At 43.2% G+C, this 230,686-nt stretch carries 203 protein-coding genes, 6 tRNA genes, 1 rRNA gene, 9 pseudogenes and 3 riboswitches (1 of these 222 cut by a window edge); of the genes and pseudogenes, 192 read left to right on the forward strand and 27 right to left on the reverse strand.

Going from position 1 to position 230,686, the window contains the following annotated elements; translation table 11 throughout:
* Nucleotides 1-110 (forward strand): 23S ribosomal RNA (locus ACTNEW_RS00005); the annotation flags it as partial.
* 386 nt (nucleotides 111-496) lie between these two features.
* Nucleotides 497-2,161 carry a glycoside hydrolase family 13 protein gene (locus tag ACTNEW_RS00010; protein ID WP_441056552.1) on the forward strand — a complete coding sequence of 555 codons (1,665 nt, stop codon included), beginning with the start codon at nucleotides 497-499 and terminating at the stop codon, nucleotides 2,159-2,161.
* A gap of 141 nt (nucleotides 2,162-2,302) precedes the next feature.
* Here the strand turns inward: ACTNEW_RS00010 and ACTNEW_RS00015 are convergent.
* A tRNA-Trp gene (locus ACTNEW_RS00015) sits at nucleotides 2,303-2,373 on the reverse strand.
* A gap of 127 nt (nucleotides 2,374-2,500) precedes the next feature.
* Nucleotides 2,501-2,588 (reverse strand) — tRNA-Ser (locus ACTNEW_RS00020).
* A gap of 144 nt (nucleotides 2,589-2,732) precedes the next feature.
* Between ACTNEW_RS00020 and epsC the strand changes: the two genes are divergently transcribed.
* The 3 genes from epsC (at nucleotide 2,733) to ACTNEW_RS00035 (ending at nucleotide 3,937) form a co-directional block, all read left to right on the forward strand.
* The gene (gene epsC, locus ACTNEW_RS00025; protein WP_441056554.1) at nucleotides 2,733-3,665 is read left to right on the forward strand and encodes a serine O-acetyltransferase EpsC; all 933 of its coding nucleotides are present in this window, start codon (nucleotides 2,733-2,735) and stop codon (nucleotides 3,663-3,665) included.
* A gap of 123 nt (nucleotides 3,666-3,788) precedes the next feature.
* Nucleotides 3,789-3,859, forward strand: a tRNA-Gly gene (locus ACTNEW_RS00030).
* Between the two features lie 5 nt (nucleotides 3,860-3,864).
* A tRNA-Gly gene (locus ACTNEW_RS00035) sits at nucleotides 3,865-3,937 on the forward strand.
* 153 nt (nucleotides 3,938-4,090) lie between these two features.
* On the opposite strand, the gene ACTNEW_RS00040 is transcribed toward ACTNEW_RS00035, so the two are convergent.
* From ACTNEW_RS00040 to ACTNEW_RS00050, 3 genes are all read right to left on the reverse strand, one after another.
* Nucleotides 4,091-4,252, reverse strand: coding sequence for a hypothetical protein (locus tag ACTNEW_RS00040; RefSeq protein ID WP_441056556.1), 162 nt, complete (start codon nucleotides 4,250-4,252; stop codon nucleotides 4,091-4,093).
* Nucleotide 4,253: 1 nt separating this feature from the next.
* Nucleotides 4,254-4,469, reverse strand: a complete 216-nt coding sequence (locus ACTNEW_RS00045) for a DUF378 domain-containing protein (RefSeq protein WP_441056558.1) — start codon at nucleotides 4,467-4,469, stop codon at nucleotides 4,254-4,256.
* Nucleotides 4,470-4,595: 126 nt separating this feature from the next.
* Nucleotides 4,596-5,696, reverse strand: a complete 1,101-nt coding sequence (locus ACTNEW_RS00050) for a DUF5067 domain-containing protein (protein WP_441056560.1) — start codon at nucleotides 5,694-5,696, stop codon at nucleotides 4,596-4,598.
* Nucleotides 5,697-5,870: 174 nt separating this feature from the next.
* On the opposite strand from ACTNEW_RS00050, the gene ACTNEW_RS00055 reads away from it, so the two are divergent.
* From ACTNEW_RS00055 to ACTNEW_RS00085, 7 genes are all read left to right on the forward strand, one after another.
* Entirely contained in the window at nucleotides 5,871-9,992 is a 4,122-nt protein-coding gene (locus ACTNEW_RS00055; protein WP_441056562.1) for an efflux RND transporter permease subunit, read from the forward strand.
* Nucleotides 9,982-10,584 (forward strand): TetR/AcrR family transcriptional regulator, encoded by a 603-nt coding sequence (locus ACTNEW_RS00060; protein WP_441056563.1) that lies wholly within the window; start codon nucleotides 9,982-9,984, stop codon nucleotides 10,582-10,584. The genes ACTNEW_RS00055 and ACTNEW_RS00060 overlap by 11 nt, the downstream gene beginning before the upstream one ends.
* 101 nt (nucleotides 10,585-10,685) lie before the next feature.
* Nucleotides 10,686-11,615, forward strand: coding sequence for an alpha/beta fold hydrolase (locus tag ACTNEW_RS00065; RefSeq protein ID WP_441056564.1), 930 nt, complete (start codon nucleotides 10,686-10,688; stop codon nucleotides 11,613-11,615).
* A gap of 161 nt (nucleotides 11,616-11,776) precedes the next feature.
* Nucleotides 11,777-11,944: a hypothetical protein gene (locus ACTNEW_RS00070; RefSeq protein WP_441056566.1), complete on the forward strand. Its 168-nt coding sequence runs from the start codon at nucleotides 11,777-11,779 to the stop codon at nucleotides 11,942-11,944.
* Nucleotides 11,901-13,607, forward strand: coding sequence for a 4-alpha-glucanotransferase (gene malQ, locus ACTNEW_RS00075; RefSeq protein WP_441058070.1), 1,707 nt, complete (start codon nucleotides 11,901-11,903; stop codon nucleotides 13,605-13,607). The genes ACTNEW_RS00070 and malQ overlap by 44 nt, the downstream gene beginning before the upstream one ends.
* Nucleotides 13,608-13,730: 123 nt before the next feature.
* Nucleotides 13,731-14,069: a DUF308 domain-containing protein gene (locus tag ACTNEW_RS00080; RefSeq protein WP_441056568.1), complete on the forward strand. Its 339-nt coding sequence runs from the start codon at nucleotides 13,731-13,733 to the stop codon at nucleotides 14,067-14,069.
* A 99-nt stretch (nucleotides 14,070-14,168) separates the two neighbouring features.
* Nucleotides 14,169-15,194 carry a branched-chain amino acid aminotransferase gene (locus tag ACTNEW_RS00085; RefSeq protein WP_441056570.1) on the forward strand — a complete coding sequence of 342 codons (1,026 nt, stop codon included), beginning with the start codon at nucleotides 14,169-14,171 and terminating at the stop codon, nucleotides 15,192-15,194.
* Nucleotides 15,195-15,367: 173 nt separating this feature from the next.
* On the opposite strand, the pseudogene ACTNEW_RS00090 reads toward ACTNEW_RS00085, so the two are convergent.
* Nucleotides 15,368-15,577: pseudogene (locus ACTNEW_RS00090) on the reverse strand (DUF6783 domain-containing protein); the annotation flags it as partial.
* On the opposite strand from ACTNEW_RS00090, the pseudogene ACTNEW_RS00095 reads away from it, so the two are divergent.
* The 10 genes and pseudogenes from ACTNEW_RS00095 (at nucleotide 15,494) to ACTNEW_RS00140 (ending at nucleotide 29,325) form a co-directional block, all read left to right on the forward strand.
* A pseudogene (locus ACTNEW_RS00095) lies at nucleotides 15,494-15,709 on the forward strand (DUF6783 domain-containing protein). The pseudogenes ACTNEW_RS00090 and ACTNEW_RS00095 sit on opposite strands and share 84 nt — an antisense overlap.
* On the forward strand, nucleotides 15,706-16,554 hold the full coding sequence (gene thyA, locus ACTNEW_RS00100) for a thymidylate synthase (protein WP_441056572.1): 849 nt from the start codon (nucleotides 15,706-15,708) through the stop codon (nucleotides 16,552-16,554). The pseudogene ACTNEW_RS00095 and the gene thyA overlap by 4 nt, the downstream one beginning before the upstream one ends.
* 89 nt (nucleotides 16,555-16,643) lie before the next feature.
* Complete coding sequence (locus tag ACTNEW_RS00105; RefSeq protein ID WP_441056574.1) at nucleotides 16,644-17,132, forward strand: dihydrofolate reductase; 489 nt, start codon at nucleotides 16,644-16,646, stop codon at nucleotides 17,130-17,132.
* The gene (locus ACTNEW_RS00110) at nucleotides 17,133-17,627 is read left to right on the forward strand and encodes a VanZ family protein (protein WP_441056576.1); all 495 of its coding nucleotides are present in this window, start codon (nucleotides 17,133-17,135) and stop codon (nucleotides 17,625-17,627) included.
* A 37-nt stretch (nucleotides 17,628-17,664) separates the two neighbouring features.
* Entirely contained in the window at nucleotides 17,665-18,927 is a 1,263-nt protein-coding gene (locus tag ACTNEW_RS00115) for a 5-bromo-4-chloroindolyl phosphate hydrolysis family protein (RefSeq protein WP_441056578.1), read from the forward strand.
* Nucleotides 18,924-20,087 (forward strand): toxic anion resistance protein, encoded by a 1,164-nt coding sequence (locus ACTNEW_RS00120; RefSeq protein WP_441056580.1) that lies wholly within the window; start codon nucleotides 18,924-18,926, stop codon nucleotides 20,085-20,087. The genes ACTNEW_RS00115 and ACTNEW_RS00120 overlap by 4 nt, the downstream gene beginning before the upstream one ends.
* 70 nt (nucleotides 20,088-20,157) lie before the next feature.
* The gene (gene ispG / locus ACTNEW_RS00125) at nucleotides 20,158-21,213 is read left to right on the forward strand and encodes a flavodoxin-dependent (E)-4-hydroxy-3-methylbut-2-enyl-diphosphate synthase (protein ID WP_441056581.1); all 1,056 of its coding nucleotides are present in this window, start codon (nucleotides 20,158-20,160) and stop codon (nucleotides 21,211-21,213) included.
* A gap of 30 nt (nucleotides 21,214-21,243) precedes the next feature.
* Nucleotides 21,244-25,746 (forward strand): PolC-type DNA polymerase III, encoded by a 4,503-nt coding sequence (locus ACTNEW_RS00130; protein ID WP_441056583.1) that lies wholly within the window; start codon nucleotides 21,244-21,246, stop codon nucleotides 25,744-25,746.
* Nucleotides 25,747-25,786: 40 nt separating this feature from the next.
* A complete protein-coding gene (locus tag ACTNEW_RS00135) occupies nucleotides 25,787-27,742 on the forward strand; it encodes a fructose-1,6-bisphosphatase (RefSeq protein WP_441056585.1) in 1,956 nt (651 codons plus the stop codon).
* Between the two features lie 167 nt (nucleotides 27,743-27,909).
* Nucleotides 27,910-29,325, forward strand: coding sequence for an amidophosphoribosyltransferase (locus tag ACTNEW_RS00140; protein ID WP_441056587.1), 1,416 nt, complete (start codon nucleotides 27,910-27,912; stop codon nucleotides 29,323-29,325).
* A gap of 81 nt (nucleotides 29,326-29,406) precedes the next feature.
* On the opposite strand, the gene ACTNEW_RS00145 is transcribed toward ACTNEW_RS00140, so the two are convergent.
* Nucleotides 29,407-29,622 carry a helix-turn-helix domain-containing protein gene (locus ACTNEW_RS00145; protein WP_441056589.1) on the reverse strand — a complete coding sequence of 72 codons (216 nt, stop codon included), beginning with the start codon at nucleotides 29,620-29,622 and terminating at the stop codon, nucleotides 29,407-29,409.
* Nucleotides 29,623-29,845: 223 nt separating this feature from the next.
* On the opposite strand from ACTNEW_RS00145, the gene ACTNEW_RS00150 reads away from it, so the two are divergent.
* The 11 genes from ACTNEW_RS00150 (at nucleotide 29,846) to ACTNEW_RS00200 (ending at nucleotide 43,369) form a co-directional block, all read left to right on the forward strand.
* Nucleotides 29,846-31,366, forward strand: a complete 1,521-nt coding sequence (locus ACTNEW_RS00150) for a YifB family Mg chelatase-like AAA ATPase (RefSeq protein WP_441058072.1) — start codon at nucleotides 29,846-29,848, stop codon at nucleotides 31,364-31,366.
* 46 nt (nucleotides 31,367-31,412) lie between these two features.
* Complete coding sequence (gene dprA / locus ACTNEW_RS00155; RefSeq protein ID WP_441056591.1) at nucleotides 31,413-32,315, forward strand: DNA-processing protein DprA; 903 nt, start codon at nucleotides 31,413-31,415, stop codon at nucleotides 32,313-32,315.
* A 44-nt stretch (nucleotides 32,316-32,359) separates the two neighbouring features.
* Complete coding sequence (gene topA / locus ACTNEW_RS00160; protein ID WP_441056593.1) at nucleotides 32,360-34,429, forward strand: type I DNA topoisomerase; 2,070 nt, start codon at nucleotides 32,360-32,362, stop codon at nucleotides 34,427-34,429.
* Between the two features lie 301 nt (nucleotides 34,430-34,730).
* Nucleotides 34,731-35,516 carry a GTP-sensing pleiotropic transcriptional regulator CodY gene (gene codY / locus ACTNEW_RS00165; RefSeq protein WP_441056595.1) on the forward strand — a complete coding sequence of 262 codons (786 nt, stop codon included), beginning with the start codon at nucleotides 34,731-34,733 and terminating at the stop codon, nucleotides 35,514-35,516.
* A 245-nt stretch (nucleotides 35,517-35,761) separates the two neighbouring features.
* Complete coding sequence (gene groES, locus ACTNEW_RS00170; protein ID WP_441056597.1) at nucleotides 35,762-36,046, forward strand: co-chaperone GroES; 285 nt, start codon at nucleotides 35,762-35,764, stop codon at nucleotides 36,044-36,046.
* Between the two features lie 79 nt (nucleotides 36,047-36,125).
* The gene (groL, locus tag ACTNEW_RS00175) at nucleotides 36,126-37,748 is read left to right on the forward strand and encodes a chaperonin GroEL (RefSeq protein WP_441056599.1); all 1,623 of its coding nucleotides are present in this window, start codon (nucleotides 36,126-36,128) and stop codon (nucleotides 37,746-37,748) included.
* Between the two features lie 180 nt (nucleotides 37,749-37,928).
* Nucleotides 37,929-38,432, forward strand: a complete 504-nt coding sequence (locus ACTNEW_RS00180) for a DUF6106 family protein (RefSeq protein WP_441056600.1) — start codon at nucleotides 37,929-37,931, stop codon at nucleotides 38,430-38,432.
* A 78-nt stretch (nucleotides 38,433-38,510) separates the two neighbouring features.
* Entirely contained in the window at nucleotides 38,511-39,965 is a 1,455-nt protein-coding gene (gene guaB / locus ACTNEW_RS00185) for an IMP dehydrogenase (protein ID WP_441056602.1), read from the forward strand.
* Between the two features lie 58 nt (nucleotides 39,966-40,023).
* On the forward strand, nucleotides 40,024-40,824 hold the full coding sequence (locus tag ACTNEW_RS00190) for a peptidoglycan recognition protein family protein (protein ID WP_441056604.1): 801 nt from the start codon (nucleotides 40,024-40,026) through the stop codon (nucleotides 40,822-40,824).
* A 110-nt stretch (nucleotides 40,825-40,934) separates the two neighbouring features.
* A riboswitch (ZMP/ZTP riboswitch) is annotated at nucleotides 40,935-41,015 on the forward strand.
* Between the two features lie 265 nt (nucleotides 41,016-41,280).
* Nucleotides 41,281-41,994, forward strand: a complete 714-nt coding sequence (locus tag ACTNEW_RS00195; RefSeq protein ID WP_441056606.1) for an IMP cyclohydrolase — start codon at nucleotides 41,281-41,283, stop codon at nucleotides 41,992-41,994.
* A 190-nt stretch (nucleotides 41,995-42,184) separates the two neighbouring features.
* Nucleotides 42,185-43,369: a phosphoribosylaminoimidazolecarboxamide formyltransferase gene (locus ACTNEW_RS00200; RefSeq protein ID WP_441056608.1), complete on the forward strand. Its 1,185-nt coding sequence runs from the start codon at nucleotides 42,185-42,187 to the stop codon at nucleotides 43,367-43,369.
* Nucleotides 43,370-43,800: 431 nt separating this feature from the next.
* Here the strand turns inward: ACTNEW_RS00200 and ACTNEW_RS00205 are convergent.
* Nucleotides 43,801-43,873 (reverse strand) — tRNA-Gly (locus ACTNEW_RS00205).
* A 242-nt stretch (nucleotides 43,874-44,115) separates the two neighbouring features.
* On the opposite strand from ACTNEW_RS00205, the gene ACTNEW_RS00210 reads away from it, so the two are divergent.
* Nucleotides 44,116-45,420, forward strand: coding sequence for a 3D domain-containing protein (locus tag ACTNEW_RS00210; protein WP_441056610.1), 1,305 nt, complete (start codon nucleotides 44,116-44,118; stop codon nucleotides 45,418-45,420).
* A gap of 178 nt (nucleotides 45,421-45,598) precedes the next feature.
* Here ACTNEW_RS00210 and ACTNEW_RS00215 read toward each other — a convergent pair whose 3' ends face one another.
* Nucleotides 45,599-46,879 carry an O-acetylhomoserine aminocarboxypropyltransferase/cysteine synthase family protein gene (locus ACTNEW_RS00215; RefSeq protein ID WP_441056611.1) on the reverse strand — a complete coding sequence of 427 codons (1,281 nt, stop codon included), beginning with the start codon at nucleotides 46,877-46,879 and terminating at the stop codon, nucleotides 45,599-45,601.
* A 438-nt stretch (nucleotides 46,880-47,317) separates the two neighbouring features.
* On the opposite strand from ACTNEW_RS00215, the gene ACTNEW_RS00220 reads away from it, so the two are divergent.
* From ACTNEW_RS00220 to ACTNEW_RS00245, 6 genes and pseudogenes are all read left to right on the forward strand, one after another.
* Entirely contained in the window at nucleotides 47,318-47,806 is a 489-nt protein-coding gene (locus ACTNEW_RS00220) for a hypothetical protein (protein ID WP_441056613.1), read from the forward strand.
* 14 nt (nucleotides 47,807-47,820) lie between these two features.
* Nucleotides 47,821-48,594, forward strand: a complete 774-nt coding sequence (locus ACTNEW_RS00225) for a sensor histidine kinase (protein ID WP_441056615.1) — start codon at nucleotides 47,821-47,823, stop codon at nucleotides 48,592-48,594.
* A gap of 2 nt (nucleotides 48,595-48,596) precedes the next feature.
* Nucleotides 48,597-49,661, forward strand: coding sequence for a response regulator (locus ACTNEW_RS00230; protein WP_441056617.1), 1,065 nt, complete (start codon nucleotides 48,597-48,599; stop codon nucleotides 49,659-49,661).
* A 21-nt stretch (nucleotides 49,662-49,682) separates the two neighbouring features.
* A complete protein-coding gene (locus ACTNEW_RS00235; RefSeq protein ID WP_441056619.1) occupies nucleotides 49,683-49,955 on the forward strand; it encodes a hypothetical protein in 273 nt (90 codons plus the stop codon).
* Nucleotides 49,921-51,105 (forward strand): annotated as a pseudogene (locus tag ACTNEW_RS00240) (alpha-mannosidase); the annotation flags it as partial. The gene ACTNEW_RS00235 and the pseudogene ACTNEW_RS00240, both read left to right, overlap by 35 nt.
* A 111-nt stretch (nucleotides 51,106-51,216) precedes the next feature.
* On the forward strand, nucleotides 51,217-52,497 hold the full coding sequence (locus tag ACTNEW_RS00245; RefSeq protein ID WP_441058074.1) for a glycoside hydrolase family 38 C-terminal domain-containing protein: 1,281 nt from the start codon (nucleotides 51,217-51,219) through the stop codon (nucleotides 52,495-52,497).
* 150 nt (nucleotides 52,498-52,647) lie between these two features.
* Here ACTNEW_RS00245 and ACTNEW_RS00250 read toward each other — a convergent pair.
* Together ACTNEW_RS00250 and ACTNEW_RS00255 are read right to left on the reverse strand one after the other, a co-directional pair.
* Nucleotides 52,648-52,720, reverse strand: a tRNA-Phe gene (locus tag ACTNEW_RS00250).
* Nucleotides 52,721-52,946: 226 nt separating this feature from the next.
* Entirely contained in the window at nucleotides 52,947-54,134 is a 1,188-nt protein-coding gene (locus ACTNEW_RS00255) for an iron-containing alcohol dehydrogenase (protein ID WP_441056621.1), read from the reverse strand.
* Between the two features lie 358 nt (nucleotides 54,135-54,492).
* Between ACTNEW_RS00255 and glyA the strand changes: the two genes are divergently transcribed.
* From glyA to ACTNEW_RS00295, 8 genes are all read left to right on the forward strand, one after another.
* Complete coding sequence (glyA, locus tag ACTNEW_RS00260; RefSeq protein ID WP_441056623.1) at nucleotides 54,493-55,731, forward strand: serine hydroxymethyltransferase; 1,239 nt, start codon at nucleotides 54,493-54,495, stop codon at nucleotides 55,729-55,731.
* A gap of 147 nt (nucleotides 55,732-55,878) precedes the next feature.
* Complete coding sequence (locus tag ACTNEW_RS00265) at nucleotides 55,879-58,215, forward strand: toll/interleukin-1 receptor domain-containing protein (protein WP_441056625.1); 2,337 nt, start codon at nucleotides 55,879-55,881, stop codon at nucleotides 58,213-58,215.
* Between the two features lie 319 nt (nucleotides 58,216-58,534).
* Nucleotides 58,535-59,437 carry an NAD(P)/FAD-dependent oxidoreductase gene (locus tag ACTNEW_RS00270; RefSeq protein WP_441056627.1) on the forward strand — a complete coding sequence of 301 codons (903 nt, stop codon included), beginning with the start codon at nucleotides 58,535-58,537 and terminating at the stop codon, nucleotides 59,435-59,437.
* Nucleotides 59,438-59,473: 36 nt separating this feature from the next.
* Nucleotides 59,474-59,779 carry a thioredoxin gene (gene trxA, locus ACTNEW_RS00275; protein ID WP_441056629.1) on the forward strand — a complete coding sequence of 102 codons (306 nt, stop codon included), beginning with the start codon at nucleotides 59,474-59,476 and terminating at the stop codon, nucleotides 59,777-59,779.
* Nucleotides 59,780-59,867: 88 nt separating this feature from the next.
* Complete coding sequence (locus ACTNEW_RS00280) at nucleotides 59,868-61,517, forward strand: B12-binding domain-containing radical SAM protein (protein WP_441056631.1); 1,650 nt, start codon at nucleotides 59,868-59,870, stop codon at nucleotides 61,515-61,517.
* Nucleotides 61,518-61,736: 219 nt separating this feature from the next.
* Complete coding sequence (locus ACTNEW_RS00285) at nucleotides 61,737-62,330, forward strand: AIR synthase-related protein (RefSeq protein WP_441056633.1); 594 nt, start codon at nucleotides 61,737-61,739, stop codon at nucleotides 62,328-62,330.
* 24 nt (nucleotides 62,331-62,354) lie between these two features.
* Complete coding sequence (locus ACTNEW_RS00290; protein WP_441056635.1) at nucleotides 62,355-62,855, forward strand: tRNA (cytidine(34)-2'-O)-methyltransferase; 501 nt, start codon at nucleotides 62,355-62,357, stop codon at nucleotides 62,853-62,855.
* Nucleotides 62,856-62,857: 2 nt separating this feature from the next.
* The gene (locus ACTNEW_RS00295) at nucleotides 62,858-63,154 is read left to right on the forward strand and encodes a hypothetical protein (protein WP_441056637.1); all 297 of its coding nucleotides are present in this window, start codon (nucleotides 62,858-62,860) and stop codon (nucleotides 63,152-63,154) included.
* Here ACTNEW_RS00295 and ACTNEW_RS00300 read toward each other — a convergent pair.
* From ACTNEW_RS00300 to ACTNEW_RS00310, 3 genes are read right to left on the reverse strand one after another with little or no spacing between them, the layout of a single operon-like run.
* The gene (locus ACTNEW_RS00300) at nucleotides 63,082-64,491 is read right to left on the reverse strand and encodes a sensor histidine kinase (RefSeq protein ID WP_441056639.1); all 1,410 of its coding nucleotides are present in this window, start codon (nucleotides 64,489-64,491) and stop codon (nucleotides 63,082-63,084) included. The two genes, ACTNEW_RS00295 and ACTNEW_RS00300, sit on opposite strands and share 73 nt — an antisense overlap.
* Nucleotides 64,488-65,189 (reverse strand): response regulator, encoded by a 702-nt coding sequence (locus ACTNEW_RS00305; protein WP_441056641.1) that lies wholly within the window; start codon nucleotides 65,187-65,189, stop codon nucleotides 64,488-64,490. Before ACTNEW_RS00305 ends, ACTNEW_RS00300 begins: the two co-directional genes overlap by 4 nt.
* A gap of 14 nt (nucleotides 65,190-65,203) precedes the next feature.
* The gene (locus ACTNEW_RS00310) at nucleotides 65,204-67,582 is read right to left on the reverse strand and encodes an endonuclease MutS2 (protein ID WP_441056643.1); all 2,379 of its coding nucleotides are present in this window, start codon (nucleotides 67,580-67,582) and stop codon (nucleotides 65,204-65,206) included.
* 280 nt (nucleotides 67,583-67,862) lie between these two features.
* Between ACTNEW_RS00310 and ACTNEW_RS00315 the strand changes: the two genes are divergently transcribed.
* From ACTNEW_RS00315 to ACTNEW_RS00345, 7 genes and pseudogenes are all read left to right on the forward strand, one after another.
* Nucleotides 67,863-69,203: a S1C family serine protease gene (locus tag ACTNEW_RS00315; protein WP_441056644.1), complete on the forward strand. Its 1,341-nt coding sequence runs from the start codon at nucleotides 67,863-67,865 to the stop codon at nucleotides 69,201-69,203.
* Nucleotides 69,204-69,218: 15 nt separating this feature from the next.
* The gene (locus tag ACTNEW_RS00320; protein WP_441056646.1) at nucleotides 69,219-70,166 is read left to right on the forward strand and encodes a 3'-5' exoribonuclease YhaM family protein; all 948 of its coding nucleotides are present in this window, start codon (nucleotides 69,219-69,221) and stop codon (nucleotides 70,164-70,166) included.
* A 5-nt stretch (nucleotides 70,167-70,171) separates the two neighbouring features.
* Nucleotides 70,172-71,539 (forward strand): 23S rRNA (uracil(1939)-C(5))-methyltransferase RlmD, encoded by a 1,368-nt coding sequence (gene rlmD, locus ACTNEW_RS00325; RefSeq protein WP_441056648.1) that lies wholly within the window; start codon nucleotides 70,172-70,174, stop codon nucleotides 71,537-71,539.
* A gap of 223 nt (nucleotides 71,540-71,762) precedes the next feature.
* Entirely contained in the window at nucleotides 71,763-72,194 is a 432-nt protein-coding gene (locus tag ACTNEW_RS00330) for a transketolase C-terminal domain-containing protein (protein ID WP_441056649.1), read from the forward strand.
* Nucleotides 72,195-72,286: 92 nt separating this feature from the next.
* A pseudogene (locus ACTNEW_RS00335) lies at nucleotides 72,287-72,448 on the forward strand (aminotransferase); the annotation flags it as partial.
* Between the two features lie 348 nt (nucleotides 72,449-72,796).
* On the forward strand, nucleotides 72,797-73,987 hold the full coding sequence (locus tag ACTNEW_RS00340; protein WP_441056651.1) for an MFS transporter: 1,191 nt from the start codon (nucleotides 72,797-72,799) through the stop codon (nucleotides 73,985-73,987).
* A gap of 104 nt (nucleotides 73,988-74,091) precedes the next feature.
* Complete coding sequence (locus ACTNEW_RS00345; protein WP_441056653.1) at nucleotides 74,092-74,526, forward strand: hypothetical protein; 435 nt, start codon at nucleotides 74,092-74,094, stop codon at nucleotides 74,524-74,526.
* Nucleotides 74,527-74,787: 261 nt separating this feature from the next.
* Here the strand turns inward: ACTNEW_RS00345 and ACTNEW_RS00350 are convergent, their stop codons facing one another.
* Nucleotides 74,788-76,524 carry an IS1096 element passenger TnpR family protein gene (locus ACTNEW_RS00350; protein WP_441056655.1) on the reverse strand — a complete coding sequence of 579 codons (1,737 nt, stop codon included), beginning with the start codon at nucleotides 76,522-76,524 and terminating at the stop codon, nucleotides 74,788-74,790.
* A 235-nt stretch (nucleotides 76,525-76,759) separates the two neighbouring features.
* Here ACTNEW_RS00350 and ACTNEW_RS00355 point away from each other — a divergent pair, with 235 nt between their 5' ends.
* The 19 genes from ACTNEW_RS00355 to ACTNEW_RS00445 all read left to right on the forward strand — a co-directional run bounded on the left by ACTNEW_RS00355 (nucleotide 76,760) and on the right by ACTNEW_RS00445 (nucleotide 90,481).
* Nucleotides 76,760-76,957 (forward strand): hypothetical protein, encoded by a 198-nt coding sequence (locus ACTNEW_RS00355; RefSeq protein WP_441056657.1) that lies wholly within the window; start codon nucleotides 76,760-76,762, stop codon nucleotides 76,955-76,957.
* A gap of 55 nt (nucleotides 76,958-77,012) precedes the next feature.
* Nucleotides 77,013-77,306 carry an ArsR/SmtB family transcription factor gene (locus ACTNEW_RS00360; RefSeq protein WP_441056659.1) on the forward strand — a complete coding sequence of 98 codons (294 nt, stop codon included), beginning with the start codon at nucleotides 77,013-77,015 and terminating at the stop codon, nucleotides 77,304-77,306.
* 13 nt (nucleotides 77,307-77,319) lie between these two features.
* Nucleotides 77,320-77,877 (forward strand): DUF5714 domain-containing protein, encoded by a 558-nt coding sequence (locus ACTNEW_RS00365; protein WP_441056661.1) that lies wholly within the window; start codon nucleotides 77,320-77,322, stop codon nucleotides 77,875-77,877.
* Nucleotides 77,867-78,085: a hypothetical protein gene (locus tag ACTNEW_RS00370; protein ID WP_441056663.1), complete on the forward strand. Its 219-nt coding sequence runs from the start codon at nucleotides 77,867-77,869 to the stop codon at nucleotides 78,083-78,085. The genes ACTNEW_RS00365 and ACTNEW_RS00370 overlap by 11 nt, the downstream gene beginning before the upstream one ends.
* A complete protein-coding gene (locus ACTNEW_RS00375) occupies nucleotides 78,048-78,272 on the forward strand; it encodes a helix-turn-helix transcriptional regulator (protein ID WP_441056665.1) in 225 nt (74 codons plus the stop codon). Before ACTNEW_RS00370 ends, ACTNEW_RS00375 begins: the two co-directional genes overlap by 38 nt.
* A gap of 274 nt (nucleotides 78,273-78,546) precedes the next feature.
* The gene (locus ACTNEW_RS00380; RefSeq protein WP_441056667.1) at nucleotides 78,547-78,744 is read left to right on the forward strand and encodes a PspC domain-containing protein; all 198 of its coding nucleotides are present in this window, start codon (nucleotides 78,547-78,549) and stop codon (nucleotides 78,742-78,744) included.
* Between the two features lie 105 nt (nucleotides 78,745-78,849).
* Complete coding sequence (locus ACTNEW_RS00385) at nucleotides 78,850-79,107, forward strand: hypothetical protein (RefSeq protein ID WP_441056669.1); 258 nt, start codon at nucleotides 78,850-78,852, stop codon at nucleotides 79,105-79,107.
* Nucleotides 79,108-79,365: 258 nt separating this feature from the next.
* Entirely contained in the window at nucleotides 79,366-79,920 is a 555-nt protein-coding gene (locus tag ACTNEW_RS00390) for a chromate transporter (protein ID WP_441056671.1), read from the forward strand.
* A complete protein-coding gene (locus tag ACTNEW_RS00395) occupies nucleotides 79,917-80,534 on the forward strand; it encodes a chromate transporter (RefSeq protein ID WP_441056673.1) in 618 nt (205 codons plus the stop codon). The genes ACTNEW_RS00390 and ACTNEW_RS00395 overlap by 4 nt, the downstream gene beginning before the upstream one ends.
* A gap of 63 nt (nucleotides 80,535-80,597) precedes the next feature.
* On the forward strand, nucleotides 80,598-81,896 hold the full coding sequence (locus ACTNEW_RS00400) for an apiosidase-like domain-containing protein (RefSeq protein ID WP_441056675.1): 1,299 nt from the start codon (nucleotides 80,598-80,600) through the stop codon (nucleotides 81,894-81,896).
* Nucleotides 81,896-82,735, forward strand: coding sequence for a DMT family transporter (locus ACTNEW_RS00405; protein ID WP_441056677.1), 840 nt, complete (start codon nucleotides 81,896-81,898; stop codon nucleotides 82,733-82,735). Before ACTNEW_RS00400 ends, ACTNEW_RS00405 begins: the two co-directional genes overlap by 1 nt.
* 108 nt (nucleotides 82,736-82,843) lie before the next feature.
* The gene (locus ACTNEW_RS00410) at nucleotides 82,844-83,914 is read left to right on the forward strand and encodes a M24 family metallopeptidase (RefSeq protein WP_441056679.1); all 1,071 of its coding nucleotides are present in this window, start codon (nucleotides 82,844-82,846) and stop codon (nucleotides 83,912-83,914) included.
* A gap of 246 nt (nucleotides 83,915-84,160) precedes the next feature.
* Nucleotides 84,161-84,964, forward strand: a complete 804-nt coding sequence (locus tag ACTNEW_RS00415; RefSeq protein WP_441056681.1) for a gluconate 5-dehydrogenase — start codon at nucleotides 84,161-84,163, stop codon at nucleotides 84,962-84,964.
* A gap of 106 nt (nucleotides 84,965-85,070) precedes the next feature.
* Nucleotides 85,071-85,934 (forward strand): 5-dehydro-4-deoxy-D-glucuronate isomerase, encoded by an 864-nt coding sequence (gene kduI, locus ACTNEW_RS00420; protein WP_441056683.1) that lies wholly within the window; start codon nucleotides 85,071-85,073, stop codon nucleotides 85,932-85,934.
* Nucleotides 85,935-85,963: 29 nt separating this feature from the next.
* A complete protein-coding gene (locus ACTNEW_RS00425; RefSeq protein WP_441056685.1) occupies nucleotides 85,964-86,605 on the forward strand; it encodes an RpiB/LacA/LacB family sugar-phosphate isomerase in 642 nt (213 codons plus the stop codon).
* A gap of 5 nt (nucleotides 86,606-86,610) precedes the next feature.
* On the forward strand, nucleotides 86,611-87,423 hold the full coding sequence (locus ACTNEW_RS00430; protein ID WP_441056687.1) for a sugar phosphate isomerase/epimerase family protein: 813 nt from the start codon (nucleotides 86,611-86,613) through the stop codon (nucleotides 87,421-87,423).
* 231 nt (nucleotides 87,424-87,654) lie between these two features.
* Nucleotides 87,655-88,677 carry a TRAP transporter substrate-binding protein DctP gene (dctP, locus tag ACTNEW_RS00435; RefSeq protein ID WP_441056689.1) on the forward strand — a complete coding sequence of 341 codons (1,023 nt, stop codon included), beginning with the start codon at nucleotides 87,655-87,657 and terminating at the stop codon, nucleotides 88,675-88,677.
* Nucleotides 88,678-88,690: 13 nt separating this feature from the next.
* Nucleotides 88,691-89,170: a TRAP transporter small permease gene (locus ACTNEW_RS00440; RefSeq protein ID WP_441056691.1), complete on the forward strand. Its 480-nt coding sequence runs from the start codon at nucleotides 88,691-88,693 to the stop codon at nucleotides 89,168-89,170.
* Nucleotides 89,171-90,481 (forward strand): TRAP transporter large permease, encoded by a 1,311-nt coding sequence (locus ACTNEW_RS00445; protein ID WP_441056693.1) that lies wholly within the window; start codon nucleotides 89,171-89,173, stop codon nucleotides 90,479-90,481.
* An 11-nt stretch (nucleotides 90,482-90,492) separates the two neighbouring features.
* Here ACTNEW_RS00445 and ACTNEW_RS00450 read toward each other — a convergent pair whose 3' ends face one another.
* Nucleotides 90,493-91,380 carry an AraC family transcriptional regulator gene (locus tag ACTNEW_RS00450; protein ID WP_441056695.1) on the reverse strand — a complete coding sequence of 296 codons (888 nt, stop codon included), beginning with the start codon at nucleotides 91,378-91,380 and terminating at the stop codon, nucleotides 90,493-90,495.
* 93 nt (nucleotides 91,381-91,473) lie between these two features.
* On the opposite strand from ACTNEW_RS00450, the gene ACTNEW_RS00455 reads away from it, so the two are divergent.
* Nucleotides 91,474-92,595 carry a glycoside hydrolase family 88/105 protein gene (locus ACTNEW_RS00455; protein ID WP_441056697.1) on the forward strand — a complete coding sequence of 374 codons (1,122 nt, stop codon included), beginning with the start codon at nucleotides 91,474-91,476 and terminating at the stop codon, nucleotides 92,593-92,595.
* A gap of 88 nt (nucleotides 92,596-92,683) precedes the next feature.
* Here ACTNEW_RS00455 and ACTNEW_RS00460 read toward each other — a convergent pair whose 3' ends face one another.
* On the reverse strand, nucleotides 92,684-93,547 hold the full coding sequence (locus ACTNEW_RS00460) for an AraC family transcriptional regulator (RefSeq protein WP_441056702.1): 864 nt from the start codon (nucleotides 93,545-93,547) through the stop codon (nucleotides 92,684-92,686).
* A 138-nt stretch (nucleotides 93,548-93,685) separates the two neighbouring features.
* Between ACTNEW_RS00460 and ACTNEW_RS00465 the strand changes: the two genes are divergently transcribed.
* The 18 genes and pseudogenes from ACTNEW_RS00465 to ACTNEW_RS00550 all read left to right on the forward strand — a co-directional run bounded on the left by ACTNEW_RS00465 (nucleotide 93,686) and on the right by ACTNEW_RS00550 (nucleotide 111,414).
* Nucleotides 93,686-94,210 (forward strand): cysteine hydrolase family protein, encoded by a 525-nt coding sequence (locus ACTNEW_RS00465; RefSeq protein WP_441056704.1) that lies wholly within the window; start codon nucleotides 93,686-93,688, stop codon nucleotides 94,208-94,210.
* Nucleotides 94,211-94,416: 206 nt separating this feature from the next.
* Nucleotides 94,417-95,058 carry an RpiB/LacA/LacB family sugar-phosphate isomerase gene (locus tag ACTNEW_RS00470; RefSeq protein ID WP_441056706.1) on the forward strand — a complete coding sequence of 214 codons (642 nt, stop codon included), beginning with the start codon at nucleotides 94,417-94,419 and terminating at the stop codon, nucleotides 95,056-95,058.
* A 162-nt stretch (nucleotides 95,059-95,220) separates the two neighbouring features.
* On the forward strand, nucleotides 95,221-96,627 hold the full coding sequence (locus tag ACTNEW_RS00475) for a YfcC family protein (protein WP_441056708.1): 1,407 nt from the start codon (nucleotides 95,221-95,223) through the stop codon (nucleotides 96,625-96,627).
* A 13-nt stretch (nucleotides 96,628-96,640) separates the two neighbouring features.
* Nucleotides 96,641-97,210 (forward strand): M15 family metallopeptidase, encoded by a 570-nt coding sequence (locus tag ACTNEW_RS00480; RefSeq protein ID WP_441056710.1) that lies wholly within the window; start codon nucleotides 96,641-96,643, stop codon nucleotides 97,208-97,210.
* 442 nt (nucleotides 97,211-97,652) lie between these two features.
* Nucleotides 97,653-98,234, forward strand: a pseudogene (locus ACTNEW_RS00485) (reverse transcriptase domain-containing protein); the annotation flags it as partial.
* A 10-nt stretch (nucleotides 98,235-98,244) separates the two neighbouring features.
* Nucleotides 98,245-99,192 carry an AAA family ATPase gene (locus ACTNEW_RS00490; protein ID WP_441056712.1) on the forward strand — a complete coding sequence of 316 codons (948 nt, stop codon included), beginning with the start codon at nucleotides 98,245-98,247 and terminating at the stop codon, nucleotides 99,190-99,192.
* Complete coding sequence (locus tag ACTNEW_RS00495; RefSeq protein ID WP_441056714.1) at nucleotides 99,119-99,565, forward strand: PD-(D/E)XK nuclease domain-containing protein; 447 nt, start codon at nucleotides 99,119-99,121, stop codon at nucleotides 99,563-99,565. The genes ACTNEW_RS00490 and ACTNEW_RS00495 overlap by 74 nt, the downstream gene beginning before the upstream one ends.
* Nucleotides 99,513-99,821 (forward strand): annotated as a pseudogene (locus ACTNEW_RS00500) (cysteine hydrolase family protein); the annotation flags it as partial. The gene ACTNEW_RS00495 and the pseudogene ACTNEW_RS00500, both read left to right, overlap by 53 nt.
* Before the next feature lie 205 nt (nucleotides 99,822-100,026).
* The gene (locus ACTNEW_RS00505; RefSeq protein ID WP_441056716.1) at nucleotides 100,027-100,566 is read left to right on the forward strand and encodes a hypothetical protein; all 540 of its coding nucleotides are present in this window, start codon (nucleotides 100,027-100,029) and stop codon (nucleotides 100,564-100,566) included.
* Nucleotides 100,550-101,875, forward strand: coding sequence for a citrate/2-methylcitrate synthase (locus ACTNEW_RS00510; protein ID WP_441056718.1), 1,326 nt, complete (start codon nucleotides 100,550-100,552; stop codon nucleotides 101,873-101,875). Before ACTNEW_RS00505 ends, ACTNEW_RS00510 begins: the two co-directional genes overlap by 17 nt.
* A 300-nt stretch (nucleotides 101,876-102,175) precedes the next feature.
* Entirely contained in the window at nucleotides 102,176-104,332 is a 2,157-nt protein-coding gene (locus ACTNEW_RS00515) for a family 78 glycoside hydrolase catalytic domain (RefSeq protein WP_441056720.1), read from the forward strand.
* Nucleotide 104,333: 1 nt separating this feature from the next.
* Complete coding sequence (locus ACTNEW_RS00520; RefSeq protein ID WP_441056722.1) at nucleotides 104,334-105,779, forward strand: family 43 glycosylhydrolase; 1,446 nt, start codon at nucleotides 104,334-104,336, stop codon at nucleotides 105,777-105,779.
* A gap of 396 nt (nucleotides 105,780-106,175) precedes the next feature.
* Nucleotides 106,176-107,528, forward strand: coding sequence for a sodium-dependent transporter (locus ACTNEW_RS00525; RefSeq protein WP_441056724.1), 1,353 nt, complete (start codon nucleotides 106,176-106,178; stop codon nucleotides 107,526-107,528).
* Nucleotides 107,529-107,689: 161 nt separating this feature from the next.
* A complete protein-coding gene (locus tag ACTNEW_RS00530) occupies nucleotides 107,690-108,418 on the forward strand; it encodes a DnaA ATPase domain-containing protein (RefSeq protein ID WP_441056726.1) in 729 nt (242 codons plus the stop codon).
* 153 nt (nucleotides 108,419-108,571) lie between these two features.
* Nucleotides 108,572-109,027, forward strand: coding sequence for a thioredoxin-dependent thiol peroxidase (gene bcp / locus ACTNEW_RS00535; protein ID WP_441056727.1), 456 nt, complete (start codon nucleotides 108,572-108,574; stop codon nucleotides 109,025-109,027).
* Complete coding sequence (gene yaaA / locus ACTNEW_RS00540; protein ID WP_441056729.1) at nucleotides 109,027-109,773, forward strand: peroxide stress protein YaaA; 747 nt, start codon at nucleotides 109,027-109,029, stop codon at nucleotides 109,771-109,773. Before bcp ends, yaaA begins: the two co-directional genes overlap by 1 nt.
* A 186-nt stretch (nucleotides 109,774-109,959) precedes the next feature.
* Nucleotides 109,960-110,400, forward strand: a complete 441-nt coding sequence (locus ACTNEW_RS00545; protein WP_441056731.1) for a DUF4869 domain-containing protein — start codon at nucleotides 109,960-109,962, stop codon at nucleotides 110,398-110,400.
* A 9-nt stretch (nucleotides 110,401-110,409) separates the two neighbouring features.
* Complete coding sequence (locus ACTNEW_RS00550) at nucleotides 110,410-111,414, forward strand: translation initiation factor 2 (RefSeq protein ID WP_441056733.1); 1,005 nt, start codon at nucleotides 110,410-110,412, stop codon at nucleotides 111,412-111,414.
* Nucleotides 111,415-111,745: 331 nt separating this feature from the next.
* On the opposite strand, the gene uvrB is transcribed toward ACTNEW_RS00550, so the two are convergent.
* Nucleotides 111,746-113,734, reverse strand: a complete 1,989-nt coding sequence (uvrB, locus tag ACTNEW_RS00555; protein ID WP_441056735.1) for an excinuclease ABC subunit UvrB — start codon at nucleotides 113,732-113,734, stop codon at nucleotides 111,746-111,748.
* Nucleotides 113,735-114,294: 560 nt separating this feature from the next.
* Here uvrB and ACTNEW_RS00560 point away from each other — a divergent pair.
* From ACTNEW_RS00560 to thiI, 18 genes are all read left to right on the forward strand, one after another.
* Nucleotides 114,295-114,651 carry a VOC family protein gene (locus ACTNEW_RS00560; RefSeq protein WP_441056736.1) on the forward strand — a complete coding sequence of 119 codons (357 nt, stop codon included), beginning with the start codon at nucleotides 114,295-114,297 and terminating at the stop codon, nucleotides 114,649-114,651.
* A gap of 339 nt (nucleotides 114,652-114,990) precedes the next feature.
* Nucleotides 114,991-115,278, forward strand: a complete 288-nt coding sequence (locus ACTNEW_RS00565; RefSeq protein ID WP_441056738.1) for a cyclic-phosphate processing receiver domain-containing protein — start codon at nucleotides 114,991-114,993, stop codon at nucleotides 115,276-115,278.
* Between the two features lie 101 nt (nucleotides 115,279-115,379).
* The gene (locus ACTNEW_RS00570) at nucleotides 115,380-115,568 is read left to right on the forward strand and encodes a (2Fe-2S)-binding protein (RefSeq protein WP_441056740.1); all 189 of its coding nucleotides are present in this window, start codon (nucleotides 115,380-115,382) and stop codon (nucleotides 115,566-115,568) included.
* A 49-nt stretch (nucleotides 115,569-115,617) separates the two neighbouring features.
* Nucleotides 115,618-116,223 carry a TlpA family protein disulfide reductase gene (locus ACTNEW_RS00575; protein ID WP_441056742.1) on the forward strand — a complete coding sequence of 202 codons (606 nt, stop codon included), beginning with the start codon at nucleotides 115,618-115,620 and terminating at the stop codon, nucleotides 116,221-116,223.
* A complete protein-coding gene (locus ACTNEW_RS00580) occupies nucleotides 116,201-116,353 on the forward strand; it encodes a CD1871A family CXXC motif-containing protein (RefSeq protein ID WP_441056744.1) in 153 nt (50 codons plus the stop codon). Before ACTNEW_RS00575 ends, ACTNEW_RS00580 begins: the two co-directional genes overlap by 23 nt.
* Nucleotides 116,354-116,357: 4 nt before the next feature.
* Nucleotides 116,358-117,182 (forward strand): 4Fe-4S binding protein, encoded by an 825-nt coding sequence (locus ACTNEW_RS00585; protein ID WP_441056746.1) that lies wholly within the window; start codon nucleotides 116,358-116,360, stop codon nucleotides 117,180-117,182.
* Nucleotides 117,183-117,223: 41 nt separating this feature from the next.
* Nucleotides 117,224-117,808 carry a DUF1810 family protein gene (locus ACTNEW_RS00590; protein ID WP_441056747.1) on the forward strand — a complete coding sequence of 195 codons (585 nt, stop codon included), beginning with the start codon at nucleotides 117,224-117,226 and terminating at the stop codon, nucleotides 117,806-117,808.
* Nucleotides 117,808-118,005 (forward strand): YrrC family ATP-dependent DNA helicase, encoded by a 198-nt coding sequence (locus ACTNEW_RS00595; protein WP_441056749.1) that lies wholly within the window; start codon nucleotides 117,808-117,810, stop codon nucleotides 118,003-118,005. Before ACTNEW_RS00590 ends, ACTNEW_RS00595 begins: the two co-directional genes overlap by 1 nt.
* Nucleotides 117,953-118,165: a hypothetical protein gene (locus ACTNEW_RS00600; RefSeq protein ID WP_441056751.1), complete on the forward strand. Its 213-nt coding sequence runs from the start codon at nucleotides 117,953-117,955 to the stop codon at nucleotides 118,163-118,165. The genes ACTNEW_RS00595 and ACTNEW_RS00600 overlap by 53 nt, the downstream gene beginning before the upstream one ends.
* A gap of 215 nt (nucleotides 118,166-118,380) precedes the next feature.
* Nucleotides 118,381-120,174: a beta-glucuronidase gene (uidA, locus tag ACTNEW_RS00605; protein WP_441056753.1), complete on the forward strand. Its 1,794-nt coding sequence runs from the start codon at nucleotides 118,381-118,383 to the stop codon at nucleotides 120,172-120,174.
* 284 nt (nucleotides 120,175-120,458) lie between these two features.
* Nucleotides 120,459-121,502 (forward strand): heat-inducible transcriptional repressor HrcA, encoded by a 1,044-nt coding sequence (hrcA, locus tag ACTNEW_RS00610; RefSeq protein WP_441056755.1) that lies wholly within the window; start codon nucleotides 120,459-120,461, stop codon nucleotides 121,500-121,502.
* A gap of 18 nt (nucleotides 121,503-121,520) precedes the next feature.
* On the forward strand, nucleotides 121,521-122,189 hold the full coding sequence (grpE, locus tag ACTNEW_RS00615; protein ID WP_441056756.1) for a nucleotide exchange factor GrpE: 669 nt from the start codon (nucleotides 121,521-121,523) through the stop codon (nucleotides 122,187-122,189).
* Between the two features lie 39 nt (nucleotides 122,190-122,228).
* Nucleotides 122,229-124,109 carry a molecular chaperone DnaK gene (dnaK, locus tag ACTNEW_RS00620; protein ID WP_441056758.1) on the forward strand — a complete coding sequence of 627 codons (1,881 nt, stop codon included), beginning with the start codon at nucleotides 122,229-122,231 and terminating at the stop codon, nucleotides 124,107-124,109.
* Between the two features lie 31 nt (nucleotides 124,110-124,140).
* A complete protein-coding gene (gene dnaJ, locus ACTNEW_RS00625; protein ID WP_441056760.1) occupies nucleotides 124,141-125,328 on the forward strand; it encodes a molecular chaperone DnaJ in 1,188 nt (395 codons plus the stop codon).
* Between the two features lie 123 nt (nucleotides 125,329-125,451).
* Complete coding sequence (gene prmA / locus ACTNEW_RS00630; protein ID WP_441056762.1) at nucleotides 125,452-126,405, forward strand: 50S ribosomal protein L11 methyltransferase; 954 nt, start codon at nucleotides 125,452-125,454, stop codon at nucleotides 126,403-126,405.
* A 3-nt stretch (nucleotides 126,406-126,408) separates the two neighbouring features.
* Nucleotides 126,409-127,161 carry a 16S rRNA (uracil(1498)-N(3))-methyltransferase gene (locus ACTNEW_RS00635; RefSeq protein WP_441056764.1) on the forward strand — a complete coding sequence of 251 codons (753 nt, stop codon included), beginning with the start codon at nucleotides 126,409-126,411 and terminating at the stop codon, nucleotides 127,159-127,161.
* A 39-nt stretch (nucleotides 127,162-127,200) separates the two neighbouring features.
* Nucleotides 127,201-128,355 (forward strand): cysteine desulfurase family protein, encoded by a 1,155-nt coding sequence (locus ACTNEW_RS00640; protein ID WP_441056765.1) that lies wholly within the window; start codon nucleotides 127,201-127,203, stop codon nucleotides 128,353-128,355.
* Nucleotides 128,356-128,466: 111 nt separating this feature from the next.
* Entirely contained in the window at nucleotides 128,467-129,648 is a 1,182-nt protein-coding gene (gene thiI / locus ACTNEW_RS00645; RefSeq protein WP_441056767.1) for a tRNA uracil 4-sulfurtransferase ThiI, read from the forward strand.
* A gap of 50 nt (nucleotides 129,649-129,698) precedes the next feature.
* Here the strand turns inward: thiI and ACTNEW_RS00650 are convergent, their stop codons facing one another.
* On the reverse strand, nucleotides 129,699-129,935 hold the full coding sequence (locus tag ACTNEW_RS00650) for an HPr family phosphocarrier protein (RefSeq protein ID WP_441056769.1): 237 nt from the start codon (nucleotides 129,933-129,935) through the stop codon (nucleotides 129,699-129,701).
* Nucleotides 129,936-130,052: 117 nt separating this feature from the next.
* Between ACTNEW_RS00650 and mtaB the strand changes: the two genes are divergently transcribed.
* From mtaB to ACTNEW_RS00695, 9 genes are all read left to right on the forward strand, one after another.
* Nucleotides 130,053-131,369, forward strand: a complete 1,317-nt coding sequence (mtaB, locus tag ACTNEW_RS00655; RefSeq protein ID WP_441056771.1) for a tRNA (N(6)-L-threonylcarbamoyladenosine(37)-C(2))-methylthiotransferase MtaB — start codon at nucleotides 130,053-130,055, stop codon at nucleotides 131,367-131,369.
* Nucleotides 131,370-131,512: 143 nt separating this feature from the next.
* Nucleotides 131,513-131,785 (forward strand): IreB family regulatory phosphoprotein, encoded by a 273-nt coding sequence (locus tag ACTNEW_RS00660; RefSeq protein WP_441056773.1) that lies wholly within the window; start codon nucleotides 131,513-131,515, stop codon nucleotides 131,783-131,785.
* A 1-nt stretch (nucleotide 131,786) separates the two neighbouring features.
* Entirely contained in the window at nucleotides 131,787-132,236 is a 450-nt protein-coding gene (gene ruvX / locus ACTNEW_RS00665; RefSeq protein ID WP_441056775.1) for a Holliday junction resolvase RuvX, read from the forward strand.
* Entirely contained in the window at nucleotides 132,223-132,480 is a 258-nt protein-coding gene (locus ACTNEW_RS00670) for a DUF1292 domain-containing protein (protein WP_441056777.1), read from the forward strand. The genes ruvX and ACTNEW_RS00670 overlap by 14 nt, the downstream gene beginning before the upstream one ends.
* A 568-nt stretch (nucleotides 132,481-133,048) precedes the next feature.
* Nucleotides 133,049-134,821 carry a ribonuclease J gene (locus ACTNEW_RS00675; protein WP_441058076.1) on the forward strand — a complete coding sequence of 591 codons (1,773 nt, stop codon included), beginning with the start codon at nucleotides 133,049-133,051 and terminating at the stop codon, nucleotides 134,819-134,821.
* A 4-nt stretch (nucleotides 134,822-134,825) separates the two neighbouring features.
* Nucleotides 134,826-135,164 carry a YlbF family regulator gene (locus ACTNEW_RS00680; RefSeq protein ID WP_441056779.1) on the forward strand — a complete coding sequence of 113 codons (339 nt, stop codon included), beginning with the start codon at nucleotides 134,826-134,828 and terminating at the stop codon, nucleotides 135,162-135,164.
* A gap of 169 nt (nucleotides 135,165-135,333) precedes the next feature.
* Complete coding sequence (locus ACTNEW_RS00685) at nucleotides 135,334-135,735, forward strand: endolytic transglycosylase MltG (protein WP_441056781.1); 402 nt, start codon at nucleotides 135,334-135,336, stop codon at nucleotides 135,733-135,735.
* Nucleotides 135,732-136,394, forward strand: coding sequence for an O-methyltransferase (locus tag ACTNEW_RS00690; RefSeq protein WP_441056783.1), 663 nt, complete (start codon nucleotides 135,732-135,734; stop codon nucleotides 136,392-136,394). The genes ACTNEW_RS00685 and ACTNEW_RS00690 overlap by 4 nt, the downstream gene beginning before the upstream one ends.
* Nucleotides 136,391-137,632 carry a peptidase U32 family protein gene (locus ACTNEW_RS00695; protein WP_441056785.1) on the forward strand — a complete coding sequence of 414 codons (1,242 nt, stop codon included), beginning with the start codon at nucleotides 136,391-136,393 and terminating at the stop codon, nucleotides 137,630-137,632. Before ACTNEW_RS00690 ends, ACTNEW_RS00695 begins: the two co-directional genes overlap by 4 nt.
* Nucleotides 137,633-137,845: 213 nt before the next feature.
* On the opposite strand, the gene sigK is transcribed toward ACTNEW_RS00695, so the two are convergent.
* Together sigK and ACTNEW_RS00705 are read right to left on the reverse strand one after the other, a co-directional pair.
* A complete protein-coding gene (sigK, locus tag ACTNEW_RS00700) occupies nucleotides 137,846-138,475 on the reverse strand; it encodes an RNA polymerase sporulation sigma factor SigK (RefSeq protein WP_441056786.1) in 630 nt (209 codons plus the stop codon).
* A 127-nt stretch (nucleotides 138,476-138,602) separates the two neighbouring features.
* Nucleotides 138,603-139,898, reverse strand: a complete 1,296-nt coding sequence (locus tag ACTNEW_RS00705) for an ATP-binding protein (protein WP_441056788.1) — start codon at nucleotides 139,896-139,898, stop codon at nucleotides 138,603-138,605.
* A 317-nt stretch (nucleotides 139,899-140,215) separates the two neighbouring features.
* Nucleotides 140,216-140,410, forward strand: a riboswitch (cobalamin riboswitch).
* A 289-nt stretch (nucleotides 140,411-140,699) separates the two neighbouring features.
* On the opposite strand from ACTNEW_RS00705, the gene ACTNEW_RS00710 reads away from it, so the two are divergent.
* The 5 genes from ACTNEW_RS00710 (at nucleotide 140,700) to ACTNEW_RS00730 (ending at nucleotide 146,947) form a co-directional block, all read left to right on the forward strand.
* Nucleotides 140,700-142,229 carry a 4Fe-4S dicluster domain-containing protein gene (locus ACTNEW_RS00710; protein ID WP_441056790.1) on the forward strand — a complete coding sequence of 510 codons (1,530 nt, stop codon included), beginning with the start codon at nucleotides 140,700-140,702 and terminating at the stop codon, nucleotides 142,227-142,229.
* Between the two features lie 217 nt (nucleotides 142,230-142,446).
* Nucleotides 142,447-143,814 (forward strand): hypothetical protein, encoded by a 1,368-nt coding sequence (locus ACTNEW_RS00715; RefSeq protein WP_441056792.1) that lies wholly within the window; start codon nucleotides 142,447-142,449, stop codon nucleotides 143,812-143,814.
* A gap of 21 nt (nucleotides 143,815-143,835) precedes the next feature.
* Nucleotides 143,836-144,990: an aminotransferase class V-fold PLP-dependent enzyme gene (locus tag ACTNEW_RS00720; protein ID WP_441056794.1), complete on the forward strand. Its 1,155-nt coding sequence runs from the start codon at nucleotides 143,836-143,838 to the stop codon at nucleotides 144,988-144,990.
* Nucleotides 144,987-145,271, forward strand: a complete 285-nt coding sequence (locus ACTNEW_RS00725) for a hypothetical protein (protein WP_441056796.1) — start codon at nucleotides 144,987-144,989, stop codon at nucleotides 145,269-145,271. The genes ACTNEW_RS00720 and ACTNEW_RS00725 overlap by 4 nt, the downstream gene beginning before the upstream one ends.
* Nucleotides 145,272-145,348: 77 nt before the next feature.
* Complete coding sequence (locus ACTNEW_RS00730; RefSeq protein ID WP_441056798.1) at nucleotides 145,349-146,947, forward strand: FMN-binding protein; 1,599 nt, start codon at nucleotides 145,349-145,351, stop codon at nucleotides 146,945-146,947.
* A gap of 138 nt (nucleotides 146,948-147,085) precedes the next feature.
* Here the strand turns inward: ACTNEW_RS00730 and ACTNEW_RS00735 are convergent.
* Nucleotides 147,086-147,682 (reverse strand): annotated as a pseudogene (locus ACTNEW_RS00735) (HAD family hydrolase); the annotation flags it as partial.
* Nucleotides 147,683-147,812: 130 nt separating this feature from the next.
* Between ACTNEW_RS00735 and ACTNEW_RS00740 the strand changes: the two are divergent.
* From ACTNEW_RS00740 to ACTNEW_RS00790, 11 genes are all read left to right on the forward strand, one after another.
* Nucleotides 147,813-148,727, forward strand: a complete 915-nt coding sequence (locus ACTNEW_RS00740; RefSeq protein WP_441056800.1) for an MATE family efflux transporter — start codon at nucleotides 147,813-147,815, stop codon at nucleotides 148,725-148,727.
* 384 nt (nucleotides 148,728-149,111) lie between these two features.
* A complete protein-coding gene (locus ACTNEW_RS00745; protein ID WP_441056802.1) occupies nucleotides 149,112-149,699 on the forward strand; it encodes a DJ-1/PfpI family protein in 588 nt (195 codons plus the stop codon).
* Complete coding sequence (locus tag ACTNEW_RS00750; RefSeq protein WP_441056804.1) at nucleotides 149,683-149,970, forward strand: metal-sensing transcriptional repressor; 288 nt, start codon at nucleotides 149,683-149,685, stop codon at nucleotides 149,968-149,970. Before ACTNEW_RS00745 ends, ACTNEW_RS00750 begins: the two co-directional genes overlap by 17 nt.
* 165 nt (nucleotides 149,971-150,135) lie before the next feature.
* Nucleotides 150,136-151,725, forward strand: coding sequence for an ABC transporter substrate-binding protein (locus ACTNEW_RS00755; RefSeq protein ID WP_441056806.1), 1,590 nt, complete (start codon nucleotides 150,136-150,138; stop codon nucleotides 151,723-151,725).
* 15 nt (nucleotides 151,726-151,740) lie between these two features.
* Complete coding sequence (locus tag ACTNEW_RS00760) at nucleotides 151,741-152,721, forward strand: ABC transporter permease (protein ID WP_441056808.1); 981 nt, start codon at nucleotides 151,741-151,743, stop codon at nucleotides 152,719-152,721.
* Nucleotides 152,718-153,542: an ABC transporter permease gene (locus ACTNEW_RS00765; RefSeq protein ID WP_441056810.1), complete on the forward strand. Its 825-nt coding sequence runs from the start codon at nucleotides 152,718-152,720 to the stop codon at nucleotides 153,540-153,542. The genes ACTNEW_RS00760 and ACTNEW_RS00765 overlap by 4 nt, the downstream gene beginning before the upstream one ends.
* Before the next feature lie 9 nt (nucleotides 153,543-153,551).
* Nucleotides 153,552-154,478: an oligopeptide/dipeptide ABC transporter ATP-binding protein gene (locus ACTNEW_RS00770; protein ID WP_441056812.1), complete on the forward strand. Its 927-nt coding sequence runs from the start codon at nucleotides 153,552-153,554 to the stop codon at nucleotides 154,476-154,478.
* Nucleotides 154,468-155,070 carry an ABC transporter ATP-binding protein gene (locus ACTNEW_RS00775; RefSeq protein WP_441056814.1) on the forward strand — a complete coding sequence of 201 codons (603 nt, stop codon included), beginning with the start codon at nucleotides 154,468-154,470 and terminating at the stop codon, nucleotides 155,068-155,070. The genes ACTNEW_RS00770 and ACTNEW_RS00775 overlap by 11 nt, the downstream gene beginning before the upstream one ends.
* 149 nt (nucleotides 155,071-155,219) lie before the next feature.
* Nucleotides 155,220-155,464: riboswitch (cobalamin riboswitch) on the forward strand.
* Between the two features lie 149 nt (nucleotides 155,465-155,613).
* Nucleotides 155,614-156,555, forward strand: coding sequence for an ABC transporter substrate-binding protein (locus ACTNEW_RS00780; RefSeq protein ID WP_441056816.1), 942 nt, complete (start codon nucleotides 155,614-155,616; stop codon nucleotides 156,553-156,555).
* Nucleotides 156,556-156,562: 7 nt separating this feature from the next.
* Nucleotides 156,563-157,609, forward strand: a complete 1,047-nt coding sequence (locus ACTNEW_RS00785) for a FecCD family ABC transporter permease (protein WP_441056818.1) — start codon at nucleotides 156,563-156,565, stop codon at nucleotides 157,607-157,609.
* Between the two features lie 13 nt (nucleotides 157,610-157,622).
* Entirely contained in the window at nucleotides 157,623-158,399 is a 777-nt protein-coding gene (locus tag ACTNEW_RS00790) for an ABC transporter ATP-binding protein (protein ID WP_441056820.1), read from the forward strand.
* 39 nt (nucleotides 158,400-158,438) lie between these two features.
* On the opposite strand, the gene ACTNEW_RS00795 is transcribed toward ACTNEW_RS00790, so the two are convergent.
* From ACTNEW_RS00795 to ACTNEW_RS00805, 3 genes are all read right to left on the reverse strand, one after another.
* Nucleotides 158,439-159,833 carry an MATE family efflux transporter gene (locus ACTNEW_RS00795; protein ID WP_441056822.1) on the reverse strand — a complete coding sequence of 465 codons (1,395 nt, stop codon included), beginning with the start codon at nucleotides 159,831-159,833 and terminating at the stop codon, nucleotides 158,439-158,441.
* Between the two features lie 198 nt (nucleotides 159,834-160,031).
* Nucleotides 160,032-160,418, reverse strand: a complete 387-nt coding sequence (locus ACTNEW_RS00800; protein WP_441056824.1) for a metal-dependent transcriptional regulator — start codon at nucleotides 160,416-160,418, stop codon at nucleotides 160,032-160,034.
* A gap of 317 nt (nucleotides 160,419-160,735) precedes the next feature.
* Complete coding sequence (locus ACTNEW_RS00805; RefSeq protein ID WP_441056826.1) at nucleotides 160,736-161,491, reverse strand: 4Fe-4S binding protein; 756 nt, start codon at nucleotides 161,489-161,491, stop codon at nucleotides 160,736-160,738.
* A gap of 127 nt (nucleotides 161,492-161,618) precedes the next feature.
* Between ACTNEW_RS00805 and ACTNEW_RS00810 the strand changes: the two genes are divergently transcribed.
* From ACTNEW_RS00810 to ACTNEW_RS00890, 17 genes are all read left to right on the forward strand, one after another.
* Complete coding sequence (locus ACTNEW_RS00810) at nucleotides 161,619-162,068, forward strand: Rrf2 family transcriptional regulator (protein WP_441056828.1); 450 nt, start codon at nucleotides 161,619-161,621, stop codon at nucleotides 162,066-162,068.
* A 58-nt stretch (nucleotides 162,069-162,126) separates the two neighbouring features.
* A complete protein-coding gene (locus ACTNEW_RS00815; RefSeq protein ID WP_441056830.1) occupies nucleotides 162,127-162,708 on the forward strand; it encodes a DUF2284 domain-containing protein in 582 nt (193 codons plus the stop codon).
* A 359-nt stretch (nucleotides 162,709-163,067) separates the two neighbouring features.
* Entirely contained in the window at nucleotides 163,068-164,720 is a 1,653-nt protein-coding gene (locus ACTNEW_RS00820; RefSeq protein ID WP_441056832.1) for a VWA-like domain-containing protein, read from the forward strand.
* Nucleotides 164,717-166,222: an AAA family ATPase gene (locus ACTNEW_RS00825; RefSeq protein ID WP_441056834.1), complete on the forward strand. Its 1,506-nt coding sequence runs from the start codon at nucleotides 164,717-164,719 to the stop codon at nucleotides 166,220-166,222. The genes ACTNEW_RS00820 and ACTNEW_RS00825 overlap by 4 nt, the downstream gene beginning before the upstream one ends.
* Before the next feature lie 249 nt (nucleotides 166,223-166,471).
* Nucleotides 166,472-169,549, forward strand: a complete 3,078-nt coding sequence (locus ACTNEW_RS00830; protein WP_441056836.1) for a glycoside hydrolase family 2 TIM barrel-domain containing protein — start codon at nucleotides 166,472-166,474, stop codon at nucleotides 169,547-169,549.
* A 472-nt stretch (nucleotides 169,550-170,021) separates the two neighbouring features.
* Entirely contained in the window at nucleotides 170,022-170,261 is a 240-nt protein-coding gene (locus tag ACTNEW_RS00835) for a hypothetical protein (protein ID WP_441056838.1), read from the forward strand.
* Between the two features lie 418 nt (nucleotides 170,262-170,679).
* Nucleotides 170,680-171,321: a corrinoid protein gene (locus ACTNEW_RS00840; protein WP_441056840.1), complete on the forward strand. Its 642-nt coding sequence runs from the start codon at nucleotides 170,680-170,682 to the stop codon at nucleotides 171,319-171,321.
* Between the two features lie 305 nt (nucleotides 171,322-171,626).
* The gene (locus ACTNEW_RS00845; protein ID WP_441056842.1) at nucleotides 171,627-172,028 is read left to right on the forward strand and encodes a hypothetical protein; all 402 of its coding nucleotides are present in this window, start codon (nucleotides 171,627-171,629) and stop codon (nucleotides 172,026-172,028) included.
* Nucleotides 172,029-172,060: 32 nt separating this feature from the next.
* Nucleotides 172,061-172,558: a uroporphyrinogen decarboxylase family protein gene (locus ACTNEW_RS00850; RefSeq protein WP_441056844.1), complete on the forward strand. Its 498-nt coding sequence runs from the start codon at nucleotides 172,061-172,063 to the stop codon at nucleotides 172,556-172,558.
* Between the two features lie 324 nt (nucleotides 172,559-172,882).
* Nucleotides 172,883-173,998 (forward strand): GntR family transcriptional regulator, encoded by a 1,116-nt coding sequence (locus ACTNEW_RS00855; RefSeq protein ID WP_441056846.1) that lies wholly within the window; start codon nucleotides 172,883-172,885, stop codon nucleotides 173,996-173,998.
* Between the two features lie 18 nt (nucleotides 173,999-174,016).
* Nucleotides 174,017-174,199 (forward strand): hypothetical protein, encoded by a 183-nt coding sequence (locus ACTNEW_RS00860; protein ID WP_441056848.1) that lies wholly within the window; start codon nucleotides 174,017-174,019, stop codon nucleotides 174,197-174,199.
* A complete protein-coding gene (locus ACTNEW_RS00865) occupies nucleotides 174,192-174,449 on the forward strand; it encodes a uroporphyrinogen decarboxylase family protein (protein ID WP_441056850.1) in 258 nt (85 codons plus the stop codon). The genes ACTNEW_RS00860 and ACTNEW_RS00865 overlap by 8 nt, the downstream gene beginning before the upstream one ends.
* A gap of 421 nt (nucleotides 174,450-174,870) precedes the next feature.
* Nucleotides 174,871-175,074, forward strand: coding sequence for a hypothetical protein (locus ACTNEW_RS00870; RefSeq protein WP_441056852.1), 204 nt, complete (start codon nucleotides 174,871-174,873; stop codon nucleotides 175,072-175,074).
* A gap of 64 nt (nucleotides 175,075-175,138) precedes the next feature.
* Nucleotides 175,139-175,609, forward strand: coding sequence for a uroporphyrinogen decarboxylase family protein (locus tag ACTNEW_RS00875; RefSeq protein WP_441056854.1), 471 nt, complete (start codon nucleotides 175,139-175,141; stop codon nucleotides 175,607-175,609).
* Between the two features lie 137 nt (nucleotides 175,610-175,746).
* Complete coding sequence (locus ACTNEW_RS00880; protein WP_441056856.1) at nucleotides 175,747-178,872, forward strand: alpha-mannosidase; 3,126 nt, start codon at nucleotides 175,747-175,749, stop codon at nucleotides 178,870-178,872.
* A 159-nt stretch (nucleotides 178,873-179,031) separates the two neighbouring features.
* Nucleotides 179,032-179,613, forward strand: coding sequence for a TetR/AcrR family transcriptional regulator (locus tag ACTNEW_RS00885; protein ID WP_441056858.1), 582 nt, complete (start codon nucleotides 179,032-179,034; stop codon nucleotides 179,611-179,613).
* A gap of 153 nt (nucleotides 179,614-179,766) precedes the next feature.
* A complete protein-coding gene (locus ACTNEW_RS00890) occupies nucleotides 179,767-181,542 on the forward strand; it encodes an oleate hydratase (RefSeq protein ID WP_441056860.1) in 1,776 nt (591 codons plus the stop codon).
* Between the two features lie 116 nt (nucleotides 181,543-181,658).
* On the opposite strand, the pseudogene ACTNEW_RS00895 reads toward ACTNEW_RS00890, so the two are convergent.
* Nucleotides 181,659-181,788: pseudogene (locus ACTNEW_RS00895) on the reverse strand (IS91 family transposase); the annotation flags it as partial.
* A gap of 72 nt (nucleotides 181,789-181,860) precedes the next feature.
* Here ACTNEW_RS00895 and glgB point away from each other — a divergent pair.
* From glgB to ACTNEW_RS00935, 8 genes and pseudogenes are all read left to right on the forward strand, one after another.
* Nucleotides 181,861-183,642: a 1,4-alpha-glucan branching protein GlgB gene (gene glgB / locus ACTNEW_RS00900; RefSeq protein ID WP_441056862.1), complete on the forward strand. Its 1,782-nt coding sequence runs from the start codon at nucleotides 181,861-181,863 to the stop codon at nucleotides 183,640-183,642.
* 316 nt (nucleotides 183,643-183,958) lie between these two features.
* Nucleotides 183,959-184,834 carry a hypothetical protein gene (locus ACTNEW_RS00905; protein WP_441056864.1) on the forward strand — a complete coding sequence of 292 codons (876 nt, stop codon included), beginning with the start codon at nucleotides 183,959-183,961 and terminating at the stop codon, nucleotides 184,832-184,834.
* Between the two features lie 301 nt (nucleotides 184,835-185,135).
* A pseudogene (locus ACTNEW_RS00910) lies at nucleotides 185,136-185,219 on the forward strand (oleate hydratase); the annotation flags it as partial.
* 193 nt (nucleotides 185,220-185,412) lie between these two features.
* Nucleotides 185,413-185,997, forward strand: coding sequence for a DUF308 domain-containing protein (locus tag ACTNEW_RS00915; protein ID WP_301595165.1), 585 nt, complete (start codon nucleotides 185,413-185,415; stop codon nucleotides 185,995-185,997).
* Nucleotides 185,998-186,054: 57 nt separating this feature from the next.
* Nucleotides 186,055-187,410 (forward strand): radical SAM protein, encoded by a 1,356-nt coding sequence (locus ACTNEW_RS00920; protein ID WP_441056867.1) that lies wholly within the window; start codon nucleotides 186,055-186,057, stop codon nucleotides 187,408-187,410.
* 72 nt (nucleotides 187,411-187,482) lie between these two features.
* On the forward strand, nucleotides 187,483-188,676 hold the full coding sequence (metK, locus tag ACTNEW_RS00925) for a methionine adenosyltransferase (RefSeq protein ID WP_118346883.1): 1,194 nt from the start codon (nucleotides 187,483-187,485) through the stop codon (nucleotides 188,674-188,676).
* Nucleotides 188,677-188,707: 31 nt separating this feature from the next.
* Nucleotides 188,708-189,571: a DegV family protein gene (locus ACTNEW_RS00930; RefSeq protein WP_227149307.1), complete on the forward strand. Its 864-nt coding sequence runs from the start codon at nucleotides 188,708-188,710 to the stop codon at nucleotides 189,569-189,571.
* Between the two features lie 102 nt (nucleotides 189,572-189,673).
* Nucleotides 189,674-190,084 (forward strand): phospholipase D-like domain-containing protein, encoded by a 411-nt coding sequence (locus tag ACTNEW_RS00935; protein WP_441056870.1) that lies wholly within the window; start codon nucleotides 189,674-189,676, stop codon nucleotides 190,082-190,084.
* A 42-nt stretch (nucleotides 190,085-190,126) separates the two neighbouring features.
* Here ACTNEW_RS00935 and ACTNEW_RS00940 read toward each other — a convergent pair whose 3' ends face one another.
* Nucleotides 190,127-190,690, reverse strand: coding sequence for a TetR/AcrR family transcriptional regulator (locus ACTNEW_RS00940; protein ID WP_441056872.1), 564 nt, complete (start codon nucleotides 190,688-190,690; stop codon nucleotides 190,127-190,129).
* A 72-nt stretch (nucleotides 190,691-190,762) separates the two neighbouring features.
* Between ACTNEW_RS00940 and ACTNEW_RS00945 the strand changes: the two genes are divergently transcribed.
* The 31 genes from ACTNEW_RS00945 to ACTNEW_RS01095 form a co-directional block, all read left to right on the forward strand.
* Entirely contained in the window at nucleotides 190,763-192,139 is a 1,377-nt protein-coding gene (locus tag ACTNEW_RS00945; RefSeq protein ID WP_441056874.1) for a phospholipase D-like domain-containing protein, read from the forward strand.
* Between the two features lie 64 nt (nucleotides 192,140-192,203).
* A complete protein-coding gene (locus ACTNEW_RS00950) occupies nucleotides 192,204-192,800 on the forward strand; it encodes a DUF308 domain-containing protein (RefSeq protein ID WP_441056876.1) in 597 nt (198 codons plus the stop codon).
* Nucleotides 192,801-192,846: 46 nt separating this feature from the next.
* On the forward strand, nucleotides 192,847-193,557 hold the full coding sequence (locus tag ACTNEW_RS00955) for a TVP38/TMEM64 family protein (protein WP_441056878.1): 711 nt from the start codon (nucleotides 192,847-192,849) through the stop codon (nucleotides 193,555-193,557).
* A 5-nt stretch (nucleotides 193,558-193,562) separates the two neighbouring features.
* The gene (locus ACTNEW_RS00960; RefSeq protein WP_441056880.1) at nucleotides 193,563-193,865 is read left to right on the forward strand and encodes a DUF308 domain-containing protein; all 303 of its coding nucleotides are present in this window, start codon (nucleotides 193,563-193,565) and stop codon (nucleotides 193,863-193,865) included.
* A gap of 480 nt (nucleotides 193,866-194,345) precedes the next feature.
* Nucleotides 194,346-194,531, forward strand: coding sequence for a helix-turn-helix domain-containing protein (locus tag ACTNEW_RS00965; RefSeq protein ID WP_075671598.1), 186 nt, complete (start codon nucleotides 194,346-194,348; stop codon nucleotides 194,529-194,531).
* A 184-nt stretch (nucleotides 194,532-194,715) separates the two neighbouring features.
* Nucleotides 194,716-195,504: a MerR family transcriptional regulator gene (locus ACTNEW_RS00970; protein WP_441056882.1), complete on the forward strand. Its 789-nt coding sequence runs from the start codon at nucleotides 194,716-194,718 to the stop codon at nucleotides 195,502-195,504.
* Between the two features lies 1 nt (nucleotide 195,505).
* A complete protein-coding gene (locus ACTNEW_RS00975) occupies nucleotides 195,506-195,856 on the forward strand; it encodes a hypothetical protein (protein ID WP_441056884.1) in 351 nt (116 codons plus the stop codon).
* A 19-nt stretch (nucleotides 195,857-195,875) separates the two neighbouring features.
* Nucleotides 195,876-197,192, forward strand: coding sequence for a hypothetical protein (locus tag ACTNEW_RS00980; RefSeq protein WP_441056886.1), 1,317 nt, complete (start codon nucleotides 195,876-195,878; stop codon nucleotides 197,190-197,192).
* A gap of 66 nt (nucleotides 197,193-197,258) precedes the next feature.
* A complete protein-coding gene (locus ACTNEW_RS00985) occupies nucleotides 197,259-199,355 on the forward strand; it encodes a DNA topoisomerase 3 (RefSeq protein WP_441056888.1) in 2,097 nt (698 codons plus the stop codon).
* The gene (locus tag ACTNEW_RS00990) at nucleotides 199,352-200,008 is read left to right on the forward strand and encodes an LPD16 domain-containing protein (RefSeq protein WP_441056890.1); all 657 of its coding nucleotides are present in this window, start codon (nucleotides 199,352-199,354) and stop codon (nucleotides 200,006-200,008) included. The genes ACTNEW_RS00985 and ACTNEW_RS00990 overlap by 4 nt, the downstream gene beginning before the upstream one ends.
* A 15-nt stretch (nucleotides 200,009-200,023) precedes the next feature.
* Nucleotides 200,024-201,058, forward strand: a complete 1,035-nt coding sequence (locus tag ACTNEW_RS00995; RefSeq protein ID WP_441056892.1) for an ArdC-like ssDNA-binding domain-containing protein — start codon at nucleotides 200,024-200,026, stop codon at nucleotides 201,056-201,058.
* A complete protein-coding gene (locus tag ACTNEW_RS01000) occupies nucleotides 201,055-201,279 on the forward strand; it encodes a transposon-transfer assisting family protein (RefSeq protein ID WP_441056894.1) in 225 nt (74 codons plus the stop codon). Before ACTNEW_RS00995 ends, ACTNEW_RS01000 begins: the two co-directional genes overlap by 4 nt.
* Nucleotides 201,263-201,487: a transposon-transfer assisting family protein gene (locus ACTNEW_RS01005; protein ID WP_441056896.1), complete on the forward strand. Its 225-nt coding sequence runs from the start codon at nucleotides 201,263-201,265 to the stop codon at nucleotides 201,485-201,487. The genes ACTNEW_RS01000 and ACTNEW_RS01005 overlap by 17 nt, the downstream gene beginning before the upstream one ends.
* Nucleotides 201,488-201,497: 10 nt before the next feature.
* Entirely contained in the window at nucleotides 201,498-201,830 is a 333-nt protein-coding gene (locus ACTNEW_RS01010; RefSeq protein WP_441056897.1) for a plasmid mobilization protein, read from the forward strand.
* A 129-nt stretch (nucleotides 201,831-201,959) separates the two neighbouring features.
* Entirely contained in the window at nucleotides 201,960-202,265 is a 306-nt protein-coding gene (locus tag ACTNEW_RS01015) for a hypothetical protein (RefSeq protein WP_441056899.1), read from the forward strand.
* 83 nt (nucleotides 202,266-202,348) lie between these two features.
* Nucleotides 202,349-203,797 carry a relaxase/mobilization nuclease domain-containing protein gene (locus ACTNEW_RS01020; protein ID WP_441056901.1) on the forward strand — a complete coding sequence of 483 codons (1,449 nt, stop codon included), beginning with the start codon at nucleotides 202,349-202,351 and terminating at the stop codon, nucleotides 203,795-203,797.
* A gap of 350 nt (nucleotides 203,798-204,147) precedes the next feature.
* Nucleotides 204,148-204,357 carry a helix-turn-helix domain-containing protein gene (locus tag ACTNEW_RS01025; protein ID WP_441056903.1) on the forward strand — a complete coding sequence of 70 codons (210 nt, stop codon included), beginning with the start codon at nucleotides 204,148-204,150 and terminating at the stop codon, nucleotides 204,355-204,357.
* 34 nt (nucleotides 204,358-204,391) lie between these two features.
* Nucleotides 204,392-207,484: a helicase-related protein gene (locus ACTNEW_RS01030; protein WP_441056905.1), complete on the forward strand. Its 3,093-nt coding sequence runs from the start codon at nucleotides 204,392-204,394 to the stop codon at nucleotides 207,482-207,484.
* 12 nt (nucleotides 207,485-207,496) lie between these two features.
* The gene (locus tag ACTNEW_RS01035) at nucleotides 207,497-210,823 is read left to right on the forward strand and encodes a type ISP restriction/modification enzyme (RefSeq protein ID WP_441056907.1); all 3,327 of its coding nucleotides are present in this window, start codon (nucleotides 207,497-207,499) and stop codon (nucleotides 210,821-210,823) included.
* Nucleotides 210,824-210,879: 56 nt separating this feature from the next.
* Nucleotides 210,880-218,202, forward strand: a complete 7,323-nt coding sequence (locus ACTNEW_RS01040) for a DUF4011 domain-containing protein (protein ID WP_441056909.1) — start codon at nucleotides 210,880-210,882, stop codon at nucleotides 218,200-218,202.
* Between the two features lie 15 nt (nucleotides 218,203-218,217).
* Complete coding sequence (locus tag ACTNEW_RS01045) at nucleotides 218,218-218,460, forward strand: YdbC family protein (protein ID WP_441056911.1); 243 nt, start codon at nucleotides 218,218-218,220, stop codon at nucleotides 218,458-218,460.
* A gap of 30 nt (nucleotides 218,461-218,490) precedes the next feature.
* Nucleotides 218,491-220,182 carry a protein kinase domain-containing protein gene (locus tag ACTNEW_RS01050; protein ID WP_441056913.1) on the forward strand — a complete coding sequence of 564 codons (1,692 nt, stop codon included), beginning with the start codon at nucleotides 218,491-218,493 and terminating at the stop codon, nucleotides 220,180-220,182.
* 14 nt (nucleotides 220,183-220,196) lie between these two features.
* Nucleotides 220,197-221,564, forward strand: coding sequence for a hypothetical protein (locus ACTNEW_RS01055; RefSeq protein ID WP_441056914.1), 1,368 nt, complete (start codon nucleotides 220,197-220,199; stop codon nucleotides 221,562-221,564).
* Nucleotides 221,564-222,208: an FHA domain-containing protein gene (locus tag ACTNEW_RS01060; protein ID WP_441056916.1), complete on the forward strand. Its 645-nt coding sequence runs from the start codon at nucleotides 221,564-221,566 to the stop codon at nucleotides 222,206-222,208. The genes ACTNEW_RS01055 and ACTNEW_RS01060 overlap by 1 nt, the downstream gene beginning before the upstream one ends.
* Nucleotides 222,205-222,792 (forward strand): 4Fe-4S single cluster domain-containing protein, encoded by a 588-nt coding sequence (locus tag ACTNEW_RS01065; RefSeq protein WP_441056918.1) that lies wholly within the window; start codon nucleotides 222,205-222,207, stop codon nucleotides 222,790-222,792. Before ACTNEW_RS01060 ends, ACTNEW_RS01065 begins: the two co-directional genes overlap by 4 nt.
* Nucleotides 222,780-223,055: a hypothetical protein gene (locus ACTNEW_RS01070; RefSeq protein WP_441056920.1), complete on the forward strand. Its 276-nt coding sequence runs from the start codon at nucleotides 222,780-222,782 to the stop codon at nucleotides 223,053-223,055. The genes ACTNEW_RS01065 and ACTNEW_RS01070 overlap by 13 nt, the downstream gene beginning before the upstream one ends.
* A 13-nt stretch (nucleotides 223,056-223,068) precedes the next feature.
* The gene (locus tag ACTNEW_RS01075) at nucleotides 223,069-224,946 is read left to right on the forward strand and encodes an AAA family ATPase (protein ID WP_441056922.1); all 1,878 of its coding nucleotides are present in this window, start codon (nucleotides 223,069-223,071) and stop codon (nucleotides 224,944-224,946) included.
* On the forward strand, nucleotides 224,946-225,680 hold the full coding sequence (locus tag ACTNEW_RS01080; protein WP_441056924.1) for a PP2C family protein-serine/threonine phosphatase: 735 nt from the start codon (nucleotides 224,946-224,948) through the stop codon (nucleotides 225,678-225,680). Before ACTNEW_RS01075 ends, ACTNEW_RS01080 begins: the two co-directional genes overlap by 1 nt.
* Nucleotides 225,681-225,682: 2 nt before the next feature.
* Nucleotides 225,683-226,756, forward strand: coding sequence for a DUF4236 domain-containing protein (locus ACTNEW_RS01085; protein ID WP_441056926.1), 1,074 nt, complete (start codon nucleotides 225,683-225,685; stop codon nucleotides 226,754-226,756).
* 18 nt (nucleotides 226,757-226,774) lie between these two features.
* Nucleotides 226,775-227,689 carry an NADAR family protein gene (locus ACTNEW_RS01090; RefSeq protein WP_441056928.1) on the forward strand — a complete coding sequence of 305 codons (915 nt, stop codon included), beginning with the start codon at nucleotides 226,775-226,777 and terminating at the stop codon, nucleotides 227,687-227,689.
* Nucleotides 227,690-227,702: 13 nt separating this feature from the next.
* On the forward strand, nucleotides 227,703-230,686 hold the 5' portion of the coding sequence (locus ACTNEW_RS01095) for an AAA domain-containing protein (protein WP_441056929.1). It continues 220 nt past the right edge of the window; 2,984 of the gene's 3,204 nt are visible here — the first part of the coding sequence; its start codon is at nucleotides 227,703-227,705; its stop codon lies off the right edge, out of view.

Raw genomic sequence — 230,686 nt, forward strand, 5'->3', positions numbered from 1 at the left:
CCATTCGAAAGAAGTAAGACCCCTTGAAGACGACGAGGTAGATAGGGCAGGGGTGGAAGTACGGTAACGTATGGAGCTGACTGCTACTAATCGGTCGAGGGCTTGTCCAAAAGCAAGGTTAAGAGATTTTCAGGGAAATGTCAGACATGTATGTAGTTTTGAAGATGCAAGGAAAGAAAACAGCTGGAGACAGCTGTTATTTTTTTGCCTAAAAAGGAACGTGTATCGCATTTTTCTGTCATATAATAAAAAGCTCATCAGGCAGGAATTTTTGTGAAAATTTTGTTTAGATACAGATTTATGTACGATATCTGTTATTTTTTATGTAAAATCAGATCATAAAAGAATCAAAAAGTCAAGATTGTGTTATTATTATACAAAATGGTGCAAGAGCTTTCTTATGAAAACAGTTATAATGCTTTTATAACAGTTCGATGCATTTCGTATTTTATCTGCGGAACTGTTAAAAATCTGAAAGATAGAAAGGATAAAAGTAATGGAAAAAAACTGGTGGAAAGAAGCGGTTGTTTATCAGATTTATCCCAGAAGTTTTATGGACAGCAACGGGGATGGAATCGGTGATCTGAAAGGAATTACATCTAAGCTGGACTATCTGAAAGAGCTTGGAATCGATGTAATCTGGCTGTCACCGGTATATCAGTCTCCGAATGATGACAATGGATATGATATCAGTGATTATCAGGCAATCATGAAAGAGTTCGGAACCATGGAAGATTTCGATGAGATGCTGACGGAAGCACATAAACGCGGATTGAAAATTGTGATGGATCTTGTTGTAAACCATACTTCCGATGAGCATAGATGGTTTGTGGAGAGCCGTAAAGCCGAAGAAAATCCATATCACGATTACTATATTTGGAGAGAGGGCAAAGAGGGAAATCAGCCGCCAAACAACTGGGGTTCCTGCTTCGGAGGTCCTGCCTGGGAATACGATGAAAACAGAGGAATGTATTATCTGCACCTGTTTTCCAAGAAGCAGCCGGATCTGAACTGGGACAACCCTGTGGTGCGTCAGGAAGTGTTTGATATGATGACCTGGTGGTGTGAAAAGGGAATTGACGGTTTCCGTATGGATGTCATCAGCATGATTTCCAAAACAAAAGAAATGCCGGATGGGGAAGTAAAGGAATTGTATGGTGATTTTGGCCCTTATTGTATCCATGGACCGAATGTACATAAATATCTGAAGGAAATGAACGAAAAAGTTCTTTCCAAATATGATCTGATGACAGTCGGAGAAACTGCCGGAGTAACGATTGATCAGGCGAAGCTTTATGCCGGAGAGGATTCTCACGAGCTGAATATGGTATTTCAGTTTGAACATGTGGATGCGCATGGCAAATATGGAAAATGGACGGATGAAATTATGCCGCTTCCAAAGCTGAAACAGATTCTGACAAAATGGCAGACAGAACTTTATGGAAAAGCATGGAACAGTCTTTTCTGGGATAATCATGATCAGCCGCGTGTTGTGTCCCGTTTTGGGAATGACAGTGCACAGTATCGGGAATGTTCTGCAAAAATGCTTGCTACCTGTCTTCATATGATGCAGGGAACACCTTATGTTTATCAGGGTGAAGAGCTTGGAATGACCAATTATCCATTTGAATCACCGGCAGATTTTTGTGATATTGAAAGTGTGAATGCTTATAAGGAATGGTGTGAGAGCGGAATTGTCAGTCATGAGGAATTCTGGCCATGTATTACGCTTGTCAGCAGAGATAATGCCCGTACACCGGTTCAGTGGGACGATACAGCCAATGCCGGATTTACCACAGGAAAACCATGGATTCATGTAAATCCAAATTACAAAGATATCAATGCAAAAGCCGAGCTGGCAGATGAAAACTCTGTTTTCCATTATTATCAGAAACTGATCGCACTGCGTAAACAGTATCCTCTGATCGTTTATGGAAAATATGAACTGCTTCTTCCGGATGATGAAAATCTTTTTGTTTACACAAGAGAACTTGATGGTGAGAAACTGCTTACGGTATGTAATTTCACTGCTTCAGAACAGGAATTTGTACTTCCTGAAGAATTCCGTAATGCAACATGTCTGATTTCCAATATGGATCATTCTTATGAAAAAGAGAATATGACACTCAAACCATATGAAGCTTTTGTGCTTTATCGCTAAGATTCGCAGATGTTCAAAAATATTTCGGATGGAAGCTGCGGATCCGTAATAAATGTATGAAGAGGTTGCAGAATCAGATAATTGAACAACAAAAAACAGCTGCTGTAAAGCAGCTGTTTTCTAAATAATAAAAATAAAAAGCAGGGGATGAGAGAATCGAACTCCCACCAAAGGTTTTGGAGACCCCTATCATACCATTTGACCAATCCCCTATGTTCTGTTGCAATTATACATGCAATAGATGCATTTGTCAAGCAAAAGACTTGCAGAAATCACAGATAAATTCCGGACAGAGTTGTTGTGAACAGCAGCCAGACAGATTCCTGCAGGAAAGTAAAGCGGAGATGGAGAGATTTGAACTCTCGCGCCGGTTACCCGACCTACCGCATTTCGAGTGCGGACCCTTCAGCCACTTGGGTACATCTCCGTATACGAATATTTCCGAAAAATATCCGACATGATTCATTATATCTTCTGACAGTCAAAAGGTCAATTCTTTTTTTACTTATTGACGAAAAAAGAATACTGTAATATCATAAAGTAATGACATGAGTGCAAAGAGGAGAGAATTATGAAAGATAAAAAGACAGCGATTTTGAAAGCTGTGGAGGAATTGACCGATCATTATCGCAGAGAGGATCTGTTTTTGCCGATAAACGGAAGACAGCTTCCTAATCGCGCAGTGGTGATCGATATCGTGAAAGAACTTCGTCCGGTAGTGTTTCCGGGCTATTTTGGAATAGATTCCAGTGCTGAAATGTTTCCGGAATACTATGTGGGTTCCAGACTGAACAGTCTGTATGACCGGTTGAAGGAACAGATCGAAATTGCATTTCTTTATGAGAATCCGGAAGGAGATACCGAAGAAATTTCGAGACATGCAGAAGAGGTTTGTGCCGGCTTTTTTGAGAAACTGCCAGAGGTGCAGAATATGCTTCTGAAGGATGTTCAGGCCGGATTTGACGGGGACCCTGCAGCCAAAGGCAAAGAGGAGATTATTGTATGTTATCCGGGACTGATGGCAATTTATGTATATCGCCTTGCGCATATCCTTTATGTGGAAAAAGTTCCGCATATTCCCAGAATTATGACAGAATATGCACATGGTCGCACAGGAATCGATATCAACCCGGGTGCAGTGATCGGAGAGTATTTTTTCATTGACCATGGAACCGGCGTCGTAATCGGTGAGACTACGGAAATCGGCAATAATGTGAAATTATATCAGGGTGTGACTCTGGGAGCACTTTCCACCAGACAGGGACAGCAGCTTGCAAATGTCAAACGTCATCCGACGATTGGTGATAATGTAACGATTTATTCCAACTCTACGGTTCTCGGAGGAGAAACGGTAATTGGGGAAAATACGATTATTGGTGGTAATACATTTATTACAGAATCAATTCCTGCCAATACCAAAGTCAGTGCCAAGAGTCCGGAACTGGTAATCAAGAAGCCGAGAAACAGTGTTTCAGCATCCAATGTCTGGGATTGGGAAAACTGAAAAATAAAAAATTCAAAAAAAATAAAAAAATTTCAAAAATACTGTTGACAAACAGAAAGAAATAGGATATACTTCATATCGTTGTAGCGAACAGCACAGAAACAACAAAGCTCACAGCGATATGCGGGTGTAGTTCAATGGTAGAACACCAGCCTTCCAAGCTGGATACGTGGGTTCGATTCCCATCACCCGCTCTTATGCGATAGTGGCGTAGTTGGTAACGCGCGACCTTGCCAAGGTCGAGACCGCGGGTTCGAGCCCCGTCTATCGCTCTTAAGACTTCGATGATTCGAAGTCTTTTTTTTATATTACAGGAAAGTGCTCCGCATTTTCCTGTAATATAAAAAAAAGCCCTCCGGGCAGGATTGCCCTGCGGCGGAGGGAAAATATATAGCTGAAGCGGTCCGTTGCAGGCGGCTGATCCTCTAGCCCTTCAGCTGATATGCGACCAGCGCAATATTCCAATAGCCTTCTTTATTCAATTCTCTTTCAAATTCATGGATCTTTTTCAGACAGGCATCCGGAAGTTCAGCAATCTGTAAAGAATCCGAAAAGTTGTCTGTTGATCTGCCTGAAGCCTCTTCCATATCAGATTCCCTCGCTTTCACGGTCAATCTGACCATAGAAGGTGAACAGGTACAACCCGCAAAGCCCTACAAGTCCGTAAATAATCCGGGAAAGCCAGCTCATGCTGCCAAAGAGCAGCGAAACCAGGTTCAGATTAAAAAATCCGATCAGCCCCCAGTTGATTGCGCCAATCAGAGCCACTGTCAGTGAAAAATACTGTAAAAATCTATTTCCCATAAGTCACCATCCTTTCTTGGATATAGTATCTTCAGAAAATAAAAAAGAATGTATGATTTTTTCTGGTAAAATCATACATTCTTTTCAAAAATTAACAGTCGTTCCTATGTCTGGCAGGAAGTCCGGTTATTTTACTTTCAGAATCTGAGATGTAGTCGTTCCGCCGCCGAACGTAAATGCTTCTCCTGCATGCAGGGTAACATCTGATTCATCATTCAGGGAAAATGCCTGACAGACGTTCACGGTATTTCCAGGCTCAATTTCTTCCATATATTTGTCAATGGCGTCTTCCGTGGCTTCAGGAATAGCAGCGGACAGTGCTTCTCCGTTCTGATAAGCCTGAAGATTGACATCGACCATGGCACTGGATGGTGAGGTACTGTTGTTGGTATAATCATAATATACCAGCAGACAGGGAATGCCCGCAAAATCAGTGGAAATCGTATGCTTGGTGTAATGAATGGTGAATTTTTCATTGGTCATATCAATGGAATCAGATGAAGCTGTCGGAGTATCACTGACGGAAGTATTGGAATCCTCCTCGAGACCGATAAGTTCATGATTGATTTCATCCTGTACATTTTTAAAATTCGCTGACATAATTTTGACTGTTTCATCATCAAGAGAAACAATTTTCCATCCTTTGTTTGTTTTGATGACAGGGTAGGTGACATCGGCTTCTGTAAATTTATCTTCTACGGTTGAAGATTTTTCGTTGAGAATGGAAGCCAGTTTCTGTTGGGTTTCTTCCTCGGTCAGTTCCGTACCGGAAAAAGCAGTGGAAACAATCTGTCGTAAAAATTCCGTAATGGTCTCTTTGTAGATATCAGATCCGTCAATATATCGGATTCGTACGGTGATACTTGCGGTACCGTTCTGAATGTTAAAAACATTTTTGCGGATTTTATAAGTCATTTTCTGATTGATGCCCTGGAAAAATTCCGTGTATGCATCATCTCTGATATCTGCATCATCAAGAGCAGAAAGGTCATTGCTCTGCAGCTGTGTGCTCATTCCGTCAAAGTCCATTTTCTGCATATCTGCAAGAAAAGTTTCTACGGTTTTTTCCGGCTGCAGGCGAGCCCAGAAATAATAACCGCCTGCTCCGCCAATTGCCAGGATAATAATTGCCAGAAGAAGAATGAACCCGGTGCGGCCTTTTTTCTTCTTTTTTCTCTTTTTGTCAGGTATTTTTTCTTCCCTTGTTTCCTGTGTTGTTGTATCCATAAAACCTCCTCAATTCTGTTTATGTTACTGAGAACGGAAGTAGACAGTAACCTGTTCATACAAAAGCATTATAGCATACGATAGAATTTGTTGACAATGGAAATCGGCAGACATATAATTGAAACATGACTGACCAGCCGGTCGGAATAATGGCAGGAGGATGAAGAGAACGTTATGATATCACGTTATAGTGTTAAGAAACCGTACACGGTAGTAGTTGCGATTGTTCTGGTTCTGATTCTTGGAGCTGTTTCTTTTACAAAAATGAATACAGACCTGCTTCCAAGCATGAATCTGCCATATGCAATTGTTATGACAACCTATCCGGGAGCCAGCCCGGAGACTGTGGAGACTGTGGTTACCAGGCCGATTGAGCAGTCAATGGCGACCGTATCGGATATTGAAAATGTCAGCTCACAGTCCAGAGAAAATGTATCTCTGGTAATACTGGAATTTCAGGGATCTACGAATATGGATTCGGCAACTATCGAGATCCGTGAAAAGCTGGACCAGATCAGCGGATACTGGGAGGATTCCGTAAGCAAACCGATGATTATGAAGCTGAATCCTGACATGATGCCGATCATGGTTGCAGCAGTAGAGATTGACGGTCTGGAATCTACAGAAGTGACGGACTATGTGGAGAAGAAGATCGAAGCTGAGATGGAAAGTGTTGCAGGTGTGGCAAGTGTTTCCACTACAGGGAATATTACAGAGAGCGTGGATGTTCTGATCCGTGAGGATAAAATTACAAGTGCCAATCAAAAGGTCATGAAAGCGATTGATCAGCAGTTTGAGGAAAAGGAAAAAGAACTGGAGGATGCGCAGAAAGAACTGGATGAAGGACTGGAGAAGCTTCAGGAAGGAAAAGATGAACTGGAAGAGGGCAGGACGAAGCTGGAGAGCGGCAAGGATGAGATGGTTCAGGGAATTGCCCAGGGTACTCAGCAGATGATGGAGGCGGAGAATCAGCTTGCCGCGGGAGAAGCTCAGATTCAGGAACAGGAGAAGCTTCTGGAAGAAAAACAGGCAGAGCTGGATTCTGCCCGTACACAGCTTGCAGATGGCAGGACGCAGGCAGAAGATGCACTGAGTCAGCTGGGGTCTGCACAGACGGGCATTCAGACGCTTCAGCAGGCAATCAGCAGACTGGAGCAGCAGGAAGCCGGACTTTCGCAGAACCTGACTGCCATTACGGAGGGAATCAATGGGATTGACCAGCAGCTTGCTGCTTTGGAAATGAATCCGGAAGCGCTGGATTATGAGACAATGAAAGCCAGTCTTCAGGAACAGCGGGCATCTCTGGAGCAGAATCTTTCCGATGTGCAGAATGCGCAGGCAACTCTTTCCGCTCAGAAGGCAGCACTGAATGATCAGCTGAATCAGATTGCATCCTCTGTCGGTAAGGATTCCGCAGATGAGGCTCTGGCTTATATTACGGAACAGACGACCAGTCTGTGGAATACACTGGAAGATCTGAGCACTAAGGAGCAGGCCCTTGCAGAAGGACAGGCGCAGCTGGATTCCGGCAAAGAAACACTGAATGCCTATAAAAAGCAGATCGCTTCAGGAAAACAGCAGCTATCCACAGGTAAGATTGAAATGGATACCAGGAAGCTTCTGGCTTCTATTGATATGAGTGTGGCAGAATCACAGCTTGCATCAGGTTCCACGCAGATAGAAGAGAATGAATCAAAAATGGAGGAAGCGCAGGCACAGCTGGATTCCGGCAAAGAACAGCTGAAGGAGGCAAAGAAAGCAGCAAAAGATCAGACAAATCTGAAAAATCTTATTACCTCCGATCTGGTCAGGGGAATACTGGCAGGAGAGAATTTCTCTATGCCTGCAGGATACATACAGGAAGGAAACAATGAATATCTGGTACGTGTGGGAGATAAGATCGAAGATATTAAGAATCTCGAGGATCTGGTTCTTCTTGATCTGGGGCTGGATGGTCTCGATCCGATTCGGTTGAAAGATATTGCGGATATTACGATATGGGATGACAGTGATGAAGTTTATGCCCGTCTGAACGGCAATCCGGGAGTCATGCTGACTATAGAAAAACAGACAGGTTATTCTACAGGTGATGTGACAGATACGATTCTGGAGAGAATCGATGAGATCGAAGCAGAGAACCCGGACGTTCATTTTTCCGTACTGATGGATCAGGGTGTTTATATTGACCTTGTTGTGGATTCGGTTATGAAGAATATGATTTCCGGTGCGATACTGGCTGTATTGATTCTTCTGCTCTTTTTGAAGGATATCAGACCGACAGTTGTGATTGCCTTTTCCATACCGATCAGTGTTGTTGCCTCGTTTGTTCTGATGTATTTCAGCGGAATTACGCTGAATGTTATTTCCCTTTCCGGACTTGCGCTGGGAATCGGTATGCTGGTGGATAATTCAATCGTAGTTATTGAAAATATCCAGCGTATGCGTCAGAATGGTGTACCTGCCAGAAAAGCTGCTATTGAAGGTGCACAGCAGGTGGCGGGAGCAATTACGGCTTCCACATTGACAACGGTTTGCGTATTTGCCCCGATTGTGTTTACGGAGGGAATCACCCGGCAGCTTTTTGTGGATATGGGACTGACGATTGCCTATTCATTGTTTGCCAGTCTGGTCGTGGCACTGACTCTGGTGCCTATGATGTCATCCGGACTGCTGAAAAAGGCGAAACCGAAGAAATTCCGTATTCTGGATGCAATCCGCAATGCCTATGGAAAAATCCTCGGCGGTGCGCTCAAAGTGAAATTCCTTGTGATTCTGCTTGCAATCGGATTATTTGCAGGAAGCATGACAGCTGCGCTGAAAGCAGGTACGTCTTTTATGCCGGAAATGGAAAGCACGCAGGCAACGATGACGATCACTACAGAAAAAGGGACACCTTTTGCGGAGACAACTGCCTGTGCGGATGAAGTGATTGCAAAGATTGAAGATATTGAGGATATTGAAAGTATCGGAGCAATGGCAGGCGGAGGCGGAGTCTCCAGTATGATGGGAGGCAGTTCTTCCGATACCAATTCCGTCAGCGTTTATCTGCTTTTAAAAGAAGATAAAAAACTTTCCGGAGAGGAACTGGCGGATGAGATTCTTAAGAGAACATCAGATTGTCCATGTGAAGTAAGCGTTTCTACACAGTCCATGGATATGAGCTCCCTTGGCGGAAGCGGTATTCAGGTGAGAATTAAGGGAAAAGAACTGGATGAACTTGCTTCCATTGCGAAAGATATTGCTGCCATTGTGGCAGATACAGAAGGAACACAGAATGTATCAGACGGACAGGAAGATACGGATGCAGAATTCCGTATTTCTGTCAACAAAGCAAAGGCCATGGAATATAAACTGACCGTAGCGCAGGTATATCAGGAAATCCAGGCACGCATTGCGGAGGCATCTTCCGCGACAACACTGTCTGCTGCTGACAAAGACTACAGTGTTTATATCCGTGACGAAAAGGATGAAAAACTTACCAGGGAGGATATTCAGAATCTGAAAATCAAAGTGACGGGAACAGACGGCGAGGAAGAGGAAATTAAAATTTCGGATATTGCGGAATTTACAGATGCGACGGGTCCCCAGACAATCACCCGTGATGCCCAGTCTCGGTATATGACCGTCAGTGCAGAGATTGCCAATGGGTATAATATTGGTCTTGTCAGTGCCGATGTACAGAAAAAACTGGACGATTATGAAATGCCAAATGGATATACGATGGAAATGAAGGGCGAAGATGAAACCATTAATGATGCGATGGGACAGCTGATGCTGATGCTTGTACTGGCTCTTGTATTCATGTATCTGATTATGGTTGCACAGTTCCAGTCTCTGTTGTCTCCGTTTATTATCATGTTTACCATTCCTCTGGCATTTACAGGAGGATTTATGGGACTTTTGGTTACCGGAATGGATGTGAGCGTGATTGCGATGATTGGTTTTATTATGCTGTCAGGTATCATTGTAAATAATGGTATTGTGCTTGTTGACTACACAAATCAGCTGCGCATGGATGGCATGTCTAAGCGGGACGCTCTGATACAGGCAGGAAAGGATCGTTTCCGCCCGATTATCATGACAGCTCTGACTACGATTCTGGGTCTGTCTACGATGGCTGCAGGAATGGGCATGGGAGGCGGTATGGTTCAGCCTATGGCGATTGTTACGATTGGAGGTTTGATCTATGGTACTTTGCTGACTCTGTTTGTGGTACCGTGTATTTATGATATGCTGAACAGGAAAGAATACAAACGGGATGAGATCAGACTGGAGGATACAGACGATGGAGATTGAGAGAAATGAAAAAGTCCTTGCCATGTACCGGGCGGTATGGCAGCTTCTGGATGAAGGCAGAGATCTGCACAAGCTGAAAGTATCCGACATTACAGAATGTGCCGGAATCGGTAAGGGAACAGCTTATGAGTATTTTCGGAGCAAAGAGGAAATTGTGAGCAAGGCAATGCACTATAATTGTCTGCTGCAGTTTCATATGCTCAGAGAGCGTGTTGCAGAGCAGGAAAATTATAAAACAGCTCTGCATATATGTTTCGACTGGCTGTCAGAGACCTGTGACAGCCGGAAACTGATTCTTCAGGTATTGAAGCAGACCGGGGATCTTTCTAAGAAAGCCGGATGTACCTGTGAATCTGAAAAAAAGAATGGGGTATATGCGGTGATGATGGAAATTCTGGTACATCTTGTACAGCTTGGACGCAGAGAAAAATTCGTGCGCAGTGAAATTTCTGATCAAATGGCAACTCTTCAGATATTGTCACAGTTTCTGGGGTTTTTTGTATATCAGACAGCCGTCACATCTCTGAAAAAATCAGAAATTTCAATGACAAAAGAATTTTTGTGTGATAATATAATGAAAAGCCTTGGATGAATGACAAAAGTTTTTTTCATGTTACATCGGGTGAAAGAAAAAGAGTTGCTGTGGAGTGTACAGTGGCAAAAGATATTTCAGGATGAAGAGGATGTGAGCAAATGTACAGAAAATACGAAAGTTATTTCTGCTCAGAAGCAGATGGACTGAGAATTTCGATCATGGCAATGCTTCCCAATGAGAAGCCTTACCGTGGAGTTGTTCAGCTTGTTCATGGTATGAGTGAGAATAAGGAACGATATCTGCCTTTTATGGAGTATCTGGCAGAAAAGGGATATGTAACTGTGATCCATGATCACAGAGGGCATGGCAGAAGTGTACGGAACAAGAGGGATCTTGGGTATATGTATGGAGGCGGTGCAGATGCACTTCTAAAAGATATTGGAACTGTGAACAGCAGAATCCGGGAAACATTTCCGGGACTTCCGCTGATTCTGTTCGGACACAGTATGGGGTCTCTTGCAGTCCGTGCATTTGCGGCAATGCATGATGACTGTATGGATATGCTGATCATATGCGGAACTCCGGAGGAAAATCCGTTCAGACCGCTGGGAGAGCTTATTGCAGGAGCGGAGAAGAAAATCTTCGGCCCGCACCATAAGAGCCATCTGTTGGAATTTATGTCATTTGGAACTTATGTGATTCCGTTCAGAAAGGAAAAAAATAAAAATGCCTGGATCTGTTCGGATCCACAGGTTTATAAAGATTATGCAGAATCGGAACTCTGCGGGTTTACTTTTTCCGATGATGCATATCTTGCATTATTTGGTCTTCTTAAGAGGGCTTATGACATCAGACATTGGAAGTGTACGAATCCGAAACTGCCGGTACTGTTTATCAGTGGTGCAGAAGATCCGTGTATGGGCGGTGTCCGCAAATTTGCATCAGCTGTCAGGAAGATGCGAAGTGCCGGTTATGTGGATGTAAAAGGGAAATTATATCCCCATATGCGTCATGAAATCCTGAATGAAAAAGAGAAGACGACGGTTTATCGTGATATCGTTACCTATATGAGAAAGAAAGGGTTCTGATAGCTGGATTATTTCCTGTATCATAAAAAAGTGTTTTGCATTTGCCTATGATACAAAAGCCCTCCGGGTTTGATGCATACCCATGCGTTGTTTTGCAAATAACTATACCGATCACGCAGGGTGCAGGAGCGAATCCGCATCCTTCGGGAAAGGAGCAGGATATGCACAAAAACGGTGTGATACTTCTGCTGGTTCTTTTGTGCGTGGCATTTCTGGTAAGCTGCGGAAAAAGACAGTCAGCGGAACGGACAGAGCAGAGTGAACTGGTGAGAATTGAGACTGAGGATTGTTTTCCTCAGTCTCAAACATTTTACGGGGGAAAACGTTGACCGTTGGAAGGGATATTGGTATAATGTTACAATCAGGGATGAAAAAAATAGTGAAAATATCCCAGTTTATACAAAGATTATGAAAAACACGGAGGATAGAGAGATGAGAGCCAGCGGAGTTTTGCTGCCGATTTCCAGTATTCCCTCAGAATACGGAATCGGCTGTTTTTCGAAAGAGGCGTACGAGTTTGCAGATCAATTGGTGGAGGCAGGACAGCGATACTGGCAGATTCTGCCATTGGGGCCTACCGGTTACGGGGATTCTCCATATCAGTCCTTTTCTACATTTGCAGGAAATCCCTATTTTATTGATCTGAACGAGTTCGTTGAGAAAGGTCTTTTGACCAGAGCAGAATGTGAGGAGTGCGACTGGGGCGGCAGTGAAAGCTATGTAGATTACGCCAAGATGTATGAATTCCGTTTTAAACTGCTCAGGCTGGCTTTTGAACGATGGGACAGCGAGAATGAAGAAGGTTTTCCAGAGTTTGTGGAAGAAAATACAGACTGGCTGGAAGATTACTGTTTGTATATGGCAATCAAAAATGATCTTGGCGGAATCATCTGGATGGAATGGCCGAAGAGTTTGAAAAACCGCGAACCGGAAGCTCTTCAGGAAGCAGGAGAACGGCTTGCACAGGAAATTCAGTTTTACCGTTTCCAGCAGTTTTTCTTTACTAAACAGTGGAAAGAACTGAAAAATTATGTAAACAAAAAGGGAATCTGTATCATTGGAGATGTTCCGATCTATGTGGCAATTGACAGTGCAGACACATGGGCTGATCCGGAGCTGTTTCAGTTTGACGAAGAAAATATACCGGTTGCGGTAGCCGGATGTCCGCCGGATGCTTTTTCTGCAACAGGACAGCTCTGGGGAAATCCGCTGTACAACTGGGAATACCACAAAAGCACAGGTTATGCATGGTGGATCCGACGTATGGAACATTCCATGAAACGCTATGATGTTGTCCGTATCGATCATTTCCGCGGATTTGATGAATATTATGCGATTCCTTATGGAGATGAGACTGCCGAAAATGGCGAATGGGAGAAAGGTCCCGGAATGGACCTTTTTCATGTGCTGAAAGAGAAGGTAGAGAATCTGAATGTGATTGCAGAGGATCTTGGAATTCTTACAGACAGTGTGATTGAAATGCTGGAGGAGAGCGGATTCCCCGGAATGAAAGTTCTCCAGTTTGCATTTGACGGCTCTGAGAGCAGTACCTATCTTCCGTATCAATATGACAAAAACTGTGTTGTTTATACAGGAACGCACGATAATGAAACGACCAAGGGATGGCTGGAAAATCTTCAGGGACATGATCTTAAATTTGTGAGAGAATACATTTCCTGTTATGAGAATCCTGTGAATGACTGTGTCTGGGCGCTGATCCGTACGGCGATGGCGAGTGTGGCAGAACTTGCGATCATTCCGATTCAGGATTATCTGTGTCTTGGAAATGAAGCAAGGATCAATGCACCGTCGACTCTGGGAGATAACTGGAAATGGAGGATGACCAAGGGACAGATTTCTGAGATCACGCTGTATCATATGAGAGAACTTACCAGAATTTATGGAAGAAATCCACTTTCTACGCTTCCGGAGACAGAAGAGGAGATTTCTGAAGAAATCCAGGAAACAAGTTCTGCTGAAACTGAAGTTTAGGAAACACGCTCTAGGAAAGCTGAGGATAATCTGTATGCGGAAAGAATGCCACACGAAAACATTGTTTTGTGAAAAGAACAGAAGATCCGCAGCGGCGATAGAAAAAAGGAAGGATAAGTTTACATGGAAGAACAGAAAAAAGAGATCGACGATATGGAACAGAATATAGAACCGGAAAAAGAAAGTAAGGAAAAACAGCCGGTGCCTAATCGCAGTTTGATTTTGTGGGTTTGTGCCGGCGGTTATCTTCTTTATACAGGATATACGCTCTGCAAAAATGTTCTGGCTGGAGCAGAAGACAGCAGTTGGGGCTTTTTCGTTGCCGGAGCTGTATTTGTTGTGCTGGGAGCTGTCCTGGTTTTTCTCGCCATTAAAAATTACAATGACAAAGCAAAAGCGGAGAGAGAAGCACAGGAGAAGGCAGAGGCATCCGAAGAAGTTGACGAACAGGAAGAGAAATAATAAAAAAAATAAAAATTATCATTGAAGTTATCACATAAAAGTTTTAAAATGGTAAAAAGATAAATAGATAATAAGAAGTGCGATTGGAGGAAAATTGTTATGGAAAAAAAGAACATTGACTGGGGCAGCCTTGGCTTCGGTTATATGAAGACAGATTATCGCTATGTATCTAATTTTAAAGATGGTGCCTGGGATGAAGGCGGACTGATTACAGATGACACCGTGACTATCAGTGAATGTGCAGGTGTTCTTCAGTATGCCCAGACCGTATTTGAAGGCATGAAAGCATATACTACGGAAGACGGACGCATTGTTACTTTCCGTCCGGACCTGAATGCAGAGCGTATGGAAAACTCCGCAAAGAGACTGGAAATGCCTGTTTTCCCGCAGGATCGTTTTGTTGAGGCTGTTGTACAGACAATTAAAGCCAATGCAGCATATGTACCGCCATACGGTTCCGGAGCAACGTTATATGTACGTCCGTATATGTTCGGTTCCAATCCGGTAATCGGTGTAAAACCGGCAGATGAATATCAGTTCCGCGTATTTACCACTCCGGTAGGACCGTATTTCAAGGGCGGCGTAAAACCGATCACAATCCGTGTTAGTGATTTTGACCGTGCTGCACCTCATGGAACCGGTCATATCAAAGCTGGTCTGAACTATGCCATGAGCTTACATGCAATCGTGGATGCACATAATCAGGGTTATGATGAGAATATGTATCTTGACGCAGCTACCCGTACCAAAGTAGAAGAGACCGGCGGAGCAAACTTCCTGTTTGTAACCAAAGACGGAAAGGTAGTAACACCGAAGTCTGACAGTATTCTTCCGTCCATCACAAGACGTTCTCTGATTTATGTTGCCAAAGAATATCTTGGTCTGGAAGCAGAAGAAAGAGAAGTATATTTTGATGAAGTAAAAGATTTTGCTGAGTGTGGTCTTTGCGGAACTGCAGCAGTTATTTCTCCGGTAGGAAAGATTGTTGACCACGGTAAGGAAATCTGCTTCCCGAGCGGCATGACCGAAATGGGACCGGTGACCAAAAAACTGTATGAAACACTGACCGGCATCCAGATGGGACGCATTGAAGCACCGGAAGGCTGGCTGAAAGTAATCGAATAATTACAGAAGTGAAACGTGTGGCTGACAGCAGGGAAAGATTTCATGCTGTGATCCATGTCAGAAAAATTCACAGAGAAATATACAGAAACACATACAGAAAAACATACATAAGGCTTCTTTCGAAGTACAGAGTCTGATATGGACGGAAGACTTCGGAAGAAGCTTTTCTTATACTACAGGAAAGTGAGAAGCCCTTTCCTGTAGTATAAGAAAGTCCTTCGGGCAGGATTTTTTTTCACATTACAGTAACAACAGTAATATTTTATCGGAAAACTTACAGTCAAAACAGTAGAGCGTGTTTGAAAATTCATTCCCGACATCTGCACGCCCCACTTTGCGGGAAATTTGCCTCGCATTCGGTCAACATAGCCCGCTATGCCTCCCTCATTTGAGTCAAATTTCCCACAAATTGTGACGCACATCTGTCGGAAAGCAATTTTCAAACACGCTCTAGGAATTCGTCAGGAAATGTGGTACAATTTTTATGCAAGTCACCAATAAGGAGGATACCATGAGTTTAGCAGACCATATATTTATTGATATGTGCAAGGATGTCATTGCCAACGGCACCAGCACAGAGGGAGAGAAAGTACGTCCTGTATGGGAAGACGGAACTCCTGCATATACGATTAAGAAATTTGGCGTTGTAAACCGATACGACCTGCGCAGGGAATTTCCGGCGCTGACTCTTCGCAAAACAGCCTTGAAGAGCGCTATGGATGAGATCCTCTGGATCTGGCAGCAGAAATCCAATAACATTCATGATCTTCACAGCCACATCTGGGACAGCTGGGCAGATGAGACAGGCTCGATCGGCAAGGCATACGGTTATCAGATGGGCGTGAAGCATCAGTATAAAGAAGGCATGATGGATCAGGTAGACCGTGTATTATTTGATTTGAAAAACAATCCCTACAGCCGCCGTATTATGACAAACATTTACGTACATCAGGATCTTCATGAGATGAATCTGTATCCGTGTGCGTATTCCATGACATTTAATGTGACGAAGGAACCGGGCAAAGAAAAACTGACGCTGAATGCGATTCTGAATCAGCGTTCGCAGGACATTCTGGCAGCCAATAACTGGAATGTATGTCAGTACTCCATTCTTCTTATGATGTTTGCCCAGTCCTGTGATATGGAAGCCGGTGAGCTGGTGCATGTGATCTCTGACTGTCACATTTATGACCGCCATATTCCGGTGATAAAAGAACTGATTTCCAGAGAACCCTATCCGGCACCAACGGTCAGACTGAATCCGGAAGTGAAGAATTTTTATGATTTTACCACAGATGATCTGATCGTGGAAAATTACCAGACATGGCCGCAGATCAAGAATATTCCCATAGCAATCTGAAACAGAAAGTATTTGAAAAGAACAAAAAGTTTTTTTCAGCATGCTGTATGATAATGAGAGAATAACCTGTAAAAAAGGAGAACATTTTAATGAATATAATTGTAGCTGTAGATAAAAACTGGGCAATCGGCAAGGATAACCGTCTTCTGGTGAGTATTCCTGCGGATATGAAAATGTTCCGTCAGGAAACCACAGGAAAGGTCTGTGTCATGGGACGCAGGACTCTGGAGAGCTTTCCGAACGGTCTTCCGCTGAAAAACAGGACAAATATTGTCCTTACCGGAAATAAAGATTATCATGTAAAAGATGCCATTGTGCTTCATACAGTAGAGGAAGTTCTGGAAGAAATCAAAAAATATCCGTCAGAGGATGTATACTGCATCGGCGGTGACAGTATTTATCAGCAATTTCTTCCCTATTGTGATACCGCACATGTGACAAAAATTGATTTTGCCTATGAGGCTGACCGGTATTTCCCGAATCTTGATGAGATGCCGGAATGGCAGATTACGGCCAGAAGCGGGGAACAGACATACTTTGATCTGGAATACCAGTTTGTGAAATACGAAAGGAAATAAATGAAGCTTTTCATCAGTTTATTAAAACCTCTTTCTTTTCTTCCGGCAATTCTGATGATGTGTCTGATCTATCATTTTTCAGCGCAGACAGGGGAAGTTTCCGGCAATCTGAGTTATAAAGTCAGCTATGAGATCGTGGAGATCAAGAATGAGGTAATGAATACGGGAAAGGGATATGAGGAATTGAGTGCGGAAGCACATCATATTGAATATTATGTGAGAAAAGCTGCTCACATGACCGAATATTTTCTTCTTGCCATCGCGATTTCTTTTCCGTTGTATGTGTACAAAGTCAGAGGCTTCTGGCTGATGCTGCTGGCTGGCATTGTCTGCGTGGGATTTGCAGGAATGGATGAATATCATCAGTCTTTTGTAGCGAACCGGGGACCTTCTCTGAGGGATGTGGGAATTGACAGTATCGGAGCATTTATCGGTATTCTGCTGGTACAGGCATTCTGCTGGTCTACTCTTCACAATCCTGATAAAAAGAGATAAAAACGAAGAAACCGTAGATGATACACGGGAGGAAAACATGGACGATTGGCAGTTTAACGGCCTGGATGATCTGGAAAAAATCGGGGATAAGGTCCAGGATATTATAGAAAAAGCAATAGATTCCCAAAACTATCAGAAACTCAATCAGAATATCACACAGGCAGTGAATCATACGATTCGCCAGTATCAGGAAAATCTTGCAAAGAACCAGAACAGCGGGAATGGTACCAGACGCGCGTCTGAGAGGAGAATTTCTTCCGGACAGGGACAGAGAGCGTCTGAGCGACTGAACAGGCGTCCGGCGCAGCCGGAGTACCAGGTGGCAGAACCATGGGAAGCGAAGCCGGAGCTTTATCGAAGTCTGACAGGACAGAAATTGAAAAACATTCTGTATACCGTATTTGGAGGAATTCTGACGGGAGGAATGACAGTCGGATTTCTGACCGTTTCGCTGTTCCAGCTTGCGATGGGAAGCGCGAATTTTGGTCCGGCAGCTGTCATGTTTGTAGGTGTCTGCACTGGCGGCGGGCTTTTGGGATGTGGCTGCAGCGGACTGGCAAGAATCGGACGTTTCCGGAAATACGTGAAAACTCTGGGCACACATACGTACTGCAATATAGAAGATCTTTCCAGAGTGATACAAAAACCGGTGAAATATGTCCGTAAAGATGTCAAGAAAATGATCAGCAGCGGATGGTTTCTGGAAGGACATGTGGACAGACAGGAAACCTGCCTGATCACGGCAAATGAGACATATCGTCAGTATGAAGAAACCCAGAAACAGCTGGAAATGCGAAAAGCGAAGGAACAGGAACGCCTGGAAGCCCGGAACAGCCGGAAACCGGAGGTTCAGGAAGTTCTGGATAAGGGCAATGAATACCTGAAAAAAATACATGAGAGCAATGATGCGATTCCTGGTGAGGAAATTTCAGCAAAAATATCAAAAATGGAACAGATTGTACAGAGAATCTTCGAACGTGCAGAGGAGCATCCGGAAATTATTCCGGATCTGAAACGCCTGATGAATTATTATCTTCCGATGACGGTGAAGCTTCTGGATGCCTATGAAGATATGGACAGGCAGCCGATACAGGGAGAAACCATCACAAATTCCAAGGCAGAAATCGAAAAAACTCTGGATACGCTGAACGAAGCTTTTGCCAGACTTCTGGACTCTGTTTTTCAGGATACTGCATGGGATGTGTCCAGTGATATATCTGTTCTGAATACCGTACTTGCCCAGGAAGGGCTGACAGGCAATGACTTTGACAAACTGAGGAAAGAAGGAGAAAAACGATGACAGAAGAATTTAAAGATTTTGACGCAGCACCTGTTCTGACGCTGGAACCGGATCTTACCATTGAAGAACCGAAACAGGAAGTGGCTTCTGTAATGGAACCTCAGGCGGATATGGATCCCATTCAGAAAGAGATGGCACAGATGGTACTTTCCCCGGAGGAAGTACAGCTGGTAAATGATTTTGCAGGGAAAATCGATATCGAAAATACCAATCAGATCCTGCAGTACGGTGCCGGAACACAGAAAAAAATGGCAGATTTTTCGGATGAAGCGCTGAACAGTGTGAGAACCCAGGATCTTGGTGAAGTGGGAGAGCTTCTTACCAGCGTAGTCAGTGAACTGAAAGGCTTTGACGCAGAGGAAGAAAAAGGGTTGTTTGGCTTCTTTAAAAAACAGTCCAATAAGATTGCCACATTGAAGAACCGTTATGACAAGGCAGAAGCGAATGTGGAAAAAATCACAGATTCGCTCCAGCAGCATCAGCTTCGCCTGATGAAAGATTCTGCTATGCTGGACAGAATGTATCAGCAGAATCTGGCTTATTTCAAAGAGCTGTCCATGTATATTCTGGCAGGTAAGAAGAAACTTGCTGAGGTACGCAGCGGCAAACTTACAGAACTGGAAACAAAGGCCAGACTCAGCGGACTTCCGGAAGATGCACAGGCAGTTAAGGATATGGATGACAAGTGCAACCGGTTTGAGAAGAAGATCCATGATCTGGAACTGACCAGAATGATCTCGCTGCAGACTGCGCCGCAGATTCGTCTGGTTCAGAATAACGATACCCTGATGGTGGAAAAAATCCAGACTACCATTGTGAATACGATTCCGCTGTGGAAAAGTCAGATGGTTCTGGCTCTTGGCATTGCGCACTCTACCGAAGCGGCAGCAGCGCAGCGTCAGGTAAGCGATGTGACGAACGAACTTCTTCGCAAAAATGCCGAAACTCTTCACATGGCATCAGTGGAAACTGCGAAGGAATCCGAAAGAGGAATTGTGGATCTTGATACTCTGAAAAAGACAAATGCAGATCTGATCTCTACACTGGATGATGTACTGAGAATCCAGAAAGAGAGCAGGGAAAAACGCCAGGCTGCAGAGCTGGAAATGGCCCGGATGGAGAATGATCTTAAGAATAAATTACTGGAAATCAGACGCTAAAAGACAGGAGAACAACACGGGGCTGCGCAGAGGAAACCAGCTCCGTTTTTCTCTCAAAGGAGGAGCAGATATGTATAGAGACCATACAAAGGTGATACAGATCGGAGACCGGAAAATCGGTGGAGGAAACCCGATCCTTATTCAGTCCATGACGAATACAAAAACAGAAGATGTACAGGCAACCGTAGAACAGATTCTGTCTCTGGAAAGTGCGGGATGCGAGATTATCCGCTGTGCAGTACCGACAATGGAAGCGGCACAGGCTCTTTCTAAGATCAAAAAACAGATCCATATTCCTCTGGTTGCGGATATTCATTTTGATTATCGTCTGGCAATTGCCGCTATGGAAAACGGGGCGGATAAGATCCGTATCAACCCGGGCAATATTGGAAGTACGGAACGTATCAAAGCAGTGGTAGATGTGGCAAAAGAGCGGAATATTCCCATCCGTGTCGGTGTCAACAGCGGTTCTCTGGAAAAGGAACTGGTGGAAAAATACCATGGTGTGACAGCAGAAGGTATCGTAGAAAGTGCTCTTGATAAAGTGAAAATCATTGAGGATCTTGGATATGATAATCTGGTTATCAGTATTAAATCGTCTGATGTTCTGATGTGTGCAAAAGCGCATGAGATCATTGCACAGAAGACGGATTATCCGCTTCATGTAGGTATCACGGAAGCCGGTACGCTGTATTCCGGCAACATCAAATCTGCTATTGGACTTGGAATTATCCTGAATCAGGGAATCGGGGACACCATTCGTGTGTCTCTTACAGGAGCACCTCTGGAAGAAATTAAGTCAGCGAAACGGATTCTTAAGACACTCGGACTGCGCAAAGGCGGTGTGGAAGTGGTTTCCTGTCCTACCTGCGGCCGTACCCAGATTGATCTGATCGGTCTTGCCAATCAGGTAGAAGATATGGTTCAGGACATTCCTCTGGATATCAAAGTGGCAGTGATGGGATGTGTCGTAAACGGGCCTGGTGAGGCGAAGGAAGCAGACATTGGAATTGCCGGCGGTGTGGGAGTCGGTCTTCTGATCAAGGGCGGCGAAATCGTCAGGAAAGTACCGGAAGATCAGCTTTTGAATACGCTTCGTGAAGAACTGCTCCATTGGGGAGAATGATTGTTTCAGAAAAGCAAAAAGAGGATTTGAATGGAAAAAGAATTTTTTGATGTATTTCCCAATTTAAAACTGAAGGAAGAACTGACAGAATGGCTGGAAATGGTATATGTGACCCGGGTTTCCTGTAATTCTGAAAAAACCAGGATATGGGTCTATATCAAAAGTGACCGCTGGATACACAAAAAACACATCATAGCACTGGAAAACCAGATTGAACGTCAGTGTTTTGCGGGGCTGAATGTCAGTGTAACAGTGATTGAAAGATTCTATCTGTCCAGACAGTATACACCGGAAAATTTTCTGGATGTTTACCGGTCCAGCATGGAACTGGAACTGCGCAATTACAATATGCTGGAGTACAATCTGTTTAAGCGTGCAAAAATTTCCTTTCCGGAAGAACATGTGATGGAAGTTGTGCTGCCGGATTCTGTGATCGCGAGAGAAAAGAGTGAGATTCTTGTGGAATATTTCCACAAGGTCTTCTGTCATCGCTGCGGAATGGATCTGAAGATTCAGCTGGAATTTGCGCAGCAGGAAGAAAGCCAGTATCGCAAAAACGCGGCGCTTCAGATTCGTCAGGAAGTAGCGAATGTCCTGAAACATGCAAAAATCGCGGCAGACACAAATACTTCAGAGGCACAGGAAGAAGGAAACTCCGGGAAGAAGCAGGATTCCTCAGGAAAAGAGAAAAAACCGGATCAGAAACAGGAACAGAAAACAAATAAAGCATCCGGCGGCGGTCAGAAACCATTTGAAAAAAGTGGCCAGAAAGGTGATTTCCGGGGAGGTTACCGCAAGGATCCCAATCCGGATGTGATTTATGGAAGAGATTTTGAGGGAGATGCCATTCCTCTGGAGAATATCACCGGAGAGATGGGAGAAGTCATTATCCGCTGCCAGGTCATGGATGTAGAAGCACGTGAGATCAGAAATGAAAAAACCATTCTGATCTTTCCGGTAACGGATTTTACTGACAGCATTACGGTAAAAATGTTCCTTCGCAATGAACAGGTTCCTGAGGTGAAAGAACATATAAAAAAAGGCGCTTTCCTGAAACTCAGAGGAGTAACGACCATAGACCGTTTTGACAGTGAACTGACCATTGGTTCCATAGCAGGAATCAAGAAAATTGCCAGTTTTGCCAGTGCGAGAATGGATACCAGTCCCCAGAAGAGAGTGGAGTTACACTGTCATACCAAGATGAGTGATATGGATGGAGTAACTGACGCGAAAGCACTTGTCAAACGTGCGTACGAATGGGGTCATAAAGCCATTGCCATTACGGATCATGGTGTTGTGCAGTCGTTCCCGGAGGCAAATCACTGCTTCGATGCATGGGGCGGTTGTGTGCCGAAAGATTCGGATTTTAAAGTGCTTTATGGCATGGAAGCATATCTGGTGGATGATGAAAAAGGTATGGTGACCAATGGAAAGGGACAGCGTCTGGACGGAAACTTTGTAGTTTTCGACATTGAGACCACCGGTTTTTCCCCATTGACGTGCAAAATCATCGAAATCGGAGCCGTCCGTGTGGAAAACGGAGAGATTACCGACCGTTTTTCCACTTTTGTAAACCCGAAAGTGCCGATTCCCTTCCGGATCGAGCAGCTTACCAGCATTAATGACGGTATGGTCATGAATGCACCCACAATTGAAGAGGTTCTTCCGGAGTTCCTGAAGTTCTGTGAAGGCGCTGTTATGGTGGCTCATAATGCGGATTTTGACATGAGCTTTATCATTGAAAACTGCCATCGTATGGGGATTGCGGATGACTTCACTTATGTGGATACCGTTGGCATGGCACGGTTTCTGCTTCCGGCGCTGAACCGTTTTAAACTGGATACGGTAGCGAAGGCAGTAGGGGTGAATCTGCAGCATCATCACCGGGCTGTGGATGATGCGGAATGTACGGCACATATTTTTGTAAAATTTGTGGAAATGCTTTCTGAGCGGGAGATTTATGATGTGGATGTTCTCAATTCCCAGGGTGCCGTTTCCATCAATACCATCAAGAAATTGCCGACATATCATGCCATTATTCTGGTAAAGAATGAGACCGGGCGGGTAAATTTATATAAACTGGTCAGCCAGTCGCATCTGACGTATTATCACAGGCGTCCCCGTGTTCCCAAGAGCCTGTTTAAGAAGCTCAAAGACGGTCTGATCATCGGAAGTGCCTGTGAGGCGGGAGAATTGTATCAGGCACTTTTGAGAAGCGCACCGGAGCAGGAAATCGCGCGGCTTGTTAATTTCTATGATTATCTGGAGATTCAGCCGCTTGGAAACAACCATTTCATGATTGCGGATGAAAAAAATGATATGGTGAATTCCGACGAAGACCTGAAAGAACTGAACAGAAAGATCGTGAAGCTGGGAGAACAGTTCAAAAAACCTGTGGTAGCTACCTGTGATGTGCATTTTATGGATCCGCAGGATGAGGTTTACAGACGAATCATCATGGCTGGAAACGGCTTCTCTGATGCGGACAATCAGGCGCCTCTTTATCTCCGCACCACAGAAGAGATGCTGGAGGAATTTGCTTATCTTGGAAGTGAAAAGGCAGAAGAAGTGGTCATTACCAATACGAATAAAATTGCGGATATGATCGAAAAAATATCTCCGATCCATCCGGATAAATTCCCTCCGGTCATTGAGAATTCCGATCAGGATCTGAAGGATATCTGCTTCAGAAAGGCTCACGAAATGTATGGAGATCCCCTTCCGAAAATCGTGGAAGACCGTCTGGACAGAGAGTTGAATTCTATTATTTCCAATGGATATGCCGTAATGTATATCATTGCCCAAAAACTGGTATGGAAGTCCAATGACGATGGATATCTGGTAGGTTCCCGAGGATCTGTTGGTTCCTCTCTGGCTGCCACCATGTCCGGTATTACAGAGGTAAATCCGCTGCCTCCGCACTATATCTGTGATAACTGCAAATACAGTGATTTTGATTCACCGGAAGTGAAGAAATACAGCGGAATGGCCGGGTGTGATATGCCGGATAAGGTCTGTCCGAAGTGCGGAACAAAAATGACAAAAGCCGGTTTTGATATTCCATTTGAGACATTCCTTGGCTTCAAAGGCGATAAGGAACCGGATATTGACCTGAACTTTTCCGGAGAATATCAGGCCAATGCGCATAAATATACAGAAGTAATCTTTGGCAAGGGGCAGACCTTCAAGGCGGGAACGATTGGTACACTTGCGGAGAAGACTGCGTTTGGTTATGTAAAAAACTATTACGAAGAGCGGGGACAGCACAAACGATACTGTGAGATCAACCGGATCGTTGCCGGATGTACCGGTGTCCGGCGTACCACAGGGCAGCACCCCGGAGGAATTATCGTACTTCCCAAAGGGGAGGAAATCGAAAAATTTACGCCGGTACAGCATCCGGCAAATGATGAAACCAGTGACATTATCACTACACATTTTGACTATCATTCCATTGACGGAAACCTTCTGAAGCTGGATATTCTGGGACACGATGATCCCACCATGATCCGTATGCTGGAGGACCTGACAGGGCTCGATGCCAAAGAAGTTCCGCTGGACCAGAAGGATGTGATGTCCTTATTTGCCAGTACAGATGCTCTTGGAATCAAGCCGGAAGATATTGGAGGATGTAAGCTTGGATGCCTGGGTGTGCCGGAATTTGGTACAGATTTCGCTATGCAGATGCTGATCGATACCAAGCCGAAATACTTTTCTGATCTGGTCCGTATTGCGGGTCTGGCTCATGGTACGGATGTGTGGCTGGGCAATGCCCAGACCCTGATCCAGGAGGGAAAAGCAACTATTTCCACGGCAATCTGTACAAGAGATGATATCATGATCTATCTGATCGGTATGGGAGTGGAAAGCAGTCTTGCATTTACCATTATGGAGAGTGTCCGAAAAGGAAAGGGGCTTCGTCCGGAGTGGGAAGCCACTATGGTAGAGCATCATGTTCCGGACTGGTATATCTGGTCCTGCAAAAAAATCAAGTACATGTTCCCGAAAGCTCATGCTGCAGCGTATGTTATGATGGCTTACCGAATAGCGTGGTTCAAGGTCTTTCAGCCGCTGGCTTATTATGCGGCATTTTTCAGTATCCGTGCAACAGCTTTTTCCTACGAAACCATGTGCATGGGACGGGAACGGCTGGATTTTTACCTTGCAGAGCTTCGCAAAAAAGGAGATTCTGCCACAAAAAAAGAGCAGGATACCATCCGCGATATGAGAATTGTGCAGGAGATGTATGCAAGAGGACTGGAATTTATGCCGATCGATCTTTATAAAGCAAAAGCGCACCGTTTTCAGATCATTGACGGAAAACTGATGCCGTCTCTGGACAGTATTGAAGGCCTTGGAGAAAAGGCGGCAGATGCAGTTGTGGAAGCGGCAGCTCAGGGGAAATTTCTTTCCAAGGATGATTTCCGCGAACGTACGAAGGTAAGTAAAACCGTCATTGATCTGATGGATGATCTGAAGCTTTTTGGAGATATTCCGCAGTCTAATCAGATGTCATTGTTTGATTTTACATGATAATAGAGCGAAACGATAATATAATGCGAAGGGGATTTTTATGAAGAAAGAAGAACTGAGATACCTGCAGCGTCTGGCAGAGCTGTATCCTACCATTGGAAAGGCCTCTACGGAGATCATTAATCTCCAGTCTATTCTGAATCTGCCAAAAGGAACAGAACATTTTATGTCTGATCTTCATGGGGAATATGATGCATTTTCCCATGTACTCCGAAATGGTTCCGGAGCAGTGAGAAAGAAAATCGATGATGTGTTCGGGCATACACTGAGCAACAGTGACAAGCGTTCTCTGGCAACTTTGATCTATTATCCAAGAAAGAAAATGGAACTGGTCAAAAAGACAGAAGAAGATATGGGAAACTGGTATAAAATCACGCTTTACCGTCTGATCGAGGTATGCAAAACAACTGCATCCAAGTATACCAGATCCAAAGTGCGCAAGGCGTTGCCGGCGGATTATGCTTATGTGATCGAGGAACTGATCACAGAAAAAGCGGAGGTTCTGGATAAGGAAGCATACTATGATTCCATTGTGGATACCATCATAGAAATCGGCAGGGCGGAGAACTTTATCATTGCTCTGGCGGAACTGATTCAGCGGCTTGTTGTGGATCATCTGCATATTCTTGGAGATATTTTTGACAGGGGTCCGGGCCCACATTTTATTATGGACCGCCTGGCGGAATATCATTCTCTGGACATTCAGTGGGGGAACCATGATGTGGTCTGGATGGGAGCTGCAGCAGGTCAGCTTGCCTGTATTGCGACAGTGATCCGCAACAGTATCCGGTATGACAATCTGGATATTCTGGAGGATGGATACGGAATCAATATGATGCCGCTGGCTACTTTTGCTATGGAAGCTTATCAGAAGGATTCCTGCAGGATGTTTGAGCAGAAAGGGGCCTCTTATTATAATGCTACAGAGGAAGAACTGGGGCGTAAAATGCACAAGGCCATTGCCATTATCCAGTTCAAACTGGAAGGTCAGCTTCTTAGAAAACATAAGGAATTTCAGATGGAAGACAGATGCCTTCTCCATCGGATCGACCCGGAAAAAGGTACGATTACCATGCCGGATGGAAAGGAATATGAACTTTTGGATACCAGTTTTCCTACTGTGGACTGGAAGAATCCCTATGAGCTCACAGAAGGTGAGAAGGATGTGATGGAGCGGCTTTCTTCTGCGTTCCGCAACTGTGAAAAGCTTCAGAATCATATGCGGCTTTTGCTGGATAAGGGTGGCCTTTACAAGACCTATAACGGGAATCTTCTGTTTCATGGAAGCATTCCTCTGAATGAAGACGGAACCTTTAAGGAAGTGCAGATTTATGGGCAAACCTATAAAGGAAAAGCTCTTTATGATGAACTGGAAGCTTATGTGCGAAGAGCATTTTATGCGGTGGATGGTGAGGAACAGCAAAAGGGTCTTGATATTCTCTGGTATATCTGGGCAGGACCGAATTCCCCTTTGTTCGGCAAGGATAAGATGACGACTTTTGAACGGTATTTTATCGCTGATAAGGAAACACATAAAGAAAAGAAAAATGCCTATTACCGCCTGTTGGAGAGAGAGGATGTCGTGAATCGTATGCTTCTGGAATTCGGGCTGGATCCGGAGGAAGGACATATTGTCAACGGTCATGTGCCTGTGCACCAGAGTGACGGAGAAAGTCCGGTCAAATGCAATGGCAAGGTAATCGTAATCGATGGAGGTTTTTCCAAAGCTTACCGCAAAGTGACGGGAATTGCGGGATACACGCTGATCTATAACTCTTATGGAATGACGCTGTGTGCGCATCAGCCTTTTACTTCTGCGGAGGCTGCTGTATTGGAAGAAACGGATATTGAATCGAAACAGGTGGCTGTGCACTACACATCCAGGCGCAGACTGGTGGGAGATACGGACAATGGAAAGGCTCTGAAGGAGAGGATCGGGGAGCTGATACAGCTTCTGGATGCTTACCGCAAGGGTGTGATCAAGGAGAAAAAGTAGCCATCAGGGATACCGGTTACGGTGAGTGGAGTGAACAGTCACACATACAAAAATTGTAAGTTTATAAAAAATTATTTCGCTTTACATATGATAGGGTGTTATATATAATAGGTGCGTGTGATAAAACTGACATATGCAAGTATTTGGATGACAAGGAGACTAAAGAAATGGGTGGAATTTTTGGAGTAGCTTCAAAGTCCAGTTGTGTTTTGGACCTTTTTTTCGGAATTGATTATCATTCTCATCTGGGAACCAGAAGAGGCGGTATGGCTGTTTATGACAGACAGAAAGGCTTTGACCGTTCGATTCATAATATAGAGAATTCACCGTTCAGAACCAAATTTGACAGAGACGTTTCGGAACTCCAGGGAAATCTGGGAATCGGATGTATTTCCGACAATGAGCCGCAGCCTTTGCTGGTACGTTCTCATCTGGGAAACTTCGCAATTACGACAGTAGGCAAGATTAATAATGCAGATGAACTGATCGCGCATTCCTTCCAGAATGGATGTACACATTTTCTGGAAATGAGCGGAGGAAGCGTCAATCCGACAGAACTGGTTGCCTCTCTGATCAATCAGAAACCGACACTTGTAGATGGAATCCGTTATGCGCAGGAGATGATCGACGGATCCATGACGATGCTGATTCTTACTCCGACCGGGATTTATGCGGCCCGTGACCGCCTTGGAAGAACTCCTCTGATCGTGGGCAAAAAAGACGATGCATGCTGTGTTTCTTTTGAAAGCCATGCCTATATCAATCTGGGATATGAAGATTATAAAGAACTGGGCCCCGGAGAGATTATGTTTGTGACTCCGGAAGGTGCAGAAACCTTGCAGAAACCAGGGAAAGAGATGCGTATCTGTTCTTTCCTGTGGGTATATTACGGTTATCCGACATCCACCTATGAAGGGGTAAATGTAGAAGAGATGCGTTATAAATGCGGAGATATGCTTGCAGAGAGAGATTTCGGAGAAGTGAAGCCGGATATTGTAGCCGGTGTTCCGGATTCCGGTATCGCCCATGCAATCGGCTATGCCAATCGTTCCGGTGTTCCATTTGCCCGTCCATTTATCAAATATACCCCTACCTGGCCGCGTTCTTTTATGCCGACACAGCAGAGCCAGCGTAATCTGATCGCCAGAATGAAGCTGATTCCGGTGCATAAGCTGATTAAGGATAAGAGTCTTCTGATGATCGATGATTCTATTGTACGTGGTACACAGCTTCGTGAAACGACAGAATTCCTGTATCACAATGGTGCGAAAGAAGTGCATATCCGTCCGGCCTGCCCGCCGCTTCTTTACGGATGCAAATACCTGAATTTCTCCCGTTCCAAATCCGAAATGGATCTGATCACAAGAAGAGTGATCGCAAAAAGAGAAGGGGAGAATGTGGATGATAAGGTGCTGGCAGATTATGCAAATCCGGATTCCACCAATTACAAGGAAATGCTGGAAGAAATCCGCAAAGAGCTGAATTTTACCACTCTGAAATATCACAGGTTGGATGACCTGACTGCATCCATTGGTATTGAGCCGTGTAAGCTCTGCACATACTGCTGGAGCGGTAAAGAATAAAAATAATAGACTCAGGATTATACGGACATAAAAAAGGGAACTGCTTGTAGTGATGCAGTTCCCTTTTTGGCAGCAAGGAAATTATCGGAGCATTTCTTTTTTATTGGTACGTCCTACCAGATAATCAATACTGGTGTCGTAATAATCTGCGAGCCGAATGAGCATTTCGACGGGAATACCTCGTGTTCCTGTTTCATAATGGGAATAGGAACGCTGGCTGATGTGGAGAATTTCACTGATCTGTTTCTGAGAAAGGTCAGAATCTACGCGCAGGTCCTCAATTCTCTGAAATTTCATAGGATGTGCCTCCTTTTTTCACAAAGTATAGGTCAGAACGAAATGCACTATTGCGAATTGGAGCAAAATGGGCTATACTAAAAATGAGCGTTTTCTTAGAGAACCGTAGAGTGTGAACGGTTCCTTATCTTACTTTTCTTATTTTTTCCAGAAAAACAAAAAATATTACAGAGACAAAAAGCCGGATGATCGGGGTATGGCATTTTTGCGGAAAGGAGCAGAAATGTTTGCCAGTGTATTAACTGCGTCTATTTTGGGGATTGAAGTGTGTCCCATTCAGGTGGAGGCGGATGTGAGTGACGGACTTCCTTCTTTTACTATGGTAGGTTTTCCTTCTGCACAGGTGAAGGAAGCACAGGACCGGGTGCGAACGGCATTTAAAAATAATGGAATCGCACTGCCTCCCAAGAGAATCACAGTCAATTTTGCTCCGGCTGATATCAAGAAAGAGGGAGCCGGATTTGACATGCCGGTGGCAGCTGCATTATTGGCGGCAGCAGATATCCTTCAGCCGGAATTGCTGCATGGAATTATGATGGCTGGGGAAATCAGTCTGAACGGGGAAATTCATCCTATTTCCGGCATCCTGCCCATGGTGATCAAAGCACAGGAAGAGGGATGCAGATTTTGTATGGTGCCCTATGGAAATCTGAAAGAAGGAAGACTGATCCGGAATATTCCGGTGATTGGTGTGAAAAATCTGAGAGAAATGATTGCATATCTGCGGGAACCGGAGAAATTTCACGACGATGGGACAGAGGAAGAAACAGAGGAAACTGCGGAAATGGTGGATTTTTTGGATATCCGGGGACAGGAGAGTGTACGGAGGGCTGTAGAGATCGCAGTAAGCGGATTTCATAACATTCTTCTGATCGGACCGCCCGGTGCCGGCAAAACCATGATTGCCCGACGGATTCCCACGATAATGCCGGATCTGACATTTGAAGAGGGACTGGAGCTGACAAGGATTTACAGTATTGCCGGATTATTGTCTGCAGAGCATCCGTTCATCCGGAAACGGCCTTTTCGAAGTCCTCACCACACCAGTTCCCCGCTGGCTCTGGCAGGAGGAGGCAAGAATCCTAAACCTGGGGAAGTCACGCTGGCTCACAGGGGAGTTCTGTTTCTGGATGAGATGCCGGAGTTTGCCAGACGGAGCCTGGAAATATTGAGGCAGCCTCTGGAAGATAAATGCATCCGGATTTCCAGGGTGTATGGAACCTATGAATTTCCTGCAAATTTTATTCTCTGTGCTGCGATGAATCCCTGTCCCTGCGGTCATTATCCGGATATGAATCTCTGCAGGTGTACGGCGGGACAGGTCGTTCATTACCTGGGAAAAATCAGTCAGCCGCTTCTGGACCGCATCGATTTGTGTGCTGATGTTCCGTCTGTCAGTTTTGAACAGCTGAATGGCACAGGAAGCGGAGAAAGTTCAGAAGAGATTCGAAGACGAGTGGAAAGAGTACAGAAAATTCAGCAGGAACGTTACAGAGGGGAGTATTTTCGATTCAATGGAGAACTGAAGGGAAACCAGATCGCCAAATATTGTGTTGTGGATGCTGCCGGGCGCGAGCTCCTTCAGAAAGCGTTTGACCGGATCACATTGAGCGCCAGATCCTATCACCGGATTTTAAAGGTGGCCCGTACCATTGCGGATATGGATGGAAAAGAGATCATTGAGAGTCAGCATATCGGCGAAGCGCTTACCTACCGGGCTTTTGATAAGAAATACTGGAACTGATACAGAAAAATATGGTTATAAACAACCGTTACAGGAGGTATTCTATATGGAAGAAAAAGTTTCTGATATCATCCGGTGTATTGATTATTACAGTGAGGAATATCCCGAAAAACTCCGGCTTTATCCGGATATGCCGCAGAAACTGTATGTAAGAGGCAGGCTTCCGGACGCGGGAAAACCATCCGTTGCCATTGTGGGAGCCAGGATGTGCAGCGCATATGGAAGAATGCAGGCATTCCGGTTTGCCAGAGAACTGAGCGCAGCAGGGGTGCAGGTCATCAGCGGGATGGCTTACGGGATTGATTCAGAAGGACACAAAGGGGCGCTGGAAGGAGGAAGTCCCACTTTTGCAGTGCTGGGAAATGGGGTGGATATCTGTTACCCTGCCGGGAATCGTTCTCTTTATGACCGCATTTTGAGGAAGGACGGAGGAATTCTCAGCGAATATTCTCCGGGGACAACTGCACGGAATTATTATTTTCCCGCGCGGAACAGGATTATCAGTGCACTTTCGGATCTGGTGCTGGTAGTGGAGGCGAAAGAGAAAAGCGGTTCGCTGATTACTGCAAATCATGCTCTGGAACAGGGAAAAGCAGTGTTTGCTGTTCCGGGACCGGTGACAGAAGAGCTGAGCAGAGGCTGCCACAAGCTGATCTATGACGGAGCCGGAATCGCCTATTCCCCGGAAATACTGTTGGAAGAATGTGGGATTTTGCCATCCGGAAGGAACAAATCAAAGGAAAAAAAACACTTAGGACTTGCAACCGACCTGAATTTGGTGTATAGTTGTCTCGATTTACGACCAAAAAGCCCGGACGAATTTATCCGGGAAACAGGTCTTCCTCCGGGAAAAGTGAGCAGTCTTTTGCTGGAGCTGGAGCTTATGGGGCTTGCCCGGGAAGAAGGCAGGCATCATTATGTGAGACAGGATTGCGCTGACAGTTCCTGAGGTGCATGACTGTCCATAAGGATTTAGAAACTAGGAGTGGTAATATGGCAAAATATCTGGTGATTGTGGAATCACCTGCAAAGGTAAAAACCATAAAAAAATTTCTTGGAAGCAATTATGACGTGCAGGCATCCAACGGCCATGTTCGTGATTTTCCCAAAAGCCAGTTTGGAATCGATGTAGAGAATGATTTTGAACCGAAATATATTACGATCCGCGGGAAAGGAGAGCTGCTTGCAAATCTTCGCAAGGCTGCCAAAAAGGCTGATAAAATATATCTTGCAACTGACCCGGACCGTGAAGGAGAAGCAATTTCCTGGCATTTGATGCAGGCTTTGAAGGAACCGCCTGAGAAAATGCACAGAATCACGTTTAATGAGATTACAAAGACGGCGGTAAAGGATTCCATCAAGCAGGCGAGAGGTCTGAATATGGATCTTGTGAATGCACAGCAGGCCAGAAGAATGCTGGACCGAATGGTGGGTTACAGTATCAGCCCTCTTCTCTGGGCGAAGGTGAAACGCGGGTTAAGTGCGGGCCGTGTACAGTCTGTGGCATTGCGTATTATCTGTGACAGAGAGGAAGAAATCAATTCTTTTATTCCGGAAGAATACTGGAGCCTTGAAGGAGAATTTAAGGCAGAGGGTGAGAAGAAGCCGATTCAGGCAAAATTCTTCGGAACAGACAAAAAGCTTCCTATTCATAATAAAGAAGAGATGGACCGTATTCTGAAGGCACTGGAGAATGCGGAGTACGAAGTGACAGAGGTCAAAAAAGGCGAGAGGATTAAAAATGCTCCCACACCTTTTACCACAAGTACACTGCAGCAGGAAGCTGCCAAGACTTTGAATTTTTCCACACAGAAAACCATGCGTCTGGCACAGCAGCTGTATGAAGGAATTGATATCAAGGGCAACGGCACGGTCGGTGTGATCACGTATCTGAGAACCGATTCTACAAGAATTTCAGAGGAAGCAGATCAGGCAGCAAGGACCTATATCGGACAGAATTACGGAGAAAACTATATTTCTACGTCAGAAAAGGCTGCTAAGAAGGGACAGAAAATCCAGGATGCTCATGAAGCAATCCGTCCTACCGATATTTCCAGGACGCCTGCGATGCTGAAAGAGTCTCTTTCCAGAGACCAGTTCCGTCTGTATCAGCTGATCTGGAAACGCTTTGCCGCAAGCCGTATGGCTCCTGCGCGTTATGAGACTACGTCAGTGAAAATCGGTGCAGGGGAATATGCTTTTACCGTTGCAGCATCCAAGGTAGCTTTTGATGGATTTATGTCCGTATATACGCAGGAAGATGATGTGAAAAAAGACAATGTTCTCAGCCAGAGCCTGGAGAAAGGCATGCATCTGGATCTTGTGGAGCTGAAACCTGCTCAGCACTTTACCCAGCCGCCGGCACATTATACGGAGGCTTCTCTTGTTAAAGCGCTGGAAGAGCAGGGAATCGGACGTCCGAGTACGTATGCACCTACGATCACCACGATCATCAGCCGCCGCTATGTGGCGAAGGAACAGAAAAATCTTTATGTGACAGAGCTTGGAGAAGTGGTCAATAATATTATGAAACAGGCTTTTCCAAGTATCGTGGATGTGAATTTTACTGCAATGATGGAAGGGCTTCTGGACTGTGTAGAAGCCGGCACAGTTCAGTGGAAGACGGTTGTGCGTAATTTTTATCCGGATCTGAAAAAAGATGTGGACGAAGCGGAGAAGGAACTGGAAAAAGTTGATATCCAGGATGAAGTGACAGATGTCGTCTGTGACGTCTGCGGCCGGAATATGGTCATCAAGTATGGACCGCACGGACGTTTTCTCGCATGCCCGGGATTTCCGGAATGCCGGAATACGAAACCATATTATGAAAAAATTGGTGTTTCCTGTCCGAAGTGCGGCGGAGAACTGGTTCTCAAGAAAACCCAGAAAGGGCGGAAATATTACGGATGTGAAAATCATCCGGACTGTGATTTTATGTCATGGCAGAAACCGTCAGAGAAGAAATGCCCTGTCTGCGGCAGCTATATGGTCGAAAAGGGAAATAAACTCGTCTGCAGTGAAACTACCTGCGGTTATGTGGAACAGAAACCAAAGCAGGAATGACCAGATCAGGTGCAGTTAAAGCAGAGGAAAATATAAAAAAATAAGTGTGTGAAACAGGACAGTCAGAAAGCTCTTTTGTTGTCCTGTTTTTCATGTTTGTGTATTTTTATTAGAATTTTCTGTATATTAAAAAGAGAGATAGTTTGGAAAAAAATGAGATAACACGAAAAATGGCAAAAATGTCTTGAAATTCCAAAGTAAAACATGTAGTATTAGTTTATCGCTTTATATTAATTTAAAAATTGCAGGTGTAGATTTTATACACCTGCAAAAATAACAAAAAATACGAAAGGAGGACAAAATGAGCGTTCAGTTACTAGACAAAACAAGAAAGATTAACAAGCTTTTACACAACAGCAGTTCCAGTAAGGTTGTATTCAATGACATTTGCCAGGTATTGATGGAAACGTTGAGTTCCAACATTCTGGTATTGAGCAAAAAAGGTAAAGTTTTGGGCGTGAGTTTGTGTCCTGGTGTGGAAGAAATTACAGAGCTGATCGAGGACAGGGTCGGCGGATTTGTGGACGGATTGCTGAATGAGCGATTTTTAGGTGTTCTGTCAACAAAAGAAAATGTAAATCTTCAGACGCTGGGATTTGAACACGTGGCTGAAAATTATCAGGGAATCATCAATCCTATTGATATTGCAGGCGAACGTCTTGGAACCGTATTCATGTATCGCAATGACAAATCATATGACATTGAAGATATTATTGTCAGCGAGTACGGCACCACCGTTGTTGGTCTAGAAATGATGCGTGCAGTACATGAAGAAAATGCTGAAGAAGACAGGAAGCAGCAGGTTGTGAAATCCGCTTTCAATACATTGTCTTTTTCAGAATTGGAAGCAATTATTCATATTTTTGACGAGTTAAATGGCGATGAAGGAATTCTTGTTGCCAGCAAGATTGCAGACAGAGTTGGTATTACTCGATCGGTTATTGTGAATGCACTTCGTAAGTTTGAGAGTGCTGGTGTCATCGAGTCCCGTTCCTCTGGTATGAAGGGTACCTACATTAAGGTATTAAATGAAGTAATCTTCGACGAGCTGGAAGAAATAAAAGCTCAGAGAAATAAAAAGGTATAAATAAAAAATGCTGTCTTCCGCATGAAAGTGACGGAAGGCAGTTTTTCTTTTGCAGAAATATAAAAAATGAGAAAAAAAGAGATTTTATGAGTATAAAAAAGAAAAAGTAATAATATATCATAAATGACAACGATAAAAAGAGTTGCAGAAAAGAAGCGAATTCAATAATATAAGGACAGTGATTAGCACTCGATGGAAATGAGTGCTAGCAAATAGAAACAGATCATTAAGGAGGAACATAGATCATGAAATTAGTACCATTAGGTGACAGAGTCGTATTAAAACAGTTAGAAGCAGAAGAAACAACCAAGTCCGGAATCGTTCTTCCAGGACAGGCAAAGGAAAAACCGCAGCAGGCAGAAGTAATTGCTGTAGGACCTGGCGGAATGGTTGACGGCAAGGAAGTAAAGATGGAAGTAGCCGTGGGAGATAACGTAATCTACTCCAAATATGCAGGAACAGAAGTAAAAATGGATGGCGAAGAATACATCATCGTAAAACAGAATGATATTCTTGCAATCGTGAAATAATGAATGTTATTTATGAAGGAATGTCTGTGTGACAGACGTTTCCGTTTAAATGAATAGAAAACAGGAGGACTGAATTATCATGGCAAAAGAAATTAAATTCGGAGCAGAAGCAAGAGCCGCACTGGAAAGCGGTGTGAACCAGTTAGCAGATACAGTAAGAGTGACACTTGGACCGAAAGGAAGAAACGTTGTTCTTGACAAACCATACGGCGCTCCTCTTATTACCAATGACGGTGTTACCATCGCAAAAGAAATCGAGCTTGCAGACGCATTTGAAAATATGGGCGCACAGCTGATCAAAGAAGTAGCATCCAAGACAAATGATGTAGCAGGTGACGGTACTACAACCGCAACAGTACTTGCGCAGGCAATGGTAAATGAAGGGATGAAGAACCTGGCAGCAGGTGCAAATCCGATCATCTTAAGAAAAGGTATGAAAAAAGCAACGGAAACAGCTGTAGAGGCGATCAAAAACATGAGCCAGAAAATCAGCGGCAAGAAACAGATCGCAAACGTTGCATCTATTTCCGCAAGTGATGAGACCGTTGGACAGCTTGTTGCAGACGCTATGGAAAAAGTTTCCAATGACGGCGTTATCACAGTAGAAGAATCCAAGACCATGCATACAGAACTTGATCTGGTAGAAGGTATGCAGTTTGACCGTGGATATATTTCCGCATACATGTCCACAGATATGGAAAAGATGGAAGCAGATCTGCAGGATCCGTACATCCTGATCACAGACAAGAAGATCAGCAATATTCAGGAAATCCTTCCTCTTCTGGAGCAGATCGTGCAGGCAGGCGCAAAACTTCTGATCATCGCAGAAGATGTGGAAGGCGAAGCTCTTACCACTCTGATTGTTAACAAATTAAGAGGAACCTTCCAGGTAGTTGCTGTCAAAGCTCCGGGATATGGCGACAGAAGAAAAGATATGCTTCGTGATATCGCAATTCTGACAGGCGGACAGGTGATTTCCGATGAACTCGGTCTTGACCTGAAAGATGCAACCATGGCTCAGCTTGGCCGTGCGAAATCTGTAAAAGTTGCAAAAGAATCCACAGTTATCGTAGATGGCTGCGGAGACAAAGAAGAAATTGCAAACCGTGTTGCTCAGATCCGTGCACAGATCGAAGAAACAAAATCTGAATTTGATAAAGAAAAATTACAGGAAAGACTTGCAAAACTGGCAGGCGGCGTAGCAGTAATCCGTGTTGGTGCTGCAACAGAAACCGAAATGAAAGAAGCAAAACTTCGTCTGGAAGATGCACTTGCAGCTACAAGAGCAGCAGTGGAGGAAGGAATTATTGCAGGCGGCGGTTCCGCATACATCCATGCATCCAAAGAAGTTGCAAAACTTGCAGCAACTCTGGAAGGTGACGAAAAGACTGGTGCAAACATCATTCTGAAAGCATTGGAAGCTCCTCTGTTCCACATTTCAGCAAATGCAGGTCTGGAAGGCGCTGTCATCATCAATAAAGTAAGAGAATCCGAAGTAGGTATCGGTTTTGATGCGCTCAATGAGAAATATGTAGATATGGTAAAAGAAGGTATTCTGGATCCGGCCAAAGTTACCAGAAGTGCTCTTCAGAATGCTACCAGTGTTGCATCTACCCTCCTGACAACAGAATCTGTTGTAGGTATCATCAAAGAAGATGCACCAGCAGCTCCGGCTGGAAATCCGGGAATGGGCATGATGTAATAAACAGAGATTTTCTGTTACGGTTCATTCTGTTCACAGTAACGATTTTACTTTGTAAAGTTCATCAAAATAACGGAATCAGTGTCGTAGACGCTGGTTCCGTTTTATGCTATAATGCATATAGACTGTGAAATATGCATGCGAACGATGTATATTGAAGAAAAACAAGGAGATGAAGAAATGAGTGATTTGTATTATGAATTACTGGTAAAAAAAGAAACCACGGCCATGGACAGAGTCAAGAAGTTCGGTCTGATCTTTCTGACTGCTGTTTTTGTTTTCGGTGGTTTATTTATCAGTCCCCTGCTGCTTCTGGTGGCACTTGCACTGGGTATTGCATGTTACTTTATTATTCCGTCAACAGATCTGGAATTTGAGTATCTGTTCGTAAACGGAGAACTGGATATTGATAAAGTCATGGCAAAAACCAAAAGAAAAAAAGTAATCAGTCTGGATGTTGCACAGGCAGATCTGATCGCACCTGTAAATTCCCACAGAATGGATTATTACAACGGCAATCAGAAAATGAAGACCATGGATTTTTCTTCCGGAAATCCGGAGCACAAACGTTTTGCTATGATTACCAGAGTCGGAACAGAATCATGCAGAGTAATCATTGAGCCGGATGAAAAAATGGCATTATCTATCAAAAATTCAGCACCAAGCAAAGTTTTTTTGGATTGACACTCCTGCGTATTTTTGTTACACTAGAGGACAAACTCAGAAAAATAATTTTATATATAGCACAAGGGAGGAAATGCAATGGGTACTATCATTGGTGAAGGCATTACTTTTGACGACGTCCTGTTAGTTCCGGCGTATTCAAATGTCATTCCGAATCAGGTAGATGTCACAACGTATTTGACGAAAAAAGTGAAACTGAACATTCCGTTAATGAGTGCCGGAATGGATACAGTTACAGAACATCGCATGGCAATTGCCATGGCCAGACAGGGCGGTATTGGTATTATTCATAAGAATATGTCCATCGAAGCTCAGGCAGACGAAGTAGACAAGGTGAAACGTTCCGAAAATGGAGTTATCACAGACCCATTTTTCTTATCCGCAGAACATACATTGAAAGATGCCAATGATTTAATGGCAAAATACCGTATCTCCGGTGTTCCGATCACAGAGGGACGGAAGCTGGTAGGTATTATTACCAACCGCGATCTGAAATTCGAAACCGATTTTTCCAAGAAAATTAAAGAATGTATGACTTCTGAGGGGCTTGTAACCGCACAGGAAGGCATCACTCTGGAAGAAGCGAAACAGATTCTTGCAAAATCCCGCAAGGAAAAATTACCCATTGTAGATGAAAATTTTAATTTAAAAGGTCTGATCACAATCAAAGATATTGAGAAGCAGATCAAATATCCGCTGGCTGCCAAAGATGCTCAGGGACGTCTTCTCTGTGGTGCTGCAGTCGGAATTACATCCAACGTGCTTGCGCGTGTTGATGCACTGGTAAAAGCGAACGTGGATGTGGTTGTTGTCGATTCTGCTCATGGTCATTCCGAGAATATTCTGAGAGCTGTACGTCAGATCAAAGATGCTTATCCGGATCTTCAGGTCATTGCAGGTAATGTAGCTACAGGTGCAGCTACCAAGGCTCTGATCGATGCAGGTGCAGATGCTGTCAAGGTTGGTATCGGACCTGGTTCTATCTGTACTACACGTGTTGTTGCAGGTATCGGTGTTCCGCAGATTACAGCTGTTATGGACTGTTATGAAGTGGCTAACCGTTTTGGTATTCCGATCATCGCAGATGGCGGTATCAAATATTCCGGAGACATTACTAAGGCAATCGCAGCAGGTGCCAATGTATGTATGATGGGAAGTATGTTCGCAGGATGTGATGAGAGTCCGGGAACATTCGAATTATTCCAGGGAAGAAAATACAAAGTTTACCGTGGAATGGGATCCATTGCAGCTATGGAGAACGGAAGCAAAGACCGTTATTTCCAGGAGAATGCGAAGAAACTTGTTCCGGAAGGTGTGGAAGGCCGTGTTGCTTACAAGGGACAGGTAGAAGATACTGTATTCCAGTTAATGGGCGGTCTCCGTTCCGGTATGGGATATTGTGGAGCAAAGGATATTGAAACGCTCAAGACAACAGGCAAATTCGTGAAGATTTCTGCCGCATCTCTGAAAGAGTCTCATCCGCATGACATCCATATCACGAAAGAAGCACCGAACTACAGTGTAGATGAGTGATTTTATTATGGATGGTAACTGTTTATAAAATTTACGGTTATATAATTATTTTGTTGAAATGGCACAGAAGAAAACCAGAAAAAGAACAAAATCAGCAAGACCTGCCGCTAAGCGCAGGTCTTCTGCTGTTAAGAAGAAAAAACTTACCAGAAAGCAGATCAGAAACCGTCATGTGCTGATTTTTATCCTTTGCCTGATTGGTTTTGCAGGAATGCTCTATCTGGGAATTTCGGCTCTCCGGTATGCAGGAGAGGAAGAAGCTGCGAGAAGAAGCGAGGTGTCTTCCGGGGAAAACTCCGGAGGAGGTCCGCAGCAGTGGCAGAAGGAGGGGGCACCTTATATAGATGTCCAGCTTTTGACGCCCAATGAATACTCCAGACCGCAGATCGCAATCGAACAGGTGAAGTATATTGCGATTCATTATACAGCCAATCCCGGGGCAACTGCACAGGCGAACAGAGATTATTTTGAAAATCTGGCCTCTACTCATGAAACGAAGGTCAGCAGCCATTTTGTAGTGGGTCTGGAGGGAGAGGTAATTCAGTGTATTCCGACTTCCGAGATGTCCTATGCAACGAATTCCAGAAATGTAGATACGGTTTCGATTGAATGCTGCCATATGGATGAAACAGGTATGTTTCAGGATGCAACTTATCAGTCGGTTGTGAAGCTTGCTGCATGGCTTTGTACGCGCTTTGGACTGACGGAAGAGAATGTGATCCGGCATTATGATGTTACGGGGAAGAACTGTCCGAAATATTATGTGGAGAACCCGGATGCATGGATTCGGATGAAAGCGGATATTGCTTCGCAGATACAGGAAGATTATGTACTACAGGAGAATCTTCGTTATCAGTAGAGGAAGATTCCGTGGTTTTGGCAAAATTCGACAAGATATCAGGAAAAACTACCGTGAAAATTTCTTCTTTGTGCCCTTGAAAAATTACATAAAGTAGTGTACTATGAATACGATGACTGCATGACTGGCGGAAGTAGGAATACCTACAGGGAGTGCAGTGAAGTATCGTGCCGACCGCCTGGGCAGCCTTTGAGGGTTACCCAGGCGTTTTTTTATATTACAGGAAAGTGCTCCGCATTTTCCTGTAATATAAAGAAGCCCTCCGGGCGGGATCGCACTGCAGCGGAGAGGAAATATATTGCTAAAGCAGATTGCATATGAAGGTTATTTTTCTGTGAGATGAAATGCTTTTTGGAGCATTCATATAATTGGAACATCGTTTTCAGCATATAGAAATAACCCCTGGACAGGCACACTGAGGCAAAATAACATGGATGATAAAAAGGAGATCAGATTATGGAAATGTTATCACTGGAAAAAGAATTAAAAGAAAATTCCTATCCCGGAAGAGGAATTGTAATCGGACGTTCTGCGGACGGAAGCAAGGCAGTGACAGCTTATTTTATCATGGGCAGAAGCGAGAACAGCAGAAACCGCGTATTTGTTGAAGATGGAGAAGGCATTCGTACTCAGGCATTTGATCCGTCAAAGCTTACAGATCCAAGTCTTATTATTTATGCACCGGTGCGCGTTCTGGGCAACAAGACGATTGTAACCAACGGAGATCAGACAGATACCATTTATGAAGGAATGGACAGGCAACTTACTTTTGAACAGTCCTTAAGAAGCAGAGAATTTGAGCCGGATGGTCCGAACTATACACCTCGTATTTCCGGTGTGATGCATGTGGAAAACGGCAAATACAGCTATGCAATGTCTATTTTAAAGAGCAATAATGGAAATCCGGAATCCTGCAATCGTTATACCTTCGCGTATGAAAATGCAGCAGCAGGGGAAGGTCATTTCATTCATACCTACAAATGTGACGGCAATCCGCTTCCGAGCTTTGAAGGTGAACCGAAACTGGTAGCTATTCCGGATGATATGGAAGCTTTTACAGAGATGCTCTGGAACAGTCTCAATGAAGACAACAAAGTCTCTCTTTTTGTAAGATATATCGATATTGCAACCGGTGCTTATGAAACAAAGATTGTGAACAAGAATAAATAGGAACAAACAATAGATCGAAACAAGCGATAGACAAAACAAACAATAAATAAGAACTGTGCTTCACTGGTGAGGAGATATCGGTTTGTTAGTCAGTGAACAAAATACACAGTAATATTGGTTTAAAATTGTGGCGCACATCTGTCGGAAAGCAATTTTAAACACACTCTAGTAAAAATGGAGGATAATACCCATGAAAGAACTTGAACTGAAATACGGATGCAACCCTAATCAGAAACCATCCAGAATTTATCTGGCAGACGGAGGAGAACTTCCGATCAAAGTGATCAGCGGAAAACCGGGATACATCAATTTCCTGGATGCGTTTAATGGCTGGCAGCTGGTTCGTGACCTGAAAAAGGCAACCGGACTTCCGGCAGCAACTTCTTTTAAACATGTATCTCCTGCAGGTGCGGCAGTAGGCCTTCCACTGACAGAAACTCTGGCAAAGATTTACTGGGTGGACGATATGGACTGGAAAAACTTTTCTCCGATTGCCTGTGCATATGCAAGAGCAAGAGGTGCAGACCGTATGTCTTCTTTTGGTGATTTTATTTCTCTTTCTGATGTCTGTGACAAAGACACAGCAATGCTGATCAAGAGAGAGGTTTCTGATGGTGTAATTGCTCCTGGATACACAGAAGAAGCACTGGAAATCCTCAGCCAGAAGAAAAAGGGCAATTACAACGTGATTCAGATTGATCCGGATTATGTACCGGCTCCGCTGGAACATAAAGAAGTATTTGGTGTTACATTTGAGCAGGGGCGTCAGGAGCTTCAGATTGATGATGCTCTGATTTCCAATATTGTTACCGAAAACAAAGAACTGACTGAAGAAGCAAAACGTGATCTGAAAATATCTCTGATCATCCTGAAATATACACAGTCAAACTCTGTCTGCTTTGTAAAAGACGGACAGGCTATCGGTGTCGGAGCAGGACAGCAGTCTCGTGTTCACTGCACCAGACTTGCAGGACAGAAAGCAGACAACTGGTTCCTTCGTCAGTGTCCGAAGGTTCTGAATCTGCCATTCAAGGATTCTATCACACGTGCAGAGCGTGATAATGCAATCGATGTTTATATCGGTGAAGAGTACATGGATGTTCTGGCTGACGGACAGTGGGAGAGAACCTTTACAGAGAAACCGGAAGTGTTCACACGTGAAGAAAAGAGAGCATGGCTTGATCAGATGACTGACGTGACACTGGGATCGGACGCATTCTTCCCGTTCAGCGACAATATTGAACGTGCGCATAAGAGCGGTGTGAAATATATCGCAGAGCCGGGCGGCTCTGTTCGTGATGATGCAGTAATTGAGACATGCAACAAATATGGCATGGTGATGGCATTTACAGGAATTCGTTTGTTCCATCATTAAGATGATTCAGGCAGGAATATCGGATTCCCACGTTCTGTACTAATTATTAATAACACAGAAAATTTAGAATATCCCGTTATGCCGGGACTGGCGGATGAGAAAATCATTCGTCAGTCCCGGATTTTTATATCAAAAGATGATAGTTCATATTTTGTGGAAAAAAACAAGTGTAAGTGCCGGGAATAAATCCACGAACACATTCTGCTGAATGATTCAGCATCGAAAAAACGGATTTTGCTATTTCCGATGCTGATATTTCTGATTTGCCAAGGAATGGAACATCGGAAAAACGGAATATGTTATTTTCGATGCAGATGCCACTGATTAGTATTGTATAAAATAAGTTATCATTATATATGGAAAGAATGGTTTTTGATGTAGAATACCATAAATGAACATAAAAAATCCCTTGAATCATCAAGGGGTTGGAGAGCGATAGACGGGGCTCGAACCCGCGGTCTCGACCTTGGCAAGGTCGCGCGTTACCAACTACGCCACTATCGCATATCTTATCTGCGAGGTGTTTACCTCAGCGACAAGATATACTATACTACAGGTTTGATGCTTTGTCAAATGTTTTTTTGAAATTTTTTGATTTTTTTTATTTCTTAAAAAAATCTAAATATATCCTGCGAAATTGAAAATAAAAGTATGTTGTGCTATGATAGGGGAACACACCGGAAGTGATAGGCGTTTTAGAGAGTACCTGAAAATTGTTTTCTGACAGAGAGATTGGGTAGAGCGTTATGCGAAGATATAGAAAAAAATATGAGAACGAATATGCGAAAAAATATAAGAATGAATATGATAATAAAGAGAAGGAATATATGTTTTTAACGGGAAAGAAACAGGAACATAAGTATGCATATACATGCAGAAAAAATGGCAGCAAGGATTACGGTAAGGATTACTCCGAAAATTACAGCGGGAATTACAGCAAGATTCACAGAAAGAATTACAGGAAGATCTGGTGCTGTGCGGCAATCAGCTGTGGAATGCTTCTGAATCAGGCTGCAGTGGTTTCTGCGGAGGTGTTGGATTTTGCAGGGGTAAAGGCTGCTTATGAAGAACTTGGGGAAACACCGAGATACTATGAGATCGGTGACGGAGAGGGGGAAGCAGTCAATACCGTAGAATATGAAGATATCCTTTATGTCACAGCCCGGGAGACTGTGATTCGCTCTGTTCCGGGAGATACGGGAGAAGAACTCGTTACAGTCCTGCTTGGTACGAAGCTTACACAGGCAGCAGTGTGCAGCAACGGTTGGAGCAAGGTGGTTTTCCAGGATGAAGAAGGGCAGACGGTGATCGGTTATGTACAGACAGACATTCTCAGTGATCGTAATCTAATGACGAAGACGGAAGATACCGTGACGGTTGCAGAGGATACGGATATTCTGGATTATCCGAGTATCAAAGATGGAGAAACCATCGGAGAAGCCCTGGAATATGATGAGCTATCTAGAACTGCCACCGTGAATGGCGTGTGGAGCAGGATTCTTTATGAAGATGAAGAGGGAAATGAACAGATTGGTTATCTTCCGACCAGTTCTCTGGATGGACAGGATGACCAGATTACTGTTGTTGCAAGTGCAGATGCGGAAAGTGAGGAAGCCGGAACACTTCATGCCAGTGAGGGAGACGGCGTGTTTTCAGAAGCAGTAGAGGGAGTAAAAGAAGTGTCGGATGAAGAATCCACGGTATCGGAGGTTGGCGTGAAGATTGGTTCACCGGTTTCTGTCTCATCGGATGCCTCTCTCGTTTCTCTTGGCACATTCAGAGTGACGCATTACTGTCCCTGCAGTATTTGCTGTGGCCCGTGGACGGATGGAATCACGTCAACCGGCGTAACAGCCGTTACCAATCATACGATTGCCGTAGACCCTACCCAGATCGCCTATGGAACGAAGGTTGTGATCAATGGTCAGGTATATACAGCAGAGGACTGCGGCGGAGCAATCAAGAGGAATTGTATTGATGTTTACGTCGCCAGTCATGCGGAGGCAATGCAGAAAGGGGTATATTATACAGAAGTATATGCAATTCAGTAATGCGGATATGGGGAAAAGGATATACTTGAGTAACAAGTATTTGATATAGAAAAAGGATGTAATTTCATGATGGAAGCGAATGTTTCAGAATAAGAAAAGCTTGCGGGCTGTAAAAGGAAATATCACAGTCTGCAAGCTTTTTATAATGGCAGAGTTTGTCATGTACGTGATGTCGTTGTTATGCATTTTCCAGTGCTTTGGACAGATCGGCAATGATGTCATCGATATGTTCGATACCAATAGAAAGTCGGATCATTCCCGGGGAAACGCCTGCTTCTGCCAGCTGTTCATCATTCATCTGGCGATGGGTATGGCTTGCCGGATGAAGAACCATGGTCTTGGATGCTGCAACGTGAGTGGCAATATTAGCCATTTCCAGACTGTCCATGAAGCGGACTGCCGCATCACGGCCGCCTTTCAGTTCGAAAGAAATGACACCGCAGGTTCCGTTCGGCATGTATTTCTGTGCAAGATCATGATACTTATCTTCCGGAAGACCTGCAAAGTTTACAGAAGATACTTTTTCGTGGGAATTCAGGAATTCCGCAACTTTCTGTGCATTGGAACAATGACGTTCCATACGGAGCGGAAGGGTTTCCAGACCGATGTTCAGAAGGAAGCAGTTCATCGGAGAAGGAATGGAACCAAGGTCACGCATCAGCTGCGAGGTGGCTTTGGTAATATATGCTTTTTTCCCGAACTGTTTTGTATAAACAACTCCGTGGTAGGATTCGTCCGGCTCTGTCAGTCCGTGATATTTATGACCGTAAGCATCCCAGTTAAAGTTTCCGCTGTCTATGATCGCACCGCCTACCTGAAGACCATGTCCATCCATGTACTTGGTGGTGGAATGGGTGACGATATCTGCACCCCATTCAAAAGGACGGCAGTTGACCGGAGTGGCAAAGGTGTTATCCACGATGAGCGGTACGTCATGTTCATGAGCAACTTTGGCAAATTTTTCAATGTCAAGTACAACGAGTGCCGGATTGGCAATGGTTTCTGCAAAAAGTACCTTGGTGTTAGGACGGAATGCGGCTGCGATTTCTTCCGCACTGGCGTCAGTATCCACAAATGTACAGTCAATTCCCAGTTTCTTGAAAGTTACTCCAAGAAGGTTGAAGGTTCCTCCATAAATCGTGGAAGCTGCTACGATATGATCGCCTGCTTCGCAGATATTGAAAACGGCATAAAAATTGGCTGCCTGTCCGGAAGAGGTAAGAATAGCAGCGACACCGCCCTCAAGAGCTGCGATTTTGGCTGCGACAGCATCGTTGGTAGGATTCTGAAGACGTGTATAAAAATAACCATCGGCTTTTAAGTCGAAAAGCTGTCCCATTTCATCGGTGGTGTCATATTTAAAGGTAGTGCTCTGATAAATGGGAAGTGCGCAGGGTTCTCCCTTGGATGGAGTGTAGCCCGCATGAAGACAATTTGTTTCTAATTTAAAGTCACTCATTTTCATGTGTCCTTTCTGTTGAATTAATCAATATACAGAAATCATACCACAAAAATAAAGTCGAAACAATGTTGATATCCAAGAATTCCTATATTAATTGTTTGATATCGGGGATGGGGGAAGTGAATTAGGCAGGAAAACTTTCATACCCAAACGTCTTTGGAGATGGGACAAGTAGCTTTCAAGCCGGAAAACTCCGTTCCCATCGTCTCTTGCTGAATACAGGAAATTTTGGTATATTGGTCTAAAGAAATATGATAATACAGAAAAAAAGAAAGGACTGGTAAGAATTATATGAAGAAAATATTGGAAAAATTTGATATTCGGATAAAATTGCTATGTTTTTTCTTTTTGCTTATCATATTACCATATATCAGTTTGATTTGTATTGCGTATTCGAAATTGGAAGACTATGCAGGAAATAATTCAGGACGAACGATGGAAGATACTATGATTTCGATTTCCAGCCAGGTTCATTCTGCTATTGAAATGTATGGGGATAACTCTACGGGACTTTATTATAACGGATGCGTGGAGATGTTTGAAAATGGATCTGCGACACGTGAATACATAGAATATGCTCTGGGAGCAGTCAGTTATCCCTACAAGGATATTCGATTTACTTATCTTAAAAGCGGAGATCAGGAGTATTGTAATGGGCTTATTCAGTATTCTGATCTGAACAAAGCGATGGAGCCTTATTATCAGGAAATTGTGGATGCCGGAGGCCGTCCGAAATGGTATGCAATAGATGATCTTTATGGCAGATATCAGCGGAAAATGTTCGTTATGGGCCGAATTTTGAATGGAAAAAAACAGAAGAATATCGGAGTTCTTTATTATGTACTCAGGAATTTCTGTATTTTACTGTTTGTTCCTGTTTGTTCCTGTTTATGGTTTATTATCTGTTCCAGAAACAGTTTTTGAAGCCGATCAGTGTTTTGAAAAAATGTATGGATCAGTTTGCAGCCGGAAATATGACGGTCCGGATGGACGAACCAAAAGCAGGGGAATTGAAAAGCCTGTTCAGGCATTTTAATAGTATGACTCTTCGAATTAACGAACTTCTCATTCGTAACAATAAAGAAATTACAGAAAAGAACAGCTTCAAATATCAGGCATTGTGTGCACAGCTGCGTCCTCATTTTATTTATAACTCTCTGAATACAATCAAATGGCTGGCAGTGATCAATAAACAGGAAAATATTCAGAAATTGACAGAGGCATTAATCTATATCCTGATGAATGCCGCCGGAGGAGAAAAGGAAAATTATACAGTCAGACAGGAAATCAAACTGGTAGAACAGTATGTGGTTATTCAAAAACCGAGATTTTTGAATTTCAATATAATATTTGATATTGAAGAGGACACAAAAGATTGTCGGATTTTTCAGTTCCTGATACAGACAGTGGTAGAAAATGCCATTATACATGGATTTCGCCGTGGAATGGCACAGGGAGGAAAAATTATTGTGGCAGTGAAAAAGAAAGAGGATTGTCTTTCCATCATTGTAGAAGATAACGGGTGTGGTTTTGATGTGAATACGTGGAGAAAGTGTGGCGGAGCGGGCAGTGATCACACGAATATTGGACTGAAAAATATTGAACAGATGATACAACTGGAGTATGGAAAAGAGTATTATATGACAGTGGACAGTGTTTTGGGAGAAGGAACAAAGGTTATGTATAAGCTGCCTTTCATTAAGGAGAGTTGAGCATGGTAAAAGTGATAATTGTGGATGATGAAATACTGGCAAGAATAGGTATTCAGAGTCTTTTGGAGCATCGTAAAGATATTTCTGTTGAGGGAAATTTTGGAATGCCTCAGGATGCCATTGATTTTCTGAGAAAACATGAAATCGATATAGTGATTACGGATATTGAAATGCCGGAAATCAATGGTCTGGAATTTACCCGGATGATTCAGGAGGAACATCTTGCGCAGGGGATTATCATACTGAGCTGCTACGATAGTTTTGAGTATGCGCAGAAAGCGATATCTTTAGGGATAGACAGTTATCTGTTGAAATGTGATATCAGTCAGGAAAATCTGGACAGAGAACTTGATGGTGTAATAGAAAAAATATCAAGAAAACAGAGAAGAACGTTGAATCTGACTACTGAAAAAGAACTGGAAGATGATAATAAGACTAAAGTGATCGGCGTTATGAAAATGACCGGTGATAAGGAAGAAGATCAGGGCATATTACATGAGAGAATGGTATTGCTTCTTTTGGAAGAAATTATCGCAAAGTACCATATGGGTTGTCTGCTGGAATCTTATAAAAGAAGTCCATTTATCGTATTCCAGTTCTCAGAAAAAAATCAGGAAAACTGGAAAGATTTATTAAAAGAATATGTTGAAATTATTGTTCAGAATTTTTTTCTCTATACGAACAAAAAGGTATATATGGGTATCAGCAGTGCATTTTCGGATCTTCAGGAGATACCGGAGCGTTATCGGCAGGCAGAAGAAGCTTCAGAGATGAGGTTTTATGATGAGGAAAGCTCAACATTCTGGGCAGAGGATATCTGCTGGAAAGCTCATGTACCAGGAATGATGTTTTCGGATGAAAGTCTTCTGGACGAAGGCGGTATGGAGATCTTTTGCCAGGAATTGTCAGCATATCTTCAGCAGTGTTTTTCTGAGAGGGTTTCTGTGAAAACAGTAAAGGAAAATTTAAACCGTTCTGTGAATATGTTGATTTATAGTGTGTTGAAAGCATATATAAGGGACAAGGAAACGATACAGGAATGGAGCAGCAATGTGAGTTTCTATTAGGATTTGCAAAAGATTGCCACAATGAATGAATTAAAGGAAAAGACCATTCACTGTGTGGAAAGATTCCGGGAGAAGCTGTTGGATCAATTGAATGATGACTATTTTCAGGATTTTTTCCGGTTTATTGATGAAAAATTAAGTGAAGATCTTTCCCTGGAGGATATGGCAGATTTCAACCAGCAGAGTGTTTCGGCTTTTTCGAAAAAATTTAAGGAAAAGACGAAAATGGATGTGCAGAAATTTTACAAAAAATGGATTTATGATATTGCAGACTGCCAGACTGCCGGTTTCTGATATTGTGGTTTCTTGTATCGGTCACACCCATATTGATGTAGCATGGCTGTGGACTTATGCGGTTACACAGGAAAAAGCGGCACGAAGCTTTTCCACTGCATTAAGTCTGATGGAAAAATATCCGGAGTATCAGTTCATGTCCAGTCAGGCGCAGCTTTATCAGTACGTAAAACAAAATCAGCCGGAATTGTACAGCCGTATTAAGGAACGTGTCCGGGAAGGACGCTGGGAAACGGAAGGCGGCATGTTTGTGGAGGCAGACTGCAATCTGACCAGCGGAGAATCTCTGGTGAGGCAGTTTTTGTATGGTAAATAATTTTTCAGAGAGGAGTTTGGACAGGATCATAAAATTCTGTGGCTTCCGGATGTGTTTGGATACTCGGCCGCATTGCCCCAGATTATGGAAAAATGCGGAATAGAGAGCTTTATGACTACCAAGATCAGCTGGAATGAAGTGAATAAAATTCCATATGACAGCTTCTGGTGGGAAGGGATTGACGGAACGAGGATTCTGACACACTTTATTACCGCCAGAGATTATAATAATCATGGAAAACTGATTCAGACCGGAAATGAACATACCACAGAATTTACGACAAACTATAATGGCGTTACACATCCTTCACAGGTGAAAGGTGCCTGGCAGAGATATCAGCAGAAAGCGCTGAACGATAATGTGCTGATATCGTATGGTTATGGGGATGGAGGCGGCGGAACGGCTGACTGGATGGTGGAAACTGCACTGCGTCTCCAAAAGGGAAATTATGGAACGCCCGGAGTGAAGCTTGAGAAAGCCGGTGATTTTTTTGCCCGTCTTCATGAAACTGCTGAAAAAAAGGAATTCCCTGTATGGTCAGGAGAACTGTATCTGGAATATCACAGAGGTACTTATACTTCTATGGCGGAGATGAAGCGCGCCAACAGGAAAGGGGAATTTGCGCTGCTGAATGCAGAGACCTGGTCAGTGATTGGAGCTCGTAACGGGTGCGGAGCCTATCCTTCTGAAAAACTGTATGAAGCATGGGAAATTCTTATGAGAAATCAGTTTCATGATGTGCTGCCCGGTTCAGCTGTTTCTGAAGTATACGAAGATGCACGCCGGCAGTATGAGGAGCTTTTTCACATTGTGGATAAGATACAATCAGATACCCTGCAAAAGCTGACGGCAATGATTGATGGGGAAAAGGGAGATGTTGTCGTATTTAACCCCAACGGTCTGCCTGTGGACGGCATGGTGGAAGTTACAGGAATACCGGCGGAAATGGGATGTGTTCAGGATGTGGAAACAGATCCGGATCAGAAATATGAAAGAAAGCTGTCTTATCGGAGATACCTTGCACAGGAAACCAGGCCACTGCAGAGAAATACAGATCACACAGTAATTTTCCGTGTGGCAGACATTCCTGCAAAAGGATGGAAGACGTATCGTTTTTCCGAGAAACAGTTGGAAGGTGTTTTTGACAGGAGATTTTTTTGTACGGAAGAAGAAACGGAAACTCCATTTTATCATTTGAGGTGGAATGATAAGGGACAGATTACTTCCTGGTATGACAAAACAGCAGAACGTGAACTTCTGAAAGAAGGAACCTGTGCCAATGTATTGATGACTTATGAGGATAAGCCTCATATTTACGACAACTGGAATATTTTTGATTATTATCGTGAAAAACAGTGGGAGGTAGAGGAGCTTCTTTCCAGAAAAGTCATTGAGAAGGGATCGGTGAGATGTGTTCTGGAACTGAAATGGAAATATTTAAGTTCAGAAATCAGAGAGGTAGTTTATTTTTATCCGGATTCGCCAAGAATTGATATTCATGCGGATATTGACTGGAGAGAAGATCAGATTCTTTTGAAAGCATTGTTCCCGCTGGAAATGAATGCCAGAGAGGCAACCTATGAGATTCAGTACGGAAATGTGAAACGAAGTACGACCAGAAATCATTCCTGGGAACAGGCACGTTTTGAGGTATGCTTCCAGAAGTGGATGGATCTTGCGGAGTATGATTATGGAGTAAGTTTTATCACAGATTGCAAATATGGAGTCAGTGTTTATGATTCTCAGGTAGAGCTGACACTTCTGAAATGCGGAAGATATCCCAATCCTGAGGCTGACAGAGGTCATCATGAGTTTGTGTATTCCGTCTTTCCTCATAAAGGAAACTGGCAGCAGGCAGGAACTGTAAGGGAAGCATATGAAGTTAATAACCCGGTAGTGATCCGGCAGAAAACAGGAGAAACCGGAGAAGCGATCAGCAGGAAACTTCCTTTCCAATACGGAGCTGTCCATATAGATGCAGAAAATGTGGTTGCAGAAGTGCTGAAATGTTCCGAAGATGGAAGAGCAGAAATCGTGCGATTGTATGAATGCTGGAACCGCAGAACCACTGTGGAAATTACATTTGCAGAAAAATATAAAAAAATTTCCTTATGCAATATGCTGGAGGAAGAAGAAAAGATTCTGGCAGAGAATACGAATCGTGTAACATTGCATATGAAACCCTACGAGATTGTTACCCTTGCATTGTGTTCATATTATGCTTGATTGATCCATCTTATGTGATTTGGGCATCGAAAATTCAAAAACCGTTTATCCGATGCTTGTTTGATACATTCATTCTTGAATTGAGAACCAGGGGGAAGGGAGAAAGTGGCACAACATGCCGCATTCCCCCTGGTTGGTGCATTAAAAAAATGCCCAGAGCCGGAATCGAACCAGCGACACGAGGATTTTCAGTCCTCTGCTCTACCAACTGAGCTATCTGGGCATAAAATAATTCACGTATGATAGTCTACCATAATTTGTCTTTTTTTGCAAGAAAAAAATGTGTCGAGTTGAAAATATGTCGAGTTAAAAAAATGTGTCGAGTTAAAAAAGAGAAAATGTCCCGAGTTAAAAAAGTGTCGAGTGGGAGAGATGGAGAGCAACAGGGAAAAGCGGCACAAGTATGTGCCGCTTTTCCCTGTTGCTCTTTCACCATCCCCGTTGTTTTGTTATCCTCTTGCCATAAGATAAATTTTTTCCATATCTTTCCTGTTCAGCTGCCGGAATGTGCCGATGGTTCTGGTATCTTCAAAGCTGCATTTAAATGCAAGCTCATGAATCTGTTCATTAGTCACGTTCAGGCCGAGTTCACGGAGATTGGTCGGCATCTGGATGGAACGGAAGAATCCTTCCATTGCTACAATACCTGCGAGAGCCGTTTTTTCAAAATCGATACCGCAGGGGATGTCAAAGACATTGGTGGCAAACTGGGCAAAACGTTCCGGGTTTTCCTGGTAAACATAACGAGCCCAGCTTCCCCAGAGTGCCGCAAGACCGGCACCGTGAGCAACGTCAAACATACCGCCCAGTTCATGCTCCAGCTGATGGCAGGCCCAGTCTCCACCGCCGGTGCCGCAGCCGGTAAGACCATTGTGGGAAAGACTTCCTGCCCACATAACTTCTGCACGGGCATTATAATTTCCGGGTTCTTTCATGAGAATACGGGCATTATAGATGACTGTCTGCATAAGGGATTCACTGATACTGTCAGTGATTTCCATGGTTTCACTGTTGACGAAATAGCGTTCCATGGTATGCATGAGAATATCTACACAGCCGCTTTCTGTCTGATACTGAGGCAGGGTATAGGTAAGGCGTGGATTGAGAATCGCAAATTTCGGTCTGCAGAGATCGGTTTTTACGCTTCCGCGCTTCAGCCATCCGTCTTCATTCGTGATCACAGAGGAATTGCTCATTTCACTGCCTGTTGCGGCAATCGTAAGTATGACACCGATAGGCAGACATGCTGTAGGTGTTTCTGTTTTCAGATAAAAATTCCAGACATCCGTCCAGGGATTGGCAACACCGTATGCGATTCCTTTGGCAGAGTCAATGACACTGCCGCCTCCGACTGCGAGAATAAAATCTACATTTTCTCTGAGACAAAGTTCCATTCCCTCGCGGACTTTGGAAAGTCTGGGATTGGGAACGACTCCGCCAAGAGTTACATAATCAATGCCGGCTTCTTTCAGGGAGGTTTCCACCTGTTTCAGAAGACCGGAGCGGACGGCACTGTTTCCGCCAAAGTGGATCAGAACTTTACGGCATTTCTGCTCTTTCAGAAGTGTTCCGACCTGTAAATGGGTGTCCTTTCCAAAGATGACCCGCGTAGGTGTATAATATTCAAAATCTCTCATAAATCATTCACTCTCCTTATCATGAAACGATGAAGATATATAAGAATCCGGTTTCTGCTTCACAGTTCAGCGGGAAAAAAGATGTACCGAAAAGGAATTATTCAGCAGAGAAACATGTACAGCAGAAACGTACTGCAGCGTACGAAACTGTACAGAATTACGATACCGGATCCTCTTTTAATATTAAAACAGATTCTTGTATATTAGTCAAAAAAAACAGTAAAATTTTTGTGGAAATCATAAGAATAACGAAAAATATTTCTACGGCGGACAAATGTCTTTTTACGGTTGACACAAGAGGCGAAATCGGGTATAATCGACCATACGATGAAAACAAAGGAAAAATGGAGGATGAATCATGTATTCATTAAAGGGAATCGAACAGGTGGACTCAGAAATTGCAAAATTGATCGAGGCGGAAGTGGAGCGTCAGAACTCCCATATTGAACTGATTGCTTCCGAGAACTGGGTAAGCAAGGCAGTTATGGCAGCAATGGGAAGCCCTCTTACGAATAAATATGCAGAAGGATATCCCGGCAAGAGATTTTATGGAGGATGTGTCTGTGTAGATGAAGTAGAAAAGCTGGCAATTGAACGCGCAAAAGAATTATTCGGCTGCGAATATGCCAATGTACAGCCTCATTCCGGTGCACAGGCAAACATGGCGGTATTTTTTGCAATGCTGAAACCGGGAGATACCGTTCTTGGTATGAATCTTGCTCATGGCGGGCATCTGACACACGGAAGTCCTGCAAACCTTTCCGGTGCATATTTTCATGCAGTTTTCTATGGGGTAAATGATCATGGAGTGATTGATTATGAGGAAGTACGCAAAATTGCGCTGGAATGCAGACCGAAGCTGATCGTAGCCGGTGCCAGTGCATATGCCAGAACCATTGATTTTAAGAAATTCCGTGAGATCGCCGATGAAGTCGGGGCATACCTGATGGTGGACATGGCCCATATCGCGGGACTTGTGGCAGGCGGCCAGCATCCGAGCCCGATTCCGTATGCGGATGTGGTGACAACTACCACGCATAAAACACTGCGCGGACCACGCGGCGGCCTGATTCTTTCCAGTGCTGAGAATGCGAAGAAATTTAATTTTAATAAAGCCGTTTTTCCGGGAACCCAGGGAGGTCCTCTTATGCATGTGATTGCAGCCAAGGCGGTATGTCTGAAGGAAGCGCTTCAGCCGGAATTTCAGGAATATGTGCGACTGGTTGTGGAGAATGCGAAGGCATTGTGTGAAGGTCTTCAGAAGAGAGGCGTGGATATTGTATCCGGAGGAACCGATAATCATCTGATGCTTGTGGATCTGAGAAATCTTGGGGTAACAGGTAAGGAAATGGAAAATCTTCTGGACGAAGTAAATATTACCTGTAACAAAAATGCCATTCCGAATGATCCGCAGTCTGCATTTGTCACCAGCGGTGTCCGTCTCGGAACTCCGGCGGTTACATCACGAGGAATGAAGCCGGAAGATATGGATACGATTGCTGAGGCGATTTCCCTGATGCTGAAAAGCCGCGACAATAAAGAACAGGCAAAAGCTCTGGTAAAATCCTTAACAGATAGATATCCTCTGGTAGGTTGAAAGGTAAATATCAGCTGGAAGGCTGACAGATAAATATTCTCTGGCAGGTTGAGTGAAAGTATGTTATAATATTTCAAGGTAAAGAGAAAGCGCTCTGAGTTTTCAGGGCGCTTTTTTCAGAATTTGCGTGGAGAGTGGAGGGTACAAATGTCTTATGATATTTTTATAAGCTACCGGCGGGAAGGCGGAGATACTCTTGCACAATTGATCTATGACCGGTTGACAGACAGAGGATATCGGGTATTTCTGGATATTGAGTCTCTGCGTTCCGGGAAGTTTAATGAAAAACTGTTGTCTGTGATCGAGGAATGTAAGGATGTAGTGGTGATTCTTCCGCCGGGTGGTCTTGACCGGTGTAGTAATGAGGATGACTGGGTTTATCTGGAACTGTCTCATGCAATCAAAACTGGAAAAAACATTCTGCCCGTTATGATGAAAGGGTTTGTCTGGCCGGACAAGCTGCCGGAGAATTTGCGGGAACTGCCGGATTTTAACGGGATTCAGGACAGCAAAGATTATTTTGATGCGGTGATTGACAAGATGACATCATTGCTTCGCAGCAGACCGGTGATGTTTCATAAGTTCCGAAAGACGAATAAGAAATATGATTTCAGGGAACAAATTGCGAGAAGGAAGAAGACAATCCTGTTCGTACTTTGCTGTTTTCTGGCAATTGCTGCAGGAATGGGTGCCGTCTGCTGGAAGAAGTACGAAAAAAGAAAGCAAATGGCAGAGAATGTTTCGATTGTTTTGAGTGCTTCGGATAAAATGTCGGCAGCTGAGTACTATGATGCTATTGATATCCTGAAAGAACGAATGGAGATTCTGGCAGGTGACAGTAAATATTCGATGGATATTCAGAAAGATGAAATTGATCTTCTTATTCCGTTGGAATGTTTTGGAGGAATCGATATACAGGAGTATCTTCGGGCTTATCTGAGCCGCGCTGTGAAATTATATCTGCAGGAACAGAATTCAGACAGGATTCTGGAAATCCAGCCGGACGATATTGAAAATCTGGAATATCAGGAAGGATCTGTGGATGGACTGGTGTTAACGGAATATTTTTCGTCGTATACTGCAGAGGAAAATCCTTCCCTGGCAGAGATGGATTCCTATCATTATTTTGAACTGACATTTACAGAAGAATTTCAGCAAACAATCAGTGATATTTTTGGAAATGATACCGATTCCCTGATACTGTCGCAGGATGTGGAGGAAAATCCGGACAACTATTATTATTACCGGTTGTTTATGGGAAAATCCGGAAATTTCTATTTTATAGACAATTATCAGGACGATGCGCTGGCAGAACTGATTCTGCATAATTATACCAGTGAACCGATGCCATACAGCTTTTATTTTGATATTCTTCTGCCTGTGGAGTGGGAGTATCCAAAAGAATTAAAAGAATGCGGTGTGAATCAGTGCAATGAGGAACAGATCAAAGATCCCTGCGTGATTCTTCAGTATCAGCCTGCAGACGATCTGACAGAGGGCAATGAGAAGGATGCATTTGCGGTATTCCGGAAACGTCTGGATACTCTGGAAACTCCCTATGCGCTGGGACATACGGTATCTGCAGAACACGGAATTACCGTAAAAGTGGCACCGGACCGGCTGAATCAGGAGATGCTGGAGTGGCTGGGAGTTTCCTCGAATTCCATTTCTGTTCAGAATAAATTTTATCCGTCTGTCACTCTGGAAAAGGGAAGCTTTTCTTTCGAGAAGAAAGAAGAATCGTATCTTTTGTCTGCATCGATCAGTTCCTATTCCGTGGATGAATGGAAGACAACCGTGGAACAGGTCCTGGAATCCGAAAATACAGATTTTTATCTTGGCATGACAGACCAGATTGTGGCCAGATGCACAGAGGAATCTGTAAAAGAAAGTGTGGATACCGGTAAGGTATATCTGGATCAGCTGACGGTCTGGGGAATGGATGAAATTACAGAGGAATACCGGTATCTTCTTGATTTTCTGGAAGAACTGTTTAATGGACAGACCATGCCTTCCAGATTCTGGATGGAAAATATCCGGTATGAAGGCGTGGAAAATTCCGAAAATGCTTTTCCTCTTGTGTCTTCTGTTTCCGTTGAGCAGGAGCGGTTGGAAAAAGAAATTACACAGATCTGTCCTTCCGCGCAGGTGCGATTGTCGGAGGAAGGCTATCTGACAGTGTGGCTCGGACTGAAAAAAGAGGAACTGACACCGGAAAGACTGCTGTCCCTGATAAAGCAGATCTATGAGATTATTGATTTCAGCCACAATCTCTGGTGCAGAAATCTGTATATACGGGGAGATCAGGATAATACCACAGGGTTCTTTCTGAATACAGACAGATATGAGACGCACAGGATGGTATATGAATTTGTGTTTCCGAAGGATTCTTTTCTGGAAGAATACGATGCGGAATTTGCCGGGCTTCTGAAAGAAGATCCATTTTTTACAGAAACGATTATTCCGGATGAGTCAGGCTATTAAGAGAAAAGTACCGGATAACAGGTATGAAATCATACATGCAATGTTATGTGTGAGGAAAAATGAAAACAGTATCTTTTGATGGAAGTGTGTAATAAAGTAAAATGTTAAAATCCACAGTGTATGAAGAACTGTGGATTTTCTCATTCATACAGAGAAATTCGGGAAAAGAATCACTACCTGAATCAATAAGAGATAGATAATTTTTAGAATCATTTTCTGTATTTGTATGGATAATAGAAACGATTTTCTGTATAATATAGAAAAAATAGTGTAGATAAAATTGGATAAATACAGTACAATATAAAAGGGCGGTGATAAAATGGAAAAACTGATTATTATCGGTGCAGGGCCTGCCGGAATTTCAGCGGCTCTGTATGCCGCAAGAGGAAATATGGAACCTCTGGTGATCAATCACGGAACAGGAGCACTGGAAAAAGCAGAAAAGATAGAAAATTATTATGGACTGGAAACACCTCTTTCCGGTAAAGAACTTTTTGAACGCGGACTGCAGCAGGCAAAAGATCTGGGTGTAAGGATTCTGGAGGCTCAGGTACTTGGAATGGGTGGATTTGATACATTTGAAGTGCAGACAACAAAAGGAACCTTTGAAGCTGAGAGTGTGATTCTTGCCACAGGAAGCAAGCGGAGTACACCGCAGATTCCGGGAATCCGGGAACTGGAAGGAAAAGGAGTCAGTTACTGCGCTGTCTGCGATGCGTTTTTTTACAGGGGAAAGGAAGTGGCAGTTCTTGGAAACAGTGATTTTGCACTTCATGAGGCAGAGGAACTGGCAAATCTGGCATCCGGCGTGACCATTTATACAGATGGCAAAGAACCGGACTTCTCCAGAGAACATCCTATTGCAGTAAATACTATGAAGATCCAGTCAATCGAAGGAGAGAGCCATGTGGAAGGTATCCGGCTTCAGAGTGATGTAACCTCTCAGGAGAACGGAGATATGCAGGCTTCCTTCATGCCTGCGGATGGTGTATTTGTTGCGCTGGGTACAGCCGGAAGTTCTGAGATCGCCCGTCAGATGGGAGCGGAACTGACCGAAAAAGGACATATTAAAGTGGATGAAAAAATGTCCTCCACCATTCCCGGTCTGTTTGCCGCCGGAGACTGCACAGGAGGTTTGCTGCAGGTGGCAAAAGCAGTCTACGAAGGCTGTCAGGCAGGAATCAGTGCGATACAGTATGTGCGGAGCAGACACAGAGAATAGATATTCATGAAACATGATAGAAAAGGAGAAAGAATTATGGCAAAAGTGATTACAGCACAGAATTTTGAAGCAGAAGTTTTGAAGTCCGAAAAACCGGTCCTGGTAGATTTCTGGGCAACCTGGTGCGGTCCGTGTATGCGTCAGGGTCCGATCGTGGAGGCACTGGCCGAAGAAGGGTATGCAGTGGGAAAAGTGGATGTGGATCAGGAACCGGGACTTGCACAGCAGTTCCAGGTTATGAGCATTCCGACGCTGATCATCTTCAAAGAAGGAAAAGAAGTGAACCGTCTGATCGGTCTTACACCGAAAGAAAAACTGAAGAGTCTGCTGGAGAGTGTTTGAAATATCAGTCGGAAAGCAATTTTCAAACACTCTCCAGATTAAGAAAAAGCAATCCATTTTTATGTTTTTTAACGAGTGGAGAAAACGGATGAAAATTTTATTAGCGGCCTGCAATGCCAAATATATACATTCCAATCTGGCTGTTTTCAGCCTGAAAGCCTATGCAGAAGAATACCATGAACACATTCTCCTCCGGGAGTACACGATTAATCAACAGAAAGACGACATTATGCGCGACATCTACAAAGCCGGAGCAGATGTGGTGTGCTTTTCCTGCTATATCTGGAATATTTCTTTTGTCAGAGAATTGATGACAGATCTGGCAAAGATCCTTCCTGGTGTGGAGTTCTGGGTGGGCGGTCCGGAAGTCTCTTTTGATGCGGAGGAATTTCTGCAGGAAAATCCGCATGTAAAAGGAGTGATGGTTGGTGAAGGAGAAGAAACATTTCTGGAACTGGTAAAGCATTACACAGAGAAACAGATTTCTCTGGAAAAAATCCGGGGAATTGCGTACAGGGATGAAGAGGGTGTGCACCATAATGGATGGAGAGAAGTAACGGATCTGAGTGCCGTGCCGTTTGTTTATGAGGATATGAAGGATTTTGCCAACCGGATCGTGTACTATGAGAGCAGCCGGGGCTGTCCGTTTTCCTGCAGTTACTGTCTTTCTTCTGTAGATAAAAAGCTGCGTTTCCGTTCACTGGAACTGGTCAAAAAAGAACTTCAGTTTTTTATTGATCAGAAAGTGCCGCAGGTGAAATTTGTAGACCGGACTTTTAACTGCAGACATGATCATGCCATGGCTGTCTGGCAGTACATTACGGAGCATGATAACGGAGTGACCAATTTCCATTTTGAGATTTCTGCTGATCTTCTGCGGGAAGAGGAGCTGGAACTGATGAAGACGATGCGTCCGGGGCTGATTCAGCTGGAAATCGGCGTGCAGTCTGTGAATCCGAATACGATTCAGGCGATTCACCGAACCATGAATCTGGAAAAACTGACAGCTGTAGTGGCGAAAATCCACAGTTTCGGTAATATTCACCAGCATCTGGATCTGATTGCAGGACTGCCGTATGAAGATTATGGCAGTTTTCGGAATTCTTTTAATGTAGTTTATGCCATGCAGCCGCAGCAGCTTCAGCTGGGCTTTCTGAAGGTATTGAAAGGTTCGCATATGATGGAGACCGCCCGGGAGTACGGAATTGTGTACAAATCCCGGGAACCATATGAAGTGCTTTGCACCAGGTGGCTTTCCTATGGGGAAATTTTACGTCTGAAAATGGTGGAAAGTATGGTGGAAGTGTATTATAATAGTGGACAGTTCCAACATACGCTGAAATATCTGGAGCCTTTTTTTCCGGATGCGTTCGGGCTTTATGAAGCGCTGGGAGAGTTTTATGAGAAAAAGGGCTATGGAGAGATTTCGCATTCCAGAATCAGAAGATATGAGATTCTGCTGGAATTTCTGGAAGAATATCCGCAGATTTCTTTAGAAACAGCAGCAGACCGTATGATTTACGATCTGTATCTGAGAGAAAATCTGAAGAGCCGTCCTTCCTTTGCATCTGATCAGAAGCCATGGGAGAAAGCCGTGTGGGAATACCGGCGTGCTCATGAGATACCGAAGACCGCACATATCGAAGTATTCCGGGATGGAAAAGTGCTGCTTTATGATTACACGAGACGGGACCTGCTTCTGAATAATGCGTATGTGGAAGAAATCTCTTTATTTTAGAGCAATTTTCAAACACGCGCTGGTACATCGTTTCGTAAATAACTATACCAATAACGCAGAATACTGTAAGAAAACGGGTTCATCAACATATAAGAGGTGATAAAAATGGGAATGTTTGATCCGAAAAAACGTAAAATAATTACTGCTGTGATTGCTTTGATTCTGGTGCTTGCCATGGTAGTGCCTACCGTGATTTCCATGATACTGTAAGGTGCAGTCATGAAACTGGGAAAAGAAGCAATGGAGGCTTTGAAGGCAGAGATTACAGGTCTTCTTAAGCCGGGAGAGGAAGTGGTGGCAGCGGGATGTATTGCGCTTCGCGGAACAGTCCTGCTGGCACAGCACGAAGAAACAGAACTTTCGAATTATTTTTCAAAAGGATTTTTATACAGCTGCAGAAATCTGGAGCAGAATTATGGTGTGACGGAAAAAGCATGGGAAATGGCCCGGGAATTTGGAGCCAGTGCTCTGTACAGAATGGGAGAGGGCGGTGTGCTCAGCGCACTCTGGAAAATGGCGGAAGCCTCTCAGGTGGGGCTTCAGGCAGATTTGCGCAAGATTCCTGTCCGGCAGGAAACCATTGAAGTATGCGAACGGTTTGACCTGAATCCTTATTATCTGAGATCGGAAGGAGCACTTCTGATCGGGATTCCGGGCGGTGAGAATCTGGTGCAGGAGTATCTCAGAATGGGACTTCCTGCGGCAATCATCGGGCAGACGAATAACGGCAATGACCGGCTGCTTTACAGCGGCTCCAATGTCCGTTATCTGGACCGTCCGGCCAGAGACGAAATATACAAAATGCAGTGGTAAGTACAGCACAGGAGGAATACAGAAATGGCGAAATTGAATATTGTATTACATGAGCCGGAGATTCCGGCGAATACCGGAAATATCGGAAGAACCTGTGTGGCGACCAATACCAGGCTGCATCTGATCGAACCTCTGGGGTTCAGCATTCATGAAAAAGCAATCAAACGTGCAGGTCTGGATTACTGGAAGGATCTTGATGTGACCACTTATCTGGACTATGAAGATTTTCTTCAGAAGAATCCGGGAGCCAAAATCTATTACGCAACGACCAAAGCTCCGCAGACCTATACAGATGTTCATTATGAAGAAGACTGTTTTATCATGTTTGGGAAGGAAAGTGCCGGAATACCGGAGGATATTCTTTATCAAAATCAGGAAACCTGTGTCCGGATTCCCATGGTAGGAGAGACACGCTCTCTGAATCTGAGCAATTCTGTGGCAATCGTGCTTTATGAGGCTCTGCGGCAGCATAATTTTGATCATATGCGTCTGGACGGGCATCTGAGAAAATTTGACTGGAAATAAAGATGATTGGTTATAGGAGACCAGAGATACTTCATGCAGTGATGCAGGAAGTATTTGTGATATCTGAGATTCGTGGTGCCTGTACAATACTTTATGCAGTGATGCAGGAAGTATTCGTGATGACTGAGGTTCATGGTGCCTGCGCAAAAAATGGTGCCTGTACAAAAAATAGCACGGAATACGGATCTGTGACCGCTGATGCGGAAACACAGACCGGTATTCCGTGCTATTTTGCTTTATCCAGTGTAAAAATAAATTCTGTTCCGACACCTTCTGTACTGATCACATTGATCTGCTGACCATGTGCATGAATGATTTCCTGTACGATGGAGAGCCCGAGACCGGTTCCCTGCCGGTCCTTTCCGCGGGAGGCATCGATTTTATAAAAACGGTCCCATATTTTGTGAAGACTTGCCTTGGGGATGCCGGAACCGTGGTCTTTGACAGAGACAAAGATTTTATTATTCTTTTCGGTTGTTTCGATGATAATGGAAGAACCATTATTGCTGAATTTGATAGCATTGTCCAATAAATTGTACAGTACCTGCTGGATCTGTTCAATATCAGCTTTTGCATACAATTCTTTGCCGGAAAGAACAAGCTCCAGAAGAATTTTACGCTCGGTACAGATTCCCTCAAAAGTAGCGGAAGTCGTCTTGATGGTTTCGTTGATATCAAATTTCCGAAGATGCATCATTCGCTTCTGGATATCCAGCTCATTCAGAGTGAGAAGACTTTTGGTGAGCTTTTCCAGACGTCCGGCTTCGTAGGAAATGATTTTCAGGTATTTTTCCTGCATTTGAGGAGGAATCGTACCGTCCAGCATGGCTTCCACATATCCTTTGATGGAGGTCAGCGGGGAACGGAAGTCATGAGAAACATTGGAAATAAATTTCCGTTGGTATTCCCCATTGCGGTTCAGTTTATCCGCTGTATAGTTCAGCGTATTCGAAAGGTAACCGATTTCATCCTCTGATTTCTGCGGAATACGGTAGGACAGATTCCCGGAGGCAAATTCTGAGGCACCCCTGACAATCTGACAGAGCGGACGTTCCACACGATAGTAAAAATACACGAGCAGAGAACCGGCCAGCAGATAGATTCCAAAGAAAATAAGATGAATGATCAGCAGTATGGAGCTTCGATTTCGGTACAGGTCACTCATCAGATAGTGGATACAGACATAGCCTTTGATCGTCATATTCTCTGTGATCGGAGCGATAACGCTCAGTCGTTCCCTTGAAAAATATCCATAAAAATCACCGGTCTGATAATAATTGGCGCCCCACTGGGTAGGGTCAAAATTATCCAAAGGGACGGTCTCTTTCGTGGAAAAATTTCCGGAGGTGTCCAGCACGATTTCATTGCTGCTGTTGATGATCCAGATGACGGAATCCTGATATCTGGAAAGTGCAGTGAGATTATTCTGCAGGCTTTGCAGACTGGAAGAGGAAATGGAGGTCCTGATCGTGTCATCGGATGCAATCAGGTGGGCTTCCTCGTAAAGATCTTCACTGACGGCTTTCTCCAGTTCCTGTTCCACCATGTAGGAGCCGCAGGAACTGATGATAAGAAATCCAAGAATACCAAGAAGCAGGTACAGAAGTATAAAATTTCTGTACAGAGATTTTTTCATTGCGGTTTCACCTCGAATTTATAACCGATTCCCCAGACAGTGGCAAGACTCCAGCGGGGATGGTCTTTGATTTTTTCGCGAAGGCGCTTGATATGTACATCTACGGTACGGGTATCACCGATATATTCGTATCCCCAGATATGATCCAGCAGCTGTTCGCGGGTGAATACCTGGTTGGGTGAGGCGGCCAGAAAGTACAGAAGCTCCAGTTCTTTCGGAGGCATATCGATCTGACGTCCCATGTAGGTCACGGAATAATTGGCCAGATTGATAGTGAGATCAGGGTAGCTGACACATTTTTCTTTGGATGCAGGTGTGGGCTGTTTGACCTTGAAACGGCGGAGAACAGCCCGGACTCTGGCAACCAGCTCCTTGGAATCAAAAGGTTTGATGATGTAGTCATCCGCACCCAGCTCCAGTCCCAGAACCTTGTCGAAGGTTTCTCCCTTGGCGGAAAGCATGATGATGGGAACTTCGGAGGTATGACGGATCTCCCGGCACACTTCATAGCCGTCGATACCGGGAAGCATCAGATCCAGAAGAATCAGATCAGGCTGAAAGAGGTGAAACTCTTTCAATGCCTGCTCCCCGTCATTGACAATTTTTGTTTCAAAGCATTCTTTGGTAAGATACAGAGAAATCAGCTCTGCAATATTATTATCATCGTCTACGATCAGTATTTTCTGTTTAGAAATCATGATATCACTCCCTTTTATTTGAGGTCTGCGATGGTTACACCGGCATCGCCCTCGCCGAATTCACCCAGGCGGAAAGAAGCCACATGCTTCTGGCGTCTCAGATAGTTGTGGACACCTTTGCGCAGGGCACCGGTGCCTTTGCCGTGGACAATTCGGACCGTTTTGAGATGAGCAAGATATGCATCATCCAGATATTTGTCCAGTTCCGCAATGGCTTCATCCACAGTTTTGCCAAGAAGATTGATTTCCGTGGAGATGCTGGAGGATTTGGACATACGGATCTTGCCGGCACCGGTGCGGGAAAGTGCAGCATTGGTAATCACCGGTTCATCCACCAGTTCCAGATCGGAAATATGGACTTTGGAACGGATGATGCCCATCTGGACAAACAGATAACCTTTGGAATCCGGATGACTGCTGACGGTTCCCTTCAGGTTCATGCTCAGTACTTTTACAGATTCTCCAAGGCGAAGATCTTTGGGGTTCAGTTCTTTTTTGGGCTTGCGTGTTTCCTGTTTCAGGGTAATATGTTTCTCTGCCTGAGACATGCGCTGGCGGATATTCTGGCGTTCTTTTTCCACAGCGGCAGTATCTACATGGTCTTTCTGGAATTTGTGGAACAGCTTCATGGTCTGATCGGCATATTCCTTTGTCTCGCGCAGAATTGCGAGGGCTTCTTCATTGGCTTCCCTGAGAATCCGTTCCCTGCGTTCATCCAGTTTTTCCTGTTTGGCTTCCAGCTGTTCTTTCAGAGTACGGACCTCTTCCTTATAGCGTTCCACTTCCAGGCGTTCATTCTCGATGATGACACGGCTGTTTTCCAGAGAGGACAGTACATCCTCAAAAGATTCATCCTGCTCGCTGATCTGTTCTTTGGCTTTATTGATGATAGCATCCGGCAGACCGAGCTTTGAGGAAATGGCAAATGCATTACTTTTGCCCGGAACGCCGATGAGAAGGCGATAGGTAGGACGAAGCGTCTCCACGTCAAATTCACAGCAGGCATTTTCCACACCTGCAGTGGAAAGCGCGTAGACCTTCAGTTCACTGTAATGCGTGGTCGCCATGGTGCGGATTCCCTGCTCATGCAGAGTGGAAAGGATGGCAATGGCAAGTGCAGCGCCCTCTGTCGGGTCGGTACCTGCGCCAAGCTCATCAAAAAGGACCAGAGAATTCTGATCTGCTCTGCTGAGAAATGATACCACATTGGTCATATGGGAGGAGAAGGTACTTAAGGATTGCTCAATGCTCTGTTCGTCTCCGATATCTGCATAAACTTCGTGAAAAACAGCAAGCTCTGACCGGTCATATGCCGGAATATGGAGTCCGGACTGTCCCATTAAGGTGAGAAGTCCTACGGTTTTCAGAGAAACCGTTTTGCCGCCGGTATTCGGTCCGGTTACGACAAGCAGGTCAAAGTCATCGCCAAGACGGATATCGATGGGAACGACTTTTTTCTTGTCGATCAGCGGATGGCGTGCCTTTTTCAGATGGATGCGTCCTTCTTCATTAAAGATGGGTTCGCTGGCATTCATTTCCATAGCAAGACTCGCACGGGCAAAAATAAAGTCAAGCTGTACCATGGTCTCAAGATCCAGGGAAATGGATTCCCGGTCGAGTGCAATCTGTTCGCTCAGGGAAGCGAGAATAACTTCGATTTCTTTCTGCTCCTGAAGTTCCAGTTCCCGCATGTCATTATTCAGTTTTACGATAGCCATGGGCTCAATGAACAAAGTAGATCCGGTGGAAGACTGGTCATGGATCATGCCGGGAACCTGTCCCTTGTATTCGGCTTTGACCGGAATACAGTAGCGTCCGTTGCGCATGGTGATGACAGAATCCTGCAGATACGTACGGGCACTGCCATTGACCAGTCCGGAAAGCTGTGAGTGGATGCGGTCGTTGACCAGTTTCATGCCGCGGCGGATCTGACGCAGAGCAGGGCTGGCATCGTCGCTGATCTCGTCCTCGGAAAGGATACAGCGCCGGATCTCAGAGGTAAGAGGCGTGAGCGGTTCCAGACAGTCAAACATGCCATCAAGGGAATCCGGCAGCACGTCGCTTCTGTCACTGCGGGAATAGGCTTTTACCCGGTTGACATTTTCCAGAAGACTGCAGATGGCGAGAATCTCTGTAATACCGAGGGTGCTTCCAATCTCCAGACGCTTCAGTGAACCGCGGATGTCTTTGACACTTCCAAAGGAAATGGTTCCTTTTTTGAAAAGGCGGCTCAGGGCATCTCTGGTCTGTGTCTGCATGAGACGGATCTGTTCCAGGTCTGTATATGGGGTCAGTGACCGGCAGAGCTCCTTGCCCATGGATGAGGAAGCTTTGTCAGTCAGCTGTGTAATGATTTTGTGATATTCCAGTGCTTTTAATGCTTTTTGATTCATAATTTCTCCTGCATGATTGGTTCATTTGCGGTTTCCGATGGAAAACGCATGATTTTTTATAAATTTCCACTACCCATTTTACATGATTTGCGGTATATTGAAAAGGAAAAATTCCAATACATGAAAATATAAGATTCATTCATAAAAAGTTCATAACTTTTTGTTAAACTGGATTCCAGAATAGCAGTTTTGTGAGTTTTATCTGTTACTGTGAATGCGAGGAACAGTAACACTTGATCAGTTACACCAGTGTCAGTTGTTTTACCAGGAGAAATACATTATGTCAGAAAGAGAAAATCCGGAATCTGGAAAAAAGGAGATGCACGAAGATTATTCCTTTATTAAGGAAACCATCAAAAAGAACCCGGTGAATCTGGGCGTTCATGTGAAACGTCTTTTTACACTGGCTCTTGGAGGAGCACTTTTTGGCGGCAGCGCTGCGGTTGCATTTACAGTGGCCTGCCCGGTTGCTGCGGAGAGATTTATTGCGGGAGAAGAAGTGACGCTTTCCGATGCCAGACCGGGTCCGATCGGAATCTCGGCTGCAGAGGAGACAGAGGAAGCTGCCGATGCAGAATATGTGGAAGAGGACGTCAGGGAACCGGAAGAGATACCGGATGCTGTCTTTGATGATGGACAGGAAGCAGGAAATGAAAGTTCTATGGAAATTTATGCTTCTGTTTATGAGGAGGCTGTACAGATTGCAGAAAAGCCTATGAAAGCTATGGTCAGACTTTCCGGGCTGTCAGATGATACGGATCTTCTGGACGATTCCTTTCTTACTTACGGGGAAGAAGAGGGAGTAATCTTTTACAGCGATGAGAAGGATGTCTATATACTGACAAATTATAAAAATATCGAAAAATCCGATAGTATTCGTGTTACTTTCTGTAAGGGAGCAGTTGCGGAAGGGAGTCTCTGCAAGGCAGATCCCGGAACAGGACTTGCGGTTGTCCGTGTTCCGCGGAATCTTTTGACAGAAGAAGAATGGAGTGAGGTTTATGTGGCATCACTCAGTGATTCCTTTGATCTTTCCAATGAAAAAACAGTGATTGCCATCGGAAGTCCGTCCGGTAATTTCAATTCTGTGATGTATGGTCTGGTAACTTCTGTATCAGGAAGTTTGAGAGTTGCAGATGCGGAATATTCTCTGCTTGGTACGAATATCATGGGCAGCATTGAGAGCAGCGGTGTTCTTCTTGATATGCAGGGGAATGTGATTGGAATGATTATGCGTACAGATGAGGATGAGAGTATTCTCAAAGGTGTTTCCATTGCGGAACTCCGGCCTTTGATCGAGAATCTTTCCAATGGTGAACAGATCCGCTATCTGGGAATTCTGGGTGCTTCCATTAAGAAACCTCAGGCGGAGAAGCTGAATATTCCGCAGGGGATTTATGTAGAAGGAGTGGAGTCTGCTTCTCCTGCCATGATTGCCGGTATTCAGAATGGTGATATCATTGTGGGAATCAATGGACAGGAAACAGAAAACATGATGGATTATATGGCAGAACTGCAGAATCTGAATGTGGGCGAGCAGGCAGAACTGACTGTGTGCAGAAAAGGTACAGAAGGAAAATTTGTGGAAATGGAATTTGATATGACAATAGAAGAGAAATAGAAAGGCAGAAACAGCATGCGTTTTATCAACGAATTACATGAAGGTGACAGAATTAACGGCATTTATTTATGCAAACAGAGACAGTCTGCGGTAACCAAAAACGGCAAACCATATGACAGCATTATCCTGCAGGATAAAACGGGCGTTCTGGACGGCAAAATCTGGGATCCGAATTCTCTGGGAATTGATGAATTTGATGCGTTGGATTATATAGAAGTTGTGGGAGATGTGACCAGTTTTGCAGGAGCCATGCAGCTGAATGTGAAGAGAGTCCGCAAGGCGGGAGAGGGAGAATACAATCCGGCAGATTATCTTCCGGTCAGCGGGAACAGTACGGATGATATGTACGGTCAGCTTCTGAAAATGATCGAGAGTATAAAGAATCCTTATTTGTCTGCGCTTCTGAAGAAATTGTTTGTGGAAGATCAGGAATTCCTCAAATCGTTTGAAGGTCATTCCGCCGCAAAAACGGTTCATCACGGATTTATCGGCGGACTGATGGAACACACCTTAAGTGTAACAAAACTCTGCAATTATATGGCAGGTGCCTATCCGCTTCTGAATCGTGATCTTCTGATCACAGCATCTTTGCTTCACGATGTGGGCAAAACAAGAGAGCTTTCTTCTTTTCCGCTGAATGACTATACGGATGAAGGACAGCTGTTGGGGCATATTATTATCGGAGCACAGATGATTCATGATCTGGCTAAGGAAATCCCGGATTTTCCGGTTAATCTGGAAAATCAGCTGGTACACTGCATTCTGGCTCATCACGGTGAACTGGAATATGGTTCTCCAAAAAAACCGGCTCTTGCAGAAGCGGTTGCTTTGAATCTGGCAGACAATACGGATGCACGGATGGAAACTCTGACAGAGATTTTTGCCGCAGATAAGGGCAAAAAAGAATGGCTGGGGTATAACCGGCTGTTTGAATCTAATTTGAGAAGAACAGGAGATTTTTGATCCTTATGGAATTTCGTAAAAACGATATGGTAACGATTCGAATTGAAGATTGTGGAATTGACGGTGAAGGCATCGGTAAGGCGGATGGCTTCACCGTCTTTGTGAAGGATGCTGTGATCGGCGATACAGTCCGGGCAAAAATTATGAAAGCCAAAAAGAATTATGGCTATGGAAGACTCATGGAAGTTCTGGAACCGTCTCCTTACCGCACAGAGCCCAAATGTCCGTATGCCCGCCAGTGCGGCGGATGCCAGATTCAGGCACTTTCTTATGAACAGCAGCTGGCTTTCAAAGAAGCCAAAGTCCGCGGACATCTGGAACGGATCGGAGGATTCCGTGAGATTCCCATGGAGCCTGTCATCGGGATGGAGAATCCGTATCATTACCGCAATAAAGCACAGTTCCCTGTAGGACGCGGCAAAGATGGAAGAATCATTACCGGATTTTATGCAGGAAGAACGCACAGCATTATTGAGAACAGAGACTGTGCGCTTGGAGTTGCGGTGAACAGAGAAGTTCTCGACCGTGTGATTGCCTATATGGAGAAATATCATGTGGAGCCTTATGACGAAATGACCGGAAAGGGACTGGTCCGTCATATTCTGATTCGTTACGGCTTTTTTACAGGCGAAGTAATGGTGTGTGTGGTCGTAAATGGGAATAAACTGCCGCACAGTGAAGTGCTGGTGGACACTCTGCGGGAAATTACAGGGATGACCAGTATTACACTGAACGAAAACCGTTCCAGAAGTAATGTGATTCTTGGCGAAAAGCTGTATCTCCTCTGGGGACAGACCTATATTACGGATAAGATCGGTGATATTTCCTATCAGATTTCTCCCCTGTCTTTCTATCAGGTCAATCCGGGACAGACCCAGAAGCTCTATGCCAAGGCACTGGAATACGCGGATCTTCACGGAGAAGAAACGGTGTGGGATCTGTACTGCGGAATTGGAACGATTTCGCTGTTTCTGGCACAGCAGGCGAAGTTTGTCCGTGGTGTGGAGATCGTTCCTGCTGCAATTGAAGATGCGAAGCGGAATGCGCAGTTGAACGGGATTCACAATGTGGAGTTTTTTACCGGAAAGGCCGAAGAGGTACTGCCGCAGGAATATGAGAAGAATGGAATTTATGCGGATGTAATCGTGGTGGATCCGCCGAGAAAGGGCTGTGATGAAGTGCTTCTGAAGACGATTCTGAAAATGCAGCCGAAGCGGGTCGTATATGTGAGCTGCGACAGCGCAACACTGGCGAGAGATCTGAAATATCTGTGTGAGAACGGGTACCGGCTGGAACGCGTCTGCCCGGTCGATCAATTTGCTCACACGGTTCACACAGAAAATGTGGCAAAACTGGAACGGGTGGTTATGTAATCGGAGTGTAAGGATACATTCCGAATTGGAAATATCGGTGAGATATACGAAGAAGATATTTTTAAAGTGGTAAGTCTTATTAAAGCTTTGACAATTATAATGTGTCAAAGCTTTTTTATGCTGTTATGGAGAGAAGTTTGACAGTTCTGCAGATATTTTACAGATGTTTTACCTACAGGTGATAGAGGATTTTACTAACGGAAATATATAATCAGATGGTATTATGAAAAAGATTCCGTATGAAATCGGAAAAGCGAAGATACGAAAAACAGGAACGGATCTGACTATTGTTTCTTATTCCAAAACAATGCTTACCGTTGAAAAGGCAGCAGAAAAGCTGGAAGAGGAAGGAATCTCAGCAGAAGTGATCGATCTGATTACGCTGTCACCCTGGGATAAAGAAACGGTACTTCGTTCTGTGCAAAAGACCGGAAGGCTGCTCATCGCCCATGAAGCGGTGAAACAGGGAGGATTTGGGGGCGAAATCGCTGCAACGGTTGCAGAGGAAGGATTTTCTTACCTGAAAGCTCCGGTTTCCAGAATTGCTGCGCCATTTGTACCGGTTCCGTTTGCACCGGAACTGGAAGAACAGGTCAGAGTACATGTGGAAGATATTGTAAACAAGGCAAAGGAACTGATAAATGAGGATAAGTAAGATGAAAAAGCTGATAGGTTATCTTGGAAAAGCGCTGGATTACATAGAAGAGGGGCTAATCGTGGCGGGACTTGCCTTTATGGCAATCATGAAAATTCTGTGAGAGGCTGGCAAAAGATATCGGTGTGGGAGCAGTACCGGGTTCCAGCTTTTTTAAAGAAGATGTGAATCATCTGATCCGATTCCATTTTGCAAAGCAGGATGAAACATTGCTTGAGGCCTTAGACAGGCTGTCAAAACTGTACAAGGCTTAAGTAATCGTTAGCTGTTTTCGTGTTTCCGATATTCACTTGGCGTCAGGTGAAACAATTTTTTGAAATTTCCGACAATAATATCCTGTATTTTCGAAGCCGGTATTCTGTGCAATGACAGATATACCGGTTTCTGTTGTTTGCAGGAGCCGGACAGCACATTTTCTTTTTGCCATTGGACATTTGAAGAATATATCTGGCACTCAAATGGCATGTTCGGCCGCCTCAAAACGGTGGAGTACCTGTGAATTGATGAAAACAACCTCTTTTGTGATATTGTGCATTGACATATGGCTGATAATACAATATAGTTCAAAAGGCATGATAGTGAAAGGAGATTAGGAAGTCAATATGGTCAAGAATTATAAAAAAACATTAATTGCCTGTTATCTGGGATTTATCACGCAGGCAATCACGGCAAATTTTGCCCCTCTGCTGTTTTTGAAATTTCATAAGGACTATGCGATACCGTTGGGAAAGATTGCGCTGATATCAACGATGTTTTTCCTGACACAGCTGATCGTAGATGTTCTGTGTGCAAAATATGTGGATCGCATTGGATATCGTAAATCTGTTGTAGCATCGGAAGTATGCTCTGCGGCCGGCTTGGCAGGAATGGCATTTTTGCCGGAACTGTTCCATGATCCGTTTGTTGGAATTCTCATCAGCGTCATTATCTACGCAATCGGAAGCGGATTGATCGAGGTATTGGTCAGCCCGATCGTAGAAGCCTGCCCGTTTGAACATAAGGAAGCAGCAATGAGCCTTTTACATTCTTTCTATTGCTGGGGCTCTGTGGGGGTTGTAGTCTTATCTACACTTTTCTTTGCAGTATTTGGAATTGACAACTGGAAATGGCTTGCCTGTCTATGGGCACTGGTACCTTTGTATAATATTTACAATTTTGCTGTCTGTCCGATTGAACATCTGACGGAAGAGGGTCAGGGAATGAAGGTTGGAAGCCTGCTTCGTGTTCCGTTGTTCTGGGTATCCATTATTCTGATGGTCTGTGCCGGTGCATCGGAATTATCCATGGCACAGTGGGCTTCTGCATATGCGGAAGCAGCTCTTGGTCTGTCAAAAACCATTGGTGATCTGGCAGGTCCCTGCATGTTTGCCATAACCATGGGAATCAGCCGTGTGATTTACGGAAAATACGGTGATAGAATGGATTTGATGAAATTCATGCTTGGCTCCGGAAGTCTGTGTCTCATTTGCTACTTAATGGCTTCTATGTCAGCAAATCCTGTCATCGGTTTGATCGGATGCATAGTCTGCGGATTTTCGGTAGGTATCATGTGGCCGGGAACCATCAGTATTTCATCAAAACAATTTCCGGCCGGCGGAACCGCTATGTTTGCACTGCTGGCAATGGCAGGGGATTTGGGCGGAGCCTTTGGACCGAGTCTTGTGGGAAATATTACCCAGCAGGCAAATGACAATCTTCAGAAAGGGATGCTTGCGGGATGCGTATTTCCGCTGGTATTAATTGTTTCTTTATTGATTATGAGACGTTTTCGTAGTACAACGGATCATAAATAACCGATCAGATGATGTCCGCAACCGGATCTGATTATCGGAATATTATTTATAAAACCGGAAATAATATTCCCGAGTCATAAAATACCGGGAGGTGGCAACAATTAATGATTGAAGATGATACAATAAAACTGCTGCGTGAATGTGATTCAGGAATTAAGATGGGTGTTGCATCGATAGAAGATGTTTTGGATTATGTACATGATGAAACATTTCGGAAATACCTTGTGGAATGCAGGGATAAACACATGAAGCTGAAAAAAGAAATTCAGACACTTTTAGAGCAATATCACGACGATGGAAAAGAGCCCAATGTGATGGCGAAAAGTATGTCATGGATGAAAACAAATGTGAAGCTGGTCATGAATGAATCGGATGAGACCATTGCTGATTTAATGACAGATGGCTGTAATATGGGAGTAAAATCTCTAAATAAATATCTGAATCAGTATAAAGCCGCTGATGAGAAAACCAAAGATATTGCGAAACATCTGATAAATCTTGAAGAAAAGCTTGCCGTTGATATTCGTTCTTTTTTGTAAGTATATATTGGTACAGCATGGAAAAAACAGCTATTGAATGCCGGATTCCTCTGAGAAAACGGGCATCAATAGCTGTAAATTTTTTCCGGGACATAGTATAACAGCAGGAAATATAAGGAGACGCTGTGTTTACAATAAATTGACATGAAGATTCTGAGATAAAATTTTACAATAATATATATACCTTCCAGGTTCCTCGGAATCCACTATAAGTGAAGTGGGGATGCTGAGGTGAGCCAGCCCGTTTTGTACACCATATGTCTATTTCTTTCCACAGCAGTACTTATATTTCCTACCGCTTCCGCAAGGACAAGGATCATTTGGATAAACCTTTTTTTCCGGAAAAGCTATGATCTTGGAATGTTCTTTCTGGTTTCCGGCATGATTCAGGGTCCGGATTTCATTTCCCGAATGACCGTTATAGTCCCATTTTCGTATAAACCTGCGGAATTTGCGAAGCTGTTTCTGGGTTTCACGCACCCTTTTCAGGGAAGAAAACTTACATCCGGCTTCTTCCATTTCCTCTAATAATTCTTCATCCGGTACATTCATCCGGATATCGTCCTCGATACTTAAAAATACCATAAACGCGGTATATTGATCAAGATGAAGCGTTTCTGTAAGATAGTCCAGAAAAAATGCAGTTTCATTGTTCATGATCTGGGAATCATTCTTTCCGAAATTAAGAAACTCTTCTCTGCTTTCCGGAATATATCGTGAATACAGGTTCTGGCTTTTCAGAAGTTCCGGATACAGATGGTCCTCAGCCAGACTGCTGTCCATGATTCTGTCATCGATCAGGCAGTAAGGTTCCCCATACGTTTGGATTTCCTCAAGAACAGGCTGAAGATATTCCTGCAAAAGTTCCATACCCTCATAGCAGCGGTAAAGCGTTTTGAGCTCATCCAGGGAAACAGTACCATATAAATATACAGCAGATCTGATATAGGAAGAAATCAGGAAGCCCTGTTCAAGTTCTTCATAAAACTCAGGTGTACAGATCTGATCATACTTATCCTGCACATCCTGCGGAATCTGCAGAAAACTGGAGAAACTGTTATATCCTCCGTAAGTACAGAGCAGCACAGAGTTGCTCAGAAGTTCTTCGGGAATCATAATCCCGTTTTCTTTTATCGCATTTTCAAAAGTACGGAATTCCTCTTCTGTGGAGTTTTTCAAAAGCTTTTTCATAAACTGCGTTTCCAGAAGACTGTTTTTCAGCCATTCCGCAAGTTCTTTTTTGTTGAAACGGTTGTACCGGGTGAAATGATGAAGCCGGGCCAGATCTTTCAGGTTATCCTTGGAATATTGGCTGAATACATCCGTGAGGCTTCTGATTCCCGCACTTTCTTTGCGCAGAGTGTTTTCCTGCTGCGTAATCTGTTCAAGAGCACTTTGTAAAGATACTTCATCGTTCATCATGCCCGGCAGGTCAGAAAATAAGCTGTCATCCTGGAATTTCAGGTTCTCTTTGCCGGACATCCCGAAATACTCCTCTTCATCTTCCAGGTCACTGTGGTTGTTTACGGGGTAGATCCAGGTGCTGAATAACTGGTTTACACCATCCATATCAAAAGGCTCCGCCTCATCAATATAATCATAAAAGCCCCACATACCACCGCAGTCCTCTATCATATTCGGACCTTTTGATTTCAGAACAACAGGAAAACGTTCCTTACGATCAACGATTTTTTCAACTTTGATCGTATGCTCCCAGTTATCACCGAAATCATAAGTATAGGAAAAAGTTTCATTTTCGTAAATAAACCTGTCAATAACTCTGTCCACGGTATCTTCTTCAGAAGCGATGGGAGTTCCTGTATAATAATCTCCCTCGCGGAAAGAAAATTCAAACATGTGATCATGAGTCCAACCAAAGATCTTCTCAATGATATCATCCAACTCCCGGAAAGTAATCCCGTCCGGAACCAGAACTCTTCTCCATATGGGGGGATGGCTGTTTTTGATGGTGATTTTAAACTGATATGAATTAGGCATATTTTCTTCCTCTTTCTGTTATTGAACTGTCTGTGAATAAAGACAATTATTGTGGTCAGTATAAATCGGATATCTGAAATCTGACCTGCTGTATGTTCATAACCGAACGTCGTTAAGACTATTCTAACAAAGTCATATGATTTTGAACAGATAATATTTATGTAAAATTATTATTTTGAAAATCGTTCGCCATTTTGAAAGATTGATATCATATTCAAAACCGCCCGGAATCCAGATGCCTGCTAAAAACAGTATAGCTGTCATGCAGGAGGCGAAAGTCGCAGGTATCCTGCATGAGATCTTTAAATTATTTTTTATAGCTTCAGAATATGCATCCAGAGTAATTAAAATAGTAACCGGAATTTCAGATAATGAATGGTCTGCAGATTTCTTTTTAACAATAACTGCAGTTTCATTATATATAATACATTGACAGATGTCTATGTATATAATAAACTATATATAATTATTTATGCGAGGTAAATGATATGGAATCAATAGATGTGATTTCTATATGCAAAGCGCTTGGCGATGTGAATCGTCTTGAAATTGTGCAGATGTTATCAGACGGGGAAAAATGCGGGTGCAGACTTCTGGAAAAATTTGAAATAACGCAGCCTACCTTATCGCATCACATGAGAATACTGGTGGGATGCAGTCTTGTAAATGATCGTAAGGATGGTAAGTGGCACTATTATTCTTTAAATTACGAGACGCTCAAAAGATATGAAGAATATTTGGATCATTTAGCACATGGAACAAAAAAGGAAGCACAGATATAGCGGGAGGTACAGTATGACGACAGCGGAGAAAGCAGAATTGATTATTAACGATATAAAAAATGAAAAAGACAGGAGTCCTGTCCGGATTTTTAAAAACATTGCAAAGAAAGATTATATCAGTATTCATGGACCGGAACATCATATATTGGATGGGGCATGTTTGCTGATGGCATACAAAAATGCAGGAGGAAATATCGATATCGATGAAGCACTGAATAAACTCATGGCAGAAGGACTTCGTATGCCGGGAGCAATGTGCGGGCTCTGGGGTGTCTGCGGTGCAATTACTTCCATGGGGGCAGCTTTATCGATTATTGACGGGACAGGACCGTTATCTGCAGATGGAACATGGGGCAAACATATGGAGTTTACTTCAAGTGCAGTTGCCGAGCTGGGCGAGATTAATGGTCCGAGATGCTGTAAAAGAGATGCCATGATTGCATTTAAAAATGCAATTAAATTTGTGAATGAGAATTATCATGTGACTCTTGAGCAGGAGCCGATGAAGTGTGAATACTCCGACCTGAATGCGCAATGCATCAAAGAGAGATGCCCATTTCATGAAAAGTAAAATTGAGGAGCTTGCGAAAGGGAAGAACATGTCTAAGGAAAGGATGTTTAATGATAATCTGAAAATTTCTCTGTTCGAGAGACGGGCTGTGGAAGTTTCGGGACAGGAAGAAGAACGGGTGATCACCAGTATTACCCGTTATGTGCAGGAACATCTGGCAGAGGAAGTGAGTGAGTCTGTCTGTTCTGGCGGAGGAGTTTCATCTTAGTGCCCAGTATATCAGCCAGCTTTTTAAAAGTGAGATCGGGGTTGGATTTTTGAATTATCTTACCAGTATCCGCATGGAAAAAGCCAGAAAACTCCTGGTGTCCACGGATCTGCCCATTGCTGAGATTTCAGAGAGAGCAGGGTATGGGGATTATCGGGTATTTACCAAGGTGTTTATATGGAGATGATAAATGTATTAAGAAAACAGTCGTAATTTTTGTAATTGTTTTTCTGTTGCAGGAAGATGATTCACAGACGCAGGGATGAGTATGGTATTGTGTACTCTGCCCTGCGTTTTCTTTTTACCTGTAATCTATAAAACTGACACATACAGCATGAAAATCTGCCTATCGGAAATGATGCGGATTTCGTAAAATACAGATAAACAAAAACAAAATAAACAGATCTGCTTCCGGAAATTTGCCGGACAGAAGACTATCAGAAAAATGGAGGAATTCAAAAATGAGCAAAAGACTTTATAAATCCAATATAAACAAGGTTATCAGCGGTGTGTGCGGAGGTATTGCGGAATATTTCAATATTGATCCCACCATTGTACGACTGGCATGGATACTGTTCAGTTTCCTGGGCGGAAGCGGTTTCCTTGCATACATTGTAGCGGCGATCATTATCCCGTGCAGTCCGGAATATTTAGAATAAAAGTCCCGGACAGCAGCCATGTGATGAAGCATGCTTGCATGCGCAGGCACATGGATATTGGACGGGCTGCCCGTATGAGCAAGCAGCGAAGTGGAGGAACAAAACATGAAGGATTTTATTTTGGCGGCGCTCCCGTTGGTAATGGCAGGACTTGCTCTTGCAATTATCTGTGCCAGTTTGAGAAAAAAGGTGTCCAAAGAGGACGGGAAAAAACTGGAACAGAGGATGGCTCTGGGTATGAGCCTTGGCCTGCTTTTTGGGGCGGCACTGAACAATTGCGGTTTATGGGGGAATCATGCGCTTGGGCTTGTGATGGTCCCGTTGTGGGGAATGGCACTGGCTTCCCTGTGGAAAGAGGAATAACGATATTCATTCGTTTTGAAGGGTTTTACTGCAACTTCATTAATTCTGAAGGCTTTTACTGCTTGACGAAAGATGTGTACTGAACTATACTACAACCAGCACTGCACTGATGAACTATACTACAACCAGCACTGCACTGATGAACTATACTGCAGCCGGCAATGCGCTGATAAACCATACTGCAGCCGGGCACTGCGCTGAAATAACAGTGTATGGATCAGTGTAAGCAGTGAATCGATCAGGAGAGGAGAGATTTTTTTGAGTGAGAAAAAAGTATCGTTATGGTCTTTGTTTCTGACCTTCGCCAAGATGGGGGTAATGACTTTTGGCGGTGGTTATGCGATGCTTCCCATATTACAGCGTGAGGTTGTGGAGAATAAACATTGGGCAGCGGAAGAAGAAATCATGGATTATTTTGCGATTGGACAGTGCACACCGGGAATTATCGCAGTAAATACAGCTACATTTATCGGACAGAAAAAGAGGGGAGCAGCAGGCGGAATTGCAGCTACTCTGGGAGTGGTGTTCCCGTCTCTGATCATTATCTCGATTCTTGCAGGACTGATTACGAATTTCTCCCATCTGAAATGGGTGCAGGATGCCTTTGCCGGCATTCAGGTCTGTGTCTGTGTACTGATCTTCAATGCAGTTACAAAATTGCTGAAAAAATCAGTTGTGGATAAATGGACAGCCGGAATTTTTGCTCTGGTACTGGCAGGCGGGTTTTTTCTGGATATTTCTCCGGTCTGGTTTGTTGTGACTGCGGCAGTCGCCGGAATCATCCTTAAGAATCTGGAGGTAAAAGGCAAATGAGTGTTTATATCAGATTATTTTGGGAGTTTTTTAAGACAGGCCTTTTTGCCATCGGAGGAGGAATGGCTACGCTGCCTTTCCTGCAGGATATCGGAATCAGCACCGGATGGTATACCTATACGGATCTGATGAATATGCTGGCGGTCTCCGAGTCTACTCCGGGACCAATCGGAATTAATATGGCCACTTATGTGGGATTTACGGTAGGCGGCATTCCTGGAGCAGTGATCTCAACACTGGGAGAAATTACTCCATCAATTATCGTAATTTTGATCGTTGCTGCCATGTTAAAAAAATTCCGTGACAGTAAGCTGGTTAACAGTGCTTTTTATGGACTTCGCCCTGCTTCCACCGGTCTGATCGGTGCTGCGTGTGTAGCGGTAGTGCTGGAAGTACTGACAAATATTTCGGTTCATTCACCGGAGGGAAGTCTTCTGAACAGCTTTGCCATAGCTGGAAATGCGGGTCTGCTGCGCTGGCCGGGGCTTTTGCTGGCAGTTGTATTGTTTATCTTCACCAATTATGTGAAACCGGTGAAGAAGCTTCATCCGATTGTATTTATTGCAGTATCTGCAGTGATCGGTGTGGCAGCGGGATATTTTGGGATTCTGTAACCGGACGTATGATTCTGTGCTGCAATGGTATATGACTTTCATATTTTTGAGAAGGAGAAGTGTATGCCTGATATTCGTATTAGTAAGGAACACACTTATTTTGAAAAAAATGGAAAGCCCTTCTTTTTGTTATGTGATACAGTCTGGATGGCTTTTCAGAAATTATCTCTGAAAGAATGGAGGGAACTGGTCCGTTTCCGAAAAGAACAGGGATTTGATGCACTGCAGATCAGTGTTCTGCCCATCGCGCACGACAACAGTGTGGGGGAAGATTCCGTGGAACCCTTCTGCATGAAGGACGGGAAATATGATTTTGATCATATCAATGAAGTATATTTTGACAGAGCAGAAAAGATGCTTCGGGTTATGCAGGAGTATGACATGATTCCGTTTCTGCATCTGTTCTGGGTGAATTATATTCCGGAGACCTGGGCAGCAGCCAAAAGTCCGGATACGGTGATCCCGTTTGACAGGATCGAGGGACTGACCCGGTATTTCCTGAAGCGTTTTGATCAATATCAGCCGATTTATTCTGTCTCCGGAGATACCGGTTTTGAGACGGAAACGGTGGTGAAATATTATCAGAAAATTCTGGATGTGATGTATGAGAACCATGCGGAACGGCTGACAACCTTTCACCTGCAGCCGGAAGCAGATCCGCCGTCGGTGCTTTGTGAACATCCGCAGTATCAGTTTTATTCCTATCAGTCAGGACATGGAGCCGGGGTGGATGGCAGTGGCAATCCCGGTCCTGATCAGAACAGCATGCTTGTTTTTTCAAGACAGTTTCTGGAGAAGAAAGCGAAAAAACCGGTTATGAATACGGAAATCTGTTATGAAGGGCACGGATATGGTTTTTCTTATGGGCGTTTTTATCCGGCAGATGTAAGGAAAGCTGTCTGGAGGAGTATTCTCTCCGGTGCCAGTGCAGGGGTGACGTACGGAGCTCATGGATTATGGCAGTTTTACGAGTCAGATGCTCTGTTTAATAATGCGGAATTTTCCCGGATGCCGTATGCATGGCAGACCGCGCTGAGATTTCCGGGAGCATCGGATGCGGCGTTTGCGAAGTGGATTTTTGAAAAATACGCATTATGGGAATTATGTGAGTTTCGTACTCTGGACAATTATGGCGGACAGGTGCAGCAGGGCTGTGCAAAGGATAAAACAGTGATTTATCTTCCCTATAATGACGATGTTGTTCTGGAGGGGGATTTTTCCGATTACCGGTTTGAAGCCATTGGTCTGGAGAGCAGACAGGTGATGCATCCCCTGGTTCGCGGGAAAAAAGACGAAACAGTAATCTTAAAAACCAGTCTGAATGAAGATATATTGATATTGGGAGTAAGAGACAATTTCTGATGAGTATAAGTGAGAAAAACAAAGGGAATTTTTATATTTTCCTGACGGCCCTGCTGTGGTCTACAGGCGGAATTTTAATTAAATTTATTCCCGGAAGCGCTGTTGCGATCAACGGCGCTCGCTCTTTGATTGCGCTGATATTTTTCTGCATTTACAGAAAAACGGTTAAGGTGAAAGTGAATGGATGGATTCTTGCGGCGGCAGTCTGCCTTGTGCTTACCAATCTTTTGTATGTTCTGGCAAATAAAATGACGACCGCTGCCAATGCGATCGTACTGCAGTACACAGCGCCGGTTTTTGTTCTGATCTGGGACTGCATTTACCGGAAGAAAAAGCCGACAGGGCGGCAGTGCATCGTTGTTCTGATGGCTTTTGCGGGAATGGTGATGTTCTTTTTTGACCAGCTGGATGGAGGACAGATGCTTGGAAATATTGTTGCGATCGGAGCAGGATTGAGTTTTTCCGGAGTATTTTTTATCAATTCTCTGCCGAAAGCAAGCAGCAAAGATTCCAGCATGATTGCGTTCTTTTTATCTTTTCTGATCTCCATCCCGTTCCTCGGGGAAGTGGGAAAGATGAACGGAACGGCAGTCGCTGCTCTGGTAGTGCTGGGCGTTTTCCAGGTGGGACTTGCCTATGTCCTTTTTGACAAGGGCGCAAAGCTGACGAGCCCTGTAAGTGCGTCACTGATCGGACTTCTGGAAGCGGTTCTGAATCCTGTGTGGGTGTTCCTTTTCTATGGTGAAAAGATGGGTAAATATGCACTGATCGGTGCGGGAATTATTCTGGCCGCAGTGGTATGGAATACGGTTTCGCCGGATTCAGGAGAAAACGGATAATTATGGGGATGAATCAATGAAAAATACCGATATGGTTGTTTTAGTACATCGGAAATATATAACTTATCAGATGTAACCCGTACGGAAGATAAAGATAGGAGAAAAAAGATGTTAGATGCAATTTTAAATGAATTAAAACTGGACGCAGTTGTAATTACAGATCCGTATAATATGCGTCATGTAAGCGGATTCCGCGGCGGAGAGGGAGCATTGTATGTTTCCGGCACTCAGAAAGTGCTGATCACAGACTCCAGATATACCGAGCAGGCTGCAAGAGAAAGCTCTTTTACGATTGTGGAAGAACATCGTGGACATACAAGAGCGCAGATTTTGACAGAATGTATGGCAAAAGAACAAAAATCCGGTACTTTCTCTATGGGATATGAAGATGAATCTCTTCTGTGTGTTCAATTTGATAAATTAAAAGATGCGCTTCCTGTTGAGAATTGGGTGCCTCTGAAAGATAAGATTGACAGTCTCAGAATCATTAAAACAGAAGAGGAGTTATCCTATCTTGCAAAAGCAGAGGAAATCGGAGACAAAGCCTTTGCCAGACTGCTTCCTCTGCTGAAGCCGGGTATGACAGAACTGGAAGCGGCAGCAGAACTGGAATATCTGATGAAAAAAGAAGGAGCAGAAGATCTGAGTTTCAATACGATCGTTGCTTCCGGACTGAATTCTTCCATGCCTCACGCAATTCCGGGATATAAGAAACTGGAAGAGGGAGATTTTGTTACCTTTGACTTTGGATGCAAGTATAAGGGATACTGTTCTGATATGACAAGAACGGTGGTTCTTGGAAAAGCAAGCGAAAAGCAAAAGGAAATTTATAATGTAGTATTGAAGGCCCAGCTTGCAGCTCTGGATGCTCTTCGCGCAGGAGTAAGCGGTTCCAGTGTGGATAAAGTCGCAAGAGATATCATCACAAAAGCAGGATATGGGGAATATTTCGGACATGGCCTTGGCCACAGTGTGGGACTTTTCATTCACGAAAATCCGCGTCTTTCCCCGTCAGACGATACGATTCTTCAGCCGGGAACGATTGAGACTGTAGAGCCGGGAATCTATGTACCGGGCTTTGGCGGAGTCCGTATTGAAGATATGGTAGTTGTGACAGAAGACGGCTGCATTAATTTTGCTCATTCTCCGAAGGAATTGATCGAGATTCCAGTGGAATAATTCAAAGTCACATATGGAACAGTCAGAAACAGGAGTTTCCCGTTAAGGAAACTCCTGTTTCCTGCTATAAGGAAGAAAGTATATGGTTTCATTTTTTCTATTTGATATGTGAGTAATCCGTAAATATTACGATGGAAAATAAGAAGATTTGCAATATTTTCTGGAATAAAACACAAGAAAATAGATTATCCTTGTGTTAAAATGTGCTCATAACAAATGAATTCAGAACTTCAGGGAGGTTTCAAAATGAGTATTTTAAATAGTTTTTCACTGGAAGGAAAAGTTGCCTTGGTAACAGGCGGTGCATATGGGATTGGTTTTGCCATTGCAGAAGCATTTGCAGGTGCAGGTGCAAAAATCGCATTTAACTGCCGCGGACAGGAACATCTGGACAAAGCAGTTGCAGATTACGCAGCTAAAGGAATCGAGGCAAAGGGATATATCTGCGATGTAACTGATGAAGTACAGGTCAGAGAAATGGTTGCTTCCATCAAAAGAGACCTGGGTGTGATCGATATTCTGGTAAATAATGCAGGAATCATCAAACGTATCCCCATGACAGAGATGAGTGCGGAGGAATTCCGTCAGGTAGTGGACATTGACCTGAACGCACCATTCATCGTATCCAAATCAGTTATCCCGGATATGATCGAAAAGGGACATGGAAAGATCATCAACATCTGCTCTATGATGAGCGAACTTGGACGCGAGACCGTATCGGCTTATGCAGCAGCCAAGGGCGGACTGAAAATGCTGACAAAGAATATCTGTGCTGAATACGGCGAATACAACATCCAGTGCAATGGTATCGGACCTGGCTATATTGCAACTCCGCAGACAGCACCTCTTCGTGAAACCCAGCCGGATGGAAGCCGTCACCCGTTTGATCAGTTTATCGTTGCCAAAACACCGGCTGCAAGATGGGGCACTCCGGAGGATCTGATGGGACCGGCAGTTTTCCTTGCTTCCGATGCATCTGACTTTGTAAACGGCCAGATTCTGTATGTAGACGGCGGAATTCTCGCTTATATCGGAAAACAGCCTAAATAAAAGAATAACGAAAGAATAACGCGAAGATAGAGTGGAACCCGTTTGGCTGAACGGAATGTCTGCCGGCGCAGACTCCACTACGAACAATAAAGAGAGGATTACCGTCATGGAATTAAGAACAGCAGTTTCACCAAGAGATGTGAAACATTATACAACAGAACGTCTGAGAGAAGAATTTCTCATTTCCAATCTGTTTCCGGCTGACGAGATCAGACTGGTTTACAGCCATATTGACCGTATTATCACAGGAGGTATCATGCCTGTAAAAGAAACTCTGGTACTGACAGCAGGTGAAGAACTGCGTGCACAGTATTTTCTGGAGAGAAGAGAAATGGGTGTGATCAATATTGGAGGAACCGGTATGATCACCGTAGATGGCAAAGTATACACGGTTGCACACAAAGAAGGCATGTACATCGGAATGGGCGCAAAAGATATTACTTTTGCAAGTGCGGACAGTGACAATCCTGCAAAATTTTATATGAACAGTGCTCCGGCTCATGCATCTTATCCTACAGTTCTGATTAAACGTGAGGGAACAGCCGGGGATGGGGTTGTGATCATCAAAGACGAGAACAAAGTAGAACTTGGCTCTCTGGAAGATTCCAACCATCGTACTATCTGCAAATATATCCTGCCGGGACAGGTGGAGAGCTGTCAGCTGGAAATGGGTATGACCAGTCTGGAACCGGGAAGCGTATGGAACACCATGCCATGCCACACTCACGACAGAAGAATGGAAGTATATCTGTATTTTGACATGCCGGAGGATGCGTTTGTCATGCATTACATGGGAGAGCCCACAGAAACACGCCACATTGTTGTGCGTAACGAACAGGCTGTTATTTCCCCAAGCTGGTCCATCCATGCAGGAAGCGGTTCCAGAAATTATACGTTCATCTGGGGTATGGTAGGTGAGAACCAGGATTTTGATGATATGGATCATGTAGCTATGCAGGAGCTTATGTAACAGAGTATAAAATCAGGGAGGAAAAAACAATGAAAATTGCACTGATCAATGAAAACAGTCAGGCTGCAAAAAATGCAGTGATCTGCAATGCGCTGAAAAAAGTAGTGGAGCCTATGGGACATGAAGTATTTAACTATGGTATGTATACAGCGGAAGATGAATGCCAGCTTACCTATGTACAGATCGGTATTCTTGCTGCAGTTCTTCTGAATTCGGGAGCTGCGGACTACGTTATCACAGGTTGCGGAACCGGTGAAGGTGCCATGCTTGCATGCAATTCTTTCCCGGGTGTAATTTGCGGACATGTGGAAGACGCTCTGGATGCGTATACATTTGCCCAGATCAATGACGGAAATGCCATTGCCATTCCTTTTGCAAAAGGATTCGGATGGGGCGGAGACCTGAATCTGGAATATATTTTTGAAAAACTGTATGCGGAAGAAAGCGGTCAGGGATATCCAAGAGAACGTGCCGTACCGGAACAGAGAAATAAGAAGATCCTTGATGAAGTGAAGAAACATACTTACCGTAATCTCACCGATATCTTAAAAGATCTGGATCCGGAACTGGTAAAAGGTGCTTTAAGCGGTGAGAAATTTAAAGAACTGTTCTACGCCAACTGCAAATGTGATAAAATCGCAGCAGCAGTAAAAGAGATCGTGGGAGAATAATATCCGTGAAAATAGGTGTTCGTGCCCATGATTATGGGAAAAGGGAAATAGAAGAGCTGGCGTGGGTCCTGAAGTCAGAAGGATATCAGGCTGCCCAGCTGGCACTGCCAAAGGCATTTGCCGGAATTGACAGTTTTGCTGATATTACACCGGCTCATCTGGAGCGGATTCGAAAAGCTTTTGAGGTAAATAACATAGAAATCCCTGTTTTCGGATGTTATATGGATCTGGGAAATCCGGATTCGGAGGTTCGTTCCAATGCTGTAAAAACCTTAAAACAATGTCTTGCTTACAGCCGCGAGATCGGCGCAAAAATGGTGGGAACAGAAACCGCTTATCCCCGTCTCAACCATGAAGAAAAAGCAATCTGGCGTCCTTATATGATGGACAGTATCAAGCGTGTAATGGAGGAGGCTGTGCGCCTTGATGTGAAACTGGCCATAGAGCCTGTTTACTGGCATCCTCTGGAAAACGTGGAAGTTGTCCTGGATGTGATGGAGCAGATTGGTGATGAAGAGCATCTTCGGATGATTTTTGATGCTTCCAATTTACTGGAATATCCGGATACTACAGACCAGAAAGCATACTGGTCCGACTGGCTGGAAAAGACCGGCAGATATATTGATGCAATGCATATCAAAGATTTTACACTTGATGAGAAAGGGGAGTATCGTCCCGCTTTGCTGGGTGAGGGCGTTATCCAGTATGAAACCATATCAAAATGGCTGCATGAAAATCGACCGGACATGTACCTTCTCCGTGAGGAAATGAATCCGGCAGAGGCGCAGAGGGAGATTGGTTTTCTGAAAAGAATGTAAATAATATGACATGAAAAAGGGAGTCATTAAGGGCAGATGTATAATCTGTTTTCTGTGACTCCTTTTTTTATTGATTAAGTGGAGAAGTCAGATATTCCATGACGACAATTTTGATTGAAAAAAATGGTTTTTCCGCAATATATATTAAAAAATACCATTTTTTTTGTGCTAGAATATCTACCATAAAGTTCGCGCGTGAACTGGAAAAATGAATAATACAGGAGAGAGAAAATGGGTAGTATCAGAAAAAAAATAGGTATTGCGGTATCGGCAGCAGGACTTCTTCTGGTTGGTGCGATTTTTATTTCTGTCGTGAATGCAAACAGTACCGAAAAAGTGGAAATCAGACTGGCACACAATCAGTCTGCAGGATCAGAAATTGCAGATTCTATTGCGAAATTTTCTGAATTTGTAGCAGAAGATGAGTCAAAAAATCTTCAGGTTGATATTTATGCAAGCGGAGTTCTGGGAACCGAAAAAGAGGAAATCGAGATGGTTCAGGCAGGTATTCTCGATATGGCAAAAGTAAGCTCCAATACGCTCGGTCAGTTTGAAGACAAATATGCGATTTTTGCAGTACCGTATCTGTTCGTGGATCAGGATCATTACTATACTGCAATGGAAGAAAGTGAAAAAGTGAAAGAGCTGTTTGAGTCAACAGCAGATGACGGCTATATTGCTATTGGATATTACGCAAATGGTTCCAGAAACTTTTATCTGAAAGAGGATATTGCATGTACAGATCCTTCCGTATTGAAGGGTAAAAAGATCCGTTCCATGCCAAGCTCCACATCTATGGAAATGATCCAGCGTATGGGTGGTTCTGCTGTGCCGATGGCAGCCAGTGAGACTTATACCTCCCTTCAGCAGGGAATCGTAGACGGGGCGGAAAATACAGAGCTTGCGCTGACTGTAGACGGACATCAGGATCTGGTAAAATCCTATACCTATACAGAACACCAGTATTCACCGGATATCTACATTATCAGTACCAAAAAGTGGAACAGCCTGACTGATGAACAGAAAGACTATCTTGTTGAGTGCCTGCAGAAAACAAATGAAAACTTCAAGAGCCTTTACAACGGCATGATGGAAGAAGCGATGGAAGAAGCGCAGGAACATGGCGTAACAGTATACCGTGACATTGATAAGAGTGCCTTTATCGAAGCTGTATCTCCGATTCATGATGAATTCTGTGCAAGAGGGGAAGAGTATAAAGCACTTTACGATGATATCCAGAAATACGCGGATTGAGAGGGAGGACGAAATGAAAGTATTAAATAAGATTATTGAATATATACTGGCTTTTCTCGTAGCTGTGATGGTTGTGGGATGCTTCTGGCAGATTTTCACTCGTTTTATTCTCAATAATCCCAGCCAGTATACGGAAGAATTACTGAGATACTCACTGGTTTGGCTGACTATGCTGGGCGTTCCTTATGCATATGGCAAAGAACAGCATATTTCTATCGGTTTTATCACCAATACCTTTACGAAAAAAGGAACTCTGAGAGATAAAATTTTTATTGAGATTCTTGTTCTGTTCCTCAGCGTATTTGTCATGATCGCAGGCGGAATCATGGTTACCATGAATGCTGCAGGCCAGATTTCTCCGGCTATGCAGATTCCGATGGAATTCTATTATATGGGTCTTCCGATCTGCGGGATCCTGATGGTGATCTATTCTGTACAGCGTCTGGCGCGTTTTGTAAAAGAATATGCCGAAGAGAAGAAGGAGGAAAAATAAATGCAGTTAGAAGCAGCAATTGTTCTGGTTATTATATTCTTTTTCCTGCTGGCTATGAGTGTTCCTGTGTCTTTCAGTATCATTACGTCAGCATTGATTACAATTATTATGTTTCTTACTCCACAGTTCGGAATGTTTATTTCCGCACAGAAAATGGTAAGTGGTATTGACAGTTTTACCCTGCTTGCAGTTCCGTTTTTTATTCTTGCCGGTCAGCTGATGAGCAGCGGCGGTATTGCGAAACGACTGATCAATCTTGCTATGCTGGTACTGGGAAAGGTTCCCGGTTCTCTGGCTCTGACCAATATCGCCGGAAATGCCATGTTCGGTTCTCTTTCCGGTTCCGGTATTGCAGCAGCAACTGCAATCGGCGGTGTTATGAATCCGCTGGAAAAAGAACATGGATATGATGAAGGTTTTTCCGCAGCAGCCAATATTGCAACAGCACCTGTTGGACAGCTGATCCCCCCCACAAACGCATTTATCGTGTATTCCGCAGCAAGCGGCGGAGCTTCCGTGGCAACATTGTTTATGGCAGGATGGATTCCCGGCCTTCTCTGGGCATTACTGTGTATGATCGTTGTTTTTGTATATGCCAAAAAGCATGGTTATGTCATTGAAAGAACAGAAAAAATGACCGCCAGCTATGTCCTGAAGACTGTCTGGGATGCGGTTCCGAGTTTTCTTCTGATCGTCATTATTATCGGCGGAATCCTGTCCGGTAAATTCACGCCTACAGAAGCTTCCGGTGTAGCGGTTGTTTATGCATTTATCCTGTCACTGTTTGTATATAAGAGCATTAAAGTATCTGAAATCAAAGATATCCTGGTAAATTCCGCAGTGATGACCACTATTGTTATGCTGATCATCGGAGCATCCTCTGTATTATCTTTTGTTCTGTCCTTTACAGGACTGCCTCAGGCAATCAGCAATCTGATGCTTGGTATTTCTGACAATAAGATTATCATCCTGCTGCTGATAAACGTGATCCTTCTGATTGTTGGTACATTCATGGATATGGCTCCGGCACTTCTGATCTTCACACCGATTTTCCTGCCGGTAATCAAAAGTATTGGCATGGATCCGATCCAGTTCGGTGTTATGATGGTTATGAATCTTTCCATCGGTACTGTGACACCGCCTGTTGGAAGTGTATTGTTCGTAGGCTGCAGTGTGGCAAAATTAAAAGTAGAAGATGTGATCAAAAAGCTGGTCCCGTTCTTTGCAGCAATTGTTGTGGCACTTCTCTTTGTAACATTTGTTCCGGCATTCAGTACCTGGCTGCCGACAATCCTTGGTCTGATGGATTAATGGAAATACCCCTACGGATTTGTAGGGGTATTGGTATGGGTTACAATATTCAAAGTCTTGCGGTATTTCAGAGGCGAAACAGTCATATAGGTTTTAAAGATTTTTTCGAAATGGGTCATGCTTCCGTAGCCCACCATTTCAGCGATATTGGAAATACTGTGATCTGTTTCTTCAAGAAGACGCTTCGCTTTCTGAATCCGATAGATATTGATATATTCGCTGGTGGTGTAGCCGGTGACTTCTTTAAAGACCCGGCAGATGTAATATTTACTGAGGAAGAATCTGGAGGACAGATCTTCCAGGGAAATGTTTTTATCACAGTTCTCTGACAAATAGTCGGCAATTTCATAAACATGCCGGTATTTTCCATCTTCAGGGAGCAAAGGACTTTCCAGGGAACTTTTATCCAGATCCCGGGTAAGATTAAGAAAATAAGAACATACGGCAAGCTCAACAGCCTGTTTGTAATTTTTGCGCTTGGCTTTACATTCTTCCTTGAACAGATAGTAGAGATTCATAAACTGTTCCTGCTGTCTGGGATTCAGATGATAAATGCCATAATGCTGACTGAAAAAACGAACAAGCTTCAGCGTAGGGTACTGATGGTCAAAGGCTTCCATCTGCTCTTTGGTGACATACAGGATGATCCGGTTATGACCGGTATCATCATCAGAAACAGATTTTGTCATGTGGATCAGATTGCTGTCGACGAGAATCAGATCGCCCTTGGATGCAACAAAGTTACGGTTATCAAAAAAGAAAAGCCGTTCACCTTCCAGTATGTAGAAAATTTCATATTCTTTATGAAAATGCTTTACACGCATATTGAATTTTCCATAACGGACCATATGTTCCAGAGAAAGTCCGCCGGTGGTGGCATAATAAGTTACTTTTTCCAAAAAATACACATCCTTTGCTGTAATTTCCTGAAAATAATTATATAATAAGGTCAGGAAAATTACCAGTGAGATTAGGAAGAAAGGGAGCGTTCAATGAACATTAATGAAACAGAATTAAGAAAAAAACTGAACTTGGTCATCGAGAAGCTGCTGAATCTCGGCGGACCGGAGAATGAAAAAGAACTGGAAGAGACAGGCGGCGAGGCAATCGGATTTTTCAGACGTGATTTTGGTATTCGTGAATGGGACTGGCCTCAGGGTGTAGGTCTGTATGGTCTTCTGAAAATCATGCAGTACGAAAAAAACGATACATATAAAGAATTTCTTCATGACTGGTTTGTGGAGAATATGGAGCAGGGGCTTCCGTCAAGAAATATTAACACGACCACGCCTCTTCTGACTCTGTGTGAGCTGAATGAATACTATCATGATCCGAAATTCGAAGAGCTTTGCCTTGACTGGGCAGACTGGCTGATGACCTGCATTCCGAGGACAAAAGAAGGCGGATTCCAGCATGTGACCAGTGCTAACGGGGACCGTCAGGGCGTGCGGCTCAATGAAAATGAGATGTGGATCGATACCCTGTTTATGACAGTTCTGTTTTTGAATAAAATGGGACAGAAGTATCAGAATGCCGAATGGATCAATGAGGGAATCCATCAGGTTCTGATGCATATCAAATACCTTTATGATAAGAAAACCGGTCTGTTTTATCACGGATGGACATTCAAGGGCAACCATAACTTTGGCGGAATTTTCTGGTGCAGAGGCAACAGCTGGTTCACGCTGGGAATCCTTGACTATATCGATATGTTCAAGGGCACTCTGAATCCGGCTGTAAAAACAATCATTCTGGACTGTTACAAAGCACAGGTGGCGGCACTGAAAAAGCTTCAGAGTAAGAGCGGCCTGTGGCATACGGTGCTGACAGATCCGGACAGCTATGAAGAAGTCTCCGGAAGTGCAGCTATCACAGCAGGTATTCTCAAGGGTATCCGATACGGTATCCTGGATGATTCCTATCTGGAATGCGCGGAAAGAGCAATCCGCGGAATCCTGAAAAATATTGATAAAGACGGTACGGTTCTGAATGTTTCCGGCGGAACGGGAATGGGTATGAATGCAGAGCATTATAAGAATATCCTGATTGCGCCCATGGCTTATGGTCAGTCTCTGACGATCCTAGCACTTGCGGAAGCATTGCTGCATATATAATGAAAAGTCCCCTGCTTCCGGTGCGAACGGCACGAAGCAGAGGACTTTTTGTGAATACAGGATATTTTTAATTATAATACGGGATATCCTAATGCTCATATTGTGCATATTTCTTAGGGGAAATTCCAACAGCTTTTGTAAAAGTCTTCAAAAAGTTGCTGTAATCCCGGAAACCGCATTTCTCACAGGCTTCCATCACGGAACAGCCTTCTGTCAGGAGCTCTTTGGCATGAGTGATGCGTTTGGCTGTAATATAGCGGTTGATGGTGGTGCCTGTGGCATCTTTAAAAATCTTGCAGAGGTGGGAACTGCTGAGGTAAAAATACTCTGCAAGGTTTTTAATAGCCAGATCCTGAGTCAGGTTCTGATTAATGTATGACAGGATTTCATTGATCTGTGCATGGTAAGCAGCCGGCTCGACGGCGGGAACAGGCTGTTCGGAGCTTTTCCGGATAAAAATACGGTTCAGGAATGTCATCATTTCCAGAAAAACCGCATGATCCAGAATATCCTGCCCGTATTCCTCATCACTGCCAAGCTTGTGGATATAGTAAAGAAAACGTTTCTGTTCTTCTTCTGAAAGTGTAATTTTATGTCCAAAGGAAGTATTACGGCAGGTAAAACAGTGATTCAGATCTGTTTCCTCTGTACTGCATTTCTTCAGGTAATCCGGATAAATGGAAAGTACGACCCGCTCATGAGTCACACTGTCAATCTGGGAGAGATAATGACTCTCATACTGATTAATAAAAAACAGGTCGCCCGGTGCGAAATCGTAAAACCGGTTATCGATCAGAAACTGTTTGCCACCGGAAATGGAAAAATAAATTTCACAGCAGTCGTGAATATGGATATCCATGGGCTTTTCGTCATTATACAGATGGGCAGCAGCAAATGTCTGAGATTCCAGACAGGTTTGAATTGCTGTTTTGCAGGAATTACAGATTTTCATCAAAATCACCTCATTCATTATGTGGTTGTATTTTAACATAAATAAACCGGGAAAAACAGTCTGGAATATACGATTTTCATATGATACTATACGAAATAGATAATAACGGTTATTGCATCAGTGCAGGAGGATAAAAATATGCAGAACATTTTGGTTGTCGTAGATATGCAGAATGATTTTATTGACGGAGCGCTTGGAACAAAGGAAGCCGTCAGGATTGTTCCGGCTGTGGAAAAGAAAATCAGGGAATTTGACGGAACGGTTCTTTTTACAAGAGATACGCATGAAACATGGTATCTGGAAACGCAGGAAGGCAGGAATCTTCCGGTTCCACACTGCATCCGGGATACAGAAGGATGGCAGATCAGAAGTGAACTGGATGCCCTTCGGCAAACGCAGCCAATAGACAAAGAAACCTTTGGATCTACGGATCTGGCAGGGGAACTGGTTGCTATGAATGAAGATGAAGAGATCGGAAGTATTACATTTGTGGGATTGTGTACAGATATCTGCGTGATTTCCAATGCTCTTCTGGTAAAGGCCTCTCTGCCGGAAGTACCCATTTATGTGGATGCATCCTGCTGTGCCGGAGTGACGCCAGAAAGTCATGAAAACGCACTGAAAGCGATGGAAGCGTGCCAGATCCGGATTATTGGAAAATGACTGGTACATTGGAAAACAGAAAAGCCAGATGTATCAGTTATTTGATTTATGATGTAGTAGTTAAGCAGATAAAGAAAAACCTTACAAACCGTAAAAGCTGAAAAAAACTGTATGGAAAATACAGCGAAAAACGGTTGTGAGTTTTTTATAGAAAATCAAATAATAGAAAAGAAAATATATAGAAAAGAAAACATGGAGGAATACAAATGAAAATTGCGTTGATCAATGAAAACAGCCAGGCGGCCAAGAATGCAGAGATCTGTAAGGCACTGAAAAAAGTAGTGGAACCCATGGGACATGAGGTGTTTAACTATGGAATGTATACGGCAGAAGATGAATGCCAGCTCACCTATGTGCAGATCGGTATTCTGGCAGCAGTCCTTCTGAATTCCGGAGCAGCGGATTATGTGATTACAGGCTGCGGAACCGGCGAAGGAGCTATGCTTGCCTGCAATTCTTTCCCGGGAGTAATCTGCGGACATGTGGAAGACGCTCTGGATGCATATACCTTTGCTCAGATCAATGATGGAAATGCCATTGCGATTCCTTTTGCAAAAGGATTTGGATGGGGCGGGGATCTGAATCTGGAATATATTTTTGAAAAACTATATGTGGAAGAAAGCGGTCAGGGATATCCCAGAGAGCGTGCCGTACCGGAACAGAGAAATAAAAAGATCCTTGATGAAGTCAAAAAACACACGTATCGTGATCTTACGGAAATCCTGAAAGAACTGGATCCGGAACTGGTCAAAGGTGCTTTGAGCGGTGAAAAATTCAAGGAACTCTTCTATGCAAACTGTAAATGTGACAAAATTGCAGCAGCAGTGAAAGAAATTGTAGGAGAATAAAAAAACTCTGCTTTACCCGTGAACAGGGTAAAGCAGAGTTTTTTCACAGGCATCCATCATAGAGAAAGTTATTACTTTAACACGTTAATTTCATTGACGGGTGGTAAGGCAGCGTAGTATAATGGGGAGAAGTCATTTTTACGGAGGAGGAAAAGAGTTTTTATGACAGAAAAGAAAAAAAGAAAACTGGCAATGCCGGACACCCTGATCATTGTGGCGTCCGTAGTTCTTCTTGTGGCAATTCTTTCCTGGATTATTCCGTCTGGTACCTATGATTATCAGCAGATGGAAATTAACGGAAGAGTCAGAAATGTTGCCATTAATGGAACTTATCATGTAATTGACAAATCAGAGGTTACTACCACAGGATTCCTTGGATTTTTCAGTGTCCTGTATCGCGGATGTGTAGAAGCTGCAGATGTTATTTTTATGATTCTGTGCTGCTGCGGTACTTTTGGAGTTGTGGTAAAAACAGGTGCCTTTCATGCGGGAATCGGAACGATTCTGAAGAAACTGAAGGGCAGGGAAATTCTCCTGGTTCCGATTATTATGATGATCTTTGGACTGGGCGGTTCTGTTTTTGGTATGGCAAGTGAGTTTTACGGATTCTATCCGCTGATCGTTGGTCTTGGTGTGGCGCTTGGTTATGATGCCATGTTCGGATTTGCAATTATTGCGGTAGGAGAGTTTGTCGGTTTCATGGGCGCGACACTGAACCCGTATACGGTAGGTATCGCACAGACAATTGCCGGCGTAGAACTGTATTCCGGAACCGTTTACAGAGCCATCTGTCTTGTTGTATTTATGGTACTTTCCATTGCGTATGTTATGTGGTATGGAAAGAAAATCCGCAAAAATCCGGGAGCATCTGTGGTATTGGGCGAGAAAAACATTCATGCCTTTGACAGAGATGAATTAAATGAGTACAAATTTACCAGACAGGATGCTCTGGTGCTTCTGGATGTAGTTGTGGTACTGGTTGTTCTGATGTTCGGTCTGATCAAATGGGGATGGGATTTCCCGCAGCTCTGCGGTCTGTTCCTTCTGATGTCCATGATTGCGGCTGCCATCTGCAAATGGTCTCCGAATAAATGGTGTAAAGAATTTATTGACAGTGCCAAGACTGCTATGTGGGGATGCATTTTGACCGGTATTGCCAAGGCGATCACAGTCGTTATGCAGGATGCACAGATTATGGATACGGTAATTTATGGCCTGTCCAATCTTCTGAAGAACGCACCGCATGCGCTGTCTGCACAGTTTATGCTGATTGTTCAGACTTTGATCAATTTCTTCATCCCGTCTGCGACAGGTCAGGCATCTGCTACCATGCCGATTATGGCACAGCTGGCAGATATCATTGGTGTCAGCAGACAGACAGCCGTACTTGCATTCCAGTTTGGTGACGGATTGTCCAATATTTTCTGGCCGACAGCAGATATCGTGATTATTTGTGGTCTTGGCGGTATTTCTCTCCAGAAATGGTACAAATGGTTTACTCCGCTGTTCCTGATTCTGTTCGCAGCTCAGGCAGTGCTTCTGGGAATTGCCACAATGATTGGATTCTAAACGGAAAAAGCATATGATTGAGAAAAAAGGAAATCTGGTAAGAATCACGGATTTATCTTCGGATTTTATTATTGAACTGCGGTATGCATCTGAGGATAATTTCACCGGCGTGAAGGTTTATCAGTCAGAGGAATGCTGGATGGATGAACATACAGCACAGATATTGATGAAAGCGCAGGAACTTTTCCGGAAAGATGGATTCCGGATAAAAATATGGGATGCGTATCGTCCCATTCGTGCCCAGAAAAAATTCTGGGAGATCATGCCGAATGATGATTTTGTGGCACGGCCGCCGGATATGACAAAGATTCAGAAATTCAGACCGACGCATATGAATGGGATGTGTGTGGATGTAACTTTGACGGATCTGGAAGGAAACGAGATGGAAATGCCTTCGCCATTTGATACGATGGATGAGAAAGCTTCGCTGGAATGTCCGCTGCACTCAGCAGAAGGGCGTAAAAATGGAGAATATCTGAAACGTATCATGGAATCTGTGGGATTTCAGGCATATGAGTGTGAGTGGTGGCATTTCTACGATGTGTCTGCGGAGCCGGCACCATTTTCGGACTATGAAATTTAAGATTGTGCAGGGCAGTCCACATAATCTGATTAAGAGAAGCAAAACCGTGAAATGAATGGAATAAGAAAAAGGAAGGCGTAAGCTGTGTAATGTAGCTTACGCCTTTTTCAGAGTGCGCCTAGCGGCGCACGTTTCCAACAGGTGCAAGTCCTGAATCCACCCGGTAGTGGGAAGGATATAGCCGAAAGCAAGGGTGTCCATCGTGAGGTGGAATCTGAAGGAAGCTGGATGTGGGGAACATACTAACCCATGGGCAAATCTCTGGTCTGACGAACAGAAATCACATATGAGGTTATGCATGAGGGTAAGGCTGCAAGGAGTAACCAACACTGCAAGGTGTTGCTGAACACACAGAAGTCAGCAGAGGTCATAGTAGCCGAGAGGTGAAGGACCGAATCAGTAGGAGTCTTAAGTATGACCGAGAAAGGAGGAATGACCGACTATGACAGAAAACACAAACAGTGGCTGTTCGCAGAGAGATAGTGCGGAACATGAAGGGTATGCGAAAGCGTCAAGGTCATTTAATCGGATATGGAAAGAAAGAGACAGTGCACAGCCGAAGCTCTTGGAAGCGATTCTGTATAAGGATAATCTTAACAGAGCGTATAAAAGAGTGAAAGCAAACAAAGGGGCGGCGGGTATTGATGGAATGACCATTGAAGAAGCCTTGCCATACCTAAAGGAACATCAACAGGAGTTAATTAACCGAATACTTAGAGGAAGATATACTCCATCTCCAGTACGGAGAGTTGAGATTCCAAAACCAGACGGTGGTATGCGAAAGCTTGGCATACCAACAGTGATAGACCGTACAATCCAACAGGCGATAACGCAACAGTTAGTGCCAATCTATGAACCGCTGTTCGCTGAAAACAGTTATGGTTATCGCCCGAGCAGGAGCGCAAAGGATGCAATCGTGAAGGTTAAGGAGTATGCGGAGAAAGGCTACACGTATGCGGTGGTTCTTGATTTGTCCAAGTACTTCGATACCTTAAACCACGAAATTCTCATAATGATCTATAAGTCTGAAGGATGTGGAAGGCCGTACATATGAAGAGGCCTGTGATTCATTTCGTGACGTGATCGGGAAAGAAGCAATGCGTTTTCCTTTTCTGGAGACAAGCGGGAAGCTGACTGTTCAGCAGAGAAGCATGTATCAGGCACTGGTAAGCGTAGATCAGACGGGGCTTTTTACCATGTCAGACGGGGCATTAAAAACGAGTCTGCAGACACTTTCCCTGTTGCTTTCCACTCATTATGACGATAAGGTCATCATTCTTATCGATGAGTATGATGTGCCGCTTGATAAAGCATTTCGTGCGGGGTATTACGATAAGATGATATCATTGATCCGTAATATGTTCAGCAGCGTATTGAAGAGCAATAACAGTCTGCAGTTTGCAGTGATGACCGGCTGTATGCGCATTTCCAGGGAGAGTATTTTTACCGGACTGAATAATCTGAGAGTTCTGTCAATAACGGATGTCCGTTTTGATGAGTATTTTGGATTTATGGACAGAGAAGTGCAGGATCTTTTGGATTATTATGACCTGTCAGGCAGTTTTAACCTGATAAAAGTGTGGTATGATGGATATCAGTTTGGATGTACAGACGTATATTGTCCCTGGGATGTTTTAAATTACTGCGATCTGCTGCGGAGTAATCCAGAAGCACAGCCCCAGAATTACTGGACAAATACCAGCAGCAACGATGTGGTCAAACGGTTTATTCAGGAAATGGACAAAGGGCAGACAAAGCGGGAAATCGAGAGACTTATTGCAGGAGAAATCATTACAAAAGAAATTCACCAGGAATTGACGTATCAGGACATGTATACAACGATCGACAATTTGCGGAGTGTGCTTTTTACGACAGGACGGAGCATCTCTGGAAGCTTTCTGTACAGCATTGAAAGAAGGAGATGCTCTAAAAACCGAGGAGCAGTTTGGCACATATCTGAAGAAAACCATCAGTATTCGTGATACGTTCGCCTGGAAAGGAAAGAAGGAGAATTTTTATCATGGAATCCTTCTGAGAATTCTTGGTTTCAAAGATTCCTGGAGTGTCTTTTCAAATAGAGAATCCGGAGAAGGCTACAGTGATATCTGTGTAGAAATTGATGAGGAAGAAACCGGCATTATTATTGAAATAAAGTATTGCGATGATGGCAATCTGGATGCAGGATGTCAGGAGGTTTTGGAACAGATTGAGAAAAAGCAGTATAACGAACAGCTTCTGGAAGATGGAATGGAGAAAATTCTGAAATACGGAATCGCCTGCTATAAGAAACGATGCAGAGTGCGGATGGCAGATCAGAAGCGAACTGGATGCCCTTCGGCAAACGGAGCCTATTGATAAAGATACGTTTGGATCTACGGATCTGGCAGGAGAACTTCTTGTCATGAATGAAGAGGATGAAATCGGCGGTATTACTTTCGTGGGGCTGTGTACCGATATCTGCGTGATTTCCAATGCTCTTCTGGTAAAGGCATCTCTGCCGGAAGTTCCTATTTATGTGGATGCATCCTGTTGTGCCGGCGTGACACCCGAGAGCCACGAAAACGCACTGAAGGCCATGGAAATGTGTCAGATTCAGATTATTGGAAAATGAGCTGGAACTAATTGTATGCAGCTTTGCTAAAAATAAAAGACAGGAACTGTGAGAGCAGCTATTCTATGAAAATGGAGTAGCTGTTTTTATATTTCAGTTGACAAAAGAAAAACTCATGATATAATGTTTAAAAATAAATAATTAAAAATAAAACTATAAGGCGACGAAGATTTTGTAAGAAAAAGAAGAAAGGAATAAAGAATCTATGGAAGAATTATCCAGAAAACTCAATGGAGATATCGTAAAACTGACAAATGAAATTACGTACCACAGATATCTGATGAATAAAGGTCAGCTCCGGGATTTTTTTAAAGAATTGAGTATTGCGGAATACATTGCTCTGCACTATATTTCTCTGGACAGTGAAATGTCTGAGATTTATTCCGGCAGAACTTATCTCAAAGAACTGGCAGAAAAAATGCAGCTTTCCATCCGTCAGACTTCCAAGATGGTAGGAGATCTCCGAGACAGAGGCCTGATATTGTGGTCTCATGACGGCAATGGAAGTGAAGGCACCTACGTTACGATTACAGAAACAGGACAGAAACTGCTGGATGAACAGGAAGAAGTCCTGAAAAATTACTATGGAAGAGTTATCGAAAAATATGGCAAGGAAAACATGATTCAGCTGCTTTGCCTTATGAAACAGCTGGAGACAGTCATGAGCAGCACGATGGAGGAAATGGAAGAAGCAGGGAAAAACGGGAAGGAGAGAGAGGTGATTGATTATGCAGAGCTTACTTAATGAATATACCAGACAGCAGGAGGAAGTTTGCCGCAGAAATGATAACATTGCTCCCCGTCTGTATGAAGAATATGGAGTCAACCGTGGGCTCCGTGATGAGAATGGAAATGGAGTGCTGACAGGACTGACCAATATTTCCAAAATTGTTTCTTCGAAAATTGTGGATGGAAAGAAAGTTTCCTGTGACGGAGAACTCTGGTATCGCGGCTACAGAGTGGAACAACTCATCAGTGCTCTGGGCGAAGAGGAAATGGGATTTGAAAAAATTGCCTATCTGCTTCTGATGGGAGAACTGCCGGATAAAGAACAGGAGAAACAATTCCGTAATTTTATCGGTGGCTGCCGCACCTTACCTACGAATTTTACAAGAGATGTGATCATGAAGGCACCGACAGAAGATATTATGAATTCCATGACCAAGAGTATTCTGACCCTGGCATCTTATGATGAGAAAGCCAAGGATACCAGTGTCAGCAATTGTCTGCGTCAGTGCATCCAGCTTATCAGTGAATTCCCGCTTCTGGCAGTCTACGGTTATAATGCTTACATTCATTATGAAAAAAATGCCAGTATGTTTATCCATCATCCGGATCCTGCACTGTCTACAGCAGAGAACCTTCTGATGCTGATGCGTCCGGATCAGAAATATACAAAAACAGAAGCCAAAGTACTGGATACGGCACTGATCCTGCATATGGAACACGGCGGCGGAAATAATTCCACCTTTACGACCAGAGTGGTAACTTCTTCCGGTTCGGACACCTATTCGACCATTGCTGCAGCCATGTCTTCGCTGAAAGGCCCCAAACATGGTGGTGCCAATATCAAAGTCATGGAAATGATGGAGGATATCCGGAATCATGTCAGAGATTACGAAGATAAGGAAGAAGTGGCAGCATATCTGGAAAAAATCGTAGATAAAGAAGCTTTTGACAGGAAAGGGCTGGTCTACGGAATGGGGCATGCCATCTATTCCCTGTCTGATCCAAGAGAACGGGTATTCAAGCAGTATGTGGAAAAGCTTGCCCTGGAAAAAGGCAGAGAAGAAGACCTTCATCTGTACCAGAATATCGAAGAACTTGCCCCGAAGATCATTGCAGAGAAGCGTCATATCTTCAAAGGCGTCAGCCCGAATGTAGATTTTTACAGCGGTTTTGTTTATGATATGCTGGGAATTCCGGTAGAGCTGTATACCGCAATGTTTGCCATAGCCAGAATCGTCGGCTGGAGTGCACACCGGATCGAAGAACTGATCTGTACAGATAAGATTATCCGTCCGGCATATATGAGTGTGATGGAAGAAAAGTAAATTGTACATCGGAAAACAGACGAATCAGATGTATCAGTTATTTTGATTTATGATGTAGTCGTTAAGCAGATAAAGAAAACCTTACAAACCGTAAATGCTGAAATAAACTGTATGGAAAATACAGTGGAAAACGGTTGTGAGGTTTTTTCTTTTTATATAGAAAATCAAATAAAAAAGTCGAAAAAATAAACAAAAATATCGGAAAAATCCATTCCATTTTCTATGGAAATTCTATATAATTCCTTTAGGTTGTGGTTTTTCGTTGAAATATAGATTATTTTAAGTAAAGGAGAAAGAAAAATGGAATTTCAGGCAAAATGGATTCAGGCACCAGGCAAAGCAGAAGATGTGTGCCCGGTTTTCTGCAGAACATGGAAAAGTGCAGGAACTGTAAAAAAAGCAGAGCTTTATCTGACGGCGCTCGGTGTATACGAGGCAAGACTGAACGGCAGGCGGGTCAGTGAATATGTGCTGGCACCTGGCTGGACAGTATACGAAAAACGTCTTCAGTACCAGAAGTATGATGTAACGGAGATGCTGGAAGAAGAAAATGAATTGACTGTGACCGTTGGAAAAGGCTGGTTTTCCTCTCATATGCCCGGGTGGATGGAGTCCGAAGACAAAACCAGAAGAGCAAATCGTCCCATGGGAATTCTGGGAGAGCTTCATCTGGAATACGAGGATGGCAGCACAGCTGTGATTTCTACCGATGAAAACTGGACATGGGGAGAAAGCCCTGTCCGTTTCAGTGAAATTTATGACGGAGAAACTTATGATGCAACGGTTGCTGTGAAATGCGAGGCTCCGGCAGCAGAACTGGAATGGCCGAAAGAAATCCTGATTCCGCAGGAAGGTGAGGAAATCCACGAAAAGGAACGTGTCATGGCAGAGAAGGTGATCATTACTCCTGCCGGTGAGACCGTGATTGACTTTGGTCAGGAAGTGACCGGTTATGTGGAATTCACCGTAGATGCCAAAGAAGGCGATCAGGTTCAGATCCTTCACGGAGAAGTGCTGGATCAGAACGGTAATTTCTACAATGCCAATTACCGAAGTGCAAAGGCAGAGATCAATTATACCTGTCGTGATGGTGTGCAGACCTGGCATCCGATGCTGACTTTCTTTGGATTCCGTTACATTAAGCTTGCGAAATTCCCGGGAGAGGTCAGACCGGAACAGTTTACGGCAATTGTAGTTTACTCAGATATTCAGAAAACCGGTTCCTTAAGCTGCGGAAGACCGGAAGTAAATCAGCTGTTCTCTAATATTTTCTGGGGACAGAAAGGCAATTTCCTGGATGTTCCTACCGATTGCCCGCAGAGAGACGAGCGTCTTGGATGGACCGGTGATGCACAGGCATTTATCAAAACAGCAAGTTATAATTATGATGTGGAAAAATTCTTCAAAAAATGGCTTCATGATATGGCAGCTGCTCAGAGAGCAGACGGCGGAATCGGACAGGTTATTCCGGATTATCTGCCGGATGGCAATCCAAGTGCTGCCTGGGGAGATGCGGCAACTATCTGTCCGTGGCAGATTTATCTTACTTATGGAAACAAAGAAGTGCTTGCAGACCAGTTTGACTGTATGAAAAACTGGGTGGATTATATTACCGGTTCTACTACTACGGAATATCTGTGGACAGGCGGTGAACATTTCGGTGACTGGCTTGGACTGGATGCTCCGTCCGGCAGCTACAAGGGTTCCAGCCGGGACGATTTTATTGCCACTGCGTATTATGCGTATTCCACAGAACTGGTGATCAAAGCGGGAAAAGTTCTGGGTAAGGATGTATCTGCATATGAAGCACTGTATGCAAATATTGTAAAAGCTTTCCGTGAACACTATCCGGAATACAGGACTCAGACAGAACATGTTCTGGCAATTCATTTCCGTCTTGCAGAAGATCCGCAGAAAACAGCAGATGCCCTTGCGGAAATGGTGATCAGGGATGGAAGCCAGATTATGACAGGTTTTGTAGGAACTGCTTATATTCTTCATGCACTGAGTGATTATGGATATTCCGAACTGGCTTATACCTTGTTCCTGAGAAGAAAATATCCATCCTGGCTCTTCTCTGTAGATCAGGGTGCCACAACGATTTGGGAACACTGGGATGGCATCATGGAAAATGGAGAATTCTGGAGTACGGACATGAATTCCTTCAACCATTATGCATATGGTGCTGTTGCAGACTGGGTATACGAAAAAGCAGCAGGTATCTGCCAGCTGGAAGAAACTCCTGGTTTTGAGAAAGTTAAAATTCAGCCAATGCCTGACAAACGTCTTGGATGGCTGGATGCATCCATCAATACCAGACACGGAAAAATCAGTTCCAGATGGGCTTATGTTGGAGAAAAAGTACGTTACGACATCACTACAGCAGTTCCGGCAAGAATTGTGATCGGTGAGAAGGACGTTTGTGTGGAACCTGGTGAATATACTTTCTGGAGTTGAAATGATGAAAAAACAGGCAGTAAATCCGTATCTGCCGGGATATGAATATATTCCGGACGGGGAACCTTATGTTTTTGGTGACCGTGTGTATGTTTACGGTTCTCATGATAAATTTAACGGCGAAGTATTCTGCATGAATGATTATGTATGCTGGTCTGCCCCGGTGGATGAACTGGGAAACTGGCGGTACGAGGGTGTGATCTACAAAAAGACACAGGATCCCAGGAATCCGGACGGAAGCATGTACATGTATGCACCGGATATCGCGCAGGGAAGAGATGGACGATATTATCTTTATTACACGCTGGAAATGCTGGGTGTGATGTCTGTAGCTGTGGGAGACAGCCCGGTTGGTCCGTTTTCCTATTATGGAGAAATTCATTATCCGGATGGAACAGTCGTGGGAGAAGAAAAAGGGGACGTGTATCAGTTTGATCCGGGAGTACTGGTGGATGATGATGGAAGAGTTTATCTGTACACCGGATTCGGACCGGATATCGACCGCCCGGAGGGAACTTTCATCAAAGGCAGAAGTTATGCGGGATGCTATTGCATCGAACTGGAATCGGATATGATTACAGTAAAAGAAAAACCAGTCTGTGTCATTCCGCAGGTGTTCCATGAAAAGGGAACCGGTTTTGAGAATCATGCTTTTTTTGAGGCAAGTTCGATACGGAAAATCAATGGAATCTACTATCTGGTATATTCGTCTTTCCAGTCCCATGAGCTTTGTTATGCGGTAAGCAAATATCCGAACAGGGATTTTACTTATGGCGGAACGATTGTATCCAACGGGGATATCGGACTGGAAAACTGGACGATGGAAAAGCCGGATAATTATATCGGGAATAACCACGGTGGTATGGTCGAGATAAATGGGCAGTGGTATATCTTTTATCATCGTCAGACCAATCGTCATTCCTATTCCAGACAGGGATGTGCGGAACCCCTTTCTTTTGATGAAAAGGGGCGGATTCCGCAGGTGGAAATGACAAGCTGCGGTCTGAATGGCGGCCCGCTGAAAGGAAAAGGACGATACAGTGCTGCGATTGCCTGCAATCTGATGAGCAAGGATGGAGCAGGGCATGTGGCACTGATCCGGGATTATTCCGGACATCCTTATTTTACCCAGACAGGTGCCGACAGGGAAGAAAAGGATGATCAGTATATTGCCAACATGCAGGATGGAGCTGTGGCTGGATTTAAGTATTTTGATCTTCGTGACACGGGAGAAATTTGTCTGGAGCTTTCCGGAAACGGAGAAGGAGAGATGCAGATCAGCACCAGACTCGATGGAGAACCTGTTGTACGAATCCCGGTAGATGCCGGAAAGAAACATTTGTCGGGAAAACTGACAATTCCAGCGGGAAAGACAGCGTTATTTTTCCGGTTTGTCGGAAGCGGTTCCGTGAACTTCCATGGATTTGAACTGATAGAAAGAAAATAAAGTAAAGTTAAATAAATGATACGAAGTGCCTGTGATTGCAATAAAGATAAATTGTTGGGATTACAGGCACTTTCATGTATAAATAAAAAATTTCTGAATTGTGTTTGAAAATTGCTTTACAATACAGACATTTCATATCTCAGGAAAGTTCTTTGCGTCTTCCTGGGATATAAAATGCCCTCCTCCAGGATCTTACTGAGAAGGTGAGGAATATATTGTTGAAGTAATCTGCTGCAGGCGTAGAATTCTATAAAAGCAGGATTCTGTCCTGTATCGCAGGACAATTTTTCAGTGTACAGAACTACAGAAAAGAAAAGTCAGGGATGGACAGAAGAAACAAAATCCGTATAATAGTAAGAGAAAATACGATTATGATAAGGGAAAGGAAAAGGTTTTATGAAGAGAGAAAGTTTTCAGTCGCGTCTTGGTTTTATTCTGGTAAGTGCCGGATGTGCGATCGGAATCGGCAATGTATGGCGTTTTCCTTATGTGGCAGGACAGAACGGCGGCGGTATTTTTGTACTGTTTTATCTTGTCTTTCTGCTGTGCATGGGAGTGCCGGTCCTGACGATGGAGCTGGCGGTAGGACGTGCAGGAAGAAGCAGTGCTGTGAAGAGTTATAAAGCACTGGAAAAAACGGGACAGAAGTGGCATATTCACGGCTGGTTCTGCCTGATTGGCTGTTATCTGCTGATGATGTATTATACGACGGTATCCGGATGGATGCTGAGTTATTTTGTGAAATTTGCAACCGGTCACTTTTCAAAGGGAATGGATGCAGATGCTGTAGGATCTGTGTTCGGAAACCTTCTGGCAGCTCCCGGAGAAATGGGATTCTGGATGGCAGTTACCGTTCTGGCAGGATTTCTTGTCAATAGCTTTGGTCTTCAGAAAGGACTGGAGCGGATTACAAAAGTGATGATGTCTGCGCTTTTGTGTCTGATCGTGGTTCTGGCTGTTCACAGTTTTATGCTGGAAGGAGCCGGAGAGGGAATCCGTTTTTATCTGTTTCCGGATATTTCCAAGGCAGTGGATACAGGAATCGGCAATGTGATCACAGCGGCTATGAATCAGGCATTTTTTACTCTGAGTCTTGGTATCGGTGCGATGGAAATCTTCGGAAGCTATATGCCAAAAGGAAATACCCTTGCCGGAGAGGCGGTACGTATCAGTATTCTGGACACGTTTGTGGCAATGATGGCAGGTCTGATTATTTTTCCTGCATGTTTTTCCTACGGTGTACAGCCGGATGCGGGGCCGTCACTGATCTTTGTGACTCTGCCGAATGTGTTTGTGAATATGGCAGGAGGGCGTATCTGGGGAACATTATTTTTCCTGTTTATGACATTCGCAAGCTTTTCGACAGTCATTGCCGTGTTTGAGAATTTACTGGCAAACTGCATGGATAATTTTGGATGGAGCCGCAAAAAGGCATCTGTATTGAACTGTGTTGCTGTATTTATTGCCAGCATTCCCTGCGTACTGGGATATAATGTCTGGAGCAATCTGCATCTGATCGGCGGCAGAGACGTTCTTGACAGCGAAGATTTTCTGGTGAGCAATCTTCTGCTTCCATTGGGGTCACTGATTTTCCTGCTGTTCTGTGTTTCCAGATGGGGATGGGGATTTGACCGGTATCTGGAAGAAGCCAATACAGGAAATGGCCTGAAAATCTCCCGAAAGCTGAAATGGTATTTCCAGTTTGTACTGCCGGTTTTGATTGTAATCATTCTGATCCAGGGACTGTGATCAGTGGGGATCAGTGGGGACGGAGTTTTCTGGCTGTGGTAATCAGTGAGGGATTTTTTAATTTGCTGGAGCTATTTTCCGCATCCCCAATGGGGCTTTATGATTGTTTTTGTGTAAAACAGAGAGTGTCAGGAAAGTATAATGTCAGGAGGGTATAAAAGATGCAGGAGAATCCTTTTGCTTACGGATTTCATAGCATTCCGGAATACAATTACGAAAATTATATTTTGTATGAAAATAACAGGGAGGCTGTTTCAGATTCACGGGAATACATATCGGAGGACAGCTCATGGCCATTGTTTTATCTGTATGGATCAGTGGGCTTGGGGAAAACCTGCCTGGCACATGCAATGGTGAATCTGTTTCTGGAAAATAATCCACACGCATCTGTCAGATATACAAAGATTGAAACGTTAGTTAGTGAACTGATTGGTGCGCTTTATGAGGAAAACCGGGGAAAGCAGGGGGAAATACAACGGCTTTCTGACCGATATGGCTGTGAGACAGACTTTCTGATACTGGATGACATTCAGTATCTGGAGGGCAAAAGCGGAACTGGAGAATTTATTTCGGAAATCCTGAAACAGCGTCTGGACTCAGGAAGAAAAACGGTAATCATCAGCGATCGGACGATGGAATGCCAGGTGCAAAAGATTCCGGCATTTTCGGAAAGTCTGCGAAAATGCCATTGCGCAGAAATAAAGAAGCCGGACGAAGGAGAAAGGCTGGATATTCTCCGGAAGCTGTCAGAGAAGGATCCCGTTCTGAAAAATCATGAATTCAGAACGGAAACTCTGGAGATAATTGCGTCTGAAAGTAACGGAGATATCAGAAGCCTTCGTGGAAGTCTTTTGAAACTGGCAGCCTATGATTTGCTGATGCAGGGATAACAGGATAAAGAACAACAAGATAAAGGATAAAGAATAACAGGATAAAGAACAACAAGATAAAGGATAAAGAATAACAGGATAAAGAACAACAAGATAAAGGATAACAGAATAACAGCCTGCAAATAAAAGAAAGTATAAGAGAGGATGAGTGCAATGCTGGAAGTTGGAACAAAAGCGCCGGATTTTGAATTGCCGGACCAGAATGGAAATGTGCATAAATTATCAGATTATCGTGGAAAGAAAGTGATTTTATATTTTTATCCGAAGGATAATACACCGGGCTGTACCAAACAGGCGTGCGGTTATTCGGAAAGATATCCTCTGTTCGTGGAAAAAGGGGCAGTTGTACTTGGAGTGAGCAAAGATTCCGTAGCATCTCATAAACGATTTGAGGAAAAGCAGAATCTTGGATTTACCATTCTGTCAGACCCGGAGCGCAGTGTGATTGAAGCCTATGATGTCTGGAAAGAAAAGAAAAATTACGGAAAGGTATCCATGGGTGTGGTGCGCACGACGTATCTGGTTGATGAAGAGGGAATCATCATCAGGGCGAATGATAAGGTGAAAGCTGCCGATGATGCGGAAAAGATGCTGAAGGAGCTGGATTAATGAGGATTATTTTATCTCCTGCGAAAAAAATGAAGGAAGATACAGATTCCCTGGCGCCTGTCGGACTGCCGGTGTATCTGGAGCAGACAACTGAAATCTTATCCTGGCTGCGAGGGCAGTCCCGTGAGAATCTGCAGAAATTATGGAAGTGCAACGATAAGATCGCAGAGCAGAATTTCAGACGCCTGGAGCAGATGGATCTTTATGGACGACTGACACCGGCAATCCTGTCATACGAGGGAATTGCGTATCAGTATATGGCACCTGCGGTATTTGAAGAAGAGCAGCTTGCTTATGTACAGAAAAACCTCCGGATTTTGTCTGCATTTTATGGTGTTCTGAAACCAATGGACGGTGTAACGCCATACCGCCTGGAGATGCAGGCCAAAGCGTCCATCAACGGACAGAAGGATCTCTATGCGTTATGGGACAGACGGCTGTATGAGGAAGTGAGAGATGACAGCGGCATCATTATCAACCTTGCTTCAAAGGAATACTCCAGATGTGTAGAGAAATACCTGACAGATGCAAACCGGTATATTACAGTGGTTTTCTGCGAAAAATCCGGTGACAGGCTGGTGACCAAAGGTACATATGCAAAGATGGCCAGGGGTGAAATGGTGCGCTATATGGCTGAGAATCAAATAGAAAATCCGGAAGAGATACAGAACTTTGACCGATTGGGCTACATATTCCGGCCGGATTTGTCATCAGACAAAGAATATCTGTTTGAAAGAATTCATTGACAAAACATGGATGTATAAAAAATGATGAGCAAAATTCTTTTTGAGACATTGCGGCTTTTTTCTGTAGATTTAGTACATGAGGATAACTTGACAGTTGTATCCATTGGAGAGTACAATGAAAACTGCAATACGGAGATTATATATGGATGAGTTCCGTTATTTAGCCTGTGGGAAGGGGATGATTTTATGCTTAAAGTTTTTTTAGGAGACTTGAAAGATGAGATTTATAATCCACCCATTTATTTTGACAATCAATACGAAGACGAATGGATTACAGATGCTTTGTCCAGACAAATGATTCTGGATATTGATAAATCTGATGTCATATCCAGTCATATAATAGAAAGCCCGTATTTAGGCGCTATTACACCAAAGGAATTATCTGGCGGAGTAAAGACTTTGATTCTTATGGCAAATGATGAGAGCGGCAGTATCTTTAATGCAACGGCATGTGGTGATAATTGTGCCAAATGGATACTTGAAATTGCAAACAGGAAGGATCTTATTATCACGTTGCATCATGGCATGAGATTCGGGGAGGGGCCTTTTGAAATCATGATTTTGAATACTGGAAGGGTGGTACACAATCGACAGGAATGGCTGGATGTTGTGTATGATTATGTGTGAGGTGAGCGGATGAAGGGGTTATATGAAGTGAATATCCAAAACAAGCGTATTCGCTATCAGTTTACCATAAAACGCAACATTACAATTATCCGTGGAGATAGTGCAACCGGAAAGACAAAACTTCTGGAGATGATAGAGGCATTTTCAAGAGAAGGTCGTTCAAGCGGAGTTGAATTAAAATGTGATGTTCCATGTGTTGTACTTCATGGTGGAGATTGGAAACAGAGACTGGATTATATACACAATAGTTTAGTGTTTATTGATGAGTGTAATAGTTTCATCCGACAGGAAGCGTTTGCAAGTGAGGTAAAATATTCGGATAATTACTTCATTCTGGTCACCAGAGATGATTTGCCGAATTTGTCATACAGTGTTGAGGAAATTTATGGGATTCGTTTGTCAAAGCAGTATGCAGGGCTGAAACAAACATACAATGAATTGTATCACTTGTATGGAGAATATGAAAATGTTTTTGTTGAACAACCGAAGAAACTGCTTGTTGAAGATTCGAATTCCGGGTATGATTTTTTTAGAAAACTTATAGTTAAAGGAATTTCCTGCGATACGGCGAGAGGAAAGTCAAATATTTATCGTATATTGCTGCAAAATAAGTCAGATGAAAAGTGTGCTGTAGTTGCAGATGGAGCTGCATTTGGATCTGAGATGGAAAGAATTATTCAATTGATTGAGTCCGGCAGAGCAATTGCACTATATTTACCAGAATCATTTGAATGGATGATTTTGAAATCGGATATATTGGATGATAAGGAGACTCGTGATATTTTAAGCCATCCAGAGGATTACATTGAAAGTGAGAAGTATTCCAGTTGGGAACAGTATTTTACGAAGCTTCTGATTTCTAAGACAGTAGGGACATACCTAAAGTATCAAAAAGATTTCATAAATAAAAACTACCTGCAGGAGAAAATAGCACGGCAGATCATAGATGTTTTCCCGGACAGGATGCAGAAATTGTTTGTGCCAGAAAAAAATGTTGAATCATTGTCTGATTAATTACTGGATGAGAAAATATTTCTGGAAAATGATGATATGGTACCTAATCACTGAAAATGGCTCGAAAACATTCCGGTATAAAAAAACAGGGAAAGTAAATAAAAAGATAACCAGGCCGTTGGAGCCTGGTTATCTTTGCTTTTGTAAAAAACAGCGAAGTGGATTTAAAAGCTGTGCAAGTCTGGTTGGACTTACACAGCAATACTGTTACTCAACAAATGTATTTTATGATATGGTTGAGGGGAATCTGTGATAAAAATGTGAATATTCTGTGAACAAAATGTACAGAAGAAAAGAGGTTTCTTCTGCATTTTTCAGCAGTTCCTTGCAACTATTTGTCAAGTTCTGCAATGTTTTTCTTTAATTCCAGCATCTTATCACGCAGTTCTGCCGCAAGTTCAAAATTCAGATCAGCAGCGGCAGCGCGCATCTGCTTCTCTACCTGAGCAACCAGTTTGGTCAGTTCTTTGCGATTCATGGATTCCGGATCTTTTTTCAGTTTATCTTCCGTCCGGGCTACGGCTTTGGACACAGCAATCAGGTCACGAACTGCCTTTTTGATCGTTGTCGGTGTAATTCCATGCTCTTCATTGTATGCTTCCTGAATCGTACGCCTTCGTTCGGTCTCTCTGATCGCATTGCGCATAGAATCTGTCATCGTATCTGCATACATGATAACGTGGCCCTCACTGTTGCGGGCAGCACGTCCAATCGTCTGAATCAGGGAAATTTCTGAACGCAGGAAGCCTTCTTTGTCGGCATCCAGTATGGCAACCAGTGTGATTTCCGGAATATCCAGACCTTCTCTCAAAAGATTGATTCCAATCAGTACATCAAACACATCCAGACGCATATCACGGATAATTTCCGCACGTTCCAGTGTATCAATATCAGAATGCAGATAACGGACACGGATTCCCACATCACGCATATATTCCGTCAGGTCTTCTGCCATTCGTTTCGTCAGAGTGGTAATCAGTATCTTATGCTTCTTTTCTACTTCTTTATTCACTTCACTGATCAGATCATCAATCTGTCCTTCCACAGGCCGTACTTCCACTTTGGGATCAAGAAGTCCTGTCGGGCGGATAATCTGCTCTGCCCGGAGCAGTTCATGTTCTGCCTCGTATTTGCCCGGCGTTGCAGATACAAAAAGGACCTGATCGATCTTGGATTCAAATTCTTCAAAGCTTAACGGACGGTTATCCTTGGCAGACGGAAGACGGAATCCATAATCTACAAGTGTCTGTTTTCTGCTCTGGTCACCGGAATACATTGCTCCAACCTGTGAGACTGTCTTATGGGATTCATCTATAATAAGAAGAAAATCATCGCCAAAATAATCCATCAGGGTGTACGGCGGCTGTCCCGGCTTCAGGCCTGTCAGATGTCTGGAATAATTCTCAATCCCGGAGCAGAAGCCTGTTTCTTTCATCATTTCAATGTCAAAATTGGTCCGTTCCGCAATACGCTGGGCTTCCAGAAGCTTATCTTCGCTTTTGAAATATTCCACCCGTTCTTTCATCTCTTCTTCTATGGCATCCGCAGCTTTCAGAATCTGTTCCATCGGTACAACATAATGAGATGCCGGGAAAATACCCACATGTGTGTCCTCGCATTTGATTTCACCGGTAAGTACATCGATGTCTGTAATCCTGTCAATCTCATCCCCGAAGAACTCTACCCGTACTGCCCGGTCCGTGTAGTTGGCAGGATAAATCTCCAGAACATCTCCCCGCACACGAAAGGTACCGCGATGAAAATCCATTTCATTTCTTGTATATTGAATATCGATCAGCTGACGGATCACCTCGTCACGATCCTTCATCATTCCCGGACGAAGGGAAATCATCATGTCCTGAAAATCTTTCGGTGAACCCAGACCGTAAATACAGGAAACAGAGGATACGATGATCACATCTCTCCGTTCCGACAAAGCTGCAGTTGCCGACAGCCGAAGCTTATCGATTTCATCGTTGGTGGACGCATCTTTGGCAATGTAAGTGTCCGTAGAAGGAACGTAAGCCTCGGGCTGATAGTAGTCGTAGTAGCTTACAAAGTATTCAACGGCATTGTTCGGAAAAAATTCTTTAAATTCTCCGTACAGCTGTGCTGCAAGTGTCTTATTATGGGCTAAAATCAGTGTTGGCTTGTTCAAAGCCTGTATGATATTCGCCATCGTAAAAGTCTTGCCGGACCCCGTAACCCCTAGTAAAGTCTGACATTGGTTGCCCTCCCTGAAGCCCTGGACAAGCTTATCAATGGCCTGCGGCTGGTCGCCGGTGGGATTGTATTCTGAATGCAATTTGAACGTTTCCATACTCAAATACTCCTTATTATGATTAGTATTAGCCCGAAAATTCGTGTATAATTCGAGGGAAATTCGTGTGGCAAAATTCTGTTTCACTGCCCGAATCGGTGACTACACGAAAAAGTCATAATTATTATTTACCGACCAGGAGATATCAATTATTACTCCACAACGCATGTTAATACAGAATGCATAATTATAAATTAGAATGCATTTTCAGAACATTTGTTCTATCCATGATTTTATCAGATGTTATAGATAAATACAAGACCTAAATTGCTTCTCTTCTATCTTTGTCACATGAACCTGAGCATCAGACTTTTCAAATATGATATTCAAGAAATAAAAGCCGCCATCTGTAATTTTATTGAATAAAATGAGCCTGTATGGTATGCTGATTAAGCTTGGACGTATTGGAACGGAAAGCAGTAAAGGAATATAGTGCGGGACTGATTCATTGGATTTTTGAATCACCTGGTAATATTTCTACCAACTGTGATGGATGAGCCGGAAGGGTTCCGTGAGGATTTGGTTGTTGCAGTGAAACTGATACTGAGCAGGTGATTATTATGTTGAGGAATATTCTGATCGTAGTGAGTGATATGGAGTTGTCGAAGTTATTTTATCAGGAATATTTTGGACTGCAGGTAAAAACTGATTTTGGAGAAAATGTCATTCTGACGGAGGGACTGGTATTACAGGAACAAAAGAGCTGGGAACAGTTGATTGAAGCAGATACAGTTACCGGAAATGCGTGTGAACTGTTCTTTATCGAGACTGATCTGGACGCATTTATGCATAAAATCGAAAAATATATGATTGAAACTGATCAGGAAATGAAAATCCGAAAGAATTTCTGGGGTAAGAGAGTTGTTATGCTGAAGGATCCGGACGGACATTTGATCGAAGTAGCTGAGAGATCGTGACGCAACTTTTGATAAGATTTTAGGGCTGCCCGGATTGTTTACCGGAATGTTTCAGAATTATTCTGTGGCAGTTTCAGCCCGGGCTTTGGGTGTATATTTTTAAATTTATTAACAACAAGACTGATAAAACAATCAGGTTCATGCTTTTATGCATTGTAAAAATAGTGTATACTGTTATTATCATGATGATGGGGTCAAAAGGTATTTTGACTCCTCTGATACACGGATTTCTCCGCACTTTGTGCTCCCGAAAACCTGCGGAATTTAGCGGGCAGAAAACAGAAGTTGTTTTTGCCCTGCGGTTGCAGAAAATTTTGTCTTTATCTGGAGATGATGTTTATGAAAATATGGATTGACGATGTAAGACCGGAGCCATCCGGCTATGTACGTTGCAAAAGCGTAAACGAAACAAAGAGGATGATCCTTGATGCTGAAAGAAATGGTTTGCCTGTAGAGGTTCTGGATCTGGATCATGATGCCGGAGAATATGAGCCGGATGGCGGCGACTATATTAAGCTGCTTGACTGGATGGCAGAAACCGGACGTAAGTATCCTGTGAAACTGCATACTGCAAATCCGGTTGGCCGCGCAAATATGGAAAGGCTGATCAGGCGGTATCTGGTATAAATGGTGTCAATGGATTAGGAACATTTTGGAGCCAGGGCAAAATATCATTTGATTCCAGTGTCATATGATTCTGGTATCATGAAGCATAGGAGTGATTGTAAATGAAAAAAGATAAATTTGCGTGTAATTGCAAAAGCATAACTTATGGAATGATCGAAGATGCTGTTAAAAACGGAGACAAATCCTACGAAGAAGTGGAAAAACGTCTTCGCTTTGGCACCGGTTGCGGAAAATGCAAAGAATTTATCCAGTACCTTGTCAGGGATTTACTGACAGAGGAAGGACGGTAAAATGGAAAACAGGGATTTCAATGTTTTCTGAATGAAGGAGATGAATGATATGAGAATAAAAAAGTGGCTTTTTGCCCTTTTTGCCGGTGCAGTCCTGCTGAGCGGGTGCACCGGTAATGACAGTGAGACCGAGAAAAAAACAGAAACTGTGTCTTCTCAGGATAATAAAGAATCTTCTGATTCCGGTATGTCCTCCGGAAAATCAGATGCACTTCCTCTTCCGGTTGCCTTTGAGGCAAAGGACATGGAGGGAAACGAGGTTACTTCCGGGGTTTTTGCGGAATCGAAGCTTACCATGATCAATGTATGGGCGACTTATTGTAATCCCTGCCTGAATGAAATGCCGGATCTTGGGGAACTTTCCGGTGAGTATGACAGTGAAGAGTTTCAGATCATTGGTATTATCAGTGATGTGCAGGATGGGGCAGACCAGAGTACGCTGGAAAAGGCTTCCGGGCTGATTGAGTCGACCGGAGCAGTTTACCCGCATTTACTTCTGAATGAATCCCTGTATCATGCGATGCTGACAGACGTGACGGCAGTTCCGACTACTTTTTTCTTCGATGATCATGGAATGATAATAGATACTGTCGTAGGTTCGAGAGATAAAGATGCATGGAAGGAAATGATCGATGAGCTTCTGGAAAAACAATAAAGGCTGCAGATGGCTTGCGGGAATGATTGCCGGTATTTTGTTTCTGAGCATCGGTGCGGCACAGGGGCAGTTGGATATCATCTGGAGAAAGGCGGTCATGATCTGCCTGGAATGTATCGGGATCGGGTGAAAAGATGAAAAGGTTAAGAATGGCCGTTCAGATCATATATACCATTTTGAGTAATGGGTATCTGTACGGCTTTTTAAATGGAAAAATCTATCAGGGAAATTTGAAATATATTTGCGCGCCGGGATTGAACTGCTATTCCTGTCCGGGAGCTGTGGGTTCCTGTCCGATCGGAGCATTGCAGGCTGTTTTGAATGAGCAAGGCTTCCGGGTGCCTTTTGCAGTGATCGGATTCTTTTTTCTGTTCGGCAGCCTTCTTGGGCGTTTTGTCTGCGGCTGGCTGTGCCCCTTTGGGCTGGTTCAGGATCTGTTACATAAAATTCCTGTTTTCAGAAAGAGAAAAAGACTGCCGTTTCACCATATTTTAAAGTATGGGAAATATGTGGTACTTGCTCTGCTGGTATGTGTCGGTTCCACGTTTTTGTTCAGTGGATTTGCAAAGATACCTGCTTTTTGTAAGTATCTTTGTCCATCAGGGACTTTATTTGGAGCATTGCCGCTCCTTGGGGCGAATGGGCAGCTTCGCAGCCAGGCTGGTCTTCTTTTTTTCTGGAAGCTGGGGATTTTACTGGTGATTCTGGTATTGTCAGTGAAAGTATATCGGCCTTTCTGCCAGTATCTTTGTCCGCTGGGAGCCGTTTACGGGTGGTTCAACCGTTTCAGTCTTGTACAGATTCACTGGGAAAAAGAAAGGTGCAGCTCTTGTATGGCATGCAAAAAAGCATGTCCGATGGATCTTTCTCCGGAGGAAATATCAGTTTCGCCGGAATGCATACGCTGCGGGAAGTGCACTGCAGCCTGCCCGGAGAAGTGTCTGCATTTTAAAAAGTAGTAGAGGGAAGAGCAATATTTTTAAGCGGCAGGGAGAATAATATGGAGAACATGAATGGAAAACAGGAAGAATACAGGAAGAAAAGCATTACGCAGGACACAAATGTAAAACATGGAAATACAGGAAAATATCACAACAGACCAGATGATCTTCAAAAATATATAAAAGCTCAGGATATGTACTTTGATGGAACTGGAAAAACTGTGTATGAAAAAGCGCTGGAAGAAATAAAAGCGGGGAATAAAGAGGAACACTGGATCTGGTATATATGGCCGCAAATTGAGGGCCTTGGTAAATCTTTTTACTGTGAGAAATATGGTGTGCCTGGACTTGAAGGCGCAATGGCATATTTAGAAAACAGGACCCTTCATGATCGTTTGATGGAGATATCTTCAGCTTTGCTGGAATTAAATACAACAGACCTGTTGTCAGTAATGTGGCAGGTTGACTGTATGAAAGTCAGAAGCAGTATTACACTTTTTTATGAAGCGGCAATTAGAATGTACGGAGCGGATTCAGAAGAAGTAAAGCTGTTTGTGAATTTGCGGGATAAGTATTTTGGAAGAATTGGATTTTGTGACAGGACTCTTGAAATTCTTAATGATAAGCAGGAAAGGTTGGATTAATGGAGTACTTGCGTTGTGTGGTGGAGAAAATTACATACCAGAATGAAGAAAATGGCTGCACAGTATTAAAGTGTGCCGTAAAGAAGTATCACAATCTGGTCACGGTTGTGGGTACCATGCCGGATACACATGTGGGTTCTGTTCTTGGATGGATTCTGGAAAGGGGATGTAAAGTATGGAAAACAGTTTTCTGTTGAGAAATATGAGGAGACTCTTCCGGTAACGTTTTATGGAATTGAAAAATATCTGGATTTCGGTTTGATCAGGGGTGTCGGACTTAAGTTTGCGAAGCGGATCGTAGAGAAATCCGGGAAGGATATGCTGGATGGCATCAAGGATGCAGAATTAAAAATGTGAATATCTTCGCGGAATATCCTGAACAGGATATTTCCATAAGATTCCGGAAAAAGGGACATGGAATTCTCTATTTTTATTGCAACCGACATGGGATGATTCCGTGAAATACCAAAACCGTCATATCAGTGATTCCTACGGAGTTCGGACTGATACAGCAGTTATAAAACATGAAAAGCATTTTATAAATGTCCATTAGAAGAAAGGAAAACAATATTATGAGAACATGTCAGATGTTATATCCAAGAGATACAGAATCTCGCCGGGCGGTCAGCATGGACGGGATGTGGAAGTTTCAGCTGGACGAGAAGCAGTGCGGTCATGAGGAAGGATGGAAGTACGGGCTGCCTGCCCCGGATATGATTCCGGTGCCAGCCAGTTTTCAGGATTTTTACACAGAAAAGGATATCCGGGAATATACCGGGGATTTCTGGTATGAGACAGACTTTTTTGTGCCTGGAGAGTGGGAAGGAAAAGAGGTTGCAGTCAGGTTTGGCTGTGCTACCCATCGTGCGGAAGTGTATGTGAATGGAAACAGAGTAACGGTGCATGAAGGCGGATTTTTACCGTTTTCAGCAGTGGTGACGGATATTGTCCGCTACAATTCCTACAATAAGGTGGTAGTTCTGGTGAACAACGAGCTGAATGTAACCAGCATCCCCTGCGGAGAAACAAAAGTTCTGAGAAACGGCAAAAAAATGAGCAAGCCATATTTTGATTTTTATAACTATGCAGGGCTTCAGAGACCGGTGAAACTGATCGCATATCCCAAAGAACATATTGAAGATTTTTCTGTAGTCCATGCCTTTAAGGGGCAGGATGCCATTGTTCAGTACTGTGTGGAAACAACAGGACAGCATAAAGTTATCCTGGATGTTTATGATGCGGACAGACAGAAGGTAGCTTCCGCAGCAGGAAAAGAAGGAAAGCTCCTGATTCCGAGAGTACACAAATGGAATGTGGGTGACGGTTATCTGTATCGTTTTGTGATACGTATTATGGATGGAGAAAACCTGATCGACGAATATTTTGAACCGATCGGAATCCGTACCGTGGAAATAAAAGGAAAAGATATTCTTCTGAACGGGGAGAAGATTTATCTGAAGGGCTTCGGAAAACATGAGGACAGCGACATTGTAGGACGGGGCTTTAACATTGGAGTCATGAAACGGGATTTTGAGTGTATGAAATGGATCAATGCCAACTGCTTCCGTACCTCTCATTATCCGTACAGTGAGGAAATTTATCAGATGGCGGATCGGGAAGGGATTCTGGTGATCGATGAGGTTGCTGCTGTAGGCCTCTTTAAGAGCGAGACGAACTTTGCGGAAGCAAGTACGGGAAAACAGACAGCATTCTTTCAGGAAGCGACGATTCCCAGGCTCCTGGAAAACCATCTGCAGTGTGTTGAGGACATGATCTGCAGGGACAAGAATCATGCCTGTGTCATTGCCTGGAGCCTGATGAATGAGCCGGAGACGACAGATGAGGCAGCTGTACCTTATTTCCGGAAGGTGTTTGACCGGGCTGGGGAGTTGGATCCGCAGAAGCGCCCGAGAACCTTTGCCATGATCATGAACTCCCAGCCGGATACCTGCAAATGTTACCAGTTCAGTGATTTCCTGTCCTTTAATCGGTACTATGGATGGTATGTGATGGGCGGCTATGAGATTTCAGATGCGGAAGAGGCGTTTCACCGGGAGATGGATGCGTGGGAGGCACTGGATCTCAATAAGCCTGTGGTATTTACAGAGTATGGCGCGGATACCTGTGCTGCAGAACATAAGCTTCCTTCTGTAATGTGGGGCCAGGAATACCAGATTGAATATCTGGAAATGTGCCACAGGGTCTTTGACTCGTATGATTTTATTACCGGTGAGCTTGTCTGGAACTTTGCAGATTTCCAGACAACGGAAGGCATCATGCGGATGAACGGCAATAAAAAAGGAATTTTTACAAGGGACAGACAGCCAAAGGAAGCTGCCTATTACTTAAAGGAGCGGTGGCATTGAATTTGGAGGACAGGGAAGAAGTTCCTCAGAAAATGATCGACAGGGCGAATGTACTTGGAAATCTCATATCAACCCGGACAGAATTTTTGCAGCAAAAATTTCCAAGCCTTTAAATATGAAAATACTGCGTAAATATACATTATCATCTAATGTACCACTATAAAAAATAAAAAAATTTTCGTTTCTTTATTGACAAAACACAGCAACGGTGCTATCTTAACAATGTAAATGTTAGCACTCCTTCAAAATGAGTGCTAACAAAGCGGGCAGAAAGGAGTGGAAACATGGAAGAAGTGCTGAGTGACCGTAAGAAAAAAATTCTGAAGGCCATTATTAAGACATACATGGAGACAGGCGAACCGGTTGGTTCCAGAACGATTTCCAAATATACGGATCTGAATGTCAGCTCTGCTACCATCCGCAACGAAATGTCCGACCTGACAGACCTGGGATACATTGTCCAGCCGCATACATCGGCAGGCAGGATTCCCTCTGACAAGGGCTATCGTCTTTATGTAGACGAACTGATGAAAGAAAAGGAATCAGAAGTTGCGGAACTTCGTGAGCTGGTACTTGAGAAGACGGACAAGATGGAGAAAGTCCTGAAGCAGGCTGCGAAGCTGTTGGCGTCCAATACCAATTATGCGACTATGATTTCCGTACCGCAGTACAGCGGCAGCCGCCTGAAATTCATTCAGCTGTCCAGAGTCAGTGAACTGCAGCTTGTAGCAGTTGTGGTTTGTGAGAATAACGTCGTCCGTAATCAGATTATTAATCTGGATGAAGAAATGGATGATGAAACGATTTTGAAACTGAATCTTCTTTTAAATACCAATCTGAATGGTCTGCCCATCCAGGATATCAATCTGGGGATGATCGCAAGACTGAAAGAGCAGGCAGGTATACACAGCGGTGTGGTAGCCACCGTACTCGACGCGGTTGCAGCTACGATACATGTGGATGAAGAAGATATGGAAATATATACGTCAGGCGCTACGAACCTTTTCAAATATCCGGAGCTTTCGGATAAGAGCAAGGCTACCGAGCTGATTTCCACTTTTGAGGAGAAGCAGCAGCTGGCAGATCTTGTGAAGGAACGGCTTGCAGATACGGATAATACCGGAATTCAGGTTTATATCGGCAATGAGTCTCCGATCAAGACTATGAAAGACTGCAGCGTTGTGACAGCCACTTATGAACTCGGGGAAGGCATGACCGGAACCATTGGAATCATCGGTCCCAAGCGAATGGATTATGAGAATGTCGTAGATAACCTGAAGACTCTGAAAGTCGAGTTGGATAAGATATTCAGAAAAAAGCTGGAATAGAAAGGCGGTAGAAAAAGAGTGTCAGAAGAAACAAAGAACACATCTGAAGTGCAGGAAGAAGAAATTCTTACTTCTCCGGATACAGAATCTGCAGCAGAAGAGGAAACAGCAGAGCAGAATACTGAAGAAACAGCAGAAAATGCTCAGCAGAATGAACCGGCAGGAGAGGAAAACGAAGAAACTGCACAGGAATCATCCGAAGACGGACAGGAGACAAAAACCAAAACATCCTTCTTTGGAAAGAAGAAAAAAGAAAAAGACAAATTCGAACAGCAGATTGAAGATCTGACAGACCGGTTAAAACGAAGCATGGCAGAATTTGACAATTTCCGCAAGCGTACCGAAAAGGAAAAAGCAAGCATGTATATTATCGGAGCAAAGGAAATCGTTGAGAAGATTCTTCCGGTTGTTGATAACTTTGAGAGAGGTCTTGCACAGGCTCCTGAGGGAGATGCATTTGCAGACGGAATGAAAATGATCTACAAACAGCTGCTGACAACTCTGGATGATCTTGGCGTAAAACCGATCGAAGCAGTTGGTCAGGAATTTGATCCGAATTTTCATAATGCAGTGATGCATGTGGAGGATGAATCCGTCGGTGATAATATCATCGTGGAGGAACTTCAGAAGGGGTACACATACAAGGATTTTGTTGTGCGCCACAGTATGGTAAAAGTTGCGAACTAATTATTTTATATAGATTTATAAATACAGGAGGAAATTATCATGGGAAAAATCATTGGTATTGACTTAGGTACTACAAACAGCTGTGTAGCAGTTATGGAAGGTGGTCAGCCTACCGTTATCGCAAATACAGAAGGTGCAAGAACAACACCGTCCGTAGTGGCATTTACAAAAACAGGAGAGCGTCTGGTAGGTGAACCTGCAAAACGTCAGGCTGTTACCAACGCAGAAAAGACAATCTCTTCTATCAAGAGAGAAATGGGTACAGATTACCGTGTAACAATTGATGACAAGAAATATTCTCCGCAGGAAATTTCCGCAATGATCCTTCAGAAACTGAAAAAAGATGCAGAAGGATATCTTGGAGAAAAAGTTACAGAAGCAGTTATCACTGTTCCGGCGTATTTCAATGATGCACAGCGTCAGGCAACCAAGGATGCAGGTAAGATTGCAGGTCTTGATGTAAAACGTATCATCAACGAGCCGACAGCAGCAGCGCTTGCTTACGGTCTTGATAACGAAAAAGAACAGAAGATTATGGTATACGACCTTGGCGGCGGTACATTCGATGTTTCCGTTATCGAAATCGGTGACGGCGTTATCGAAGTACTTTCCACAGCCGGCAACAACCGTCTTGGCGGTGATGACTTTGACCAGAAGATTACAGACTGGATGCTTGCTGAATTCAAGAAAGCAGAAGGCGTTGATCTGAGCAATGATAAGATGGCTCTTCAGAGATTAAAAGAAGCTGCAGAGAAAGCGAAAAAAGAACTTTCTTCCGCAACAACTACCAATATCAACCTTCCGTTCATCACTGCAACAGCAGAAGGACCGAAGCACTTCGATATGAATCTTACAAGAGCAAAATTCGATGAACTGACACATGACCTGGTAGAAAAGACAGCAGAGCCGGTTCGCCGTGCACTGTCTGATGCAGGTATTACAGCAGCTGAACTTGGTCAGGTACTTCTGGTAGGCGGTTCTACACGTATCCCGGCTGTACAGGACAAAGTAAGACAGCTGACAGGCAAAGAGCCGAGCAAATCTTTGAACCCGGATGAGTGTGTAGCACTTGGTGCTTCCGTACAGGGCGGTAAACTTGCAGGTGATGCAGGCGCAGGCGATATCCTTCTTCTGGATGTTACACCGCTTTCTCTGTCCATTGAGACCATGGGCGGTATCGCAACCAGACTGATCGAGAGAAATACAACAATCCCGACCAAGAAGAGCCAGATCTTCTCCACAGCAGCAGATAATCAGACAGCTGTAGATATCAATGTTGTACAGGGTGAGCGTCAGTTTGCAAGAGATAACAAATCCTTAGGACAGTTCCGTCTGGATGGAATCCCGCCAGCACGTCGTGGTGTTCCGCAGATCGAGGTTACTTTTGATATCGATGCCAACGGTATTGTAAACGTATCCGCAAAAGATCTTGGAACAGGTAAGGAACAGCACATCACCATTACTGCAGGTTCCAACATGTCCGATGACGAAATCGACAAGGCAGTAAGAGAAGCTGCTGAATTCGAAGCACAGGATAAGAAACGCAAAGAAGCAATTGATACAAGAAATAATGCAGATTCCATGGTATTCCAGGTAGAGAATGCACTGAAAGAAGCTGGTGACAAACTGGATGCCAATGATAAAGCAGCAGTAGAAGCTGACCTGAATGCACTGAAAGACATTCTTGCTCAGACTACAAATGTAGAAGAAATCACAGATTCTCAGGTTGCTGACATCAAAGCAGCACAGGAGAAGATGATGGAAAGCGCACAGAAACTGTTCTCCAAGATGTATGAACAGGCTCAGCAGGCTGGCGGCCAGGCAGGCCCGGATATGAACATGGGCGGCGGAGCTTCTCAGGGCGGTAATGAAGCAGGCTACGGTGATGATGTAGTAGATGCTGATTACAAAGAAGTCTGATAAACAACGAAGAGTATAGGAATGAATAATTATGGCTGATAAGAGAGATTACTACGAAGTCCTGGGCGTGAGCAAAACCGCCGATGACGCAGAGTTAAAAAAAGCATATCGTAAATTAGCCAAAAAATATCACCCGGATGTAAATCCGGGTGATAAAGATGCAGAAGCAAAATTCAAAGAAGCAACAGAAGCATATACCATCTTAAGTGATCCGGATAAGAGAAAACAGTATGACCAGTTTGGTCATGCCGCTTTTGAAAACGGCGGTGGCGGTGCTGGCGGCGGCTTTGGCGGTTTTGATTTCAATGGCGCTGATATGGGCGACATCTTTGGAGATATTTTTGGCGATTTATTTGGCGGCGGAAGCAGGAGACGTGCAAACAACGGTCCTATGAAAGGTGCCAATCTTCGTGCGCGTGTAAATATTACGTTTGAGGAAGCAGTATTTGGATGCGACAAAGAACTGGAGATCATGCTGAAGGATGAATGTTCCACCTGTCATGGAACCGGTGCAAAGCCGGGTACACAGCCCATTACCTGTCCGAGATGTAATGGGGAAGGCCAGATTGTATATACACAGCAGTCCATGTTTGGTATGGTCCGCAACGTACAAACCTGTCCGGACTGTCAGGGATCCGGTAAGGTGATCAAAGAGAAATGTACTGTCTGCCGTGGTACCGGATATACTTCTTCCAGAAAGAAGATTCAGGTATCTGTACCGGCAGGTATTGATAACGGACAGAGTATCCGTATTCGTGAAAAAGGCGAACCTGGAACGAACGGTGGCCCGAGAGGCGATTTGCTGGTAGAAGTAAATGTAGCACGCCATCCGATTTTCCAGAGACAGGATACGAATATTTTCTCCACTGCTCCAATTACCTATGCACAGGCTGCACTTGGCGGTAAGGTACGGATCAGCACGGTTGACGGCGATGTGGAATATGAAGTAAAACCGGGTACACAGACAGATACCCGTATCCGTCTGAAGAACAAAGGTGTTCCGTCTCTTCGCAATAAGAACGTGAGGGGCGATCACTATGTGACTCTGGTCGTTCAGGTACCGACAAATCTGAATAATGAAGCAAAGGAAGCCCTGCGGAAATTTGATGAGGCCTGCGGCAATACATCATCTTCAGGCAGCCAGAACACTTCCGGTGATAAGGGCGAAAAGAAGAAAAAGAGTTTCATGGACAAATTAAAAGAAACTTTTGAAGAATAGATTCAAAAACAGATATAAAAATTATGGAAAAGAGGAGGATTCCTCTTTTCTTTTTTTGCTGATTCGTGTATGATATAGAGAATAGCGTGCTGGAATAAGGTGTTAGAATAGAGGAGAATAGGTATGAAGTGGAATCGCTTTACAATAAAAACGAAAACAGAAGCCGAAGATATGGTAATCTGCACACTTGCTGAGGTTGGTGTGGAAGGTGTGGAAATTCAGGACAAGCAGCCGCTGACAGAAGAGGATAAAGCGCAGATGTTTGTAGATATCATGCCGGAAGGACCGGAAGATGACGGTGTTGCATATTTGAATTTTTATCTGGAGGAAGATGCAGATAAGGATGCCATTCTTTCTGATGTACGTGCAGCCCTGGATGAACTGAAAAGCTATATGGATATCGGAGAAGCCACCATAGAAGAATCTCAGACGGAAGACAAAGACTGGATCAATAACTGGAAAGAATACTTCCATCAGTTTTATGTGGATGATATTCTGATCGTTCCGTCATGGGAAGAAGTGAAGGAAGAAGATAAAGACAAAATGATCCTTCACATTGATCCGGGTACTGCGTTTGGAACCGGTATGCATGAGACGACCCAGCTGGTAATCCGTCAGCTGAAGAAATATGTGACAAAAGATACAGAACTTCTGGATGTGGGAACCGGAAGCGGAATTCTTGGAATTGTGGCACTGAAGCTTGGTGCAGCTCATGTAGTTGGAACAGATCTGGATCCCTGTGCCATTTCTGCTGTTTCCGAGAATAAAGAATCCAACCAGATCCCGGATGAAGCATTTGATATGATGATCGGAAATATCATTGATGATAAGGAAGTACAGGATAAAGTCGGATATGAGAAATATGATATTGTAGCAGCGAATATCCTGGCAGATGTACTGGTCCCTCTGACACCGGTCATTGTTCACCAGATGAAAAAAGGCGCATATTACATTACCTCAGGAATCCTGGATGTCAAAGAAGAGGTTGTGACTGACGCAGTAAAAAAAGCCGGTCTGACTCTTGTAGAAGTGACCAGACAGGGAGAATGGGTTTCTGTGACAGCCAGAAAGGACTGAGACATGCAGCGTTTTTTTGTGGAATCCCATCAGATTGACGAAGAAGGTCATCAGATTCACATCACGGGAACGGATGTCAATCATATACGGAATGTGCTCCGGATGAAAACCGGAGAAGAACTGTGGATTAGTGACGGTGCTCATAAAGAATATCACTGTACCATAGAGGCTCTGGAAGAAGAGGAAGTGCTGCTGCATATTTTATATGCACAGGAACCGGATTTTGAACTTCCGAATAAAATCTGTCTGTTTCAGGGTCTTCCGAAATCAGACAAGATGGAACTGATCATTCAGAAAGCAGTGGAGCTTGGTGTTCATGAAATTATTCCTGTTGAGACCAGACGCTGTGTGGTCCGGCTGGATGCTCGAAAATCCGAAAAAAAGGTTGCCCGCTGGCAGCAGATTTCCGAAAGTGCGGCGAAACAGTCCAAAAGAATGCTGGTGCCGCAGGTACATGACGTCATGACATTCAAAGAAGCATTGAAATATGCCGAAGGACTGGATGTACTTCTGATCCCTTATGAACTGGCAAAGGGGATGAAAGAAACCAGAGCGCTTCTGGATAAAATTGCACCAGGACAGTCCATTGGAGTATTTATCGGACCAGAAGGTGGTTTTGAGGAAGCGGAAGTGGAAGCTGCAGTCTGTGCAGGTGCTTCGTCGATTACTCTGGGCCATCGGATTTTGCGCACAGAGACTGCCGGGCTGGCAATCCTGTCTGTACTGATGTTTCATCTGGAAGAAAAAGAAGGATAAGATTCCGTCAGAAGGAAAACAGAAAAGGAAGTATGATTTATGGAAGCATATTTTGATAATTCAGCCACAACCAGATGTTATGAGGCTGTAAAAGATATTGTGGTGAAAACCATGACAGAGGATTTTGGCAATCCTTCCGCCATGCACAAAAAAGGCGTAGAAGCGGAAAACTATGTAAAAGAATCTGCCAGAATTCTTGCCGGATTAATGAAGGTTCCGGAAAAAGAGATCCTGTTTACTTCAGGCGGGACAGAGTCGAATAATCTGGCACTGATCGGCGGTGCAATGGCGAACAGGCGCAGCGGGAATCATATCATTACCACAACGGTGGAACATGCGGCTGTCGGACAGCCGGCAGCTTATCTGGAAGAGCAGGGATTTGAAGTGACGTATCTTCCGGTGGATGAACGCGGAGTGGTGAAACTGGATGCACTTCAGGAAGCCTTGCGCCCGGATACCATCCTTGTTTCCACGATGTATGTGAATAACGAAGTGGGTTCCGTAATGCCCATCGAACAGATTGGGAAACTGGTTCACGAAAAAAGCCCGAAAGCTCTTTTTCATGTGGATGCCATCCAGGCTTTTGGCAAATACCGTATTTATCCCAGAAAACTCGGGATTGATCTGATGTCGGTCAGTGCGCACAAAATTCACGGACCAAAAGGCGTCGGCTTCCTATATATCAGTGAAAAAGCCAAAGTACAGCCGCAGATCCTTGGAGGCGGCCAGCAGAACGGAATGCGTTCCGGAACCGATAATGTTCCGGGAATTGCAGGTCTTGGTGTTGCTGCAAAAGAAATCTATGCGCATTTTGATGAAAATATTGAACATTTATATCAATTGAAAGAACATCTGGCAGAGGGACTTTTATCTATGGACGATGTTCGGATCAATGGTATGGCAGTTCGTGAAGGTGCACCGCAGATTCTGAGTGCAAGTTTTACAGGAATCCGCAGTGAAGTTCTGCTTCATACACTGGAGGACAGGGAGGTTTATGTGTCTGCCGGAAGTGCATGTTCCAGCCACAAACGAAAAGCCAGCGGTACGCTGACGGCTATGGGCCTTCCAAAGGAACAGAAAGAGAGCACTGTGCGTTTCAGTTTTTCTGAGGAAAATACGCTGGAAGAAGTGGACTACTGTCTGGGAGTGCTGAAAGAAGTTCTGCCGATGCTCCGCAGATATGCCCGTCACTGAAAACAGTGCACAGATTGTTTTTCATATCATGGGAAAGTGCTTTGGATTTTCCTGTGATATAAAAACTAGCTACAGAAAATGTGTTTCATACACAGTGAAAAGGAGAAAATTATGATTTTTCATGCATTTTTGATAAAATATGCGGAAATTGCCATAAAAGGAAAAAACCGTTACCTGTTTGAAGATGCGCTTGTAAAACAGATGCGGATCGCTCTTTCCAAAGTGGAAGGAGAGTTCAGAGTAACTAAAGAACAGGGCAGAGTCTATGTATTCTGTCCCGAGGAATATGATTTTGATGAGGCAGTGGAAGCACTTCAGAAGGTTTTTGGTATTGTGGAAATCTGTCCGGTTGTGATTTATGAGGATCAGGGCTTTGAACAGATGGCAAAAGATGTGGTAAGCTATATGCATGCGCGTTATCCGGAATATGCCGGTACTTTTAAGATGTATACGAGAAGAGCAAAGAAATCCTATCCAATGACCTCCATGGAAGTCAGTGCGGAAATCGGCGGAAGGATTCTGGATGAATTTCCGAATGCGTCTGTGGATGTTCATGAACCGCAGCTTACCGTGTCAGTAGAAATCCGCGACAAAATCTACGTATATTCGGATTCTATTCAGGGTCCGGGCGGCATGCCGATCGGTACCAACGGCAAAGCCATGCTTCTGCTTTCCGGTGGAATTGACAGTCCGGTAGCCGGTTACATGATTGCCAAACGAGGCGTCAAGATTGAAGCTGTTTATTTCCATGCTCCGCCATATACCAGTGAGCGTGCAAAACAAAAAGTCGTAGATCTGGCCAGACTGGTAGCAAGATACAGCGGACCAATCCGCCTGCATATCGTGAATTTTACAGATATTCAGCTTTATATTTATGATCAGTGCCCGCATGACGAACTGACAATTATTATGCGCCGTTATATGATGCGGATTGCAGAGCATTTTGCCCAGAAAGACAAGTGCCTTGGTCTGATCACAGGAGAAAGTATCGGTCAGGTGGCAAGTCAGACACTTCAGAGCCTTGCTGCGACAAATGAAGTATGTACGCTTCCGGTTTATCGTCCGGTGATCGGGTTTGATAAACAGGAAATTGTTGAAATATCCAGAAAAATCGATACATTTGATACATCGATTCTTCCATATGAAGACTGTTGTACGATTTTTGTAGCGAAACATCCGGTTACCAAACCGAATCTGCATGTGATTCGCAAGTCTGAGCAGAAACTGGAAGAGAAGATTGATGAACTGATGGAAGAGGCACTGAGAACAACGGAAATTATTGAGGTGGAATAAAGACAGAAAAAAAGAGGAACTGTAATCAGTTCCTCTGTGTCACACAGGAATCAGTCGATAACATACTGGCTGATAACTTTCATAACCTCTTCCAGAGCAGCTCCGTCGGCATGAACATTCAGGTCGATGGGTTTGGATAAATCCAGGCTGAAAATTCCCATGATAGATTTTGCATCAATCACATATCTTCCGGATACCAGATCAAAATCACAGTCGAATTTGCTGATTTCATTTACGAATGCCTTTACTTTATCAATGGAGTTCAGTGAGATTTTAGCTGTTTTCATGATTAGAACCTCCCTATTAGTTAGTATAGTATTTACAGCTATATCTTACTCATCCCCTCACCAAAAGTCAAGGTGAAAAGCGTAAAATTTGTGTAAATATAAAACGAGGAGAACAACATGAAAAAAAAAGTTGCACTTCACAATTTGGGATGCAAGGTCAATGCTTATGAAGTGGAGGCCATGCAGCAGCTTCTGGAACAGGCAGGGTATGAGATCGTACCATTTGAGCCAGGAGCGGATATTTATGTGATCAATACCTGTACGGTTACCAATATTGCTGACAGAAAATCACGTCAGATGCTTCACAAAGCAAAAAAAATGAATCCGGATGCGATCGTGGTTGCCACGGGATGTTATGCGCAGACTGATACAGGAAAGTTGAATGCAGATGATGCCGTAGACCTGATTCTGGGAAATAATCAAAAAAAGAATATTGTGGAAGCCATTGAGGAATACGAGGCAGAACATCAGAAGACCGCCCATGTGATCAAAATCAATCAGACAAAAGAATACGAGGAACTTTCCATCGGATATACGGCGGAACATGTACGTGCTTATATTAAGGTGCAGGACGGATGCAATCAGTTCTGTACTTACTGTATTATTCCTTATGCAAGAGGCCGTGTCCGCAGCCGGCGGCCGGAGAGTATTCTGAAGGAAGTACATGCACTGGCAGAACGGGGATACAGGGAAGTGGTTCTCACCGGAATCCATCTGAGCTCCTATGGTGTGGATTTTGAGGACGGAAAAATCAATCTTCTGGAGCTGATCCGTACCGTTCATCAGGTGGAAGGAATTCAGAGAATCCGTCTCGGGTCTCTGGAACCGGGAATTGTAACAGAAGAGTTTGCCCGGGAAATTTCAGCAATGCCGAAGGTATGCCCTCATTTTCATCTGTCTTTACAGAGCGGCTGTGATGAGACGCTGAAACGCATGAACCGCCGTTATGATTCCGCAGAGTATGCGAAGCGATGTGCGCTTCTTCGGAAATACTACAGAAATCCGGCACTGACCACGGATGTGATCGTGGGATTTCCCATGGAATCAGAAGAAGAGTTTCAGCATTCTTATGAATTTGTAGATCAGATTCATTTTTATGAAACACATATTTTCAAATATTCCAGACGACAGGGGACGAAAGCTGCCGCAATGGACGGCCAGCTGACTGAGGCTGTAAAAGCACAGAGAAGTGATAAAATGCTGGAACTGCATGAGCGTCATTCCCGGGAATATGAAGCCTCCATGCTGGGCAAAACACTGGAGATTCTTCTGGAAGAGGAAATTGAAATTAACGGACGGAGTTATTATGTGGGACACAGCTGCGAATATGTAAAAGCTGCAGTGGAAAAACAGGATGGAATCGGTGTCAACGATATTGTTCCGGTGCGTGCGGAAAGCTTTCTGGAGGATCATCTGCTTCTGGGAATCCGGTGACCGTTTATCGGAAGAATCCCCGGGGGATTTTCAGGCATTTCTGCATGAAAATTCCGGGACAGACAATAATTGTAAGTTTTGATTGTATTTTACATGGAATTATATTAAAATAAATTAGAAATAATAATAAGGACGTGAGAGAAATGACAGAGTCTAATCTGGGAAATACCCAATATTTCAGGACAAAACCGGATCAGGAACTGGAAGTCAAGGAAGTTCTGGAACTGGTCTATACCGCTATGGAGGAAAAAGGCTACAATCCGGTGAATCAGATTGTGGGATATATTATGTCAGGAGACCCTACTTACATTACCAGTCACAAAGGTGCAAGAAGCATGATCATGAAGGTCGAGAGAGATGAACTGGTAGAAGAACTTCTGAACGAGTATATCGAGAATAAATCCTGGGAGCGCTGATATGCGTATTCTGGGATTGGATTATGGTTCCAGGACTGTTGGAGTTGCGGTCAGTGATCCGCTTGGACTGACTGCACAGGGACTGGAGACCATCTGGAGAAAACAGGAGAACAAACTTCGGCAGACCCTGGCACGCATTGAAGAGCTTGTCAGAGACTATCAGGCGGAACAAATCGTTGTAGGATATCCGAAAAACATGAACAATACCATAGGAGAGAGAGCTGAGAAAGCGTTGGAATTCCGGGATATGCTTGAGAGAAGAACCGGTCTGCCTGTGGTAATGTGGGATGAACGGCTGACAACCGTGGAAGCCGATCGGACATTGATGGAGGCCGGTGTGCGCCGGGAGAACCGGAAGCAGTATATGGACAAACTGGCAGCCGTTTTTATTTTGCAGGGATATCTGGATTCCCTTGCGATGAATAAGGAAGAACAGCATGGAGAAAATTAAATTTCAGTTGGATGATGGCACAGTTGAAGAATTTTATGTGGAAGAACAGACGAGAATCGGCGGAATTTCCTACATTATGGTTTCGGATTCTCTGGAAGACGAAGCAACTGTATACATCATGAAGGACGTATCGGAAGATACCAGCAAGGAAGCCTGCTATGAGATGGTAGAAGATGACAGAGAACTTGAGGCTGTTTTCAAGGTCTTTGAGCAGATGATGGAAGATGTGGATTTTGAATATTGATTCGATATGGAAACGCAGAAATGAATGGTACATGGAAAACGATGTACCGGCAGATTACGCAATTTATTCTGTTTATCGGGATAGTTTTGAGTAAGACTCCGGCAGGACCGGAAATTGTTTGAAAAGGGCAGATTAACACTGAACCGTAATAATGCTGAGCGTATGAAGGATAGGAAAGAGCAGCCCTCCGGGCAGGATTGCACTGCGGCGGAGCGGAATTATATTGCTGGAATATTGCGAAAGCAATCCGCCGTAGGCGGAGAATCCTGCAGAGCAGGATTCTTTCTTATGCCCGGAAAATATTGCATGGGAAAGTATTTTGAGTTTTCCCATATTACAGAAAGCTTAGGCATAACCGTTCATAGGGAACGTTATATAGAATTTTGAATGTCTGGAAACGTGAAATACTCAGACATTTGGAAACTTTGGATTCAGAGTCCGGTAAAGGGAATGAATTGCACAGCATATAACATGGAGGTGCAATTGATTGAAGAACGACAACAGTGAGACTTACAACAGGAAGGACAGCCAGAACGCTGGCGAATCAGGCAGGCAGACAGTGAAGAATATGAGATATAAACAGCAGTCGAAAAATAATAGACGAACGGATAATAAATATATTGATAAAAACTCAAAAAATACATTTAAGGCATCTGTAAAGACAGCATCCCGCAGTAAGGGACGCAAGACAGCATCAAAGCTGAAGATCATTCCTCTGGGCGGTCTGGAACAGATCGGAATGAATATTACCGCATTTGAATATGAAGACAGTATCGTAGTCGTTGACTGCGGACTTTCTTTCCCGGAAGATGACATGCTGGGAATTGACCTTGTCATTCCGGATGTCACTTATTTAAAAGAGAATATCAGCAAGGTGAAGGGGTTTGTGATCACCCATGGTCACGAGGACCATATCGGCGCACTGCCGTATGTACTCAAGGATATCAATGTTCCGATTTATTCTACGAAGCTGACCCTCGCCCTGATCAGCAATAAACTGAAAGAGCACAATCTTGTGCGCACAACGAAGTTAAAAGAAGTCAAACATGGACAGGTGATTAATCTTGGTGATTTTTCCATTGAATTTATCAAGACAAACCACAGTATTCAGGATGCATCTGCGCTGGCTATTTATTCTCCGGCCGGAATTGTGGTGCATACCGGAGACTTTAAGGTAGATTATACACCGGTATTCGGCGATGCCATTGATCTGCAGAGATTTGCGGAAATCGGCAGGAAAGGTGTACTGGCCCTGATGTGTGACAGTACCAATGCAGAACGTCCGGGATTTACCATGTCAGAACGCACGGTGGGAAGAGTGTTTGATAACCTGTTTAATGAACATAAAAATTCCCGTATTATCATTGCTACATTTGCGTCCAATGTGGACCGTGTGCAGCAGATCATCAATACCGCATACCGTTTTGGAAGAAAAGTTGCAGTGGAAGGACGCAGTATGGTGAATGTTATTTCCACAGCATCGGAACTGGGATATCTTCGCATACCGGAAAATACGCTGATTGAGATCGATCAGGTGAAGAACTATCCGGATGAACAGGTGGTACTGATCACAACAGGAAGCCAGGGTGAGTCTATGGCGGCTCTTTCCCGTATGGCAGCCAATATTCACAAAAAGATCACCATCAAACCGAATGATACCATTATTTTCAGTTCCAATCCGATTCCGGGCAATGAGAAAGCCGTTTCCAAGGTAATTAACGAGCTTTCCATGAAAGGGGCCAAGGTTATTTTCCAGGATGCTCATGTTTCCGGACATGCCTGTCAGGAAGAAATTAAACTGATCTATTCCCTGGTGCGTCCGAAATATGCGATTCCTGTGCATGGAGAGTATCGTCATCTGACAGCACAGAAGCACGTGGTGGAAGATCTTGGAATTCCGAAGGAAAACATTTTTATTTTGTCTTCCGGAAATGTTCTGGAACTGGATGATCAGAGTGCGGAAATTACCGGCACTGTTCATACAGGAGGTATTCTGGTAGACGGTCTTGGTGTTGGTGATGTAGGCAATATCGTACTTCGAGACCGTCAGCATCTGGCAGAGGATGGAATTATGATCGTTGTTATGACACTGGAACGTCACAGCAATGTAGTTCTTGCTGGACCGGATATTGTGTCCAGAGGGTTCGTATATGTGCGTGAATCAGAAGATCTGATGGATGAGGCCAGAGAAGTTGTTGAGGAGGCACTGGATGCCTGCCTTTCCAAGAATATTACAGACTGGGGCAGAATCAAGACGATGGTAAAAGATGCTCTGAGTGATTTCCTCTGGAAGCGCACCAAGAGAAGTCCGATGATCCTTCCGATCATCATGGAGGCGTAACTGCATGGAAGCACTGGATAAAAATATCAAAGCACTTCTTTCACAGATCAGGAAGACGGATGTGTACAGAGAATACAAAAAACAGGAAGAGATTCTGAGTAAAAATCCGGAACTTCTGGAAAGAGTGGATCAGTTCCGTGCAGATAATTTTCAGCTTCAGAATGAGGCAGGAAGTGAGAATCTCTTCCATGTTGCGGAACAGCTTTGCAGAGAATCTGCGGAGCTTCGGAGTAATCCGGAGGTCAACGCATTTCTGGATGCGGAACTGGCTCTGTGCAAAATGATGCAGAATATCTGCAGAGAACTGGTGGAAGGAATTGACGTGCACATGCCAAATCTGTAAAGACGACAGATCGGTGTCCGCATCGCAGGAGAATTTGCCTACGCTGAGGCTTTTTATCATGTGCAATCGGAGAAATAGGCAAGTTATTTGGTGTAGTTATTTCGAAAACGATGTACTAGCCTGTCTGCGGATCCGTCTGCACTGACAGAACACCGAAAGGGAGGAAGTTATGGGTAACACGAAAGAACGGGTAGGAGCAGCCGGTGTAGCTGTAGCAGGGGGGATTTTCAGAATTGTACTGTATGTCTGTGTCGTATTTCTGATTTTCTGGATCGGAAAATCCACCTATCAGTTTGGATATAACATCTTTAATCAGCAGGCTATGAGTCCTGGAGAAGGTCAGGAAGTAACCGTTGTGATCAAAGAAGATACTTCGGTATACGATATCGGGAAGACTCTGGAACGTAAAGGACTGATCAGAGATGCACTGGTATTCTGGGTACAGGAGAAATTATCCAACTACAACGGTCAGTTACGGCCCGGTACATATCTGTTGAGTACAGCATATACCCCTGACAGAATCATGTCGATCCTGGCAGGAGATACGGAGCAGGAGGGAAATAACTCGTGATAGTGGAAGAGAGGATGCGTACCTATATCAATTCACTGGATATGGGAAATACCCCGTTTCTGGAGGAACTGGAGCAGTGTGCGCTGGAATCCCGTGTTCCGATTATCCGCAGAGAGATGCAGAGTTTCATAAAGGTGCTTCTGGCAATACACAGGCCGAAGCGTGTTCTGGAGGTGGGGACAGCCGTTGGCTTCTCCACACTTCTTATGTGCGAATATGGTTCTCCGGATCTTCAGATCACGACAATTGAAAATTACGAAAAACGCATTCCGATAGCAAAAGAGAACTTCCGAAAAGCCGGAAGAGAAGACCAGATCACGCTTCTGGAAGGGGATGCCGGAGAATATCTGAAAAAACTGGACGGCACCTTTGACCTGATTTTTATGGATGCGGCCAAAGGCCAGTATATTCACTGGCTGCCTGATGTGATGCGGCTGATGCATCCGGGCAGTATTCTTCTTTCCGATAATGTACTGCAGGAGGGAGATCTTATTGAATCTCACTATCTGGTGGAGAGACGCAACCGTACCATATACAAAAGAATGCGGGAATATCTTTATGAACTGAAGCACTGTCCGGAGCTTCTTACGACCATTCTTCCTCTGGGAGACGGGGCAGCGGTGAGTGTGAGGACAGAGCAGAAACAGGAGGGACTATGAGAAAACCAGAATTGTTAGTACCGGCCAGCAGTCTGGAGGTTTTAAAGATTGCTGTGATCTTTGGGGCAGATGCTGTATATATCGGCGGGGAAGCTTTTGGACTCCGTGCAAAGGCAAAGAATTTTTCCCATGAGGATATGGCAGAGGGAATTGCATTTGCCCATGAGCATGGAGTGAAGGTTTATGTGACTGTGAATATTCTGGCACATAACTATGATCTCGCAGGTGTCAGGGAATATCTGAAAGAGCTGAAGGAACTGAAGCCGGACGGGCTCATTATCGCAGATCCGGGAATTTTTACTTATGCCGGAGAAATCTGTCCGGAAATTGAGCGCCATATCAGTACCCAGGCCAATAATACCAATTATGAAACGTATCGTTTCTGGTATCAGCTGGGAGCGAAGAGAGTGGTGACTGCAAGAGAGCTTTCTCTGCAGGAAATCCGGGAGATCCGTGCCCATATTCCGGATGATATGGAGATTGAGACATTTGTGCATGGGGCTATGTGCATTTCTTATTCCGGAAGATGTCTTCTGAGCAATTATCTGGTGGGAAGAGATGCCAATCAGGGAGCCTGCACACATCCCTGCCGGTGGAAATACTCCATTGTGGAAGAGACAAGACCGGGAGAATATATGCCGGTTTTTGAAAATGAGAGAGGAACTTATATCTTTAATTCCAAGGATCTCTGCATGATCGAGCATATGGATGATCTTCTGGAAAGCGGGATTGACAGCTTGAAGATCGAAGGCAGGATGAAGACTGCTCTTTATGTGGCAACTGTGGCGAGGACTTATCGCAAAGCAATTGACGACTATATGGAAAGCCCGGAGAAATACAGAGCCAATATGGACTGGTACAGGGAACAGATCTCCAACTGTACGTACCGTCAGTTTACGACCGGATTTTTCTATGGCAAGCCGGATCAGAATACGCAGATATACGATAATAACACCTATGTAAAAGAGTACACATATCTGGGTTATGCAGAAGCGCTGGATGAGCGGGGATATGTACAGATCACTCAGAGAAATAAATTTACTGTGGGAGAGACCATTGAGATCATGAAGCCGGACGGACGCAATTTAAGTGTTGTTGTGCGGGCCATTTATGATGAAGAGGGAAATTTTGTGGAAAGTGCACCGCACCCGCAGCAGAAATTGTTCGTGAATCTGGGAGAGGAAATTGAAGTTTATGATCTGCTTAGAAGAGCGGAGAAAACGGATAAAGAAGATTAATAATAAAGAAGATCAATAATAAAAAAGATTGATAAAAAAGAAGATTAATAAAGAAGATCGATAAAGATGATGAATAAAAAATGCTTCCTTCCGAATCAGACAGATGAGATGACGAAATTGTCTGTCAGGAAGGAAGCATTTTTCTGTAATATAAAAAGTCAGGGTAAAATACCGTTTCCTCCTGACATTTTATACGAATTTATTACTTATCAGTTATGTGGATTCTTTAAACAATGCACGCAGTTTCTGCAGTGCATTTTTTTCAATACGTGATACATAGGAGCGGCTGATGTGCAGTTCTTTTGCAATTTCCCGCTGTGTCTGTTCTTCATTTCCAAAAAGTCCGTACCGGAAACAGATTACCTGATACTCTTTTGGCGTAAGAGAAGATTCCAGAGAATCCATCAGAAGCTGGATGTCTTTTCTGGTGGAGTATTCCTCTACCACATCTACCGGCGGACTTTCGAGGATATCCAGAAGGCTGATTTCATTGCCTTCTTTGTCGGTACCTATGGGTTCAGAGAGGGATACTTCTCTGGAATGCTTTTTTTTTGACCGAAGCATCATCAGAAGCTCATTATCAATACATCGTGCCGCATAGGTAGAGAGCCTGGTGGCTTTGTCGGAATCAAAGGTGGAAACGGCTTTGATCAGGCCTATCGTGCCGATGGAAATCAAATCGTCCAGATCTTCGTCTGTACCCTGATATTTCTTGACAACATGGGCTACAAGACGAAGATTATGTTCAATCAGGATTTGCCTTGCTTCTAAATCGCCCCCCTGGTAACGTTGAAGATAATACTTTTCTTCAGCAGATGTCAAAGGTTTCAAAAAAGCCTTCAAATCTTCACCTCAAAGGGGATTTCTATTTATTCTATGCCCGGGACAGGGCGTTCGTGCTTTTCCCATGGGAGATGAAGTGATGAAATATCAGAAACTGTCAGGACATTACTGCCGCTATAGATAAAATTTATTTTCCCAGAATCTGCGTATCCAGAAGGAAATCATAAATGTTCACGGTCAGGATACCATAGTCATCATAATAAGGCTGCACAATATCTTTTGTAATAATGATCTTCCTGAAAGAATCATCAATTTTTCTGAATGGTCTGATTTCCTGAGTACGTTTCGCTTCATCAGGCAGCGAGTAAGCAGACTGAATGTAGTATCTGGAAGAACCAAGATTGCATACAAAATCCACTTCCAGTTGTTTACGAATTACCTTACCATCCGGATCTCTTTCCGCAATCGGTATTACCCCTACATCTACGCTGTAGCCACGCATACGAAGTTCATTATAAATCACATTTTCCATAGAATGAGTCTGCTCAAACTGGCGGAAGTTGATTCTGGCGTTGCGAAGTCCAAGGTCGGAAAAATAATATTTCTTTGGAGTTTCGATATATGCTTTTCCTTTAATGTCGTATCTTTGTGCTGATTCGATCAGGAAAGAATCCTCAAAATAATCCAGATATTTCTTAATGGTAGCGGAAGTGATTCTGGATTTCTTTACAGTCTTGAAAGTGTTCTTCAATTTTTCGGGATTGGTCAGCGAACCAATAGCCGAAGAAAGGATATTTAACAGATCTTCCAATTCACCAATATTCTTCACACGATTTCGCTTAGTAATATCTTGAATATAAATTTCGTTGAACAGATTCTGTAATGCGGCAGCTTTATCTCCGGTTCCATCACGCAGAACAACCAGAGGGATACCACCGTAAAGCATATACTCGGATAGCCCCATATATTTGTCTCCGCTGTAAACAGTCATAAACTCTGCAAAACTCAAAGGGTACATATGCACTTCGTCGCCACGACCGGCGAACTCAGTAGCAATATCTTTGGACAGGAGCTTGGCATTACTTCCTGTCACGAATACATCCATATTATCTTTACGCAGATAACCATTCAGAACAGCTTCAAAACAATCCAACATCTGAATTTCATCAAGCAGCAGATAATACATTCCATCGCCAACAACCTTGGAACGGATATACTTCATAAACTTTTTAGGGTCAACTCCACGCTTTTCCTTTTCAATCTGAATCAGGCTTTCTCCAATGAGATAAAGATTATCTGCTGAATCAAATGCAAAACGAATGATATGGTCAGCGTCCACTCCATTTTCCAGTAGGTGATGATAAAAAAGGTTATTCAGCAAATAGGACTTTCCGCATCTGCGAATACCGGTGATTACTTTAATCAGTCCATTATTTTTTCTTTTGATCAATTTATCCAAATAAAAATCTCTGCGAATCTCCATCTTAAAGCCTCCTTGCGAAAGATTTTTGCAACTTGTTACACTTTTCTTTTCTATTATATCCAGATAGGATTCAAAAATCAATGTGTCAGTCGCTCTTGAAATAGATTTTTGTTACTTGTTGCATTTTTATATTCTACAATCACATTATATGCTTAAGTAACAATTATTATCCCGCATTTTAATCGTGTTCTTCCCTTAGAAAAAGCAGCCATACACCTTAGTGCATGACTGCTGAAACATTGTGTTCAGGGAGCACTAAACATACAGCAACCGGGATTGACAGAAGAATAACAATTTGATATTCTAATGATGTGTAATTGAATATTGCAGTATCAGGTGCAGAGTCCTTTTCAGGGACTCTGAAGAGGGAATCAGGTGAGAATCCTGAGCGAACTGGTCACTGTATACAGGGAGCGAGCTTCGATAACCATTGCATGACCCATAAAGATGTGAGAAGGTGAAGTGAGCATTGATCTGTAAGTCAGGAAACCTGCCTGGTACATGAGATGTGCTCCAGATACAGCGCAAACATCCAGCCGGGTCATACGACAGAAACAGTAACAGAAGGGAAGAATGATCCGATAGAAGTGTCTGCAATGGGTAGCAGCCACTGTTTTTTTGTAAAAAACAACCCTGATTTATGTAAAAAATAATGGATGGGCTCTTAGCAAGAAAAATACACAATATAGACCTCCAAAGTTCTGCCGGTATTGAATCAGCTACTATTAGATACCGGCAGAAACCCCGACAGATATGGAAATGCTGTCGGGGATTTTTGCATAAAGAAAGGAGAAAACAATTATGAGAGGTGTTTATACTTCAGTCAATGACATCCGGAAGCGCGTTTATGCGGAAGTAGCAAGATTATCGTATGACTATCAGGATGGAGACTTGTCTCAAATGGAACAGATTCCATACAGGATCATTCCGGGAGAAGTCTCGACATATCGGGAAAGCGTATTTCTGGAGAGAGCAATTGTTAAGGAGAGAATGCGTCTTGCCATGGGGCTTCCGCTGCGTGCGGCTTCCGAACATGCTCCCGTATCAGAAGGAGCACTGGAATGTGTGAGACCGGAGAAATATTATCAGCCTCCGCTGATCAATATTATCAAGTTTGCCTGCCACAAATGTCCGGATAATGTAGTAAAAGTAACAGATGCCTGCCAGGGCTGTCTGGCACATCCGTGCAAAGAGGTCTGCCCCAAAAAAGCCGTTTCCTTTGAAAATGGAAAATCAGTGATTAATCAGGAAAAATGTATCAAGTGCGGAAAATGCGTCAGTGCATGTGCATATGGAGCTGTCGTAAAACTGGAGCGTCCCTGCGCAAGAGCCTGCGGGATGGATGCCATTGGTTCCGATGAGTTCGGAAGAGCGGACATTGATCAGGAAAAATGCGTGTCCTGCGGAATGTGCCTTGCAAACTGTCCGTTTGGCGCGATTGCAGATAAAGCACAGATTTTCCAGACTATTCAGGCAATCAAAAGTGATACGCCGGTGTATGCGGCAATTGCACCTGCTGTGACAGGACAGTTTGGTCCGAAGATGACACCGGATAAGATACGTTCTGCATTTCAGGCACTCGGTTTTACGGATGTTGTGGAAGTAGCAATCGGTGCAGATCTCTGTACCATGGAAGAAGCCAGGGATTTTGTGGAGGAAGTTCCGGAAAAACTGCCCTTTATGGCGACTTCCTGCTGTCCGGCATGGTCCATGATGGCAAAAAAACTGTTTCCTGAATACAGCGAATGCATTTCCATGGCACTGACACCCATGGTGCTGACAGGAAGACTGATCAAAAAGCAGCATCCTGGCTGTAAAGTGGCTTTTATCGGACCCTGTGCAGCCAAAAAACTGGAAGCGGGCAGAAGGACGATACGCAGTGATATTGACTTTGTGCTGACGTTTGAAGAAGTAATGGGAATGTTTGAAGCGAAGAAAATCAATTTTACGAAGCTTGAAGAACAGCACAGCATGCATGGAGCAAGTGCTGACGGCAGGGGCTTTGCAGTCAGCGGAGGTGTCGCAGAAGCTGTGGTAAACTGTATTAAAGAGCTCTATGCGGAAAAGGAAGTAAAAGTGGAAAATGCGGAAGGACTTGCAAACTGCAGGAAACTTCTGACTATGGCCAAAGCAGGAAAATATAACGGCTATCTTCTGGAAGGAATGGCATGCCCCGGCGGATGCGTGGCAGGAGCAGGAACAATACAGCCGATTGCAAAATCCACGGCAGCAGTGAAACTCCGGAAAAAAACATCAACCCATGCACATGCCACACAGAGTAATTATAAGGATTTACTGAAACAGCTGGAAGAAATAGATAAAAGCATATGAGCAAGTGTTCTGTCAGGCGTATATGGCAGGCTGTAAAAATGATAAAATAGTATACTTTCTTTGTAAGAATTCGGAAGAAAAAATGGAATATATTTTTTATAATATGAATGGAAATTAACACGCGGAAAATAAAATGCGCAAAAAAGCGTAAACAAAATACAAAACAAGTGGATTGCGGAGTCTGCCTGATTATCTTTCAAGAAAGGAATCAAATATCATGAAACAGAAAGCTATGGAAATGAAACTTGTTGTAAGACCGCTTGTGGGATGTCTGACCCACACACATTTCTGGGAAGGTCCGTGCAGGGCAGGCCGTTATGAAGACATGACAGTGGAAGCGGAAACAAAAGCAGCTGATCAGGCATTTAAAGCCTCTGTGGAAGGCTTGAATGATGTGATCAGCGAGGTAGAGTTTAAAGAACCGCTTGATGTACGGTATAATGAAAGTTTTACTGTGGATAAGGAATTGTTTGATAAAATCGGAGAGAATCTGGATGAAATTGACTGTTTCCTCTGTATGGGATGGAGAATCCCGAAACTGGAACGTTACAGAAAACCGGTGGTTATCTGGCAGAATGGAAACGAGGGTATTGATTTTGCAGCATATTGCCGTTCTATTGGAGTTGAAGCTTATGTATGTATGGATCTTCAGGACGTAAATGAGATCATGCATATTTTATGGGTTCGTAAAGCGGTGCAAAATACAAGAGCACTTGTTCTTACTGCAGGATCCCAGCCTACCTTCGGTATTCAGAGCCTGATCCGGGATCCTGAAATCCTGAGACAGCGCTATGGTATGGAAGTTGTGAAACTGCCTTTTACCTCTATTTTTAAATATATGGATGAGATTACAGATGAAGAAGCCAAACCAATTGCGGACAGGCTTATAGCAGGATCTTCTGATACACAGGTAAATACTGACTGGTTTATCAATGATATCAAATATTATCTGGCAGCAAAGAAAATGATGGATATTTATGACTGCAACGCTTTTTCAACAGCATGTCATGAATTGTGTACTACGGAAATTCCGCAGAATCGCAAATTTACTCCATGTATGTGCCACTCGATCATGAAAGATGAAGGAATCCCAAGTGGCTGCGAGGAAGACCTGAACGCACTTATGGCAATGGTGATTATGCAGTATGCTGCAAAGAGGCCTGCATTTATGGGAAATCCAAATCATGAGACAGACGAACTTCTCCGCATTCATCATGCTGTTCCTGCATTATGTATGAATGGTTATGGTACAAAACCGCTGGAGTATAAGCTCTGGGCATTCACCGGTCAGGGATTCGGCGGCAAGCTCCAGGTGGATTTCACAGAGAATGCAGATGACTATGTGACACTCGGCAGATTTAATCCTGCAGGTGACACCATGTGCATTAAGACCGGAGAGGTCATACGGTCTGAATATGCAGCAACCTACTGCAGCCCGTATTATTATATTAAGATGGATGATGCAAGGGAATATATGCATAATCTGGCTGGATTCGGACATCACCAGGTCCTGGTTTTCGGTGATTACAGTAAAATGCTGAAGAAGATAGCGAAAGTGATGAATTTTAATATTCTGGAAGGCTGATATAAGAGGAGAGAGGGAAAAGTGATCTATTTAAATAATGCGGCCACCTCGTATCCAAAACCTTCCTGCGTAAAAGAAGCTTTGCAGGCGTACCTGAACAGTACGCCTGCTTCGCAGTTTCGGGGAAGTGAGCAGATCGGAAGACCCGATACAGAGGAAATATGCAGAAAAAACCTGGGGAAAATCCTTGGTATTAAGGAAACGGGAAGAATCTATTTTTCTTCGGGTGCTACGGAAGCTCTGAATACCATTCTGTGCGGGATGTCAGATCTGCTGGAGGATGGTGAGATATTAGTGACACAGACAGAACATAACAGTGTTCTGCGGCCGATCCTGAATCATAAATGCCTGAAGAAATTTCAGATGGTGACAGTTCCGTGTACTATGGACGGTGAAGTGACGGCGGAAGCTCTGGAAAAGTCTGTAACAGACCGAACGCGGGCGATTATTGTGAATCATTGTTCCAACGTTACGGGAAGAGTTCAGGATATGAACAGGATCGGAGAATTCGCCCGCAGACATCATCTGTTCTTTGCTGCGGATGTATCACAGAGCGCGGGGTGCCTTCCTGTCTGTGCAGATGAATGGGGCGTGGATGCGCTGGCATTTACCGGACATAAGAGCTTAATGGGAATTCCGGGAACCGGAGGGTATTATATCAGTCCTGTGTGGAAAATGAGACCTTTGCAGTATGGCGGAACAGGCAGAAACAGTTCACAGCTTATTTACGAAGAGGGCGATTATGAATATGAGACAGGGACACAGAACCTTCCGGGAATTGCAGCTCTAGGTGCCGCAACCGAATATATACTGGAAACCGGTCTACAGACGATCATGGAACGGGAAGAGCATCTCATGAGGATTCTTTATGAAGGACTTGGCGCTATGAGCGGCATTACGGTATATGGCAGCAGAGAGACCTGCAAAGGACCTGTGATGAGCTTTAATTTCAAAAATTTGTCGCCATCAGATGCCGCTTATATTTTCCAGAATATATATGGAATAACGGTGCGGACCGGTCTTCATTGTTCTCCGCTGATCCATCAGGCAATGGGAACGGGAAAACAGGGTACCGTCAGAATCAGTATATCCTGTTTTACGACGGAAGAAGAGATTATGGAATTTCTGAAGGCGGCAGGTCAGATGGCATGCGCCGGAATCGGAGAGAAAATATGAGAATTACAGGAAAAATGGAATCCAGGGAAAAATGCGCCGAGTCGGGCTGGTTTGCCTGGGATTATCTGACAGATGATGTCATTGACAGAGATTTTATTTTGAGTCTTCGTCCATTAGGTGGATTTGTGTATCTCGATATGTTAAAAGAACCGTTTTTTAAAATAGAAAGCGACTATTATATGATCAAAGGAATCCAGGGAAGAAATTATTTCAGGATTGCTGTTCATAGTAAGCATGAAGAGAAACTCAGAGAAATAGAAGAATATCTGGAACAACATTAACTGATAACAGCTGTGCCCCGATGTCAAATATGCGAAACAGCTGATACTGTATACAAATTACAAAGGAGTGATGATTTTTGAAAAGAAAGAAAATACAGAAATTCCATTATTGGTTTCGGGTTTTGATTCAAATCCTGGCTTTCATCCTGATCCCGGGAGTGTTTACTTATGTATTCTCTGCATTGGGAATGATTGTTACTGCTGTATTTAAAGGACAGATTGACTGGGAAACGCTGAAAATTCCTGTATGGATGCTGATTGCTACAGTTCCGGCAACGGTGCTGACCGGACGTTTCTTTTGCGGTTTTTTCTGTAGTTTTGGTGCTGTTCAGGATTTTTTGTGGTATCTATCACAGAAAGTTTTCCACATGAATTTTCGAATACAGGGAAAAACAGACCGGATATTGAAAACGGCGAAATACGTTATCCTTCTCTTTTATATCAGCTGTGTCTGGTCAGACATTCTGAAGCTGCCTTTTTCAGGACCGTGGACTGTTTTTGGACAGTATACTTCTATTGGAAATTGGCCGGGAATACAACCGGTCCTTTCCATTGGCGGCTGCCTGCTGATTTGTATTTTTATCAGTTCTTTTTTTGTCCAGCGCTGCTTTTGCCGTTATTTATGTCCTGTCGGGGCAGTGTACAGCATGATATCAAAATTTCATTTTCTGAAAATTCGAAAGCCCGGAACGGAATGTGGTTCATGCCATTTATGCAGTACAAAATGCAGTATGGGAATTAATTTAAATGAAACAGATCAGGTTAACACAGGTGCCTGTATTCAATGTCAGCAATGTATTGCGTGCTGCCCAAAAGAAAATGCACGGGCTGATAAAAAATATGCTGTATTCATCGGAGTTGGAATCACAGCTTTGACGATTCTGATATCCTCAATCGGCATGAAAATGAGCACCAGAAAGGAAGATCCGGAAAATCTGAATACTGTACATACGGAAAAACAAACTTATCAGGATGGGATTTACACAGGTGAGGGACAGGGTTATCGCGGAAGTATCGGTGTCACAGTAGAAGTCGAAAATGGAGAAATCGTCAAAATTCAGTTGGATGATTATCTGGATGACAGACAATACATGGATCAGGTGGAAAAACAGCTGCTGCCGGCTATTATCCAGATGCAGAGTACAGAAATCGATACGGTATCCGGTGCAACTTTCAGCAGTAAGGGCGTTTTGGATGCGGTAAAAAGTGCGCTGAATCAAAAGGATGATGAGTCAGAGCAGGAGCAAAAAGAAGAATTCCTGGAAGCCGGGCGTTTCAGGAATCTGAAAGATGGGGTTTATACAGGAAGCGCCGATGCTTTTCGTGGAGATGTAGAAGTTCAGGTAACAGTAGAAAATCAAAAAGTAAAAGATATTGCTATAATATCTTATTGTGATACAGAAGAATACTTTTTCAAGGCAGCTCCTGCAGTAATTGAAGAGATAAAGACTGAACAAAGTCTGAATGTAGATGCGGTATCTGGGGCTACTTACAGCAGTAATGGGATCATTCAGGCCGTAGCGAATGCCCTTGAGATACCGGAGGAACAGTATGAGCCAAGAGAAGGCCGCAATCTTAAAGCAAAGGGAAAACAGCATGGTCATATTGTACGGCATTACATAAGCAGTCAGGATGAATATGAGGAGAAAGTAAACAAATATAATACCGATGAATAATAAAAGCCTGTCTCCGCATGGAAGCTGAAAAGTAAGTGCGGGTTATTATAAAGACCATAAATGCAAAATGAAAGGCAGATCCCGATGATCTGCCTTTCGTGATATCAAAAACAGTTTAAGTATTTCGATAAAAATGTATTAGCTTTTCTTATACAGAATCCGAATGGAATTCAGTACACAGAGCATGGCAACACCTGTGTCTGCAAATACAGCCATCCACATGGAAGCAAAGCCACATAGTCCCAGGATCATGACCAGGATTTTTATTACCAGCGCAAAGATGACATTTTGCCAGGAAATACTGCTGGTTGACTTTGCAATGGCAAGTGCCTGTGGGATTGCTTCCATACTGGAAGTCATAAATACCACATTTCGAATACTGTTCAGTTCTGAAAGTTTATCCTGAGGAAGGAGTCTGGCATGTACTTCATCGATACCGGTTGCCTGTGCTACGGCATCGGCGCTGTCCTGTGCATCTCCGGTGAGCATGATTGTGGCGATTCCCTGTTTCTTGATTTGTGAAATGGCAGATTTGGCATCTTCTTTGAGTGTATCGGAAATCACCAGATATCCGATGAACTTTCCGTTTCTGGCAGCAAGAACTTCTGTTCCAAAGTTATTCTTTTCATAACCGTCAAGGGAAATATGGAATTTCTCCATGAATTTCCGGTTGCCGCAGAGGATTTCATCTTCGCATATGACAGCACGGATACCATGACCAGAGATTTCTTCTACAAACGGTCAATATTTGATTTATTGGCCGCTGCATTTAAAATCCTTCGTTGAGGATGCCGTCCAGAACGACTGCGTTAGCTGAAAGGCACATCCATTTTCCCGATAATCCTATTTCTCAGGATTATGGGCGATGATCCTTTATAATATGATGGCAGGTATTTTACGCGCATTTGGGGATTCCAGGAAACCTCTGTATGTATTAATTCTCTGCAGCCTGGTAAATATTGCCGGTGATGTTCTTCTGGTAGGAGTTTTTCATACCGGAGTTGGAGGCGCAGCTGCCGCAACCGTGCTTGCTCAGATTGTAAGCGTGGCTGCAACCTGGCGCGTTCTGATAAAATCTGATTTTCTCGAAGAAAAGATCAGTATTATGAGAATGAAGATCTGCAAAGAACATATGGGAATCATGCTCAAAAAAGGTTTTCCATTAGCACTTCAGTCTATGCTGTTTCCGGTTGCCAATTCCATTGTTCAGGCCAGTGTAAATACAATGGGAACAAACAGCATTGCGGCCTGGGGAATCTGTGACAAGCTGGATTTACTGATCTGGCTGATTGCAGATGCCATGGCGCCTGCGCTTACCACCTACACAGCACAGAACATTGGAGCAGGCAAGCATGAAAGAGTAAAAAAAGGTGCTTTGATCGGTACCGGATTATCAGTAATTTCAGTAGGTTTCATAAGCGCTGTCCTATACTTTGGATCCGGTATGATCGGTCCCTGGTTTATTGACGCAAAGGATGTTCCGGCACTGATTCCGCTGGTTGTGAAATATATGCAGATGATGGCACCATTCTTTATCTTTTATGCTGTGGCAGAAGCACTTTCAGGAGCCTGCTGTGGTCTTGGGGAGACTCTGACGCCGATGATCACCACTTTGCTTACCATCTGTCTTTTCAGGGTTGTCTGTATTTTTGCTGTTTTACCGAAATTTGGTACGATGGAGTGTATTGTGTGGATTTACATTGCTTCCTGGATTCTGGCAGGAATGGCATTTACTGTTTTGTATATTAGAAAGTCCAGGAGGATTTCGGTCATCCGGTGAGACTCTCCCCTTCCATAAAAAACCGGGGGATGGGGATACGAGGCATGCACTTTTTGGTGAAGTACTGCATAAAAACGGTATTTTAAGAACCGAAAAAATAAGTAAAAAATAACCCTGGGGGTAGGTTGTATTCACACTGTAATCTGTTAAAATATCATTACAGGCAATCGATGATGCCAAAAGCACTTATGAAAGTACATCAGACCTCCATAAAAAATGAATGATGTGCGGGAGAATGAATGGACCCAGTGAATTTCTCCTGAAAGGCAGTTATAGGAGAAACTATGGCTGCCTTTTTTTACCCTTGCGCTTTTAGTACATCGGTTTCGAAATAACTACTGGAAAGCTGGAATGATAATTAATAATGGATAAGGAGAGGAATGGATGAAGGTTAATTTATTTTTATTTGATGATTTTGATACGATGGATGCCTTTGTGCCGGCTGAGGTCTTTGGTAAGCTGCCTGAGTATTTTCATGTGGAATACTGCTCTGTGAAAGGCGATTTTGTGACAAGTCTGCAGGGAGTGAAGGTATGGACAGATTATCTTGATGAGCAGACAGCGGGGGATATTCTGGTTATTCCCGGCGGAAAAGGGGCAAGAAGACTGATCAGGGATGATGAAAACTTATGCAGATTGCTTAAAAAGGCAGCAGATCAGCATTCTTTCTGCGTTATGCTTGGAAGCGGTACATTGCTGATGGCTCAGACCGGGATACTGTACCGCAGAAGAATTTGCGACTGCCCGCTGGACAAAAACTGGAACAGGATGTTTACTGCGGCAATATACAGGACATCAGGAGCCAGGTGGGTGGCTGACGGCAAGTATTATTCAGCATCCAATCCTCTGGCCGGCATGGATATGTGTCTGAGTATTCTTGCGGATCTGACAGACCTGAAGATAGCGGAGACGATGGCGGAGGAGCTGGGATATCAGTGGGATCCGGACGAGGAGGATGGTATTTATCGGTAATCAGGATGATAAGGAAATCAAATATGATAAGGCTATTCTCAACCGTATTTCCAGATCTACAGGACATTTGAAAGCTGTCAGAAGAATGGTGGAGGACGAACGGGACTGCAGCGAAGTCCTGATTCAGCTTGCGGCAGTGAAAGCGGAACTAGCGAATACCAGTAAAGAAATTCTTAAACGATATGTTCAGGATACAATAGACGACGCGGTTGAAAATAAAGAGCCGGAAAGAATAAAAGAGATCGGTAAGGCTGTGGATTGGTTTTTCTGATGTGCTGTTGTTATTGCTGATATCTGTTAACGGAATAGAAAGATATGACAAATTGGAATATCAGAGTATCCCCGGGGGTGGCTTCTGGTTCCTATTGTCTGATGTTAGAATAAAACAGATAAAACTAACTGAGGAAACAATCAGATTAAAAGGAGGAACAGAAAAATGAAAAAAAGAAGAACAGCACTGCTGCTCACAGGTATGATGCTTATGAGTATGGGAGCATCAGTAACCGTCACAGCAGAGGAAACTTCAAAAGATGAGCTTGTAATTGCAGTGGGTGATATGACTGACGGAACTTATGATGCATGCATGGGAAGTACCATGTACGGAACAGACATTTTTTATTCGTCTCTGCTGAAGGTTAACAAAGAAATAGGAGTGGATCCTGACCTTGCAAAGGATTATACAGTCAGCGACGATGGGCTTGTTTATACGTTCAATTTACGTGATGATATAAAATTTTCAGATGGAGAGCCGGTAACAGCGGAAGACGTTGTTTTTACATTTGAAACGATTAAAGAAACCGGCGGTAGCGTTGATGTTTCCATGATGGATAAGGTGGAAGCATTAGATGATTATACTGTACGGTTTACTTTAAGCAGACCGTTTTCCCCGTTTGTAAGAACGGTAGCACTTCAAGGAATTGTTGCAAAACATGCATATGATGAAAATTATGCTGCAAATCCTGTCAGCAGCGGTCCATTTAAAGTGAAGCAACTTGACATCGGACAGCAGCTGATTGTGGAACCAAATGAATACTATTATGGCGATAAACCGGAATTCAGTCAGATCACATTCCTGAATATTGATGAAGAAACCGCTCTTTCCTATGCTCAGTCCGGTATGCTTGATGTGGTTAAAATCAATCCGGAATACGCATATGAAGAAGTAGAAGGCATGCATCTGGAAACATACGCAACATCCGACAACAGAGGCTTTGCACTTCCATGCATTCCGGAGACAGAACTTTCAGATGGCAGAATTGTCGGTAATAATGCTACATGTGATCCGGCTGTCAGAAAAGCATTGAATATCGGTATCAGCAGACAGGAAATCATTGACAATGCATTAAATGGCATAGGTACTCCTGCATGGGTTCGTTTCCAGAATCTTCCATGGGCGAATATGGAACCGGGACTGGAAGACGGTCAGGTGGAAGAAGCATGCAAAATTCTGGAAGAAGCAGGCTGGGTGGATGAGGATGGTGATGGTGTTCGCGAAAAAGACGGTATAAAATGTGCGATCACTATTACCGGCCGTACAGACGACCTTCAGAGATATAATCTTGCAGTTGCGCTTGCTGAAAATGCAAAACCGCTTGGGATTGATATTACTGCGGAGGCAGCAGATTGGACAACATGTAAAGAAGAAGGAAGACTGAAACCGACCTGTATCGGTACCGGAGATTATAGCTTTTATGATGTATACAGTGCTTTCTCATCTGATTTTGCAGATCCTGAGCTTGTCAGTCTGAGTAATTCGCCGATGTACACGAACGAAAAAGTAGATGAATATCTGAATAAGGCTATGGCGGCACTGACAGAGGAAGAAGCTATCGAAAATCTGATGCTTGCACAGTACGATGGTGAGACGGGAGTAAATGTTGATCTGCCTTATATCTGGCTGGTGAATATTGACCATACATACTTTGTAAGAGACGGTCTGGATGTTGGTGACCAGATGGTTCATCCTCACGGTCATGGACTTCCGATTATCCAGAACATGAATGAATGGACTTTTACAGAAGAATAACAGGGGAATAAACAGATGAACACTCTGAAATATTTGGGAAGTACACTGATTCGTATGCTGCTTCTTCTTTTTGGCGTATCAATCGTCTGCTTCTTTCTGATCATATCTTCACCGATCGATCCGGTTGACGCATATGTAGGGTCGGAATCCAATATTTCACAGGAACAGAAAGATGTTATCGCTGAACACTGGGGGCTGAATGATCCCCCGGTTCAGCGATATATTACATGGATGAAAAATCTGCTCCATGGTGATATGGGAGACTCTATAGCATTTAAAAAGCCTGTTGTACAGGTATTGAAAGAGCGTTTCGTGACGTCTCTTGTTCTGATGATAACGGCATGGGTTATTTCCGGTATCCTGGGCTTCATTCTGGGAATCCTGTCAGGAGTATTCTCAGGGAGTGTTATGGACCGTATTATTAAAACTTTTTGTTTTATCTTATCGTCAACTCCTGCTTTCTGGATCGGACTGCTGCTTCTGATCGTATTTTCTGTCAATCTGGGGTGGTTTCCGGTTGGATTTGCAGTTCCGGTAGGCAAGGCGGCGGAAGATGTAACTCTTCTGGACCGGATCTATCATTTAATACTTCCGGCATTTACGCTTAGCATTACCGGCGTGTCCAATATTGCTCTGCATACAAGACAGAAAATTATAGATGTTATGAAAAGTGAATATGTACTCTTTGCAAAGGCGCGGGGAGAAACTACCTGGCAGGTAATTAAAAGACACGGGCTTCGCAATATAGCGATTCCTGCAATTACGCTGCAGTTTGCTTCTTTTAGTGAATTGTTCGGGGGAAGCGTACTTGCAGAGCAGGTTTTTTCTTATCCCGGTCTGGGAAATGCGGCAACAACGGCTGGACTGAAGAGTGATGTTCCGCTGCTTCTCGGTGTGGCACTTTTTTCTGTATTGTTTGTTTTTGCAGGAAATTTCATTGCAAATCTGCTTTATGGCATATTGAATCCTGAAATACGGGAGGGCAGTGAAAAATGAAAAAAATGAACAGACGAACAAAAACAGTAATGCTGGTAATTATCATTGCAGGTATTCTGCTTATTATTTCTGCCGCAGGATTATTGATGAATCCTGCGCTGTACGAACCGAATTATGCGGCAAAGAAACTTCCTCCTTGTGCGGCTCACTGGTTCGGTACGGACTACCTGGGAAGAGATATGTTCTGCAGGACGATCAAAGGGCTTTCAAACAGTATTATGCTTGGAACAATGGCGGCTGTTTTCAGTGCATTTATGGCTTTGTTTCTTGGAATCATATCGGCGTCTGTGGGCGGGCGTGCTGACAAAATTATATCGTATTTTGTGGATCTTGTAATGGGAGTTCCGCATATGGTATTGCTGATGCTGATTTCTTTTTCTTTGGGAAAAGGATTGAAAGGCGTTGTTATTGGTGTGGCACTGACACACTGGCCAAACCTTACCAGGGTTATACGGGGGGAAGTTCTTCAGGTAAAGAATATGCAATATGTAAAAGCTTCCAAAAAGTTTGGGAAAAGTAATTTCCAGATAGCTTGTCATCATATCATTCCGCATGTTATGCCTCAGTTTCTTGTAGGTCTTCTGCTGCTGTTCCCGCATGCGATCCTTCATGAAGCAGGAGTAACATTCCTTGGCTTTGGGCTCAGTGTGGATACACCGGCTATTGGTATTATTCTGTCTGAGTCATTGAAACATATCTCAACAGGAATGTGGTGGCTTGTATTCTTCCCGGGTATCATGCTCGTTGCGGTAGTAATGTTGTTTGACAAACTCGGCGATAATGTGAAATTGCTGATAGATCCTGCCAGTGCGCAGGAATAGGAGAGAGAGATGGAACAGAAAAAAAATATATTAAATGTAAAAAATCTTTCCGTATCTTTCAAAATGTACGATAAAGGTCTGGAACAGAAAGATTTAAAGGTAATCAGTAATTTAAATATCAGTGTACAGGAAGGTGAGATACTTGCAATTGCAGGATCATCAGGTTCCGGCAAGAGCCTGCTTGCAAGTGCCATTCTTGGTATTTTACCGAACAATGCATCTGTTGACGGAATAATGACATATTGCGGAATGGAATTAACGGAAGAACTGCAGAAGAAACTTCGCGGAAAGGAAATTGCACTGGTTCCGCAGTCTGTGGCTTATCTGGATCCTTTGATGCATGTCGGAAGTCAGGTGGTTGGTGTAAGAGGAACTCTGGAAAAAATGAGGACAGCTTTTAAACGATATGAGCTGTCAAAAGAGGTGGAGACGATGTATCCGTTTCAGCTTTCCGGAGGAATGGCCCGGAGAATTTTGCTTTCAACGGCAGTGATCGGAGACGCAAGACTGATTGTAGCGGACGAGCCGACACCGGGATTAAGTAAAGAAATGGCAAAGGATGCCATGGGACATTTGCGTTCTCTTGCTGATGAAGGACGTGGTATCATTCTGATTACGCATGATATTGACCTTGCCTTTGAATATGCAGACAGAGTAGCGGTATTTTACGCGGGAACAACTGTTGAGACAGCACCGGTTGAAGATTTTCGCAATGGACCGGAGTCTTTGAGACATCCGTATTCAAAAGCTCTTTGGGAAGCGCTTCCTCAAAATGGTTTTAAACCGATTCCGGGGACACAGCCTTATGCGGGGTCTCTGCCGGAGGGCTGTTTATTCTGGCCGCGCTGCCCTGTGCGGACAGAGGCATGTATGAAAGGTGAAATACCGTCACGCAGCTTGCGGGGAGGGGAGGTATGTTGTATTCATGCTACTTGAAGCGAAAAATATCACATTTTCTTATACGAAAAAGAAGAAGATTCTGGATAATATTTCTCTCGGAATTGAAAAGGGGGAGAGAGTAGCCCTTGTTGGTCCTTCCGGATGCGGAAAAAGTACACTTTCGCAAATTCTGGCAGGTTATATGAAACCGGATAAAGGCGAAGTCTATTTTGACGGCAAATTGCTTCCTGAAAAAGGGTGCTGTCCGGTTCAGCTGATATATCAGCATCCGGAAAAAGCGATTAATCCAAGATGGAAGCTTGGACGAACGCTTACAGAAGCGTGGGAACCGGATCAGGAATTGCTGGATGATATGGGGATTGAGAAGGAGTGGCTTACCCGCTACCCGATTGAATTATCCGGAGGGGAAATGCAGCGGTTCTGTATCGCCAGAGCCATGGGACCTGATACAAAATTTGTAATTGCGGATGAAATGACAACGATGCTGGATGTGATTACTCAGGCACAAATCTGGGAGTTGCTGCTTCATATCGTTGACAAAAGAAATCTGGGCATGCTTGTGGTCACGCATAATCCTTTGCTTGCTGAGCGAATTTGTACCAGAGTGATAGAATTTGATAAGATGTGAAGAGATAAAGAGATGTAATATAACAGCTGCTTCATCAGCAAAACGTCTGACAGCTCTGAGTTTTTGCAAAAGAAAACATAATTTAAGAAAAGAAAGACATATTTCAAAAAATATATTGACATTATATTCACAAAGAATTAATATAAAAAAAATAATATGCCAGACCAAGTGCAGCCATATTGTGGTTGAAAAAGGGAATCAGGTGCGAGTCCTGAGCGATCCGGTCACTGTATTTAGGGAGCGATTTGTTAAAAGGCCATTGTACTGTCATATTCAAATGAGGAGAATTTTATAGATAAAGAAAGAGACTCTCTTTTGAATAATTAAAGTATGAGAAGGCGACGGATAGTGTTGATCTATAAGTCAGGAAACCTGCTTGTTCTGTGAATCTTATACTTCCGATGAAAGTGAGAGATGAAACATGAAAGGTGTGGAGTCTGCTGTTTTCAGCAGACTTTTCTTATTATTGCATGTAATAGCAATAATAATCCGCATACACTGGTGGTATGTACTTTGCTGGCGCAATATGAAAGGAGAACTATCATGAAAAAACAATGGAAAAAGGCGTTAGCATTAGGACTTGTTATGACATGTGTCAGCCCGGTTACAGCCAGCGCAGAAGTAACAATTAACACAGAGCTCAATGGAAAGGATTATGACATTACTTATTCTGAAGTACCGCAGAGAGTTGTCACACTTGCAAATTTTACAACAGAGATGCTTCTGGAACTTGGGCTTTCTGATAAAATTGTCGGTTATGGTTACATGGATAATGAAGTTCCTGAGCAGTATGCGGACGAGTTTTCGAAGCTTACCTGCCTTTCAGAAGCAAGTAATCCTTCTCAGGAAGATCTTCTTGCAGCAGAACCGGATTTTCTGACCGGATGGTATTCTACATTTTCTGACACCAATTTCCCGTATGATTTCTGTGAAGAGAATGGAATTGTACCATACATTCCAAGAGTAGAGTATGCGCCCGCAACGATCGAGTCCGTTTATGAAGATTTTAATAACTTTGGTGAAATTTTCCAAGTACAGGAGAAAGCAGACGAAATCGTTTCAGATATGAAGAATCGTATCGATGCGGTACAGACTGCAGTAGCAGAAAAAGAACCAGTATCCGTATTTCTTTATGATTCCGGTGAAGATGCGCCTTTTACCGCCAGTGCGGGACTTCCTACAGATATGATAGAACTTGCCGGTGGAGAAAATATATTTGCTGATACAGAAAGCAACTGGACTTCTGTTGACTGGGAAGATGTGATTGCAGCAGAACCGGAGTGCATTATTGTGATGGACTATATTGCATCTGATCCTGTAGATCAGAAGATTGATTTTCTTAAAAACAGTGATATTTTAGCTGATATTCCGGCTATTCAGAATGATAATATTATCGTAATTGATTTAACTGATGTAACAGGATGTTACAGAAGCGTAGATGCAATTGAGACAATGGCAAAAGCTTTCCATCCGGATTGCTTCTGAGTGAACTATGTTAAGAAATTCAAAAAAAGGAGTGATGGCCGGTGTTTATATAACACTGGTCGTTCTTCTTATCACAACACTGGTTCTTGCCGTAAACTTTGGCTCTGTGGATATCAATTATAAAGATGTATTTCAGATTATTTACGGAAAAGTATTCAATAAAGATCTGAGCAGTTACAAAAACAGTCAGATTAATATTATATGGGCTTTGAGGCTGCCAAAGGTGATTGTGGCTGCATGTACAGGGAGCGGACTTGTATTGACGGGTATCCTGATGCAGGCGATTACTAAAAATCCTCTGGCAGATCCCTATGTCCTTGGTATTTCCTCCGGGGCTTCTGCCGGAGCTGTTATTTCTCTTCTGATGGGACCGCTTCCTCTGATAGGAAAAGTGCCTCTTGCAGAAAGCTCATTTGCAGGTGCTTTGCTGACGGCAGTAATCGTTTTTGTTTTTGGGTCCAGAAACGGAAAAATAAATACGACCAAGATGATTCTTGTAGGTATGGCGCTGTCTTCCTTTTTTTCTGCGCTAACCAATATTATTATTTTTCTGACTCCTGATTCCAGAAGAGTACAAAGTGCGACGTTCTGGCTGACTGGATCTTTTGCAGGTACGGATTGGTCTGATGTTCCCGTGGCTGTTGGCGTTCTGACTGTAGGAATGATATTGATTCTGCCTTTGACACGGGAACTGGATGCTTTGCTGATCGGAGAAGATATTGCAAGAAATACGGGAGTGAATACTGTACGGATAAAATGGATTCTTATTCTGGTCAGTACACTGCTGACTTCTGTCCTTGTATCAATGAGCGGCGCAATTGGATTTGTGGGATTCGTAATCCCCCATATTACCAGAAACATTGTGGGTGCTGCTCATAAAAGACTGATCTGGTTTTCTGTTTTATTAGGAGCAATTTTCATGGTGTGGGCAGATCTTTTTGCACGTATTATGTTTTCTCCGCAGGAGCTTCCTGTTGGAGTTGTTACGGCACTTTGTGGTACTCCTGTATTTTTATGGATGCTGCGTAAAAGCAGATATTCATTCAGTAAATAGTAGGAGGAGTATGATGAAGAATAAAGACGTAATTCAAGTTAAAAAGCTTGATTTTAATATTGACACTCTGAATATCCTTTCGCAGGTTTCGCTTTCTGTTTCCAAAAATGAGTTTGTTGGATTAGTCGGTCCGAATGGAAGCGGAAAATCCACTCTTTTAAAAAACATATACCGTCACTATACCCCTTCTTCTGGAATGATTTATCTGAACGGAAAAGATGTTTTCAAAATGAAATCGAAAGAAGTAGCTCAGCAAATGGCAATTGTAGCACAGGAGAACCAGCCGGATTTTGATTTCTCTGTCCGGGAAATGGTCATAATGGGGCGATATTCGAGGAAGAAGATGTTTGAACAGGATGACCAGACAGATTTTGAGGTTGTAAGCCAGGCACTTTCGATGGTCGGTATGCAGGGAACGGAGGAAAGAAGTTTTCTCAGCCTTTCCGGAGGGGAAAAACAAAGAATCTATCTTGCAATGGCATTTGCGCAGGAAAGTGAATTGATTATCCTTGACGAACCAACGAACCATCTTGATATTGGCTATCAGCTGTACATTATGGAAATAATGAGACAGTTTCAGGATAAAACAATTTTCACATCTGTACATGACATGAATCTGGCTGCACGGTATTGTGACAGAATCATTATGCTGAAGGATGGCCGGATTATCGCGAATGGCTCTCCGGAAGAAGTTTTGACTGTTGAAAGAATCAGGGAGGTTTTTCATGTGGATACTGAGATAGAGAAAAAGAAGGGATATCTGAGAATTACATATCTGGGGTGGATATAACTGCTTTGTTTGAAATAAGGTATTACGTTTCGGCGAAAGTCACCGGCCCCCATTCAATTCTTTATATGTCCGGCAGATCAAAAATGCTGCAATAATAAATGTCAGAAGATCCGAAACAGGCATGGAATAAAGAACACCATCCAGTCCAAAGAATACAGGAAGCAGCAGTGCAAAACCAACACCGAAAACGACCTCACGGATCATAGACAGAAGCGTGGATGCGGCAGCTTTTCCCATAGCCTGGAGGAAAATAAAGCATGCTTTATTAGCGCAGGCAAGAATAATCATGCATAAGTAAGTACGGAATGCTTTGATTGCAAAATCAGTATAATAAACACTTTCATTGGCAGCACCGAAGATATTGATGAGCTGATGAGGGAAACACTCTACCAGGATCATGGCGATGGCACCGACAGCAGCCTCCGCGATCAGCAGGCTGGTGAACAGCTCTTTGACACGCAGTTTCTTTCCGGCGCCTATGTTGAAACCTACAATAGGAATACAGCCGGCAGCCATACCAACTACAACAGAGATGACAATCTGGAAAAATTTCATAACAATACCAACAACAGCCATAGGAATCTGTGCATACTGTTCCTGACAAAAGACTGCATCCATTGCACCGTATTTACGGATCATGTTATTGATAGCCGCCATGGCCGCTACAAGGCTGATCTGGGAAAGAAAACTGGTAATCCCCAGAACCAGAGTCTTTTTACATATAGATCCGCTAATACGGCAGTCACCTTTTTCAGGCTTAATAATCTTCATATGGAGAAGATACCAGACTGCAAGCACAGCGGTAACAATCTGTCCGATCACGGTAGCTACAGCTGCACCCATCATACCCCATTTGCATACAAAAATAAAAACCGGGTCAAGAATGATGTTGATGACTGCGCCTGCAAGCGTGGAGATCATGGCAAATTTAGGGCTGCCGTCTGCACGGATAACAGGGTTCATAGCCTGACCGAACATATAAAACGGAATTCCAAGAGAAATATAAAAGAAATATTCTCCGGAGTGACGGAAAGTCTCTTCATTTACTGTTCCGCCGAACATGGCAATGATCTGTTTTGCAAAAATCAGATAAATGGCTGTCAGAATAAGACTGCTTACAATGATCATGACAACGGAGTTTCCAACGCTCTTTCTGGCTGTCTGAGACTCATTTTTGCTAAGGCTGATACTGACAAATGCGCAGCAGCCGTCACCGATCATTACGGCGATAGCCAGAGCAACTACAGTGAGAGGAAATACGACAGTGTTGGCTGCGTTTCCATAGGAGCCCAGATAGCTGGCATTTGCAATAAAAATCTGGTCTACAATGTTGTAAAGAGCACCGACCAGAAGAGAAATAATACAGGGAATTGCGTACTGCTTCATGAGTTTTCCAATACGCTCAGTACCCAGAAACTGATTAGAATGTTCCATTGGATTTTACCTTCCTTTATGTTTTTTTTACTGCAAAAAAATAACGAGCAGCACATGTGCAACCGGAATTACGCATGAGTGCTACTCGTTGTAATCGATATTATACTGTAATTTTTCGGAATTTGCAAAAGGAAATTTAAACAAAATCCTGCTGAAAAATGTCTGTCTGATTGAAAATATGAATATTATCTGGCGGAGTTATTTCGAAAACGATGCACTTGCATTCGATTCAATAAACTTTTTCATTGCGTGAAAGCTTTCTTTGCTGATGTAATGTTCCATTCTGCAGGCATCAGAGACGGCAATATTTTCAGGAACACCGAGGCTGATCAGCCATTTGGAGATAAATGTATGGCGCTCATAAATAGTGGATGCGATCTCCAGCCCTTTTTCTGTTAATGTGATAAAACCAGCTTTGGAGACAACGATGCATTCGTTTTCACGGAGCTTCTTCATAGCCACACTGACACTTGGCTTAGTAATGTTCAGCTCTTCCGCAATATCAACGGAGCGGACTACCGGAAGTTTTTTACTCAAAATCAATATTGTTTCCAGATAATTTTCAGATGATTCATTGTTGTGCATAATAACCTCCCCTGTTGAGCGGAACTGAAAGGATGCAGTCCCGTGTCTTCTAAAATCGTATTCACAGCAGTTCCTGTCATATATGAAGTGGTCCGCAGCAGCCTGCTCTGAACCGGATGTTTACCTGTGAAAATTCGTTATTTTGTAAAATTATATCATCTGGAGATGGGAAAAACAAGCAAAAGAAGTATCAGGAGGCGGTTGCATTACTTCCCTCGGATAAGGAACAGGCAGTCCGGGAATACTGTGATACTGGAAATAAACAAATACCCCTCCCAATCGAAACATAGTGGGAGGGGTTATATTATGATAATAATTTACAAAAACAATTCGTTTGCTTTTTCAACAAAGCAAGCTTTTTTTATTGCTGCGGCAGCGATAGAAGTCATAAGACTGCTGACCTTTCTGGCATGAGCTGGACATATGGATACGCATCGCATACAGGATATGCATTTGCTTTTGTCTGAAACTTTGAGTTTATCTGTAGAGATGGCACAGGCAGGGCATTTCAGCGCACACTGCCCACAGGATGTGCAGGCAGACCCTGCCTTTGGAATCATTCCTGTTCCGGCTTTTTTGTATGGTCTGTTGCCGGGAATAGATGGCCTGGAAAAATCATTGGAAGATACTTTTTCAAGAATCTGATCACCGAATTTTGCAAGGTTTTTGCAATCATCCAGATTAGGTCTTCCAGCCGCATACTCGTGTATGATGGAATGTTCTGCTACAGCAGAAATGGCAGCAATTACTTGAAATCCGGCATTTTGAGCATAATCTTCCATCTGGACGAGGGTATCTTCATATGCACGATTTCCATAAACTACAGCAATCACGCATAATGCTCCGTTTCCTTTGATCATAGAAAGTCGATCCAGGGCAAGTTGCGGTGCAACACCGCCAAAGGATGGCATTGCTATCAGTACGAGAGAGTCACTCTCAAAAGAAATATCTGTATAGTTGGTATCCGGAACGGATAAATCAATCGTTCCAACTTGCAGCCAGTTCTGTGTAATTGCATTTGCGACTTTTTCTGTTCCACCGGTTGGACTGAATATAATCTGATAATTTTTCATAATAATCCTCCTTTGATGTAAAAAATAAAACTACATCTTTTGTGACATTGTAACTGATTTAAGGTGTAGTGTCAACATTTACACCATATAAATTATATGTTAGAATGAGATATGGAGGATTGATTATATGCATATTAGTAATAAGTGTTCGATTGCAGTTCATTGCCTGATATTTATATATGAATATGGGGACGAGAAAAAAGTGACAAGTGAATTACTCTCGCTGTCCACAGGATGTAATCCGGTTACTATTAGAAATATTGTAAGTGCTATGAAAAAAGATGGAATCATAGATGTGAAATTTGGAACAGGCGGAGCAACGCTTGCAATTCCGATTCAGGATATTTCTTTATACCGTATTTGTGCGGCAGTAGATCCGAAGGCAGTTGATAAAATGATCAGTATTCATTCCGCACCATCTCCGTTCTGTCCGGTTGGAAGAAACATAAGAGGTGTGCTTAATCGAACATATGATACGCTGAAAGAAGATGTAATAGTCAGCATGAAGTCTATAACAATGGAAAAAATAGTGCATGACTACCATGTAATACTGAAAAGTGGTGGGAAAATGACTTAAGAAACTTCAAATCCAATTTGTAGAACTGAAAAATTTGAATTTGTAGGAGAGAGGCAGGATGAATATTGTAACTAAGATAACAGAAATTGCTGCCAAAAGTAATTTTCTGGAAAGTGGTTATATTGACGTTGGAAATTTGAAATATTATCCAGAAGTCAGAGCAATATGTGAAGATAATATGTGCCGCAATTATGCAGCTTCCTGGGCATGCCCGCCTGCGATAGGCACAATTACAGAATGCAAAGAACGTGTTAGTAAATATGATAAAATGCTATTGTTTTCCCGGAAATATGAATTGGAAGATTCATTTGATTTTGAAGGAATGACTGATGGATTGTTGGATTTTAAGAAAAGAGTAGATATTTTCCAACGGAATTTGAAAGATATTCTGTCAGATTTTTTGTTACTATCTAATGAAGGGTGTGGGAGATGTTCTAAATGTACGTATCCAACTGCACCATGCAGATTCCCGGATTTGTTACACCATTCATTGGAAGGCTATGGATTTATAGTTAATGAGCTTGCTTTGGAAGCAGGTATTCATTATAATAATGGTATGAACACTGTAACATATTTTGGTGCGCTATTATTCAAAAATGAATGTTGTTCATCAAATTACGGTTTTGTGAAAAGAGAATAATGAGTAATCCAAAGGGCATCAACCGTAAAAAAGCTGGTGCCTTTTGTTTGGCATATATTTTTCTTTGCTCTGTTGTGTTACGGCACTTTAGTCTATCCATGTACAATGCAGTATTTTTCCATGTTAATGTTGGCATTAACTGCAATTTGTTATTTTATACCCATCCAGAAAAAATGGAATAAGATATTCTGGGAGGGTTTTAACTTTCCCTTTTTCTTTAATCGGGATTCAGGAGGAGTCTGGCTTGAAAGGAAGTATATCAGAGAAGAAGGGCAGATAGGATTGATGCTGAGATTGCTGAAATGGAGCAGATGATAACAGATGCAGAAAGTGCAACAGATGATGTCGGGAGATGGACGATGGAGAAATGGAAAAAGAGATTTCTGGAAACGAAGCAGCCTCCGCAGAAGCTGAGGATTGCGCTGGAACACTATGACAAGGAAGAAGGAGAATGGAAGGAGCGCCTGGGCTCTTATCTGAGGCATCGGGTTCGGCCTGCCGCAGATCTGCTGATTGCTGAGAATGCAGTGGATATGTACAGAAGTCTTCTTGGCTCAGGGTGGATAACGGAAACGATGATAGATGAAATGATTGTAAAAGCAGGAAAAGCACATCGAACAGAAATCACAGCCATGCTTCTTGAGCAAAAGCGCAGTAGTTCTGCAGATGAAAACAGCATGAGTGGTCAGGAAGGGGAAGTTTCCCGCATGACAGAAGAGGAACATGCGGAGAGGCGAATCTGTGAAAAAATCTGGAATCTTACGGTATTATCCCTGTGTGAGAAATACCCCTTTTTCCGACCCTATCTGTGTGAACTGGAATTTACAGAATACAGAATTACAGGGAAAAAGGATCATACGGTTTATTATCATTCCGGATTTGTAATTGATGAATTCTGCATATCTGCCGCCAGGACAGAGCGCCTTCTTTTACATATGATGATGCATGATCTGTTCCTCCATACGGTGATGGAGGGCATGCCGGATCAACGCCTGTGGAATCTTTCCTGTGATATAGCAGCAGAGCATCTGCTCAGTGAAGTAGAAAATACGGAGCCGGAATCGCACAGAATTCTGCAGGCAGACAGTACAGAGCCGGAGTCTATTCTGATTCGAAAATCAGATAACATACGTTCGGAAAACCGGAAAGAAATCCGACCGGAGTATATTTACAGGGAACTGCTTGAAAGTTCCCTGTCGGAAGAATCGCTGAGCGAACTTGAAAAACAGTTTTATGTGGATGATCACAGATTCTGGAGTTTATCTGATAAAAAGAAAACACAAAGGTGCGCGGAACAGTACTGGAGCCGGATTTCAAAAACAGAGGGAGCCGGACTTGGCGGAGGTTTCCGGGGAATCGGGGGAAAATCCGGCCGGGATTCCCAAAACCTGCGTATCCGTGAACGGGGAAAAGCTGATTTTCGCCGGTATCTGCGTCAGTTTGCCGAGACAGGGGAAGAGATGCAGATGGACACGGAAAGTCTCGATTATATTCCTTATCTCTATGGGACAGAGCATTACGGAAATATGCCGCTTGTGGAACATCTGGAATACAGTGAGGTGCGAAAACTTCAGGAACTTGTGATCGCAATTGACACCTCAGGTTCCTGTAAGACTGATACTGTGCGGCGTTTTATGGAGGAGGTTTACCGCATTTTCAGTGACAGTGAAAATTTTTTCCGCAGGATGAATGTGTATATTCTGCAGTGCGATTTTATGGTGCAGGATGCCGCGCACATTACCAGTGAAAGAAAATGGAAAGAGTATCTGGAACATCTGGTGATACACGGAAGAGGCGATACGGACTTTCAGCCTGTGTTCCGCTATGTGGAAGACCTTCGCAAAGAAAAAAAACTGAAAAATCTGAAAGGACTTTTATATTTTACGGACGGGGACGGCATTTATCCCCGGGAGAGAACAGATTATCAGACAGCATTTGTTTTTTATCATAAAAAGAACGGGTATCAGAAAGCTCCGGAGTGGGCGCGGAAGTTTGATTTGGAGGATTTATGAATATCAAAGAGGCAAAAGAAGAGATCAGAAACACGGTAAAGGCGTATCTGAGAAAAGATGACAGGGGAAATTACCGGATATCTGCAGTTCATCAGAGACCGGTTCTTCTGATGGGACCTCCCGGGATCGGCAAAACAGCGATTGTGGGGCAGATTGCCGGGGAACTGGGGATCGGCCTTGTTGCATATACGATGACACACCATACGAGGCAGAGCGCGGTGGGACTTCCTGTGCTCGTGAAAAAAGAGTATCAGGGGGAAACCTGTACAGTTACGGAATATACCATGAGTGAGATCATTTCGTCCGTGTATGAGTGCATGGAAAAATCAGGCTGCAGGGAGGGGATTCTTTTTATTGATGAAATCAACTGCGTGTCAGAAACCCTGAGCCCAACGATGCTGCAGTTCCTGCAGAATAAGACATTCGGTACCCACAGAGTACCAAAGGGATGGATCATTGTGGCAGCCGGCAACCCGCAGGAATATAACCGTTCAGCCAGAGAGTTCGATATCGTTACGCTGGACCGTATCCGCAGAATGGATGTCAAAGAGGATTATGCAGTATGGAAGGAATATGCATATGTCCATAAGGTTCATCCGGCTGTTCTTTCATGGCTGAATATGCATCCTGATCAGTTTTACTATGTAAAAAATGATGGAGCGGACAAACATTTTGTCACAGCCAGAGGCTGGGAAGATTTATCTGTGATTCTTCAGAGCTATGAAGAAATGGGGATTGAAGATACTGACAAGGTGATTTCCGAGTACGTTCAGGAACCTGCAATAGCAAGAGATTTTTCCGCGTATTATCGGTTATACAGGAAGTATCAGCAGGATTACAGAATCATGGAAATTCTGCAGGGGATTCCTGACAGGGAAAAGCTGCGGGAACTATCGCAGCTTGCCGGGCAGGCTGCTGTGGATGAGAGACTGGCGGTAACCGGAATGATCATTGACGGCTGGAATGGGTATCTGGAGGAATATAAAAAGCAGAGCGGCAGGGTGCGTCAAGTGAGCGAAGCACTGGAGCAATGGAAAAAGACGCAGGAGGATTTTGGCCTGTGGATGGAACAGAGGGAAAAAGCGCTGCTGGTCAGAAAACAGGCAGGGCTTGTTGCGGAGGAAGATTTATCGGAAGAAGAATTTACGCAGAATCTAATCCGCTTATGCTGTCAGAAAGTACGCGAATTACGCTGTAAGAAAAAAGAAGAGATGACCGATATATTGACAGACTTTTTGGAAGCAGAAGAGGAAGCGCTGTCTGCCTGCACAGCAAAGACATTGACAGCTCTTGACAGGGGATTTGCCTTTGCGGAAGAATCATTCGGAGACGGGATGGAATTGTCACTTCTGACTTCAGACCTGATTCGAAATCCGACCGCAGCTGCATTCATAAGCAAGTACGGATGCAGCAGATATTTTGCCCACAGTGATGCACTCCTGCTGGATCAAAAACGGAGGGAAATTCTTGATGAAGTGGAAAAACTGAGAAATCAGAAATAAATCAGAAATAAATCAGGAATAAATCTGAACGAGTCCAGGTGCATTGTTAAAAATAAAAGAAAACGTGATACTTTGTAGTTGCAAAAGCAGGATATATCAATTAAAGTGGAATTGTCAGATTTCTATGAAAAGGAAAACGAAATCAAGGATAGATGAAATCCGAGGAAAACGGAATCCGGAAAAAATAAGATCCGGGACGATGAAAGACAAAGACGAAACAAGAAAATGAAAGAGACGGGGGTTTTAAACTTGAGACTAGAAAAGTATTATGAAAATCCGGAGGTTCTGCATCTGGGAACGGAGGAACCAAGAGCGTATTATCTTCCCACAGGAATCCAGGGGGAAGAGGAGAGAGTTCTGTTAAACGGAGAGTGGGAGTTTGCTTTTTATGCATCTCCGTATGAGGTACCTGAAAACTTTGTAACCGGCCAAGACCTGGCGGAAGCAAAAAATGTGACAGTTCCTGCCTGCTGGCAGTTCTATGGAGTGGATAAACATCAGTATACGAATATCAATTATCCGATTCCCTATGATCCGCCGTATGTACCTGCAGAAAACCCGTGCGGTGCCTACCGCAGGCATTTTTCTATGGATGAAACAGTATCCGGCAAGAGAGTATATCTGAATTTTGAGGGTGTTGATTCCTGTTTTTATCTGTGGGTAAATGGAACCTTTGCCGGATATAGTCAGGTATCTCATGCTATCAGTGAATTTGATATTACTTCTTATCTAAAAGAGGGAGATAATCTTCTGGCTGTGCTTGTCCTGAAATGGTGTGACGGGACGTATCTGGAAGATCAGGATAAACTCAGGATGTCAGGTATTTTCCGCGATGTGTATCTTCTTGTCCGTCCGGAAAATCATATCCGTGATCTTCGGATCGAAAGCATTTTGAATGAGGATTTTACGCAGGGAAAAATCGAGATTTCCTGTGATTTCACAGGAGAAGAACAGCCTGTTGCCGTCACTGTGCGGGATCAGCAGGGAAATATCTGCGGAGAAGGCAGAGCAGATCATGAAAACCATGCGGAGAAACTGACAATAGAAATTGCAGAACCATCTTTGTGGAGTCCGGAGGTTCCGTATCTTTATCAGCTGGAAATCTGTGCCGGTGAGGAGAAAATCCTGGAGGAGACAGGATTCCGTCATATCTGCATAAAAGACGCGGTAGTTTATATCAACGGAGTCCCGGTAAAAATCAAAGGCGTCAACCGTCATGATAGTGACCCGGAGACCGGATATACCATTTCACGGGAACAGGCGGAGAAAGATCTGCTTCTGATGAAGAAACACAATATCAATGCGATCCGTACCAGTCATTATCCGAATGCGCCATGGTTTACGCAGCTTTGTGACCATTACGGATTCTATGTGATCAGTGAGAGTGATCTGGAGGCTCACGGCGGAGCAACCCTTTCCTGGGAGGATGAGAATCTGGATGTTCTTAAAAAAATGTCTGTCACTGTGGAAAATGAAATATTTGCAGAGGCGATTCTTGACAGAAATAAGAGAAATGTCATTGTAAATAAAAACCGTCCCTGCATCATTATGTGGTCACTTGGCAACGAATCCGGTACCAGCCCGTTTCTGGAAGCAGCAGGGAACTGGATAAAATCATATGATCCAGGCCGGCTTTTGCATTACGAAGGGATTTTCCAGTGTGAGGATTTTCCGTATGATGCATCCATGCTGGATGTGTACAGCAGAATGTATCAGGACTTTGATGGAATCAGGGAGTATCTGGGTACCAATGACCGCCGTCCTTACATGCTTTGTGAATTCAGCCATGCCATGGGAAACGGTCCCGGAGATTTTGAACAGTATATGCAGATTTTCCTGGAAAATCCAAGAGTTCTGGGCGGCTGTGTCTGGGAGTGGTGTGATCATGCAGTCTATGACGGAATCACGCCGAATGGAAAAAAACGTTTTCTTTACGGAGGCGATTTCGGAGAAGAAGAGCATGACGGCAACTTCTGTGTAGACGGACTTGTTTATCCTGACCGTAAAGTGTCACCTAGTCTTGTGGAATACAAAAATGTGATCCGTCCAGTCAGGGCAAAACTTGTGGATGGCGGGCAGGGAATAGTGGAACTGACAAGCTGGCTGGATGTCCTTTCTCTGGAGGAAGCAGTAGAGATACAGTATGAACTGAGTCTGAACGGAGAAGTGCAGGAGCGGGGAATTCTTCCTGTGGAAAAACATCCGGCAAGAGCGGCAGTCTGCTATCAGATTCCATATAAGATGCCACAGACCCGGGGCATGGTTCATCTTCGCCTGATCTATCTGTCAAAAGGGAAGATTCCGTACCTGGAAGCCGGCGAGGAGCTTGGATTTGACCAGCTTTGTGTACGCAGCGAAAGCCCCGTTCAGAAAACTCAGATGCGGCAGAGCGAGACAGCAGTCACTCAGATACAGAAGAATCCGGCTGTGAAAAATCCAAAGACGAACGAACAGCAGGAATACATCTGTGAATCCCTCAGCTTTGAGGATGATGGAAGATTCATCACAATTCAGGGGAATAACTTCACTTACCGTTTTGATGGTTTTTATGGAGTATTTCAGTCTCTGATCTGCCAGGGAGAGGAGTATCTCCGGAAAGATATGGAGTATAATTTTACCCGTGCAGAGATGGACAATGATATGTGTATGAAGGCTGCCTGGGAAAAGGCAGGATATCACCACATAAAAAATCGTGTAAAAGAACTGTGTACGGATATGGTGAATGGAAACTGTGTGATTCATTGTACCCAGACTTTTGCACCATTGCATAATCGTAAGTGCGTGGATCTGACAAGTGTGTGGACGATCACTCCGGATGGGACAATCTGTGTTCATGGCGATGGATGGCGTAATACAGCAATGCCGTGGCTGCCGAGGTTTGGCCTGAGAATGTTCCTTGACCGGGGATTTGAACAGGTGGACTATCTGGGATATGGTCCGGGTGATGCTTACCTGGACAAACATCAGGCTTCCTGGTTCGGAAAATTTCATGATGAAGTTTCCCGCATGCATGAGGACTACATAAAACCTCAGGAAAACGGAAGCCATTTCGGAACATACCGGGTGAAAGTGAGCAGAGCGGACGGAAGATGGATGGAAATCATCTCCGGACAGCCGTTCTCCTTCCAGATATCCCATTATACCCAGGAAGAACTGAGAGAAAAGAAGCATAATTTTGAACTGGAAGAATCCCCGTATACGATTCTGTGTGCAGACTACAAGATGAGCGGGATCGGTTCCGGAAGCTGCGGATGGGCACCTGCAGCAGAATACCGGATGGAAGAAGAAAACTTTTCATATGAGATGACATTCCGGATGGGGAAATGAATACAGCATATGGAAACAAAGCTAATGTAGGAAAAAATATCATATACGGAGATATCTCCAGCTAAAGAATCCGGTATAATAAAGAGATAACAAAGATAAAAACAAAAAGAAAAACAAAAAGAAAAACAAAAAGAAAAACAAAAAGAGAAGACCTTCGCTTTGGGAAGTGAAGGCCTTCTCTTTTTTTGGCGTTCATTTATCCGGGGACAGGTTCATAGGTAGCGGTCGATCTTCAGAATTGCCATACAGAGTTTATTCTCTTTCAGATGGGTAAGACCCAGATGTTCCAGATCCTGTTTGAGAAGCACAGGTGATTGGTGATAAGTTTATACAAGAATGCCTGAATCAGAGAATACCGGCTTTTATCCTGCAGGGAACGAAGGGTCCGGTTGTTCTCCTGAAGAGACGCGAGAGCGGACACGAAATGGAGGGAATACGATAGATCCTGATTTTTATGAAAAAGGAATACGGAATGCGGAGATATTCTGTGGAGGGCGGTCTGCTGCGGTCGGATCTGTCACCAAAACCGGCATATCTGGCACTTCAGAATCTGATTCATCAGGAATGGAATACCCGGGAAGAACTTGTCAGTGACCAGGAGGGAATCTGTCATTTCCGCGGATTTGACGGGACATATGAAATTGTAGTGAATGGAAAACGATATTTCCTGCATTTGAATGAAGAGGAACCGGAAAAGGTTCTGTATATCTGATATAAAGAAATTACAATATAATTACAATAAATATAAAAAAAATACCACTGCCATTTACTGCAAAAAGCGGTGCCCCTGAGATTTATACAGAAGAAATACGAAGCTGGAAGTATTTTTATAACATCATAGAAAACAAGAGAAACCATACAAAAACCGGGATTGTACAAAAGAACATGAAGAAGAAAATGCAGAGCAGCTACTGTACATATACAGAGGAACAGCAGAGAAAAATACATAAAATAATGATCTTGAAACAGAAAATGTAAAATATTTAAGAATGCCAAAATATTTACAGTGTTTCCAAATTAACTACAATACATCATCCGAAAAATTATATATATTACTTACATGAAGGGCAGACTTTGCGGAGAGTCTGACACTGGAGAAAATATCAATACATAATCAGGAGGAATTAATCATGTCAATTATTACTGAAATTTCTGAATTTTTACAGAAAGGTAGAGCAAAAAATGTAAAAGCGCTGGTAACACAGGCACTGGAAGAAGGACAGGATCCAAAGGAGATTTTAAATGAAGGCCTTCTTTCCGGAATGATGACAATCGGAGAAAAATTCAAAAATAATGAAGTGTTTGTTCCGGAAGTTCTGGTAGCTGCAAGAGCGATGAATGCAGGTCTTGCAATTCTGGAGCCGAAGCTTGTGGAAATCGGAAATGAACCAGTTGGAAAAGCAGTTGTGGGAACCGTAAAAGGTGACCTTCATGATATCGGTAAAAACCTTGTTACGATGATGCTGAAAGGTGCCGGATTTGAAATTCATGATCTCGGTGTAGACGTAGAACCTGCAGCATTTATTGACAAAGCAGAAGAAGTTGGAGCAGATATTATCGGAATGTCCGCACTTCTTACAACAACCATGCCGAATATGGGTGCAGTTGTAGAAGAACTGAATAATCGCGGTCTTCGTGATAAATACATTGTGATGGTTGGTGGAGCTCCTGTAACAGACGGATTTGCACAGCAGATCGGCGCTGATTACTACACTCCGGATGCTGCTACCTGTGCAGAAATTGCCAAAAAAGCAGTAGAAGAAAGAAAATAAAAAGAATAAAGAACGTGTATCTGTGAAGGTACGAAAAAGTGTAAGAAAAACACCGGAACTTTCTGCCAGGCAGGAAGTTCCGGTGTTTTGTTTTGGAAAAATTTCAGATTTTCCTGTCAGGAGAAGAAGTTTTCAACGGGATTTTTAGGAAATACCGATTAGTTCGTTTAAAAAGGAGAACAACAATGTTTGAACCAAATTATAAGAATATTGTAGATAGTGCAAGAAACAAGGAAGCGAAAAGACTTCCTCTTTACGAACATAATGTAGATTTTCAGAAAATCTGAGAAATCAAGGGCGTCGATATGATGGCTCTTTATAACGGAGATGAAAAAGATATCCGGGAATTTTTCCGTGTATATTGTAATTTCTTTAAGGAACAGGGCTATGACGTGGTGACCTTTGAAGCGTGCATCGGAATGATTATGCCGGGCGCCGGAGCATTGGGAGACTCCCGCGTGATACCGGTTATCCAGGAAGAAGATGATTTTCGGAATTATCCGTGGGATGATATTCCGGAACTGTATTTTAAGGAATATTCGAAATATTTCCGTGCTCTCCGTGAGGAAATGCCGGAAGGAATGAAAGCAATCGGAGGTGTGGGAAACGGAATCTTCGAGTGTGTTCAGGATCTGACAAGCTTCCAGGGACTGTGTTATATTGCAGCAGATGATGAAGAGTTATATCATAATCTCTTCAAAAAGTAGGCGAGACCAATCTGAAAATCTGGCAGAGATTTATGAAGGAATTTGGAGATATTTACTGTGTTCTCCGCTTTGGCGATGACCTGGGATATAAGTCGAGCACCATGCTTTCCACAAATGATGTGAAGGAACTGATTCTGCCTCAGTACAAACCGATCGTAGATCTGGTACACAGTTATAATAAGCCGTTCCTGCTTCATTCCTGCGGCAAAATCTTCGATGTCATGGATGATCTGATTGAAAAGGTTGGAATCGATGCGAAACATTCCAATGAGGATCAGATTGCTCCATTCCCTGTCTGGGTAGAAAAATACGGAGATAAAATCGGAAACTTCGGCGGAGCAGATGTGGATATGGTCTGCCACTGTTCCAAACAGGAACTGAAAGAATACATACTGGATGTAATCGCGAAATCCAAAGGACACGGCGGATTTTCCTTCGGAACAGGAAACTCCATACCGGCCTGCGTGCCTACAGAAGGCTATCTGAATATGATCGAGATTGTACGGGAATATCGTGGGGATTTTAAATAAAAATTTGTGAAACTGATGGAAGAATAAGATTATGAAAGCTGGAGTGGAATTTCTGTTTTTCTCCAGCTTTTGTTGTGTCACGGTAAAAGAAACGGGGTTGCTAAGGAACTTCAGGGAAATTCTTGAAAAATATATTTTTCTATGATATAAAACAAATAAATAGCATATTAAATGGTATTTTAAATTATATTTGTTTCGTAGAACATATTTCTGGAGACATGGAACAGAAATTATGTTCTTAGAGAAACAGAACAGAGATTATATTTCTGATGAAGCGAAACAGATAAGAAAAGAGTTAGAAAAATACAGGAAAAGGGGATTTTTATGCCGGGGGACAAATTTCTTTACAAAAAGGTATCTGCTGACCTGAAAGCCAAAATAGAAAACGGAGAGCTGGCACCGGGGACGAAACTGCCGGGAGAAGCTGAAATGAGCGAAACTTATCAGGTAAGTGTGATCACTATAAAACATGCACTGCAGATTCTTGCAGGGGAAAATCTCATACGCCGCATTCCGGGAAAGGGTTCTTTTGTGACGGAGAGGAATCAGCAGAAGGAAGAGCAGAGGCTTCCGCAGGAAAAAGCAGAAACGGTACAGCAAAAAGGAACAAAGCTGATCGGGGTGATTCTGGAGTATGCTATGCCGTCTTTTGGCATTGAGCTGATGTACGAACTGGACAAAGCGGCTCTGGCAGCCGGATACCGGATCTGCATCCGTTTTTCTTACGCAGACAGAGAGCGGGAAACAGAGGAAATCGAATTTCTGATGTCCATGGGAATTAATGGCCTGATCATCCTTCCCTGTCATGGGTCTTATTATAATATGGCGATTCTGAAACTGGTGATTGAAGGATTTCCGGTGGTGGTACTGGACAAAAAAATGGAAGGCATCAAAGTCCCGTCTATCAGGACAGATAACACAGATGCAGTTTACAGACTGGTGGACTGCCTGAAAGAGCAGGGAAGAACGAGAATCGGTATGATCACAGTAGAGGATAAGGGAACCGTTACGCTCATGGAGAGAAGAAAAGCATTCGGAGAGAGGATTGAGCAGCTGCGGCTTCCGGACATGGAAGCGTGTATTTTGCCGGAAGTATCCTATATACTGGTGAAACGGAAACCGATCGAGGATTATGTTGTGGAGATCGAAGGGTATCTGCGAAAATGCGGCAGAAATCTTGACGGGGTGATATGTATGGAATATGGATTACTGCTGGCTTTTCTGGAGGCAGTCCGCAGAATCGGTAAGGAACGGTATACCCATATTCTTCCCTGTTCTGTGGATGATGTTTACCTGGTTCCGGGAGGTTCGCGCTATACTCATGTAAAACAGGATGAGGCATCGATGGCCAGAAAAGCAGTTGAGATACTGACCGCTCAGATTACAGGTGAAAAGATAGAACAGGATGAAATAAAAATCCCCGGGATTTTCCGTGAATAAAGCAGGAGGGATGAGACCATGTCATTACAGGGAGGATTAAGTGCATTGCGTATGGAAATGCCCGAAAGGATTCCAAGAACAGAATATTCGGCACATTTTCACTGGGAGCTTGTAAAGAAGGTAACAGGGATTGATGTCGGTTCCCGCAGCGCGGAGGCTGTCAAGGAAAAGGCATCTCAGCAGTTTGTGAAAGATGTTTGAACCCTGTATGGATCTGGAGAAAATCTGCGAACAGTACGGAAAAACGCATGTACTGGTGGGAAATGCAGATACAAGAATACTCCTGATGGGAGATAAAGAAGAGATCCGTCAGGAAGTAAAACGCTGCATAGACACCGGAAAAAACTGCCCGGGATACATTATGGCAGTCGGAAACCATATCCCGGCCAACACTCCTGTGGAAAATGCCCTGTGGTACAATGAATTTTATGAAAAATACAGCAGGAGATAGGGACTCCGGGAAAGCTGGCATGCAGAAGAAAATTCTGGCCGAAAATTATCTTGAGGGAAAAGAAGACAGTAATTTCTGTACGAACACACAGTTCCGGTTGCTGTGAAAGAGAATAGCAAAAATATTTTTGTATCTTATTGTGAAAAATATATTATTAGTGCTCTTTGGGGACTGAAAATATATTTAATAAGACATGAGGTTATTAATATATATAAAAACAGTCGAGATATTTGAGCAAAATAATGAAAATAGAAACGAATATAGACAAAAAAATCGTTAGATGTTATGATGGGAATAAGGATAAATGCAATGATGAAATATTAAATATATTTTATAAAACAAAAATATATTTAAATGGACGAAAAATGAGATGAAATAAAACGAAACCTGATATAAACCCTGATATGAAGGAGATATCGTTATGACACCAAGAGAGAAATTTATCAAATGTTTAAAGCGAGAACCGATCACCGGACATGTTCCGCATTTTGAACTGGTGTTTTTTCTGACCATGGAGGCGATTGGGAAAATCCATCCGCAGCACCGCTGTTTTGACCAGTGGGATCAGATGAGCAGAAGGGAACAGGATCTTCATGTCAAAGATATTGCAGAGACTTATATCTAGACTGCGGAAAAATATGATCACAGTGCGATTTTTGTTCAGATGGATACCAGCAATATGAAATATTTTGACAGAATTGTACGTATTCTGGAGGAAATCCGTAATCAGTCCGGATCTGTTTGCAGAATATATTACACCTTATCTGAAGGATATTCTGGATACTTACAGAGGCATGGGATTTTATACCATCAAACATACAGATGGAAATATTATGCCGATTCTGGATCAGATGGTGGAGTGCGGACCGGATGCCCTTCATTCCATCGACCCGCAGGGCGGTGTGAGCCTGAAAAAAGTAAAGGAACTGGCAGGAGACAAAGTTGCTTTGTGCGGAAATGTAAACTGCGGCCTTCTTCAGACAGGAACCCTGGAAGAATGCGAGGCGGATATCCGCAGATCCTTACGAGAAGGAATGCCGGGATATGGATATATTTTCTGCACATCGAACTGCGCCTATACCGGACTTTCTCTGGAACGCTACGAACTGATGCATCGCATCTGGAGAGAAGAGGGAATTTACCCGGAAGAAGCGAAATAAATTCCGAGACAGATAAAGCATGCCTATGTCTTAAAAAGGGTAAATAATGAGAAGTCATTAAGAAATAGAGAAATCATTCAGATGTCATTAAAAAATGGAAATAAAAATACATACATCATCAACAGGAGGATAGGACAATGTTTTTTATGACGGAAAAACTGGAAAAAAGAATTGAGGAACTGGAACCGTACCGCTATCGTGATGTGATTGAGCTGGAGGACATCCTTGTCAAAGAGTCCGAAGGAGAGATCCCGAATCCGGAGGTGCCGGAGGATTTCAGTGACTTTGCACAGGAAAAAGTGGGAATGCTCTGGTCCGGCTGGGACAAATATCTGTGGCTTCATCTGGATGCAGAGTTTCCTTCAGAATGGACAGACCGCAGAATTCTGGGACTGTTTGATTTCGGAAAAACAGGCGGCGGCAACAACAGCGGCTTTGAATCCATGCTTTACATGAATGGAAAACCATATCAGGGTGTGGATTCCAATCATAAAGAAGTATTTTTTGACCAGAGTGCTGCAGGACAGAAGCTTGGACTGACGTTCCGTCTCTGGTCCGGTATGGAAGGCGGCGGAGTTCCGACTGCACAGGAGCATCAGATCAAAAGAGCCGCTCTTGCATGGCTGGATGAAAAAGCAGATGATCTGTACTATCTGTCAAAGATGGTTCTTGGAACGATTCAGGAACTGGAAGATGAGAACACAACCAAACACCAGCTGTTAAAAGCGTTAAATGATACATTCCTGAAAATTGACTGGTCATATCCGGGAAGTGAGGAATTCTATGCATCTGTGGAAGAAGCAGATGATTATCTGAACGAGGCACTGGACGGCATGGATAAAAACATCATGGTAACTGTAAACTGTGTTGGCCATACGCACATTGACCTGGCCTGGCTGTGGAGACTGAAACATACGAGAGAAAAAGCATCCCGTTCTTTCTCCACAGTACTGCGCCTGATGGAACAATTTGATGAATATATTTTCCTTCAGACACAGCCGCAGATTTATGAGTACATCAAAAAGGACTTTCCGGACATCTTTGAGGCAATCAAAGAAAGAGTCAAAGAAGGCAGATGGGAACCGGACGGCGCTATGTGGGTAGAAGCGGACTGCAACCTGACCAGCGGAGAGTCTCTTACCAGACAGATTCTGATGGGAAGCAAATTTGTAAAAGAAGAATTCGGCAAAGACATGCATTATCTGTGGCTTCCGGATGTATTCGGCTATTCCTGGGCACTTCCTCAGATTCTGAAGAAATCAGGAATTAACACCTTTATGACCACAAAAATCAGCTGGAATGAGTATAATCGTATGCCTCATGATACCTTTATGTGGAAAGGTATGGACGGAAGTGAAGTGCTGACACATTTTGTGACAACTCCGGATGCAGACTGCACGCTGAGCCCATGGTTCTATACCTATAATGGAATGCTGACTCCTTACACGGTAAAAGGTGTCTGGAAAGGATATAATGATAAAAACCTGAACAATGAAGTTCTGATCTCCTATGGTTTTGGAGACGGAGGCGGCGGTGTCAACCGTGAAGCACTGGAGCAGAGAAGAAGACTGGATAAGATTCCGGGAATCCCTCATGTAAAAACCAGTACAGCCGGAGAATATTTCAACAAGCTTCAGGAAACCATCAAAAATACAGAGGAATATGTACATACCTGGGACGGGGAACTGTATCTGGAGTATCACCGCGGAACCTATACCAGCCATGCATATAACAAAAAGATGAACCGCAAAATGGAACTGCTGTACCGGGAAGCAGAGTGGCTGACTGCCATGTCAGCAGCTGCACAGGGCGCCATTGGGGAGGCAGAACAGGAGAAGCTGACAGAAGGCTGGAAGATCGTCCTTCGCCATCAGTTCCACGATATCATTCCGGGATCTTCCATTTTTAACGTATATGAGGATTCCAGAAAAGAATATGCACAGGCACAGGAAATTGCTGAAAATGTAGAGCAGGATGCTTTTTCCGTACTGGTGGAACCAAAAGAGAATACCTGGACGGTAATGAATAATGCCGGATGGACAGCAGGCCAGGTAGTGGCTGTGGAAGATGCAGGGGACGGTGTATTTAAAAATGCAGCAGGAGAAATCCTGGATACGCAGAAAGAGGGCACTGTGACTTATGTAAAAGTGGATCAGATCCCGGCTATGAGCGGTACCGTGATCACTTTTGAGGAAGGCACAGCAGCTTCACAGAAAGCACCGGTATTTGAAGTATCCTCTGAAAAAATTGAGACACCGTTTTACACGATGAATCTGAACGAAGCCGGTCAGATCACCAGACTTTACGATAAGGAAAATGACCGTGAAGTTCTTCCGGAGGGCGCTCGCGCCAATGTACTTCAGATTTTTGAGGACAAACCGCGCGATTTCGATGCATGGAACATTGATATTTTTTATGAGGAAAAAATGCGCGAAGTCACAGAACTGGTTTCTGCAGAAGTCGTGGAAAACGGCAGCCTGAAAGCAGTACTGCGTCTGGAATGGAAATACATGAACTCCAGAATCGTGCAGGATCTTACGGTTTATGCAGATGACAGAAGAATTGATTTTGCAACTTATGTGGACTGGCATGAAGTACATCAGCTTCTGAAAGCTTCCTTTACGGTAGATATTCGTGCGACCGAGGCCCGCTATGATATCCAGTACGGAAACGTAAAACGCCCGAATAACTGGAACACCAGCTGGGAGATGGCAAAATTTGAGACCGTTGCCCACAGATGGGTAGACCTGTCTGAACGTGATTATGGTGTCAGCCTTCTGAATGACTGCAAATACGGTCATGATGTAAAGGATCGCACCATGCGCATCACTCTGCTGAAAAGTGCCAATAATCCGGACTACAAACAGGATCAGGGCGAGCATACCTTTACGTATTCTCTTCTTCCTCATAAGGGAGATTTTGTGGAAGGCGAGACGGTCAAAGAGGCATTTGCTCTGAATCAGCCGATGAAGGTCGTAAAAGGTGCCCTTCGCAGTGCTGGAACAAGTTTTGTGTCCTTTAACACGGACGGTGTGGAACTGGATGCCGTAAAACGTTCTGAAGACGGAAAGAGTCTGGTAGTGCGTTTCCACGAATACACCGGCAGCCGCCAGAAAGTTACCGTAACTCCGGGCTTTGCCTATGAATCCTGGCGTGAATGCAACCTTATGGAAAAACCAATGGAAGAAACCGGACATACAGGAGAGGTGAAGGTGGAAGTGACACCTTATGAAATTAAGACCTTGTTGTTTGAGATGAAATAAATAAGTCAGGTTATGATATGTGGACATGTCCTGTGGAGAATGTGGGGAAAATAACGTTCTCCACAGGATATTTTTATGATTTAGACGAATGGAATATCGGGAAATGTTAACTTCATGGACAAAATAGGAAATGATATATAGAACAGGAGGGATTGATAAGTGTCGGATATTACAAAAAGAGCATTAGAGGCATCTCTCAAAAAGATGTTACTGAAAAAGCCGGTTACCAAAATTACGATTAATGATATTACAGAAGACTGTGGTGTCAATCGTGCAACTTTTTATTATCATTTCAAAGATATTTATGACTTGATTGAATGGTCCTGCGAGGAGGATTCACGAAAAGCAGCCAATGGAAATACTACTTATGATACATGGGAACAGGGATTTCTGAATATTTTTCAAGCCGTAGAAGAAAACAAGCCTTTTATACTGAATGTTTACCGTCATGTGAGTCAGGAACAGATTATTCAATATCTGTACAGGGTTGTTTATCAATTGATTATTAACGTTGTTGAAGAATGTGCACAAGGCATGAGTGTCAGGGAGGAGGATAAAAAATTTATTGCCGATTTTTACAAGTATGCTTTTGTAGGTATGATGCTGGACTGGATACGGCAGGACATGAAACCATCACCGGAAAAGATGATTTTCAGACTGAGTAATTTAATAGAGGGAGATATCATTCGTATGCTTGAAAAATGCCGGATTGATAAGCCATATGATAATATCAACAAATGATGGAGTTTGTCGAAAAAAACAACAATATAGCCCTGTCATCGAAGAATTCGATGATGGGGCTATTCTGTTGATTGAGAGTAGTTATCATACAATGTATATTGAGGATGTAATTGAAAAACATATATAACGAATTGAAATTCAGGAGGTATGATTATGTATTATTCAAGTGGAAACTATGAAGCTTTTGCTCATCCGAAGAAACCAGAAGGAGTAGATCACAAGTCAGCTTATATTATTGGTACAGGGCTGGCAGCACTTTCAGCCGCATGTTACCTTGTCCGTGATGGTCAGATGAAAGGTGAACGTATACACATTTTTGAAAAAGATCCGATTCCTGGTGGTGCCTGTGATGGATTTGAATATCCGGGAGTAGGCTATGTAATGCGTGGCGGACGTGAAATGGATAACCATTTTGAAGTCATGTGGGATCTGTTTCGTTCGATTCCATCGATTGAAACTGAAGGCGTCAGTGTTCTGGATGAGTATTACTGGCTTAATAAAGAAGATCCGAATTACTCTCTTTGCCGTGCGACTGTCAACCGGGGACAGGATGCACATACAGACAAAAAATTTGCAGTTTCAGACAAAGCACAAATGGAGATCATGAGGCTGTTTTTCACTCCGGATGAAGAATTGTATGATAAACGTATCGATGAATATTTTGACGATGAGGTATTTGATTCAAATTTCTGGCTGTACTGGCGGACGATGTTTGCGTTTGAAAACTGGCACAGTGCACTGGAAATGAAGCGTTATATTAAGCGCTATATCCACCATATCGGAGGTCTTCCTGACTTCACGGCTCTGCGTTTTACAAAATATAATCAGTATGAGAGTATGATCCTGCCGATGGTAAAATATCTGGAAAATGCCGGTGTCGTATTCCACTATAATACAAAGGTTGTAAATGTTGAGTTTGATGTTACATCCGATAGAAAGCAGGCTACCCGTATTGAAGTCGAAACAGAAGGCGAGACCCGCTTCGTTGATCTCACAGAGGATGATCTTGTATTCATTACAAATGGAGGATGTGTGGAAAATTCTGCAATGGGATCACAAAATACGCCGGCTCCATATAATCCGGAAATCAAGCCAGGTGGCGGATGGGATATGTGGAGACGTATTGCCGCCCAGAGCCCTGACTTTGGAAATCCTGATAAATTCTGTTATGACAGTGAACTGTGTAACTGGATGAGTGCCACTGTGGAGACACTTGATCAAAGAATTATTCCATATATCACAAATATCTGTAAAAGAGATCCGTTTACTGGTAAAGTGGTCACCGGCGGTATTGTATCTGTAAAAGATTCCAGCTGGCTTTTGAGTTGGACGATTAACCGTCAGCCACAGTTCCGTTCCCAGCCGAAAGACCATTGTCTCGTTTGGATATATGCACTCTTTAATGACAGACCTGGTGACTATGTCAAAAAGCCGATGAGAGATTGTACGGGTAAAGAAATCTGTATGGAATGGCTGTACCATATTGGTGTGCCGGAAAGTGAAATTGAAGAGTTGGCTGCGAATAGTGCAAATACGGTTCCTGTTATGATGCCTTATATTGATGCCTTTTTCATGCCTCGAAATGATACAGACCGTCCAAAAGTTGTTCCTGATGGAGCAGTAAACTTTGCATTTATTGGCCAGTTTGCCGAGACAGCAAGGGATACTATTTTTACGACAGAGTATTCTATGCGTACCGGTATGGAAGCTGTTTATACCTTGCTTAATGTGGATCGTGGAGTCCCGGAGGTTTGGGGCAGCACATATGATGTGAGGGATCTTTTGAACGCAACTGTTAAATTGCGCGATGGAGAACCACTGACTCAGATGAAGTTGGGAATCAAGGAAAAGATTGCTGTTAAAAAGGCTTTAGACTTTATCAAAAACACAGATGTGGAAAAACTGCTGAAAGAATATCATGTTATTTGAAGCTAAGAGTACAAAGACACTTTTGGAAGATACAGTGGAGAGGAAATCGTATAGGATGTTTGTTGAAAATATCCAAAGGTACAGAAGGTGGCAGGATATCAGACCGATGTGACAGTGAAAGGGACAAATTTGAGTCTTCCACAGTGAGGGCATCCATACATGGCACAACCAAAAGATGGATGCCCAAAGTTAATCATTTTATCGATATTTTCCATCTTAATAGCTCTGGGATGAAGAGTGAATTATTTCTTCGTAATAGTCTGAAAAAAATTTTACAAGATACTCATAAGCCTACAATGCAATTACAGGAGGGATGGAATGCCAGATTTTTATGGATTTTATACAGGAAAAACATTAGATGCTTATGAATGGATGGGAGCCCATCTGATGCAAAGCGGAGTAAAGTTTTCTACCTTTGCACCAAATGCCAGAGGTGTAGTTCTTTTGTGGAATGGTCAGGAAATTCCTATGAATAAAATACACGATGGAAATTTTTATGAAGTTTATGTAGAAGGTGCAAAGGAAGGGGAATGCTACGAATATCGTATTTATGGACAAAACGGAAGTGCCACGGATCATTGTGATCCTTATGGGTTTGGAATGCAGCTAAGACCGGATCATCAATCCGTGATTAGAAATCTTTATGATTATCAGTTTCAGGATGATACATGGATGGATACCAGAAATGACAGGAAAGGTGAACCACTGAACATTTATGAATTGCATATAGGATCCTGGAAACGAAAGATTGGAGAGGACTATGAATGGTACAGATACGATGAGCTTGCAGAACCCCTGATTGCTTATCTAAAAGAAACAGGATATAATTATGTGGAATTTCTCCCCATCAGTGAGCATCCCTGTGATGAAAGTTGGGGTTACCAGAATACAGGTTTTTTTGCACCCACCAGCAGATATGGTACTCTGAATGAGCTGAAAATCTTGATTGACAGACTCCATCAGAACAATATTGGAGTAATTCTTGATTTTGTGCCGGTGCATTTTGCTATAGATGATTACAGCCTGGCAAAATATGATGGAAGCTGCTTATATGAATATCCAAGTAAGGATGTGGGATTCAGCGAATGGGGCAGCCATAATTTCATGCATTCCAGGGGAGAAGTACGAAGCTTTCTGCAGTCTGCAGCAAATTATTGGATGAAAGAATTTCATTTTGACGGACTGCGTATGGATGCTATAAGTCGCATCATTTACTGGCAGGGCGATGAGCACCGCGGTGTCAATGGAAACGCCGTGGAGTTTATCAGATTCATGAATCAGGAACTGAAAAGATTAAATTCGGGATGTATTCTGGTAGCAGAGGATTCTACAAATTTTCCAAATGTGACGAAACCGGTATGCGAAGGTGGACTTGGTTTTGATTATAAATGGGATATGGGCTGGATGCATGATACGTTGGAGTACTTCCAATCGAATCCACAGGATCGAAGCGAAAAATATCATAAACTAACATTCTCCATGCATTATTTTAGGAATGAAAACTTTTTATTGCCTTTATCTCATGATGAAGTGGTTCATGGAAAAGCCACAATCTTGCAAAAAATGAATGGGCAATATGAAGATAAATTTCCACAGGCAAGAGCCATGTATCTTTATATGATGATTCATCCCGGGAAAAAACTCAATTTCATGGGAAATGAAATTGGACAGTTGAGAGAATGGGATGAAAAGAGAGAGCAGGACTGGGATATTAGAAAATATCCGATTCATGATTCCTTTTATCGATTTATGAAGGAGTTAAATCATGCTTATCTGGAACATCCGGCGCTGTCTTCCTGGGATTATCTGGAAGAAGGATTTTCGTGGTTGGACTGTCATCAGGAGAGCAGACGTATTTATGCAATTTTAAGAAGAAGCAAGGATGAAAAACTGGCAGCAATCTTTAATTTCAGTGACCAGATACAGAATGATTATGAAGTGGAGATTGAAGAGGCAGAACAGGTTAAGATGCTTGTTTATAGTGACTGGAACCGTTTTGGTGGTGATTCCCCAGAAAATCTGGAAATCTGCACCCTTAAAAATGGTGTGCTAAACTGTACATTAAATCCGTTTTCTGCTGTTCTGTTAGAAATTAAGTAAATTTGGAAATTATGAAATGTAAAAAAGCGAAGATTATCTTTGGAATTTAATCAAGGATAGCCTTCGCTTTCCTTTTTAGTGGGTTGGAGAAGATGTAAATTTTCAATAGAAGAAAGAAAATGGTACAGAATCCAGAATAGAGGGACAACAGTCAGGAAATCAGCAGACGGAAATAATACTTAAATCTTTACGAGAATTAAAAGCTGCTACTTCTAAGATCGTTGTAGCATCGGAACAGATTCAAGGGGGCTACGATACAGCACTTCAGACAAATGGACAGACGATTACTCAGGGTGGAGCGCAGATAAAAAAAGGAATGTCAGGTACACTCACAGCGTTTACAACAACACTTACAACACAGCTTACCACTATTTCCAATGGAGTAAAGCAGGCAAATACCGGAGTAACAATGATTAATGAAACTCTCTATGGCACAGAGCAGGCAGAGGGGGCCATGACAAGTCTTGAAAATGGATCTTCGCAGGTTACAAACGGACTTGAGACCATGGAAAAATCTGTTTCAGAACAATTAGTTCCAGGAGCAAAAGCAGTATCGGACGGTATTACTACATTGTTTACAAAAGGAATCGATCTGATAGCAGATGGATTGAACCAGCTTGGAACAAAACTTCCGACACTGAATACAGGTATTATAAACCTGAAAAATGGAGCTGCTTCTTTATATACAGGAACTGGCACATTAAAATCAGGAGCAAGTCAGCTTGCAGACGGAACAACACAGCTTCAGGCAGGAGCAAAAGAGCTGGCCAACGGTGTGCAGCAGCTTGCAGATGGTGGAAATAGCTTAAATACCGGCGTGGGAACACTTTCCAGTGGAATACAGGATTTGAAAGATGGAAGTTCACAGTTAAAAGATGGCACATCAAAACTTGCTGATGGAACCGGCACATTAAAAGAAGGAACGGAAAAACTCAAAGAGGGCGGAAATGATCTGAATGATGGAGCACAGGAACTCTTAGATGGAGCAAATGAGCTCAAAGAAGGTGTAGAAAAATTCAATGAAGAAGGCGTAGAAAAGATTACGGATTTTGTGGATCAGGATCTGCAGGATATTATTGATCGACTGAAAGTACTACAGGACGTATCCGGTACCTACAAGAGTTTCAGCAGCGAGAGCGATGAGAACTCATATTCCGTTAAGTTCATTATAGAGACGAGAGGTATTGAATAATTTCAATTATTAGAAAAAACGGAAATTTTATCAATCAATCCGACAGTTGTTGCAAACGGGCATTTTGGTAATTCATCATATTTAAAAATAACAATCATAAATAATGGAAATAGTTCTATAAGGGCGGTGATTTTCTTAACGGGAAAGTCATCGCTTTTTCTTTTTTCTTTTCATAACCAATTCAAAAATTGTTCTGGCAAAAAAAACATGAACAAATTTGTTAATGTTTTAAAATATTTTTATTTATTTTCAAAAGTTGGCTTGACTGAGACAAATTTCGTGGTCCAAGAGGGGGATGATTATGTATTATTCAAGTGGAAACTATGAAGCTTTTGCTCATCCTAAGAAACCAGAAGGAGTAGATCACAAGTCAGCCTTTTTCATGCCTCGTAATGATGTGAACCGTCCAAAAGTTGTGCCTGATGGAGCAGCTTTTATTGATCTTGGACTTTGAATGAATCCAGACAAACATGTTAAGTTTGCCTAGTTTTTGGATATATAGAAGATGTTTGCCCATAGAAGAAAAATGAAATAATATGTAGAATTTAGGCAAGAAAAAGAGAATGGAGGTGAAAATATTGAAAAAGATTCGTATGGCAAGAGATGGGTATGTTTTGATTTCAATTATTTTCTATATAGCTGGAATCGTATGTATGACAATACCATCTATATCCCCACTGGTGCTATGTATCACAGGGGGCATCATATTAGTTGCCTATGGAATTGTTAAGATTATTGGATATCTTTCAGATGATTTGTATGATCTGGCTTTCCAATATGATCTGGCCTGTGGAATATTCCTGATAGTGCTAGGAGTGATAGTGCTTGGATGTAATTTGCGTATCCGTTCATATCTTTCCCCAGGACTAGGATTGTTGATTTTGCTTGACGCTGTATTAAAAGTTCAGACTGCAAAAGACGCAAAAGTATTTGGACTTGAAATATGGAAATGGATATTGACACTTTCCATCATTGTAGCTGCTTTTGGGATCTTAATTATAATAAAGCCGTTTCAGGAAAGTCAGATCAGTCATGTCATTATCGGATGCGGTTTTTTTGCAGAAGGTCTCATGAATCATCTCACAGTCAAGGAGACGGTGAAGATTTCAAAACAAATCCAAGGACAGGAAAAGAACGAGGAAGATACTGACTGGGAAGAATAAAATGTTTAAGTAAAACTTATTATTAACAAATATAAAATTATAGGGAGGAATTCTATTATGAACGCATCAAATACTTTAAAGAAACTGGGAATCGAGCAGACATTCAATTATATTTACAAGGATCCGGATAAGCATATGCCGAAGATGATGGACTGGGCAGATAAATTTGCTGATGGAGAATTTATTTCTCAGAGAAAAATAATTCGGGATGCAATTACAGATCCGGAACATCCTTATTATCACTATATCCGCCGTCTTTTTAAAGAGGTAGCGCCCAATGTGACTAAGACACTTGCCGTGAATCTGTTTATTAATGCCAGTCTGGTTGGCTGGAAGAAGGAAGAAGAACTGAGAAAGAAGTATAACTGTAATATTCCATGGGCTATCCTTCTGGATCCTACATCTGCCTGCAATCTGCACTGTACGGGATGCTGGGCGGCGGAATATGGACACAAATTAAATCTTACTTTTGATGAGATTGATGATATTATCTGCCAGGGAAAAGAATTGGGCGTTTATTTTTATATTTACACTGGCGGCGAGCCACTGGTTCGTAAAAAAGACTTGATTCGGATCTGTGAAAAGCATTCGGATTGCGTATTCCTCTGCTTTACAAATTCCACATTAATTGACGAAGAATTTGCGGATGAAATGCTCCGTGTAGGTAATTTTGTACCAGCCATTTCTCTGGAAGGATTTGAAGAGGCAACTGATGGACGACGTGGAACTGGTGTATATCAGAAAGTACGTAAAGCCATGGAACTTCTCAGAAGAAAGAAACTGATTTATGGAATCTCTTGCTGCTATACCAGCGCTAATTATGATTCAATTACATCAGAGGAATTCTATGATACATTGATTGAAATGGGTGCCTATTTTGTATGGTATTTCCATTATATGCCGGTAGGAAACGATGCTGTTCCAGAGTTGATGCCTACACCGCAGCAGCGTAGCGGAGTTTATGAGAAAATCCGTCGTTATCGTGCCACAAAGCCATTGTTTGCACTGGATTTTCAGAATGATGCAGAATATGTTGGCGGATGTATCGCCGGTGGTCATCGCTACTTACATATAAATGCTAACGGCGATATCGATCCATGCGTATTTATCCATTATTCAGATTCTAATATTCGGGAAAAGACGCTTCTGGAAGCACTGCAGTCACCGATGATGATGGCTTACCATGATAATCAGCCATTTAATGATAATATGCTTCGTCCGTGTCCTATGCTGGAAAATCCTGACAAGCTTCGTGCAATGGTTGAAAAATCAGGAGCTCACTCAACAGATCTTCAATCTCCGGAAACAGCAGAACATCTTTGTGCAAAATGTGACCAGTATGCGAAGTATTGGAAGCCAGTTGCAGATGAACTTTGGAAAGAGAACAGAGAGAAAAAGGGAATCGCAAATTAAAGAAACAACTATGAATTTGAATATCGAAGTATTCATTCAGGTAATCGGAAAAAAGATGAAAGGAAATGAAAAATGAATAAAAGTAAACGATTTTTTACATCGGAGTCTGTCACAGAAGGGCATCCAGATAAAATGTGTGATGCTATTTCAGATGCCGTGCTGGATGAATTGTTGAAGCAGGATCCTATGAGCCGGGTGGCGTGTGAGACGGTAACGACTACAGGTCTTGTTATGGTAATGGGAGAAATTACTTCCAATGCATATGTAGATATCCAGAAGGTGGTTCGAGATACAATCAGGGAAATTGGATATACAAATGCAGAGTATGGTTTTGATGCAGATACCTGTGGTGTGTTAACAGCCATTGATGAACAGTCGGCAGATATAGCAATGGGTGTGGATAAGGCTCTTGAGGCAAAAGAACATAATTTGTCGGATGAAGAGATTGAAGCCATCGGAGCCGGAGATCAGGGGATGATGTTTGGATATGCGACGAATGAGACTAAGACGTATATGCCCTACCCCATTGAGCTTGCACATAAGCTGGCATTGCAGCTGACAAAAGTACGAAAAGAAGGAATACTCCCATATTTGAGACCAGATGGAAAAACCCAGGTAACTGTAGAATATGATGAAAAGGACAAACCACTCAGACTGGATGCCGTAGTGCTTTCTACACAGCATGATCCGGAAATAACACAGGAACAGATTCAGTTGGATATTAAAAAATATGTGTTTGACGAAATCCTGCCTGGTGGAATGGTGGACGAGAATACAAAATTCTATATCAATCCAACAGGACGTTTTGTAATAGGTGGACCGCATGGAGACAGTGGATTGACAGGCCGTAAGATTATTGTAGATACATATGGAGGATATGCGCGGCATGGTGGTGGAGCTTTTTCGGGAAAGGACTGTACTAAGGTAGATCGCTCTGCATCATATGCGGCCCGTTATGCGGCAAAAAACATTGTAGCGTCAGGGTTGGCTGAAAAATGTGAGGTGCAGCTTTCCTATGCTATTGGTGTAGCACAGCCTACCTCAATTATGGTGGACACATTTGGAACAGGAAAACTTTCAGATGAGAGAATTACGGAGATTGTAAGAGAGAACTTTGATTTCCGCCCAGCTGGTATTATCAAAGAATTGACTTTAAGAAGACCTATTTACAGACAGACAGCTGCTTATGGACATTTTGGAAGAGAAGATTTGGATCTTCCATGGGAAAGGCTGGATAAAGTAAATGAATTAAAGAAATATTTGTAATAGTATAGAAATGGCACAGGAGGATTATGAGATGAATGTTGCGATTGTAACAGACAGCAACAGTGGGATCTTTGAAGAAGAAGGAAAGATTCTAGGTGTCCATGTCATTCCAATGCCGGTGATTCTGGAAGGGAAAACATACTATGAAGGCATTGATTTAACTCATGAGGAGTTTTATCAATGCCTTGAGGAAAAAAGAGAAGTTTTTAGTTCTCAGCCTTCACCAGCAGAAGTTTTAGACATGTGGGATAAACTGCTCTTATCCGAATATGATGAGCTTGTATATATTCCAATGTCCAGCGGACTTAGTGGTTCCTGTCAAACAGCTCAGGTACTGGCACAGGATTATGAAGAAAAAGTACAGGTGGTTGATAATCATCGCATTTCTGTCACCCAGAGGCAGTCCGTGTTGGATGCACTGATGTTGAAAGAAAAAGGGTGTTCTGCAAAAGAAATAAAAGAAGCCTTAGAACAAACTGCTTATGAATCCATTGTCTATGTAGGCGTGGAAACCTTAGAATATTTGAAAATGGGAGGACGTGTCACTCCGGCGGGAGCTGCCATGGGCACATTGTTAAGTATAAAACCACTGCTTGTAATTGCCGGGGAACGTTTAGATGCCTATGCAAAAGTTCGTGGAACAAAAAGCTGTAAAAAGCGTCTGCTTATGGAAATGAAAACAATTGCAGATGAATTTCATAAAAATAGTGATGAGATATATGTTGGCGTCGCAGGGAGCTTCGGAAAAAAAGAAGAACATCAGGAATGGATGGAAATGGCCCAAGAGATGTTTCCTTGGGAAGATGTTAAATACGATCCGCTGACTTTCAGTATCAGCTGTCATGTAGGACCAGGGGCTTTCGGTATGGGGATAAGTAGAAAAATAAGAATTTAGAATAAGTGGGGAATCAAATGAAGCGTTCATGGTTTAGAGCATTGCTCTTGAGACGAGTACAAGTATTATATCTGTACGCCATATTTGATTGTCGATGACAGCATGGTATCTGCATTGTGCTTAGCGGCTAAAAGCGGTGTAGATGTGCGGATTATCACTCCTCATATTTATGACAAGGCCTTGATTCATTTGACTACACGATCATTTTACAGGGAATTGATATATGGTGGTGTGAAAATATATGAATATTCAAAAGGATTTATGCATTCTAAAATATTTGTTTCCGATGACCAGATAGCGACTGTAGGAGCAACGAATTTAGATTTTAGAAGCCTCTATCTGCATTTCGAATGTGGAGTATGGATGTATAACAGTAAGGCAGTATTACAAATAAAAAAAGATTATTTTGATACATTGAATGAGTGCACGCAGATTACACTAGAAGAGTGTATAGAAAGGTTGCCAATAAGGGTATTTCAGGAAATCTTGAGAATATTTGCCCCGCTAATGTAAAGAGCACCGCCAAGTTGAAGCGGTGCTCAATCTATTCGGGTATTATATACTTGAAGATTCGGACAATTCAAGAAATGCCTGCTTCAAAGAATCTCCAATCAAATCAGTAATACGAGTAACTGACTTCAAAAGGTCAAAGTTCATGTTTTTGTCCAGCCAATCTAATGTGTATCCAAGAAGGCAACATTTATAGTACTGTATTAGGATAGTTTTATCTTCAGAAGGAATATTCAAATCTTTGGTAACAGTATGTATGTATTGAGTTACTGTGTAGAGTATGATTCTTTCCAATTCGTTTTGGAATACATCTCGTTTCACAGAACGGTATATATGGAGCATGGCCTTTTTGCGTTTTAAGCAACGTTCAACAATTGGAATCAAGCAATCCGTCGGTGAACCAAAATGTCCGTTAGTCTGGATGATTTGATCTACATCAGATTTTATCGTAGTTTCCAGAAGCTCAGGAATGTCATGAAAATGATAGTAAAAGGTGTTTCGATTGACTTGGCAGAGTTCTACGATATCCCTTACAGTAATCTTGGTGTAGGGACGTTCTTCCAACAACTGCCAGAAAGCATCTATGATGGCAGATTTTGTATGGTTCATATATATATCAACTCGCTTTTTGTTTTTTTATATCGTAGCATAAAATGTCGAATGATACAATGATGCAGAACAATGAAAAAATTTGGAAAGATGATAAAAGGTATTTTGAAAATATGGTTCTTTTATTTGATAGTATGTCTAGCAATCCTGCCTCTGTATCACAAACGAGCTGATGAAGAAAACAGAGAGTGTGAAAGGGTGTTAAATATGGCTGGACAGGAGAGAATATTAAATATTGAAAATAATGTGGATGCGTTGGTGTGGCGGCTCCGTTTAATCGAATCGGCAAAAGAAAATATTATGCTTTCAATTTTTGATTTTCGTGACGATAACAGTGGTCAGGATATGATGGCTGCACTATTAAATGCTACAGATAGAGGTGTAAAAGTTCAGATATTAGTTGATGGCATAAATGGAACATTATATTTGAGAGGAAGTAGAAATTTTCGGGAACTTACGTCGCATGAAAATGTGGAGGTTAAGCTATACAATCCTATTACGCTGATAAAACCGTGGAAAAATAATTACAGAATGCATGACAAATATTTGATTGCAGATGATTTTGCTTATATTCTCGGTGGAAGAAACACAGATGATTTATTTCTTGGTAATTATATCGACTCATATAATGAGGATAGGGATATTCTGGTCTATGAAACGGTTCCGGGTGAGGGTAATTCTTACATCCAGATTCAGGATTATTTTAAAAAGGTATGGAATCTTTCCTGTTGTAGAATGTATAGAAAACATGAAGGTATTAACGGAAGATTAAGAGAACACTATCAGGAAGTCAGAGAAAAACATTCAGAAGCTTTTTGTGAAATCGATTGGTTTGAAGAAACGATTGAGACAGAAAGTATTGAACTTTGCACCAACCCTATAGATCCGGATGATAAACAGCCGCAGGTTTGGAACAGGATGGTAAATGAGATGGAAGAAGCGGACAACATTCTAATACAAACCCCTTATGTTATATGCAATCAGAAAATGTATGGGGATTTGAAGGAGATATGTTCGAGAAGTGTGAAGACAGAGTTGATAATCAATGCGGTAGAAAGTGGTGCCAATCCTTTCGGATGTACGGATTATTTGAATCAGAAGAAAGCTGTGAGGCAAACAGGAAGTTATGTGTATGAATATGTTGGAACCCAGGCATTACATACAAAGACTGTATTGGCAGGAGATACGCTCAGTATAGTAGGATCCTGCAATCTTGATATGAGGAGTGTGTATCTTGATACAGAAATGATGCTGTTTATAGAATGCAAGGAACTTAATGAAACTCTCCGTGGACATACAGAGAAATTGAAACTGAAAAGTAGACAAGTTGCTCCGGACGGAACGATTATTGATGGAGAAAATTATCAAATAATAGAACAGAGTGTAGGAAAAAGGATTTTTTATGGAATCCTGCGCATTTTAATTATTCCGTTTCGACATTTGCTATAAAAAGCAGAAATAGTAAATATTATTGATGAATGTGAGAGTTTACTAAAACTGGGAGGAGTAAAATATGAAAACGTTGAAAAAAATAAAGCTGGATATGTGGATAAATGCAATCATGACGGTATTGCTTGGAGTATTATTCATAATAAAACCACATGATTCCTTAAAAGTAATTGCGATAATTGCAGGTATTCTGATTTTGTGCAGTGGGATTTTTGATCTGGTTTGTGATTCAAAATTACGACGAAATACTTATTTTACATATGGAACGTTATTTGAAGGCATTTTGAAATGTATTTTGGGAATCTTTATCATCACACATGGGGGAATTACAATAGTGTTGTTTTCTTATGTGTTTAGTATTGTCATCATAATCAATGGAGTAATCTGTATGGAGACGGCTGTTTGTATGAAAGACATATTTCATGTGCGCTGTACATCATATGTTATTCTATCATGTATTATTATTCTGGCTGGAATTAGTATGATGTTCTTTTCACCGGATACAGTTTCAGCCGCTGCATTAATGGCAGGAATTATCTTCATTTTAAATGGTATTATTGACATTTTTATATTATACCGATTGAGCAAAATAGGTAAAAAATATGCTCTTGAAATGAAGAATGTGTTTGATGAAGTAAATGGAAATATAATAGACGAATAGATATAAGAAGTACTTTATGATTATAATTATGAATGAGAAAAGTTGGATGAAAATCAGAAACAAAGAAAAAAAACAAAAGAGTGAGAAAAAATCAGAAATGAAGCTAAAGAAACTCACTCCTTTAGCAGCAATTATTCTGATGACACTGATTCTTTTAGTGATTGTAAGAAAATCAGAAGAACCTTTGTCTGTAGAAACGATATTGAAGTATACACCTGAAAATATGATTTTGGCTGCGTGTGTTTTAGTTTTGTTCTTTGCTCTCAAAAGCCTTACAATTATGTTCCCATTGTCGATTTTATATTTGAGCAGTGGAGTTCTGTTTACACCATTTATAGCTGTGATGGTAAGTATGGTTGGATTGACGACAACCATTACGATTCCTTATTGGATCGGAAGATACAGCGGTGAGGATATTATACAGTATATTGGGACTAGATATCCCAAGGTTCAACAACTGACAGGATATCAGAATGAAAATGCTTTTTTTGTATGCTTTATTACCAGAATTGTTGGATTTTTGCCAGGTGACATTGTGAGCCTGTATTTTGGCACTTGTGGAGTGAAATTCACTACTTATCTGACAGCAGGAATAAGCGGTTCTTTGCTCAGTATTGTTACTATTACTTTGCTTGGAACTAAGTTGAGCAATCCATTTTCAATAGAATTTATCATGGTATTATTATTAAGAATTTTGGTTGCTGCCGGAACTGTTGTCTTGAAACACTATATGAATAAAAGAACAGGAGAGAAATGAGAAAAATGAATAGAATATTAAAAGTCAAGAGTATATTGTTTCCATCTCTAGGATTAATCTGTATTTTGTTTTCTGATAGAGTAACTCTTCTGTTGGCTTATTTATTAGGAAGTGCTATGGTACTTGTAGGCACGCTGATGGTAGTAAGCTATTTTAAGGACAAAAAGTTCTTTGAAAAGCAGGCAGACGAATTAGCATATAGTATTATGATGTTTATTATGGGGGATTGCATTTCTACTGAAAGGCTCCAGTTCGTTGGAGGCATTAGGAATTACTTGGGCAATTATCGGTATAAGAAAGGCATCTAAATCATTGAATGCGGCAATTAGGCAGTTCTTTTGTAGAAATAATAATTGTGTTATACCAATGATAGAATTTTTCGTACGAATCACGCTAGCATTACTCCTTCTGTTTAATCCGATTGAAAAGATATCCAATCATGTAATTATATTAGGATTGGAAATAATAGCAGTTAGTTTTCCATTTTGTAATATATCCCATTCAGGATAATTGATGATGATAAGTATATTGATCCTTCGTATGATTCAATTCATACGGAGGTTTCTTTTTGCCCTTTTTCTCATCTTGACATTTTTTAACTAAAACATGTTGTATAAGCCCCTCTGAAACTTTGGATATATAGAGGGACATTTATATCCGCGAGCAACGAGCCAAGCGGACATGCTTGCATGTCCATTTGGCGACTGCCGCGAGAGCCAAATGCCCCGTCACTTGCGGGAGTATTTGGAATGCCGCCTCCAAAATAATGAAATGTGAGGTAATGACATATGTCAGAGAAAAGATGTTATACAGTAAAAGAGTTACAGGAAATTCTTGGAGTCAGCAGACCGACAATATATAACCTTCTGAAGAAAAATGAGTTCCGGTGGATCCAGCTGGATGGCGGAAAGTACCGTATTTCCAAAAAAAGCTTTGATGACTGGCTGGATAAGTTGCCGGAATCTTCCAACTAATCTCCTATCCGGATGAAAAATCGACATCCTAAATTTTTTTGAAAAAGTGCGGTATGGTATGGGAAGAAGGAGGAAAGCTTCATGGATGAGAAGGGAAAATTCTGTTCATGGATAATTTACAAGTTTGTTATTGACGGCCGATATCGGCCGATAATACAATGTAATCAGAGAGGAGGCGATATGCATGAGTAAGCTTTATACGATAGGCGAAGTTTCCGAATTAACAGGTATAGAGAAGCGGACGCTTAAATACTACGTCGAACGAAAAATCATATCGCCTAGTCACAAGAAATCAGAAGGCGGAAAAGAGTATTGGCTTTATACAGAGGATGATATTCTTAAAATTCGTCAGATTGCTCTCTATCGTGAATTGGGATACTCTGCGGATGATATCCGAAAGATGATTTCTGCACCTGATTTCGATTGGAGACAGGTCCTTGATGATCAGATTGAAGCCTTAAAAAGCCGGAAGAGGCACCTTGAAAATCTCATCTTTGCCGCAGAAATGATGCGCTATGCAAATGAGTTGGAAGAAGATCCTTCGGTATTTGACATCTCCGATTTCGATAACGATATCGACAGGTTTGCGGTTAGTACATTCAGCTATGATGAGGAAGAATTGGCTACCCAAAGCATAGAAAAGGTGAGCAAAGATTTTTCTGAAGTAAATATTGCCGAGGCGTATCAGCAGGGACAACAGATAATGGACCTGTTTGCTTCTGTGAAGAAAGCAATGGTTCACCCACCTGAGTCCAAGGAAACACAGGACAGGCTGTCCGATTTGTTTTCTTATTTTCGTTCTCTAGCTCCTGATGCGGATGTCAGCTTGCATGATATTCTGTTCGGATTTCGACTGATTAGTAACCTAAGCCTTGATCGGATCTCTGATATGATCTTTGCTCAGGAAGGAGCTTTGGACTATTTGGCTGCAGCGCTGCAAAAGTATTGTGATGATCATGCGGGGAGGGATTGAGATGGACAAAATCGTATCTAAAGTAGCGGCTCTCGGTGTGCCGGGCTTAGTTCTGATTATTGCAATAGGTGCAACTGGCTTGGCCGGAGGTGCAGCGATTACTGCCGCTCTTGCTGCATTAGGTCCAGGAGGCATGATTGGTGGAATTGCGACGTTGGGTGTTATTGGTCTGATTTCAGAAGGTATCGCTAAGTATGGCGTTGATGCGATTTTCTCTGCGGTTGTGAAGGAACTCTATAAAAGAGGAGAAACCAAGGAGTCTATCCAAAACAAAATCAAAAAATATCCTGTTTCTAAGGATTTGAAGAGAAAACTCAACGAGTCATTGGAAAAGGTTTCCGAAAACTCATAAAGGAAGGAGTAATTGAAATTTGCATGTAAGCTATAAGGGAATACTTGCTATAGCTTCGGGTTTGGCAGGGCTGGCAGGTATAGGTTATGGGATATACTCTGACAGGCAAAAGCAAAAAGGGTCTGTTAAAAGTAAGCCCAATGATGCCACCGAAATTATCAGGCAGGTTGCCCACGAAACATCAGGTCAAGCTGATGCGGTCATAGTTGACGCGGTTAATGCATCGCGGATCAATCAGCTTCTTCAGAAGCTAGCTGTCATTGATCGAAATAAGGCTGGTGCTGATGAAGAAATTCGAGTGTTAAAAGCAGAAGTTCAGAAACTTCTGACTACCAACCGTGGCGGTGTTAAAGGCATTCATGGATTTATTGGAGAGACATCGCAAGTCCATATTTCCAATATTAAGGCCTTCATCAATGGAGAGGAACCTCTCTACATATTGCTCGACGATAACAGCATGACGGATTATACTCGCGGCTTTGAAATTATCCAACAGAAAGCCTGTCAGGCTGGCGGTCATTTGGGATTAGATGCAATTAAGCGTCACATGGACAAATATCCTGAGTTCGTAGAACAAGGTGGTATTTATCAAATCCCTAAAGACATGTTCGCTAAGTATGAACAATTAAAAAATCTTCCGGAAGAAGTTGCAATGAAGCTGAGAAAGGAAGATTTGAGATTGTGGAAGTATATCCGAACTTTCTCAGAAGAGAATCCAGGCGCTGTCATTGAACCGATGGAAGTATCTTACACGGATATACAAGCCGGGAATATCGACAACACCGTAAAGCGTGTCGAAAAAAACACTGATCAGGAATTTGAAAAACAGCGGAAAGTGGCTGAAGCAGAACATGCACCAAGTCTCGAAGAAGTCCTGAAGATATGCGGCATATCAGCCGCTATCGAAGGTGGAATAAGCGCTGGATCGGAATTTGTCCAAAAGCTTAGATCTGGTAAAAAGTTATCGGATTTCACGAAGCAGGACTTCAAAGACATTGGTGCTAAGCTAATGATCGGAAGTGGAAAAGGAGCTTTTAGAGGCGGCATAGTCTATGTTGCAACTAATATCTACAAACTTCCCGCATCAATTGTTTCTGGTGTAGTGACGGCTTTGTATGGCATCTGTCGAGAAGGATATCTCCTATTCAAAAAGCGGATTTCCAGAAAACAATTCACAAAGGAGTCCATTTTCATAGTGCTTGAAACGGCAGCTTCGACGGCAGGCGCGTTTATCGGTAAAAAGCTTTTCAAGAAACATCCTATCGTAGGTGCTCTTGCGGGAAGCATTATTGGATCCTCAGGTGTAAGCTCCATTCGTAAAATTGCATTTGCATAACTCCTTACATACCCCTTCTTCCTTAACCGGTTGAAGGGGTTCATTTTTTGTAAGGAGGTAATCAAGTTGAAGCTTATTATCACAGAAAAGCCGTCTGTCGGGCAGGCCTACGCCAAGGTTCTAGGGGTGCGGGATCGCCACGACGGATATCTGGAGGGCGCTGGTTTTGTAGTCAGCTGGTGCGTTGGTCATCTGGTGGAGCTCTCGGAGCCGGAGGAATATGACGGCAGATACAGCAAATGGGAGTACGCAGATCTTCCTATCATCCCTGAGGAATGGAAATACCGTGTTTCCTCCGGGACGAAAAAGCAGTTTGAGATTCTGAAAAAGCTCATGGCAAGAGCTGATGTAGACAGCATCTGCAACTGCTGCGATGCCGGACGCGAGGGCGAGCTGATCTTCCGTCTGGTCTACAACAAATGCGGCTGCAAAAAGCCGGTGGAACGGCTCTGGATCTCTTCCATGGAGGACAGCGCTATCAAGGAGGGCTTTGAAAACTTAAGACCCGGAACAGAATATGATTCTCTTTATGAGGCAGCCCTTTGTCGGGAGCGTGCAGACTGGATCGTCGGCATCAACGCTACCCGGCTTTTTTCATGCCTTTACAGGCACACGCTGAATGTCGGCAGGGTTATGACTCCGACCCTTGCCATGGTAGTAATGCGCGAGGCTACAATCAAGGCCTTTAAGCCGGAGCCCTTTTACACGGTGCAGCTGATTACAGATCAGGTACAGGCAGGTGGTGAACGAATGAAGGAACGAAATCAGGCTGCGGAAATTGTCGAAAAATGTCGAACTGCGGGAGCTGCCAGAATCACGAAGGTCACGCAGAAGGAAAAATCAGAAAAGGCTCCGCTTCCTTATGATTTGACCGGCCTGCAACGAGATGCCAATAGAATGCTGGGCTTCACTGCACAGCAGACGTTGGATTACACCCAGTCACTCTATGAGAAAAAGCTGGTGACATATCCGAGAACCGATAGCCGCTATCTCACTGAGGACATGGCCGGTATGCTGCCGGGACTCGTTCAGAGAATTCAGGTAGAAACTGGCATTGCTGCGGATATGAGTATTCCGGTCCATGCCCAGCAGATCATCAACGGCAAAAAGGTCACGGATCACCACGCTATTATTCCCACAAACAGCATTCAGCGTGCAGTAATTTCAGAGCTGCCAAGCGGAGAAAAGGCAGTTTTTCAGCTGATTGCCACCAGACTTCTCTGCTCTGTCGGAGACCCGTTCCGATACTCTGAAACCGCAGTGGAAATGGAATGTGCCGGTGAGACCTTTACCACAAAAGGCAGAACCATTCTGGATCCCGGCTGGAAAGTAATTCAGGAAGCCGTTTATCCTCCGAGGCATGAAAAATCTGAGGAACCGGATACCATTCAGGCTGTTACGGAAGGCGCTGTTCTCACTCTCTCCGATGTGAAGATCAAGGAGGGACAGACCTCCAGTCCGAAGCATTTTACGGAGGATACCCTCCTTCAGATGATGGAGTCTGCCGGTGCGGATGAGATGCCGGATGAAGTGGAACGAAAAGGCATCGGCACGCCTGCAACCCGTGCCGGAATTATTGAAAAGCTGGTGCAGAAGGGCTTTATTGAGCGACGTGGCGATAAGAAATTAAAGCATCTTGTTTCTACAGACAAGGGTGATGAACTGGTCACTGTGGTTCCGGAGCAGATCCAGTCTCCATCCCTCACCGCAGACTGGGAGGAAAAGCTTCTGGAGGTGGAACGCGGCAATTACAATCCGGAGACCTTTATGGCAGAAATCAGCAGCATGATCACCGGCCTCGTAAAGAATTATGAAGCAGTGAAAGGCGCGGACACCTTGCTTCCTTCCAGAGAGAAATCCGGCAAGGTCATCGGCAGTTGCCCTTCATGCGGCAGTGATATTGCAGAAATGCAAAAGGGCTGGTTCTACACCAACAAATCTTGCAGATTTGCAATATGGAGGGACAACAACTATTTCAAAAAGTTGGGCAAGAAAATGACTCCGCAGCTTGCAGAACAGCTGATCCGAAAGGGCTCTGCACCACTGAAGAATTGCCGTTCCGAGCGTACCGGCAAGACCTATAACGCTACGGTGGTGGTCACGCCCGGTCAGAACGGTGAAGCAGTATTTTCGTTACAGTTTGACAAAGGAGGAAAGGCATGACGAAAAGCATTCGTTTTATCGACAGTCAGTATCACGATCTGTTCCGTATTCCTGACGGAGGCATGATCCAGGTCACTTACCCGGATCGCAGCTTTGCTGCCAGGTGCGAGTATGTGGACGATTATCATCTGAAGGTGGCCAATGAGCTCTTTCACATCTGCCAGTTTGCAGAGATTCTGGAGCGCGGCGGAGGAAGCTGCCAGCCGGAGCCGATTCTTGAATTAGACAGAGCCGCATGGGACATGGGCCACCGCGGCTTTCTTGCTGTTCAGAGCTGTGAATCCGGTTGGGACTACACCTTCTATGATAAGGAGTTTCATGAGCTGGACGGCGGGCAGTTGGATGATCTGGAGATTTCCATTCAGGAGGCCCGCAATGCACTGGCTGCAGATTTTGGCTGGGGCAGACGTTCCATGACGCTGATCAGCTATGACGATTTTATGGAAAAGGTGGAGGAAAATTATCTCCGCTCTGCCGAGATGGCCATGGAGGATGATTACGGCATGATCGATGGCATCATCAATAACGGAAAGAAGCAGGAGCCGGAGGAACGGCAGTCGGTTCTGGAGCAGCTGAGGTCTGCAGAAGCACCGCAGCCTCCGGAGCTTCCTGTGAAAACTCCCTCCAGTGATGAGCCGGAGCGATGCTGGTAAGGAGGTGCAGAAATTATGGCAAAGCAGATGAACGCACAGTCTCAGTTTGATCGTGTCACTGAGATCACCAAGCAGCTGGAGGAAGGAATTCAGAATCTGTTTGAATCCGAAAAATTCAAAGCGTGGCTTACAACGATGTCACGCTTTCACGATTATTCGCTCAATAATACACTCCTCATTGCCAGCCAGAAACCGGATGCCACTCTGGTTGCCGGTTACACCTCCTGGCAGAAAAACTTTGGCCGTCAGGTCAACAAGGGCGAAAAGGCAATCCACATCCTGGCACCGGCACCCTACAAGAAAAGGGCTGAGGTTGATAAGGTGGATCCTGCAACCGGCGTGATTCTCACAAATCCGGACGGCAGCTCTGTAAAGGAAACCAAGGAAATCGTGATTCCGGCTTTCAAGGTGGTCAGTGTTTTTGATGTCAGTCAGACCGATGGCCGAGAGCTTCCTTCCCTGGGAGTCAATGAGCTGACCGGCGATGTGGCGCAGTATGACCGCTTCTTTGAGGCGCTGAAGCTGAGTTGCCCGGTGCCCATTGCATTTGAAGAAATTGCAACCGGCGCGAAGGGCTACTTCCACACCGTTGAAAATCGAATCGCAATCCAACAGGATATGAGCCAGGTGCAGACCATCAAGACTGCTATTCATGAAATGGCCCACCAGAAGCTGCACTCTATCGACCCGCAGGGGACAGCCTCTGAGGAGCCGAAGCTTACCCGAAACAGCAAGGAGGTTGAGGCGGAATCCGTTGCCTATACCGTCTGCCAGCACTATGGTATCGAGACCTCAGATTACAGCTTTGCGTATATCGCAGGCTGGTCCAAGGGCAAGGATACACCGGAGCTGAAGGCTTCTCTGAATCGCATCCGCGTGGCCGCCAATGAGATGATTACCGAAATCGACGGGCATATGGCGGAGTTGGAAAAAGCAATGGAGCATACGGAGGAACGCAGCTCCGTTCTCGCTGATCTTCATGCAAAGGCTGAAGACCGCAGCCTCCCTCATATTTCCCATAAATCCAACGCAAAGGAGGAAATACGATGACCTTTACCGTAGAAGAAATCAGCCTGCTTCTGGAGGTGGATCACTCTACCAGAAAAGCTGCTATGCAGGCGCTGATTGCTCTTTCGAAGATTACTGAAAGTGCAGAACTCCGCAGCATGTTCCGGCAGCTCGGCGGCAAGCTCTATGCCATGAGCGATAAGGATTTTGAAGCTGTGGACTTCGATTCCTGGAAGGAGGATTTTGATGCAGAAAATGAATGATCAGGAGCTCTTCTTCACAGATGATGAGCTGAATCTCATGATGATTTACAATCCCGGCACTAGAGAAGGCTTGATTGCAGAGCTGACGCAGATGCAGGCACAGCTGACCGGCAGAGATAAGGAGCTTCGCCGCTGGACGAAGTCGGTTCTTTCGAAGCTTTCCGCCATGTCCGATGAAGCGTTTTCCTCCCTGGAGCTTCTGCCCTGAGGAGGTGCCCGTGGAGAATAAGGATCATATTTTATTGTTTCGTGTCGGCAAAAGCGAGCTGGAGCGTATCCAGCAGAAAAAAGCGGAGGTAGGCATCCGAAGTATGGCTGCCTATCTCCGCAAAATGGCTCTGGAGGGTATCTGCGTTCAGCTGGATCTGGGCGATGAGCTGACCGAAATCCGCGCTCTTCTCGGTCGCTGCAGCAGCAACCTGAATCAATACGCCAAGGTGGCTAATACCTCCGGCAATATCTATGCCGAGGATATCAAGGACTTGCAACAGCTGATGAATGAGATATGGGAAAATCAAAGAGAGCTTTTGAAGCGGCTCTCTGATATCTGATGAAGGAATTCATCCGGTGCGGCCTTGTCCGTGCCGTACATAAGCTGACAAAAATCGACACCCTTGCATTGGCAAAATCCGCGTCGATATAATGAAATCAGAAATAAACTTTGGACGGAGGTACTGCATATGACTGCTATCAAATATATTCTGAAAAGCACGCTGAAGCTGGCTGCACTGCCGGTGATTCTTATTCTTCGCATTGCTATGCTGCTGACCAAAATCGTTGGGTACGTCGGATCCTATATCATGTCTCCGGTGATGTTATTCATCCTGGGCTGCGGCATTTACTGCCTGGTAAAAACCCGCTGGACCGATGTGGCGATTCTCTTCGGCATGGAGGCCGTGATTGGACTTCTGATGTTCGGTGGACTCTGGATCTACTGCAATGCATTGGATCTTTGCGATAGCCTGACAGACTTCCTGCACAGCTAATAAGAACTCAATAGATTGCACCGGAAAATGTCTCTTCGGAGGCATTTTTCTTTTTCTAAAAATTACAGAATCGAGGTGAACCAATGGCTGCAACGAGACTCATTGCGCTGCATATCAACAAAGGAAAAACGGTGGCCCAGTGTCTTGCGGACCGCACCGATTATTCTCAGAACGAAAAGAAAACTGATAACGGAAAATATATCAGCTCCTATGGCTGTGATTCGCGAACCTGCGATGAGGAATTCCTCTTCTCCAAGCGCCAATACGAGCATATCACCGGACGGCATCAGGCCCACGATGTGATTGCTTATCAGATCCGTCAGTCCTTCAAACCCGGTGAGGTCACACCGGAGGAAGCAAACAAAATCGGTTATGAACTGGCGATGCGCTGGACCAAGGGAAAGCACGCCTTCATCGTGGCAACACACATTGACCGCGCCCATATTCATAACCACATCATTTACAATTCCACCTCTATGGACTGCACCCGGAAATTCAAAAATTTCTTCCTCTCTGGCATGGCTGTAGCAAGGCTGAGTGACCTGCTTTGCCTGGAGCATGACCTGTCTGTTATTGACCGCAGGCCCTACGATGAACGCGAGAAAAGAACTGACTTCCCGAAGCGACCAACCTACAGAGATTCTATCTGTGAGGCTATTGATGCAGCACTGCAGAAAAAGCCAAAATCCTTCGATGAGCTGATCCATTTTCTGCAGGAGGATGGTTATCAGTACAAAACAGGAAAACAACCTGCACTGAAGGGGCCGGATCAAAAACGCTATATCCGCTTCCGCTCTCTGGGCGAAGGATATTCCGTTGAAGAGCTGGCTGCAGTGATTGCCGGAAATGCAGAACACCGCAGCAAATTCCAAGGTAAAAACAGAACCGGTACCAGCAGCAGGCAGGCGCAGAATTCTCGCCGCATGTCCTTCCTCATTGATATTCAGGGGAAGATGCGTGAGGGCAAAGGCCGTGGCTATGTTACTTGGGCGAAGAACTTTAATCTGAAGCAAAGAGCTGAAGCGATGCTGTTCATGCGAGAGCATAAAATCGAAAGCTTTGAAGAGCTGGTGCGCCGTGCGAATGAAGCCTCCGGTCAGGCAGATGATTTGCTGAATTCTGTAGAGGCAGATGAGGTTCGCCTGCAGGAAATCGCGGTGCTGAAAATGCATATCGTAAACTTTTCCAAAGCCAAGCCTGTCTTCGATGCCTATAAAGCCAGTGGCTACAGCAAGAAATTCTTTGAGGAGCATCGTGATGTGCTGACGCTCCGTCGTGCTGCAAAAAAGGCCTTCGATGAATATCTGGCAGTTCATCCGGATCAGAAATCACTGCCCCGCGTGAAGGAGCTGAATGCAGAGTATGCTGAGATCCTGTCCCGTAAGAAAAAGAACTATCAGAGCTATCGAGCTGTCCGAAAAGAAAACGAGGAATGGCAGATTGCCAAGAGCCTTGTTGCTGCAATCCTGCAGGAGGAAACCCGCCAGGAAGAGGAACAACACAGGCAGCAGAATCAGGAAAAATCACATTAAGGAACAGAAAACCCGGTGCAGGAAAACGGCAGCAAACCGTCCTCCCTGCATCGGGTATTTTTCTTTTTGGTAGCAATATATAAGCGTCTGTTTTACAGATGCGCAGCCGGAGCCGCAGGCCTCCGTTCTCTGGGGATTGGGGAAGGATTCCTCAACAAGCAAGACGGCTTTGTAATACAAAGACACTGCTTGCAGATTTGTAATTAATGTCAAAATAATGCAAAAATATTTCAAAATACACACTTGAAAAACTCAAGAACATCTTGAGAATTTAGCGCCGCTGTGATATTATATATAAGATGCGTAATCTATGCTTTTATGCGGCTTTATTCAAGAACAGGAGGCCCACTATGGCAGTCTGCTATAACAAACTTTGGAAACTATTGATAGATAAGAAAATGACAAAAACTCAGCTTTGCAACGAGGCAAAAATCACAACAAATGCAATGGCTAAGTTAGGAAGAAATGAGGACGTTCGCGTTGAAGTGCTGGTTAAGATTTGCTCAATTTTAGACTGCACGGTTGACGACATTATGGAGATCGTCCCAGATGCAAAATAACTTCTGAAGAATATTAAGATTGGAGATTCCGAACATGGCCAACAATTTATACATCGTTGATAATGCTTCTGAAGATCAGAGCGTAAAAAAATATTTGCAGGAGTGGTGCTCCATTTCGAAACAGATGGACATTGCAACCGGTTATCTTGAAATAGGCGGTCTTCTTGCGTTGGACCAGGAATGGCAGAAGATGGATAAGATCCGCATCATTCTTGGAAATGAAGTGACGAAAAGAACCAAGACCGTGATAGACACTGTCGTTAAAGCAATTCTTGATCGTATACGTGACAGTATTGATGAAGAAGCTGAGAAGAATGAATTTCTTATTGGGGTTCCTGCGATTCTGGATGCTATGAAATCTGGAAAAATCGAATGCCGCGTTTATGATAGCAGCAAATTCCACGCAAAAGCATATATTACATACTTTAGAGATGAATATCGTGATCAATTCATCTCTTCTATGAATGTTCCGTCTGGTTACGCACTCGTCGGATCTAGTAACTTTACCAAAGCTGGACTTACTCAGAATATTGAATTGAATGTGCAGGTCAAGAACGATGTTGATCAGCTTCAGCAGTGGTTCGAAAAGTACTGGGAAGAGGGCGTAGATATTACCCAGGCTATTCTCGAAGTTATTGAAAACCATTGCAAAGAATACAGTCCTTACGACGTTTATATGCGCTCTATGTATGAATATTTCAAGAGCCGTGAAGAGACTGTATCTGAATGGGAAAATCATGAATCTGTTATCTATCCGGGCCTTTCTCAGTATCAGAAAGACGGCTATAACAGCATGGTGGAAATTGCAGAAAGATACTCCGGCGCATTCTGCTGCGATGGTGTAGGTCTTGGCAAAACCTTTGTAGGTATGATGCTGATCGAACGCTTCGTGAAGAAAGAACGTAAGAATGTTGTTCTGATTGTTCCTGCGGCAGCAAGAATTTCTGTCTGGGAAACGACGATTAAAAAATATATTCCGGAAATCTTGGAAGGATTCTATCCGTTCAAGATTATTAACCATACAGATCTCCTGCTTGAAAAGAATCAGAATCTGATGGATCAGATTACAAAGCAGGCGGAAGTTGTTGTAATTGATGAGGCTCATCATTTCAGAAACCGTGGCTCTAATAGATATCGTAAGCTGTTCGATATGATGTCAAACGGCAGCCAGAAGCAGATGTTTATGCTGACTGCAACGCCAATCAACAATAGCTTTTTGGATCTTCAGCACCTTATCGAATTATTCACACATCGTCAGGACGATTACTTTGCAGCGGCACCGCTTGGTATCCACAGCTTGAGTGGTCATTTCAAAAAGATGGAAGCCACTTTGAACGGAATGACAGGAGCAGGCGTATCTGATTCTATAGATATTTCTGATGATATTTTCCGTGGAGACAAACTGGTAAATCAGCTGGTTGTTCAGCGCAGCCGTGCATATGTCAAACAGAGTCTCTCTGCTGCTGAGGGATCAAAAGTATTGTTCTCTCTTCGCCAGCCGCCTACAGTTGCAAATTATTCGCTGAAGGTTTCTTATGGCAAGCTGATTGAGGACTTTATGCGTTCTTTCTATCGTAAGGATAAGCAGACTGGAAAGCCAATCACTATTTTGTCTCTCGCGGTTTACTCACCTTATGAAGAAGAATACTTTATTGGCGACAGATCTAAGATTGATGAAATGGTTTCTGGTCGCCAGGCTCAGGTTGTCAATCTGATTAGACAGCTGCTATTAAAGCGCTTTGAAAGTTCGATTGCTGCATTTGAGGAAACCTGTATCCGTATTTACATTCGTCTCCGCAAATTTATGGAGGACTATAAGGATCAGGGTAATGCAAAGAAAATCGATAGATTGCTGGCTAAACATACTGAAGTATGGGAGTACATTGAAAATTATCTTGCATCTAACACCCAGACTACGGTTGAAGATATTGAAGATGATCTTCCGGAATACGTTTGGGAGTCTGAAGAGGAATTTGATATCAGTGAGTTTGATATCCGTGCAATGCTGGATGACACAGAACTTGATATGGAAGTTCTTGCCGAGTTCATTGAAGATATGATGGAATTCACTCCGGAAAATGATGACAAGATTCGTGAGCTGAAGCGAATTCTTACTGAAGATAAACGAGTTGCCGGACGCAAGGTAATCATCTTCTCCGAATACCGTGCAACCGCAGTATATATTTACAACGAATTAAAGAAGGCTGGTTTTACCAACCTCTATGAAATTGACGGTCAGTCCAGTGGAGACCGTCATGAGATGGTACAACGTTTTGCACCATATTACAACGATCTGTCCTCTGCTGAAGTTAAGGATGAGATTCAGATTCTGATTGCAACCGACGTTCTTGCAGAAGGTTTGAACCTGCAGGATGCTTCTTGCCTGATTAACTATGAACTGCATTGGAACCCTGTTCGTTTGATGCAGAGAATCGGTCGTGTGGACCGTCGTAGAAATGCAGCAATTGAAGAAAAACTGCTTGCAGACCATCCTGAACTGGCAGCAGATCGTGCAAATGCATATTACTGGAATTTCTTACCACCTGAAGAGCTGGAAAAACTTCTTTCTCTGTATCACACAGTATCCAAGAAGACTCTTCGCATTTCGAAGACCTTCGGTATTGAAGGAAAGAAACTTCTTACACCGGATGACGATTATGAGGCACTGAAAGACTTCAACTCTCAGTATGAAGGTGCTCCTTCTGCTGACGAGGAGATTGCCCTTGCTTATCAGCAGATGCTGATTGATAACCCTGGATACGAAGAACTTGTGCAGACTTTGCCTAAAAAGATGTACAGCGGCAAGATTGCATCTACCAGGAAGGGATTCTTCTTCTGCTATGAACTGCCTAGCAAGAGGGCAGACGGCAGCTGGACAGATGGAGACGGTCTTTATCGTTGGTACTTCATTGATCCGGAGAACGGCAATGTAACAGATCAAACTTACGAGATTTGGAAGGCCATCCAGTGCGGCAAAGAAGAAGCTCGTGTACTTACGATTAACGAAGAAACTTTCGCTTCTGTGCGCAAAAAGATGGACTCCCATCTTAAGAAAACCTATATGCGTGCAGTACAGGCTCCATTAGGTGTCAAGCCGAGACTTGTTACCTGGATGCAGCTTGTCTAAGGAGGGAACGCCATGGCATACGATATTAGAAGCGTAAGAAATATCACAGACCTGATTGGATATTTTTCTGAAAATCTGAATTGGGCTATTGATATCGATGACTTTGATGATATCGAAGATATTTCCTACGACTTTGAAGCTGAAGATATTGGATTGAAGGAAGAAAACTTTGCGAAGATTTCTTCCCTTCGTCAGCTCCAACCGTTGGTTGACGGGCAGCAGTGGGGCATTTTCTGCATTGAATTTGACAGTAATAAATTTGAAGTTTCTGCACTCAGAAAGATACTCTCTAAGTTTGTTCCTAAGAGAAGAAGCATGATTGATCATGCAGTGTGGGAACAGCAGGACTTACTGTTTATCTGCAACTGGGGCGAAGACAATAATCGCACCATCGGTATTGCTCATTTTGAGGACCAGGAAAAGGGTCTTCCTCAGATTAAAATGATTTCCTGTGCGCCTGCGCTGGAAGACTTTACCCAGATTAAGGTGTTTGAGGACAGACTTGCACAGCTTGCATGGCCGAAGAACACCAGCAATATCGATGCATGGAGAGAAGCATGGTCCAATGCTTTTGCTTCCGGATATCGCCAGACCATTCAGGATTCTTCTACCCTGACTATTCAGCTGGCAGCAGAGGCTCAGAATATTCGAAATCGTATTCTGTCCATTCTGGATGTTGAAACCAAGAATGGTTATGTGCATCTGCTTTATGACAAGTTTAAAGATACACTGATTCATGACATGACCGAGCAGCAGTTTGCAGATATGTATGCCCAGACCGTTGTGTACGGTTTGTTCTCTGCGCGTTGCATGGACAGCACACGGGATGACTTCAGTGCTGCAGAAGCTATCGACTGCATTCCGAGTACAAACCCGTTCCTTAAGAGCCTGATGCGTGAATGCCTGGGTTCTCAGGGCAGCAATAAGCTTTCTTTCGATGAATTGGAAATTGGCAATGTTGTTGATCTTCTTTTGCACACAAAGACAGATGAAATCATCAAAGATTTCAACCGTCAGACCGGTGGTGGACGAGAAGATCCGGTTATCCATTTCTATGAGGAATTCCTGACCGCATACGATAAATCCCAAAAGGTTCAGAGAGGTGTTTACTATACTCCTCAGCCTGTTGTTAATTTCATCGTTCGTGCTGTGGATTCTATTTTGAAGACTGAATTCGGATATGAAGATGGTCTTGCATCTACCGAGACAAAGAAAATAAAGGTTATGCGAGATAGCCGTCGTAGAGTAAATGGCTATAAGACTCAGGTTGAAGAACAGATTGAAGTTCCTGCTGTTCAGATTCTTGATCCAGCAACAGGTACAGGTACCTTCCTGAGACAGACCATTCTCCAGATTTATGAGAATTTCCAGCAGAAACATAAGGGAGAACCTAAGGATGCTGTCGCTGCGCTTTGGAACAAATATGTAGACGAGAGCCTTCTTCCTCGTTTGAATGGTTTCGAGCTTATGATGGCTCCTTATGCCGTTGCACATATGAAGTTAGCAATGGTACTGAAAGATACCGGGTATGATTTCTCAGGAACACATCGTTTAAATGTATTCCTGACCAATTCACTTGAAAAAGCGGGAAATTCTGACAACCAGCTTACCTTGTTTGATGATCCATTGGCAATTGAATCTATCGAAGCAAATGAGGTTAAGAAAAACACTGGCATCAACATAATGATTGGAAATCCACCATATGCAGGAGAAAGTTCTAACAAAGGTGAATGGATCCTATCATTGATTGAAGATTATAAAAAAGAGCCAGGTGGCCAGGTTAAACTTCAAGAACAAAACTCCAAATGGATAAATGATGATTATGTTAAATTTATTAGACTTTCACAAGAGTTCATAAATAGTAGTTCAGCCGGAATAATGGCCTTTATTTGCCCACATGGTTTCATTGATAATCCAACGTTTAGAGGAATGCGATGGAATCTTCTGAAAATGTACGACAAGATTTATGTTCTAGATTTACATGGTAACGCAAAGAAGCAAGAAACTGCACTTGATGGCAGTAAAGATGAAAATGTTTTTGATATCCAGCAAGGTGTTTGTATTACCTTGATGATTCGAAATGGCGTAAAGTCAAAAGGAAATGCAGAGGTATATCATGCTGACTGTTTTGGCGTAAGAGATTTTAAGTACAGCCAGTTATCCACACTTCAGGTAAATCAAATATCATGGTCTTTAGTTAATTATTCAGAGCCGTTTTACTTGTTTAAGCCGGTGAAAGAATCTGGTATTGCTAAGAGTGAATTATATAGCACAGCTGAATTGTTTATTGAATCTGTAATGGGGTTTCAAACTCATAGGGATAACTTTGCGATTTCTACAAGTAGAGAGGAAATCGCACATAGAGTTGATGAAATGTGTGACGAATCTATTTCAGATGACATTTTAGCGGATAGATATTCTATTTCAGATAATCGTGATTGGAAAATAGCTAGAGCGAGAGCAAGAATTCGACAAGATACAACTCGACAAGAAAAAATAACCTCTTGTCAATATAGAATATGGGATATTCGTTCGTGCTATCTAGATGAAGGGTTCATGGATTATCCACGTGGTAATGTTTTTTGTCATGTGACTAATAAAGACAACTATGTATTTGGAGTAGGACGTCAAGGTTTGGCAGTCGGAAACATCGAATGGTGTTTGGCTACTGTATCTAAATATGCAATGGATGCGAATATCTTTAGGCGTGGCGGTATTACTGCGGCTCCACTGTATGTTTATAGAAGCGTATTTGGTAGAGAAACCCGCACGCCTAATTTAGATCTTGAGATTATAAAAAAGTTTGAAAATGCTATTGGAAAAACTTTCGTGCCAGAAATTCAAGAAGATGGTTTCTCTCCAATTGATATTATGGACTATACATATGCAATTTTATATTCGCATAAGTATCGTTCAGCATTTGCCGACGATTTGAAAATTGATTATCCAAAAGTTCCATACCCAGTATCCCCTGAGTACTTTGAGCTAATGGCGGGCTACGGAGCAGAACTAAGGGGACTTCACACGATGGAAATACCTATAGAAACGGAGGAAATCCTTATTTCTGATGAATCCAATATGCTTGTTGATAAGTATGTATTAAAAGACGGTAAGATTTATTTGAATAAGAATTGCTTCTTTATGGTGAGTACAGGTGAAAGTCTTGATGAAGCCTGGAACTATACAATTGGAGGAAATCAACCTTTGCAAAAATGGTTAAAGGACAGAAAGAAGACACATCTTTCAAAAGAAGATATTATTCACTATAAAAAAATGATTATCGCAACATTAAGGACAATATTGCTTATGTCAAAGATTGATGATGTGATTAACCTGTAATTGAGGTGGCCAAAGTGGAAGAAATGGTGTTATTAAAATGTGAAAGGGAGTCTAAGATGGCTGTAGTTCTGTGCCCTCAGTGCGCAAGAATCAGCCGCCAGGTGTTGAAGGCTCCCTATTCACCAATGAGAAAAGCAGAACTTGTGAGACCACATAGCTGCCCTGTTTGTGGGGCAGCTTACGAGTTGTGTTCTTTGAATGGAGCAGAAAATTACCGTGCAGATTTTGCCAGGTATAATAACGCTCCATCGCAGTACAACGATGCTGTACGGGATAACTATGCCCAAAAGCAGAAATCTCAGCCTACACCTACTAACACAACTTCCACAATCTCCTCAAACACCACCTCAGGTCTCAATGAACAGAGACAGAACCTTGCTAATGTTATGCAGCAGCGTTTAGATCAGCAGAGGGCGGCCACACCGTCCACTCCTGCTACTAACACAAACAAGTCTCAGAGCACGATTCCGGTTCCACATACTGCAATTCCTCTTTGGCAGGATCTGTTTTCTACGACTATTCTTGGCCGTGGCAGAACCTACTATAATGCAGGACGCGTGAAGAACCTGTCCAAAAACAATGGTTGTCACACTGCTGTTGTGTCCGGAACCGAAAAATACAATGTCATTATTTCCTATGAAGGTGACAAGATTGCCTCTATGACTTGTAATTGCCCGTATGCACAGTCTGGAGAACGCTGTAAGCATATGGCTGCGGTTCTGTACACTGCATATGGCGATGGTTCTGTTAGAAAAGCCCCAGAGTCTGTGTCTGAGAAGAAGTCAGATGCTGTTCCCGCATCTACGCTGACTGTAGCAACACAAGAAAAGGTAGCAGATACTATTTCGATTCCTGTTATGCAATCGTCTGCTACTGCTGCAAATGAAACAGAAACCCCTTATCAGGAACTGGATAGAAAGATTGATTTCTGGAAACGCGAACTTCTTGATACTGGTAAGCGAAACAAGATGATCAATTACCGTGAGACGAAGCGCTCTACTCTAAAGATTTTGGAGCCAAGCGCAGAGGATCTGTTCAATCAGCTTGCTGTAACTGAAAAGACGCTGACCTTCCAGAAGCCTATTAGCAAAGAAACGGATATTCGTACATATTCGCTGCTTTCTCTTTTGGAAACGCTGTCTTATTCACTGCCTGTTACCAGAGGCGATATTAAAACTGACGGAACAATCGTTGAGCGTGAGAAGACGCTGAAAAACCTGCGTTCCAAGGCGAAATTGGCACAGGAGGAACAAGGTACAAACATTCTGTATCTGTGCTTCGGCTTTATCTATTGGAGAGAGCATGACCGTGATAGCTCTCCGTGGATGAAATCTCCGCTTCTAATGATGCCGGTTACCTTGGGGCTGAAATCCTTAAATGCACCTTATACCCTTACAAAGGGTGACGATGAAATCGAAGTCAACCCGACTCTCGATTATCTGTTTAATGCTGAATACAATATTGATCTTCCGACATTTGAGTTGAAGAATAAGAGCTCTTTTGCGGAGTACTTAAGAACAATAGAAGAAATCGTTGACCGCCGAGGATGGAAAGTTGTACAGGAGGTCAGCCTTGGCCTGCTTTCTTTCCTGAAAATCAGCATGTATCACGATCTGAATAACAATCGTGAGCTGATGATCAACAATCCTGTTCTCCGTGCTATGGCTGGAGACAGAACTGCAATTGCCGATATTCCGGCAGCTGCACAGAATTATGATTTTGATAAGGCCGATCCTAAGGATTGGCATGAAGTTGTTAACTCCGACTCTTCCCAGGAAGAAGCAATTCTTCTTTCCAAGATGGGTGTTAGCTTTGTAATGCAGGGCCCTCCTGGTACCGGTAAGAGCCAGACTATTACAAATATTATTGCAGAGGCAATGGCCGATGGAAAGAAAGTGCTGTTTGTATCTGAGAAGGCAGCAGCTCTTCAGGTTGTTCTGAAGCGTTTGACAGAGATTGGTCTGTCTGATTTCTGTCTGTCTCTGCATAACTACAAGGCAAATAAAAAAGAAATTATCGATAGCATTGGTGCAAATCTCAGCCTTCAGCCAGAATACATTGGAGATTCCGTGCTGAGAGAATTAACCGAGCTTTTCCATGATAGACAGTACCTGGATACTTATGCAGATGAACTTCATCAGGCGATTGCGCCTCTGGGTGACAGCATCTACATGGTATTTGGTAAATTATCAAAATTAGAAAACGCTTCTGTCGTTGAATTCTCTATGGAAAAACCAATGGAGATATCAAAAGAACAGTATGCGTCCCTTCTTTACTGTATCTCTGCATTTGAGAAAGCCCTGCAGAACTTGGATGGGCCTCTTTCCGAGAACCCTTGGCATGGAACGAAAGCAACTTCTTCCGGCCAGACTTATAAGCAGGAACTTGTGGCAGCTACGGGAAAGCTTGCCTCTGAATTGCGTGAAATGGATCAGCTGGCAACAGCATTGAATGCGGAGTATCAAACAGCATTTCCGCATACATGGATCGGTACTAAGGAAGGCACTGACGAGTTAGGACAGGCACTGGCTTTGCCACTGTTTACTACAGACTGGCTTGAATCTGCTACACGTGCGCGGATGCTTTCAACTGCGAGATTTGAATATCAGGAACAGCAGAAATATTATGCTGCCTGTGATTCTTTTAGAGAGGTATTGGATACGTCTGTTCTTGATGCGCCTATTGGCACATGGCTTGATCAGGCAAAAACTGTGACTGACAACCTGGCACAGCTTGGCTTCAATACAGATTACTCTATGGCACCGTTCTCCAATGCAATTGCAAATCGAGAGTCTGCTACCGCATTGATTGGAACATTAAAAGCTTTCCTCGATCAGTATCAGGTTGCGGAAAACACAGCTGGTATTGGTGGAACGATAACATTTAATAAAGCGGAAAAACTGTATGCATTGATTGCTCTTCTTGAAAAGAAACATCAGTATATGCATCCTTCCTGGTTCACATATAAGACGCTTAACAAGTTGTCCGCACACCTTCCGGAAGCAAAAGCACATGCGGAGGCTCTGAAAAAGGCCAATGATGCAATTGCAATAAACTGGATTGATAGCGTATATGAAATAGATGCAAGTAAGATCTCTGAGTATTTCGGTTCTGAGTACGCTTGGATTTACCAGCAATCAGGAGATGTAGGAGCCCTTCTTGATAGTGAAATCGCCAATGCGAATGCGCTCTTATCAGAAATCAACAGTTTGTTAGATGCCACAAAAGAAGCCTATTCATTGCTTCGTTATACCGGTTCGGATTCCATCGAGAGTATAACCATGCTCTGCAATGTCCTTTCTTTGATCGCTGAAGCTCCATATATGGAGTCCGATTGGTTCGATCCAAGAAAGAATGCAGAGATTCTGCCAAAAATCAAGGAAGCAATAGGCATTTGTGACTCAGTGCGTCAAAAATCCAATGCATTGTTAGTTGAGTGGGAACCAACTGTATTCTCTATTGATGCAGATGGTATGCTGGCAAGATTTAAGACTGAGTATACTGGTTTCCTTCATAAAATGAAGGGCAATTACAAGGAAGATATCAAAACCATTAAGCTGAATGCCAAGGCAGTTGGAAAAGCAATAGATAAACCTCAGATTATTGCACTTCTCCAGCAGATAAAAGAAGTAAACGAAGAGAAAAAGTGGTTTGATGCTCATTCTGCAGAGATGACTGCCCTTTTGGGGGCACGCTATAAAGGAATTGATACTGACTGGGCTGCCGTCCAGAAATCTATGCAGGTCGCATTGCAGATAGCTGCATTATTCCCTTATGGTAGCATTCCTCTGGAAACCATCCATGCAATCCGTGCTATTACAGAAAGCTTGCAGCTTACCGGCGATGCAAAACGCATTTGTGATCTGATTTCCACATCGAATATTGAACATTGTGCTACGAATATTACTGGAAGGAAGTTCGTGGCTGGCTTTGTGCACTCTTCTTCTCTCGGCGGGGATATAATCCCTCAGATTGATAGCTTTATAAAAAATGGCGGGCAGCAGCGACTCTATATTGAACAGTTCAAGAGCGCAAAGAAAACGGCGTCCCTTTCCTATGAAGAGATTAATGAACTGCTTGCTAACTTGATTATTGTGAAGCAGGAAGAAGCATGGTTTGAAGAAAATGCTGAAACCAATCGTGAGTTGTTTGCTGCACTGAATCAGGGTAAAAACTCGGATTGGGAAATGATTGAAGCTGGGGTGGAACTTACAAAGACGATTAAAGCGCTCTTTGAGGATAGTGTTGTGCCGGAAACCGTTGTGGCATATGCCTGTGCCGAATCCCGAGATGAGAACACAACGCTTTCCATTGCGATGTTAAGTTCCGCAAAGATAGAGGAATACAAACATGCACTTTTTGCGATTGCGCCTCAGTGGAGTGCAGACAAATTCGTAGTTCCTAAGATTGTCGAAAATCTTGAGGCTTACGGAACTGCAGCAGCAACTATTTTCTCTGTCATAGCAGAGATACGTGGATATGCTTCGTCTGGATCTCTAACTGCAGAAGAGCTTCTTACTAAAGTTGCTAATGCAAAAGAGGCCAGATTCTGTAAACAAGAAATTGAAAAACGCGAGCAGAGTAATTCTAAACTGTTTGGTAGTCGCTATGCAGGTGTTGATACAGAGTGGACTACTCTGCAGAGGGATATTACTGCCGTTGAGGCTGTAACCACATCCACGCGAACTGTGATTCCGGACAGTATGCTTGCTATGATTTCCAACGATTCTGACAGCAGAGAAAGATTAGCTTCTTTACATGCAAGATTGTCGGAACTTGTAACAAAAACAATGCCAGAAATCGGATACTTCCAGGAACAGTTTGAGAATGTTGATTTTACCGGAAGTGCATTGGTTGCTATTGCCGACAGATATGATGCATGTCTGAATGGTTTCGGCGAATTGAATAAATGGCTTGATTATGTTGAAACTCGTGCTGAGTGTGATAAGCATGGTCTTGCAGACTTTACTGCAAAGATTGCGGCTGCAGACAACTCTATCCCTGATGTTCGAGCCGCATTTGAAAGAGGCTTTTATCACCAGTGGATTGGTTTGGCAATGGATACTGTTCCAGCCGTTCAGAGCTTCCGTCGTCGAGTACACGAACAGCGAATCGACCGCTTTGTTAAGACGGACGAAAAGCAGTATGAGCTTTCTCAGAAACGTATTCGCGATAGAATTATCAGCACTTATCCTAGAACCAACCAGATGGCAAAAGCCGGATCAGAGCTGGGTATTCTGCGCCATGAAATGGAAAAGAAGCGCAGAATTATGCCGCTAAGAAAGCTCTTCCAGTCCATCCCTAATCTCTTGCTTACATTAAAGCCTTGTTTGATGATGTCTCCACTTTCAGTAGCGTATTTCCTGGAGGCAGGTTCATATCAGTTTGATATGGTCATCTTCGATGAGGCATCGCAGATCTTCCCACAGGATGCGATTGGTGCAATTTTCCGTGCAAAACAAGTTGTAATTGCAGGCGATACAAAACAGCTGCCGCCTACTAGTTTCTTTGCTTCTAGCACTGGTAATGGTGACGATGCATTTGATGATGAGGACAGCTATGACGATGAAGTATACGACTCCATCCTCGAAGAGACTGCCAATATTCTGCCGAACAGAACACTCCTTTGGCATTACAGAAGTAAACATGAGCACCTTATTGCTTTCTCTAACCAGGAGATTTATAAGGGAGAGCTTGTTACCTTCCCGAGCAGTAATGAAAGCGAACGGGATACCGGCGTTGAATTTGTATATGTTGAAGATGGTTATTATGAAGGCGGTGGAAAGAACTGCAACATCCTTGAGGCAAGGAGAATTGTCCAGTTAATCAAAGAGCACATTGATAGACATCCAACACGTTCTTTGGGCGTTATTGCGTTTAGTGAAAAGCAGCAAAATGCAATTGCTCTTGAGGTTCAAAGATTCCGTGAAAAGAATTCCGAATATGAGGAGTTCTTTGCGGAAGGAAAAGAGGATGAATTCTTCATTAAGAACCTTGAAAATGTTCAGGGCGATGAACGCGATACAATCATTTTCAGCGTTGGTTATGCAAAGACGAAAGAGCAGAAAGCTAATAATCGACCGATGGCAATGCGCTTTGGACCGCTAGGCGTTCAGGGCGGTGAACGCCGTTTGAACGTTGCTATTACACGTGCAAAAACGAATGTCAAGCTGGTCAGCTCTATCCTCCCTTCTGACATTGATCTTAACAGAACGGAATCGGACGGCGTTCGTATGCTTAGATCCTATATCGAGTTTGCGATGAATGGAGATGCAACTCTTGCAGCTGCACGAGCAAATGCAAAACCTGATGATTTTGTTGATGCCATAGCTAAGTACTTAACAGATCATGGATATAAGATTAGTCAGTATGTCGGATGCTCTGGATATAAGATCGATATTGCGGTTGAACATCCTTCTGAAATTGTACATCAGTTTGCAGCGGGCATAGAATGCGATGGCTATTCCTATGCATCTTCCAGAACCGCAAGAGACCGTGACCGCCTTAGAGGCTCTGTCCTTAAAAATATGGGATGGAACATGTATCGTGTATGGTCTGCAGAATGGTACAAGAACCCTGAAGTTGAAGGAGAAAAATTACTTGCCTTTATCAAATCTGCGATTGACGAGTGCGATAAGAAAGTAAAAGCAATCGAAGAAGAAAAACGAAAAGCTGAAGAAGCATTAAGAAAAGCTGAGGAGGCCAAACGCAAAGAGCAGGAACGGATTAAGGCTGAACAAGAAGCTGCGGAGCGTAAGCGTCTGGCAGACGAAGCTCGGCGTGAAGCTGAGGCAAAAGCGGCAAAGGAAGCAAAACGACGTGAAGCAGCACAGCGTCAGGCAGCCCAGGAAGAAGCACGCCGCGAAGCAGCAAGAAAGCAGTGGGAAGAAGAAAGACGACGCAAAGAAGCGGAGCAAAAAGCTAGGGCTCCAAAAGTTGATATCAGCTGGGTGAAAAAAGACGCGCTGGTTAAGCACAAATCGTTTGGAATTGGTTCAGTTAAAAAGATTGAAGACGGCTATATCAATATTGCGTTCCCCGCAGGCGAAAAACGTTTTGCAATTCCTTCCGCTTTTGAAACTGGCTTTTTGACAAGACCAGAACCTGGCGAGAACGTATCTTCAGGTGTAAATGCACCGAAACAGCCGGTTCGCACTGGCAGCAAAAGCCCTGTGGAACTGATTCGCGAGCTTGCTGCGAAAGGATTTACCTGCATTGATAATCGCAGCACATCAGGAATAGTATGGGTGCTTTATAGCTCCGAAAAGAAAACTAGCTTTGAGACAATTGTTGCCGGATATAGTGTTCAGTATAAGTTGGAAAAACGTGGCGCTATGGCAACGAAGAACGCTCCTGCATGGAGGATTATGTTTAATTAATTGGAGGGCATATACATGGCTGGCAAAGAATTGAAGTATGAAATCATTAATCAGATTGGTGTGATCTCCACTTCTGCAAGTGGTTGGAATACCGAACTCAATCGTATTAGTTGGAATGGGGCAGAACCAAAATATGACCTTAGATCCTGGTCTCCGGATCATTCCAAGATGGGAAAAGGGATTACTCTTTCCGAAAGTGAACTGACTGCTCTTGCTGATCTTCTGGCAAAAGAAGTTGAGTTTTTGAAAGAGGACTAATTCCAATTGTAGCGTAAGGAGGGGCAAATCATGGATAACAAAACAGTTATTAATCCTGCTTTGCAGCAGTCTGCCCAGACTGTAATAAATAATGAAATCGTTGAGGAATATAACCGCCAGAATAATATCAGTAATTCTGGTGAGGCTCTTGTGCGTGACGGCGCAACGATTTTGGACAAGTATGTTGTTACTAGACAGTTAGAGGTAGCATCTGGCGAGGCAGATTTATACCTTTGTTCTTGTGGCGGGGTGCAGTATGTTGCCAAAATCTACAAGCGTCAGTTTGCAATAAAGCAGGAAGTTATTGATGCCCTTCTGAAGATTGATTCTCCTTACGTTGCAAAGCTATATGAGACTGGTAGCCACAATGGTTTTCCAGTTGAAATTCTTCCATATTATGAAAACGGAAGCCTCCAGGGAAAGACATTTTCTGAGGATGAACTTATTAGAGGAATTATTCCAAATATTAACGAAGGACTGCATGCGATTCACAGCGCAGGCATTATCCATAAGGACCTTAAACCATCAAATATCATGCTAAATAGTGATGGTGAAACTGTATCAATTATCGATTTTGGAATTAGTTCTGCTGTTGAGGGAAATAATACCATTCTTGTAACGAAGACCGGCATGACTCCGGAGTATTCTGCTCCGGAAACCTTTAAAAACATTTTCTATGAAGGTTCCGATTACTATTCATTCGGTATTACTCTCTTTGAGTTGTTCTGCGGTTATACTCCATACGCAAATATGCAGCCGGAAGAGATTGAACAGTATGTCTCTGTTCAGCGAATTCCTTTCCCTGAAAATATGACACCGCTTATGCAGGACTTCATATCAGCACTGACATACTACGATATCAGCTATAGAAAGAACAAGAATAATCCGAATAGGCGCTGGACTTACGAAGAAGTAAGAAAGTGGCTTGATGGAGAACCCCTGGTTATTCCTGGAGAAGGAGTTGGAAATGCCGGAAAAGGCGCTATGCCTGCGTATCAGTTCCTTGGAGAGTCTTACACAGATCCTGCACAGCTGGTTGCTGCATTTGCAAAGAATTGGGAGGAAGGAAAGAAACAACTGTTCAGAGGTTACATTACTTCACACTTCAGAACTTATAATCAAGATATAGCCAGAAAGTGCCAGGCTGCAGAGGAAGAGGCCGGACGTGAAAATGGTAGAGACGATATTATTTTCTGGAAGCTTCTGTATCAGATTCATCCTAAATTGAAAGGCTTTTACTGGAAGGGTCAGACATTTGAAAGCTTGCCTGCATTTGGCAGAGATGTATTGGAAAAATTATGGGATAGAGATCATTCTCAATTTTCTTATTACGCAAGTATCTTAGGAGAAAAACTGTTAAGCCAGTATGTGCTTCAGGCCCAGCCTAAGAATGAAAAATTAAAGAAAGCCGCTGCTGCTATTGAGGATTCTTACGAGCTTGAGAAAACAAATGGAACGGACATGCGAAGAACCTATTATCTTATGGCATACACTCTGTCCGGGCAGAAATTACTCCTATTAGACGGAGAACAGTTCAGAACAGTGGGCGAATTGGCTGGTTATATGCGCTCTGTGCTGGATGAGTCCTACGACCGTTTCGAATCATTGTGTCACCGGCTGATTGATTATGATGGAAATCTTGATTTTCAGTTGGAAACATGGCTTATTGCCATCGGTAAGCAAAATGAAATTGATAAATGGCGTCAGTCTATGAATGAGTAAAGGAGGATTGCTGTATGAGCGGACCTAAAATTTCCGTTTATGAATTAAGCGGATGGGGCAAAAAAATAGTCTTTGGTCAGATGCGTTGTGAGCAGCAGTCTGTTCTTTGTGCACAGCAAATACAGGAGCTGATTCATCAGACTCTTTCTTATAGTGGCGAGCTGCAAAAGCAGATGTCCCTTTTGGAGATTCTCGAACGTCGAGGCGAATCGGCTTCCGGACAACGAGAAGAATTATTAAAGCTGTTAAAAAGATTGGAAACCGAAACCGATCAGGTGAGATCTACGCTGCTGGCAAATATGCCGCAAATATCGGCCAAGTATAGGATTACAGAAGAAGCTCTAGAAGAAAAGAAACAGGACTTAGCCAAATTACGTGCATTAAGAAAACAGATCCAAAAGCTGCGAGAAGATATAGATGCAGCGGTGGGAAATGCTAATGATGCTGGTTCGGTTGCATCTGAAAGCATCCAACATAGTATTGCAGAAGATCTTGGCGGATATGTTTCTTTTGATCTTCCGCCTGAAGATGACATTCCGGATACCAGTTTTGAAGATAGTAAAGCAGGGCTGCAAAATGAATTAACTGTATTGCTGAGAGATCCGGGGTTATCACCAGAAATCATTGCCGAGATTAAGAAGGCTATTATTTCTCTAGATAAAATACATCAGATTGAGTATTTGCACTCTTTTGATTCGGTAACTGTAAAGAATATTTTCAAGAAAATTGATGCCTATAAGCACGAACTTGAAAAGAAACAAGCCGAATTCAATGAGGCATACAGCAGATATAAAATGCTTTGTTCTATGGCTAAAGAAACAGCCGCCACTTTTGAGTATTCCGAAGAAGCATTTGCAGAAATGGAAGAAGAAATAGAGCGTCTAGAGATAGCCATAGTTAGAATGCAGGAACAGGATTATGTGAGCGAGTGTGTTGATCAGGTTATGACCGAAATGGGATATGACTTGATTGGCTCACGTGAGGTGGTAAAGAAGAAAACAGGAAAACGCTTCCGAAATGAACTATTCACTTTTAATGAAGGAACTGCAGTAAATGTCACGTATTCTTCAGATGGACAAATTTCCATGGAATTGGGTGGAATCGCCCGAGAAGATAGAATTCCTAGTCCAGAAGAAACAGAAATGCTCACACAGGATATGCAGACATTCTGCGGAGAATTTGCGGAGTTTGAGCGTCTCTTAAAGGCCAAGGGTGTAGTGATTAATCGACGAATAGCTCTTTCCCCTCCTTCTGCAGAATACGCAGCTATCATTAATGTTTCTGATTATGACGTTTCCGAAGGTACTCAGATTACTGAAATGAAATCTGTGGACCGAAAGAAAAAGGCAGCAGAGAAAAAGGTTATGCGGAGGACTGAATAATGGAATTTAAGAAGTATAAAGTATGCCCTTCGTGTGGCGAACATAATAGACCTACTTCATTGGAATGTAGAAAGTGCGAGACGGATTTGACGGGTGTTCGTGTTGTTGATAGTGAAACTGAACAGCGTGAAGCAGAAAAAGTGGCTTCAGAGAATACCGGCACAACGGGAGCGGATGCAGCAACCGGTCCTCTCGTAAGAGTGTGTGAAGAATGTGGTGCTGAAAATGCACCCCAGGCTCGCAAATGCAAACAATGTGGAGAAGATATTTCAGACATACTTCCCACTCCGTCAACCGGAATCGAGGAAAAACCGTTTGCATATAAGCTAACTTCCATTGATGGAGAGTACAGTGCGGTTATTGAAAAAGCGGTAAGTATAGTGGGACGAGAAGCTGATCTGAAAGATTATCTTGGAAATAAAATGTACGTGAGCCGTCAACATGCGGAGTTCACCATCGTTGCTGGAAAGGTTTTTGTAAAGAACTTGAGTAGTACAAACAAGACCTTTGTCAACAATATGGAAATACCCAATGATGAGCCTACAGCATTAAATTTTGGTGATGAAATCGGTCTTGGCGGAAAAGTGGTTTCAGATACCAGACAGGATAATGCAGCATATTTTGTTGTTCAGGAACAATCATGAATATCGCTAGAGTCTTATATCCGGTAAGAGTTCTGGGCCCTGGAAACAGAATCGGAATTTGGGTTTGCGGATGTCACCGTGCATGCCCTGGATGCAGCAATCCAGAACTTTGGTATGAAAGACCGGAATATGAAATTTCCATTGATCAGCTCATGGAACTAATCAATACCGTGAAGAAAACGAATGATATTGATGGATTTACAATCACCGGTGGTGAACCAATGAATCAAGCTGGTGATTTATCGGTTCTGGTTGATAGGTTGTCAGAGATATCCGACGATATTCTGGTCTATTCAGGATACCGTTTGGGTGAATTAAAAAATCAGGACGCTAATACCCGGGCTGTTCTTGAAAAAATTGCAGTTCTGATCGATGGAGAATACATTGAAGAAAAAAACAACGACTCCAGGCTGCGTGGGTCATCCAATCAGGAGATTCACATTTTAAATCCGAAATTCATAGAAAAATATCAGCAGTATTTGGACGAAGGACACAATCAGATTCAAAATTTTACTACAGTAGATGGGATTGTTTCGGTAGGAATACATCACCCATCATTTGGAGGTTCACTATGGAAGAATTAGTAAGTGTAATGATGCTTGTTTTAGAAGAGTTGAGAGAAATTAACACCAAACTGGATGACATTAAGGGAATTGGTGTATATGGTTCAATTAACGATTTGCATGATCAATTAACAGAGATAGACCAATCTATTGATACTCTCGGCGACAAAATTGACGGAATTCGAGGTTCAGGTGTGTACGATACTATTAGCGATGTATGCGACAAGTTGGACAATGTTGAAAATGCGGTCTCTTCAGTAGAAACAACCGTCTTAATGAAATGAAGGGAGGATTGCTATGGCAGACTATATTGCAAAATGGCATAAAGAATTAGGCATATTCTGTAGAATAAAGCCCCTTATCATTGTTGAAGGAAATGTTCTGGATGTTTATCAGTATCCGGAAGAAGGAAGCATTTCTAAGGGAAGTATTTTGCGCTTGCCAGAATACCTTCATTATTATTTCAAGGATCAGGGCTATAAGACTATTGTCTTCTTTGATAGCATGCAGGGCTTCTATAATTCCTGCGAAGATGGTCATATTGAATCATTTGCTGAGATAACTAAAGCTAGAGTAGATGGACAATTTATTCGTAGTGAATTCAAAGGCAAAAACAATTCTGCCACTTCTATCGTTCGGACAGCAGTAAGTCAGAACAAAGAGCCGGTGGTAATCGTAATGAATCTTGCATCCAGATACATTACTTCCCCTGATAATGTTGACCAGTCTGAGGTGGATAGCTTTACGAATCTTCTGCTTGCATCCATGGAAGGAAAAGACGTTCGTACCGAAAATCGCATGCTGAAAAATCTGGTTGTCATGATCGTGAATAAGGTAAATGACGTTCCCGCATGGTTCTATCTGGATAATCCAAATGTGAAAACCATAAATATTGGCACCCCGTCCAAAGAAGAACGAGAAGCGCTGATTAAAGGTGAAAACTTTGAAACCTTTTTTGCCGGGGATGTATTTGATGAAGATTATCCTTATTACGAAGAACATCCAGATGAACTGGATAAGGTTCAGGATAAATTCGTTGGCTTAACGGAAGGCTTTAGTTTTACTGAAATTAACGGTTTGCGCCGACTGTGTAAGAATGAGCGCACCCGTATTCGCCAGATGTCATCTGTTGTTGATCTTTATCGTTATGGCATTAAAGAAAACCCGTGGGATAGTCTGGACGTAAATGAGCTAAAAACAGCAAAAGAAGATTTTCAGAAGCGCGTAAAAGGACAGGATTTTGCCATTGTTAAAACCCTGGATGTTGTTAAGCGTGCGGTTACTGGTATGGCAGGACTCAATAGTTCTTCTCACGGAAAGCCAAAGGGCATTCTCTTCTTTGCAGGTCCTACAGGTACCGGTAAAACAGAAACCGCCAAAACCTTAGCTGAAAAACTATTTGGTGATGAAAGCTGCTGTATTCGATTTGACATGAGTGAATACAGTCAGTCTCATAGTGATCAGAAGCTCCTTGGAGCGCCTCCTGGATATGTAGGTTATGAAGCTGGTGGCCAGCTGACTAATGCTGTGAAAGAGAATCCATTCTCTATTCTGCTTTTTGATGAAATTGAAAAGGCACATCCTTCCATCTTCGATAAATTCTTGCAGATTCTTGAAGACGGCAGAATGACAGATGGACAAGGTAATACTGTTTATTTCTCAGAGTGCATTATCATCTTTACCAGCAATTTGGGAATCTATACAAGGAATGAGTTTGGCGCTCGTGAACCGAATGTTACTCCGGAGATGGAGTATCCGGAAGTGCAGAAGAAAGTTCGTCAAGCCATTGAGGATTATTTTAAACTGGAGCTTGGTCGTCCGGAAATTTTGAACCGAATCGGTGAGAATATCGTTGTTTTTGATTTCATTCGCCCTGAGGTCGCTAAGCTGATTCTGGATGCACAGGTAAATAAAATTATCAAGAATCTGATGACCGAGAAAAATATTGAACTGGTTCTCTCTGAAAAAGCAATGACTATTCTGCTTTCAAAGTCAGTAGGTAATCTTGCTAATGGTGGACGTGGAATCGGTAATATCGTAGAGAGCTTACTTATTAATCCGCTCGCTCGATACATGTTTGATGAGGAAATCCGTGAAAAAGTAAAAATCACGATTGAGGATATTGATGCAGAGAATATGCCGTATGCATTAAGCTGCACTTGTGAGGCACTGTAATGATCTATGTAGCTACCCGAGTTGGTAAACATCATGAAGAAAGTGAAGATACTGTTTTAGTTGGGGAAATTATTCTGTCTAACGAAGAGGATACTTTACCTATCCCTAAAGACGGGTTTATTTGTGTTGCCGACGGCGTAGGTGGCAATCACGGGGGCGCTTGCGCATCCCTATTTGTTTTAGAAAATCTCTTATCTATAACATCACCGAGAGGCGTAGATGTTTTGCGGGATGAACTGATTAGAATTAATGATCTTCTGATTCGTGAAGGACAAGTCAATTCAGACCTCTCAGCAATGGCAACAACTCTGACAGGCGTTTTCGTAAGAGATACTGAGCGTTTTCTTATGCATGTAGGAAATACTCGGGCATACATCAAACAGGGACGTTACCTTAAGCAAATCACGCAAGACCATACTGTTTATAATTGGCTGCAAAAGACGGGCCGCTTTGATGAGGCTGAAGCCTGTAATAAAAATGAAATTACCAATTGTTTTGGTGGAGGAAACGCTTCGTTGCTATCCAAGATGTATGTAACGGAAATCGGAGATTTCACACAGCTTTTATTAACTTCAGATGGTGTGCATGAATATGTGGACATTGATCTTTTGGAAGATATTCTGAATGATAACTCCTCTGGAGAAGATAAATGTAATAGTATTTTGGATGCGGCATTGGCAGCAGGTTCAGACGACGATATGACGGTAATCCTTGTCTGTGCGAAGGAGGAATAATTTTGGGATTTAGATATCGAAAAAGCATAAATCTTGGTGGAGGTTTTCGCATAAATCTCAGCAAGTCAGGTATCGGTTATAGCTGGGGAACCAAGGGATATCGTGTAACCAAGACCGCTCGCGGAACAACGCGAAGAACATATTCTATCCCGGGAACAGGACTTTCATACACTCAGGAATCTGGCAGAGGGGATAATCGGCGAAGTAACCCAAGCCGTCAGCAGCGGAATAATACTCCGACAAGGCAGCCGGAGAACAACTTTAGGCAGCAGCCATTTACCCCATCATACGAGACGACTAGAGAAATAGAGTCTGGCAATGTGTCTCAATTCCAAACGGCTGAGGCTAATAATATCGTTTCTTCTATTCATAGAACGATTGCGCTGAATTCCTGGGGTACTATATTGATTTGGTGTATCCTCCTTATGGCATATAAGCCAGCTTTTATTGTTCTGCCTATAGCAGGCATTATTATGAAAATACTGGCTCACACCGTTGCTGTAGTCGATTTAGAGTACTCTTTTGACGCTGAAGCGGAAGAAGAACATACTCGTCGTATAGACGCATGGACTATTTTGGCCGAAGGTGATAAAGAATGGCAAATCACATCTGAACAGTTTAATTCGAATACGAAAGCTCATGCAGGTGCAAACAGAAGTATCAATAGAATTCCATGCACCATTAAAAAGGGCCGACCTTTCTATATTAAAACGAATGTAGATACGGTAGAGATTAAGCTGAAGAAAGAAACTCTTATCATATTGCCGGATAAAGTATTCGTTATTCGAGGTAAAAAAGTTGGTCTGGTAGATTATAAGGATTTCAATATGTCTGTTTCCAGCAGTAACTTCCGCGAAAATGAAAAAGTTCCAGGCGATGCCCGCGTAGTAGGATCGACGTGGCAATTTGTAAATGCAAACGGTACACCGGATAGACGTTATAAAAACAATCGTCAAATCCCTATCTGCCTTTATGGAACGGTCCGCCTGTATTCTGCCGGTGGCGCTGGAATCAATGTAGAATTAATGACTTCGAATATTCAAAAGGCACAAGATTTTAGAGATTTGGTCGTATAAACCGGAAAGGATATGCTTATGCGAAATGATGTAGATCAATTTCTGGAATACTGCCGCAAGACAAGCATGTCCTATTCTTATAAACCTGTGTTGATTATGGCACTGGTAGAACATAGTGGTGTGGTGAGTATTTCAGAGGCTGTAAATTATTTTGTCCAATACTATGGCAATCGTCTTACTCTTGGGCTTGTAGCAGAAAGAAATAATTCGATTTACAGCAACCTCAATTGTACTCTTGAACAAATTTCATCCAATATAAAAACCAATCCAGTTAAGGCACTGTTGAATAGTCCATTCTTTATTTACGACAGGAGTACAGAAATTCTAAGTTTTATTCCGGAGATTCGACGAGAATTAACCGCGAATGCTGCTGAGAAGATTATTTCTGTATGTATGCAGCGATTGGATGAATATTATTTGAGAATTAAGGATCAGACGGATCATGAATTCATCTGTTTCCATAAGCCAGAAGAAGAAAATGGATATCTTAGTAATTGGTATCCATCAAGATTCTCATTCAGAGGTACGGACTTTTCTTCTGTGGAACAGTACATGATGTTTCGGAAAGCAATTATGTTTGGAGATGATGCTGTTAGAAACAGGATTTTATCTACAAACGATGTAGCAGAAATAAAGCAGCTGGGCCGGTCTGTGAGAAACTATAATGATAAGCTCTGGGGCGGTCAGCGGCAGCTGATTGTCTACCAAGGTCTTTTGGCGAAGTTCGCCCAGAACGATGAGCTTCGAATAAGGCTCTTAAATACTGGTAGTGCTATTCTTGCTGAATGTGCGGTTACTGATAAAATCTGGGGAATCGGTCTTTCTATGGATGATGATCGCAGGTTTTTGATTGATCAGTGGCAAGGCAGTAATATGTTGGGTTTTTCGTTAATGCAGGTACGCAACATGCTTCAGGAAACAAGAAATCTGTAGGAAGGGTATTGGAATGGCGGAACAAATCGATAAGGCGATTGGCTTAAAGGCTGGAGAAAAAACAAGATCATACCGTGAATTCGGTTTCTCCGTAATCATTCCTGTAATAAGCCAAATTCACGATACAATTCAGGTGAAATTTTCTGTAAAAAAGCAAACGGGCAATAATATTGCTATGATTGTTGATCAATGCCGTATTGCAGATAAATTAGGAAGATCATATCAGTCCAAGCCTAAAGATGTGTTTTTTGCTGCAGGAGCCACTCAAAAGCAAGTTACAGTAAACATCACTTTCGACGGACAAGCTCCCATGTGGAGAGAAGCAACTTTACAATTGACGTTATGTGACCAAACCGGAAAAAAGTATGAAATATGCTATAAGAGTGATCCGTCTCGTAAACTGATGCTAGAGTATGCGTTATGGAATCCGATGACACCAGTGGATGAACAGCGATTTATAGATGTTTTTAATGCTTTCATGCTGCAGAATGCTGTTGAAACAGAGAAAATAGAAAACACAGGTAGTGCGAAACATCAAGATTCAGCGGGGCATCAGGAATCCTCTTTTACCACTCCTACATTGGAAGAGTACAAAAGAGCAATCCTTCGCGAAATGATGTTTTTAAAAAATAATGGTGGCAGAAAGTACAAGGTTTCGAATGGCGCGTTTATTAGTCATGTAGGAACCATGTACTCGTATCATTTTGAATTAGAGGCAGAATTAAATCTATCTGATGATGCCCCAATTACAGTGACTACGGGTGGGGCGACTTCTGAAGGAACTGTTCTTGTATGTGAAGGCTTTCAAATAATTGTTGTTATTGATAAAGACCTTGGCAGTAAAGTGAGTTCCGCATATATAAGCGTTGAACCCTGGAAACTGTTAGAGGCACTCCATAAAAAAATAAGTGCATTATCAAAACTGGATAGAATTGCCATCAAACTTCTTGAAGAAGGTCCGACTATTGCTGGAAAGGGCTCTTATACTCAGATCCCTCAGGGACAGAAAATCGCGAAACAAAGGGCGCTTGAAGAAGATATCACCATAATTTGGGGCCCTCCAGGTACTGGTAAAACATATACCATGTCTGAAATCGCAATTGAGTTCCTTCAAAAAGGGAAATCGGTTCTTGTAGTATCTCATAGTAATATTTCTGTAGACGGAGTTGTTAATCAGGTATCTTCTATGCTTACGAGTCGAGGGATGCAGGAATATTTGAAATCCGGAAGGGTGTTGCGATATGGATACGTGCGTGAGGAGAAATTGGCGAAGGATCCTTATGCAGTTGCCTTTAATTATGCATTAGGTAAAAATCCTGCGCTTAAGAGCCAGATGGAACGATTGCTTCTCGAAAAGGATAAATTAAAGAGCATTGGCTCTCCATATAACGATAAGCGTGTTCAAATTGAAAAGGAGCTAAAAAAACTGCGGGCTCAAGTTAGGGATGCAGAAAGACTATATGTAGAACGTGCGCAGTTTGTTGCCACCACCATTTCAAAAGTAAATATTGATACGCTCTTTGAAAATAAAAAGTACGATATTGTAATGTTTGATGAAGTGAGTATGGCATACGTTCCTCAGCTATTATCTGCAGCTGCATATGCAAAATCACACTTCATCGCGGTAGGAGACTTCCGGCAGCTTTCACCAATTGCGCAATCTGAAGCACATAAAGTGCTTGATACAGATATCTTTTCATATCTGCACATCTCAACTGGAGATAATACAATCTTTAGCCACCCATGGCTTGTAATGCTTAATGAGCAGCGACGTATGCATCCACGTATTTCCGCCTTCCCGAATAGATATGTCTACAATCGGCTTCTCAAAGATCATGAGTCCGTTCATTCAAATCGCCGTTCCGTGGTAGACAAAAAACCTTTGGGTGGACATGCGATGAATCTAATTGATTTATCTGGTACTTTCTGTGCTGCAAGTAAGAACAGTGATAACTCCAGGTTCAATATTGTTAGTGCTATTGTCTCTTTTGCAACAGCTCTTGCGGCTGAAGAAGATGGTGAAGATAGCATTGGAATCATTACCCCATATGCCGCACAGACTCGTATTATCCGGGCAATGATTCAGGATTATCGCAGAACAAAGCAAACCAATGTGGTGTGTTCTACTGTTCATCAGTTTCAGGGTTCAGAAAGAAATCTTATAATTTTTGATGCTGTGGAGAGCTATCCATCATCAAAACCCGGTTGGCTGATGTCGAAAAATGATAATGGTTCCGTCACTAGACTAATCAACGTTGCCGTTACCAGAGCAAGAGGAAAACTGATTACTGTTGCAAATAGTCGCTTCTGGTTGAGGAAATTCGAGAACACATCTCATATCTTTTATCGTTTGGTTAAGCATCTGCTGGATAATGAGAATGTGCTTTCTGTAAAGGAAAAGCAGCTACAGAATTATCTATCTGGCTTGAATACTGGAAAGAACATTCGTTATTTCTCTTCCTTTGAAGACTGTTCAGATCTTTTGAAAAAGGATCTGGGCAAGGCAAAAAATAGAATTATCGTATCGATTCCGGATGGACAGCTGGATCCTGGATCTGAGAAAACACTTTTGGCATGGCTGCAACAAGAAGCTGGTAATGGGATTCGGGTATTAATGAAATCTAACGACTATCAGTCTCTTCCAACTGCATGGAAAACCATGTGTTGGGGTACAGATGATGCTGTATTTCCAGTAATACTTATCGATGATAGTGTTATTTGGTATGGTGTGCCAGATGCACGATTAATGTTCAAAGATGGAAACTGGGGGTATTCTACAGTATGCAAAACCATCTTCAGAATAACCGGGGAACATACGGTTGAGCTTTTGAAATCTTTGAGTGATTTGGAGTACCGAACCGTAGAACATCAGCGAAAGCCTCTGCTCGAAAAAACATCAAAGGATACTACGAACACCGGTGAAGATTCTGATGGCAAAGAAGCTGCAGGATTAAGTAAATTTGCTGAAGAGTATTCTAAATGTCCGAAGTGCAAAGC

The sequence above is a fragment of the Blautia sp. HCP3S3_G3 genome (genome assembly GCF_052063365.1).
In the GTDB taxonomy this organism is placed as follows: domain Bacteria; phylum Bacillota; class Clostridia; order Lachnospirales; family Lachnospiraceae; genus Blautia_A.

Coding starts and splice junctions, on each gene's coding strand:
- ACTNEW_RS00060 (WP_441056563.1), top strand. CDS start 9,982: ATGGAGATTGAGAGAAATGAAAAAGTCCTTGCCATGTACCGGGCGGTA.
- ACTNEW_RS00330 (WP_441056649.1), top strand. CDS start 71,763: ATGAAAAAGATTCCGTATGAAATCGGAAAAGCGAAGATACGAAAAACA.
- ACTNEW_RS00805 (WP_441056826.1), bottom strand. CDS start 161,491: ATGAAAAATTATCAGATTATATTCAGTCCAACCGGTGGAACAGAAAAA.
- ACTNEW_RS00050 (WP_441056560.1), bottom strand. CDS start 5,696: ATGGATACAACAACACAGGAAACAAGGGAAGAAAAAATACCTGACAAA.
- mtaB (WP_441056771.1), top strand. CDS start 130,053: ATGAAAAAAAAAGTTGCACTTCACAATTTGGGATGCAAGGTCAATGCT.
- ACTNEW_RS00285 (WP_441056633.1), top strand. CDS start 61,737: ATGAAACTGGGAAAAGAAGCAATGGAGGCTTTGAAGGCAGAGATTACA.
- ACTNEW_RS00245 (WP_441058074.1), top strand. CDS start 51,217: ATGGGATGTGTTCAGGATGTGGAAACAGATCCGGATCAGAAATATGAA.
- ACTNEW_RS00545 (WP_441056731.1), top strand. CDS start 109,960: ATGCTTAAAGTTTTTTTAGGAGACTTGAAAGATGAGATTTATAATCCA.
- ACTNEW_RS01005 (WP_441056896.1), top strand. CDS start 201,263: ATGCAGAAAATGAATGATCAGGAGCTCTTCTTCACAGATGATGAGCTG.
- ACTNEW_RS00190 (WP_441056604.1), top strand. CDS start 40,024: ATGGCACAGAAGAAAACCAGAAAAAGAACAAAATCAGCAAGACCTGCC.
- ACTNEW_RS00340 (WP_441056651.1), top strand. CDS start 72,797: ATGGTCAAGAATTATAAAAAAACATTAATTGCCTGTTATCTGGGATTT.
- ACTNEW_RS00640 (WP_441056765.1), top strand. CDS start 127,201: ATGGAAGCATATTTTGATAATTCAGCCACAACCAGATGTTATGAGGCT.
- ACTNEW_RS00410 (WP_441056679.1), top strand. CDS start 82,844: ATGTTAGATGCAATTTTAAATGAATTAAAACTGGACGCAGTTGTAATT.
- ACTNEW_RS00065 (WP_441056564.1), top strand. CDS start 10,686: ATGTACAGAAAATACGAAAGTTATTTCTGCTCAGAAGCAGATGGACTG.
- metK (WP_118346883.1), top strand. CDS start 187,483: ATGAATAAAAGTAAACGATTTTTTACATCGGAGTCTGTCACAGAAGGG.
- ACTNEW_RS00790 (WP_441056820.1), top strand. CDS start 157,623: ATGAAGAATAAAGACGTAATTCAAGTTAAAAAGCTTGATTTTAATATT.
- ACTNEW_RS00105 (WP_441056574.1), top strand. CDS start 16,644: ATGAATATAATTGTAGCTGTAGATAAAAACTGGGCAATCGGCAAGGAT.
- ACTNEW_RS00750 (WP_441056804.1), top strand. CDS start 149,683: ATGGTATTTATCGGTAATCAGGATGATAAGGAAATCAAATATGATAAG.
- ACTNEW_RS00305 (WP_441056641.1), bottom strand. CDS start 65,189: ATGATTTCTAAACAGAAAATACTGATCGTAGACGATGATAATAATATT.
- ACTNEW_RS00010 (WP_441056552.1), top strand. CDS start 497: ATGGAAAAAAACTGGTGGAAAGAAGCGGTTGTTTATCAGATTTATCCC.
- ACTNEW_RS00080 (WP_441056568.1), top strand. CDS start 13,731: ATGGAAGAACAGAAAAAAGAGATCGACGATATGGAACAGAATATAGAA.
- ACTNEW_RS00810 (WP_441056828.1), top strand. CDS start 161,619: ATGCATATTAGTAATAAGTGTTCGATTGCAGTTCATTGCCTGATATTT.
- ACTNEW_RS00130 (WP_441056583.1), top strand. CDS start 21,244: ATGGAAAAAGAATTTTTTGATGTATTTCCCAATTTAAAACTGAAGGAA.
- ACTNEW_RS00475 (WP_441056708.1), top strand. CDS start 95,221: ATGACAGAAAAGAAAAAAAGAAAACTGGCAATGCCGGACACCCTGATC.
- uidA (WP_441056753.1), top strand. CDS start 118,381: ATGAGAACATGTCAGATGTTATATCCAAGAGATACAGAATCTCGCCGG.
- codY (WP_441056595.1), top strand. CDS start 34,731: ATGAGCGTTCAGTTACTAGACAAAACAAGAAAGATTAACAAGCTTTTA.
- ACTNEW_RS00440 (WP_441056691.1), top strand. CDS start 88,691: ATGAAAGTATTAAATAAGATTATTGAATATATACTGGCTTTTCTCGTA.
- ACTNEW_RS00145 (WP_441056589.1), bottom strand. CDS start 29,622: ATGAAATTTCAGAGAATTGAGGACCTGCGCGTAGATTCTGACCTTTCT.
- epsC (WP_441056554.1), top strand. CDS start 2,733: ATGAAAGATAAAAAGACAGCGATTTTGAAAGCTGTGGAGGAATTGACC.
- ACTNEW_RS00760 (WP_441056808.1), top strand. CDS start 151,741: ATGAACACTCTGAAATATTTGGGAAGTACACTGATTCGTATGCTGCTT.
- ACTNEW_RS00680 (WP_441056779.1), top strand. CDS start 134,826: ATGGAAGCACTGGATAAAAATATCAAAGCACTTCTTTCACAGATCAGG.
- ACTNEW_RS00360 (WP_441056659.1), top strand. CDS start 77,013: ATGGAATCAATAGATGTGATTTCTATATGCAAAGCGCTTGGCGATGTG.
- ACTNEW_RS00110 (WP_441056576.1), top strand. CDS start 17,133: ATGAAGCTTTTCATCAGTTTATTAAAACCTCTTTCTTTTCTTCCGGCA.
- ACTNEW_RS00465 (WP_441056704.1), top strand. CDS start 93,686: ATGCAGAACATTTTGGTTGTCGTAGATATGCAGAATGATTTTATTGAC.
- ACTNEW_RS00510 (WP_441056718.1), top strand. CDS start 100,550: ATGCAGAGCTTACTTAATGAATATACCAGACAGCAGGAGGAAGTTTGC.
- ACTNEW_RS00825 (WP_441056834.1), top strand. CDS start 164,717: ATGAATATCAAAGAGGCAAAAGAAGAGATCAGAAACACGGTAAAGGCG.
- ACTNEW_RS00355 (WP_441056657.1), top strand. CDS start 76,760: ATGCCTGCTAAAAACAGTATAGCTGTCATGCAGGAGGCGAAAGTCGCA.
- ACTNEW_RS00415 (WP_441056681.1), top strand. CDS start 84,161: ATGAGTATTTTAAATAGTTTTTCACTGGAAGGAAAAGTTGCCTTGGTA.
- ACTNEW_RS00290 (WP_441056635.1), top strand. CDS start 62,355: ATGGCGAAATTGAATATTGTATTACATGAGCCGGAGATTCCGGCGAAT.
- ACTNEW_RS01060 (WP_441056916.1), top strand. CDS start 221,564: ATGGAATTTAAGAAGTATAAAGTATGCCCTTCGTGTGGCGAACATAAT.
- prmA (WP_441056762.1), top strand. CDS start 125,452: ATGAAGTGGAATCGCTTTACAATAAAAACGAAAACAGAAGCCGAAGAT.
- ACTNEW_RS00120 (WP_441056580.1), top strand. CDS start 18,924: ATGACAGAAGAATTTAAAGATTTTGACGCAGCACCTGTTCTGACGCTG.
- ACTNEW_RS00270 (WP_441056627.1), top strand. CDS start 58,535: ATGGAAAAACTGATTATTATCGGTGCAGGGCCTGCCGGAATTTCAGCG.
- ACTNEW_RS00445 (WP_441056693.1), top strand. CDS start 89,171: ATGCAGTTAGAAGCAGCAATTGTTCTGGTTATTATATTCTTTTTCCTG.
- ACTNEW_RS00745 (WP_441056802.1), top strand. CDS start 149,112: ATGAAGGTTAATTTATTTTTATTTGATGATTTTGATACGATGGATGCC.
- ACTNEW_RS00845 (WP_441056842.1), top strand. CDS start 171,627: ATGATGGCTCTTTATAACGGAGATGAAAAAGATATCCGGGAATTTTTC.
- ACTNEW_RS00370 (WP_441056663.1), top strand. CDS start 77,867: ATGAAAAGTAAAATTGAGGAGCTTGCGAAAGGGAAGAACATGTCTAAG.
- ACTNEW_RS00255 (WP_441056621.1), bottom strand. CDS start 54,134: ATGAGAGATTTTGAATATTATACACCTACGCGGGTCATCTTTGGAAAG.
- ACTNEW_RS00590 (WP_441056747.1), top strand. CDS start 117,224: ATGGAGAACATGAATGGAAAACAGGAAGAATACAGGAAGAAAAGCATT.
- glgB (WP_441056862.1), top strand. CDS start 181,861: ATGCCAGATTTTTATGGATTTTATACAGGAAAAACATTAGATGCTTAT.
- ACTNEW_RS00460 (WP_441056702.1), bottom strand. CDS start 93,547: ATGAAAATCTGTAATTCCTGCAAAACAGCAATTCAAACCTGTCTGGAA.
- ACTNEW_RS00220 (WP_441056613.1), top strand. CDS start 47,318: ATGGAAGATACTATGATTTCGATTTCCAGCCAGGTTCATTCTGCTATT.
- ACTNEW_RS00385 (WP_441056669.1), top strand. CDS start 78,850: ATGAAGGATTTTATTTTGGCGGCGCTCCCGTTGGTAATGGCAGGACTT.
- glyA (WP_441056623.1), top strand. CDS start 54,493: ATGTATTCATTAAAGGGAATCGAACAGGTGGACTCAGAAATTGCAAAA.
- ACTNEW_RS00320 (WP_441056646.1), top strand. CDS start 69,219: ATGCGTTTTATCAACGAATTACATGAAGGTGACAGAATTAACGGCATT.
- ACTNEW_RS01090 (WP_441056928.1), top strand. CDS start 226,775: ATGCGAAATGATGTAGATCAATTTCTGGAATACTGCCGCAAGACAAGC.
- dnaK (WP_441056758.1), top strand. CDS start 122,229: ATGGGAAAAATCATTGGTATTGACTTAGGTACTACAAACAGCTGTGTA.
- yaaA (WP_441056729.1), top strand. CDS start 109,027: ATGAGGATTATTTTATCTCCTGCGAAAAAAATGAAGGAAGATACAGAT.
- ACTNEW_RS00960 (WP_441056880.1), top strand. CDS start 193,563: ATGAATAGAATATTAAAAGTCAAGAGTATATTGTTTCCATCTCTAGGA.
- ACTNEW_RS00685 (WP_441056781.1), top strand. CDS start 135,334: ATGGGTAACACGAAAGAACGGGTAGGAGCAGCCGGTGTAGCTGTAGCA.
- ACTNEW_RS00715 (WP_441056792.1), top strand. CDS start 142,447: ATGAAACAGAAAGCTATGGAAATGAAACTTGTTGTAAGACCGCTTGTG.
- ACTNEW_RS00795 (WP_441056822.1), bottom strand. CDS start 159,833: ATGGAACATTCTAATCAGTTTCTGGGTACTGAGCGTATTGGAAAACTC.
- ACTNEW_RS00870 (WP_441056852.1), top strand. CDS start 174,871: ATGACACCAAGAGAGAAATTTATCAAATGTTTAAAGCGAGAACCGATC.
- ACTNEW_RS00945 (WP_441056874.1), top strand. CDS start 190,763: ATGAAAAAATTTGGAAAGATGATAAAAGGTATTTTGAAAATATGGTTC.
- ACTNEW_RS00520 (WP_441056722.1), top strand. CDS start 104,334: ATGATGAAAAAACAGGCAGTAAATCCGTATCTGCCGGGATATGAATAT.
- ACTNEW_RS00635 (WP_441056764.1), top strand. CDS start 126,409: ATGCAGCGTTTTTTTGTGGAATCCCATCAGATTGACGAAGAAGGTCAT.
- ACTNEW_RS01045 (WP_441056911.1), top strand. CDS start 218,218: ATGGCTGGCAAAGAATTGAAGTATGAAATCATTAATCAGATTGGTGTG.
- ACTNEW_RS00935 (WP_441056870.1), top strand. CDS start 189,674: ATGGTATCTGCATTGTGCTTAGCGGCTAAAAGCGGTGTAGATGTGCGG.
- ACTNEW_RS00880 (WP_441056856.1), top strand. CDS start 175,747: ATGTTTTTTATGACGGAAAAACTGGAAAAAAGAATTGAGGAACTGGAA.
- ACTNEW_RS00345 (WP_441056653.1), top strand. CDS start 74,092: ATGATTGAAGATGATACAATAAAACTGCTGCGTGAATGTGATTCAGGA.
- ACTNEW_RS01070 (WP_441056920.1), top strand. CDS start 222,780: ATGGAAGAATTAGTAAGTGTAATGATGCTTGTTTTAGAAGAGTTGAGA.
- ACTNEW_RS00570 (WP_441056740.1), top strand. CDS start 115,380: ATGAAAAAAGATAAATTTGCGTGTAATTGCAAAAGCATAACTTATGGA.
- ACTNEW_RS00580 (WP_441056744.1), top strand. CDS start 116,201: ATGAGCTTCTGGAAAAACAATAAAGGCTGCAGATGGCTTGCGGGAATG.
- ACTNEW_RS00055 (WP_441056562.1), top strand. CDS start 5,871: ATGATATCACGTTATAGTGTTAAGAAACCGTACACGGTAGTAGTTGCG.
- ACTNEW_RS00785 (WP_441056818.1), top strand. CDS start 156,563: ATGTTAAGAAATTCAAAAAAAGGAGTGATGGCCGGTGTTTATATAACA.
- ACTNEW_RS00800 (WP_441056824.1), bottom strand. CDS start 160,418: ATGCACAACAATGAATCATCTGAAAATTATCTGGAAACAATATTGATT.
- ACTNEW_RS00815 (WP_441056830.1), top strand. CDS start 162,127: ATGAATATTGTAACTAAGATAACAGAAATTGCTGCCAAAAGTAATTTT.
- thiI (WP_441056767.1), top strand. CDS start 128,467: ATGATTTTTCATGCATTTTTGATAAAATATGCGGAAATTGCCATAAAA.
- ACTNEW_RS00315 (WP_441056644.1), top strand. CDS start 67,863: ATGTCAGAAAGAGAAAATCCGGAATCTGGAAAAAAGGAGATGCACGAA.
- ACTNEW_RS00855 (WP_441056846.1), top strand. CDS start 172,883: ATGCCGGGGGACAAATTTCTTTACAAAAAGGTATCTGCTGACCTGAAA.
- ACTNEW_RS01020 (WP_441056901.1), top strand. CDS start 202,349: ATGGCTGCAACGAGACTCATTGCGCTGCATATCAACAAAGGAAAAACG.
- ACTNEW_RS00705 (WP_441056788.1), bottom strand. CDS start 139,898: ATGGAGATTCGCAGAGATTTTTATTTGGATAAATTGATCAAAAGAAAA.
- ACTNEW_RS01000 (WP_441056894.1), top strand. CDS start 201,055: ATGACCTTTACCGTAGAAGAAATCAGCCTGCTTCTGGAGGTGGATCAC.
- groES (WP_441056597.1), top strand. CDS start 35,762: ATGAAATTAGTACCATTAGGTGACAGAGTCGTATTAAAACAGTTAGAA.
- ACTNEW_RS00770 (WP_441056812.1), top strand. CDS start 153,552: ATGGAACAGAAAAAAAATATATTAAATGTAAAAAATCTTTCCGTATCT.
- ACTNEW_RS00550 (WP_441056733.1), top strand. CDS start 110,410: ATGAAGGGGTTATATGAAGTGAATATCCAAAACAAGCGTATTCGCTAT.
- ACTNEW_RS00595 (WP_441056749.1), top strand. CDS start 117,808: ATGGAGTACTTGCGTTGTGTGGTGGAGAAAATTACATACCAGAATGAA.
- ACTNEW_RS00565 (WP_441056738.1), top strand. CDS start 114,991: ATGAAAATATGGATTGACGATGTAAGACCGGAGCCATCCGGCTATGTA.
- ACTNEW_RS00650 (WP_441056769.1), bottom strand. CDS start 129,935: ATGAAAACAGCTAAAATCTCACTGAACTCCATTGATAAAGTAAAGGCA.
- topA (WP_441056593.1), top strand. CDS start 32,360: ATGGCAAAATATCTGGTGATTGTGGAATCACCTGCAAAGGTAAAAACC.
- ACTNEW_RS00930 (WP_227149307.1), top strand. CDS start 188,708: ATGAATGTTGCGATTGTAACAGACAGCAACAGTGGGATCTTTGAAGAA.
- ACTNEW_RS00300 (WP_441056639.1), bottom strand. CDS start 64,491: ATGAAAAAATCTCTGTACAGAAATTTTATACTTCTGTACCTGCTTCTT.
- ACTNEW_RS00695 (WP_441056785.1), top strand. CDS start 136,391: ATGAGAAAACCAGAATTGTTAGTACCGGCCAGCAGTCTGGAGGTTTTA.
- ACTNEW_RS01030 (WP_441056905.1), top strand. CDS start 204,392: ATGGCCAACAATTTATACATCGTTGATAATGCTTCTGAAGATCAGAGC.
- ACTNEW_RS00740 (WP_441056800.1), top strand. CDS start 147,813: ATGATCCTTTATAATATGATGGCAGGTATTTTACGCGCATTTGGGGAT.
- ACTNEW_RS00150 (WP_441058072.1), top strand. CDS start 29,846: ATGTTTGCCAGTGTATTAACTGCGTCTATTTTGGGGATTGAAGTGTGT.
- ACTNEW_RS00840 (WP_441056840.1), top strand. CDS start 170,680: ATGTCAATTATTACTGAAATTTCTGAATTTTTACAGAAAGGTAGAGCA.
- ACTNEW_RS00905 (WP_441056864.1), top strand. CDS start 183,959: ATGTCAGGTACACTCACAGCGTTTACAACAACACTTACAACACAGCTT.
- ACTNEW_RS00525 (WP_441056724.1), top strand. CDS start 106,176: ATGAAGAGAGAAAGTTTTCAGTCGCGTCTTGGTTTTATTCTGGTAAGT.
- ACTNEW_RS01050 (WP_441056913.1), top strand. CDS start 218,491: ATGGATAACAAAACAGTTATTAATCCTGCTTTGCAGCAGTCTGCCCAG.
- ACTNEW_RS00990 (WP_441056890.1), top strand. CDS start 199,352: ATGACGAAAAGCATTCGTTTTATCGACAGTCAGTATCACGATCTGTTC.
- ACTNEW_RS00865 (WP_441056850.1), top strand. CDS start 174,192: ATGTTTGAACCCTGTATGGATCTGGAGAAAATCTGCGAACAGTACGGA.
- ACTNEW_RS00135 (WP_441056585.1), top strand. CDS start 25,787: ATGAAGAAAGAAGAACTGAGATACCTGCAGCGTCTGGCAGAGCTGTAT.
- ACTNEW_RS00670 (WP_441056777.1), top strand. CDS start 132,223: ATGGAGAAAATTAAATTTCAGTTGGATGATGGCACAGTTGAAGAATTT.
- ACTNEW_RS00230 (WP_441056617.1), top strand. CDS start 48,597: ATGGTAAAAGTGATAATTGTGGATGATGAAATACTGGCAAGAATAGGT.
- ACTNEW_RS00425 (WP_441056685.1), top strand. CDS start 85,964: ATGAAAATTGCACTGATCAATGAAAACAGTCAGGCTGCAAAAAATGCA.
- ACTNEW_RS00380 (WP_441056667.1), top strand. CDS start 78,547: ATGAGCAAAAGACTTTATAAATCCAATATAAACAAGGTTATCAGCGGT.
- ACTNEW_RS00755 (WP_441056806.1), top strand. CDS start 150,136: ATGAAAAAAAGAAGAACAGCACTGCTGCTCACAGGTATGATGCTTATG.
- ACTNEW_RS00200 (WP_441056608.1), top strand. CDS start 42,185: ATGAAAGAACTTGAACTGAAATACGGATGCAACCCTAATCAGAAACCA.
- ACTNEW_RS00860 (WP_441056848.1), top strand. CDS start 174,017: ATGTCATTACAGGGAGGATTAAGTGCATTGCGTATGGAAATGCCCGAA.
- ACTNEW_RS00995 (WP_441056892.1), top strand. CDS start 200,024: ATGGCAAAGCAGATGAACGCACAGTCTCAGTTTGATCGTGTCACTGAG.
- ACTNEW_RS00530 (WP_441056726.1), top strand. CDS start 107,690: ATGCAGGAGAATCCTTTTGCTTACGGATTTCATAGCATTCCGGAATAC.
- ACTNEW_RS00725 (WP_441056796.1), top strand. CDS start 144,987: ATGAGAATTACAGGAAAAATGGAATCCAGGGAAAAATGCGCCGAGTCG.
- ACTNEW_RS00890 (WP_441056860.1), top strand. CDS start 179,767: ATGTATTATTCAAGTGGAAACTATGAAGCTTTTGCTCATCCGAAGAAA.
- ACTNEW_RS00040 (WP_441056556.1), bottom strand. CDS start 4,252: ATGGAAGAGGCTTCAGGCAGATCAACAGACAACTTTTCGGATTCTTTA.
- ACTNEW_RS00455 (WP_441056697.1), top strand. CDS start 91,474: ATGAACATTAATGAAACAGAATTAAGAAAAAAACTGAACTTGGTCATC.
- ACTNEW_RS01055 (WP_441056914.1), top strand. CDS start 220,197: ATGAGCGGACCTAAAATTTCCGTTTATGAATTAAGCGGATGGGGCAAA.
- ACTNEW_RS00400 (WP_441056675.1), top strand. CDS start 80,598: ATGCCTGATATTCGTATTAGTAAGGAACACACTTATTTTGAAAAAAAT.
- ACTNEW_RS00765 (WP_441056810.1), top strand. CDS start 152,718: ATGAAAAAAATGAACAGACGAACAAAAACAGTAATGCTGGTAATTATC.
- dnaJ (WP_441056760.1), top strand. CDS start 124,141: ATGGCTGATAAGAGAGATTACTACGAAGTCCTGGGCGTGAGCAAAACC.
- ruvX (WP_441056775.1), top strand. CDS start 131,787: ATGCGTATTCTGGGATTGGATTATGGTTCCAGGACTGTTGGAGTTGCG.
- hrcA (WP_441056755.1), top strand. CDS start 120,459: ATGGAAGAAGTGCTGAGTGACCGTAAGAAAAAAATTCTGAAGGCCATT.
- ACTNEW_RS01025 (WP_441056903.1), top strand. CDS start 204,148: ATGGCAGTCTGCTATAACAAACTTTGGAAACTATTGATAGATAAGAAA.
- ACTNEW_RS00780 (WP_441056816.1), top strand. CDS start 155,614: ATGAAAAAACAATGGAAAAAGGCGTTAGCATTAGGACTTGTTATGACA.
- bcp (WP_441056727.1), top strand. CDS start 108,572: ATGCTGGAAGTTGGAACAAAAGCGCCGGATTTTGAATTGCCGGACCAG.
- ACTNEW_RS00070 (WP_441056566.1), top strand. CDS start 11,777: ATGCACAAAAACGGTGTGATACTTCTGCTGGTTCTTTTGTGCGTGGCA.
- ACTNEW_RS00920 (WP_441056867.1), top strand. CDS start 186,055: ATGAACGCATCAAATACTTTAAAGAAACTGGGAATCGAGCAGACATTC.
- ACTNEW_RS00515 (WP_441056720.1), top strand. CDS start 102,176: ATGGAATTTCAGGCAAAATGGATTCAGGCACCAGGCAAAGCAGAAGAT.
- ACTNEW_RS00940 (WP_441056872.1), bottom strand. CDS start 190,690: ATGAACCATACAAAATCTGCCATCATAGATGCTTTCTGGCAGTTGTTG.
- ACTNEW_RS00140 (WP_441056587.1), top strand. CDS start 27,910: ATGGGTGGAATTTTTGGAGTAGCTTCAAAGTCCAGTTGTGTTTTGGAC.
- ACTNEW_RS00470 (WP_441056706.1), top strand. CDS start 94,417: ATGAAAATTGCGTTGATCAATGAAAACAGCCAGGCGGCCAAGAATGCA.
- ispG (WP_441056581.1), top strand. CDS start 20,158: ATGTATAGAGACCATACAAAGGTGATACAGATCGGAGACCGGAAAATC.
- trxA (WP_441056629.1), top strand. CDS start 59,474: ATGGCAAAAGTGATTACAGCACAGAATTTTGAAGCAGAAGTTTTGAAG.
- dctP (WP_441056689.1), top strand. CDS start 87,655: ATGGGTAGTATCAGAAAAAAAATAGGTATTGCGGTATCGGCAGCAGGA.
- ACTNEW_RS00280 (WP_441056631.1), top strand. CDS start 59,868: ATGAAAATTTTATTAGCGGCCTGCAATGCCAAATATATACATTCCAAT.
- dprA (WP_441056591.1), top strand. CDS start 31,413: ATGGAAGAAAAAGTTTCTGATATCATCCGGTGTATTGATTATTACAGT.
- ACTNEW_RS00115 (WP_441056578.1), top strand. CDS start 17,665: ATGGACGATTGGCAGTTTAACGGCCTGGATGATCTGGAAAAAATCGGG.
- ACTNEW_RS00210 (WP_441056610.1), top strand. CDS start 44,116: ATGCGAAGATATAGAAAAAAATATGAGAACGAATATGCGAAAAAATAT.
- ACTNEW_RS01065 (WP_441056918.1), top strand. CDS start 222,205: ATGAATATCGCTAGAGTCTTATATCCGGTAAGAGTTCTGGGCCCTGGA.
- ACTNEW_RS00560 (WP_441056736.1), top strand. CDS start 114,295: ATGTTGAGGAATATTCTGATCGTAGTGAGTGATATGGAGTTGTCGAAG.
- ACTNEW_RS00710 (WP_441056790.1), top strand. CDS start 140,700: ATGAGAGGTGTTTATACTTCAGTCAATGACATCCGGAAGCGCGTTTAT.
- ACTNEW_RS01015 (WP_441056899.1), top strand. CDS start 201,960: ATGACTGCTATCAAATATATTCTGAAAAGCACGCTGAAGCTGGCTGCA.
- ACTNEW_RS00395 (WP_441056673.1), top strand. CDS start 79,917: ATGAGTGTTTATATCAGATTATTTTGGGAGTTTTTTAAGACAGGCCTT.
- ACTNEW_RS01075 (WP_441056922.1), top strand. CDS start 223,069: ATGGCAGACTATATTGCAAAATGGCATAAAGAATTAGGCATATTCTGT.
- thyA (WP_441056572.1), top strand. CDS start 15,706: ATGAGTTTAGCAGACCATATATTTATTGATATGTGCAAGGATGTCATT.
- ACTNEW_RS00850 (WP_441056844.1), top strand. CDS start 172,061: ATGAAGGAATTTGGAGATATTTACTGTGTTCTCCGCTTTGGCGATGAC.
- rlmD (WP_441056648.1), top strand. CDS start 70,172: ATGGAATTTCGTAAAAACGATATGGTAACGATTCGAATTGAAGATTGT.
- ACTNEW_RS00235 (WP_441056619.1), top strand. CDS start 49,683: ATGAATGAATTAAAGGAAAAGACCATTCACTGTGTGGAAAGATTCCGG.
- ACTNEW_RS00675 (WP_441058076.1), top strand. CDS start 133,049: ATGAGATATAAACAGCAGTCGAAAAATAATAGACGAACGGATAATAAA.
- ACTNEW_RS00180 (WP_441056600.1), top strand. CDS start 37,929: ATGAGTGATTTGTATTATGAATTACTGGTAAAAAAAGAAACCACGGCC.
- uvrB (WP_441056735.1), bottom strand. CDS start 113,734: ATGGAAACGTTCAAATTGCATTCAGAATACAATCCCACCGGCGACCAG.
- ACTNEW_RS00085 (WP_441056570.1), top strand. CDS start 14,169: ATGGAAAAAAAGAACATTGACTGGGGCAGCCTTGGCTTCGGTTATATG.
- ACTNEW_RS00310 (WP_441056643.1), bottom strand. CDS start 67,582: ATGAATCAAAAAGCATTAAAAGCACTGGAATATCACAAAATCATTACA.
- ACTNEW_RS00585 (WP_441056746.1), top strand. CDS start 116,358: ATGAAAAGGTTAAGAATGGCCGTTCAGATCATATATACCATTTTGAGT.
- ACTNEW_RS00820 (WP_441056832.1), top strand. CDS start 163,068: ATGGAGAAATGGAAAAAGAGATTTCTGGAAACGAAGCAGCCTCCGCAG.
- ACTNEW_RS00660 (WP_441056773.1), top strand. CDS start 131,513: ATGACAGAGTCTAATCTGGGAAATACCCAATATTTCAGGACAAAACCG.
- ACTNEW_RS00970 (WP_441056882.1), top strand. CDS start 194,716: ATGAGTAAGCTTTATACGATAGGCGAAGTTTCCGAATTAACAGGTATA.
- ACTNEW_RS01080 (WP_441056924.1), top strand. CDS start 224,946: ATGATCTATGTAGCTACCCGAGTTGGTAAACATCATGAAGAAAGTGAA.
- ACTNEW_RS00505 (WP_441056716.1), top strand. CDS start 100,027: ATGGAAGAATTATCCAGAAAACTCAATGGAGATATCGTAAAACTGACA.
- ACTNEW_RS00975 (WP_441056884.1), top strand. CDS start 195,506: ATGGACAAAATCGTATCTAAAGTAGCGGCTCTCGGTGTGCCGGGCTTA.
- groL (WP_441056599.1), top strand. CDS start 36,126: ATGGCAAAAGAAATTAAATTCGGAGCAGAAGCAAGAGCCGCACTGGAA.
- ACTNEW_RS00965 (WP_075671598.1), top strand. CDS start 194,346: ATGTCAGAGAAAAGATGTTATACAGTAAAAGAGTTACAGGAAATTCTT.
- ACTNEW_RS00950 (WP_441056876.1), top strand. CDS start 192,204: ATGAAAACGTTGAAAAAAATAAAGCTGGATATGTGGATAAATGCAATC.
- ACTNEW_RS01040 (WP_441056909.1), top strand. CDS start 210,880: ATGGCTGTAGTTCTGTGCCCTCAGTGCGCAAGAATCAGCCGCCAGGTG.
- ACTNEW_RS00195 (WP_441056606.1), top strand. CDS start 41,281: ATGGAAATGTTATCACTGGAAAAAGAATTAAAAGAAAATTCCTATCCC.
- ACTNEW_RS00480 (WP_441056710.1), top strand. CDS start 96,641: ATGATTGAGAAAAAAGGAAATCTGGTAAGAATCACGGATTTATCTTCG.
- ACTNEW_RS00405 (WP_441056677.1), top strand. CDS start 81,896: ATGAGTATAAGTGAGAAAAACAAAGGGAATTTTTATATTTTCCTGACG.
- ACTNEW_RS00215 (WP_441056611.1), bottom strand. CDS start 46,879: ATGAGTGACTTTAAATTAGAAACAAATTGTCTTCATGCGGGCTACACT.
- ACTNEW_RS00955 (WP_441056878.1), top strand. CDS start 192,847: ATGAAAATCAGAAACAAAGAAAAAAAACAAAAGAGTGAGAAAAAATCA.
- ACTNEW_RS00045 (WP_441056558.1), bottom strand. CDS start 4,469: ATGGGAAATAGATTTTTACAGTATTTTTCACTGACAGTGGCTCTGATT.
- ACTNEW_RS00350 (WP_441056655.1), bottom strand. CDS start 76,524: ATGCCTAATTCATATCAGTTTAAAATCACCATCAAAAACAGCCATCCC.
- ACTNEW_RS00835 (WP_441056838.1), top strand. CDS start 170,022: ATGCGGAGATATTCTGTGGAGGGCGGTCTGCTGCGGTCGGATCTGTCA.
- ACTNEW_RS00295 (WP_441056637.1), top strand. CDS start 62,858: ATGATTGGTTATAGGAGACCAGAGATACTTCATGCAGTGATGCAGGAA.
- guaB (WP_441056602.1), top strand. CDS start 38,511: ATGGGTACTATCATTGGTGAAGGCATTACTTTTGACGACGTCCTGTTA.
- ACTNEW_RS00265 (WP_441056625.1), top strand. CDS start 55,879: ATGTCTTATGATATTTTTATAAGCTACCGGCGGGAAGGCGGAGATACT.
- kduI (WP_441056683.1), top strand. CDS start 85,071: ATGGAATTAAGAACAGCAGTTTCACCAAGAGATGTGAAACATTATACA.
- ACTNEW_RS00775 (WP_441056814.1), top strand. CDS start 154,468: ATGCTACTTGAAGCGAAAAATATCACATTTTCTTATACGAAAAAGAAG.
- ACTNEW_RS00575 (WP_441056742.1), top strand. CDS start 115,618: ATGAGAATAAAAAAGTGGCTTTTTGCCCTTTTTGCCGGTGCAGTCCTG.
- ACTNEW_RS00365 (WP_441056661.1), top strand. CDS start 77,320: ATGACGACAGCGGAGAAAGCAGAATTGATTATTAACGATATAAAAAAT.
- ACTNEW_RS01035 (WP_441056907.1), top strand. CDS start 207,497: ATGGCATACGATATTAGAAGCGTAAGAAATATCACAGACCTGATTGGA.